The sequence below is a fragment of the Xanthobacter dioxanivorans genome (assembly GCF_016807805.1).
GTDB classification, from domain to species: Bacteria; Pseudomonadota; Alphaproteobacteria; order Rhizobiales; family Xanthobacteraceae; genus Xanthobacter; species Xanthobacter dioxanivorans.
In genome coordinates this window covers 3,803,038-4,029,505 of the sequence record NZ_CP063362.1, presented here as the reverse complement: position 1 = coordinate 4,029,505, position 226,468 = coordinate 3,803,038, and the positions used below count along the sequence as shown (strand labels likewise).

General features: G+C 69.0%; 210 protein-coding genes, 6 pseudogenes and 1 riboswitch (2 of these 217 running past the window's edge). Of the genes and pseudogenes, 73 read left to right on the top strand and 143 right to left on the bottom strand.

Features of this window, described 5'->3' with window-relative positions:
• The 14 genes from secD to EZH22_RS18720 form a co-directional block, all read right to left on the bottom strand.
• Positions 1-116 carry the 5' end (the start) of a protein translocase subunit SecD gene (gene secD / locus EZH22_RS18785; RefSeq protein WP_203192019.1) on the bottom strand. Its footprint begins 1,492 nt before the window's first position, so the window shows 116 of its 1,608 coding nt (coding positions 1-116); it begins with the start codon at positions 114-116; its stop codon lies off the left edge, out of view.
• Between the two features lie 38 nt (positions 117-154).
• Positions 155-502, bottom strand: a complete 348-nt coding sequence (gene yajC / locus EZH22_RS18780; RefSeq protein WP_203192018.1) for a preprotein translocase subunit YajC — start codon at positions 500-502, stop codon at positions 155-157.
• A 231-nt stretch (positions 503-733) separates the two neighbouring features.
• A complete protein-coding gene (gene surE, locus EZH22_RS18775) occupies positions 734-1,501 on the bottom strand; it encodes a 5'/3'-nucleotidase SurE (RefSeq protein ID WP_203192017.1) in 768 nt (255 codons plus the stop codon).
• Positions 1,502-1,671: 170 nt separating this feature from the next.
• Complete coding sequence (serS, locus tag EZH22_RS18770) at positions 1,672-3,102, bottom strand: serine--tRNA ligase (protein ID WP_203192016.1); 1,431 nt, start codon at positions 3,100-3,102, stop codon at positions 1,672-1,674.
• A gap of 201 nt (positions 3,103-3,303) precedes the next feature.
• Positions 3,304-4,113, bottom strand: coding sequence for a twin-arginine translocase subunit TatC (tatC, locus tag EZH22_RS18765; protein WP_203192015.1), 810 nt, complete (start codon positions 4,111-4,113; stop codon positions 3,304-3,306).
• On the bottom strand, positions 4,113-4,613 hold the full coding sequence (tatB, locus tag EZH22_RS18760) for a Sec-independent protein translocase protein TatB (protein ID WP_203192014.1): 501 nt from the start codon (positions 4,611-4,613) through the stop codon (positions 4,113-4,115). Before tatB ends, tatC begins: the two co-directional genes overlap by 1 nt.
• Positions 4,614-4,690: 77 nt before the next feature.
• Positions 4,691-4,927 carry a twin-arginine translocase TatA/TatE family subunit gene (locus EZH22_RS18755; protein ID WP_203192013.1) on the bottom strand — a complete coding sequence of 79 codons (237 nt, stop codon included), beginning with the start codon at positions 4,925-4,927 and terminating at the stop codon, positions 4,691-4,693.
• A gap of 72 nt (positions 4,928-4,999) precedes the next feature.
• On the bottom strand, positions 5,000-6,103 hold the full coding sequence (locus EZH22_RS18750) for an ABC transporter ATP-binding protein (protein ID WP_231711038.1): 1,104 nt from the start codon (positions 6,101-6,103) through the stop codon (positions 5,000-5,002).
• Positions 6,104-6,117: 14 nt separating this feature from the next.
• Positions 6,118-6,870, bottom strand: coding sequence for an SMC-Scp complex subunit ScpB (scpB, locus tag EZH22_RS18745; protein ID WP_203192012.1), 753 nt, complete (start codon positions 6,868-6,870; stop codon positions 6,118-6,120).
• On the bottom strand, positions 6,867-7,712 hold the full coding sequence (locus EZH22_RS18740; protein ID WP_203192011.1) for a segregation and condensation protein A: 846 nt from the start codon (positions 7,710-7,712) through the stop codon (positions 6,867-6,869). The genes scpB and EZH22_RS18740 overlap by 4 nt, the downstream gene beginning before the upstream one ends.
• A 2-nt stretch (positions 7,713-7,714) precedes the next feature.
• A complete protein-coding gene (gene nagZ, locus EZH22_RS18735) occupies positions 7,715-8,728 on the bottom strand; it encodes a beta-N-acetylhexosaminidase (protein ID WP_203192010.1) in 1,014 nt (337 codons plus the stop codon).
• A gap of 237 nt (positions 8,729-8,965) precedes the next feature.
• Positions 8,966-10,228, bottom strand: coding sequence for a M23 family metallopeptidase (locus EZH22_RS18730; RefSeq protein ID WP_203192009.1), 1,263 nt, complete (start codon positions 10,226-10,228; stop codon positions 8,966-8,968).
• A 205-nt stretch (positions 10,229-10,433) separates the two neighbouring features.
• A complete protein-coding gene (locus tag EZH22_RS18725) occupies positions 10,434-11,678 on the bottom strand; it encodes an alpha/beta hydrolase (RefSeq protein ID WP_231711037.1) in 1,245 nt (414 codons plus the stop codon).
• 128 nt (positions 11,679-11,806) lie between these two features.
• Entirely contained in the window at positions 11,807-12,466 is a 660-nt protein-coding gene (locus tag EZH22_RS18720; RefSeq protein WP_203192007.1) for a protein-L-isoaspartate(D-aspartate) O-methyltransferase, read from the bottom strand.
• Between the two features lie 122 nt (positions 12,467-12,588).
• Here EZH22_RS18720 and recG point away from each other — a divergent pair, with 122 nt between their 5' ends.
• Entirely contained in the window at positions 12,589-14,682 is a 2,094-nt protein-coding gene (gene recG / locus EZH22_RS18715; protein WP_203192006.1) for an ATP-dependent DNA helicase RecG, read from the top strand.
• 17 nt (positions 14,683-14,699) lie between these two features.
• Positions 14,700-15,167, top strand: a complete 468-nt coding sequence (locus EZH22_RS18710; protein WP_231711036.1) for a YbaN family protein — start codon at positions 14,700-14,702, stop codon at positions 15,165-15,167.
• A 31-nt stretch (positions 15,168-15,198) separates the two neighbouring features.
• Here EZH22_RS18710 and EZH22_RS18705 read toward each other — a convergent pair whose 3' ends face one another.
• The 3 genes from EZH22_RS18705 to glmU all read right to left on the bottom strand — a co-directional run bounded on the left by EZH22_RS18705 (position 15,199) and on the right by glmU (position 19,878).
• On the bottom strand, positions 15,199-16,359 hold the full coding sequence (locus tag EZH22_RS18705; protein WP_210352026.1) for a GGDEF domain-containing protein: 1,161 nt from the start codon (positions 16,357-16,359) through the stop codon (positions 15,199-15,201).
• A gap of 115 nt (positions 16,360-16,474) precedes the next feature.
• Entirely contained in the window at positions 16,475-18,298 is a 1,824-nt protein-coding gene (glmS, locus tag EZH22_RS18700) for a glutamine--fructose-6-phosphate transaminase (isomerizing) (protein WP_203192003.1), read from the bottom strand.
• 233 nt (positions 18,299-18,531) lie between these two features.
• Positions 18,532-19,878, bottom strand: coding sequence for a bifunctional UDP-N-acetylglucosamine diphosphorylase/glucosamine-1-phosphate N-acetyltransferase GlmU (glmU, locus tag EZH22_RS18695; protein ID WP_203192002.1), 1,347 nt, complete (start codon positions 19,876-19,878; stop codon positions 18,532-18,534).
• A 241-nt stretch (positions 19,879-20,119) separates the two neighbouring features.
• On the opposite strand from glmU, the gene EZH22_RS18690 reads away from it, so the two are divergent.
• Positions 20,120-20,518, top strand: a complete 399-nt coding sequence (locus EZH22_RS18690; protein WP_203192001.1) for a hypothetical protein — start codon at positions 20,120-20,122, stop codon at positions 20,516-20,518.
• Here EZH22_RS18690 and EZH22_RS18685 read toward each other — a convergent pair.
• The gene (locus EZH22_RS18685; RefSeq protein ID WP_203192000.1) at positions 20,478-22,103 is read right to left on the bottom strand and encodes a glycoside hydrolase family 17 protein; all 1,626 of its coding nucleotides are present in this window, start codon (positions 22,101-22,103) and stop codon (positions 20,478-20,480) included. The two genes, EZH22_RS18690 and EZH22_RS18685, sit on opposite strands and share 41 nt — an antisense overlap.
• 193 nt (positions 22,104-22,296) lie before the next feature.
• Between EZH22_RS18685 and EZH22_RS18680 the strand changes: the two genes are divergently transcribed.
• From EZH22_RS18680 to gltA, 4 genes are all read left to right on the top strand, one after another.
• Positions 22,297-22,773: a hypothetical protein gene (locus EZH22_RS18680; protein WP_408647613.1), complete on the top strand. Its 477-nt coding sequence runs from the start codon at positions 22,297-22,299 to the stop codon at positions 22,771-22,773.
• A gap of 235 nt (positions 22,774-23,008) precedes the next feature.
• The gene (locus EZH22_RS18675; protein ID WP_203191998.1) at positions 23,009-25,714 is read left to right on the top strand and encodes a glycosyltransferase; all 2,706 of its coding nucleotides are present in this window, start codon (positions 23,009-23,011) and stop codon (positions 25,712-25,714) included.
• Between the two features lie 233 nt (positions 25,715-25,947).
• Positions 25,948-26,586: a molybdenum cofactor guanylyltransferase MobA gene (gene mobA / locus EZH22_RS18670; protein WP_203191997.1), complete on the top strand. Its 639-nt coding sequence runs from the start codon at positions 25,948-25,950 to the stop codon at positions 26,584-26,586.
• A gap of 170 nt (positions 26,587-26,756) precedes the next feature.
• The gene (gene gltA / locus EZH22_RS18665; protein WP_203191996.1) at positions 26,757-28,067 is read left to right on the top strand and encodes a citrate synthase; all 1,311 of its coding nucleotides are present in this window, start codon (positions 26,757-26,759) and stop codon (positions 28,065-28,067) included.
• A 91-nt stretch (positions 28,068-28,158) separates the two neighbouring features.
• Here the strand turns inward: gltA and lpxB are convergent.
• The 16 genes and pseudogenes from lpxB to EZH22_RS18585 form a co-directional block, all read right to left on the bottom strand.
• Positions 28,159-29,366, bottom strand: a pseudogene (gene lpxB / locus EZH22_RS32930) (lipid-A-disaccharide synthase).
• Positions 29,363-30,349 carry a UDP-2,3-diacylglucosamine diphosphatase LpxI domain-containing protein gene (gene lpxI, locus EZH22_RS18655; protein WP_231711034.1) on the bottom strand — a complete coding sequence of 329 codons (987 nt, stop codon included), beginning with the start codon at positions 30,347-30,349 and terminating at the stop codon, positions 29,363-29,365. The pseudogene lpxB and the gene lpxI overlap by 4 nt, the downstream one beginning before the upstream one ends.
• Before the next feature lie 3 nt (positions 30,350-30,352).
• Positions 30,353-31,159, bottom strand: a complete 807-nt coding sequence (lpxA, locus tag EZH22_RS18650) for an acyl-ACP--UDP-N-acetylglucosamine O-acyltransferase (protein ID WP_203191995.1) — start codon at positions 31,157-31,159, stop codon at positions 30,353-30,355.
• On the bottom strand, positions 31,159-31,644 hold the full coding sequence (fabZ, locus tag EZH22_RS18645; RefSeq protein ID WP_203191994.1) for a 3-hydroxyacyl-ACP dehydratase FabZ: 486 nt from the start codon (positions 31,642-31,644) through the stop codon (positions 31,159-31,161). The genes lpxA and fabZ overlap by 1 nt, the downstream gene beginning before the upstream one ends.
• Positions 31,641-32,737: pseudogene (gene lpxD, locus EZH22_RS18640) on the bottom strand (UDP-3-O-(3-hydroxymyristoyl)glucosamine N-acyltransferase). The gene fabZ and the pseudogene lpxD overlap by 4 nt, the downstream one beginning before the upstream one ends.
• A 76-nt stretch (positions 32,738-32,813) precedes the next feature.
• Entirely contained in the window at positions 32,814-35,306 is a 2,493-nt protein-coding gene (bamA, locus tag EZH22_RS18635; protein ID WP_203191993.1) for an outer membrane protein assembly factor BamA, read from the bottom strand.
• Between the two features lie 185 nt (positions 35,307-35,491).
• Entirely contained in the window at positions 35,492-36,649 is a 1,158-nt protein-coding gene (rseP, locus tag EZH22_RS18630) for an RIP metalloprotease RseP (protein ID WP_203196619.1), read from the bottom strand.
• A gap of 130 nt (positions 36,650-36,779) precedes the next feature.
• Positions 36,780-37,949 (bottom strand): 1-deoxy-D-xylulose-5-phosphate reductoisomerase, encoded by a 1,170-nt coding sequence (gene dxr / locus EZH22_RS18625; protein WP_203191992.1) that lies wholly within the window; start codon positions 37,947-37,949, stop codon positions 36,780-36,782.
• Between the two features lie 10 nt (positions 37,950-37,959).
• Positions 37,960-38,772, bottom strand: coding sequence for a phosphatidate cytidylyltransferase (locus EZH22_RS18620; RefSeq protein WP_231711033.1), 813 nt, complete (start codon positions 38,770-38,772; stop codon positions 37,960-37,962).
• A 5-nt stretch (positions 38,773-38,777) separates the two neighbouring features.
• Positions 38,778-39,545 (bottom strand): isoprenyl transferase, encoded by a 768-nt coding sequence (locus EZH22_RS18615; protein ID WP_203196618.1) that lies wholly within the window; start codon positions 39,543-39,545, stop codon positions 38,778-38,780.
• 41 nt (positions 39,546-39,586) lie between these two features.
• A complete protein-coding gene (gene frr / locus EZH22_RS18610; RefSeq protein WP_203191990.1) occupies positions 39,587-40,150 on the bottom strand; it encodes a ribosome recycling factor in 564 nt (187 codons plus the stop codon).
• A gap of 321 nt (positions 40,151-40,471) precedes the next feature.
• Positions 40,472-41,134 (bottom strand): UMP kinase, encoded by a 663-nt coding sequence (gene pyrH, locus EZH22_RS18605; RefSeq protein ID WP_231711553.1) that lies wholly within the window; start codon positions 41,132-41,134, stop codon positions 40,472-40,474.
• A gap of 133 nt (positions 41,135-41,267) precedes the next feature.
• On the bottom strand, positions 41,268-42,191 hold the full coding sequence (tsf, locus tag EZH22_RS18600) for a translation elongation factor Ts (protein WP_203191989.1): 924 nt from the start codon (positions 42,189-42,191) through the stop codon (positions 41,268-41,270).
• Between the two features lie 126 nt (positions 42,192-42,317).
• The gene (locus EZH22_RS18595) at positions 42,318-43,325 is read right to left on the bottom strand and encodes a 30S ribosomal protein S2 (protein WP_203191988.1); all 1,008 of its coding nucleotides are present in this window, start codon (positions 43,323-43,325) and stop codon (positions 42,318-42,320) included.
• Between the two features lie 190 nt (positions 43,326-43,515).
• A complete protein-coding gene (locus tag EZH22_RS18590) occupies positions 43,516-45,165 on the bottom strand; it encodes a long-chain-fatty-acid--CoA ligase (RefSeq protein ID WP_203191987.1) in 1,650 nt (549 codons plus the stop codon).
• A gap of 237 nt (positions 45,166-45,402) precedes the next feature.
• Positions 45,403-46,722, bottom strand: a complete 1,320-nt coding sequence (locus tag EZH22_RS18585) for an OmpP1/FadL family transporter (protein WP_203191986.1) — start codon at positions 46,720-46,722, stop codon at positions 45,403-45,405.
• 330 nt (positions 46,723-47,052) lie between these two features.
• Between EZH22_RS18585 and EZH22_RS18580 the strand changes: the two genes are divergently transcribed.
• From EZH22_RS18580 to EZH22_RS18560, 5 genes are all read left to right on the top strand, one after another.
• Positions 47,053-47,490, top strand: coding sequence for a MerR family transcriptional regulator (locus EZH22_RS18580; RefSeq protein WP_203191985.1), 438 nt, complete (start codon positions 47,053-47,055; stop codon positions 47,488-47,490).
• Positions 47,491-47,558: 68 nt separating this feature from the next.
• Complete coding sequence (locus EZH22_RS18575; RefSeq protein WP_203191984.1) at positions 47,559-48,707, top strand: thiolase family protein; 1,149 nt, start codon at positions 47,559-47,561, stop codon at positions 48,705-48,707.
• A 12-nt stretch (positions 48,708-48,719) separates the two neighbouring features.
• A complete protein-coding gene (locus EZH22_RS18570) occupies positions 48,720-51,086 on the top strand; it encodes a 3-hydroxyacyl-CoA dehydrogenase/enoyl-CoA hydratase family protein (protein WP_203191983.1) in 2,367 nt (788 codons plus the stop codon).
• A 379-nt stretch (positions 51,087-51,465) separates the two neighbouring features.
• Complete coding sequence (locus EZH22_RS18565) at positions 51,466-53,256, top strand: acyl-CoA dehydrogenase C-terminal domain-containing protein (protein ID WP_203191982.1); 1,791 nt, start codon at positions 51,466-51,468, stop codon at positions 53,254-53,256.
• A 142-nt stretch (positions 53,257-53,398) separates the two neighbouring features.
• Positions 53,399-53,710 (top strand): SCP2 sterol-binding domain-containing protein, encoded by a 312-nt coding sequence (locus EZH22_RS18560; protein ID WP_203191981.1) that lies wholly within the window; start codon positions 53,399-53,401, stop codon positions 53,708-53,710.
• A gap of 50 nt (positions 53,711-53,760) precedes the next feature.
• Here EZH22_RS18560 and EZH22_RS18555 read toward each other — a convergent pair whose 3' ends face one another.
• Positions 53,761-55,812, bottom strand: coding sequence for an acyltransferase family protein (locus tag EZH22_RS18555; protein WP_203191980.1), 2,052 nt, complete (start codon positions 55,810-55,812; stop codon positions 53,761-53,763).
• Between the two features lie 294 nt (positions 55,813-56,106).
• Between EZH22_RS18555 and ugpB the strand changes: the two genes are divergently transcribed.
• The 3 genes from ugpB to ugpE all read left to right on the top strand — a co-directional run bounded on the left by ugpB (position 56,107) and on the right by ugpE (position 60,193).
• Positions 56,107-57,450, top strand: coding sequence for a sn-glycerol-3-phosphate ABC transporter substrate-binding protein UgpB (gene ugpB, locus EZH22_RS18550; protein ID WP_203191979.1), 1,344 nt, complete (start codon positions 56,107-56,109; stop codon positions 57,448-57,450).
• Between the two features lie 1,007 nt (positions 57,451-58,457).
• Positions 58,458-59,342: a sn-glycerol-3-phosphate ABC transporter permease UgpA gene (gene ugpA, locus EZH22_RS18545; RefSeq protein ID WP_203191978.1), complete on the top strand. Its 885-nt coding sequence runs from the start codon at positions 58,458-58,460 to the stop codon at positions 59,340-59,342.
• Positions 59,342-60,193, top strand: a complete 852-nt coding sequence (ugpE, locus tag EZH22_RS18540) for a sn-glycerol-3-phosphate ABC transporter permease UgpE (protein WP_203191977.1) — start codon at positions 59,342-59,344, stop codon at positions 60,191-60,193. Before ugpA ends, ugpE begins: the two co-directional genes overlap by 1 nt.
• A gap of 59 nt (positions 60,194-60,252) precedes the next feature.
• Here ugpE and EZH22_RS18535 read toward each other — a convergent pair whose 3' ends face one another.
• Positions 60,253-60,489 (bottom strand): Lrp/AsnC ligand binding domain-containing protein, encoded by a 237-nt coding sequence (locus tag EZH22_RS18535; protein ID WP_203191976.1) that lies wholly within the window; start codon positions 60,487-60,489, stop codon positions 60,253-60,255.
• Between the two features lie 150 nt (positions 60,490-60,639).
• Here EZH22_RS18535 and thiD point away from each other — a divergent pair, with 150 nt between their 5' ends.
• Positions 60,640-61,464: a bifunctional hydroxymethylpyrimidine kinase/phosphomethylpyrimidine kinase gene (thiD, locus tag EZH22_RS18530; RefSeq protein WP_203191975.1), complete on the top strand. Its 825-nt coding sequence runs from the start codon at positions 60,640-60,642 to the stop codon at positions 61,462-61,464.
• A gap of 101 nt (positions 61,465-61,565) precedes the next feature.
• A complete protein-coding gene (locus EZH22_RS18525) occupies positions 61,566-62,180 on the top strand; it encodes a helix-turn-helix domain-containing protein (protein WP_203191974.1) in 615 nt (204 codons plus the stop codon).
• Positions 62,181-62,216: 36 nt separating this feature from the next.
• Here EZH22_RS18525 and EZH22_RS18520 read toward each other — a convergent pair whose 3' ends face one another.
• The 4 genes from EZH22_RS18520 to EZH22_RS18505 all read right to left on the bottom strand — a co-directional run bounded on the left by EZH22_RS18520 (position 62,217) and on the right by EZH22_RS18505 (position 65,451).
• Positions 62,217-63,359 (bottom strand): hypothetical protein, encoded by a 1,143-nt coding sequence (locus EZH22_RS18520; RefSeq protein WP_203191973.1) that lies wholly within the window; start codon positions 63,357-63,359, stop codon positions 62,217-62,219.
• A 169-nt stretch (positions 63,360-63,528) separates the two neighbouring features.
• Positions 63,529-63,963 (bottom strand): DUF1489 family protein, encoded by a 435-nt coding sequence (locus tag EZH22_RS18515; protein WP_203191972.1) that lies wholly within the window; start codon positions 63,961-63,963, stop codon positions 63,529-63,531.
• Positions 63,964-63,982: 19 nt separating this feature from the next.
• Positions 63,983-64,987, bottom strand: a complete 1,005-nt coding sequence (locus tag EZH22_RS18510) for a hypothetical protein (protein WP_203191971.1) — start codon at positions 64,985-64,987, stop codon at positions 63,983-63,985.
• 326 nt (positions 64,988-65,313) lie between these two features.
• On the bottom strand, positions 65,314-65,451 hold the full coding sequence (locus EZH22_RS18505) for a hypothetical protein (protein ID WP_203191970.1): 138 nt from the start codon (positions 65,449-65,451) through the stop codon (positions 65,314-65,316).
• Between the two features lie 312 nt (positions 65,452-65,763).
• Between EZH22_RS18505 and EZH22_RS18500 the strand changes: the two genes are divergently transcribed.
• On the top strand, positions 65,764-66,063 hold the full coding sequence (locus EZH22_RS18500; RefSeq protein ID WP_203191969.1) for a DUF3253 domain-containing protein: 300 nt from the start codon (positions 65,764-65,766) through the stop codon (positions 66,061-66,063).
• Between the two features lie 3 nt (positions 66,064-66,066).
• On the opposite strand, the gene EZH22_RS18495 is transcribed toward EZH22_RS18500, so the two are convergent.
• From EZH22_RS18495 to EZH22_RS18475, 5 genes are all read right to left on the bottom strand, one after another.
• Positions 66,067-66,870 carry a YdcF family protein gene (locus EZH22_RS18495; protein WP_203191968.1) on the bottom strand — a complete coding sequence of 268 codons (804 nt, stop codon included), beginning with the start codon at positions 66,868-66,870 and terminating at the stop codon, positions 66,067-66,069.
• A gap of 53 nt (positions 66,871-66,923) precedes the next feature.
• On the bottom strand, positions 66,924-67,652 hold the full coding sequence (locus EZH22_RS18490) for an ABC transporter ATP-binding protein (RefSeq protein WP_203191967.1): 729 nt from the start codon (positions 67,650-67,652) through the stop codon (positions 66,924-66,926).
• Positions 67,652-68,950, bottom strand: coding sequence for a lipoprotein-releasing ABC transporter permease subunit (locus tag EZH22_RS18485; protein ID WP_203191966.1), 1,299 nt, complete (start codon positions 68,948-68,950; stop codon positions 67,652-67,654). The genes EZH22_RS18490 and EZH22_RS18485 overlap by 1 nt, the downstream gene beginning before the upstream one ends.
• Complete coding sequence (gene proS, locus EZH22_RS18480) at positions 68,947-70,269, bottom strand: proline--tRNA ligase (protein ID WP_203191965.1); 1,323 nt, start codon at positions 70,267-70,269, stop codon at positions 68,947-68,949. Before proS ends, EZH22_RS18485 begins: the two co-directional genes overlap by 4 nt.
• Before the next feature lie 451 nt (positions 70,270-70,720).
• Entirely contained in the window at positions 70,721-71,356 is a 636-nt protein-coding gene (locus EZH22_RS18475) for a TetR/AcrR family transcriptional regulator (protein ID WP_203191964.1), read from the bottom strand.
• A gap of 243 nt (positions 71,357-71,599) precedes the next feature.
• Between EZH22_RS18475 and EZH22_RS18470 the strand changes: the two genes are divergently transcribed.
• Positions 71,600-72,556, top strand: a complete 957-nt coding sequence (locus EZH22_RS18470; protein WP_203191963.1) for a homocysteine S-methyltransferase family protein — start codon at positions 71,600-71,602, stop codon at positions 72,554-72,556.
• A 54-nt stretch (positions 72,557-72,610) separates the two neighbouring features.
• Here the strand turns inward: EZH22_RS18470 and EZH22_RS18465 are convergent, their stop codons facing one another.
• The 7 genes from EZH22_RS18465 to EZH22_RS18435 all read right to left on the bottom strand — a co-directional run bounded on the left by EZH22_RS18465 (position 72,611) and on the right by EZH22_RS18435 (position 79,947).
• A complete protein-coding gene (locus EZH22_RS18465) occupies positions 72,611-73,042 on the bottom strand; it encodes a VOC family protein (RefSeq protein ID WP_203191962.1) in 432 nt (143 codons plus the stop codon).
• 6 nt (positions 73,043-73,048) lie between these two features.
• Complete coding sequence (locus tag EZH22_RS18460) at positions 73,049-73,438, bottom strand: SUF system Fe-S cluster assembly protein (protein WP_203191961.1); 390 nt, start codon at positions 73,436-73,438, stop codon at positions 73,049-73,051.
• Entirely contained in the window at positions 73,435-74,694 is a 1,260-nt protein-coding gene (locus tag EZH22_RS18455; RefSeq protein ID WP_203191960.1) for a cysteine desulfurase, read from the bottom strand. Before EZH22_RS18455 ends, EZH22_RS18460 begins: the two co-directional genes overlap by 4 nt.
• A gap of 96 nt (positions 74,695-74,790) precedes the next feature.
• Positions 74,791-75,951 carry a Fe-S cluster assembly protein SufD gene (gene sufD / locus EZH22_RS18450; protein WP_231711032.1) on the bottom strand — a complete coding sequence of 387 codons (1,161 nt, stop codon included), beginning with the start codon at positions 75,949-75,951 and terminating at the stop codon, positions 74,791-74,793.
• A 175-nt stretch (positions 75,952-76,126) separates the two neighbouring features.
• Positions 76,127-76,876, bottom strand: coding sequence for a Fe-S cluster assembly ATPase SufC (gene sufC, locus EZH22_RS18445; RefSeq protein WP_203191959.1), 750 nt, complete (start codon positions 76,874-76,876; stop codon positions 76,127-76,129).
• A 205-nt stretch (positions 76,877-77,081) separates the two neighbouring features.
• Positions 77,082-78,554 carry a Fe-S cluster assembly protein SufB gene (sufB, locus tag EZH22_RS18440; protein ID WP_203191958.1) on the bottom strand — a complete coding sequence of 491 codons (1,473 nt, stop codon included), beginning with the start codon at positions 78,552-78,554 and terminating at the stop codon, positions 77,082-77,084.
• A 142-nt stretch (positions 78,555-78,696) separates the two neighbouring features.
• The gene (locus EZH22_RS18435; protein WP_203191957.1) at positions 78,697-79,947 is read right to left on the bottom strand and encodes a cysteine desulfurase family protein; all 1,251 of its coding nucleotides are present in this window, start codon (positions 79,945-79,947) and stop codon (positions 78,697-78,699) included.
• A gap of 321 nt (positions 79,948-80,268) precedes the next feature.
• Here EZH22_RS18435 and EZH22_RS18430 point away from each other — a divergent pair, with 321 nt between their 5' ends.
• Positions 80,269-80,931: an alpha/beta hydrolase gene (locus EZH22_RS18430; protein ID WP_203191956.1), complete on the top strand. Its 663-nt coding sequence runs from the start codon at positions 80,269-80,271 to the stop codon at positions 80,929-80,931.
• Between the two features lie 49 nt (positions 80,932-80,980).
• On the opposite strand, the gene EZH22_RS18425 is transcribed toward EZH22_RS18430, so the two are convergent.
• Positions 80,981-82,093, bottom strand: a complete 1,113-nt coding sequence (locus EZH22_RS18425; RefSeq protein ID WP_203191955.1) for an anhydro-N-acetylmuramic acid kinase — start codon at positions 82,091-82,093, stop codon at positions 80,981-80,983.
• A 101-nt stretch (positions 82,094-82,194) separates the two neighbouring features.
• Here EZH22_RS18425 and tyrS point away from each other — a divergent pair, with 101 nt between their 5' ends.
• The 9 genes from tyrS to EZH22_RS18380 all read left to right on the top strand — a co-directional run bounded on the left by tyrS (position 82,195) and on the right by EZH22_RS18380 (position 95,351).
• A complete protein-coding gene (tyrS, locus tag EZH22_RS18420) occupies positions 82,195-83,514 on the top strand; it encodes a tyrosine--tRNA ligase (protein ID WP_203191954.1) in 1,320 nt (439 codons plus the stop codon).
• A 268-nt stretch (positions 83,515-83,782) separates the two neighbouring features.
• Entirely contained in the window at positions 83,783-86,203 is a 2,421-nt protein-coding gene (locus EZH22_RS18415; protein ID WP_203191953.1) for a penicillin-binding protein 1A, read from the top strand.
• Positions 86,204-86,621: 418 nt separating this feature from the next.
• On the top strand, positions 86,622-89,159 hold the full coding sequence (locus EZH22_RS18410) for an EAL domain-containing protein (protein WP_203191952.1): 2,538 nt from the start codon (positions 86,622-86,624) through the stop codon (positions 89,157-89,159).
• A gap of 237 nt (positions 89,160-89,396) precedes the next feature.
• Complete coding sequence (locus EZH22_RS18405) at positions 89,397-90,713, top strand: UDP-glucose dehydrogenase family protein (RefSeq protein WP_203191951.1); 1,317 nt, start codon at positions 89,397-89,399, stop codon at positions 90,711-90,713.
• 196 nt (positions 90,714-90,909) lie between these two features.
• Positions 90,910-91,479: a dTDP-4-dehydrorhamnose 3,5-epimerase gene (rfbC, locus tag EZH22_RS18400; RefSeq protein ID WP_203191950.1), complete on the top strand. Its 570-nt coding sequence runs from the start codon at positions 90,910-90,912 to the stop codon at positions 91,477-91,479.
• A 51-nt stretch (positions 91,480-91,530) separates the two neighbouring features.
• Entirely contained in the window at positions 91,531-92,619 is a 1,089-nt protein-coding gene (rfbB, locus tag EZH22_RS18395; RefSeq protein ID WP_203191949.1) for a dTDP-glucose 4,6-dehydratase, read from the top strand.
• Entirely contained in the window at positions 92,616-93,527 is a 912-nt protein-coding gene (gene rfbD / locus EZH22_RS18390; RefSeq protein WP_203191948.1) for a dTDP-4-dehydrorhamnose reductase, read from the top strand. Before rfbB ends, rfbD begins: the two co-directional genes overlap by 4 nt.
• Positions 93,524-94,396, top strand: a complete 873-nt coding sequence (gene rfbA, locus EZH22_RS18385) for a glucose-1-phosphate thymidylyltransferase RfbA (RefSeq protein WP_203191947.1) — start codon at positions 93,524-93,526, stop codon at positions 94,394-94,396. Before rfbD ends, rfbA begins: the two co-directional genes overlap by 4 nt.
• Before the next feature lie 181 nt (positions 94,397-94,577).
• Positions 94,578-95,351, top strand: a complete 774-nt coding sequence (locus tag EZH22_RS18380) for a ferredoxin--NADP reductase (protein ID WP_203191946.1) — start codon at positions 94,578-94,580, stop codon at positions 95,349-95,351.
• A gap of 411 nt (positions 95,352-95,762) precedes the next feature.
• Here EZH22_RS18380 and EZH22_RS18375 read toward each other — a convergent pair whose 3' ends face one another.
• Positions 95,763-96,020: a hypothetical protein gene (locus EZH22_RS18375; protein ID WP_203191945.1), complete on the bottom strand. Its 258-nt coding sequence runs from the start codon at positions 96,018-96,020 to the stop codon at positions 95,763-95,765.
• A gap of 122 nt (positions 96,021-96,142) precedes the next feature.
• Positions 96,143-97,210, bottom strand: a complete 1,068-nt coding sequence (locus EZH22_RS18370) for a DMT family transporter (protein ID WP_203191944.1) — start codon at positions 97,208-97,210, stop codon at positions 96,143-96,145.
• 114 nt (positions 97,211-97,324) lie between these two features.
• Here EZH22_RS18370 and EZH22_RS18365 point away from each other — a divergent pair, with 114 nt between their 5' ends.
• On the top strand, positions 97,325-99,340 hold the full coding sequence (locus EZH22_RS18365; RefSeq protein WP_203191943.1) for a hypothetical protein: 2,016 nt from the start codon (positions 97,325-97,327) through the stop codon (positions 99,338-99,340).
• An 11-nt stretch (positions 99,341-99,351) separates the two neighbouring features.
• Here the strand turns inward: EZH22_RS18365 and EZH22_RS18360 are convergent, their stop codons facing one another.
• Entirely contained in the window at positions 99,352-100,092 is a 741-nt protein-coding gene (locus tag EZH22_RS18360; protein ID WP_203191942.1) for a hypothetical protein, read from the bottom strand.
• Between the two features lie 1,004 nt (positions 100,093-101,096).
• On the opposite strand from EZH22_RS18360, the gene EZH22_RS18355 reads away from it, so the two are divergent.
• Positions 101,097-102,560: an undecaprenyl-phosphate glucose phosphotransferase gene (locus EZH22_RS18355; RefSeq protein WP_203191941.1), complete on the top strand. Its 1,464-nt coding sequence runs from the start codon at positions 101,097-101,099 to the stop codon at positions 102,558-102,560.
• Positions 102,561-102,917: 357 nt separating this feature from the next.
• Positions 102,918-103,898, top strand: a complete 981-nt coding sequence (locus EZH22_RS18350) for an NAD-dependent epimerase/dehydratase family protein (RefSeq protein ID WP_269902886.1) — start codon at positions 102,918-102,920, stop codon at positions 103,896-103,898.
• A gap of 46 nt (positions 103,899-103,944) precedes the next feature.
• On the opposite strand, the gene EZH22_RS18345 is transcribed toward EZH22_RS18350, so the two are convergent.
• A complete protein-coding gene (locus EZH22_RS18345; RefSeq protein WP_203191939.1) occupies positions 103,945-104,700 on the bottom strand; it encodes a competence/damage-inducible protein A in 756 nt (251 codons plus the stop codon).
• Positions 104,701-104,871: 171 nt separating this feature from the next.
• On the opposite strand from EZH22_RS18345, the gene EZH22_RS18340 reads away from it, so the two are divergent.
• From EZH22_RS18340 to EZH22_RS18300, 9 genes are all read left to right on the top strand, one after another.
• On the top strand, positions 104,872-106,287 hold the full coding sequence (locus EZH22_RS18340) for a circularly permuted type 2 ATP-grasp protein (RefSeq protein WP_203191938.1): 1,416 nt from the start codon (positions 104,872-104,874) through the stop codon (positions 106,285-106,287).
• 201 nt (positions 106,288-106,488) lie between these two features.
• Positions 106,489-107,439, top strand: coding sequence for an alpha-E domain-containing protein (locus tag EZH22_RS18335; protein WP_203191937.1), 951 nt, complete (start codon positions 106,489-106,491; stop codon positions 107,437-107,439).
• 123 nt (positions 107,440-107,562) lie between these two features.
• A complete protein-coding gene (locus EZH22_RS18330; protein WP_203191936.1) occupies positions 107,563-108,396 on the top strand; it encodes a transglutaminase family protein in 834 nt (277 codons plus the stop codon).
• Positions 108,397-108,521: 125 nt separating this feature from the next.
• Complete coding sequence (pstB, locus tag EZH22_RS18325; RefSeq protein ID WP_203191935.1) at positions 108,522-109,361, top strand: phosphate ABC transporter ATP-binding protein PstB; 840 nt, start codon at positions 108,522-108,524, stop codon at positions 109,359-109,361.
• Between the two features lie 75 nt (positions 109,362-109,436).
• Positions 109,437-109,904, top strand: coding sequence for an HIT family protein (locus tag EZH22_RS18320; protein WP_203191934.1), 468 nt, complete (start codon positions 109,437-109,439; stop codon positions 109,902-109,904).
• Between the two features lie 10 nt (positions 109,905-109,914).
• Entirely contained in the window at positions 109,915-110,610 is a 696-nt protein-coding gene (locus EZH22_RS18315) for a GHMP family kinase ATP-binding protein (protein WP_203191933.1), read from the top strand.
• A gap of 7 nt (positions 110,611-110,617) precedes the next feature.
• On the top strand, positions 110,618-110,893 hold the full coding sequence (locus EZH22_RS31490; protein WP_210352025.1) for a hypothetical protein: 276 nt from the start codon (positions 110,618-110,620) through the stop codon (positions 110,891-110,893).
• 368 nt (positions 110,894-111,261) lie between these two features.
• Positions 111,262-112,398: an ATP-grasp domain-containing protein gene (locus EZH22_RS18305; protein ID WP_203191931.1), complete on the top strand. Its 1,137-nt coding sequence runs from the start codon at positions 111,262-111,264 to the stop codon at positions 112,396-112,398.
• Positions 112,399-112,429: 31 nt separating this feature from the next.
• Positions 112,430-113,257, top strand: a complete 828-nt coding sequence (locus EZH22_RS18300) for a triphosphoribosyl-dephospho-CoA synthase (protein WP_203191930.1) — start codon at positions 112,430-112,432, stop codon at positions 113,255-113,257.
• A gap of 31 nt (positions 113,258-113,288) precedes the next feature.
• Here EZH22_RS18300 and EZH22_RS18295 read toward each other — a convergent pair whose 3' ends face one another.
• The 11 genes and pseudogenes from EZH22_RS18295 to EZH22_RS18245 form a co-directional block, all read right to left on the bottom strand.
• The gene (locus EZH22_RS18295) at positions 113,289-114,011 is read right to left on the bottom strand and encodes a GntR family transcriptional regulator (protein WP_408647611.1); all 723 of its coding nucleotides are present in this window, start codon (positions 114,009-114,011) and stop codon (positions 113,289-113,291) included.
• Positions 114,012-114,092: 81 nt separating this feature from the next.
• Positions 114,093-114,488, bottom strand: a complete 396-nt coding sequence (hpxZ, locus tag EZH22_RS18290) for an oxalurate catabolism protein HpxZ (protein WP_203191929.1) — start codon at positions 114,486-114,488, stop codon at positions 114,093-114,095.
• Between the two features lie 13 nt (positions 114,489-114,501).
• Positions 114,502-115,935, bottom strand: coding sequence for an AtzE family amidohydrolase (locus EZH22_RS18285; RefSeq protein ID WP_203191928.1), 1,434 nt, complete (start codon positions 115,933-115,935; stop codon positions 114,502-114,504).
• A 7-nt stretch (positions 115,936-115,942) separates the two neighbouring features.
• Positions 115,943-116,152 (bottom strand): AtzG-like protein, encoded by a 210-nt coding sequence (locus EZH22_RS18280; RefSeq protein ID WP_203191927.1) that lies wholly within the window; start codon positions 116,150-116,152, stop codon positions 115,943-115,945.
• Between the two features lie 7 nt (positions 116,153-116,159).
• Positions 116,160-117,977, bottom strand: coding sequence for a dipeptide ABC transporter ATP-binding protein (locus EZH22_RS18275; RefSeq protein WP_203191926.1), 1,818 nt, complete (start codon positions 117,975-117,977; stop codon positions 116,160-116,162).
• A gap of 11 nt (positions 117,978-117,988) precedes the next feature.
• Positions 117,989-118,876 (bottom strand): ABC transporter permease, encoded by an 888-nt coding sequence (locus tag EZH22_RS18270; RefSeq protein ID WP_203191925.1) that lies wholly within the window; start codon positions 118,874-118,876, stop codon positions 117,989-117,991.
• Positions 118,873-119,886, bottom strand: a complete 1,014-nt coding sequence (locus tag EZH22_RS18265) for an ABC transporter permease (protein WP_203191924.1) — start codon at positions 119,884-119,886, stop codon at positions 118,873-118,875. Before EZH22_RS18265 ends, EZH22_RS18270 begins: the two co-directional genes overlap by 4 nt.
• Before the next feature lie 212 nt (positions 119,887-120,098).
• Positions 120,099-121,721 (bottom strand): ABC transporter substrate-binding protein, encoded by a 1,623-nt coding sequence (locus tag EZH22_RS18260; protein WP_203191923.1) that lies wholly within the window; start codon positions 121,719-121,721, stop codon positions 120,099-120,101.
• Between the two features lie 221 nt (positions 121,722-121,942).
• Positions 121,943-122,772: pseudogene (locus EZH22_RS18255) on the bottom strand (CDP-alcohol phosphatidyltransferase family protein).
• Entirely contained in the window at positions 122,772-123,473 is a 702-nt protein-coding gene (locus EZH22_RS18250; RefSeq protein ID WP_203191922.1) for a phosphatidylserine decarboxylase, read from the bottom strand. Before EZH22_RS18250 ends, EZH22_RS18255 begins: the two are co-directional and overlap by 1 nt.
• A 152-nt stretch (positions 123,474-123,625) precedes the next feature.
• Positions 123,626-124,618, bottom strand: coding sequence for an AraC family transcriptional regulator (locus EZH22_RS18245; RefSeq protein ID WP_203191921.1), 993 nt, complete (start codon positions 124,616-124,618; stop codon positions 123,626-123,628).
• A gap of 158 nt (positions 124,619-124,776) precedes the next feature.
• Here EZH22_RS18245 and EZH22_RS18240 point away from each other — a divergent pair, with 158 nt between their 5' ends.
• From EZH22_RS18240 to EZH22_RS18225, 4 genes are all read left to right on the top strand, one after another.
• Positions 124,777-125,544, top strand: coding sequence for a 3-hydroxyacyl-CoA dehydrogenase (locus EZH22_RS18240; protein WP_203191920.1), 768 nt, complete (start codon positions 124,777-124,779; stop codon positions 125,542-125,544).
• Positions 125,545-125,567: 23 nt separating this feature from the next.
• Positions 125,568-126,764 carry an acetyl-CoA C-acyltransferase gene (locus tag EZH22_RS18235; protein ID WP_203191919.1) on the top strand — a complete coding sequence of 399 codons (1,197 nt, stop codon included), beginning with the start codon at positions 125,568-125,570 and terminating at the stop codon, positions 126,762-126,764.
• 183 nt (positions 126,765-126,947) lie between these two features.
• The gene (locus EZH22_RS18230; protein ID WP_203191918.1) at positions 126,948-128,075 is read left to right on the top strand and encodes an acyl-CoA dehydrogenase family protein; all 1,128 of its coding nucleotides are present in this window, start codon (positions 126,948-126,950) and stop codon (positions 128,073-128,075) included.
• Between the two features lie 224 nt (positions 128,076-128,299).
• Positions 128,300-129,457 (top strand): CaiB/BaiF CoA transferase family protein, encoded by a 1,158-nt coding sequence (locus EZH22_RS18225; protein ID WP_203191917.1) that lies wholly within the window; start codon positions 128,300-128,302, stop codon positions 129,455-129,457.
• A 6-nt stretch (positions 129,458-129,463) separates the two neighbouring features.
• On the opposite strand, the gene EZH22_RS18220 is transcribed toward EZH22_RS18225, so the two are convergent.
• From EZH22_RS18220 to EZH22_RS18205, 4 genes are read right to left on the bottom strand one after another with little or no spacing between them, the layout of a single operon-like run.
• On the bottom strand, positions 129,464-129,835 hold the full coding sequence (locus tag EZH22_RS18220; RefSeq protein ID WP_203191916.1) for an antibiotic biosynthesis monooxygenase family protein: 372 nt from the start codon (positions 129,833-129,835) through the stop codon (positions 129,464-129,466).
• Between the two features lie 29 nt (positions 129,836-129,864).
• A complete protein-coding gene (locus tag EZH22_RS18215; protein WP_203191915.1) occupies positions 129,865-130,050 on the bottom strand; it encodes a hypothetical protein in 186 nt (61 codons plus the stop codon).
• Between the two features lie 30 nt (positions 130,051-130,080).
• The gene (locus EZH22_RS18210) at positions 130,081-130,488 is read right to left on the bottom strand and encodes a hypothetical protein (protein ID WP_203191914.1); all 408 of its coding nucleotides are present in this window, start codon (positions 130,486-130,488) and stop codon (positions 130,081-130,083) included.
• An 11-nt stretch (positions 130,489-130,499) separates the two neighbouring features.
• Entirely contained in the window at positions 130,500-131,297 is a 798-nt protein-coding gene (locus tag EZH22_RS18205; protein ID WP_203191913.1) for a sterol desaturase family protein, read from the bottom strand.
• 500 nt (positions 131,298-131,797) lie between these two features.
• On the opposite strand from EZH22_RS18205, the gene EZH22_RS18200 reads away from it, so the two are divergent.
• Genes EZH22_RS18200 through EZH22_RS18175 form a run of 6 tightly spaced genes read left to right on the top strand, consistent with a single transcriptional unit; the run spans position 131,798 to position 137,623 of the window.
• On the top strand, positions 131,798-133,072 hold the full coding sequence (locus tag EZH22_RS18200; protein WP_203191912.1) for an ABC transporter substrate-binding protein: 1,275 nt from the start codon (positions 131,798-131,800) through the stop codon (positions 133,070-133,072).
• A gap of 13 nt (positions 133,073-133,085) precedes the next feature.
• Positions 133,086-133,967 (top strand): branched-chain amino acid ABC transporter permease, encoded by an 882-nt coding sequence (locus EZH22_RS18195; protein ID WP_203191911.1) that lies wholly within the window; start codon positions 133,086-133,088, stop codon positions 133,965-133,967.
• The gene (locus EZH22_RS18190) at positions 133,964-134,980 is read left to right on the top strand and encodes a branched-chain amino acid ABC transporter permease (RefSeq protein WP_203191910.1); all 1,017 of its coding nucleotides are present in this window, start codon (positions 133,964-133,966) and stop codon (positions 134,978-134,980) included. The genes EZH22_RS18195 and EZH22_RS18190 overlap by 4 nt, the downstream gene beginning before the upstream one ends.
• A 3-nt stretch (positions 134,981-134,983) precedes the next feature.
• On the top strand, positions 134,984-135,793 hold the full coding sequence (locus tag EZH22_RS18185; RefSeq protein ID WP_203191909.1) for an ABC transporter ATP-binding protein: 810 nt from the start codon (positions 134,984-134,986) through the stop codon (positions 135,791-135,793).
• Positions 135,787-136,509, top strand: coding sequence for an ABC transporter ATP-binding protein (locus EZH22_RS18180; RefSeq protein ID WP_203191908.1), 723 nt, complete (start codon positions 135,787-135,789; stop codon positions 136,507-136,509). The genes EZH22_RS18185 and EZH22_RS18180 overlap by 7 nt, the downstream gene beginning before the upstream one ends.
• Positions 136,510-136,513: 4 nt before the next feature.
• Positions 136,514-137,623, top strand: coding sequence for a Zn-dependent alcohol dehydrogenase (locus EZH22_RS18175; RefSeq protein WP_203191907.1), 1,110 nt, complete (start codon positions 136,514-136,516; stop codon positions 137,621-137,623).
• Between the two features lie 186 nt (positions 137,624-137,809).
• Here EZH22_RS18175 and EZH22_RS18170 read toward each other — a convergent pair whose 3' ends face one another.
• Entirely contained in the window at positions 137,810-138,601 is a 792-nt protein-coding gene (locus EZH22_RS18170) for a GntR family transcriptional regulator (protein WP_203191906.1), read from the bottom strand.
• Positions 138,602-138,686: 85 nt separating this feature from the next.
• Positions 138,687-138,983, bottom strand: coding sequence for a DUF6166 domain-containing protein (locus tag EZH22_RS18165; RefSeq protein ID WP_203191905.1), 297 nt, complete (start codon positions 138,981-138,983; stop codon positions 138,687-138,689).
• A 150-nt stretch (positions 138,984-139,133) separates the two neighbouring features.
• Between EZH22_RS18165 and EZH22_RS18160 the strand changes: the two genes are divergently transcribed.
• A complete protein-coding gene (locus tag EZH22_RS18160; protein ID WP_203191904.1) occupies positions 139,134-139,481 on the top strand; it encodes an ArsC family reductase in 348 nt (115 codons plus the stop codon).
• 138 nt (positions 139,482-139,619) lie between these two features.
• Here EZH22_RS18160 and EZH22_RS18155 read toward each other — a convergent pair whose 3' ends face one another.
• From EZH22_RS18155 to phaC, 4 genes are all read right to left on the bottom strand, one after another.
• Entirely contained in the window at positions 139,620-140,264 is a 645-nt protein-coding gene (locus EZH22_RS18155) for a GNAT family N-acetyltransferase (RefSeq protein ID WP_203191903.1), read from the bottom strand.
• Between the two features lie 213 nt (positions 140,265-140,477).
• Positions 140,478-141,743 carry a M16 family metallopeptidase gene (locus EZH22_RS18150; protein WP_203191902.1) on the bottom strand — a complete coding sequence of 422 codons (1,266 nt, stop codon included), beginning with the start codon at positions 141,741-141,743 and terminating at the stop codon, positions 140,478-140,480.
• Positions 141,740-143,152, bottom strand: coding sequence for a threonine synthase (gene thrC, locus EZH22_RS18145; RefSeq protein ID WP_203191901.1), 1,413 nt, complete (start codon positions 143,150-143,152; stop codon positions 141,740-141,742). Before thrC ends, EZH22_RS18150 begins: the two co-directional genes overlap by 4 nt.
• 202 nt (positions 143,153-143,354) lie before the next feature.
• Positions 143,355-145,115, bottom strand: coding sequence for a class I poly(R)-hydroxyalkanoic acid synthase (phaC, locus tag EZH22_RS18140; RefSeq protein WP_203191900.1), 1,761 nt, complete (start codon positions 145,113-145,115; stop codon positions 143,355-143,357).
• Positions 145,116-145,541: 426 nt separating this feature from the next.
• Here phaC and EZH22_RS18135 point away from each other — a divergent pair, with 426 nt between their 5' ends.
• The 7 genes and pseudogenes from EZH22_RS18135 to EZH22_RS18105 all read left to right on the top strand — a co-directional run bounded on the left by EZH22_RS18135 (position 145,542) and on the right by EZH22_RS18105 (position 153,692).
• Positions 145,542-145,862, top strand: coding sequence for a hypothetical protein (locus EZH22_RS18135; protein WP_203191899.1), 321 nt, complete (start codon positions 145,542-145,544; stop codon positions 145,860-145,862).
• Between the two features lie 172 nt (positions 145,863-146,034).
• Complete coding sequence (locus EZH22_RS18130; RefSeq protein WP_203191898.1) at positions 146,035-147,255, top strand: LL-diaminopimelate aminotransferase; 1,221 nt, start codon at positions 146,035-146,037, stop codon at positions 147,253-147,255.
• Positions 147,256-147,413: 158 nt separating this feature from the next.
• Positions 147,414-148,712, top strand: coding sequence for a homoserine dehydrogenase (locus EZH22_RS18125; RefSeq protein ID WP_203191897.1), 1,299 nt, complete (start codon positions 147,414-147,416; stop codon positions 148,710-148,712).
• Positions 148,713-148,715: 3 nt separating this feature from the next.
• Positions 148,716-149,705, top strand: coding sequence for a class II fructose-bisphosphatase (gene glpX / locus EZH22_RS18120; protein WP_203191896.1), 990 nt, complete (start codon positions 148,716-148,718; stop codon positions 149,703-149,705).
• Between the two features lie 127 nt (positions 149,706-149,832).
• Positions 149,833-151,083: an MgtC/SapB family protein gene (locus EZH22_RS18115; protein ID WP_203191895.1), complete on the top strand. Its 1,251-nt coding sequence runs from the start codon at positions 149,833-149,835 to the stop codon at positions 151,081-151,083.
• Positions 151,084-151,129: 46 nt separating this feature from the next.
• Positions 151,130-152,928, top strand: a pseudogene (gene recJ, locus EZH22_RS18110) (single-stranded-DNA-specific exonuclease RecJ).
• Between the two features lie 77 nt (positions 152,929-153,005).
• Positions 153,006-153,692 carry a YoaK family protein gene (locus EZH22_RS18105; protein ID WP_203191894.1) on the top strand — a complete coding sequence of 229 codons (687 nt, stop codon included), beginning with the start codon at positions 153,006-153,008 and terminating at the stop codon, positions 153,690-153,692.
• Positions 153,693-153,801: 109 nt separating this feature from the next.
• Here the strand turns inward: EZH22_RS18105 and EZH22_RS18100 are convergent, their stop codons facing one another.
• The 4 genes from EZH22_RS18100 to argC all read right to left on the bottom strand — a co-directional run bounded on the left by EZH22_RS18100 (position 153,802) and on the right by argC (position 157,927).
• A complete protein-coding gene (locus EZH22_RS18100) occupies positions 153,802-154,269 on the bottom strand; it encodes a hypothetical protein (RefSeq protein WP_203191893.1) in 468 nt (155 codons plus the stop codon).
• Positions 154,262-155,164, bottom strand: coding sequence for a ParA family protein (locus EZH22_RS18095; protein ID WP_203191892.1), 903 nt, complete (start codon positions 155,162-155,164; stop codon positions 154,262-154,264). The genes EZH22_RS18100 and EZH22_RS18095 overlap by 8 nt, the downstream gene beginning before the upstream one ends.
• Positions 155,165-155,230: 66 nt before the next feature.
• Positions 155,231-156,622, bottom strand: coding sequence for a GntP family permease (locus tag EZH22_RS18090; RefSeq protein ID WP_203191891.1), 1,392 nt, complete (start codon positions 156,620-156,622; stop codon positions 155,231-155,233).
• A 252-nt stretch (positions 156,623-156,874) separates the two neighbouring features.
• On the bottom strand, positions 156,875-157,927 hold the full coding sequence (gene argC / locus EZH22_RS18085) for an N-acetyl-gamma-glutamyl-phosphate reductase (RefSeq protein ID WP_203191890.1): 1,053 nt from the start codon (positions 157,925-157,927) through the stop codon (positions 156,875-156,877).
• Between the two features lie 245 nt (positions 157,928-158,172).
• On the opposite strand from argC, the pseudogene parE reads away from it, so the two are divergent.
• Positions 158,173-160,223, top strand: a pseudogene (gene parE, locus EZH22_RS18080) (DNA topoisomerase IV subunit B).
• A 112-nt stretch (positions 160,224-160,335) separates the two neighbouring features.
• Here the strand turns inward: parE and EZH22_RS18075 are convergent.
• A complete protein-coding gene (locus tag EZH22_RS18075) occupies positions 160,336-161,505 on the bottom strand; it encodes an MFS transporter (RefSeq protein ID WP_231711031.1) in 1,170 nt (389 codons plus the stop codon).
• Between the two features lie 352 nt (positions 161,506-161,857).
• Between EZH22_RS18075 and EZH22_RS18070 the strand changes: the two genes are divergently transcribed.
• Positions 161,858-163,480: a DEAD/DEAH box helicase gene (locus tag EZH22_RS18070; RefSeq protein ID WP_203191888.1), complete on the top strand. Its 1,623-nt coding sequence runs from the start codon at positions 161,858-161,860 to the stop codon at positions 163,478-163,480.
• A 186-nt stretch (positions 163,481-163,666) separates the two neighbouring features.
• Here the strand turns inward: EZH22_RS18070 and EZH22_RS18065 are convergent, their stop codons facing one another.
• The 9 genes from EZH22_RS18065 to crcB form a co-directional block, all read right to left on the bottom strand.
• Entirely contained in the window at positions 163,667-164,146 is a 480-nt protein-coding gene (locus tag EZH22_RS18065; protein WP_203191887.1) for a TfoX/Sxy family protein, read from the bottom strand.
• A 14-nt stretch (positions 164,147-164,160) separates the two neighbouring features.
• A complete protein-coding gene (locus tag EZH22_RS18060; protein ID WP_203191886.1) occupies positions 164,161-164,937 on the bottom strand; it encodes an ATP12 family chaperone protein in 777 nt (258 codons plus the stop codon).
• 14 nt (positions 164,938-164,951) lie between these two features.
• Positions 164,952-165,668 carry an HAD-IA family hydrolase gene (locus EZH22_RS18055; protein WP_231711030.1) on the bottom strand — a complete coding sequence of 239 codons (717 nt, stop codon included), beginning with the start codon at positions 165,666-165,668 and terminating at the stop codon, positions 164,952-164,954.
• Positions 165,665-166,372, bottom strand: coding sequence for a zinc ribbon domain-containing protein (locus tag EZH22_RS18050; protein WP_203191885.1), 708 nt, complete (start codon positions 166,370-166,372; stop codon positions 165,665-165,667). The genes EZH22_RS18055 and EZH22_RS18050 overlap by 4 nt, the downstream gene beginning before the upstream one ends.
• Positions 166,373-166,513: 141 nt before the next feature.
• Positions 166,514-168,328: a TRAP transporter large permease gene (locus EZH22_RS18045; RefSeq protein WP_203196614.1), complete on the bottom strand. Its 1,815-nt coding sequence runs from the start codon at positions 168,326-168,328 to the stop codon at positions 166,514-166,516.
• Positions 168,329-168,473: 145 nt separating this feature from the next.
• Positions 168,474-169,097, bottom strand: a complete 624-nt coding sequence (locus EZH22_RS18040) for a TRAP transporter small permease subunit (protein WP_203191884.1) — start codon at positions 169,095-169,097, stop codon at positions 168,474-168,476.
• Between the two features lie 392 nt (positions 169,098-169,489).
• Positions 169,490-170,164 (bottom strand): hypothetical protein, encoded by a 675-nt coding sequence (locus EZH22_RS18035; protein WP_203191883.1) that lies wholly within the window; start codon positions 170,162-170,164, stop codon positions 169,490-169,492.
• A complete protein-coding gene (locus EZH22_RS18030) occupies positions 170,161-171,255 on the bottom strand; it encodes an RluA family pseudouridine synthase (RefSeq protein WP_203191882.1) in 1,095 nt (364 codons plus the stop codon). Before EZH22_RS18030 ends, EZH22_RS18035 begins: the two co-directional genes overlap by 4 nt.
• A gap of 69 nt (positions 171,256-171,324) precedes the next feature.
• Positions 171,325-171,708: a fluoride efflux transporter CrcB gene (gene crcB, locus EZH22_RS18025; RefSeq protein ID WP_203191881.1), complete on the bottom strand. Its 384-nt coding sequence runs from the start codon at positions 171,706-171,708 to the stop codon at positions 171,325-171,327.
• A gap of 179 nt (positions 171,709-171,887) precedes the next feature.
• On the opposite strand from crcB, the gene EZH22_RS18020 reads away from it, so the two are divergent.
• Positions 171,888-172,679, top strand: a complete 792-nt coding sequence (locus EZH22_RS18020; protein ID WP_203191880.1) for an alpha/beta fold hydrolase — start codon at positions 171,888-171,890, stop codon at positions 172,677-172,679.
• Positions 172,680-172,734: 55 nt separating this feature from the next.
• On the opposite strand, the gene EZH22_RS18015 is transcribed toward EZH22_RS18020, so the two are convergent.
• The 41 genes from EZH22_RS18015 to fumC all read right to left on the bottom strand — a co-directional run bounded on the left by EZH22_RS18015 (position 172,735) and on the right by fumC (position 201,966).
• Positions 172,735-174,045, bottom strand: coding sequence for a replication-associated recombination protein A (locus EZH22_RS18015; protein ID WP_203191879.1), 1,311 nt, complete (start codon positions 174,043-174,045; stop codon positions 172,735-172,737).
• 8 nt (positions 174,046-174,053) lie between these two features.
• On the bottom strand, positions 174,054-175,499 hold the full coding sequence (locus EZH22_RS18010; protein WP_231711029.1) for a Do family serine endopeptidase: 1,446 nt from the start codon (positions 175,497-175,499) through the stop codon (positions 174,054-174,056).
• 276 nt (positions 175,500-175,775) lie between these two features.
• Positions 175,776-176,195 (bottom strand): 50S ribosomal protein L17, encoded by a 420-nt coding sequence (rplQ, locus tag EZH22_RS18005; RefSeq protein ID WP_203191878.1) that lies wholly within the window; start codon positions 176,193-176,195, stop codon positions 175,776-175,778.
• A 103-nt stretch (positions 176,196-176,298) separates the two neighbouring features.
• Positions 176,299-177,321, bottom strand: coding sequence for a DNA-directed RNA polymerase subunit alpha (locus EZH22_RS18000; RefSeq protein ID WP_203196612.1), 1,023 nt, complete (start codon positions 177,319-177,321; stop codon positions 176,299-176,301).
• A 139-nt stretch (positions 177,322-177,460) separates the two neighbouring features.
• On the bottom strand, positions 177,461-177,850 hold the full coding sequence (gene rpsK, locus EZH22_RS17995; RefSeq protein WP_012116745.1) for a 30S ribosomal protein S11: 390 nt from the start codon (positions 177,848-177,850) through the stop codon (positions 177,461-177,463).
• Positions 177,851-177,972: 122 nt separating this feature from the next.
• Positions 177,973-178,341, bottom strand: coding sequence for a 30S ribosomal protein S13 (gene rpsM, locus EZH22_RS17990; protein ID WP_203191877.1), 369 nt, complete (start codon positions 178,339-178,341; stop codon positions 177,973-177,975).
• A gap of 384 nt (positions 178,342-178,725) precedes the next feature.
• A complete protein-coding gene (locus EZH22_RS17985) occupies positions 178,726-179,313 on the bottom strand; it encodes an adenylate kinase (RefSeq protein WP_203191876.1) in 588 nt (195 codons plus the stop codon).
• A gap of 1 nt (position 179,314) precedes the next feature.
• The gene (gene secY, locus EZH22_RS17980) at positions 179,315-180,649 is read right to left on the bottom strand and encodes a preprotein translocase subunit SecY (RefSeq protein ID WP_203191875.1); all 1,335 of its coding nucleotides are present in this window, start codon (positions 180,647-180,649) and stop codon (positions 179,315-179,317) included.
• A gap of 326 nt (positions 180,650-180,975) precedes the next feature.
• On the bottom strand, positions 180,976-181,458 hold the full coding sequence (gene rplO / locus EZH22_RS17975) for a 50S ribosomal protein L15 (protein WP_203191874.1): 483 nt from the start codon (positions 181,456-181,458) through the stop codon (positions 180,976-180,978).
• 10 nt (positions 181,459-181,468) lie between these two features.
• Positions 181,469-181,651 carry a 50S ribosomal protein L30 gene (gene rpmD / locus EZH22_RS17970; protein ID WP_203191873.1) on the bottom strand — a complete coding sequence of 61 codons (183 nt, stop codon included), beginning with the start codon at positions 181,649-181,651 and terminating at the stop codon, positions 181,469-181,471.
• A 31-nt stretch (positions 181,652-181,682) separates the two neighbouring features.
• Positions 181,683-182,240: a 30S ribosomal protein S5 gene (gene rpsE, locus EZH22_RS17965; protein ID WP_012116752.1), complete on the bottom strand. Its 558-nt coding sequence runs from the start codon at positions 182,238-182,240 to the stop codon at positions 181,683-181,685.
• Between the two features lie 20 nt (positions 182,241-182,260).
• On the bottom strand, positions 182,261-182,623 hold the full coding sequence (rplR, locus tag EZH22_RS17960; protein ID WP_203191872.1) for a 50S ribosomal protein L18: 363 nt from the start codon (positions 182,621-182,623) through the stop codon (positions 182,261-182,263).
• Positions 182,624-182,635: 12 nt separating this feature from the next.
• Complete coding sequence (rplF, locus tag EZH22_RS17955) at positions 182,636-183,169, bottom strand: 50S ribosomal protein L6 (protein WP_203191871.1); 534 nt, start codon at positions 183,167-183,169, stop codon at positions 182,636-182,638.
• Positions 183,170-183,185: 16 nt separating this feature from the next.
• The gene (gene rpsH, locus EZH22_RS17950; RefSeq protein ID WP_203191870.1) at positions 183,186-183,584 is read right to left on the bottom strand and encodes a 30S ribosomal protein S8; all 399 of its coding nucleotides are present in this window, start codon (positions 183,582-183,584) and stop codon (positions 183,186-183,188) included.
• 10 nt (positions 183,585-183,594) lie between these two features.
• Positions 183,595-183,900: a 30S ribosomal protein S14 gene (rpsN, locus tag EZH22_RS17945; protein ID WP_203191869.1), complete on the bottom strand. Its 306-nt coding sequence runs from the start codon at positions 183,898-183,900 to the stop codon at positions 183,595-183,597.
• Between the two features lie 141 nt (positions 183,901-184,041).
• A complete protein-coding gene (gene rplE, locus EZH22_RS17940) occupies positions 184,042-184,599 on the bottom strand; it encodes a 50S ribosomal protein L5 (protein WP_203191868.1) in 558 nt (185 codons plus the stop codon).
• The gene (gene rplX, locus EZH22_RS17935; protein ID WP_203191867.1) at positions 184,592-184,909 is read right to left on the bottom strand and encodes a 50S ribosomal protein L24; all 318 of its coding nucleotides are present in this window, start codon (positions 184,907-184,909) and stop codon (positions 184,592-184,594) included. Before rplX ends, rplE begins: the two co-directional genes overlap by 8 nt.
• Positions 184,909-185,277 carry a 50S ribosomal protein L14 gene (gene rplN, locus EZH22_RS17930; protein ID WP_121625641.1) on the bottom strand — a complete coding sequence of 123 codons (369 nt, stop codon included), beginning with the start codon at positions 185,275-185,277 and terminating at the stop codon, positions 184,909-184,911. The genes rplX and rplN overlap by 1 nt, the downstream gene beginning before the upstream one ends.
• 192 nt (positions 185,278-185,469) lie before the next feature.
• Entirely contained in the window at positions 185,470-185,718 is a 249-nt protein-coding gene (gene rpsQ, locus EZH22_RS17925) for a 30S ribosomal protein S17 (protein ID WP_138398139.1), read from the bottom strand.
• Positions 185,719-185,725: 7 nt separating this feature from the next.
• Positions 185,726-185,938, bottom strand: coding sequence for a 50S ribosomal protein L29 (rpmC, locus tag EZH22_RS17920; RefSeq protein ID WP_203191866.1), 213 nt, complete (start codon positions 185,936-185,938; stop codon positions 185,726-185,728).
• 10 nt (positions 185,939-185,948) lie between these two features.
• Positions 185,949-186,362, bottom strand: a complete 414-nt coding sequence (gene rplP, locus EZH22_RS17915; protein WP_169124360.1) for a 50S ribosomal protein L16 — start codon at positions 186,360-186,362, stop codon at positions 185,949-185,951.
• A gap of 29 nt (positions 186,363-186,391) precedes the next feature.
• Entirely contained in the window at positions 186,392-187,150 is a 759-nt protein-coding gene (gene rpsC, locus EZH22_RS17910) for a 30S ribosomal protein S3 (RefSeq protein ID WP_203191865.1), read from the bottom strand.
• Positions 187,150-187,530, bottom strand: coding sequence for a 50S ribosomal protein L22 (gene rplV, locus EZH22_RS17905; RefSeq protein WP_012113707.1), 381 nt, complete (start codon positions 187,528-187,530; stop codon positions 187,150-187,152). The genes rpsC and rplV overlap by 1 nt, the downstream gene beginning before the upstream one ends.
• Before the next feature lie 6 nt (positions 187,531-187,536).
• Positions 187,537-187,815 (bottom strand): 30S ribosomal protein S19, encoded by a 279-nt coding sequence (rpsS, locus tag EZH22_RS17900; protein ID WP_203191864.1) that lies wholly within the window; start codon positions 187,813-187,815, stop codon positions 187,537-187,539.
• A gap of 11 nt (positions 187,816-187,826) precedes the next feature.
• Complete coding sequence (gene rplB, locus EZH22_RS17895) at positions 187,827-188,660, bottom strand: 50S ribosomal protein L2 (RefSeq protein WP_203191863.1); 834 nt, start codon at positions 188,658-188,660, stop codon at positions 187,827-187,829.
• A gap of 25 nt (positions 188,661-188,685) precedes the next feature.
• Positions 188,686-188,994 (bottom strand): 50S ribosomal protein L23, encoded by a 309-nt coding sequence (locus EZH22_RS17890; protein ID WP_203191862.1) that lies wholly within the window; start codon positions 188,992-188,994, stop codon positions 188,686-188,688.
• Entirely contained in the window at positions 188,991-189,611 is a 621-nt protein-coding gene (gene rplD / locus EZH22_RS17885; protein ID WP_203191861.1) for a 50S ribosomal protein L4, read from the bottom strand. Before rplD ends, EZH22_RS17890 begins: the two co-directional genes overlap by 4 nt.
• Positions 189,611-190,336 (bottom strand): 50S ribosomal protein L3, encoded by a 726-nt coding sequence (rplC, locus tag EZH22_RS17880; protein WP_203191860.1) that lies wholly within the window; start codon positions 190,334-190,336, stop codon positions 189,611-189,613. Before rplC ends, rplD begins: the two co-directional genes overlap by 1 nt.
• A 22-nt stretch (positions 190,337-190,358) precedes the next feature.
• Positions 190,359-190,667: a 30S ribosomal protein S10 gene (gene rpsJ, locus EZH22_RS17875; protein ID WP_012113701.1), complete on the bottom strand. Its 309-nt coding sequence runs from the start codon at positions 190,665-190,667 to the stop codon at positions 190,359-190,361.
• Between the two features lie 69 nt (positions 190,668-190,736).
• Positions 190,737-191,927: an elongation factor Tu gene (gene tuf / locus EZH22_RS17870; protein WP_203191581.1), complete on the bottom strand. Its 1,191-nt coding sequence runs from the start codon at positions 191,925-191,927 to the stop codon at positions 190,737-190,739.
• Between the two features lie 85 nt (positions 191,928-192,012).
• Positions 192,013-194,088 carry an elongation factor G gene (fusA, locus tag EZH22_RS17865; protein ID WP_203191859.1) on the bottom strand — a complete coding sequence of 692 codons (2,076 nt, stop codon included), beginning with the start codon at positions 194,086-194,088 and terminating at the stop codon, positions 192,013-192,015.
• An 18-nt stretch (positions 194,089-194,106) separates the two neighbouring features.
• Positions 194,107-194,577, bottom strand: a complete 471-nt coding sequence (gene rpsG / locus EZH22_RS17860; RefSeq protein WP_203191858.1) for a 30S ribosomal protein S7 — start codon at positions 194,575-194,577, stop codon at positions 194,107-194,109.
• Between the two features lie 11 nt (positions 194,578-194,588).
• Positions 194,589-194,960, bottom strand: coding sequence for a 30S ribosomal protein S12 (gene rpsL, locus EZH22_RS17855; RefSeq protein ID WP_012171083.1), 372 nt, complete (start codon positions 194,958-194,960; stop codon positions 194,589-194,591).
• A 462-nt stretch (positions 194,961-195,422) separates the two neighbouring features.
• On the bottom strand, positions 195,423-195,905 hold the full coding sequence (locus EZH22_RS17850) for a lysozyme inhibitor LprI family protein (protein WP_203191857.1): 483 nt from the start codon (positions 195,903-195,905) through the stop codon (positions 195,423-195,425).
• A gap of 67 nt (positions 195,906-195,972) precedes the next feature.
• Positions 195,973-196,956: a malate dehydrogenase gene (locus EZH22_RS17845; RefSeq protein WP_203191856.1), complete on the bottom strand. Its 984-nt coding sequence runs from the start codon at positions 196,954-196,956 to the stop codon at positions 195,973-195,975.
• A gap of 202 nt (positions 196,957-197,158) precedes the next feature.
• A complete protein-coding gene (locus EZH22_RS17840) occupies positions 197,159-197,818 on the bottom strand; it encodes a TPM domain-containing protein (RefSeq protein ID WP_231711028.1) in 660 nt (219 codons plus the stop codon).
• Positions 197,818-198,249: a hypothetical protein gene (locus tag EZH22_RS17835; RefSeq protein ID WP_203191855.1), complete on the bottom strand. Its 432-nt coding sequence runs from the start codon at positions 198,247-198,249 to the stop codon at positions 197,818-197,820. The genes EZH22_RS17840 and EZH22_RS17835 overlap by 1 nt, the downstream gene beginning before the upstream one ends.
• 11 nt (positions 198,250-198,260) lie before the next feature.
• Positions 198,261-199,076, bottom strand: a complete 816-nt coding sequence (locus tag EZH22_RS17830; protein ID WP_203191854.1) for a TPM domain-containing protein — start codon at positions 199,074-199,076, stop codon at positions 198,261-198,263.
• Positions 199,077-199,093: 17 nt separating this feature from the next.
• On the bottom strand, positions 199,094-199,720 hold the full coding sequence (locus tag EZH22_RS17825) for a LemA family protein (RefSeq protein ID WP_203191853.1): 627 nt from the start codon (positions 199,718-199,720) through the stop codon (positions 199,094-199,096).
• Between the two features lie 112 nt (positions 199,721-199,832).
• A complete protein-coding gene (locus EZH22_RS17820) occupies positions 199,833-200,432 on the bottom strand; it encodes a ParB-like protein (RefSeq protein WP_203191852.1) in 600 nt (199 codons plus the stop codon).
• Positions 200,433-200,577: 145 nt separating this feature from the next.
• A complete protein-coding gene (fumC, locus tag EZH22_RS17815) occupies positions 200,578-201,966 on the bottom strand; it encodes a class II fumarate hydratase (RefSeq protein WP_203191851.1) in 1,389 nt (462 codons plus the stop codon).
• 276 nt (positions 201,967-202,242) lie between these two features.
• Between fumC and EZH22_RS17810 the strand changes: the two genes are divergently transcribed.
• The 6 genes and pseudogenes from EZH22_RS17810 to EZH22_RS17785 all read left to right on the top strand — a co-directional run bounded on the left by EZH22_RS17810 (position 202,243) and on the right by EZH22_RS17785 (position 207,257).
• Positions 202,243-202,437: a DUF4169 family protein gene (locus EZH22_RS17810; RefSeq protein WP_333473739.1), complete on the top strand. Its 195-nt coding sequence runs from the start codon at positions 202,243-202,245 to the stop codon at positions 202,435-202,437.
• On the top strand, positions 202,418-202,696 hold the full coding sequence (locus EZH22_RS17805) for a ribbon-helix-helix domain-containing protein (protein WP_203191849.1): 279 nt from the start codon (positions 202,418-202,420) through the stop codon (positions 202,694-202,696). The genes EZH22_RS17810 and EZH22_RS17805 overlap by 20 nt, the downstream gene beginning before the upstream one ends.
• 449 nt (positions 202,697-203,145) lie before the next feature.
• The gene (gene hflK, locus EZH22_RS17800) at positions 203,146-204,303 is read left to right on the top strand and encodes an FtsH protease activity modulator HflK (RefSeq protein ID WP_203191848.1); all 1,158 of its coding nucleotides are present in this window, start codon (positions 203,146-203,148) and stop codon (positions 204,301-204,303) included.
• Positions 204,300-205,223, top strand: a complete 924-nt coding sequence (gene hflC / locus EZH22_RS17795) for a protease modulator HflC (protein ID WP_203191847.1) — start codon at positions 204,300-204,302, stop codon at positions 205,221-205,223. Before hflK ends, hflC begins: the two co-directional genes overlap by 4 nt.
• A gap of 19 nt (positions 205,224-205,242) precedes the next feature.
• Positions 205,243-205,431 (top strand): DUF2065 domain-containing protein, encoded by a 189-nt coding sequence (locus EZH22_RS17790; RefSeq protein WP_203191846.1) that lies wholly within the window; start codon positions 205,243-205,245, stop codon positions 205,429-205,431.
• A 279-nt stretch (positions 205,432-205,710) separates the two neighbouring features.
• A pseudogene (locus EZH22_RS17785) lies at positions 205,711-207,257 on the top strand (DegQ family serine endoprotease).
• A 76-nt stretch (positions 207,258-207,333) separates the two neighbouring features.
• Here EZH22_RS17785 and EZH22_RS17780 read toward each other — a convergent pair.
• Both EZH22_RS17780 and serB read right to left on the bottom strand, forming a co-directional pair.
• Positions 207,334-208,326, bottom strand: coding sequence for a DUF3829 domain-containing protein (locus tag EZH22_RS17780; RefSeq protein WP_203191845.1), 993 nt, complete (start codon positions 208,324-208,326; stop codon positions 207,334-207,336).
• Between the two features lie 201 nt (positions 208,327-208,527).
• Positions 208,528-209,427 (bottom strand): phosphoserine phosphatase SerB, encoded by a 900-nt coding sequence (serB, locus tag EZH22_RS17775; RefSeq protein ID WP_203191844.1) that lies wholly within the window; start codon positions 209,425-209,427, stop codon positions 208,528-208,530.
• On the opposite strand from serB, the gene miaA reads away from it, so the two are divergent.
• Positions 209,426-210,364, top strand: a complete 939-nt coding sequence (gene miaA, locus EZH22_RS17770; protein WP_203191843.1) for a tRNA (adenosine(37)-N6)-dimethylallyltransferase MiaA — start codon at positions 209,426-209,428, stop codon at positions 210,362-210,364. The genes serB and miaA overlap by 2 nt on opposite strands.
• Before the next feature lie 3 nt (positions 210,365-210,367).
• On the opposite strand, the gene EZH22_RS17765 is transcribed toward miaA, so the two are convergent.
• The 4 genes from EZH22_RS17765 to EZH22_RS17750 all read right to left on the bottom strand — a co-directional run bounded on the left by EZH22_RS17765 (position 210,368) and on the right by EZH22_RS17750 (position 214,138).
• Entirely contained in the window at positions 210,368-211,111 is a 744-nt protein-coding gene (locus EZH22_RS17765; RefSeq protein WP_203191842.1) for a hypothetical protein, read from the bottom strand.
• Positions 211,112-211,174: 63 nt separating this feature from the next.
• Positions 211,175-212,065, bottom strand: a complete 891-nt coding sequence (locus tag EZH22_RS17760) for a protein-methionine-sulfoxide reductase heme-binding subunit MsrQ (protein WP_231711027.1) — start codon at positions 212,063-212,065, stop codon at positions 211,175-211,177.
• Positions 212,066-212,182: 117 nt separating this feature from the next.
• Positions 212,183-213,250 carry a DUF533 domain-containing protein gene (locus EZH22_RS17755; protein ID WP_203191841.1) on the bottom strand — a complete coding sequence of 356 codons (1,068 nt, stop codon included), beginning with the start codon at positions 213,248-213,250 and terminating at the stop codon, positions 212,183-212,185.
• A gap of 93 nt (positions 213,251-213,343) precedes the next feature.
• Positions 213,344-214,138, bottom strand: coding sequence for a thymidylate synthase (locus tag EZH22_RS17750; RefSeq protein ID WP_203191840.1), 795 nt, complete (start codon positions 214,136-214,138; stop codon positions 213,344-213,346).
• 384 nt (positions 214,139-214,522) lie between these two features.
• On the opposite strand from EZH22_RS17750, the gene EZH22_RS17745 reads away from it, so the two are divergent.
• Together EZH22_RS17745 and thiC are read left to right on the top strand one after the other, a co-directional pair.
• The gene (locus EZH22_RS17745; RefSeq protein ID WP_203191839.1) at positions 214,523-214,771 is read left to right on the top strand and encodes a hypothetical protein; all 249 of its coding nucleotides are present in this window, start codon (positions 214,523-214,525) and stop codon (positions 214,769-214,771) included.
• A 95-nt stretch (positions 214,772-214,866) separates the two neighbouring features.
• Positions 214,867-215,015: riboswitch (TPP riboswitch) on the top strand.
• A gap of 82 nt (positions 215,016-215,097) precedes the next feature.
• Positions 215,098-216,972, top strand: coding sequence for a phosphomethylpyrimidine synthase ThiC (gene thiC / locus EZH22_RS17740; RefSeq protein ID WP_203191838.1), 1,875 nt, complete (start codon positions 215,098-215,100; stop codon positions 216,970-216,972).
• Between the two features lie 282 nt (positions 216,973-217,254).
• On the opposite strand, the gene EZH22_RS17735 is transcribed toward thiC, so the two are convergent.
• The 3 genes from EZH22_RS17735 to EZH22_RS17725 all read right to left on the bottom strand — a co-directional run bounded on the left by EZH22_RS17735 (position 217,255) and on the right by EZH22_RS17725 (position 222,715).
• A complete protein-coding gene (locus tag EZH22_RS17735) occupies positions 217,255-217,761 on the bottom strand; it encodes an acetone carboxylase subunit gamma (protein ID WP_203191837.1) in 507 nt (168 codons plus the stop codon).
• Between the two features lie 245 nt (positions 217,762-218,006).
• Complete coding sequence (locus EZH22_RS17730) at positions 218,007-220,337, bottom strand: hydantoinase B/oxoprolinase family protein (RefSeq protein WP_203191836.1); 2,331 nt, start codon at positions 220,335-220,337, stop codon at positions 218,007-218,009.
• A gap of 224 nt (positions 220,338-220,561) precedes the next feature.
• Entirely contained in the window at positions 220,562-222,715 is a 2,154-nt protein-coding gene (locus EZH22_RS17725; RefSeq protein WP_203191835.1) for a hydantoinase/oxoprolinase family protein, read from the bottom strand.
• A gap of 429 nt (positions 222,716-223,144) precedes the next feature.
• On the opposite strand from EZH22_RS17725, the gene EZH22_RS17720 reads away from it, so the two are divergent.
• Complete coding sequence (locus EZH22_RS17720; protein ID WP_203191834.1) at positions 223,145-225,058, top strand: sigma-54-dependent Fis family transcriptional regulator; 1,914 nt, start codon at positions 223,145-223,147, stop codon at positions 225,056-225,058.
• Positions 225,059-225,064: 6 nt separating this feature from the next.
• On the opposite strand, the gene lhpI is transcribed toward EZH22_RS17720, so the two are convergent.
• Positions 225,065-226,000, bottom strand: a complete 936-nt coding sequence (lhpI, locus tag EZH22_RS17715; protein WP_203191833.1) for a bifunctional Delta(1)-pyrroline-2-carboxylate/Delta(1)-piperideine-2-carboxylate reductase — start codon at positions 225,998-226,000, stop codon at positions 225,065-225,067.
• Positions 226,001-226,215: 215 nt separating this feature from the next.
• Here lhpI and EZH22_RS17710 point away from each other — a divergent pair, with 215 nt between their 5' ends.
• Positions 226,216-226,468 carry the 5' portion of a hypothetical protein gene (locus EZH22_RS17710; RefSeq protein WP_203191832.1) on the top strand. Its footprint extends 32 nt past the window's final position, so 253 of the gene's 285 nt are visible here — the first part of the coding sequence; it begins with the start codon at positions 226,216-226,218; the stop codon falls past the right edge of the window.

Below are 226,468 nucleotides of genomic sequence, written 5' to 3'. Positions count from 1 at the left end.
CACGAGGGCAGGTGCGCCAGCACGCTCTGGGGCAGGACGTTGGGAAGCGCGAACAGGAGCCCTATGGCGATGGTGACGAGAATCGCCGTGGTCTTGAGGCGGGAGAAGTGCAGCATGTCGCGCGCGTGTCTCTTGTCGGAATCAGGCCGCTGGCTCAGGCCGCGGGGGCTTCGTCCTTGGCCGGCTCACCCTTGGCGCGGACGGTGGCGATCTGCGAGCGCAGTTGGCGCACGCGGACGTTGTCGGCGATCTGCAGCTCGATCTCGGCCTCGTCCACCACGCGGGTCACCTTGCCCACGAGGCCGCCGGCCGTGACGATCACGTCGCCGCGGCGCAGGGCGGTCACCATTTCCTGGTGGGCCTTGGCGCGCTTCTGCTGCGGCCGCAGGATGAGGAAGTACATGACCACGAAGATGAGCAGGAACGGGGCAAGCTGAATGAGCATGTCGGTCCCGCCGCCGGCTCCCGTGGCGCCTTGAGCGAAAGCGGGCGTAATGAACATTTGCGTCCTCGTTCGTCTGTGTTGGGAATCCCTGCCGAACCGCAGTCCGGCGAAGCGGCGGGACTATAGCGGCCGTCCCGTCGAATGCAAACGCCGGGCCGGGTCGATCACGGACCTGTTGAAGGCGAACGGCGCCCGCCGTCGCCAAAGCCCTCTTCCGCAAGGGCATCCGGGTGATGCCGCGCCCGGCGGCGCCGGCTTGCGTTCACCTCCTGCGTTCACCTCTTGCGTTCACTTGCCGTCGAACAGCAGGGCCAGCTTCGTCATCTGCGGCTCGTCGGTCATGTCGAGGCGCAGCGGGGTGACGGAGATGCGCCCCTCGTCCAGCGCCCGCAGGTCCGAGCCCGGCGCGGTGTCGAAGATGCGGCGCTCGAAGGCGATCCAGTAATAGGGCTGGTTGCGCCCGTCGCGACGCTCGTCGATGCGCATGAGGCGCTGGTCGCGCTTGCCCTGGAAGGTGGAGGCGATGCCGGTGATCTCGTCCGGCCCCCGGTCCGGGAAGTTCACGTTCATGACGATGCCGGGCGGAATGCCGTCGTCCAGCAGCATGCGGATGATCCTGGGCGCATGGGCCTCGGCGGTGTGGAAGTTTGGGTTCTCCCGCGTCTTGATCCCGAACGCCTGCGACAGGGCAATGGAGGGGATGCCGAGGATGGTGCCCTCGATGGCGCCGGCCACGGTGCCCGAATAGCTCACGTCCTCGGCGATGTTCTGCCCGCGATTGACGCCGGAGAGCACCAGGTCCGGCGGGCTGTCGGCGAGGATGTGCCGCACCGCCATGATGACGCAGTCGGTGGGCGTGCCCTTCACCGCATAGCGCCGCTCCTCGATCTGCCGCAGCCGCAGCGGATCGGACAGGGACAGCGAATGGGCGACGCCGGACTGGTCGAATTCAGGGGCCACGATCCACACGTCGTCGGTGAAGCTGCGCGCAATGGTGATGCAGGCTTCGAGGCCGGGGGCGTGGATGCCGTCGTCGTTGGTGACCAGGATGCGCATGGGACCTTATCCGTAAACGTTTTGGTGCCCCTCTCCCCTTGCGGGAGAGGGTGGATCGCGGCGCAGCCGCGAGACGGGTGAGGGGTTCCAGGGCCGTGCCGGCGCCCGTTTCCCCGACCGGTGCCACCCCTCACCCCGACCCTCTCCCGCAAGGGGAGAGGGAGCCCCCCCTACTTCAGCTTCTCGATGGTCTTCAGCCCGCCCATATAGGGCAGCAATGCCTCCGGCACCGTGACGGAGCCGTTCTCCTGCTGGTAGGTCTCCAGCACCGCCACCAGCGCCCGGCCCACCGCCACGCCCGAGCCGTTGAGCGTGTGCACGAAGCGCGGGCCTTTTCCTTCCGCCGGGCGGTAGCGGGCATTCATGCGCCGCGCCTGGAAGTCGCCGCACACCGAGCAGGAGGAGATTTCCCGGAACGCCCCCTGCCCCGGCAGCCAGACCTCGATGTCGTAGGTCTTCTGCGAGGCAAACCCCATGTCGCCGGTGCACAGGGTGACCACGCGATAGGCGAGGTCCAGCTTCTTGAGCACCGACTCGGCGCAGGCGAGCATGCGCTCGTGCTCCTCGGCGGACTTCTCCGGCGTGGTGATGGAGACCAGCTCCACCTTGGTGAACTGGTGCTGGCGGATCATGCCGCGCGTATCCCGCCCCGCCGCGCCGGCTTCGGCGCGGAAGCAGGGGGTGCAGGCGGTGAGGCGCAGGGGCAGTTCTTCCTCGGAGAGGATGCTCTCGCGGACGAGGTTGGTGAGGGGGACTTCGGCGGTGGGGATGAGCCACCAACCATTCCGGAAGCGTTCGGCGATTTCAGCATTTTCACCGGCTGCGGAGGTTACATCGATTTTTCCACCTGCCGAATCCATAAGAGCGACAGTTTCCGTCCCCAAAGAAGCTTCCAGCGTGCCCGGTACAACGCGAAACTGATCATCCCTAAACTTCGGCAACTGCGCCGTCCCGAACATGGCCTCATCCCGCACCAACAACGGCGGGTTGACCTCCATGTACCCATGCTCGCCCGTATGCACATCGAGGAAGAACTGACCCAGCGCCCGCTCCAGCCGCGCCAAAGGCCCCTTGTTCACCACGAAGCGGGCGCCGGAGAGCTTGGCGGCGGTCTCGAAATCCATCTGGCCGAGGGCTTCGCCCACCTCGAAATGCTGCTTCGGGGCGAAGGCATAGGTGCGCGGGGTGCCGAAGCGGCTCTTCTCCACATTGTCGTGCTCGTCCGCGCCCTGCGGCACCTCCGGCAGCGGCGCGTTTGGGATGGCGGCGAGGGCATCGTTCAGCTCGGTCTCGATGCGCTTCACCTCCGCTTCGAGGGCCGGCACCTTCTCCTTCAGCTCGGCCACCTCGGCCATGAGGGCGGCGGCGGTGGCCTCGTCCTTCTTCGCCTTGGCCTGGCCGATTTCCTTGGACGCGGCGTTGCGCCGGGCGAGCCGGGCTTCGAGGTCGGTGAGGGTGGCCCGGCGCGCCTCGTCGAGCCTCTTCAGGCCCTCGACCAGCTCGACCGCCGCCGACCGCGCCTCATCGGACCCGCCGCCGCGCCGCACCAGCGCGTCGATGAGCCCCTGAGGCTCGTCCCGGATCCATTTGATGTCGTGCATGGCAAGCTCCGCCGCATGAATGGGACGGACGGCCCCTGCCTCTCGCCATCGTCATGCCCCGGCGTGTCCGGGGCATCCACCCAGCCGTTTGCGCCGGTGCACGGGGCGGCGTGGATCCCCCGGACACGCCGGGGGATGACGGGCGGGAGAAGAAACCGCGCGCCCGAATAATTCCAGAAATCCGGAGGGTCCCGCCCTGAGTCAGTTGGCCGTGGAGGCGTCGGCCGCGTTGCGCGCCGCCTCTTCCGCCATCCGCCGCTTCTCGACGATGCCCACCAGATAGACGGACACCTCGTAGAGAAGCAGCGTCGGCAGGGCAAGGGAGAGCTGGCTGATCACGTCCGGCGGGGTCAGCACCGCCGCCAGCACGAACACCCCGACGATGGCGTAGCGGCGCGCCTTCTTCAGCATGTCCTGCGTCACGATGCCGATGCGCCCGAGCAGGGTCAGGATCACCGGCAGCTGGAAGCAGATGCCGAAGGCGAGGATCAGCGTGGTGATGAGGGACAGGTATTCAGAAACCCGCGGCAGCAGCGAGATCTCCGCCTTCCCGTCGCCGCCCACCTGCTGCATGCCGAGGAAGTAGGTCATGGCCAGCGGCATGGCGACGAAATAGACGAAGGCTGCGCCGATGAGGAAGCAGATGGGCGTGGCCACCAGATAGGGCCGGAACGCGTTCTTCTCGTGCTTGTACAGCCCCGGCGCCACGAACATGTAGATCTGCGTCGCCACCACCGGGAAGGAGATGAACGCCGCCCCGAACATGCCGAGCTTGATCTGGGTGAACAGGAATTCCTGCGGCGCCGTGTAGATGAGCTTGATCCCCGGCGCGAAGCCGGAGGCGAACTCGTAGGGCCAGAGCAGGATGTTGTAGATCTGCTTGGCGAACATGAAGCAGATGAAGAAGGCCGCGAGGAACGCGATCATCGACTTGATGAGCCGCGAGCGCAGCTCGATCAGGTGCTCGATCAGCGGGGCCTTGGAGGCGTCGATGTCGTCCTCGTCGCTCATCACGCGCTCTTGGTCTCGGTGGCGGCGGGGGCGGGAATGGCTTCGTCAGCGGCCGGGACGGCCGGAATCGGCGCGGCGGGCGCCGCCGTCTCCACCCCGCGGCGAATCTCCTCGCGCATGGCGCGGAAGGGGTCGTCCGCCTCCGGCGCGGCGGGAACATCGGGCGCCACGGGGGTCTCAGGCTTGGGATTGCCGCCCTCCACCGTGCTGCGGATCTCCTCGCGGATGGAGCGCAGCGGATCGAACATCTCGGAGGTGGCGAGGGTGGACATGGACGAGCGGGCGGTGTCGGTCACGTCCGAGATTTCCTTGCGCATGTCGGCAAGGTCCGCCTCGCGCAGCGCCTCCTGGAACTGGCCCTGGAACTCGCCGGCCATGCGGCGCAGCTTCGTGACGGTGCGGCCCACGGTGCGCAGCACCGAAGGCAGCTCCTTTGGGCCAATGACGATCAGCGCCACGATGCCGATCAGCATCAGCTCGGACCAGCCGATATCGAACATGCGCGCCTGAACCCGGCGGCCGTGCCGCCGCCCTCCTCAAGGGTTTAAGGGGTGACCGGTTTAAGGGGAGCCCGTCGTCAGACGGGCTTCTTCTCGGCCTCGGCGGCGCTGGTCGTCTGGCTCGAAAGGGGGCGCGGCGCCTCCGGCGGAGCGGCAGGCGTCTTGGCCGGCTCGTCGTCCTCCGCCAAGCCCTTCTTGAAGGACTTGATGCCCTTCGCCACGTCGCCCATGAGATCGGAGATCTTGCCGCGACCGAACAGGAGGAGCACCACGGCCAGCACTACGATCCAGTGCCAGATGCTCAACGAACCCATTTAATCGTCCTCCAAGGAAAGCTTCTTCCGGAAGCTTCTTCGCCCGATGTCCGGGCATGTCGGACGGCGACACTAGGCCCCGCTCGCGGCGAAAACAAGAACCTCGCCGGGATCGGTCCCCACCCGCACCTCATCGCCCTTCCTCAGCGTTCCAGCATCCCGCGTGCGGACGACGAGGGGCCGCTCCAGCCCGTCCACGATCACTTCCACGAGATCGAGCTCGCCCAGAAAGCGCCGCTCCAGCACGCGGCCGGCCACGCCGGGGCCGGTCGACGGGCCGAGCCGGATGCCCTGCGGGCGGATCGCCACGCTCACCGCCCCGTCCGCCACCCCCGCCGGCGCCGGGAGCAGGCCGAGGGGAGTCTCCACCGTCCCGGCCAGCGCGAATCCCTCCATCTCGTTGAGCTCGCAGAAGAACCGGGCGGCGCCGAGGTCCACCGGGCGGCGATAGAGCTCCGCCGGCGGCCCGAGCTGCACCAGCTCGCCCCGGCGCAGCAGGGCGATGCGGTCGGCGAGCCGCATGGCCTCTTCCGGATCGTGGGTGACGACGACCGCCGTGGCCTGCGCCTCGCGCAGCACGGCCAGGGTGTCGGCGCGCACCTGGTCGCGCAGGCGGGCGTCGAGGCCGGAAAAGGGCTCGTCCAGCAGCAGGATGCCCGGCCGCGGCGCCATGGCGCGGGCGAGCGCGATGCGCTGCTGCTGCCCGCCGGACAATTCGTGCGGATAGGCGTCGGCCACCTCCGCCAGGTCCACGCGGGAGAGCGCGAGCCGCGCCTCGCGCTCGGCATCGGCGCGCTTCAGGCCGCCGAGGCCGAACATGACGTTCTCCAGGTTGGTGAGGTGGGGAAACAGGGCATAGTCCTGGAACACGAGGCCCACGCCCCGCCGCTCCGGCGGCAGGAACACCCCCTCCCCCGCCACCACCTGCCCGTCGATGAGGATGCGCCCGCGATCCGGCCGCTCGATGCCGGCGGCGAGGCGCAGCAGTGAGGTCTTGCCGCAGCCCGACTGGCCGAGCAGGCACAGGACCTCGCCCGGCTTGACCGGCAGGTTGACGCCACGCACCGCCGGCACGCCGCCATAGGCGAGCTCCACCGCCTCGAAGGTGAGGCCCTTGGCGATGGCGGCGGGAGTGCGGCTGCGCACGGGTGCCTCCTGGATATCCTCGACCAGCACGCAGACTCTCTCCCCTATGCGTCCCCGCGCGCGGAGGGCGCCGGCTCCTCCGCGTCGTCCCCGCCCTCCTCGTCGTCCGACGGCGGGGGCGACAGGGTAAGGTCGAGCGGCTCCAGCGCCTCCTCGTCCTCCCGCAGGCTGGGGTCGTCGGAAGGCAGCGGTATGGCGAAGCCGGCGGGCAGGCGGCCGTCGATGAGGCCGGCGCCCTTCATCTCATCGAGGCCGGGCAGATCCTGCACCGCATCGAGCCCGAACTGAACCAGGAAGGCGGGCGTGGTGCCGTAGGTCACCGGCCGGCCCGGCGCCTTGCGCCGCCCGCGCAGGCGCACCCATCCGGTCTCCAGGAGCACGTCCAGCGTCCCCTTGGAGGTGGAGACGCCACGGATCTCCTCGATCTCCGCCCGTGTCACCGGCTGGTGGTAGGCGACGATGGCCAGCACCTCCACGGCCGCGCGCGACAGCTTGCGCGCCTCCGGCGCCGGCCCCGCCACCACGCGGGCCAGGTCCGGCGCCGTGCGCAGCATCCAGCCGCCGGCCGCCTTCACGATGTTGACGCCGCGCCGCGCATAGTCGGCGGTCAGCGCCTCCATGAGCGCGTCCAGGTCGGCGCCGGCGGAAAGGTGGGGCTTGAGGGCGCGCGCATCCACCGGCGCGGCGGAGGTGAAGAGCAGCGCCTCGATGGCGCGCAGGTCGCGCGCGAAGGCATAGGCCCGCTCGTCCTCCGGACGCACGTCGAACAGGTCGATGCGCGGTGCGGGACGGGTCATGTCTCCTCTCCCGGCTCCCCCGGCCCGATGCCCGGCAACGGGGGCTCGGCGGGCCGCGGCCGGAGCCACAGAGGGGCGAAGGGCGCATCCTGCCGGATGTCCAGCGTGCCCTCACGCACCATTTCGAGGCTGGCCGAGAAGCTCGATGCGAGCACGGTGGCCCGCTGTCCCGGCTCCGTCATGTAATCCAGCAGGAACTGGTCGAGGCGCATCCATGCGCCCACCGCCTCGGCACCCAGCAGCCGCTCCAGCCGCGCCCGCGCCTCGGCGAGGGACCACACCGCGCGGGTCTTGAGGGTGACATGGGACAAGACCTGCGTCTGCCGCTGCCGTGCATAAGCAGTGAGCAGGTCGTAGAGGGTGGCCGTGTAGACGGTGTAGCGCGGGACCGCCTCGGGATCGGGCACCACGCGGGCGAAGGTTTCGCGGCCGAGCTGCGGACGGCCCATCAGCTCCTCCGCCGCCTTGCGGATGCGCTCCAGGTGGCGCAGGCGGCGGGTGAAGGCGGCGGCGAGCTCCTCGGCGCTCGGCCCCTCCTCCTGCGGCGGGGCCGGCAGCAGCAGGCGCGACTTGAGGTAGGCGAGCCAGGCCGCCATCACCAGATAGTCCGCCGCCAGCTCCAGCCGGCCGCGCCGCGCCTCCTCGATGAAGGCGAGATACTGGTCCGCCAGCGCCAGGATGGAGATGCGGGTCAGGTCCACCTTTTGAGTGCGCGCCAGCGCCAGCAGCAGGTCGAGCGGCCCCTCGAAGCCGTCCACGTCCACCACGAAGGCCTCGCCGGAGCCCGCCGGCGCGCTGTCCGCGCCGATCTCGAAGGCATCCGGTGCGGCCTCGCCCGCCATGGTCAGGCCACCGTCTTGAGATGGGCCGCCACGGCGGCCCGCAGGTCTGCCGCATCCACCTCGTCACAGGCCTCCCGCAAGGCGAGGGCGCGCCCGGCCCGCTCGTAGGCCACGCCGCCGAGGAGGGGTGACACCGCGGCTACATCCTCCATCTCCCCCAAGCGGCCGTTGCAGTGGAGCAGCATGTCGCAGCCGGCGCCGATGGCGTCGCGCCCGCGCGTGCGCATGTCGCCGGCGAGGGCCCCCATGGACAAGTCGTCGCTCATCAGCAGGCCGGAGAAGCCGATGGAGCCGCGAATGACCTCCGCCACCACCTTCGGCGAGGTGGTGGCGGGGTGCGCGGCGTCGATGTCGGCGTAGACCACATGGGCGGTCATGCCGAGGGGCAGGTCGGCCAGCGCCCGGAAGGCGGCGAAGTCCTGCTCCTCCAGCACGGCGCGGGGGGCGGCGACCACGGGAAGCTTCTCGTGACTGTCCACCGGGGCGCGGCCGTGCCCCGGAATGTGCTTCAGCACCGGCAGCACACCGCCTTCCAGGAGCCCCACCGCCGCCGCGCGGGCGAGCGCCGCGACCGGCTCCGGCTCCGTCCCATAGGCGCGGTTGCCGATGATGCCGTGGCCGTCCGGATGGCGCAGATCCGCCACCGGCAGGCAGTCCACGTCGATGCCCAGGGCGGAAAGGTCGGCAGCGATGGCGCGGGAGTTGAGCCGCACCGCCTCCAGCGCTGCCATCTGGTCGGCGAGATAGAGGGCGCCGAAGGCCTCCGCCGGCGGATCGTCGGTCCAGTGCGGCGGACGCAGGCGCTGCACCCGCCCGCCCTCCTGATCGATGAGCACCGGCGCCGCCCAGCCCACCGCATCGCGCAGGCCTTCCACGAGGGCGCGCACCTGGTCCGGGTCTTCCACGTTGCGGGCGAAGAGGATGAAGCCCCACGGCTCCGCCGCGCGGAAGAAGGCGCGCTCGTCCTCGGTCAGGCGCACGCCGGAGCAGCCGGCGATGAAGGCTCTGGATGTCATGGTCTGGCCCTATAAGCGGGGTGGGACGCCGTCAAGGGCGGGGGCGATGCCTTATACCATCGGCCCGACCTTCGGCGGGGCGCAGCGCGGGGGCTGGTGCGCCTTGCCCCAGCTCCAAGCGCCAGGTCCAAGCGTCAGGTCCAAGCGTCAGGTCCAAGCGAAAGCCGCCATACGAAAGCAGTCATGCGAAAACGGCCGGGCAAGCCCGGCCGTCGTTCGAAAGGAAAGCAGGCCGGCTCAGAGCCCGGCCACGTAGCGGCCCGGATCCACCGGCTGCGACCCCTTGCGGATCTCGAAGTGGAGCTGGGGCGCGGTGACGCCGCCGCTCTGGCCCGCCTTGGCGATGACCTGGCCGCGCCGCACGGTATCGCCACGCTTCACCGAGAGCTCGCTGTTGTGGGCATAGGCGGTGACATAACCGTCGGAGTGCTTGATCAGCACCAGGTTGCCGTAATCCTTCAGCTCGTTGCCGGAATAGGCCACCACGCCATCCTCCGCGGCGCGAACGGCGGTCCCTTCGGGAACGGCGAAGTTCACGCCGTCGTTGCGGGCGCCGCCGGGCTTCGGCCCGAACGAGGCAATGACGCGGCCGCGCACCGGGGCGCGGAACTGGGGGCCGGAGCCGGGCGTGCGCGGGCTGTCGTCCGCGTCTGCCACCGGCGACACCTTGGCGGCCGTCTCAACCTTGGTCTCCGGCGCCTTGGCCGAAGCGGAAGCGCCCTTGGCGGGGGTCGCGGCCACCGGCGGGGCGGCCTGCGCCACCACCGGAGCCGTCGTCTGCGGCTTGGCCGCGGCGGCAGCCGGAACCGGGCCGGTCGCAGGCTTCGCCGGAGTGGAAGTGGCGGAGGCCGGAAGCGTGCCGAGGGTGCCCGAGGCGGCGGCCACCTGGGGCGGCTTGGCGCCTGCGGCGGGAGCGGCGGCCGTGGCGCTGCCGCGCGGCTGGGCGGCGCCGTTGCCGCCGGGCGGGATGATCAGGGTCTGGCCGGTGCGGACCGTCCGGCCCGCCTCGATGCCGTTCACCGAGCCGAGGGACGCGGGCGACACATTATACATGCGGGCGATGGAGCCGAGCGTCTCGCCCGCCACCACCACATGGGTGCCCGCCGCCGCCGGACGCGCCGAGGCCGTCACCGGCGGGGGAGCGGAAGCCGCGGGCGCGCCGTAGTTGCCGGCGCCATAGCCCGGCGCGCCATAGAGCGGCTGGGAGGAGCCCGCCGCCGCATAGGAGGCGGGCGGAGCCCCGGCGGCCGCCTGACCGGGCGGCGGCAGCGGCACGGAATCCACGCGGCCCGTCGGCGCGGCGCCGAGGGAGCCGGTGACTTCCGGCGCCGCCGGCGCCTGGCCGTGGGGCTGGCCCTGATAGCCATAGCCGGGCTGGGGGGAATCGGCGGCGAACCGACTGGTGTCCGAGCTGCACCCGGCGACCGTTCCGGACACAAGCCCGATCAGCGCCAGTCGCGCGAAGACAATACGCCCGTGAGTCTCGCTGGGGATACGCATGTGACCGAACTCGCACGCAACAAAAGTCGCTGGCAGTTAAGGGGCCCATGCGTAAACGGCGGCTTAAGTGACATCGATCCGGCCCGCCATCGCCGAAGTTTGGCCGGACCCGTTGCCCGAAGGCAACACCCCATCGGCCCCGCCGAAGCTGGCGCAGGGCCGGGCTCGCCTTCCCGCTTGCGACGCGAGCTGATCGGCGGGCGCTCTAACGCGCGGCCGGCGCGGTCACCACGTTGCGGCCGCTCGTGGCCGTGTCGGCCATGGTTTCGCCCAGGCCGCTGACGTGCTCGCGGTAATGGGTGCGGGTGTTCTCGTCCACCACGGCCACCGGGGCGGCGATGACGAGGCCGGCGGCGGTGCCCACGGTGGCGGCGGCATCCGAGGTCATCTTGATGATGTGCTCGCCCACGCCGACGCGGGAATCGGTCATGGTCTGGCCCTCGGCGAGGCGGGAGCCGATGGCTTGCACCACCTGCGGGCTGGCGGCGAACTTGCCGTGGGCGAGGGCGTCGTCGGTCTTCAGCTTGGTCAGGTCGATGACGTTGATCTTGTTGCGCTCGAACTCGGAGCGGTAGGGCTCCTTCTCCGGATCCACCTGCCCCACGCGCGGAATGTCACCCCACACGCGCTTGGAGACGGCCAGCGCCTTGTCGTCCTGGGAGACGAACAGGGTGAAGGCGGGACGCTCCGATCCGATCTCGTTGAAGAAGGAGGCGAAGACGTCCACGTCGACGTCCGGCGCGGCGAGCATCACATACTTGATCTTCGGCAGGATGCGACCGTTGCGGATCGCCATCTGCCGCAGTGCCTCCAGCGTCACCACGTTCCCCATGGAATGGGCGAGGATGGAGATCTCACCCACGTTGGGGTCCTTGGCCATGAAGGTGAGGAGCCGCTCCAGCGCATCGCGCGAGACGGAGGTGCTCTCCCGGTCGTAGCCATAGGCGAGCAGGCTGCCGCGGGACGGCCAGGTGAACAGGACCGGCGTCACCGGGGCGTTGGAATCGTGGACGATCTGGGCGAAGCGGAACACCGCGTCGTCGAAGCGCTGATTGAAGCCGTGGACGAACACCAGCGCCTGCCGGTTCGGCGTGCGGCGGATGCGCTCGTGGAACCACTTGATGGCCTGATCCTGGGTCAGGGCATCGAGCCGCGTGGTGACGAAATCGGTGGCCGGATTGCCGGGAACGGACCTCGGCCATTGCACGTCGCCGACCTTGCGGGCGCTGTCCGGCGGGATGGAGACCTCGATCTCCGCGAAGCTCGAAATGCTCGACCGCTCACCGGAGAAGACATCCGGCCCATCGGTACGCTCGCGCACCGTGGCCACCACCATGTCCACGCGGGAGGTGCCGGGCGTGTCGTCCACTATCGGGATGAGGACGCCGGCGGGACGCCCGGAGCAGCCGGAGAGGAGACCGAGCAGGAGCGCACCTGCAACAACCCGCACCCCCCGGCGCGACACGTCCGACCGCAATGGACTTCCCCCGACTGAAAAACCAGAGCTTGCGATAGCCCACACCCCACCCCCCGGCAACCCGGACCCTGCGGAAGCACAGGGCCCGGACGGAGATTCTTCTAGAGTGTGGCCGCCGCGCCCGGCACCAGCGGCACGAAACGCACCTTCATGAGGTCCGTGCGGGTACGCCCGGACTGCGCCTTCTCGTAGCGCACCAGGGTCTGCACCTCCTCGGGTGGCCCGAGCGGCATCACGATGATGCCGCCGAACTTGAGCTGGTCCACCAGCGCCATGGGAATGTCCGCCGCCGCCGCCGTTACCAGGATGCGGTCGAACGGGGCCCGGCCGGGCATGCCCTGGATCCCGTCCCCCACGAAGGCGGTAACGTTGCGCAGCCCCAGCACCTCGAACCGTGTTTGCGCCTCGGTAACCAGGGACCGGTACCGGTCCACGGTCACCACCCGCGCGGCCAGGTGGGAGAGGACCGCCGCATGGTATCCAGATCCCGTTCCCACTTCGAGCACCGAATGCTCGGCGGTGACCGAGAGAGCCTCGGTCATGGTCGCCACGAGGCTCGGCTGGGACATGGTCTGCCCGCAGGCGATGGGCAGCGCCACATCGTCATAGGCGTGCCGGCGAAGGATCGGATCCACAAAGAGCGGACGTGGAACCAGCTCCATGGCGCGCAAGACCGCCACGTCGCGAATCCCCCTCTGGCGCAGGCCCAGAATGAAGGCCATGCGTTCCGCCTGCTCGCCATCGCCCTCGCCGGTGCTCATGCAGAACACTCACATTTTCGGATTACATGTTGAAACTTATAGCAGATCATCCCTAACCTCCAGTTGAAGTAGAAGATGCGGCGCTTGCGCCCTCCCCTCTGATCGGACACCCTCCCGGCGTCATGCGTCCCGACGCCCTTCTCCCCCTGTTCGCCCCGCTCACCAGCCTTCCGGGCATCGGCCCGAAGCTGATCAAGCCCTATGCGCGCCTGTTCGGGCGGGAGATGCCCCGCGTCGTCGACCTCCTCTTCCACATGCCGTCCGGATTCGTGGACCGGCGCGCCCGCCCGGCCATCGCCGAGGCGGTGCCGGAGACCGACGTGACGCTGGAGGTGAAAGTGGACGGCCACCAGCCCCCTCCCCCCGGCAGCCGCGCCCCCCACCGCACCTATGTGTCGGACGGCAGTGCCGACATGGTGGTGGTCCACTTCAAGATCGAACCGGCCCGCATCGAGCAGATGCTGCCGGTGGGGGCGACGCGCTGGCTGTGCGGGCGCATCTCGCTCTATGACGGCATGCGGCAGATGACCCATCCCGACCGCATCCTCGACGCCGCGGGCCTCGCCCGCCTGCCGGCGGTGGAGCAGGTCTACCCGCTGGTGGAGGGCCTCGCCGCCGGCCATCTGCGCCGGTCGCTGGAAGCCGCCCTGCAGCGGGTGCCGGACCTGCCGGAATGGATCCCCGACGCCGTCCTCGCCGGCCGGGGCTGGCCCTCCTTCCGCGCGGCCCTCGCCCGCGTCCACCGCCCGGCCAGCCCGCACGAGGCGACCCCGGCCGGGGCCCCGTGGCGGCGGCTCGCCTTCGACGAGCTGTTCGCCCACCAGATCACCCTCGCCCTCGTGCGGGCGCAGGAGGAGAAGGCGGGCGGGCGGCCCACCACCGGCGACGGGGGGATCACCGCGCGCCTGCGCGATGCCCTTCCCTTCCGCCTCACCGGGGCGCAGGAACAGGCGGTCGCGGCCATCCTCGCGGACCTTTCCGCCGACACCCGCATGCTGCGCCTGCTCCAGGGCGACGTGGGCTCGGGCAAGACGGTGGTGGCGCTCATGGCCGCCGCCGCGGTCGCCGAGGCCGGACGCCAGACCGCCCTCATGGCCCCCACCGAGATCCTGGCCCGCCAGCACCACGAGACCCTCGCGCCGCTGGCGCAGGCGGCCGGCCTCGGCGTCTCGATCCTCACCGGCCGCGAGAAGGGGCGCGCCCGCGAGGCCATCCTCGCCGGGCTGCGGGAGGGCCGCACCGACCTCGTGGTCGGCACCCACGCCCTGATCCAGGACGACGTGGCCTTCCGCGACCTCGCCCTCGCGGTGGTGGACGAGCAGCACCGGTTCGGCGTGGAGCAGCGCCTCGCCCTCGCCCGCAAGGGGGAGGCGGTGGACATGCTGGTGATGACCGCGACCCCCATCCCGCGCACCCTCGTCCTCACTTTGTTCGGCGACATGGATGCGAGCGAGCTGCGCGAGAAGCCTCCGGGCCGGCAGGCCATCGACACCCGCGCCGTTCCCCTCGACCGGCTCGACGAGGTGGTGGCGGCGGTGGGACGGGCCCTGTCATCCGGCGCCCGCGCCTACTGGATCTGCCCGCTGGTGGAGGAGACCGACACCTCGGACCTCGCCGCCGCCACCGAGCGCTTCGAGACACTGAAATCCGTCTTCGGCGACAAGGTCGGCCTTATCCACGGGCGCATGTCCGGCGCCGCCAAGGACGAGGCCATGGCGCGATTCTCGGCCGGCGACACGCGCCTGCTGGTGGCCACCACCGTGGTCGAGGTGGGGGTGAACGTGCCCGAGGCCACCTTGATGGTGATCGAGCACGCCGAGCGCTTCGGCCTCGCCCAGCTCCATCAGCTGCGCGGACGGGTAGGTCGCGGCGACAAGCCCTCCGTCTGCCTTCTGCTCTACCGTGCGCCTCTTGGCGAGACCGCCAAGGCCCGCCTCGCCATTCTGCGCGAGAGCCAGGACGGCTTCCGCCTCGCCGAGGAGGACCTGCGCCTGCGCGGGGAAGGCGACGTTCTGGGCACGCGGCAGAGCGGCATGCCGGGCTTTCGCATCGCCCGCACCGAATGGCACGGCGGCGAGGTGGAGGCCGCGCGCGACGCCGCCGCCGTCCTGGTGCGCGCCGATCCCGACCTCGTGGGTCCGGCCGCGAGCCCCGCGCGGACCCTGCTCCACCTGCACGAGCGCGATGCCGCGGTGCGCTTGCTCTCCGCCGGGTGAGGCGCCATGGTCCGCCGATGATTCCAGATCCGGACACCTCGGATTCACCGGGCGCCGCCAATGGCGGCCTCGCGCCGCGCGGATCGGAACGCGACCGGCTGGTTTCGGCCCGGTGGGTGCGGGCGGCCATCTATCGCCGGCTCCTGTTCGCCGCCGGCATCGTCTTCCTCGTCGTCGGCGCCATCGGCATGGTGGTACCCATGCTGCCGGGCACGGTGTTCCTCATCCTCGCCGCCTGGTGCTTCGCCCGCTCCTCTCCGCGCTTCGAGGCCTGGCTGCTGAACCACCGCTATCTCGGCCCGAGCGTCGTCCGCTGGCAGCAGACCGGCGCCATCCCGCCGGTGGTGAAGCTGTTCGCCCTGTCGAGCTTCGTCGGCACCTTCACCGGCTCGTGGTATTTCGGCGCGCCGGACTGGCTGCTGGCGATACTGGGGCTGGCGTTCATCCTGCTCGCCATCTTCATCGCCACGCGGCCGAACCGATAAGGCCAGCGCTCCAGGTGCGCGCGGGGGTGGTTCAATAGTCGCCGGCGCGGCGCAGCGGCACCACGTTGCCCGCCTCTTCCGGCGCCAGGCACACCTGGTTGCGACCCGCCCGCTTGGCCGCATAGAGGGCGGCGTCGGCGCGCTCCTGCGCCGCGTGCAGCACCTCGCCGGCCCGCACGTCCGCCACCCCGATGCTGACGGTCATCGACGCCACCTCTCCCTCGCCATGGGAGACGGTCGCCTGTCGGATCGCCTCGGCCTGCAGCCACGCGGTCTCGCGCGTGGTGCGGTCGAGCAGGACGGCGAACTCCTCCCCGCCGAGACGGCCGATCACCGCCGACTGGGGCATGGTGTGCTCCAGAAGCTGCGCGAACCAGCGGATCGCGCGGTCGCCGGCGGCATGGCCGTAGGTGTCATTGACGCGCTTGAAATGATCGATGTCGATGAGCAGCAGCGCCGCCATCCAGCCCGCGCGCCGGTCCTGCGACAGGACGCGCGCGGCACGCGCCTCGAAGCCCCGCCGGTTGAGCACGCCCGACAGCAGGTCCGTCTCCGCCTCCGCCCGGGTCTCGCCGATGACCGCCAGAATCGCGTTGATGAGCAGGAGCAGCCCGGTCGCGACCATCAGCGTTCCGGTACCGATCTGCGAGACCACCGCGAAGGCGCTGTCCATGTAGTTGGGTTGATGCGGCCCCGTATGCTCTCTGAGCGCCAGCACCGCCTTCAGCGGCAGGTGCAGGAACAGGAGCCCGAACATGCCGGCGATCAGCAGGTCGCGGGGCTGCCGGGGACTGTCGCGCAGCACCACCAGCACGCAGATCGCCGTGGAGAGCATGAAGGGCAGCAGGTAGAGGACCACGTAGACCGGCGTGCCGCGCTCGACCAGCTGCACGAGCAGGCCGGAAAAGAGGGTCGCGCCGGCGAGCACCGCCACGGTCCGCCACGGGATCGGCCGGCGATAGAATGAGGCGAGCGCCGGCACCATCAAAAGCAGGCAGGTGGCGAAGGCGAGGTAGATGACCGGGCCGAAGAGGAGGGTCCAGCCGGTATAGGCCTGCGCCAGCTGGGCGATGGGCGTCAGCATGGCGGCGCCGAAGCTCGCCGCAAACCACAGGAACGCCTTGTGTTGCGGATAGACGATGGAAATCGACAGATAGCTCACCGCGAACAGCGCCGCGACGGCGACGTTCATGAGAATCGGCAAGGTCGCTGCGTGCATCGGCCAGCGTCCGCTCTTCCGTGAGCCGGGTCCACAAGGGATCAACTTCTTCGCCGACGCAAGCCTCTTGTCGCCGGCCGCGCCGGCCTTATTCCACCGTGACGGATTTGGCGAGGTTGCGCGGCTGGTCCACGTCCGTGCCCATGATCACCGCCGTATGGTAGGCGATGAGCTGCACCGGGATGGAATAGACCATCGGGCACACGGTCGCCGGCATTTCCGGCAGGATGAGTTTCTGCACCGCGTTCACCGTCGCCGCCTCGGCCCCCTTGGGATCGGTGATGAGGATGATCCGGCCGCCGCGCGCCGCCACCTCCTCCATGTTGGAGACGGTCTTGTCGAAGATGCGGTCGTGCGGGGCGATGACCACCACCGGCATCTTCTCGTCGATGAGGGCGATGGGCCCGTGCTTCAGCTCGCCGCCGGCGTAGCCCTCGGCGTGGATGTAGGAAATCTCCTTCAGCTTCAGCGCCCCCTCGAGCGCCAGCGGGTAATTGGTGCCGCGGCCGAGATAGAGCACGTCGCGGGCCTTCGCGAGGGTGCGGGCGAGCACCTCGATCTCCGGCGAGAGCTTCAGCGCCTCGGTCATCAGCCGCGGCACCTCCATGAAGGCGCGCACGAGGCGATGCTCGTCCTCCTCCGACAGCACGCCCTTGGCCCGGCCGAAGGCGACCGACAGGCAGGCGAGGGTCGCCAGCTGGCAGGTGAAGGCCTTGGTCGAGGCGACCCCGATCTCCGGCCCGGCGAGGATGGGCAGCACCACGTCCGCCTCGCGGGCGATGGTGGAGGTGGGCACGTTCACCACCGCCACCACCTTCTGACCGCACTCCTTGGCGTAGCGCAGGGAGGCGAGGGTGTCCGCCGTCTCGCCCGACTGGGAGATGACAATGGTCACCCCGCCGGGGGCCAGCGGCGTCTCGCGGTAGCGGAACTCGGAGGCGATGTCGGTGGAGACCGGCACCCGGCCGAACCGCTCGAACCAGTATTCGGCCACCGCGCCCGCATAGAGCGCCGTGCCGCAGGCGGTGATGGAGATATGCGCGATCTCCTTCGGGTCGAACGGCAGCTCCGGCAGCGACACGGTCTCGGCGGACAGGTCCAGATAGTGGCCGAAGGTGTGGGAGATGACCTCGGGCTGCTCGTAGATCTCCTTCGCCATGAAGTGGCGGTGGTTGCCCTTGTCCACGAGCAGGGCGCCGGCCGGCACCTTCTGGATGGGCCGTTCCACGATGCGCCCGGTCTCGTCGCGGATCTCCGCGCCCTCGCGGGTGAGGATGGCCCAGTCCCCCTCCTCCAGGTAGGAGATGCGGTCGGTGAACGGGCCGAGGGCGATGGCGTCCGAGCCGAGGAACATCTCGCCGTTGCCGTAGCCGATGGCGAGCGGCGAGCCGCGGCGGGCGGCGATCAGGAGGTCGGTCTGGCCGTCGAACAGGAAGCCGAGGGCGAAGGCGCCCTTCAGGCGTGGCAACACGGCGCCCACCGCCGCGATGGGCTCGCGGCCAGCGAGCAGCTCGCGATCCACCAGCTGGGCGACGATCTCGGTGTCGGTGTCGCTCTTGAAGGCGACGCCCTGCTCCTGCAGCCCCTGCTTCAGCTCGCGGAAATTCTCGATGATGCCGTTATGCACCACGGCCACGCGCTTGGTGGCGTGCGGATGGGCGTTGCGCTCGGAGGGCTTGCCATGGGTGGCCCAGCGGGTATGGCCGATGCCGGAATGGCCGTTCAGCGGATGCTTGTCGAGCTTCGCCTCCAGGTGGCGCAGCTTGCCTTCCGCCCGGCAGATTTCAAGATGCCCCTTCTCCAGCGTGGCGATGCCGGCGGAATCATAGCCGCGATATTCCAGGCGGCGGAGCGATTCCACCACCTTGTCCGCGACGGCGCTCTTCCCGAGAATGCCGACGATACCGCACATGGGCTCAAGCTCCCGCTGGTTCTTCTGCTGCCTGAGGCGGCCCCCGCCCGTTCCGCTCAAGGTGCACTGCAAAACTGAATGGACCGTTCCTCGAGGCGGCGGCGGCCGGGTTGCGTGAACCTGACCGGCGAATCCGTCTCCAAGTTCGGGAAAGAGAATGGGTTATCTAGCGTGGCGGGGCACGGAAAGCGCAATCACATCGCCTTTCGCTTCCTGTCAGCGCCAGGCCCGGCTCACGCTTTCGGCTTCGCCCGCTTCTCGCGGAACGCCTTCGCCCAGCCCTCCTTCACCACCTGGCGGCTGCGGGCGACCGCGAGGGCGTCCGCCGGCACGTCGGCGGTGATGACGGCGCCGGTGCCCACATAGGCCCCTTCCCCGATGGTGACCGGCGCGACCAAGGCGGAGTTGACGCCGATGAAAGCCCCGGCGCCGATCTCGGTGCGGTATTTGGCGAAGCCGTCATAATTGCAGGTGATGGTGCCGGCGCCGAGATTGGCGTTCGCCCCCACATGGGCGTCGCCCACGTAGGAAAGGTGGTTCACCTTGGCCCCGCTTTCAATGTGCGCGGCCTTGGTCTCCACGAAATTGCCGATGCGCACCCCCGCATCGAGCTGCGTGCCGGGCCGCAGCCGGGCATAGGGGCCGATGGACACCCCCGCCGCCAGCCGCGCCCCCTCCAGATGGCAGAAGGAGTGGATCACCACGTCGTCGCCGACGCTGACGCCGGGGCCGAACACCACGTGCGGCTCCACGATCACGTCGCGGCCGAGCACCGTGTCGGCGCTGAAGAATACGGTCTCGGGCGCGACCAGCGTCGCCCCCCCCGCCATGGCGGCGAGCCGCAGGCGCCGTTGCAGGATGGCTTCCGCCTCGGCGAGCTGGACGCGGCTGTTGACGCCGGCCACCTCGTCCGCCTCCGCCTCGGCGGCGACAGCGGTCAAGCCCGCGGCGCGGGCGATCTCCACCGCGTCGGTCAGGTAATATTCCCCCTTGGCGTTGGCGTTGCCGATGCGCTCCAGCAGCGGCAGGGCCTGCGCACCGGAAAGCGCCATGAGGCCGGCATTGCACAGGCGGATTTCTTTTTCCGCGGCGCTTGCATCCTTTTCCTCGCGGATGGCGACGAGCGCGTCCCCATGGGTCACGAGCCGGCCGTAGCCGGTCGGGTCATCGGGCACGAAGCCGAGGGCGGCCACGGCGGCGCCGGCCGCGAGCGGGGCGCGCAACAGGCCAAGGGTCTCCGGGCGAATCAGCGGCGTGTCGGCATAGACCACCAGCACGTCATCAGCACCCGCCGCCAGCGCCGGCCGCGCCGCCAGCACCGCATGGGCGGTGCCGAGCCGCTCGGTCTGCACGAAGACCTCGGCGTCGGGCACGATCCGCATCGCCTCGGCCGCCACGTCCTCGCGGCCGGGACCGACCACCACGGCGGTGCGCGTCGCCCCCGCCGCGCGGGCAGCGTCCAGCACGTGGTGCAGCATGGTGCGGCCGGCCACCTTATGGAGCACCTTGGGCAGGCGCGAGGCCATGCGCGTGCCCTCTCCTGCGGCGAGAACCACCACGAGCAGGCTTCGATCACTCATCTCGACACTCCTCGGCGAAGCGCTGTCCCCTTAGCCTGCCGGCGCCTCCAGCGGAAGCCGGGGGCAGGCGCGGCCGTTGAAGTTCCCGGCCCGTTCCCGCACGCGTCCCATCGCCGGGGCGCCGTGTTTCGCCCGCGCCCCGCGCCCGCCCACCTTGCGCCTTGCTACTGGACCGCCCCACCTTCATTCCATAAGAGCAGGCTGAGATCCGGCCTCGACACGCCTGCCGAAGAGACATCGCATGCCGAACGTCCCCTATTCCGAGCGCCCCCTCTTCCACCCGGGCCCGCGCACCCTCAACTGGCTGATCCCCCTCGGCATGGGCGCCGTGGGGTGGGCGATCTACATGCGCTACATGGTGGTGGAGCCGACCCTCGTCGCCCTCGCCTGCGAGGCGGGGCTGGAGAGCGTGGCGTGCTACGGCCGGGCGGCCGTGCTGGCGCTGTCCCTGTGGAACGTGTTCGGGGCGGTGGCGCTGGCGGTGGCCCTCATCCAGCTGCTCGCGCCCGGCCTTGCCACCTTCGCGGTGGGCCTGGTGTTCTCGGCGTTCGCGCTGGTGTTCCACAACGAGATCGCCGGCGCCCTCGCCGCGATGATGCTCATCCTTTCCTTTGCACGGCCTGGACCCGCCACAGCGTGAAGGACAGGACCAGGCACAGCACGCCGAACCAGGCCGCCTGCCAGTTGTCCAACGTCTCGTTGAGTGGCACGTAGAGGCCGGCGACCAAAAGACCCCACATGGCGACGGGCTCGGCGAGCCCCGCCCCGTCCCGGTCAGCGCGCCGCACCAGCATGGGCGCCGCCACGGCGGCGACGATGGCGGTGAGCGGAAAGACCGGGAAATCCTTGTAGCGCGGGTCGAACACCAGCTCGAACGCCACCGAGCCCACGGCCACGCAGGCCAGCACCAGCATCAGCGCGGCACCGATGGCGGGAGCCGGGGAAACCGGCCAGCGCCGGGCATCGAGCGCGACGGAGAACGGGGCGAGCCCCTGCCCCCGCCCGATCACCGCCGGCATCACCGCGAGCCCCGCCACCGCGACGGCGAAGATCCCGCCGTTGCGCAGCCATCCCACGAAGCCGAGGCTTTCCAGCGGCAGGGCCGAGACCGCCGCGCCCAGCGTCGCCCCGCCGCACAGGGCGATGGCGGCCACCGCGAACCAGTCGCCGGCCGGCATCGGATCTTCCCGCCGCCGGCCGGCGGCGAACGCGCTGCCGAAGACGAGGACGACGCTGGCGAGGCCGACCGCGATGTGCATGCGCCAGCCGGGAAAGTCGCTCACCGGCTCGCCCCACGCGAACTTCGGCGCGCGGGTGCCGGAATCGATGAGGCCCCAATGTCCGCCCACCGTGCCTTCGCTGCGCCGCTTCCAGGGCTGGTCGAAGGCTTCGATGACATTGACCCGGTAGCCCTGCCGCTTGGCCAGCTCCACCACATCGTGCATCACCCGCGCCTGGTTGGAGGGCGAGGGCAGCGCCTCCTCCCGCATGCGCCCGGCGCTCGGCCAGCCGGTCTCGCCGATGAGGATCTCCTTGCCCGGAAAGGCCTCGGCCATGCGCTGGCGGATCTCGTCCACGTGCGGGCCGGCTTCCTCGGCGGCGACCGGTAGGTCTTCCCAATAGGGCAGGATGTGGATGGTGACGAAGTCGACGTTCTCGGTGAGGCCCTTGTTGCGCTCCCAGAACTCCCACACGTCGGCATAGGTGACGGGAACCGGCGCAACCTGCCGCTTCACGCTGGCGATGACGTTGGCGAGCTCCGCCGCCGACATCTCGCCGCGCAGCAGCACCTCGTTGCCCACCACGACGGCCTTAACCACGTCGGGATTTTCCTGTGCAAGGCGGATGCCGGTGTCGAGCTCGAGGCGGTTGCGGTCCACGTCCGGCCCGAGCCAGATGCCGAGCAGCATGGTCAGGCCGTGCTTGCGGGCGAGCATCGGCGCCTTGTCGAGCCCCTTCTCGGTGGCATAGGTGCGCACGCAGGAGGTGATCTGCGCGAGCTTCGCGAAGTCCTCGTCGATCTGCGCCTCGGGAATGACCAGTTCCTTCTGGAACGGCGACTGGCCGTCGCGGAACGGGGCATAGGAGACGCAAGGCAGCTTCTCGCCCGCCGCCAGCGGCGACGGCGGCATGGCGACCGGCCGGCCGACCCAGGTCCACAGGCCGGCGATCAGGCCGGCGACCACGAGCGCGAGCACCAGCGGCAGCCGCACGGAGGAAGGCATCGAAACTCCGAATAGCGTTGAAGAGGGCCCCGCCGCCAAATAGAGCCTCCGGGGGGCCGTGTGAAGCCTGCACGCGGGGCCGCGGCGGGCGGCCATCCTCTTCCCCGCACGCCGTCATGCTGACAAATTCGCCGCCATCTCCTAACCTGTCGGCGCGGACGAACCGCCCTCCCTTTTCGAGACAATGACCCACATGCCACGCTTCCGACTTCCGCTGCTCGCGGCTGCCATCGTCCTCGCCTGCCTTTCCCCGGCGGCCGCCCAGAGCCAGCCCAGCGACCAGAAGCCCGGGACCGAGACCCTGACCCCCGAGCAGAAGGCCGCCGCGGAAGCGCAGCGCCGTTCGGTGGAGGAGTTCAACGAGGCGGCGAAACTGCCCGGCACGGCGGGTCTGCCCGAATGCGTCTGGACGGGGCGGCGGATCGCCGCACTTTTGTGGCGGGACGACATCGACACCGCCCGACGCCACCTCGACATGTACGAACGGTTCGGCTGCCCCACCGAGCACCTGAAGCTGGCCTTCCGCTGCCTCGTGCGGCAGGGCAACATCGATCCGAAGGCGCAGGAGCGCCTGGGCGGCCGGGTGCACCAGTGCTGGGTCAATCCGGACTATATCGCCGCCGCGCAGCCGGCCGCGCAGCCCGCCGCGCCAGCGCCGGCGCAGCAATAAGATCATCGGCGGGTCATGGCGGTGACGCAACGTTGTCGAAGACCCGCCATGATCGGGATTTATATCCACGTCTGAGCATGTTAGTGTCTCGACGCATTGCAGCGTAAATATCTGGTTAACGCGGCGGTGCCGACCTTGGGGCAGGTCGAAAGAGTGCCCTGAACCCGTCTTCCGGAACCCTTCGCCTTAAGCCAGCGTTCAGGGTTCGAACTTCCCGATTTGGGTGGGCATCGCCATGCGTCCCGGTCTTGCTGCTGCGGCAGCGGTCATTGCGGTTGTGACCTCTTTCCACGCCGCGATGTGGCTTTCCCTGCGTCCCGAGGCGACCGCTCCGAACGTGACGGACCGCTTCCAGAGCCTGTCCTTCGCGCCCTTCAGCCGAAGCATGAGCCCCGAGGGCGAAGCGCCCACCAATGCGGCGCAGATCCGGTCCGACATCAACGCGGTGGCCCCCTACACGCGGGCCGTGCGGACCTATTCCTCCACCAACGGCAAGGAACTGATCGCCCCCATCGCCGGCGAGCAGGGCATCAAGGTGACGGCCGGCGCGTGGCTGAACCGCGAGACCGACAAGAAGACCGGCGAGGTCATCGCGAAGGCGCGGGAGGCCAATCAGCGTGAACTTGCCGGGGTGGTCGATGTGGCCCGGCAGAACCAGAACGTGCAGGCCGTCGTGGTCGGCAACGAGACGTTGCTGCGCGACGACATGAACGACGAGGAGCTCGCCACCCTCATCCGGTCCGTCAAGCGCCAGGTGAATGCGCCGGTGACCACGGGCGAGATCTGGAACACCTGGCTCGATCACCCCAAGGTGGCGTCCTCGGTCGACTTCATTCTCGCGCATATCCTGCCCTATTGGGAGGACGTGCCGGCGAACCAGGTGGTTGACTACACCATCAACGCCTACAACCGCCTGCGCGCCGCCTATCCCGGCAAGCGCATCGTCATCGGCGAGTTCGGCTGGCCCTCGCATGGCTTCAACCGGGGCGCATCGGTGCCCGATCCCATCGAGCAGGCCAAGATCATCCGCGATTTCGTGGCGCGGGCGGACGCGCTCGGCATCGAGTACAACATCATCGAGGCCTTCGACCTGCCCAAGAAGCAGAACGAAGGCTCGGTGGGCCAGTACTGGGGCGTGTTCAATGCGGACCGCCAGCTGAAATTCCCGCTCACCGGCCCGATCTTCGACCATACCTACAACCAGACCGGCACCCTTGCCGTGCTGCTCGGCGTGCTCTTCGCCCTGCCCCTGCTGCGCATGCGCGACCTTACGGTGTCGCAGGGCTTCGTGCTGGCCGCGGCCGCGAGCGGCGTCGCGGCGTGGCTCGCGCTGGTGGTGGACTACTGGCTCAACCACTACGTCACCGGCGGCGACTACATCACCCTCGCCCTCAGCGTGGTGATGCTGGTGCCCCTCGTGTTCGTGCTGCTCTACCGCGTCGAGGAACTCGCCGCCGTCGCCTTCGGCCGCGGGCCGGCGCGGCTGGTGGAGGCGCAGAAGCTGGGTGCGCCGTCGCGCTTCCCCAAGGTGTCCATCCACGTGCCCGCCTATCGCGAGCCGCCGGAGATGCTGAAGCAGACCATCGACGCCCTGGCGCGCCTTGAATACCCGAACTTCGAGGCCATCATCATCGTCAACAACACGCCCGACCCGGCGATGGTGGAGCCCGTGCGCGACCACTGCGCGCTGCTGGGCGACCGGTTCAAGTTCATCAATGCCGAGAAGGTCTCCGGCTTCAAGGCGGGAGCGCTGCGCATCGCCCTGGAGGCGACCGCTCCCGACGCCGAGATCATCGGCGTGATCGACGCGGACTATGTGGTGACCCCCGACTGGCTGAAGGACCTGGTCCCGGTGTTCGACGACCCGACCGTCGGCCTCGTCCAGGCGCCGCAGGAGCATCGTGACGGCGCGCGCAGCCCGCTGCACGAGGCCATGAACCACGAATATGCCGGCTTCTTCGACATCGGCATGGTGCAGCGCAACGAGGACGACGCCATCGTCGTGCACGGCACCATGTGCCTCATCCGCCGCGCGGCCATGATGGAGGCCGGCAACTGGTCGTCGGACACCATCTGCGAAGACACCGACCTCGGCCTCTCCATCGCCGAGAACGGCTGGAAGACGCACTATACCCGCAAGCGCTACGGCTACGGCCTGCTACCCGACACCTTCGAGGCCTTCAAGAAGCAGCGCCACCGCTGGGCCTATGGCGGCTTCCAGATCATCAAGAAGCATTGGCGCCGGTTCCTGCCGAACAACTCGCGGCTCACCACCGCGCAGAAGCGCCACTTCATCCTCGGCTGGGTGTCCTGGCTCGGCTCGGAATCAGTGGGCGCCTTCATGGCAATCGCGTCGCTGGCCTTCGTGCCCTTCGTGCTCCTCTTCGGCGTCTCGGTGCCGGCCCATGTGCTGACCCTGCCGATCCTCGTGACCTTCCTCGTGTACCTGATGCACTTCGTCAGCCTCTACCGGCTGCGGGTGGCGACCTCGCCGCTGCGCATGTTCGGGGCCGCGCTGGCGGCGAGCGCGGTGCAGTTCACGGTGGCCAAGGCGGTGCTCGACGGCTTCCGCTACAAGGACCTCGCCTTCGCCCGCACGGCCAAAGGCAACAACTGGCTGGCCGGGGCCGCCCGTTCCTTCCCGGCGCTGCCGGAGGCGATCCTCGGCGGGCTGCTGCTGGTCTCCGGCATGGTCCTGCTGGTGCTGAACAACTGGCCGGGCCTCGCCTTGACCAAGAACGACTGGAAGCACATCCGCGAGATCGACCTCTACGGCGTCGCCCTCATGGTGCAGAGCCTGCCGTTCGTCGCCGCCGCCGTCATCGGCCTGTTCGAGCCCTCGCGCCTCAACGACTTCGCCACCTGGCGGGCGATCGGTGCGCGGCTCTCGGCCGTGCCGCGCCGCCTCGGGATCACCCCGCCGCCGGCGGTGGCGGACTGACCTGCTGCGGCTCCAACCCCTGAAGACGCCCGGCCCCGTGCCGGGCGTTTTTCCTTCGCAGAGGCTCTCCACCGGCCCTCGACCGGCAGATGCTCCGACTGGGCGTGGCCAGGCGCTTTCACACCTCGACGCTTTCTCGTTTCGTTGAATCGCCCGGACGCCCTAGAATCCCCGCATGCCGCTCCGTCTTCGCGCCGGCCGGCACCCGCGTCGATCGAGAATACTCCGGGCCCATGACCCAAGCGCCTGAGGACCCCCGCCCCTACGCCCTCATCCTCGCCGGCGGCCTTGGCCGGCGGATGGAGGCCGAAGCCCTCGGCGCGCCCGCCAAGCCCCTCGTTCCCCTCGCCGGCCGGCCGCTCATCACCCATGTCATCGAGCGGATGCGGCCCCAGGTGCGCGAGCTGTGGATCAACGCCAACACGGCGGGCGACGCCTTCGCGGCGTTCGGCTGCCCGGTGCTTCCCGACAGCATCGCCGGCTTTCCGGGGCCCCTCGCGGGGGTGCTGGCCGGCCTCGACCACCTTGCCGATGTCGCCCCTGATGCCGACCTGCTGACCGTGCCGGCGGACACGCCCTTCCTTCCGCCGGACCTGGCGCAGCGGCTGGTCGGGCGCCGCCGGCAATGCGGAAGCGTGGTCTGCGCCGGCTCGGGCGGGCAGCGTCATCCGGTGATCGCAGTGTGGCCCGCCACCGCGCGCACCGCGCTGCGGCAAAGCCTGACGATGGGACGTCTGAAAGTCGGGCTTCTGCTGGAGCACCTTAACGCCGTAACAGAGAACTGGGACACCACGCCCGACGACCCATTCTTCAATGTGAACACGCCGGAAGAGCTTGCCATTGCTCAGATTCGCGCCTCTGCCCGGCAATGAAGCATGGTCACGCTTGCGGCAGGATTGGGGAGGGTTTAGGACTGCGAGATGGCAGCTTCGCATTCGCGAAGATGCCGGAGCGGAGACGGACTTGCCGCTCGGAGAACCGGACGGCCACCTCCGGCCTCCGCGGAGTTCCGGTTTCTGTCCGCCCAAAGGATGAGGGATCCATGGACGCCACCACCAACACCGGCGCAAAAGCGGCCAAGCTGAGCCTGGGGGAGAAAAGCTGGGAACTTCCGATCCACGAAGGCACCATCGGGCCGGACGTGGTGGATATATCCAAGCTCTATGGCCACACCGGGATGTTCACCTACGACCCCGGCTTCACCTCCACGGCCTCCTGCGAGAGCAAGATTACCTACATCGACGGCGACGAGGGCGTGCTGCTCTATCGCGGCTACCCCATCGAACAGGTCGCCGAGAACGGTGACTTCCTCGAGACTTGCTATCTCCTGCTCTACGGCGAGCTTCCCACCGCCGCCCAGAAGGCCGAATTCGACAGCTCAGTGACCCTCCACACGATGGTTCACGAGCAGATGACACGCTTTTTCCAGGGCTTTCGCCGCGACGCGCACCCCATGGCCATCATGGTGGCATCCGTCGGCGCGCTGTCCGCCTTTTATCACGATTCCACCGATATTTCCGATCCCACCCAGCGCCTGATCGCATCCATCCGCATGATCGCGAAGATGCCGACGCTGGCAGCCATGGCCTACAAGTATTCCATCGGCCAGCCGTTCGTTTATCCCAAGAACGAACTCGACTACACGGCGAACTTCCTGCACATGTGCTTTGCGGTGCCGTGCGAGGAATACAAGGTCAACCCCATTCTCGCGAAGGCCATGGATAAGATCTTTATCCTCCATGCCGATCACGAGCAGAACGCGTCCACCTCCACCGTGCGCCTTGCCGGCTCCTCCGGCGCCAATCCCTTCGCCTGCATCGCCGCCGGCATTGCCTGCCTGTGGGGCCCCGCCCACGGCGGCGCCAACGAGGCGGCGCTGAAGATGCTCGCCGAGATCGGCTCGGTCGATCGCATCCCGGAATACATCCGGCGCTCCAAGGACAAGAACGATCCGTTCCGCCTCATGGGCTTTGGACACCGGGTCTACAAGAACTACGACCCGCGCGCCAAGATCATGCAGCAGACCTGCCACGAGGTGCTGACCGAGCTCGGCATCAAGGACGACCCGCTGCTGGACGTGGCCGTGGAGCTGGAGCGCATCGCGCTCTCCGACGACTATTTCATCGAGAAGAAGCTCTACCCGAACATCGACTTCTACTCGGGCATCACGCTCAAGGCGATGGGCTTCCCCACCACCATGTTCACCGTGCTGTTCGCCCTCGCCCGCACCGTGGGCTGGATCGGCCAGTGGAAGGAAATGATCGAGGATCCGAGCCAGCGCATCGGACGTCCCCGTCAGCTCTATACCGGTGCCGCCCAGCGCGACTACATCGCCATGTCCAAGCGGAAGTGATCGCTTCGGACCGGAGCGTTCACATCGGAGAAAAAAGCGCGGCCTCCGGGCCGCGCTTTGCGTTTTGACGTGGCCTGATCGAGGCCGGCCCTCAGGCCGCCGGCAGAATGCCCGGGCGCCCGGTGCGGGCGAGGTGCAGCACCACCTCGGCGGCGCGCGCGCTGGGGCTCGGCCCCCGGATGCCGAAGATGGCGTCGAAGCGGGCGAACGCCGCCTCCTGCCGCGCCCGCTCCGGCGTGTCGGCGAGCAGCCCCGTGAGCGCGCCGACCAGCGCCGGGACGGTGCAGTATTCCTGCAGGAATTCCGGCACCACATTCTCCCCCGCCACCAGATTCGCCAGGATCACCGTCGTGCCCTGCAGCACGCGGCGGCCGATCTGCGCCTCCAGCCAGCCGATGCGGTAGGCGGCCACGTGCGGGATGCCCGCCAGCGCCAGCTCCAGCGTGACGGTGCCCGAGGCCGCCAGCGCCGCCCGCGCGCCGCGGAAGGCCGCGAGCTTCTCGGCTTCCGAGGTGACGATGCGGGGCTTCAGCGGCCAGTCGGCGACCGTCTCCCGCACCAGCGCCTCGAGGCGCGGCAGGGTCGGCAGGACGAGTTCCATGGGCTGCGAGCGCCCCACCTCGGCGAGCGCGGCGCCGAAATCCCGGCCCAGCCGCACGATCTCGCGCCGGCGGCTGCCCGGCAGCACCAGCACGAGCGGCGGCTCCGCCCGCCGGCGCGCTGCTTCCGCCTGCGACGGGCGCAACGCGTCCAGCCGCTCCAAGAGGGGATGACCCACATAGAAGGTGGGCGGCCCCCCAGCCGGCGGTGCACCTCGGGCTCGAACGGCAGCAAGGCGAGGAGCGCATCCACATAGGGCCGCATGGCGGGCGCCCGCCCCGGCCGCCAGATCCAGACGGTGGGCGAGACGTACTTCACGATCGGAATGTCCGGGTTCGCCGCCCGCACCCGCGCCGCGACGCGGTGGGTGAAATCCGGCGCATCCACCAGGACCAGCACATCGGGAGGATCCGCGAGGACCGCCGCCACCGTCTGCTTCAGCCGGCGCAGGAGAATGGGCAGCCGGCCGAGCACGGCGGCGATGCCGATGGCGGTCAGGTCGTCCATGGGAAAGAGGCTTTCGAGCCCCGCCGCCGTCATGCGCCGGCCCCCGACGCCACGGAACGCCATATCGGGCACCTGCGCCGCCAGCGTTTCCATCAGGGCGCCGCCGAGTTGGTCGCCGGACTCCTCCCCCGCCACCATGAACACGCGCAGCGGCTTGCCCGGCGCCCCGCGCACCTGCGCCCCCGAACTCATGCCGCGTCGCCCCGGCCCATGCCGAACACGAACAGGCCAGCCGAGTCGGCGGCAGAACCCAGCGCCTGGGCATCCGGCACGATGGCGCCGCCGGCCTCGAAGGCGATGCCCGCGAGCCCTGCTTCCGCCGCCCGCTCCACCGTGGCCGGACCGAGGGAGGGCAGGTCGACGCGCCGGTCCTGGCCCGGCTTCGGCGCCTTCACCAGCACGCCGCGCCGCGCGGGGATGCGCAGGCGGCCGGTGCGGCGCATCTCGCCGTAGCGCGCGAGCATCTGGTCGGTGCCTTCCGCCGCTTCCACCGCCACGACGAAGCCGTCGACCACGATCACCCCCTGCCCCACGTCGAACGGCCCGAGGGTGCGGATCAGGTCGAGCCCGCGCGCCATGTCCGCCCGGTCCTGCGCCGTGGGCGCGAGGGCGCCCAGCACGCCCTCCGGCAGGAGCAGGCGCGGCACCGCCTCATGCGCGCCGATGAGGTGGAAGCCCTGCTCGGCCACCAGGCCCAGCACGCCGGACAGGAGATGATTGTCGCCCCCCCGGAACAGCCGGATGATGCGCGGCAGCACGCGGAGCATGGTCCAGTCGAGGCCGAGGTCTGACACCCGTGGGCGCGTGAGCGCGCCCACCATGACCAGGTCCTTCACCCCACGCGCCTTCGCCAGCGCGGTGACCGAGCCCAGCGAGCCGAGGCGGAACCAGTGGTGGGGATAGCGCTCCAGCGCCGGGTCGGCGAAGCCGCGAATGAGGAAGAGCAGCACCTCCCGCCCTTCGGCCACGACCGCGTCGGCAACGGCAGCGGGAAATGCGCCACCCCCGGCGACGATGCCGAGGGGACCCGTCCCGGACGGGCGCTTGCCGATCGGTCCTTCACCGGGCGCGGACGGCCCCTTCGGCTCACCTCCGGCCGGTCCCGGGCATGATGGCTCATCGGACGGGCCGGGCGCCGGATCCGTCTCCCGCCCGTTCTGCCCCGGCAGGCTCACGCCTCACTCCTCCTTGATGACGCCCCGCGAGGGCTGGCAGAGGGGGCGCTTGCGATCGGCGTCGATGAAGCCCAGCACGGTGGCGGCGAAGGGCGACTGCGCCTCCTTCTCCCGAACCCGCGCGAGGCGCTCGTCGAACGTTCCCTCGCCGAAGAACAGGTCGCGATAGACCGCCCGGGCCTCGTGCATCTCGGCCTTGCTGTAGCCGCGGCGCTTCATGCCCACCACGTTGAGGCCCACGAGCTTGCCGGCCTGGCCGAGCACGTTGCCGAACGGGATCACGTCCTCGCGCACGCCGGTGAGGCCGGAAATCATGCACTGGGCGCCGATGCGCGTGAACTGGTGGACGGCGCACTGGCCGCCGAGGAAGGTGAAGTCCCCCACGCTCACATGGCCGCCGAGCACCGCGTTATTGGCGAAAATCACCTGGTTGCCGACCGCACAGTCGTGGCCCACATGGGAGCCGGTCATCATCATGACCTGGTCGCCGATGCGGGTCACGCCAACCCCGCCGGCGGTACCGGTGCTCGCGGTGACGTGCTCGCGCAGCACGCATTCCGCGCCGATGTGCAACTCTGTGCGCTCGCCCTTGTAATGCACCGACTGCGGTGCCGTGCCGAGCGAGGCGAAGGGATAGACCACGGTGCGCGCGCCGATGGTGGTGACGCCCTGGACATTCACGTGTGAGAGGAGCTTCACGCCCGCCTTCAGCACCACGTCCGGACCGAGAATGCAGTAGGGGCCGATCTCCACGTCATCCGCGAGGCCCGCCGGGTTTTCCACCCGGGCGGTGGGATCGATCTTCGGCACTAGCTGTTCTCCACGATCATGGCGCCCACCTTGGCTTCGGCCACCAGCTCGCCACGCACTTTCGCTTCGCCCCGATACCACCACATGTTGCGGCGGCGGGAAATGCGGGTCATGTGGTATTCGAGCACGTCTCCGGGCACCACCGGACGGCGGAACTTGGCCTCGTCGATGGTCATGAAATAGACGAGGGAGGGCTTCTCGTTGTCCTTGCCCAGGACGCAGACGACGCCGGCGGTCTGCGCCATGCCCTCGATGATGAGCACGCCGGGCATCACCGGATTACCGGGAAAGTGGCCCTGGAAATGCGGCTCGTTGGCCGTGACGTTCTTGATGCCGATGCAGGAGAGGTCGGCGTCGATCTGCTCCACCCGGTCCACCATGAGGAAGGGATAGCGGTGGGGAAGGCACGCCAGCACCCGCTGGATGTCCGCGCTCTGGAGCACCTTGGTTGCGGCGTCCGCCCCCATAGACGTCGTCTCGGTCATTCGTCCGCTCCCTCCCCCTCCATGTCCTTCTCCCCCCGGCGCGCGCTCGCGGCGGCAAGGCGCTTGAGGGTCGTCACCTCGCGGAACCATTCGCGCACGGGCTTGGCCGGCGAGCCGCCCCAGCGCACGCCGGGGGGACGTCACCCTTCACGTTGCTGGACGCCGCGATCTGCGCGCCGGTGCCGATGGTGACATGGCCGACCACGCCCACCTGCCCGCCGAGCATCACGAAGTCGCCAAGCGTGGTGGAACCGGAAATTCCGGTCTGGGACACCACGATGCAGTGGCGCCCGATGACCACGTTGTGGGCGATCTGCACCAGGTTGTCGATCTTGCTGCCCTCGCCGATCACCGTGTCGGTGAGGGCGCCGCGATCGATGGTGGTGTTGGCGCCGATCTCCACCTGGTCCTGGATCACCACGCGGCCGACCTGCGGCACCTTCACGTGGCCCCGGGGCGAGGGCTGATAGCCGAAGCCGTCGGAGCCGATGCGCGCGCCGCCGTGGATGATGACGTCGTTGCCGAGGAAGGCATGGATGACGCTGGCGCCCGGCCCGATGGCGCAGCCCCGGCCGATGCGCACATGCGGCCCGATGATCGCCCCCGCGCAGATGACCGTTCCCGCGCCGATCTCCGCGCCGGGACCGATGACGGCGCCGGGGTCCACCGTCACCCCGTCCTCGAGCCGCGCCTTGGGATGCACCTGCGCCCCCGGGGCGACGCCGTCCTGGCCGAACACGGACAGCGGCCGCAGGGCCGAGGGAAACAGCCGACGCGTCACGGCCAGGAACGCCGCCGCCGGGCGATCGGCGATGAGCACGGCGAGGCCGTCCGGCGCCTTGCGGGCGAAGCGTTCCGAGGTGATCACCGCGCCGGCGCGGCTGGCGCCCAGCTTCTCGGCGTAGAGGAAGGTGTCGCAGAACGCGAGCTCCTCCGGGCCGGCGGTCTCGAGGGTGCCGACACCGACGATGCGCCGCGCGCCGAGCGCCTCGACCTCCGCATCCGTGGACGCGGCGATGCGGGTGCCGCTGAGGGCCGCCACCTCGGCGAGGGTGAGCGGCTCGGGTAGCGGGAAGAAAGCCTGTTGGCTCATCTGAAAACACGCTCGGGCGCCGGGAGGGTCGGAGAGGAACCTCCGCCCGCCGGCGCCCGCCTTGCGAAGGACAGGATCAGAAGCGCGTGCCGCCGGAGAAGCGGAACGCCTGGGTCTGGTCGTAGGCCGCCTGCGACAGCACCCAGGCATAGTCGAAGCGCAGCGGACCGAACGGCGACTGCCAGATCAGGCTCGCGCCGACCGAAGAGCGCACGGTGTTCTCGTCGTACACGCAGACGTTGCCAACCTTGTTGCTCGAACTCGCCGGGCAGGTCACGAAACTCGGGTTGCCGTAATAGTTGTTCTTGTCCCAACCAGGCACCGAGCGGAACGTGGTCGGACCGCCATAGTCGAACAGCGAGCCGGCATCGGCGAAGACCGCCCCCTTCATCCCGAAGTCCTTCGGCAGGAACGAGAAGGGGAACTGGATTTCCGCCGAGACACCCCAGTAGGTGGTGCCACCCAGTGCGTTGGTCTCGTCGTTCAGGCAGTTGTAGTAGATGGGCGAGTTCTTGTTCGTCGCCGCGCAGGGCGCGATGTCCCGTGGGCCGATGCCGGATGGCGCGAAGCCGCGCACCAGGTTCGGGCCCATGTAGAAGTTGTCGAGCACGTCCAGCTGCTCACCGCCCCACGAGCTCACATAGCCGGCCTGCCCTCGCACGATGAGCACCGAGTCGTAGATCAGCGGCGTGTAGTGCCGGACGTCGGCCGTGGTGCGGATGAAGTTCACGTCACCGCCAAGGCCGGCGAGGTCCTGCTTGAACTCCGCATACAGGCCTTGAGTGGGGTTAATGTTGTTGTCGAGACCGTTGTAGGACAGCGTGTAGCCCACTGCCGAGGTAATCGTCGCGCCCTGCGCCGCCGCATCGCGAATGGCCCAGGAGATGGAGTCCGCACAGTAGGCGTAATAGGCCGCCGTCGCCGTGTAGTCAGAGCAGAGATTGATGGACCGCTGGTAGAGGTTGTAGCGCAGCGCCAGCGTGATCTCGTCGGTGATGGGCAGGCCGAAGCGCAGGCCGCCACCCACCGTACTGGTACCATAGGGCGTGTAGCTCGTGGTGTTCGTCTCTTTCCAGTAGAGATCGAAACCCGCCGACAGCCGGTAACCGAGGAAGTAAGGCTCGGTGAAGGAGAATTCCGCACCCGAGGCATTCTGGCCAAGGGAGCCGGACACCTTCACGTACTGGCCGCGGCCGAGGAAGTTCTTCTCGCCCACCGAGATCTCGGCGATCACGCCATCCGAAGTGGAATAACCGCCGGAGATGGAGAACTCGCCCGTGGGCTGGTCTTCCACGTCCACCACCAGGATCACGCGGTCGGGGGCGGAGCCGGGCTCGGTGGCGATCTTCACCGTCTTGAAGTAGCCGAGGTTGCGCAGACGCCGCTCGGCGCGATCGACGAGCACCCGGTTATAGGCATCACCCTCGCCGATATCGAACTCACGCCGGATGACCCAGTCCCGGGTGCGGGTGTTGCCGCGGATATCGATGCGCTCGATATAGACGCGCGGGCCTTCCTCCACCACGAAGAGCACATTGATCTTCTTGGTCTCGAAGTCGCGGTCGCCGCGCGGACGCACCTGGGCGAAGGCATAGCCGCTCTTGGACACCTCGATGGTGAGGTTCTCGACCGACTTCTCGACCATCTCCGCGTTGTAGATCTGCCCGTCGGCGACGCGCAGCACGCGCCGGAGGGAGTCGGCGGAGACGTCGCGGATGTTGGAAACGATATCCACCTTGCCGAAGCGGTACTGCTCGCCCTCTTCCAGCGCGAAGGTGATGACATAGCCGTCGCCGCCCGGATCGAGCTCGGCCGTGGCCGCAACGATGCGGAAGTCGGCGTAGCCGTTCTTCAGGTAGAAGCGGCGCAGCAGCTCCTGGTCCGAATTGACCCGGTCCGGATCGTAGATGTCGGTGGACTTGATGAAGGACAGCCAGTTGGTGGTCGTCGTCGAGATGACGTCCTTCAGCTTCCAGTCCGAAAAGGCCTTGTTGCCGACGAACTTGATGTCCTTGACGCCGGTCTTCTTGCCCTCGGTGATCTCGAACACCAGGTCCACGCGGCCGTTGCCGCGGTCGATGGTCACCGGGTTGACGCGCACGTCGTCGCGGCCGGAACGGCGATAGACCTCGATGATGCGCTGCGTGTCGGCCTGCACGGTGGCCTTGGACAGGGTGCCGCGCGGCTTGGACTGGATCTCGCCCTCGAGCACCTCGTCCTTGAGCTTCTTGTTGCCCTCGAACGCGATCTTGTTGATCACCTCGTTCTCGGACACGCGCACGATGATGCGCCCGCCGGACTGGGACACCTGCACGTCGGCGAACAGGCCGGTCGCGTACAGCGCCTTCCAGGCCTCGTCCACCTTTGCGGGGCTGTAGGGACCCGGGCCGAAATAGGACCGGATGGTCTCGGAATCAACGCGGCGATTGCCTTCCACCACGATCGAGCTGGACTGAGCCGCGGCAGGAGTGGCCACGACAAGGGAACCGGCTACCGTCGAGCCCGCAACGCAAATGGCGAGACCCAGGGCGGCCGCCAGATTTCTCAGTACCCGGTGCGGAGCAGTCATATGGTGCGCAACCTTGAAAATTCGTGGTTCTAGAACCCGGTCGGCGAACCTTCCGGATTCTCGCCCTTCGTTGCTGCTTGTACAGGCTTTTACCTGCGGTGCAAACCGAAGCCCCCCTGGAGCCGGTCCTTTTCCGGCGACCGTTGCGCTCCCGCCACGACCCCGGTCCGAAAAATCAAAAACCGTTACATTGCAGGAATATGCAGCACGTCATTCCAGGTGGCGAAGAGCATCAGCATCAGCACCAGCGCAAGGCCGATCCGGAAGCCGATGTCCTGCGTCCGCGCGCTCAGGGGACGACCGCGCACAGCCTCGAAAGCGTAGAACAGAAGGTGGCCGCCATCCAACAGCGGGATGGGAAAGAGGTTAAGGATTCCGATAGAGACCGACAGCACGGCGGCCAGAGACAGGAGTGCGCCGATACCGAAGGTCGCGACCTTGGCCGAAACCTGGGCGATGCGGATCGGTCCGCCGAGCTGGTCGGCCGATTCCCGCCCGGTCATCAGGCCGCCGATATAATCGAAGGTGCGGGCCACCACGAACCACGTCTCCTGCACCCCCATGCCCACGGCTTCGACGGGACCGTAGCGGTGCGTCGTTACATCCGCCGTCGAGAGCGAGCGGGAAATGCCGAGCAGGCCGGTGCGGTGCACATTGCCGAAGGGGTCCTTCACCTCCTTCAGCTCGGGCGTGGCGGTGAGCGAGAGCTGCCGGTCGCCGCGCTCCACGGTGAAGGTCAGGGGCTCGCCCGCATGGCCGCCGACGATGCGCTGCATGTCGGAGAAGCTCTCCACCGGCGACCCATCGATCTCCAGCACCAGGTCGCCCGGCTTAAAGCCGGCCATCTCGGCGACGCTGCCGGGGTTCACCTGGTCCACCCGCGGCGCCGTCACCTGCTTGCCGAACACCATGAAGACAAAGGCGAAAATGGCGATGGCGAGGAGAAAGTTGGCGATCGGGCCGGCGGCCACGATGGCGGCGCGCCAGGCCACCGGCTGGAAGAAGAAGCTTTCCTTGCGCTCGGCCGGGCTCATCTGCGCCAGGCGCGTGGCATCCGGCGTGGAGGCGGCGTCCTCGTCGCCGAAGAAGCGCACATAGCCGCCGAGCGGCACCGCGGCGAGCCGCCAGCGGGTGCCCTTCCGGTCGGTGAAGCCGGCGATCTCCGGCCCGAAGCCGAGCGAGAAGGTGAGGACGCGCACGCCCGCGCGCCGCGCCACCCAGAAGTGGCCGAGCTCGTGGAAGAACACCACGAGAGTCAGCACGAAGAGGAAGGGAATCACATAGCCGAGGAAGTTGGACACCAGTCCGCCCAGGTTCACGCCGAGACCGGAAAGCACATCCATCATCCCGTATTCCTCATTTCCCGCCGACACCACGGCACCCGTTCAGGTCCGCATCGCCGGCTCGCGGAGGGCGCCGCACGCCCGGAATCCGCCTTTGCCACGCTTGCCCGATAATGGGCTGGAGGTGCTCTTAGGATGCCTTTGCGGCAAACTTAGGCAAGAGCGCTTCGGTCGCCCGCCTCGCGGCGGCATCCATGTCCAGGGCCTCGGCGACGCTGGCCGGTGCCGGCCCGCCATTGATGCGATCAAGGGTTGCAGCCACCGCATCGGTAATACCGTAGAGACCGATGCGTCCCTGGAGAAAGGCGGCCACCGCGACCTCGTTGGCCGCGTTGAGGGTGGTGGATACCGCCCCGCCCGCCTCCATGGCCGCGCGCGCCAGTCGCAGCGCCGGGAATCGGTCCGCGTCGGGCGCCTCGAAGGTGAGTCGGCCGAGGGCGACGAGATCGAGACGGCGGCATGTGGTGGCGATGCGGTCGGGAAGGCCGAGGCAATGGGCGATGGGCACGCACATGTCCGGAAAGGCGAGCCCCGCCACCACCGAGCCGTCGATAAAGGAGACGAGGCCGTGCACCACCGACTCGGGGTGCACGATCGCCTCGAAGCGCTCCGCCGGCAGGCCGAACAGGTGCTGGGCCTCGATCAGTTCGAGGCCCTTGTTCATCAAGGTGGCGGAATCGATGGTGATCTTGGCGCCCATGGACCAGTTGGGGTGCTTCAGCGCATCCTGCGGCGTCGCCCGGGCGATCTCCTCGCGGCCCTTCAGCCGGAACGGACCGCCCGAGGCAGTCAGCGTCACCTTTTCCACGTCCCGGCGCGGGCCGGCCGCGAGGGCCTGGAAGATGGCGTTGTGCTCGCTGTCCACCGGCAGGATCTCGGTGCCGAGGCGCGCCGCCTCGGCCATGAAGAAGGTGCCGGCCGCCACCAGGCATTCCTTGTTGGCCAGCGCGATGCGCCGGCCCGGCGCGAAGGCCGCCACCGTGGGCGCGAGCCCCGCCACCCCGACGATGGCGCTCACCACCACGTCCGCCTCGCGCGCGGCCGCCTCCAGCACCGCGGCGGGACCCGCCCCGCTCTCGATGCCGGTGCCGGCGAGGGCATCGGCCAGAGCGCGGCCGCCGGCGGGATCGGCCAGCGCGGCGAAGCGCGCGCCGAGCGCCTGCGCTGCCTCGGCCAGGGCCTTGGCGTCCTTGCCCCCGGCCACCGCCTCCACCCGGAACAGGCCCGGCGCATCGGCGAGCAGCTTGGCCACGCTGTGGCCGATGGAGCCGGTGGCCCCGAGGAGGGAAAGGCGTTTCATGTAAACGGTCCTACCACAACAGGAGCCCGGCCGCCGGATCGGCCGCGGCCCGCACGAAGGCGATGCCGGCGGCGACTAGGGAGGCCGCCGCGAATCCGTCCAACCGATCGAGAAGGCCACCATGGCCGGGAATGAGACGGCTCGCATCCTTGACGCCGAACAGGCGCTTGGCCGCGGATTCGGCAAGGTCCCCCAGCTGGCTCACGATGGAGAGCAGCAAGGCGAGGCCGGCGATCACCCAAAGCGCCGGCAGCCCGGCGAGCGCGGCCACGATCACCCCCGCGAGGGCACCGCCCAGCGTGCCGCCGATGGCGCCCGACCAGGTCTTGTTGGGCGACACGCGCGGCCACAGCTTCGCCCCGCCCAGGGCCCGACCGCTGAAATAGGCGAGGATGTCCGTCGCCCACACCACCGCGCACAGGAACAGCACCGCCACGAGCCCGAGCTGCGAGGTGCCGCGCAGCGCCACCACCGGCAGGGCGGCACTGGCCGCCACCAGCACCCCGCCCATGGCCCAGCCGGACTGCCGCGGCACGGCGAAGGTGCAGGCGGCCGCGCCGATCGCCACCAGGCTGAACGCGTAGGCGGCCTCGCCGGCCACGATCAGCGCGCCGCCGCCGGCGATGGCGAGGCCGCCGATGCCGAGGTAGGCGCGGCGATGGTCGAGCCGGGCGAGGCCCGTCCATTCATGGAGAATCGCAAGGCCCGCGAGCACCCACAGGATGGCGAAGGCGATGCCGCCGAGGAAGGCGGCGGCGAGCACCAGCGGCACCAGAACGAGCGCAGAAAGGGTCCGATGCTTGAGATCCGCGCCAAAGTTCACGGGCGTCAGGGTCCGGGGCAATTGGTGACGCCGCCGAACCTGCGATCGCGCCGGGCATATTCGTCGATGGCCGAGAGCAGCGCGGCCTTGTCGAAATCGGGCCAGTAGATGGGCAGGAAGACGAACTCGGAATAGGCCGCCTGCCACAGCAGGAAGTTTGACAGCCGCTGCTCGCCCGAGGTGCGCACGATGAGGTCGGGATCGGGGATGCCCGCGGTGTCGAGCCGCTGGGAGATCATCTCCACGTCCACGTCCTGCGGCTTCAGGCGTCCGGCGGCCACATCCGCCGCGATGCGCGAGACCGCGCCGGCGATCTCCTGCCGCGAGCCGTAGTTGAACGCCACCACCAGGGTGAGGCCGGTGTTGCCGCGGGTCATCTCCTCGGCTTCCGCCAGGAGGTCGCGGATCTCGGGCGAGAGATTCGCCCGCTCGCCGATCACCTTCACCCTGACGTTCGCCCGGTGCAGCTCGGCAAGGTCGTGGCGCAGGAACAGCTTCAGGAGCCGCATCAGCTCCGTCACCTCCCCCACGGGGCGGGACCAGTTCTCCGAGGAGAAGCTGTAGATGGTGAGGAAGCGGATGCCCACCTCACGCGCGGCGCGCACGCACCGGCGCAGCGCCTCCACCCCGCGCCGGTGGCCTTCGATGCGCGGCAGCTTGCGCGCGGCGGCCCAGCGCCCGTTGCCGTCCATGATCACGCCCACGTGCACCGGCACGACCGCCGGCGCCCGCTCGGGGGCGCTGGCGTCGCCCGTCGCGGCGCGCAGGGTCATGGCTTGCTCAGGGCTCACGCGTGGCTCCTCAACCTGGCTCCTCAGACCGAAAGGATTTCCTTTTCCTTCTGGGCAAGCGTCTGGTCGATCTCGGCAATGGCGTCGTCGGTGGCCTTCTGCACGTCCTTGGACAGGCGGTCGATGTCATCGGAGCTCATCTCGCCGTCCTTTTCCACCTTCTTCAGGTGGTCCATTCCGTCGCGCCGCACGTGCCGTACCGCGACGCGGGTCGCCTCGGCATATTTATGCGCCACCTTCACCAGTTCCTGGCGCCGCTCCTGGTTGAGCTCGGGAATGCGCAGGCGCAGCACCTGTCCCTCGGTGGCGGGGTTGAGGCCGAGGTTGCTGTCGCGAATGGCTTTCTCCACCGCGTTCACCATGCCGCGGTCCCACACCTGCACGGAGAGCAGGCGGGCCTCGGGCACCGAGACGGTGGCCACCTGGTTCAGCGGCATGCGCGCGCCGTAGGCCTCGACGGTGATCGGATCAAGCAGGCTCGCGGAAGCGCGGCCGGTGCGCAGGCCGCCAAGCTCGTCCCTGAGCACGCCGATCGCGCCCTGCATGCGGCGCTTGATATCGGCCATGTCGAAGGTCCCGGTGGTCATGGCTATCCTCTGTCTGTTCTCAGGGCGCATTCCTTTCGCACGGAAACGCTTCTGTTTCCATGCGGACGCAAGGTCGCCCTCTCGTCATGGATCATTTTCCGGATCATCCCGGATTGCCGCTGGGGCGCTCCATGGCAGCCCGAAGGCACGCCCCCCGCCGGAAAGACGTAACCAGATACCGTAAACGGCAGGAAATGATCGCACCTGCGCGACCACCCCAGGTTCGTCCGGCCATGCTGCGCCCCATCGCCCGAAACTTTTAGATAAAACGCGTCGTCCCGCGTCCAAGGATGGCCGTCGAAGACGCTCCGCCCCCGTCGATCAGGGGGCGACCACGGTCACGCGGCCCTCGCCTCTGGCCGCCGACGCGATCGCTCCCGGTTCGCGAATGGAGAACACGATTATCGGCAATGCCGCCTCGCGGGCAAGGGCGAAGGCGGCGGCATCCATCACCTTGAGGTCGCGGGCGAGCGCCTCGTCATGGGTGATGCGCTCGTAGCGGGTCGCCGCGGGATCAAGCTTTGGGTCGGCGGTGTAGACGCCGTCCACGTTGGTGGCCTTCAGCACCGCGTCGCAGTCGAGCTCGGCGGCACGCAGCACCGCGCCGGTGTCGGTGGTGAAATAGGGATTTCCGGTGCCGCCGGTGAGCACCACGATGCGGCCGCGGCGCAGATGGCGCATGGCCGGCTGGCGGGCATAGGGTTCGCATACCGTGGGCATGGGGATGGCGGACAGCGTGCGGGCCGGCGCGCCGGCGGCCTCCAGCGCCCGCTCCAGGGCGAGGCCGTTCATGACAGTGGCGAGCATGCCCATGTGGTCGGCGGTGGCGCGGTCGAGGTTTTCGTCCGCCACCCGCGCGCCGCGCAGGATGTTGCCGCCGCCCACCACCACCGCCACCTCGCAGCCGGCGGAGCGCGCCGCGACGAGGTCGCGGGCGATACGCGCCACGGTGGCGGGATGCAGGCCGAAGGGCTCCGGGCCCATCAGGGCTTCGCCGGAGACCTTCACCAGGATGCGGGGATAGGGCAGTCCCGGTGCCGCGTACGGCACCGTGGGTTCGGGATAGTCCGAATCGTCCGAGACGGAAGCGGTCATGGGAGCCCCCTCCCCGTTGCGATCAGGACTGGCCGGCGGCGGCGGCCACCTCGGCCGCGAAGTCGGTCTCTTCCTTCTCGATACCCTCGCCGAGGGCATAGCGCACGAAGCCGGTGAGCTTGACCGGGGCGCCGACCTGGCCCTCGGCCTCCTTCAGCACCTGGGCCACGGACTTGGAGCCGTCATGCACGAAGGCCTGGTCGAGGAGGGTGACCTCCTTGAAAAAGCTCTTGATGCCGCTCTCGGCGATCTTGTCCTGCACGTTGGCCGGCTTGCCCTGGTGCTTCTCGAGCAGGATCGCCTTCTCGCGGGCGATGGTCTCCTCGGAAATGCCGGAGGCGTCCAGCGCCAGCGGGTTCAGCGCGGCGATGTGCATGGCGATCTGCCGGCCGAGGGTGGAGAGCTTCTCCACGTCGCCGGTGGATTCCAGCGCCACCAGCACGCCGATGCGACCCTGGCCTTCCACCACCGCGCCGTGCACGTAGCTGGCGATCACGCCGGCCGACACGGTGAGCTTGGTGGAGCGGCGCAGGGTCATGTTCTCGCCGATGGTGGCGATGAGCGCGGTGAGGCGCTCGCCCACGGTCACGCTCTCGCCCGGGAAATGGGCGGAGGCCACCGCCTCCAGCGAGCCATCGGTGTTGAGGGCAACCTTGGCCACCTCGCGCACGAACGCCTGGAAGTCCGGGTTGCGGGCGACGAAATCGGTCTCCGCATTCACTTCCACGGCGGCGGCGTAGTGGCCGGAGGATTCCACCGCCACGAGGCCCTCGGCGGCCACGCGGCCGGCCTTCTTGGCCGCCTTGGCAAGGCCCTTCTTGCGCAGCCAGTCGATGGCAGCCTCGATGTCGCCGTTCGTCTCGGTGAGCGCGGACTTGCAGTCCATCATGCCTGCGCCGGTCTTTTCGCGCAGTTCCTTCACGAGCCCGGCGGTGATCGCAGCCATGTTCAATCCCTTCTTCTCGCACCACGGCCGGCCAGGGGTGAGCCCGAGCCGGCCGCGGGGGCGCCCCAAGCGCCCCATTACTCTCGATTCGCTTTCAGATCTGCGACAAGGTCACCCGATTTCGGGTCACTCCACCTCGGCAGACATCTCCTTGGCCTGGGCCACCCAGCCGTCGACGCGGCCGGGCAGTCCCACTTCCTCGCCGATGCGGTGGGCGTCGATCGCGTCGAGGCCCGCCACCTGGCCGAAGTGGAACACGCCGAGATCGTTCAGCTTCTGCTCGATCTCGGGGCTGACGCCGGTGAGCTTCTTCAAGTCGTCGGCGACGCCGCGCGGACCCGACAGGGGCTCGAAGGTCGACCACGCGCCGGCCTCGACCGGCAGGTCCTCCACCAGCGGGGCCTCCTCGGCGCCCATGTCGTAGCCGCCGAGGTCGGTGTGGCCGCGGCCGATGCCGTCGATGGCGGCGCGGGCGATGAGGTCGCAATAGAGCTGGATGGCGCGGCCGGCGTCGTCATTGCCCGGCACCGGGAAGGCGATGCCGTCCGGATCGCAATTGGTGTCGAGGATGGCCGCCACCGGGATGCCGAGGCGCTGGGCCTCCTTCACCGCGATGTCTTCCTTGTTCGTGTCGATGACGAACAGCAGGTCCGGCAGGCCGCCCATGTCGCGGATGCCGCCGAGCGCCTTGTCCAGCTTCTCCTTTTCACGGGAGAGCGTCAGGCGCTCCTTCTTGGTGTAGCCGGAGCCCGCCTCGGGGGCGGCCAGCATCTCCTCCAGCTTCTTCAGCCGGGCGATGGAGTTGGAGATGGTCTTCCAGTTGGTGAGCATGCCGCCGAGCCAGCGGGAGTTCACATAATACTGGGCGGAGCGGCGGGCGGCGTCCGCCACCTGCTCCTGGGCCTGGCGCTTGGTGCCGACGAACAGCACGCGCCCGCCCTGGGCCACCGTATCGGAGACCGCCTGCAGCGCGCGATGCAGCGCGGGCACGGTCTGCGACAGGTCGAGGATGTGGATGTTGTTGCGGACACCGAAGATGTACGGAGCCATCTTCGGATTCCAGCGATGGGACTGATGTCCGAAGTGCACGCCAGCTTCGAGAAGCTGACGCATCGAATAATCGGGAAGCGCCACTTTGGTATTCTCCGGTTGAGCCTCCGCGGACGTACCCCCACCAATGGAGAGGGGCACCGGATGGCCTTGAGGGCCTGATGTCCGCGTGCGGAATGGCCGGCCATATACGCGAGCCGGCTTCATGAAGCAAGATGGCGGGCATTCGGCCGGACCGGCAATGGCCCCGAATGCCCTGCGGCGCAGGTGTGCCTCAGCCTTCCGCGCGCTGGCGCTCCTCCTCCACCAGCTCCTTCTTGGAGAGCTTTCCGACCACGCTCTTGGGCAGGCTGTCGCGGATCTCCACCGCCTTCGGCATCTCGATCTTGGAGATCTGAGCGGCGAGGAAGGTCATCAGTTCCTCCGGCGTCGCCTCGGTCCCGGCCCTCAGGGTGACGAAGGCCTTGGGCGCCTGGCCGCGATAGCTGTCGGCGACGCCGATGGCCACCGCCTCGGCCACGGCGGGATGCAGATAGAGCGCCTCCTCGATCACCCGCGGATAGACGTTGTAGCCGCCGCACAGGATCACGTCCTTGATGCGGTCCACGAGGAAGAGATAGCCGTCGGTATCCAGATAGCCCACATCGCCGGTCCTGAGCGCCCCGTCGATGAAGGCGTTGGCGGTCTCCTCCGGGCGGTTGAAATAGCCCTTCATCACCTGCGGCCCGCGCACGCACACCTCGCCCTTCTCGCCGGGCCCGAGGATGCGGGAGGGATCGGTGAGACTGCGGATCTCGATCACCGTCTGCGGCAGGGCGGTGCCCACCGATCCGTCCTTCACCAGGCCGAGCGGCGGATTGGCGCTCACCACCGGCGCCGTCTCGCTCAGGCCGTAGCCCTCCACCAGCCGGCAGCCGGTGATCTGCTGGAACCGCTCGCGCACGTCCTGCGGCAGGGGGGCACCGCCGGAGATGCAGAGGGTGAGGGAGGACAGGTCCCGCTTTTCAATGCCGGGGACGTTGTTGATGGCCCCGTAGATGGTGGGCACGCCGGGAAACATGGTGGGCTTCTCCCGCTCGATGGTGTCGAGCAGGTCGGAGAGCTGGAATCGCGGCACCAGCACGATCTCCGCCCCGAGGCAGATGGGGATGAGCATCACCGTCTGCATCGCGAAGACGTGGAACAGCGGCAGCACCCCCACCACGCGGGTCACGCCGATGCTTCGGCAGTCGGCATGGGCGACGAGCTGGCGGGCGTTCGCCGAGACGTTGCCATGGGTGAGCATCGCGCCCTTCGGAACGCCCGTGGTGCCGCCGGTATATTGCAGGACCGCCACGTCCTGCTCGGGATCGACCGCGACCGGGGCGGGGCGGTCTGCGTGCCGCAGCAGGTCGGCATAAGGCAGGTGCAGCCCGTCGCCGCGGCTGTAGACGGCCTTGTCCTTGCGCTTGAACAGGTTGAACAGCAACCCCTTGGGAAAGGGCAGGATCCCCGCCATGGGGCACACGATGACGCGCTGAAGCCCCGCCTCCCGCGCCACCGCGGCGACGCGCGAATGGATGAGCCTGAGGTCCGGCACCACCATCATCAGCGTGCCGGAATCGCGGATCTGGTGCCTCAGCTCCCGCTCCACATAAAGCGGGCTGAAGTTCACCACCGTGCCGCCGGCCTTCATGATGGCGAAGAAGAAGATGACGGAATAGGGCGTGTTGGGCAGGCACAGGCCGACCTTCGTGCCCTTCTGCACCCCGTTTGCCTGTAGCCCGGCCGCCACCCTGTCCACGAGCGCGCCCAGTTCGGAATAGGTCCATTTTCGGCCGAAGAAGCTGAGTGCGTTGCGCGCGCCGAACTCGGCGACGCTGGCATCAAGCAGCTCGGGCACGGGGGCGGCTGAAGCGAAGCCGCCATCGGTGCGCTGGAGCATGGATTTCCTCCCTCCGCCGGCGCCGTCTTCTGATTTGCGTACGCGCAGCGGCAAATGCCGGCAACCTTGCGTCACGCACTATCCGGCACGATTGCGCCGGCATCGCGATGACCCTGCGGAACGCGGCGGCCTGCGCCGCGCCTTGGGGGAGCGGCGCCACGGCGCCCCTCCCCGCCCCTTGCGGGTGTACCTGGAGGTAGACCGGCGGGCATCCTGGCGGACGCCCCGCCCGGGCCCTCACTTCATGGCCAGCGCCGTCCCGGCCGGGCTGTCGAACTTGTAGCGCAGGCCCACCGACACGATGTCCACGTAGCCGTCGTTCACCTCGGCGATGAGCGTGCCGCGCAGCGCATTGGAGGGATCGGCGGGAGAGAGCGTGATCGGGCTGTTCTCGCCGAAGATGTGGCTATAGGCGAAGTCCACGGAGAACTGCGGCGTGAAGTTGTAGGTGAGGCCGGCCGAGAGCCACAGCCGGTTGGTGTCGGGCAGGCGCGGCGAGCGCGTCGAATCAGGCACGGGCGTCAGCTCGTAGGCGAGGCCGGCGCGCAGCGCGAGCTTCGGATCCCACTGATATTCGACGCCGCCGGAGAAGAACCAGCCATCGTTCCACTGGAGGTCGAGCGTGCTGACCGGCACGCCTCGGGACTTCACCACGAGCTGCTGGACCGTGGACCAGTTGGTCCACTCCACGGTGCCGAGGATGGTCCAGCTCGGGTCCAGCTGGGAGCGGAAGGAGGCGGTGACCTGGTCCGGCAGGGTCAGCGCAGCCGTGGCGTGGAGCTTGTTCAGGGGCACGATGTTGGCGAGGGAGATGCCGAGCGTGCCGCCCAGGTCCTGGCTGATGGAAGAACGGTAGCCGATACCGACCGTCGTTCCCGGCGCGAGGGTCACCAGCGCGCCGAGGTTGAAGCCGTAGCCGATGTCGTCGCCATCCACCTGCGCGTAGAGATTGTTCGCGGGCGGCGCGAAGCCGGTGAACTGCGCGTTGCTGAGCCGCGCGTCGATATAGTTGACGTTCACGCCCGCGCCGAGGGTGAGCCAGTCCGTGACCTTGTAGGCGAAGGAGCCCTGCACGTTCATGTCGAAGATGCGGCTGTAGCAGCCGTAATAGCGGCCCGACCAGTTGCAGGGCGCATCCGTCACCAGCCCGTAGGGCGAGGTGACGGCGAGGCCCACCGACCACCGTTCGCCGGCATAGGTCATGTAGGAGGTCGGCAGGGTCCCGTTGTCAACGATGTCGCCGACCCCGAGATTGCCGAGGCTGGCGCCGGTGAGGGGCGCCGTGGCGCTGAACACGTCCACGGACGCGTGCGGCGCGATATAGGTGACGTTGCCTTCCACGCTCAGGCCCGGCGCGAAGCTCAGCGCCGCCGGGTTCCAGAACATGGAGGCGAGGCCGGCCCCACCCGCGGCATCGCCGGCGAAGGATGTGCCCTGGTAATAGGCGCTCTGCTCACGCAGACCGAATCCGCCAGCGCTCGCCTCTCCGGCCGCGATCATGATCGCGGGAAGAGCAAGTGCCGGTGCCGCCCGCACGGCCCACTTGCGCATCGTCATGGGTCACCCCTCCTCCGACTGTTTCCCCAGGGCCCGGCACGTTGCGGTGCACTATAGGTTTTTACGGTGCCCTATACGTCACCCAGCATGCCTAAAGGAACAGCCACGTCAACCAGCTCTTTCTAACTTACGTGCGCCGAACTGGCGAATTTCGATTGCGTTGCATGTCCGCCACATCTGCGGGCTGTCGGGCGGCGACGCGGGCGTCGGCGCTCGACAGCCCGCGTCGCCGCATTGACGCAATCGCGATGGAAACGGCGCGATTGCAGTCTTGCGCCCAAGGTCAAAGCATGTATCTTCGGGGCCGACAGATGACGTATAGGTGAACCAGTGACATCCACAGGCAAGCGCGGAGCCGGCTCGGCCCTGACGGACACGTTCTTCACGGTCACCGAGCTGGCGCGCGACCTCTCGATCACGCCCCGCACCATCCGGTTCTACGAGGACAAGGGCCTCATCACCCCCCGCCGGGCGGGGACCATGCGGGTCTACACCAAGCGCGACCGGGCGCGGATGGTGCTCATCCTGCGCGGCAAGCGGCTCGGCTTCTCCCTGCGCGAGATCAAGGAATACCTCGATCTCTACGACATGGATTCGAGCCAGGCCGAGCAGATCAGGCTGCTGGTCAAGAAGGTGCAGGCGCGCCTCGAAATGCTTGAGGACCAGCGCCTCGCCCTGGAAGAATCCATCATGGAACTGAAGGAAATCGAGGAGCAGGCGATGTCTGCCCTCGCGCAGGAGGCAGCCCAGAAGAAGGCCGCCGGCTGACCGAATCGCAATTCGGCCGCACCGCGCAAACGGCGCGGAACAAACACACAAGACAGGCAGGAGAGCCCATGCAGAACGTCGTGATCGCGGGCTATGCCCGCTCGCCCTTCGCGCTGGCCAGGAAGGGCGATCTGGCGCGGGTGCGCCCGGACGACCTCGCCGCGCAGGTGGTGGCGGAGCTGATCGCCCGCACCGGGGTGAAGGTGGAGGACATCGAGGACCTCATCGTCGGCTGCGCCTTTCCCGAGGCGGAGCAGGGCTTCAACATCGCCCGCCTCATCGGCATGATCGCGGGCCTGCCCGATACGGTCGCCGGCGCCACGGTGAATCGCTTCTGCGGCTCGTCCATGCAGTCGGTGCACATGGCGGCCGGGCAGATCCAGCTGGGCGCCGGCGAGGTGTTCATCTGCGCCGGCATCGAGAGCATGAGCCGGGTGCCCATGACCGGCTTCAACCCCATGCCCAATCCCGCCCTCTACGCGAAATTCCCGGCCGCCTACATGGGCATGGGCGAGACCGCGGAGAATGTCGCGGCCAGGTGGCAGATCACCCGGGCCGACCAGGATGCCTTCGCCCTGAAGAGTCACCAGAAGGCAACGAAGGCCGAGGCCGAGGGCAGGTTCAAGGGCGAGATCGTGCCCATCCGCATCGACGGCAAGAACCCGGGCAAGACCGCCGAGACCGACGGCTGCATCCGCCGCGATGCCACCGCCGAGGCGCTGGCCAGCCTCAAGCCATCCTTCGACGAGCACGGCACGGTGACCGCCGGCACCGCCTCCCCGCTCACCGACGGCGCCTCCGCGGTGCTCGTGTGTTCGGAAGCCTATGCGGAGCGCAATGGCCTTGAGCCCCTCGCCCGCCTCAAGGGCGTGGCCGTGGCGGGCTGCGCGCCGGAAATCATGGGCATCGGTCCCGTGGCCGCGACGAAGAAGGCACTGGCCCGCTCGGGCATCGCCATCTCGGACGTGGACGTGGTGGAGCTGAACGAGGCCTTCGCCTCCCAGGCCCTCGCCTGCCAGCGCGAGCTCGGCATTTCGGAGGCGACGCTGAACCTTGACGGCGGCGCCATCGCCCTCGGCCATCCGCTCGGCGCCACCGGCGCGCGCATCGTCGGCAAGGCGGCTTCGCTGCTGAAGCGCGAAGGCGGGCGCTATGCGCTGGCGACCCAGTGCATCGGCGGCGGCCAGGGCATCGCCACCGTGCTCGAGCGCGTCTGAGGGAGGCGCGTCATGAGCCAGGTGAACTCCCAAGTGAATTCCCAGATAAATTCCGGCACGATCAGGAAGGTCGCCGTCATCGGCGCCGGCGTCATGGGCGCCGGCATCGCCGCCCATGTGGCCAATGCGGGCGTCGAGGTGCTGCTCCTCGACATCGTCCCCGAGGGCGCCGCCAACCGCAACGTCATCGCCGAGACGGCGGTGGAAAAGCTGCTGAAGGCCGATCCCGCCGCGTTCATGTCCAAGCGCGCGGCGAAGCTGGTCCGGCCCGGCAACATCGAGGACAATCTTTCCGACCTCGCCGCCTGCGACTGGATCGTCGAGGCGGTGATCGAGCGGCTCGACATCAAGCAGGCGCTCTATGCGAAGATCGAGGCCGCGCGCCGGCCGGGCAGCGCGGTGTCCTCCAACACCTCGACCATCCCGCTGGGCGACCTCACCGCCGGGCTGCCCGAGAGCTTCCGGCGCGACTTCCTGATCACCCACTTCTTCAACCCGCCGCGCTACATGCGGCTCCTGGAGATCGTGGCGGGGCCGCAGACCAATCCGGACACGGTGGCCGCCGTCGCCAGCTTCGCCGACGTGAAGCTGGGCAAGACGGTGGTGACCTGCAAGGACACCCCCGGCTTCATCGCCAACCGGCTCGGCACCTACTGGCTCCAGCTGGCGGTGGGAGAGGCCTTTGCCGGCGGCCTGAAGGTGGAGGAGGCGGACGCGGTCATGGGCCGGCCGTTCGGCTTCCCCAAGACCGGGGTGTTCGGCCTCATCGACCTCGTGGGTCTCGATTTGATGCCCCACGTGCAGGGCTCGCTGAAGCGGGCGCTGCCCGCCTCCGACCCGTTCCACGCCACCCTGCGCGACGAGCCGCTGATCGCGAGGATGATCGAGACCGGCTACACCGGCCGCAAGGGCAAGGGCGGCTTCTACCGCCTCAACCGCGAGAATGGCGGCAAGCTGAAGGAGGCCATCGACCTTTCCACCGGCGCCTACCGCCCGCAGGAAAAGCCGCAGGTTCCCGAGCTGGAGGACGGCGGCGGCAAGGATCTCAACGCCCTCCTCACCGCGCCCGGCCCGGCCGGCCGCTACGCCCGCGCGGTGATGGCGCGCACGCTCGCCTATGCCGCGCGCCTGGTGCCGGAGGCGGCGGACGACATCGTCGCCATCGATGACGCCATGCGCCTCGGCTACAACTGGAAACTGGGACCGTTCGAGCTGATCGACAAGATCGGCGCCGCCCGCCTCATCTCCCTGCTGAAGGCGGACGGCGAGGAGATCCCGCCGCTGCTCGCCCTCGCGGCGGACAGGCCCTTCTACCGGGTGGAGAACGGCACGCGGCAATACCTCGCCCTCGACGGCGGCTATCGCGATGTGGTGCGCCCGGACGGCGTGCTGCTGCTGTCCGACATCAAGCTGAAGTCTCAGGCCATCCTCAAGAACGGCTCCGCCGCGCTGTGGGACATCGGCGACGGGGTGGTGTGCCTCGAATTCACCTCCAAGAGCAACTCGCTGGATGAAGGCATCATCACCCTGCTCGGCAAGGCGCTGAAGCTCACGAAGGAGAAGCACAAGGCGCTCGTGATCTATAACGAGGGCTCGAACTTCTCGGTCGGGGCCAATCTCGGCCTTGCCCTGTTCGCCTGCAACATCGGCGCGTTCGGCGAGGTGGAGAAGCTGGTGGCCACCGGCCAGAAGACCTATCAGGACATGAAGTACGCCCCCTTCCCCGTGGTCGCCGCCCCCTCCGGCATGGCGCTGGGCGGCGGATGCGAGATCCTGCTGCACGCGGATGCCGTGCAGGCCCACGCGGAGAGCTATATCGGCCTCGTGGAATGCGGCGTCGGCGTGCTGCCCGCGTGGGGCGGCTGCACCGCCATGCTGGAGCGCTGGCAGTCCGATCCGAAATTCCCCAAGGGCCCCATGCCGGCGCCCTCCAAGGTGTTCGAGACGGTCTCCACCGCCACCGTCGCCAAGTCCGCCGCCGAGGCGCAGGAGCTGAAATTCCTGCGCGAGAGCGATGGCGTCACCATGAACCGCGACCGGTTGCTGGCGGACGCCAAGGCCAAGGCCCTGTCCATGGTGGATGGCTATACGCCACCCAAGCCCCGCGACCTCACCCTGCCCGGCCCGTCCGGGAAGGTGGCCATGCAGATGGCGGTTGAGGGCTTCGCCAAGCGCGGCCTCGCCACGAAGCACGACAAGGTGGTGTCCGGCGCGCTGGCCGAGGTGCTCACCGGCGGCGATGCCGACCACATCGCCCCGGTCCCGGCGGCCCGGGTGCTGGAGCTGGAGCGGGAAGGCTTCATGAAGCTCATCCGCACCAATGCCACGCTGGACCGCATCGAGCACATCCTGGAAACCGGGCGGCCGCTGCGGAACTGAGGGGGCGCCGCCCGCTCCCGCTTGCAGGGGGCTGAAGGCGATTACACGCCGTCGCCGTCCGGCTTGACCGGACGGCCCATGCCCCCATGGCCCCGCCGGAAAAACGCGGCGGAGACCGGGCAGGCGGCGAGATGGGCCCTCCGGTCAAGCCGGAGGGCGACGGGGTGGAGAATTGCCGGCCCCGCCCCCTCCCCCGCAAGCGGGTGAGGGTTCAGCGCCGGAACGTCCCCTCTCCCCTTGCGGGAGAGGGTTAGGGTGAGGGGTATCGCGTCGCTTGGCGCATGGTTCGGATATCCGAGCGCCGGTGCCACCCCTCACCCCCAACCCCTCTCCCGCAAGGGGAGAGGGGAGGCACGGAAAAACAAGGGAGCCCAACGCCATGCAGGTCTACACCCCCCCGCTGCGCGACATGCGCTTCGTCCTCCACGAGCTGCACGGCTCGGAGGAGCTTTCCACGCTGAAGGGCCTTGAGGAGGTCACCCCCGACCTCATCGACGCGGTGCTGGAAGAGGCCGGGAAATTCGTCACCGAGGTGCTCGCCCCCCTCAACCAGTCGGCGGACCTTGAGGGCTGCACCTATGAGAACGGCGTGGTGCGCACGCCCAAGGGCTTCAAGGAAGCCTACAAGGCGTTCTGCGAGGGCGGCTGGAACGGTATCGCCTGCGATCCGAAATATGGCGGCCAGGGCCTGCCGGCCAGCGTAAACAAGCTGGTGGAGGAGATGCTCTGCTCCGGCAACTTGGCCTTTGGCATCTGCCCCGGCCTCACCCACGGCGCCTACCGGGCGCTCCTGAGCCACGCGTCGGATGAGCTGAAGGACCGCTTCCTGCCGAAAATGGTGGAAGGCGTCTGGTCCGGCTCCATGTGCCTCACGGAGCCCCAGTGCGGCACCGATCTCGGCCTCGTGCGCACCAAGGCGGAGCCTCAGGGAGACGGCAGCTACAAGATCACCGGCAACAAGATCTTCATCTCCGCCGGCGAGCACGACATGAGCGAGAACATCGTCCATCTCGTGCTGGCCCGCCTGCCGGACGCCCCCAAGGGCATCAAGGGCATCTCCTTGTTCCTGGTGCCGAAGTTCCTGCCCCGCGCCGACGGCTCGGCGGGGCCGCGCAACGGTGTGCTGTGCACCGGCATCGAGCACAAGATGGGCATCCACGGCTCGTCCACCTGCCAGATGTCGTTCGAGGAGGCCACCGGATGGCTGGTGGGCGAGCCCCACAAGGGCATGCGCGCCATGTTCTCCATGATGAATTCCGAGCGCCTGTCGGTGGGCACCCAGGGCCTCGGCCTCGGCGAAGCCGCCTACCAGTCGGCGGTGGCCTATGCCAGGGAGCGGCTGCAGGGCCGCTCGCTGACCGGCGCCAAGCACCCGGACAAGCCGGCCGACCCCATCATCGTCCACCCCGACGTGCGCCGCACCCTCATGACCATGCGCGCCTACAACGAGGGCTGCCGGGCGCTCGCCGGCTGGGTGGCCCGCGCCCTCGACCTCATGGAGCACGCCGAGGATCCGCAAGAGCGCCAGCGGGCGGAGGACTTCACCGCGCTGATGACGCCCATCGTGAAGGCCCTGTTCACCGACCTCGGTTTCGAGGCCACCTCCATGGGCATGCAGGTCTATGGCGGGCACGGCTACATCCGCGACCACGGCATGGAGCAATATGTGCGCGACGCGCGCATCGCCATGATCTACGAGGGTACCAACGGGGTGCAGGCGCTGGACCTCGTGGGCCGCAAGCTGCCGGCGCACATGGGCCGCTACCTGCGCGCCTTCTTCCATCCGGTGCTCGCCTACATGGATGCGAAGCTGGACGACGAGAATCTCGGGCCCCTCATCACGCCGCTGTCGAAGGCTTTCGGCGCGCTCCAGCTCGCCACCGCCCACATCGCCGAGAAGGGGCTGAAGGACCCGGAGGAGGCCGGCGCCGCCGCCACCGAATATCTGCGCCTGTTCGGCCTCGTGGCGCTCGGCTATATGTGGGTGCGCATGGCGGAAGTGGCCTACGAGAAGCGCGTCTCCAACCCGGATGACGCCGCCTTCTACGACGCCAAGATCGCCACCGCCCGCTTCTACATGGAGAAGCTCCTGCCGGAAGTGGCGGCCCTGTGGGGCTCCATCAAGGCCGGCAAGGCCTCCATGATGGCGCTGGACGAAGCGGCGTTCTGAAAGCCCGCCCCCATCCAGGAGGGGGCGTCGCAGCCGCCGCCGCCCGCGCCGATCGGTTCGCTCCGGTCGGATCGGGCTCTACCAAGGTTTCCTCGCACCGCCCCGCTTGCGGGGCGGTTTTTTTCCTTCAGGGGTGCTCCGGATGGCCGATCTTTCCTCCCTCGTCGACGCCATGCGCGAGCGCTCGGGCGCGCTGTCCGAGCTCGGCTACAAGGTTCGCTTCGATCTCACCGACACCGGCGAGGCCATCCTCCTCGATGCCACGAACGGTGGCGTCGAGGTCAGCGAGGGCGCGGGCGAGGCGGATGCCGTGCTCAAGCTCTCCACCGACACGCTGGACAAGCTGATCACCGGCCGCATCGGCCCCATGCTCGCCTTCTCCACCGGCCGGCTGAAGGTGGAGGGCTCGCAGGGCGTCGCCCTCAAGCTCGCCGGCCTGCTCGATCCGGGCTGAGCCACCGCCGCCTGAGGCCCCACCACCGGAGGCCGGGCCGCGGCACGGGCCTACGGCTTCAGCGCCGCGCTGCCGCCGCCGCCGGCCATGAGCGCCGAGGCAAGCACGTTGCGCAGGCCGGAATTGGCCATGGCGTAGCGCGAGCCGGTGCGCGAGAGGTGGTCGGTATCCACATAGAAGAAGCGCTTTCCGTCGCCTGCGGTGCAGGTCTCGTCGCGGCAGAACACGTCGGCCATCAGGAAGGCCGCCACACCGGCATGCCGCGCCGCGGCGGCGGCCAGGATCTCGTTGCCCGGGCCGACGCCGCGCAGCGCCTCCTTGCGGGTCTGGCCGAAGCAGGATTCGGGGTCGCCGCTGCGGTAGAACTCCCGCGTCGCGACGCATCGGGCCGGCGCCAGGGCATATTCCGGTGACTGACCGAGCAGGATCACCTGGATGCCGAGCCCGCGCAGCTCCGTCACCGTGCGCTCCACCATGTGGGCGAAGACCCGGGCGCTGTTCTCCTTGCTGCGCGCCTCGCCGCCGGGGAGTTCGTCGGTGACGAGGGTGAAGGCGGCGCCGGCGCGGGAGGTCCACAGCGCCCAGCGGCCCACCAGCACCACCACCTTCGGCTTGACCCGCCGGATCTCGTCCAGCACCGCCGTGTTGAAGGCCACGCACGCGCTGCCCGGCATCTGGTCGCGCCGGGCGATCCCGCCGATGAGGGGCGGGCATCCGGCCATGGTCTGCAGCCGCGCCGTGTAGCCCATCGCCACCGCCTCCTCGGCGATGCCGATGAAGGTCGCCCCCGCATGGGAATCACCCCAGACGAGGACCTGGTACTGGCCGGCCGCCGCCCCCGGCCCGAGGGCGCACCGGGCGACGGGCTTCATGTCCGCCGGACGCCAGAATTTCGCGGTGTTGTTGCAGTCGCGCTGGAAGCGGCTCTTGTCGTCGGCCGCCGCCTCGGCGATGGCGCCCAGGGGCGAGATGGAGAAGAAGCCCTGCCCCACGCGCTCGAGCGTGAAGGCGACGACGAGGGTCGCGAGGATCGCCCCCGCCCCCGCGCCGATGCGCATGAGGCGCCGCCCGCCCAGCGCGCCGGAGCGGCGCAGCGGGGTCTCCACATATTTCAGCGACAGGGCCGAGAACGCCACCGCGACGAGAATCACCCCCGCCGACTGGAAATAGGTGAGGTGCCGGCCCTTCCACATGGCGGCGAGCACCAGCAGCGGCCAATGCCACAGGTAGAGCGAATAGGAGATGCGCCCCACATAGACCATGGCCGGCAGGCTCAGGATGCGGGAGACGATGCCGGACGGGGCGAAGGCGCCGGCATAGATGATCGCCGCCGCGCCCAGCACCGGCGGAAGCGCGAAGATGCCGGGAAAGGTCGAATCCTGGCTGTAGATGAACACCGGCGCGAGAATGCCGGCCGCGCCCGCCACCGCGATCCAGGCCGCCGTCTTCTGCGGGAGGCGCGGCCAGGCCACGAGGGCGAGCAGCGCCCCCGTCAGCAGCTCCCACGCCCGGCTGGTCAGCAGGAAGAAGGCCGCCGTCTGGTCCGTCTCGACGATGCTCTGGGAATAGGCCAGCGAGGCGACGCCGACGGCCAGAAGACACCCGGCCGACACCCGGCGTCCACCCAGCTTCATCAGGACGAAAAGCAGCAGCGGGAAGAAGATGTAGAACTGCTCCTCGACCGCCAGCGACCACAGATGCAGCAGCGGAGTCTCGTCCGCCTTGGGGCCGAAATAGTTGAGCAGCTGCTCGAAATGGATATTGGCGTAGAACAGCGCCGAGGGGATGAGCGTATCCACGTACCCCATCATCTGGCGCGGCATCAGCACCAGCGCGCAGAGCAGCGTGGTGACGGCCAGCACCACGAACAGCGCCGGAAAGATGCGCCGGATGCGCCGGTCGTAGAAGTCCACCAGCGAATAGGTACCGGCCGACATCTCCCGGTAAAGGATTGAAGTGATGAGAAAACCCGAGATGACGAAGAAGACGTCCACGCCGATGAAACCGCCGTCGAACGGCGGAATGCGGGCATGGAACAGGACGACGCTTCCGACGGCGACGGCCCGCAGTCCGTCTATGTCGGACCGGTAGGTCAGACTCATTCCGCTTCCCTTGATCCGGGCGCGATCCCCAACTCGCGCGCCCACTCGCCGAGGGGCGATTTAGCCACATAATCGCGGCACGGCAATTCGCGGCGGCACAATGGGGTCGTCAAAAACCATCCATCGACCTCCTGCGGCGACCCGACGCCGACCCGACAAGCCGGGTGTCGGGCGCATGTCGGCCAATGTCGGTGTCGTCGTCGGGCCGCAACGCGATTGTCATGGCTTCGTTGCACAACGCTTCCATGCACCATGCATCCCAAGCGGGCCCGGACCCGCGCACAGGAGGACGATATGGCCCGCATCTCCTCGGCGTTTCTCTCCCGGAGCGGGGCGCTCGCCACGCTCTCGCTCGCCGTCCTCGCCGCGACGCTCGCCGAGCCGGCGGCGGCGCAGACCCAGGTCCAGTGGTGGCACGCCATGTCGGGGCCGCTGGGCGAGAAGCTGGAAAAGCTCGCCACCGACTTCAACGCCTCGCAATCCGAGTACAAGATCGTGCCGGTCTACAAGGGCACCTATCCCGAGGCCATGACCGGCGCCATCGCCGCCTTCCGGGCCAGGCAGCACCCCGCCATCGTGCAGGTTTTCGAGGTGGGCACGGCGACCATGATGGCGGCCAAGGGCGCCATCTATCCCACCTACAAGCTGATGGCGGACGCGGGCGAGCCGTTCGATCCCAAGGCCTACCTGCCGGCGGTCACGGGCTACTACACGGACACGGCCGGCAACATGCTGTCCTTCCCGTTCAATTCCTCCACCCCCATCCTCTACGTGAACAAGGACCTGTTCCGCAAAGCCGGCCTCGATCCGGAGGCGGCGCCGAAGACCTGGCCACAGATGGAGGCGGCGGCCAAGACGCTGCAGGCGGCCGGCGTCGCCTGCGGCTTCACCACGCAATGGCCGTCCTGGGTGAACCTCGAAAATCTCTCCGCCTGGCACAACGTGCCCATCGGCACGCTGGAGAACGGCCTCGGCGGCTTCGGCACCACCCTCACCATCAACAACCCGCTCACGGTGAAGCACTGGGGGGCGCTGGCCGACTGGCAGAAGACCAAGGTCTTCGACTATGGCGGACGCCAGTCCAAGGCGGACCCGAAGTTCTTCTCCGGCGAATGCGCCATGAGCATCGGCTCCTCGGCGGCACGGGCGGGCGTCCTCGCCAATTCCAGGTTCGAGGTCGGCTACGGCATGATGCCCTACTGGCCGGATGTCCCCGGCGCGCCACAGAACGCCATCATCGGCGGCGCCACCCTGTGGGTGCTCACCGGCCGGCCAGCGGCGGAATACAAGGGAGTGGCCAAGTTCTTCGGCTTCCTCTCGCAGCCGGAGGTGCAGGCCTGGTGGCACCAGAATACGGGCTACCTGCCCATCACGCAGGCGGCCTACGATCTCTCCAAGGCCCAGGGCTTCTATGAGAAGAACCCCGGCACGGACGTCTCCATCCGGCAGATGACGCTCAACCCGCCGACCGCCAATTCCAAGGGCCTGCGCTTCGGCAATTTCGTGCAGGTGCGCGACGTGATCGAGGAGGAGCTGGAGGCGACGCTGGCCGGCCAGAAGACCCCCGAGGCCGCGCTCGCCGCCGCCGAGAAGCGCGGCAACGAGCTGCTGCGGGCGTTCGAGAAGGCCAATCCTTGACCCTGGCAGCGATGCCGCAAGATGGCCCCCGCGGGCGCGGTGCCCTCCCTCTCCCCTTGCGGGAGAGGGTTGGGGTGAGGGGTGGCAGGCGCTCTCCACCTCAGCACCCGGCCCGCAGCGGCGCCAGCCCCCTCACCCGTCTCGCGGCTGCGCCCCGATCCACCCTCTCCCGCGAGGAGAGAGGGGCTGTCCGGGGGCCTGTTCTCAAACCCTCCGGCCTCGCCGGCCGCCTCCCCTCTCCCCTTGCGGGAGTGGGGTTGGGGGTGAGGGGTGGCAGGTTCTCCCCACCTCAGAATCCGGCGTCCGAAGGCGCCAGCCCCCTCACCCGTCTCGCGGCTGCGCCGCGATCCACCCTCTCCCGCGAGGGAGAGGGAAAAGACGGCCTGCGCTCCTCTGCAAAACGGCCTCCAGGCACCGCCCCGCCCGTCCCCCTCTCCCCGCTTCGGCGCGGTGCACTCCCTCTCCCCTTGCGGGAGAGGGTTGGGGGCGAGGGGTGGCAGGTTCTCCCCACCTCAGAATCCGGCGCCCGGCGGGCGCCAGCCCCCTCACCCGTCTCGCGGCTGCGCCGCGATCCACCCTCTCCGGCAAGGGGAGAGGGGCTGTCCGGGGGCCTGTTCTCAAACCCTCCGGCCTCGCCGGCCGCCTCCCCTCTCCCCTTGCGGGAGAGGGGTTGGGGGGTGAGGGGTGGCGGGCGCTCCCCACCTCAGAATCCGGCCCCCAGCGGCTCCAGCCCCCTCACCCGTCTCGCGGCTGCGCCGCGATCCACCCTCTCCCGCGAGGGGAGAGGGGCTGTCCGGGGGCCTGTTCTCAAACCCTCCGGCCTCGCCGGCCGCCTCCCCTCTCCCCTTGCGGGAGAGGGGTTGGGGGTGAGGGGTGGCGGGCGCTCTCCACCTCAGAACCCGGCGCCCGGCGGCGCCAGCCCCCTTCGTCCCTCCGGCGTTGCCGTTGCCGGGCCGGCGCGCAATATGCGCGGCAGCCCGCTCCCCGACCCGCACGGTCCTGACCCCATGCAAGCCAAGCGCGTCACCTTCCCATCGAAGATCACGCCCTATTTGCTGCTGCTGCCGCAGGTGGCGGTGACGCTCGTCTTCTTCGTCTGGCCGGCGGGGGAGGCCATTGTCTCCTCCTTCTATGCGCAGGATGCCTTCGGACTCAGCGAGACCTTTGTGGGCCTCGCCAATTTCGCCGCCCTGCTGCGCGATCCCGCCTATCTGCAAGCGATCGGCGTCTCCTTCGTCTTCGCCTTCTGCGTCACCACGCTGGCCATGGGGCTCGGCCTGCTGTTCGCCACGGCGGCGGACGCGGTGGGCAAGGCGTCGGGCGTCTACCAGGTGCTGCTGGTGTGGCCCTATGCGGTGGCGCCGGCGGTGGCCGGCATCCTGTGGATGTTCATGTTCGACCCATCGGTCGGCCTCGTCGCCCGCGCTTTGCGCGGCGTCGGCCTCTCCTGGAACCACTTCCTCGACGGCGGGCAGGCGCTGACCCTGGTCATCCTCGCCGCCGCCTGGAAGCAGGTGAGCTACAATTTCCTGTTCTTCTATGCGGGCCTGCGCGCCATTCCGCTCGGGGCCCTGGAGGCCGCCGCCCTCGACGGGGCCGGGCCGTGGCAGCGCTTCCGCCACATCGTCTTCCCGCTGCTCGCCCCCACCAGCTTCTTCCTGCTGGTGGTGAACCTCACCTATGCCTTCTTCGACGCCTTCGGCATCATCCATGCCACCACCGGCGGCGGGCCGGGGCGGGCCACCACCATCCTCGTCTACAAGGTGTTCCGCGACGGCTTCGAGGGGCTCGACCTCGGCGGCTCCTCGGCCCAGTCGGTGATGCTGCTTTTGATCGTCATCGCGCTCACCGCCATGCAGTTCCGCCATATCGAGCGGAAGGTGAGCTACTGATGGTCGGCACCTCGCGGCTCCAGCTCATCCTCGCCCATCTCGCCCTCATCGCCGGGGTGGCGATCATGGTGCTGCCGGTCTACGTGGCCTTCGTCGCCTCCACCCATCCGGGCGCGGACTTTCTCGCCGGCCGGGTCGGCCTGGTGCCGGGGCCGGACCTCGTGGCCAACTACCGCCTTGCGCTCGGGACCGGCTCGTCCACCGCCGGCATCCCGCCGGTGGCGCCCATGCTGTGGAATTCCTTCGTGGTGGCGCTGCTGATCGCGGCGGGGAAGATCGCCATCTCCATCCTCTCGGCGTTCGCCGTCTGCTACTTCCGCTTCCCGCTCAGGGTGGCCGCCTTCTGGCTCATCTTCATCACCCTCATGCTGCCGGTGGAGGTGCGCATCCTGCCCACCTTCCAGGTGGTGGCGCGCCTCGATCTGCTGAATTCCTATGCCGGCCTCACCGTGCCGCTGATCGCCAGCGCCACGGCGACCTTCCTGTTCCGGCAGGTGTTCATGACCATTCCGGACGAGCTCACGGAAGCGGCCCTGGTGGACGGGGCGGGACCGCTGCACTTCTTCTGGTTCATCCTCTTGCCGCTCTCGCGCACCAACATCGCGGCCCTGTTCGTGATCCTGTTCCTCTACGGCTGGAACCAGTATCTGTGGCCGCTGCTGGTGACCACGGACGCCAGCTACTACACGGTGGTGATGGGCATCCGGCGCCTCGTCGGCGCGGCGGCGGAGGCGGACCCGGTGTGGCACCTGGTGATGGCCACCGCCATCCTCGCCATGCTGCCGCCGGTCCTCGTCATCGCCCTGATGCAGCGCCTGTTCGTGCGCGGGCTGACCGAGACGGAGAAGTGAGGGGCGCGTCCCGCGCCGTCCGCCCCGGGCGAGCCCGGCGGCGACGGCTGCGACGCCCCTCAGAACGCCTTGAAGGTAATGATGGTGCGGGTGTCCTGGATGCCGGGGAGGACCTGCACCTTCTGGTTCACGAAATGGCCGATGTCGGTGCCGTCCTCCACGTAGAACTTCACCAGGAGGTCGAACTCGCCCGCCGTGGAATAGATCTCCGAGGCGATTTCCGCGTCGGCGAGGGCGTCCGCCACCTCGTAGGACTTTCCGAGCTGGCACTTGATCTGGACGAAGAAGGGAACCACGGCTGAGCTCCGCTAAGGCGGTCGGGGAGGCCGGCGCGCGGCCGGCGGCGCCAAGGTGGACAAAAGCCGGTGGACTGGCAAGGGTGGCGCGGGCACGGGTCACGCGGCAACGCGACCGAATGTGCCCGCCGCACGGAGTCCTCCCCGCCCATGGCTCGCAAGATCCCCATCGCCCTCACCATCGCCGGCTCCGATTCGAGCGGCGGCGCCGGCATCCAGGCGGATCTGAAGACCTTCTCCGCCCTCGGCGTCTACGGGGCGAGCGTGATCACCGCGCTCACCGCCCAGAACACCCTGGGAGTGAACGCCATCCACGACGTGCCGGACGATTTCATCGCCGCGCAGATGGACGCCGTCTTCTCCGACCTGAAGGTGGATGCGGTGAAGATCGGCATGCTCTCGCGCCCCGGCGCCATCCGCACGGTGGCGGAGGGGCTGGCGCGGCACGGGGCAGGGAACGCAGGACGCCCGGTGGTGCTCGATCCGGTGATGGTGGCGGCCTCCGGGGCGCGGCTCCTCTCCGATGATTCCCTCGCCGGCCTGAAGGCGCTGCTGCTGCCGGTGGCCGACCTCCTCACCCCCAATTTGCCGGAGGCGGCGGCCCTGCTCGGCACGGACGTGGCCCGCGACGAGGACGCCATGCACCGCCAGGGTGAGGCCCTCATGGCGCTGGGGGCAAGGGCGGTGCTGATGAAGGGCGGGCACGGGGAGGGACCGGAAAGCGTCGACCTGCTGGTGACCCCCGCCGGCCTCACCCGCCTCGCCAGCCCGCGCCACCCCACGCACAACACCCACGGCACCGGCTGCACCCTGTCCTCCGCCATCGCCGCCGGCCTCGCGGCGGGGCTGGCGCTGGAGGCGGCGGTGGCGCGGGCCAAGGCCTACATCACCGAAGCCATCGCCGCGGCGGACGCGCTGGAGGTGGGAGCCGGACACGGGCCGGTGCACCATTTCCACGCCCTCTGGCGCGCATGAGCGCAGGACCGTGTTCCTTTACCGAAACGGTCTTCCATCCGCGTCCTCTGGCCAGTATCGTCCGGCACGGCGAACGTTCGTTCGATGAAAGGATCGCTGGCATGGCTGTGAAGGACCGCGGCGGGACCCATCTGGAGACCGGTGCGCAAGTCATTACCGGGCAGCTCGGCAAGACCATCCAGCGCCTGCGCAAGGCCTACAACCTCTCGCTCTCGGATCTCGCCGAGCAGTCCGGCGTGGCGAAATCCATCATCAGCCAGATCGAACGCAACGAGACGAACCCGACGCTGGCCACCGTCTGGCGGCTGTCGCAGGCGCTCGACATGTCAGTGGAGCGGGTGCTCGCCTCCTCCGACGACGCCCCCTTCGTGGAGAAGCTGACGCGGGCCGACACGCCGATCCTGCTCTCCGAGGACGGGCTGGTTCGCCTGTCCATCATCGGCTGGATCAAGACGGTGGAGTGGCTGCAATATTACGACCTGTACGCCGAGCCCAAAGGCGAGCTCGATTCGGACGGCCACCAGCGCGGCTCCATCGAGTGCCTCACCGTGCTCTCCGGCGCGCTCGAGGTGGAGGTGGGCGGCGTCATCGAGACCGTGCGCGAGGGCGAGACGGTGCGCTATCGCTGCGACCGCCGCCACGTCATCCGCAACCGCTCCGACACCCAGGCCCACGCCTTCATGGTGTGCCTGCTGAAGGCGGCCGTGCTGGAGTGAGGGGCGCGCGGTTCCGCGCCCCTCCCCCGAAGGCGCTCACTCGTCGGTGAGCGGGCCGAGGATCAGCATCTCCAGCTTCACCCAGTTGGAGAGCTGCACGTTGGTGAGCTTCTCCGCCTTGAGGTCCCAGGTGACTTCCGAACGGGTGGGGCCGACGCACTTGTCCTTGCCGTCGTCGCCCTTCACGCGCTTGCAGGCGTCCTCGCTGTCATTGTAGTAGACGCGCCCGTAAAGGCCCGGCTTCGACTGGTCGGCGCTGGAGAAGAACGCATCCGACTGCGCCTGCGCCGCGGACGAATCAAAGAAGGACTGGTCCGAATTCACCGCCTGCTCGTTCCAGCGCAGGTTGTATTCGTAGTAGCCCGTGTAAGGCTTCTTCTTGCCGCCCTTGTCGGTGAAGTTGCCTTCCTCCTCCACGAAGCGGATCGAGCCGGACACGCGGTCGGTGAAGGACCGGTCGGCCACCGTGTAGGTGAAGCTCACGCCATTGGCGTCGGTCAGCCAGTTGCCGAGCTCGTAGTCGTAGTCGAGATTGCCGGAGACCCGCGTCTCCGGCAGGAAGGCGAACGGGCCGGAGGCGAGCTGGGTGCGCTCGAACCGCAGCGGGTCCGGGTTCTTCACCTGGATCGACACGGTCTTGCCGTCCACCACGCGCGAATAGACCTTGGTGGCCTCCTTCTGCGCCTTGCGGAACTGCTCGCCCACCTCCCACCAGCGGGTCACGTTGCGCCCCTGGATGGAGCCGCCGAAGGCGGAGGAGGTCTGGTTGCCCTTCACCACGTCGATGCGCAGCCGGCCGGCATCGGGGATGTAGCGGCCGTTATTGTCGATCTGCAGCTCGCCGCGCAGGATCGCCACCTCGCGGGCGATCTGGGACGGGTTCGACGGGTTCACCACGTCGAACTTCACCGAATAGACGAGGCTCTTGCCCGGCGTCCGCTGCACCGAGCCCTTGAGAATCATCAGGTCCGCCACCGCCAGCTCGGAGATCTCGTAGAGATCGGTGCCGCTGGTGGAACGGGCGGAGCGGGAATTGTAGTCCACTGTCATGCTGCCCGTGAGCCTCGCCTTGTCGGCGGGAATCTCCTTCAACGCCGGGCTCTGCTGCGCCAACGCGGCACCCGCCGCAAGAAGGCTCGCGGCACAGGCGAGCGTGGCCGGCACGATGCGTCTGGTCATGTCTTTCATCCCTAAGGTCGCGGCGAGAACGCATGGTGGCAACGCCCCTTGCCGCCACCCCTTCCGTAACGGGAAGGAGCCGTTCAGTCGCGCACAATGACGGCGCCTTCCTGAACGCAACATGACGAACCGTGAGGGACGGTGCAATCGGGCCGACGCCGGGCGATGCTCACAGAAGGCCGAGATCGCGCAGCTCGCGGCGCATCTCCTCGGGCAGGTCGCCGGCGGCCTCCTCGCGGGCGAGATCCTTCGGCGCCTCGCCGGGCGCCAGGTAGCGCCAGCCCTGGAACGGCCGCGCCGGACGCGGCACCACCGGCACCACCTGCGGATCGAGCACCAGGGCGCACCGCCGGATGCCCTCGCCGTCGACGAAGGTGCGCAGGTCGAGAAGCGTCTGGCGCGCCGCCACCTCCCCCTTGATCACCCAGTAGAGCGAGCCGCCGGAAAGCAGCTCGTCCCGCCGCGCCGGCACCATGCGGGTCACGTGCACCTGCTCGAAGGCGACGCCGGCCTTGCGGGCGGCGGCGGCACGTCCGGCGATCCAGTCCTCCAGATCGGCGATGGAGGTCGCGCCGACGCAGAGCTTGATGAGGTGAAGCGGCATGGCGGTGCGAGGCGGCCGGCTACTGGCCTGCCGGCGCGTCCGGCTCGGCCTGCTGGTCAGGCTCCGCCTGGGGCTGCGCCGCCGGGGCCGGCTGGGGCCGCGGACGCGGCGCGGCCGGGCGAGGCGCGGCCGTCGCGGCGGCGGCGGCGGGCGGGGCCGGCGGACGGGCCGGGCGCGGCGGCGGCAGAGGCGCCGGCGGCGGCGGGGCGGCGGCCGGCGCCTCCTGCGGTTCCTCCACCGGAAGATTGGCGACCGGCGGGTGTTCTGCGGCCGCCGTGGCGTTGTCGCGCGGCGTGACAGCGAAGCCGAAGGGGCCGGACCTAGTCGGCGTCGCCTGGGTGACCGTTCCGCGATTGCGCGCGTTGCGCTCCCAGATGGGGCCGTACTTGCTGACGAGGGCGGCGTAGCGGCCTTCGGCCATGTTGGCGAGAATCCGCGCCGGATCGCCCACCACCGCCGCCTGGGGGCAATAGCTGGGGGTGCAGCCGGAATAATCCACCAGGGCGGCGGCCACGAGGCCGTACGGGTCCTGTTCCAGCGGCTTGCGCCAGGCGGCGATGCGCTCGGTGAGATAGGAGGCGTCGCGGCGGCGCACGAACTCGAAGGCGTCCTCCACCAGCGCCATGCGCGCACGCACCAGGGCACGGGCCGCCGCCACCGAATCCGGCCGCTCGAACAGCACCATCTCGCACACGTTCACCAGTTGCTGGTCGGCGGACAGGCAGCCCAGCGCCTGCGACTGCGCCGCCGCGGCGTCGAGCGAGGCGGCGCGCGCCTCGAGCGCCTTCGCCTCGGCGATGCCGGAGGACGTGTTGATCTGGCGCACCAGCGCCGTGCCGACCGCGAGACCACCCACCAGAATGCCGATCAGGACGAGGATGGTGAGCGGGTTCTCGTTCGGCTCCGAGCGCACGAACAGCAGGAACACGAACACCGCGCCGATCACGAGCGAGGCCAGCACAACCCAGCCCGGCACGACCAGCGACGTGTTCACGATGCCCAGGGCTTGGGCGATCCACTCCATATCGTCATCCTCCGCGGAAGCACTTCACAAGACCTGCTCCGCCGGCCGGCGGGTCTGCCCTGCCCGTTCGGAACGCTTCCGCCTTGCGGCCGGCGACAGAGGCCGCTTTGCCCCCGTCCCCGGCGGGCGGATGATCCTACCGGGCAGCGGGCAAGGCAACGCGACGGGGCCACCGTCGGCGCACATGGTAAAGCATTTGCCCCGGCGCCGAAATGCGCATGGGCCGGCGGCAACCCGAAGGCTGCGCCGACCGTCGCCAATGGGACAATACCTTCATTTTTATGAGTTTTCCGGCGGGCGCGCCGCCCGGCCGGGGACCCCGGGGCTCAGACGGGCCGAACCATCGCCGGATCGAAGCCGCCGAAAAGGTAGACGACGGTGACGGCGACGAGAAACACGGCAAGGGCGGTGCGCGCCACGCCCCAGCAGGAGCGGCGATGGAGATAACCTTGAGTCAGATTCATGATGGAAGCTGGATCTTTCGACATGTCCCCGCGGCACGCGAAGCGTTCCGCAACGCACCATGATTTAAGATTTTATGAACCAAACGGCAAGTCGTTCGCAAAAGCAGGCGATGGCGTTGTCGCGCCCCGGCCGTTGCCGCCGCGTCGCCTTTTGCCCTAAGAGCCGGGACCGCTCCCCTGCGGCTCGCCCGACGCGATTCGCCTGGCAGCGGTAAATCCGTTTCTGTTCCATCGTTCAGAGCCACAACGCCGCGTCGCGGCATGCCCGGAAGCGTTTCCCCGGGCCCGCGCGCCCACCAGAAGCAGACGGCAATGACCAACGCTCCGCAGCCAAGCCCTGACGCCGAGGACCACCTGCCCGACGAGGCGGAAGCCGAGGCGGTGCTGCTGCGCCTGTCGGCGGCGTGCGCGCCGGGCAAGAGCCTCAGTCCCATGGACGCGGCGCAGGCGCTGATGCCGAAGGACCAGTGGCAGCGCGCCCTGCCCCTGGTGCGGCGCGTGGCGGTCCGGCTGGCGCTGGACGGGCGCCTGATGATCTATCGCAAGGGCAAGGTGGTGGACCCCGCCGACTTCCGCGGCGTCTACCGCCTCGGCCCGCCGCGCGACGAGTGAGCCTCACGGGGCGGGAAACAGCGCCGTGGTCTTGCCGGAAAAATAGTAGGCGATCAGGCCCACCCACTCCTTCACCCCCACGTCGGTGAGGTTGAGGCCGGAGGCGGCGCGCGAGAAGGGGGCGTCGAGGCCGCCGGGGCCGATGGTGCGATAGTCCACCGGATAGGCGACCACGTCGAAGCCGGCCTTGCGGAAGCAGCCCATGGCGCGCGGCATGTGGAAGGCGCTGGTCACCAGCAGCCAGCGCTCCCCCGGCCTGGGCTTCAGCACCGCCCTGGCGAATTCGGCATTCTCCGCGGTGTTGCGGGATTTCTCCTCGAACTCCACCCGCGCGACCGGAATGCCGAGATCCGGCAGGGCGAGGCGCATCATCTCCGCCTCCAGCGCCGGGCCGCCCGGCAGCAGCGCGCCCGAACCGCCGACGAAGGCGAGGCGCGCGTCGGGATATTTGCGGGCCAGCGCGCCGAAGGCGATGGCCCGCTCGCCGGCCTCGGCGAAGGCCGGCACGCCGCGGGCGAGGCCGACTTCCGGCACCTCGGCGCCGCCGAGCACGATGATGCCGGTGACCGGCCGGCCATCCTGCGCGAACTGGGGAAAGCGGTCCTCGAGTGGGGCGAACAGGTAGTTCGCCGCCGGCGAAAAGCCGAGCACCACCCAGCCCGCCACCGCCACCACGATCAGCGCTCCGCCCAGCCGACGCAGGCGGACGGCCCGCAGCAGCAGGCCGAGCACGGCCAGCAGCACCAGCGCATTGGACGGCGCCACCAGGAACCACAGCACCTTCGAGGCGGTGAAGAAGGAATCCATGTCGCGGGCGGCCTTTGCGAAGTGGGGCGGATGCACCGCCCGGGCGGGGTCCGTCAGGCGAGCTCGACCACCTTGCCCTCGCGCAGCGTGACGCGGCGGTCCATGCGCGAAGCCAACTCCAGGTTGTGGGTGGCGATGAGGGCGGCGACGCCGGTGGCGCGCACCAGTTCCGTCAGGGCTCCGAAGACGTGGTCGGAGGTCTTGGGGTCGAGGTTGCCGGTGGGCTCGTCCGCCAGCAAGAGGCGCGGCGCGTTGGCGAGCGCGCGGGCGATGGCCACCCGCTGCTGCTCGCCGCCGGACAGCTCCGAGGGCCGGTGCGTCAGGCGGGCGCCGAGGCCGAGATAGGTCAGCAGGTCCTTGGCCCGCGCGTCCGCCTCCTTGCGCGAGAGGCCGCGGATCATCTGCGGCATGGACACGTTCTCAACCGCCGAGAGTTCCGGCAGCAGATGGTGGAACTGGTAGATGAAGCCGATGGACAGGCGGCGGATGCGCGTGCGCTCCCCGTCGCCGAGGCGCGCGGTGGGGATGCCGTCGATGAACACCTCCCCGGCATCCGACTGTTCCAGCAGCCCGGCGATGTGCAGCAGCGTGGACTTGCCGGAGCCGGAGGGCGCGACCAGCGCCACCGACTGGCCGTGGGAGATGGCAAGGTCCGCCCCGCGCAGGACCTCGATGGCCCCCTGCCCCTGCGAATAGCGGCGCACCACGCCGGTCAGCGCCAGCGCGAGCGGGGGTCGGGCACCCTGGGCGGTGCGGCCTCGGGGATTAACGGGGGTGTCCATCACTCGTATCTCAGGGCTTCCACCGGATCGAGCCGGGCCGCCCGCCAGGAGGGATAGAGGGTGGCGAACAGCGACAGCGCCAGCGCCATGAGCACGACGGAGGCGGTCTCGCCGAAATTCATCTGGGCGGGCAGCCGGCTCAGATAATACAGCTCCGGCGAGAACAGCTCGGTTGCGGTGAGCCAGGAGATGAACTGGCGGATGCTCTCGATGTTGAGGCACACCACCACCCCCAGCAGCAGCCCCGAAAGGGTGCCCACCACGCCGATGGAGGCGCCGGTGATCAGGAAGATGCGCATGATCGCCCCGCGCGTCGCCCCCATGGTGCGCAGGATGGCGATGTCGTGCCCCTTGTCCTTCACCAGCATGATGAGGCCGGACACGATGTTGAGCGCCGCCACCAGCACGATCAGGGTGAGGATCAGGAACATGACGTTGCGCTCCACCTGGAGCGCGTTGAAGAAGGTGGCGTTGCGCAGCCGCCAGTCCACCAGGTAGACCGGCCGCTCGGCCGAGCTCTGGATGGCGGCGCGCAGCTCGCCCACGTCGTCGGGATTGTGGAGGTAGACCTCGATGGCGTTCACGTCGCCATTGCGGTTGAAATAGGCCTGCGCCTCGGGCAGCGGCATGAAGACGAAGGCGCTGTCGTATTCCGACATGCCGATCTCGAACACCGCGGCGATCTTGTAGACCTTGATGCGCGGCGAGGTGCCCATGGGGGTCACGGCGCCGCGTGGCGCCACCAGGGTGATGTTGTCGCCGGCCCGGAGCGAGAGCTGGTCGGCGAGGCGCTTGCCGATGGCGATGCCCTGCCCCTGGTCGAAATTCTCCAGCGTGCCCTGGCGGATGTTGTGGGAGATGGAGGGCAGCTCGCGCAGGTCCTTCTCGGCGAGGCCGCGCACCAGCACGCCCGAGGCGCCGAAGGGCGAGGAGGCCAGCGCCTGCCCCTCCACCAGCGGCACCGCGAGGCGGATGCCGTTGAGCTTGGCGATGCGCTCGGCCACCGCCGCATAGTCGGTCAGCGGCGATTCAAGCGGCTGGACGAGGACGTGGCCGTTGAGGCCGAGGATCTTGCCCAGCAATTCCTGCCGGAAGCCGTTCATCACCGCCATGACGATGATGAGGGTCGCCACCCCCAGCATGATGCCGAGGAAGGAGAAGCCGGCGATGACGGAGATGAAGCCTTCCTTGCGCCGGGCCCGCAGGTAGCGCAGCGACAGCATCCACTCGAACGGCGCGAACGGGCGCGTCGCCACCGGGTCCTCGCCGCTCCGCGTCACCGCCCCGGTTGCCGTCATGCCTTCAGCCTCTCCAGGATGTCGCCCGGCGCGATCAGTTCGCGCGAGCCGTCCACGCGGCGCTTCAGTTCCACCTTGCCCTCGGCGAGGCCCTTCGGCCCCACCAGGATCTGCCACGGCAGGCCGATGAGGTCGGCGGTGGCGAACTTCGCGCCCGCCCGCTCGTCGGTGTCGTCGTACAGCACGTCATAGCCTGCCGCCGTCAACGCCGCGTAAAGCCCGCCGCAGGCGGCCTCGGTGGCGCTGTCGCCGGCCTTGAGGTTGAGGATGCCCACCTGGAACGGGGCCACCGCATCCGGCCAGATGATTCCGGCCTCGTCATGGCTGGCCTCGATCATGGCGGCCACGAGGCGGGACGGCCCGATGCCGTAGGAGCCCATGTGGAGCGTGCGCTCGGTGCCGTCCGGCCCCTGCACCCGGGCGCCGAAGGGCTCGGAATACTTGGTGCCGAAATAGAAGATGTGCCCCACCTCGATGCCGCGCGCCGCCATGCGGCGCGGCTCGGGAATGGCGTTGAAGGCGGCCTCGTCGTGCTTCTCCGAGGTGGCGGCGTAAAGCTGCGTCCAGCGGTCGAACACGGACTGCAGCCCGGCCGCGTCGTCGAAGTTCACGTCGGCGGAGGGCGGCGCCATGTCGAGATAGTCGCCGTGGCAGAACACCTCGCTCTCGCCGGTGGAGGCGAGGATGATGAACTCGTGGGAAAGATTGCCGCCGATCGGTCCCGTGTCCGCCACCATCGGAATCGCCTTGAGCCCCATCCGCGCGAAAGTGCGCAGATAAGCGACGAACATCTTGTTGTAGGAATGGCGGGCGCCGGCGGCATCGAGGTCGAAGGAATAGGCGTCCTTCATCAGGAACTCGCGCGAGCGGTAGACGCCGAAGCGCGGGCGCACCTCGTCCCGGAACTTCCACTGGATATGGTAGAGGTTCAGCGGCAGGGCCTTGTAGGACTTCACGTAGGCGCGGACGATCTCGGTGATCATCTCCTCGTTGGTCGGGCCGAAGAGCATGTCGCGCTCGTGCCGGTCCTTGATACGCAGCATCTCCTTGCCATAATCGTCGTAGCGCCCGCTCTCCCGCCACAGGTCGGCGGACTGGATGGTGGGCATCAGCATCTCGATGGCGCCGGAGCGGTTCTGCTCCTCGCGGATGATGTTGCACACCTTGTTGAGCACGCGGTGGCCCAGCGGCAGCCAGGCATAGATGCCCGCCGCCTCCTGCCGGATCATGCCCGCCCGCAGCATCAGGCGGTGCGAGACGATCTCCGCCTCCTTCGGGACTTCACGCAGGATGGGAAGGAAATAGCGGGAGAGACGCATCGGCAGGCCCGGGTGGCTGGAGCGAAGGGGAAAATCGGTCGGCGGGAGTGAAAGCGGATGGAGGACGAAAAGACAAGTGCGGCGGCGGCCGGGACGGCGGGAGGACCGCGGGAGGACCACGGTGTCCTGCAACCATGATGCGGTGCAGCGAAAGGTTTATTGCGGCGCAAGGATGACAAACGACACATTCTTGTTCTATTTTCACGGCGCACAAGAAAGGGGACCGTCGCCTCCCAGCCAGAGGGTGGTGAATGCGGTCCAGGTCTCGGGAGGAATCACAAAAAAGCCGACCGACGGCCGCCTCGCGGGCTCATGCCTCTTGGGCGCATACGGAATCGGCATCACGGATTGGCCGCGCCGCGGAAAAACGGACTTCAGATCCGCACCCGGCGCAGGACCCGTGGAATCAAAAAGGCGAGGCCATTCGGGCCTCGCCTTTTCTTTTTCCGCCCTACCCGGCCGTCCGCTCCGAGAACAGCAGGCGCACATGAGTCCTGAACTGCAGCACCTGCCGCGGCAGGATGGTGGGGTCCTTCAGCGCCCGGCCGAGGATCAGCGCGCCCTCCACCAGGGTCGCCAGCATGTCGGACAGGGCCTCCACGTCCAGCGGCTCCCGGGGCGGATGAGCCATGGCGATGGCCTCGAACCGCGCCCGGAAGCGGTCGCGCCAGGCCAGCATGGACCGGGCGTTCAGCTCGCGAATCTCCCGGTTGAACAGCTGGTCCTGGTAGCAGAAGGAAGCGGCGAGGCAGCCCGGATGGGCCTCGGGGAGCTGTGCCATCATCTCCGCGAACAGCTTCAGCGCGATGAGCAGCCCATGCAGCGGGTCTTCGTGCAGTTCGTCGGCGCGGCGGAACAGATCGTCGAGCAGGGCCCGGTCGCGCTCCAGATAGCGCAGCATCATGGCCTTGGCGAGCTCGGTCTTGTCCTTGAAATGATAGAAAAATCCGCTCTTGGTGATGCCGACCGCGGAAATCAGCTCCTCGATGGAGGTGGCCGCGAAGCCCTTGGCCAGGACGGCCTCCTCCGCCAGCGCGAGGATCCTCTCGCGCGTCTCGCTGCCTCTGCGCGGCGCCTGGTCAAGCATGCGCCTGCTGTACCACAGGTACAGTTGACAGGAAACGCTGGCTTCCGCTGCGGCACCTCAAACACCCCGCCCGGAGTGGAAAATAAAAAGCGGCGCAAGAGCTTGTCTGATTTTCCCGGACGCTTGACCACGAGTCGGCTGGAACGGCGCAGGCGCGCGCCGCATGTTTCGCGCCGTCGCGGCGCCGGCTCTTCAATGCATTGAAGGCCCTCCGGGTGCCGTTCCGCTCCGCTGGAGACCCGAATGAGCAAGTATCGCGCGGCACTGCCGCAATTGTCCGAGCGCGTGTTTCTGATGGATGGCGGGCTGGAGACCACCCTCGTTTTCCATCAAGGTATTGATCTGCCCTTCTTCGCCGCCGCGGATCTGCTGAAGGACAAGGCGGGCACGCAGCGCCTGCGCACCTATTACGACCATTATGCCGGCCTTGCCGCCGAAGCCGGGCTCGGCTTCGTGCTGGATTCCCCCAACTGGCGCTCGAGCCCGGACTGGGGCGCCAGAATGGGCCTGTCCCTGTCGGCGCTGGAGGACATCAACCGAAGCGGCGTCGCCCTGATGGAGGAGATCCGCCAGCGGCACGAGACGGCGCGCGCCCCCATGGTGGTCTCCGGCGTGGTGGGTCCGCGCGGCGACGGCTACAAGGCGGAGGCGACGATGAGCGCGGCCGAGGCCCGCGATTACCACGCCTGGCAGATCGGCATCTTCGCGCGCACCTCGGCCGACATGGTCGCGGCCTACACGCTGAACTATGTGGAGGAAGCCATCGGCATCGCGCTGGCGGCGCGGGAGGCCGGGCTTCCGGCCGCCGTCTCCTTCACCCTGGAAACGGACGGGCGCCTGCCGTCCGGCCAGTCGCTGAAGGATGCGATCCGGGAGACCGACGCGGCCACCGCAGGCGCACCGGCCTATTACCTCATCAATTGTGCCCACCCCACCCATTTTGCCGGCATCCTCGAGCCGGGGGCGGACTGGACGGCGCGCCTGCGCGGGCTGCGCGCCAACGCCTCGCGCCGCAGCCACGCGGAACTCGACGCCTCGCCGGACCTCGACGCCGGCGATCCGGTGGAGCTTGGCCGCCTCTATCGCGACATCCGCACGCGCATGCCCCAGTTCACGGTGCTCGGCGGCTGCTGCGGCACCGACCACCGCCACGTGGAGCAGATCCGCTTCGCCTGCACGGCGCAGGATCGGGTGGCGTGAGGCAGGGGCATCCACCCCGCCGCCGGAGCGCTGCCACGGTGCCGCCAGACCGCCCTAATAATTCGCCCACAGCCCGGGGCTGGCGATCTCCGCCAGGTTCCCGTCGGGGTCGCGGAAATAGAGGCTGACGGAGCCCTTCGGCCAATGCACCTCGCCCTCGATGGCGACGTCGTGGGCGGTGAGGTGCGCCCGCCAGGGCTCCATGTCCTCCGCCGCCACGGCAAAGGCGAAATGCAGGCGGCCGGTGCCGTCATGGGGCGGGATGGTGCCGCCGAACGGCAGCGCGATCGCCGCGCCGGCGGTGCCGCGCACGAACAGCAGCAGCACCGTGCCGCCCACCGGATAGGCGGCGAAGCGGTCGTCGGCGAGCATGGGGGCAAGGCCCAGCACGCCTTCGTAGAAGGCGCGGGCGCGGGCGAGATCATCCACGTAGAGGCCGGTTTCGACCACCCGGCCGAGCGGCGGAGCGGGGCGCGCGCCGCTCACCTGAGCTCACCAGAGGTTGAGCGTCGCGCGGGCTTCCTCGGACATGCGGCCCTGGTCCCACGGCGGGTCGAAGGTGATGTCCACCTTCACGTCCGCGACCCCCGGAACGGTCGCGACCGCGCTTTCCACCATGCCCGGCAGCTCGGCGGCGGCGGGGCAGTTGGGGGTGGTCAGCGTCATCTCCACCGCCACGGTGTGATCGTCGGAGATGTCCACCTTGTAGATGAGGCCCAGCTCATAGATGTCCACCGGGATCTCCGGATCGTAGACGGTCTTGAGCGCGCCCACGATCTCGTCCGTGAGGCGGGTCAGCTCCGCCTCGGGGATGGCGGACTTGATCTGCGGCTGGTGCGCCGCCTCGGCGGCCTTCGTATCGGGGGCGTTCGTATCGGTCATGCGAACAAATCCTGCGCCTTGACGAGGGCGTCCACCAGACGGTCCACGTCGGCGCGCGTGTTGTAAAGGGCAAAGGATGCGCGGCACGTCGCTGAAGCACCATATCGGGCCAAAAGCGGCTGCGCGCAATGGGTGCCGGCCCGCACCGCGACGCCGTAGCGGTCGATGACGGTGGCCACGTCGTGCGGATGGGCCCCCTTCATCTCGAATGAGATGATGGCGCCCTTGCCCGGCGCGGTGCCGATGATGCGCAGGGAATTGAGCATTCCCAAGCGCTCGTGGGCGTAGGTCGAAAGCGCATGCTCGTGCGCTTCGATGCGTTCGCGGCCGATGGACTTCACATATTCGATGGCGGCGCCCAGTCCGATCGCCTGAACAATTGGAGGTGTTCCAGCTTCAAATCTGTGGGGGGGCACGCCATAGGTGACGTAATCTTCCGTCACCTCGCGGATCATCTCGCCCCCACCTTCGTAGGGTGGCATCTGCGCGAGCAGGCCCAGCTTGCCGTAGAGCACGCCGATTCCCGTGGGCGCGTAGAGCTTGTGGCCGGTGACGGCGTAGAAATCCACGTCGAGGTCGCGCACGTCCACCGGCATGTGGACGATGGCCTGGCAGCCGTCCACCACCACCTTCGCCCCCACGGCGTGGGCGGCGGCGGCGATCTCCTTGATGGGCGTGACCGTGCCCAGCACGTTCGACATCTGGGTGATGGCGACGATCTTCGTGCGCGCGCTGAGCAGGCCCTGGAACGCCTCGAAATCGAACGACCCGTCCTCGCGCACCGGCGCCCACCTGATCACCGCGCCCTTGCGCTCGCGCAGGAAATTCCACGGCACGATGTTGGAATGGTGCTCCATGATGGACAGCACGATCTCGTCGCCCGCCTCGATGGACTGGCCCAGCGAGGACGCCACCGTGTTGATGGCCCCGGTGCCCGAGCGGGTGAAGATGACCTCCTCCACCGATGCGGCATTGATGAAGCCGCGCACGCTCTCGCGCGCCTCCTCGAAGGCCTCGGTGGCGGCATTGGCGAGAAAATGCAGGCCGCGGTGGACGTTGGAATATTCCCGCTCGTAGGCGGTCACCATGCGCTGGATCACCTGCCGCGGCTTCTGCGCCGAGGCGGCGTTGTCGAGATAGACCAGCGGATGGCCGTTCACCTCGAGCGACAGCGCCGGAAAATCGGCGCGCACCGCCTCCACGTCGAAGGTGTCGCCGGAAACGGCGGGGTGGAGGGGGGAAGAGGCAGTCGTCATGGCAATCGGGTCCTCATGCAATCGGTTCGGCCTAATGCCCCCGGCGCCCATCGCCGTGTCATCCCCCGGCTCGTCAAGCCGGCGCTAGGCCGCCCCTCACCCCGCGCGTTGCTCCAGCCACACCATCATGCGGTCCATGAGGACGTCGCGCAGCGCCTCGTCCTCCACATATTCCACCGCCTCGCCCACGAAGGCCTGGATCAGCAGCTTCTCGGCCTCCTTCTCGGGCAGGCCGCGCGAGCGCAGGTAGAACAGCATCTTGTCGTCCAGGGCGCCGGCGGTGGCGCCATGGCCGCACTGCACGTCGTCGGCGAAGATCTCCAGCTCGGGCTTGTTGTCCATCTCCGCATCGTCGCTCAGCAGCAGAGACTGGCTCATCATGCGCCCATCCGTCTTCTGGGCATCGCGACGCACCACGATCTTGCCCTGGAAGACGCCGCGCGCCCTGTCGGCGAGCACGGTCTTGAACAGCTCGCGGCTTTCGCAGCCCGCCACCGCATGGTCGATGAGCAAGGTGGTGTCGCCGTGCTGGCGATCCTTGAGCAGGCTGGCGCCGCGAATGCCGGCCGTGGCCCCCGCGCCGGCGAAGCGGCCGAAGACGGAATAGCGCGACAGGCCCGCCCCGCGCGCCAGGGAGAACAGGTCGAGCCGCGACCCCCGCCCCAGCTCCACCATGAGCGTGGACAGATGCAGGGCGGCCTCGCCTTCTTCCTGGAGGCGGACCAGATGGACCACCGCCGTGTCCTCCACCACCAGCTCAACCGCGTGGTTCGCGTGGTAGGCGACGCCGGCGCGGCCGGAGAAGCTCTCCACCAGCGTCAGCTCGGCGCCCTCCTCCACCACCACGATGGTGCGGGTGAAGCCGGCGAAAGCCTCGTCCGAGGGAAAGACGTGGGCGAGGTGCACCGGCTTTTCCACCCGGGTGCCGGCGGCGACGCGCAGCACCAGACCTTCGCCGAGGAAGCCGGCATTGAGCGCGAACGCCCCGTCATAGCGCTCCGGCGCCAGCGCGCCGATGCGATCCGCCAGCGCATCGCCCGCCGCGATGGCGCTCGCCAGCGGCAGCGCGGTGACGCCCTCGGGCAGCGCCCCGAGATCGGATTCGCCGGGCGCCAGAACCCCGCTGACGAACAGCATGCGCGCGGCATGGGGCACGCGCAGGGCCCGGGCATCGGCCTCGGCGCGGGCCGCCGCGTCGGGGGGCCGGCCAGCGCCGGAAAGTCCCGCACCGCCGCGCGCAGGTCCGTATATTTCCATTCCTCCACCCGCCGGTGCGGCAGGCCGTGGGCGCGGAACGCCTCCAGCGCGTCGCGGCGCAGGTCGCCGATGCGCCCCTGCCCGGCTTCCTTTTCAAGCTGCGCCGCGAGCGTGGCGGCGATGGCTTCCTCGGCCGCGGTGCGGGCCGGTCGAAGGGTGATGTTCATGGCCGCGCTCACGCCGCGTCCTGGGCATAGGCCGCATAGCCGGATTCCTCCAGCTCCAGCGCCAGCTCGGGGCCGCCGGTGCGCACGATGCGGCCCTTGTGCATGACGTGCACCACGTCCGGCACGATATGGTCGAGCAGGCGCTGGTAGTGGGTGATGACCAGCATGGAGCGGTTCGGCGCGCGCAGCGCGTTCACCCCCTGCGCCACCACCTTGAGCGCGTCGATGTCGAGGCCGGAATCGGTCTCGTCGAGAATGCAGAGCTTCGGCTCCAGAAGCGCCATCTGCAGGATCTCGTTGCGCTTCTTCTCGCCGCCGGAGAAGCCCACGTTCACCCCGCGCCGGAGCATCTCGGTGGAGATGCCGAGGTCGGGGGCCTTCGCGCGCACCAGCTTGAGGAAGTCGGGGGTGGAGATCTCCTCCTCGCCGCGCGCCTTCTTCTGTGCGTTCATGGCGGCACGCAGGAACTGCATGTTGGCGACGCCGGGGATCTCGATGGGATACTGGAAGGCGAGGAACACCCCCGCCGCGGCGCGGGCATCCGGCGGAAGGTCGAGCAGGTCCCGGCCGTTGAAGGTGACGGTTCCGTCCGTCACCTCATAGTCCGGCTTGCCGGCGAGGACGTAGGAGAGCGTCGACTTGCCGGAGCCGTTCGGCCCCATGATGGCGTGCAGCTCGCCATCGGGAATGGTGAGGTCGAGGCCCTTCAGGATCTCTTTGTCGCCGATGCGGGCGTGCAGGTTCTTGATTTCGAGCATGTGTCCGATTCCTTGAACTGTTCAGGGCGTCCCGGGCGATCTCGAACCGCCCGTCATGCCCGGGCTCCTCCCGGGCATCCACGCCGTGCCGACCACGTAGGATCGGCGAAACTTGTGCGAACCCCGCCGCGTGGAAGGCCGGCTCAAGGCCGGCCATAACGGGCGGGAAAACGCGACCGGGAAGGCCGGAAAGCGGCGCCGCCGCTCACCCCACGCTCCCTTCCAGGCTCACCGCGATCAGCTTCTGCGCCTCCACCGCGAACTCCATGGGCAGCTGCTGGAGCACGTCGCGCACGAAGCCGTTGACGATGAGGGCCACCGCCTCCTCCGGGCCGAGGCCGCGCTGGAGGCAGTAGAACATCTGGTCCTCGGAGATCTTGGAGGTGGTCGCCTCGTGCTCGAACTGGGCCGAGGCGTTCTTCGCCTCCATGTACGGCACGGTATGGGCGCCGCAATTGTTGCCGATGAGCAGAGAGTCGCAGTTGGTGAAGTTGCGCGCGCCCGTCGCCTTGCGGTGGGCCGAGACCAGCCCGCGATAGGTGTTGTCCGAATGGCCCGCGGCGATGCCCTTGGAGATGATGCGGCTCGACGTGTTCTTGCCGAGATGGATCATCTTGGTGCCCGAATCCACCTGCTGGTGGCCGTTCGAGATGGCGATGGAATAGAACTCGCCCTGGGAATTGTCGCCGCGCAGGATGCAGCTCGGATACTTCCAGGTGATGGCCGATCCGGTCTCGACCTGCGTCCACGAGATCTTGGAATTGTCGCCCCGGCAATCGCCGCGCTTGGTGACGAAATTGTAGATGCCGCCCTTGCCGTCCTTGTCGCCGGGATACCAGTTCTGGACGGTGGAATACTTGATCTCCGCATCCTTCAGCGCCACCAGCTCGACCACGGCGGCGTGCAGCTGGTTCTCGTCGCGCTGGGGGGCGGTGCAGCCTTCCAGGTAGCTCACGTAGGATCCCTCGTCGGCGATGATGAGGGTGCGCTCGAACTGGCCGGTGTTGCGCTCGTTGATGCGGAAGTAGGTGGAGAGCTCCATGGGGCAGCGCACCCCCTTCGGCACGTAGACGAACGAGCCGTCGGAGAACACCGCCGTGTTGAGCGTGGCGTAGAAATTGTCCGACACCGGCACCACGGAGCCCAGATACTGCTTCACCAGCTCGGGATGCTCGCGGATGGCTTCCGAGATGGGCATGAAGATCACGCCCGCCTTGGCCAGCTCCGCCTTGAAGGTGGTAGCCACCGACACGCTGTCGAACACCGCGTCCACCGCCACCCGCGAGCCGGAGGCCCCCTCGATGCCGAGCAGCGCGTCGCGCTCGCGCAGCGGGATGCCGAGCTTCTCGTAGGTCTTCAGGATCTCGGGATCGATCTCGTCGATGGACTTCGGCGCCGCCTTGGGCGCGGAGTAGTAATAATAGTCCTGGAAATCGATGGTCGGATAGCTCACCCGCGCCCAGGTGGGCTCTTCCATGGTCAGCCAGCGCCGATAGGCGTCGAGCCGCCATGCGAGCATCCATTCGGGCTCGTTCTTGCGGGCGGAGATATAGCGGACGGTATCTTCGGATAGGCCCTTGGGGGCCTTCTCGCTCTCGATGTCGGTGACGAACCCGTACTTGTACTGGTCCACGTCGATCGCGCGGACGCGTTCGACCGTTTCCTGAACCGCAGGCATCTTCTCATCTCCTCTCCCGCGCGGGGTCAAGGCCCGCGGGTCAAGTCCACGTCTTCGATCCTCACGCCGCGCGTGACGCACGGCTTCGAAAATCCTTGCTCCAAACGCCGCGGGTGACGCGCGGCTTCAGAAGTTCCTGTTTCTACGCCGCGCGTGACGCGCGGCTTCTCAGGTGCGACACGACCTTTTGCAAGGCCGCCACCGCCTCGTCCACATCCTGCGCGGTGCTGGACCAGCCGAGTGACAGCCTGATGGCACCGGCCGCCGTGTCCGCCGGCAGGCCCATGGCGGCGAGCACATGGGAAACGCCGACCTTCCCGGAAGAGCAGGCGGAACCCGCACTGACACTAACGTGGGAAAGGTCGAGCGCGATCACCAGTGTCTCGGCCCGAATTCCGGGAAAGGCCAGCGTGCTGGTATTGGGCAGCCGCTCCGCGCCGGACCCGATCACCTCCGCGTCGGGCAGGACGGCGCGCACCCCGCGCTCCAGCGCGTCGCGCAGCCCGGTCAGCCGCGGCGCTTCCGCCGCCAGCCCCGTCCGCGCGGCGATCGCGGCGGCGCCGAAGCCGGCGATGGCGGGGCCGTTCTCGGTGCCGGCCCGGCGGCCGCGCTCCTGCCCGCCGCCAGCGAGCAGCGCCGGCACGCGATGGTCCGGCCCGCCCGCCACCAGCGCTCCGGCGCCCTGCGGACCGCCGAGCTTGTGGGCGGACAGGACGAGGAAATCCGCGCCGAGCGCGGCCATGTCGAGCGGCAGGCGCCCCGCCGCCTGCACCGCATCGCAGAAGACCACGCCGTCGTGATCGTGGACCAGGCGCGCCGCCTCGGCCACCGGCTGGACGACACCGGTCTCGTTGTTGGCCGCCATCAGGGCCAGCATCGCCCGGCGCCCCGCGCCCGCATGGCGGGCCAGCGCCTCGGCCAGCGCGTCGAGGGACAGCCGCCCCTGCGGATCCACCGGGAGAACCTCCGCCGCGCCGGCGGGGAAGCGGTGGCCGCGCAGCACCGCGGGATGCTCCACCGCGCTCACGAGCAGCACATCGCAAGGCTTCGGCCGACCATCGATCTCCACTGCGGGGCTGAGCGCCAGGGCGGCCGCCTCGGTGGCGCCGGAGGTGAACACGATGCCGCGGGGCGAGGCACCGACGAGACGAGCCACCTCGGCCCGCGCCGTCTCCATGCGCGCCCGCGCGGCGCGGCCGTCGGCATGGACCGACGACGCGTTGCCGCCGGCATCGAGGGCCGCGACCACGGCGGCGCGCGCCTGCGGCCGCAGCGGGCTCGTGGCATTGTGATCGAGATAGACGCGCCGCGCCGACGCGGCGGCCGAGGGCGCCTGCGCCGCTTCAGCCGAACCGCCCGGATGGTGCGACCCAAAGGTGCCGCCCGCGCTCATCTTCGCCTCCCGGCCCTTCGCGCGCAACGCGCCCGGACCCCGCGCCAGACTTGCAATTGCCGGCAATCTCGGTCATAGGTCAAACTTCACCCGAACCCGCATTGCAGCGCCCTACGGTTTGCGCAGCCGGCGGGAACGGTTTAGAATTATTCTAAACTGATAGGTCGTTCCTGTCTGTAAGTCAAGCATTACCCGATCGTCGTCAAGTCGCTACGGTGATGCTCGCGGATGCACTTTCTGAAATGCGCGGTCCTCGACCGGGTTGTTTCGGGTCGATATCCGTCCCGCGCGTCATTGCTACCCAGAGGTTGCAAAACTTCCATGCCAGAAGTGATCTTCCCCGGCGAAAAGGGACGGCTCGAAGGCCGTTACCAGCCCGCCAAGACCCGCAATGCGCCCATTGCCATCATTCTTCATCCGCACCCGCAGTTCGGCGGCACGATGAACAATCCGGTGGTGTATAATCTCTACTACCAGTTCGCGAACCGCGGCTTCTCCGTCCTGCGCTTCAACTTCCGCGGCGTCGGGCGCTCCCAGGGGTCCTTCGACCACGGCCAGGGCGAGCTTTCGGACGCCGCCGCCGCGCTCGACTGGGCGCAGTCGGTGAACCCGGACGCGCGGGCGTGCTGGATCGCCGGCTTCTCCTTCGGCGCCTGGATCGGCATGCAGCTGCTGATGCGCCGCCCGGAGGTGGAGGGCTTCATCTCCATCGCCGCGCCGGCGAACCTCTACGACTTCTCCTTCCTCGCCCCCTGCCCCTCGTCCGGCCTGTTCGTCCATGGCGACAAGGACGCGGTGGTTCCCACCTCGGCGGTGCAGACCCTGGTGGAAAAGCTGAAGACGCAGAAGGGCATCGTCATCGAGCAGCAGGTGGTGGCCGGTGCCAACCACTTCTTCGACGGCAAGACCGAGGATCTCATGGGCGTGGTGGGCACCTACCTCGACAAGCGCCTGCCCGGCACCCGCAAGCCCAGCGCCGCCTGAGGCGATCGGCATCGCAACCAAGACGGCGCGCCCCTGCGGCGCGCCGTTTTCATTTTGGCCGGAACAGCACGCCCCCGGTCATCGGCGCCGCCACGCCGGTGGTGGTGGGAAAGGTCAGCGGCAGCCCCTTCAGCGCCCGCGCCGCCAGATAGCCGAAGGCGTGCGCCTCCAGCGCGTCGGCGGACCAGCCGACGGCATCGGCCGTGCGCACGTCGGCGCCGAGCCGGGCGGTGAGCATGGCCAGCAGCGTCGGGTTGCGCGCCCCGCCGCCGGCCACGATCCAGCTTGCCGGCGGGCGCGCGAGATGCGCGGCGAAGGTGGCCACCGAAGCCGCCGTCAGCGCCGTCAGCGTCGCCGCGCCATCCTCCAGCGACAGGCCGTCGAGCCCGCCACGCCCCGTCACGAAGGCACGGAAGTCGTTGCGGTCGAGAGACTTGGGGGCCGGCCGGGAGAAGAAGGGATGGGCCAGCACCTCGCCGACCCAGGCCTCGTCCACCGTCCCCCGCGCCGCGGCGCGGCCGTCCGCGTCATAGGGCACCTTGGTGCGGGCGAAGAGGAAGTCGTCGATCAGCGCATTGCCCGGCCCGGTGTCGCAGGCGATGGGCGGGACGGCACCGTCCAGCACGGTGACGTTGGCGACGCCGCCCACGTTCAGCACCGCCACCGGCCGGGGCAGCGCGAGGCGCCGCGCCAGGGCCTGGTGGAACACCGGCACCAGCGGCGCCCCCTCGCCTCCGGCGGCCACGTCCGCCGCGCGGAAATCCGCCATCACCGGCACGCCGAGGCTCTTCGCCAGCCGCTCCCCCGCGCCGATCTGGACGGTGAGGCGCGCATCGGGGCGGTGGATCACCGTCTGGCCGTGAAAGCCCACGAGGTCGATGTCCGAAAGCGTGAGGCGCAGCGGCTCCAGCAGTGCCCGCACCGCCTCGGCGTGGAGGTCGGTGATGCGGATCTCGGCCGCGCCCAGCACGCCGGGCCGGTCGGTGCGGGCATTGACGCCGCGCGCATCGGCCATGGCCGCCACCAGCAGCGCGCGGGTCGCCGCGTCATACGGCCGGGTGACGGCGGGGCCGAGCCAGAACACCTCGTCCCCGTCCGTCTCGATCAAGGCGGCGTCGATGCCGTCCATGGACGTGCCGCTCATCAACCCCACGACGCGCATCCCGCCTCCCCGCTTCCATCTCGCCCCATGCAATCTCGCGCCGGACCTGATACACCACCGCTCCTTTCCGGCGTGCCAACACACTTGCGAACAGAATTGCGATGACCACTCCCGCCTTCCGCTCCGAATTCATGCGCACGCTCGAAGAGCGCGGCTACATCCACCAGTGCTCGGACCTCGAGCGCCTCGACGCCAAGGCAGCGGAAGGACCGATCACCGCCTATATCGGCTTCGACGCCACCGCATCGAGCCTGCATGCCGGGCATTTGCTGTCCATCATGATGCTGCGCACCCTCCAGCGCACCGGGCACCGGCCCATCGCGCTCATGGGCGGCGGCACCACCAAGATCGGCGATCCGTCCGGCAAGGACGAGGCGCGCAAGATGCTGACCGACCAGCAGATTGCGGACAACATCGCCTCCATCCGCAAGGTGTTCGCCCGCTTCCTCGACTTCGAGAAGTCCAAGCAGGGTTTTGACGCCTTTCAGGAACGCACGACCCTGCTTGACGAGGGGCAAGCGGCGGACAATTGCGCCATCATGGAGAACAATGCGGCCTGGCTCGACGAGCTGAAATACATTCCGCTCCTGCGCGAGGTGGGGCCGCATTTCACCATCAACCGCATGCTCACCTTCGATTCGGTGAAGCTGCGCCTGGAGCGCGAGCAGCCGCTCACCTTCCTCGAATTCAACTACATGATCCTGCAGGCCTACGACTTCGTGGAGCTGAACCGGCGCCACGGCTGCATCCTGCAGATGGGCGGCTCGGACCAGTGGGGCAACATCGTCAACGGCATGGAGCTCGGCCGCCGCATGCACGGGGCGGACCTGTTCGCCCTGACCACGCCGCTGCTCACCACCTCCTCCGGCGCCAAGATGGGCAAGACGGCGGGCGGCGCGGTGTGGCTCGATGCGGAGCTGCTCTCCCCCTACGAGTACTGGCAGTACTGGCGCAATGCCGGCGACGCGGACGTGGAGCGCTTCCTGAAGCTGTTCACCGAGCTGCCGCTCGACGAGATCGCCCACCTCGCCGCTTTGGCCGGCCAGGAGATCAACCACGCCAAGGAGGTGCTCGCCACCGAGGCGACGGCGCTGCTGCACGGCCGCGGGGCGGCGGAGAAGGCGCGGGAGACCGCCCGCACCACCTTCGCCGAAGGCGCGCTGGCCGTCGACCTGCCCACCATCGAGCTGCCGCGGGACCGATTCGAGGCCGGCCTTCCCATCGCCAACGCCTTCGTCGAAGCCGGCCTCGTCGCCTCCACCAGCGAGGCGCGGCGCCAGATCAAGGGCGGCGGCCTCAAGGTGAACGACGCGACCGTGACGGACGAGAAAGCCCTCCTGACCCTGCGCGACCTGACCCCCGAGGGCGTCATCAAGCTCTCGCTGGGGCGGAAGAAGCACGTGCTGCTGAAGCCGGTGTAAGCGCTGCCGCGCCGGTGGGTCGCGCGCCGCCGGCGGCGTTTCGGCCATCTGCGGCCCCGTCGCGAAGCGGCCACGTTTGCCCCTCATAGGCTGGGACGTTCCGCCGGCCATCGACTGGCGGACTCGCGCACACGTGAACGCCGGTTGCCATCGGCTCCGGCCTTCCGCAATGTGAGCCCTTCGCAGGCCGGCGAAGACACGCTATGGCGTGCCTTCAGGGCGCGGCAGGCGGGCGCGGGGATGGGCGCATGAGGAGGGAACCGGCGAGATGCGGCTGATTCTGAGGTTTCTGGGCTTTCTCTTCGCGCTCGGAACGGTGGTGCTGCTCGCCGGCGCCGCGGGTGCGACCTACTTCGTCTGGAAATATTCCCAGGACCTGCCGGACTACTCCCAGCTGCAGAACTACGAGCCGCCGGTGATGACCCGCGTGCACGCGGCCGACGGGGCGCTGGTGGCCGAGTACGCCAAGGAGCGCCGCCTCTACATCCCCATCCAGTCGGTGCCCAAGCTGGTCATCGAGGCCTTCCTCTCGGCCGAGGACAAGAATTTCTACGAGCACGGCGGCGTCGACCCCACGGGCATCATCCGCGCCGCGTCCGTGTTCATCCAGAACTACGGCAAGAACGTCCGCACCCAGGGGGCGTCCACCATCACCCAGCAGGTGGCGAAGAACTTCCTGCTCACCAACGAGCGCAGCCTCGACCGCAAGATCAAGGAAGCGCTGCTGGCCCTGCGCATCGAGCGCGCCTATTCCAAGGACCGCATCCTCGAGCTCTATCTCAACGAGATCTATCTCGGCATGGGCGCCTACGGCATCGCCGCCGCCGCCCTCGTCTATTTCGACAAGTCGGTGGACGAGCTGAACGTGCAGGAGGCGGCCTACCTCGCGGCCCTGCCCAAGGCGCCGTCCAACTACAACCCGTTCCGCGAGCGCGCCCGCGCCACCGATCGCCGCAACTGGGTCATCGACCGCATGGTGGAGAACGGCTTCGTCACCCCGCAGGGGGGCGAGGTCGCCAAGAAGACCGCCATCGAGGTGACCCCCCGCCCCTCCGGCGCGCAGATCTTCGCGGCCGAATATTACGCCGAGGAGGTCCGCCGGCAGATCTACGAGCGCTACGGCGAAGGCAAGCTCTATGCGGGCGGCCTCTCGGTGCGCACGCCGCTCGACCCCAAGCTCCAGGCCCTGGCCAAGAAGACCCTGACCGACGGCCTCGTGCGCTATGACGAGGAGCGCGGCTGGCGCAAGCCCGTGACCCACATCGAGATCGCCGGCGAGGACTGGGGCGTCAAGCTCGGCGAGGTGAAGGAGCTCGGCGACATTCCCTGGCGCCTCGCCGTGGTGCTGGACGTGAACAAGGACAATGCCCGCATCGGCCTCCAGCCGCTCCGCGGCAAGTCCGGCGCCCGCTCCACCGATCGCGAGGTGGGCCTGATCCCCGCCGACGGCGCCAAGTGGACGCGCCGCCCGCTGCCGCAGTTCCTGCGTGCCGGCGACGTGGTCTATGTGGAGCCCCTCGCCGACCGCGCCGGCCAGTTCCGCCTGCGCCAGCCGCCCGGCGTGGAAGGCGCGATGGTGGTGATGGAGCCCACCACCGGCCGCGTCCTCGCCTTGTCCGGCGGCTTCTCCTTCGACGAGAGCCAGTTCAACCGGGCGACCCAGGCCATGCGCCAGCCCGGCTCCTCGTTCAAGCCGTTCGTCTATTCCACCGCCTTGGACAACGGCTACACCCCCTCCACCATCGTCATGGATGCCCCGTTCGAGCTGGAGCAGCAGGGCCAGGCGACGTGGCGGCCGGAGAACTATTCCGGCAAGTTCTACGGCCCGCAGACCCTGCGCTTCGGCCTGGAGCAGTCGCGCAACGTGATGACCGTGCGCCTCGCCAACGACGTGGGCATGCCCATCGTCGCCGAGTACGCCAAGCGCTTCGGCATCTATGACGACATGCCGCCGCTGCTCTCCTTCGCCCTCGGCGCCGGCGAGACCACGCTGATGCGCATGACCGGCGCCTACGCCATGATCGCCAATGGCGGACGCAAGGTCATCCCCTCCCTCATCGACCGCATCCAGGACCGCTACGGCCACACCATCTACCGCCACGACGAGCGCGAATGCCGCGGCTGCGAGGCGACCAAGTGGGAAAGCCAGGCCGAGCCCACCCTCATCGACCGCCGCCCGGTGGTGCTCGACCCCATGACCGCCTACCAGATCACCTCCATGATGGAGGGCGTGGTGCAGCGCGGCACGGGCACCGCGCTCAAGGAGCTGGGCAAGCCCATCGCCGGCAAGACCGGCACCACCAACGACGAGAAGGACGCCTGGTTCATCGGCTTCACGCCGGAGATCGTGGTGGGTGTCTATCTCGGCTACGACAAGCCCAAGCCCATGGGCAAGGGCTCCACCGGCGGCCTGCTTTCCGCCCCCGTGGTGCGCGACTTCATGAAGGTGGCCATCGCCGACCGCCCCGCCATCCCGTTCCGCGTCCCCGCCGGTATCAAGCTGGTGCGCATCGACCGCAGGAGCGGGCAGCGCTCCGGCCCCGGCGACGGCACCATCCTCGAGGCGTTCAAGCCCGGCACGGCGCCGCCGGACGGCTATTCGGTGGTGGGCTATTCGAACGGCGACCCCGCGGCGCCCGCCGGCGAGCCCGATCGCGCCGTCCGCGCCGGCACCGGCGGACTGTACTGACCCACCAGCCGCCGGGCGGCGCGGCGCGCCTCCCTTGCGGCGCTCGCTTGCGACTTCCGAGGCCAGAACCGCGGCGCAGCCCGCCGTCCGGGCGGATCCGCCGGGCGCGGCGACGAGGTCGGCGGAACGTTAGCCAGGACATGGCCAAGGGGGCGCCCGAGGGTGCGCTGGGCATTTCGGCACCGGGCGCCCCGCACCCGCAATCACAACCCTTTGGCGAAGACGTCGCGCCGCGCGACTTTTAAGTTCGGGTGCGGCCACGAGGGTTAACTGATTTGCCCGATCCTTCTATACATGTTCCACTTAGCCGGTAATCTGGGCTGCAAGTTGGAAATCTGAACGGGGTGGCGCGAGGGGCGTGCCTTCGCAACCCGTGTCGTGGGTCATCTTTTGTGCCACCGTGGCGTGGAGCCTCAGCATGGGAAGGATCATCGCCAATCTTCCCTCGGCCGTGACGAGCCATGCCACGAACGCGATGGTCCTGGTGGACGAGGATCACCGGATTGCCTTCTGCAATGCGGCCGCGGAGGAGATCTGGGGCCGCTCGCGCGAGGAAGTGGTCGGCAGAGACGCCCGCCAACTGCCGGCCTTCCTATATCCCGGGCCGGCGCCGGGCGCCGGAAGCGGGCTGTTGGCGGGGGAGGATTATGACGTGCGCATCGAGCCGCGAGGCGGAGCGATGACATGGCGGGTGATGTCCGTCGTCCGCACGAAGCTGAACGGGAAGGACTGTGATCTGGCCTTCGTACGCGCCCAGCCCGCAACGGTGAGTCAGCAGCTCGATCGGCTGAAGACGCTGCATCTCCTGGCGGAGAAGACCGATCGGGGCGTCGTGGTCACCGATGCCGACCTGCGCATCCGCTGCGTCAACCGCGCGTTCGGCGAGCTGCTCGGCTACAGCTCGGAGGAGCTGGAAGGCCGGGACCTGCGGACAATTCTGGCGGCGAGCCCCGATCAGCACGAACTGCGCCGGCGGATCGACGACGGGATCGCCAGCGGGCGTGATTTCACCGACGATGTGCTTTTGTACGACAAGGCAGGGAAGGAGATCGTGGTGACAGCGACCATCACGCCCGTTGTCGATCAGAAGAGCGGAACCCTCGAAAACGTCGTCGCCATCCTCGCCGACATCACCCACACGCGCCTGCTGGAAGATCTTCAGCGGCAGGTGCTCGCCGCCCTCGCCGCCGACGCCCCGCTCGCCGACATCATGGACCTCCTGTGCCTGAAGGTGGAGCACCTCGCCCCCGGCATCCGGTGCTCGGTGCTGTCGGTGACCGACGACGACCGGTTGAAGGTGGTCGCGAGCCCGAGCATGCCCGAGGCCTTCAGCGCCGCCATCGACGGCCTGGCCATCAGCTCCAGGTGCGGCTCCTGCGGCACCGCCATTTTCCGCGGCGAACCGGTGTTCGTGGAGGATATCGCCACCAGCCCGCTCTGGGAGGATTACCGCGACCTTCCCCTTCCGCCGGATGTGAAGGGATGCTGGTCGATCCCCATCAAGCTGCGCAGCGGCAAGGTGGCGGGGACGTTCGCCTTCTACATTTGCGAGCATCTGCACACCCGCTGGCTCGAAGGCATCGTCTCGGCCTGCTCGGACCTCTGCGCCCTCGCGCTGGAGCGTTACGAGGCCAAGAACCGCATCGAGCAGCTCGCCAGCATCGACACGCTCACCGGCCTGCCCAACCGCTCGCAGCTCATCGAGGCCCTGTCGGTCGCCATCGCCACCGCGCGCCGCCTGGAGCAGCCGCTGGCGGTGCTGTTCATCGACGTCGACCACTTCAAGGACGTGAACGACACGCTGGGCCATTCGGCCGGCGACCAGATCCTGGTGGAGATGGCGCGCCGCCTCAAGGTGCAGCTGCGCGCCGGCGACACCGTGGGACGCATCGGCGGCGACGAGTTCGTGGTGCTGGTGCAGGGATGCGGCAGCGAGGAGGCCGATCCCATCTGTCGCCGCCTGCTGGAATACCTGGCGGCTCCCATCGCCGCCCACGACCTCCACCTCACCATGTCGGTCAGCATCGGCATCGCCCTGTTCGCCGAGCACGGGCTGGATGCGGAATCGCTGCTGAAGCACGCCGACACCGCCATGCACGAGGCGAAGCGGAAGGGGCCGGGCAAGTTCCAGTTCTTCACCGAGGACCTGAACCAGCGGGCGCAGGACCGGCTGGTTCTCTCGGTCGCGCTGCGCGAGGCCATCCAGAACCGCAAGCTGCGCCTCGCCTACCAGCCGCAGGTCTCGCTCACCACCGGCGAGCTGCACGGCGTGGAGGCGCTGGCGCGCTGGCGCGATCCGGTGCACGGCGAGATTCCCGCGCCCCGCTTCATCGAGCTGGCGGAAGAATACGGCCTCATCGAGAGCATCGACCGCTGGGGCGTCGGGGAGGCCTGTCGTCAGATCACGCTCTGGCGCGCGGCGGGCGTTTCGGTTCCACACGTATCGGTCAATCTCTCGCCGCTCAGCTTCCGCAGCGGCGACATCGTCGGCATCATCTCCCAGGCGCTGGAGGAGCACGGCCTGCACCCCTCGGATCTGCGGGTGGAGATCACCGAACGGGTGATGATGGACCAGCATCCGAACTCGTTCGCCGCCGCCCGCGCCATCGAGGCGCTTGGCGTGCGCATCGCCATGGATGATTTCGGCACCGGCTATTCCAGCCTCAGCGCCCTGTCCCGCCTGCCCATCGCCGAGCTGAAGCTCGACCGCAGCTTCATGCTCTCCATCGAGCAGGACGAGAACGCGCGGGCCCTTTCCACCGCGGTCATCCGCATCGGCCACAGCCTGGGCATGACGGTGGTGGCGGAGGGCGTGGAGACCGAAGCGCAGGTGAGCCTCCTGCACGCGCTCGGCTGTCACGCGGCGCAGGGCTATTACTTCGCCCGCCCGCTGGCGCCCGAAGCCATTCCCGAATGGCTGGCCGCGCGCCCCGCCGTTCCCGGCACCGCCACCTGAAGCCCGGTTTGCGCCCGCGCCGCGCCCGCGGCGTGTTCTGGCGCGCCCGCGTCGGCACCTGACTTTCGCCGGCACAAGCACGTCTCGCGCCCCGGCCGAGGTCGCCGGCGCGCCCCGCCGGCCGCGACAACTTCATCCCCCGGCCGAGATTGCGGTTCACCGGGCATCGGGCTAAGCATCGGCGCCATACGGCCAGTCCAGATCTTCCCCCACGGGCCGTGAATTTGGCGGACTGCCATGCGCGTTGCGATGATCGGTGCGGGTTATGTTGGTCTTGTGTCGGGGGCTTGCTTTGCGGACTTCGGGCACATTGTCACGTGCGTGGATACCGTTGCGGCCAAGATCGAGGCGCTGAAGGCCGGGCAGATCCCCATCTTCGAGCCCGGTCTCGCCGAGATCGTCGCCAACAACGTCAAGGCCGAGCGCCTCTTCTTCACCACCTCCCTCGCCGAGGCGGTCGCCGAGGCCGATGCCGTCTTCATCGCCGTCGGCACCCCCTCCCGGCGCGGCGACGGGCATGCCGACCTCTCCTACGTCTACCAGGCCGCCCGCGACATCGCCGGCGCCATCGGCCGCTATACCGTCGTCGTCACCAAGTCCACCGTCCCGGTGGGAACCGGCGACGAGGTCGAGCGCATCATCCGCGAGACCCGGCCCGACGCCGAATTCGCCGTCGTCTCGAACCCGGAATTCCTGCGCGAGGGCGCCGCGATCGCCGACTTCAAGCGGCCCGACCGCATCCTGGTCGGCTCCGAGGACGAGCGCGCCCGCCAGGTCATGACCGAGCTCTACCGGCCGCTCTACCTCAACCAGGCCCCGCTGCTGTTCACCACCCGGCGCACCGCCGAGCTCACCAAGTATGCGGCCAACGCCTTCCTCGCCACCAAGATCACCTTCATCAACGAGATCGCCGACCTCTGCGAGCAGGTGGGCGGCAACGTGCAGGACGTCGCCCGCGGCATCGGCCTCGACAACCGCATCGGCTCCAAGTTCCTGCATGCCGGGCCCGGCTACGGCGGATCCTGCTTCCCCAAGGACACCCTCGCCCTCATCAAGACCGCCCAGGACCACGGCGCCCCCATCCGCATCGTCGAGACGGTGGTGGCGGTGAACGACCAGCGCAAGCGCGCCATGGCCCGCAAGGTCATCGCCGCGCTCGGCGGATCGGTGCGCGGACGCACGGTGGGCGTGCTCGGCCTCACCTTCAAGCCCAACACCGATGACATGCGCGATGCCCCCTCCATCGCCATCATCACCGCCCTGCAGGATGCCGGCGCCCGCATCCGGGCCCACGATCCGGAGGGGGTGGAGCAGGCCCGGCTGGTGCTCGACAACGTCGACTACGTGGACAGCCCCTACCAGGCCGCTGACGGCGCTGACGCCCTGGTCATCGTCACCGAGTGGGACGCCTTCCGCGCCCTCGACCTCCGGCGCATCCACGCCCTCATGGCAAGGCCCGTCGTGGTCGACCTCCGCAACATCTACCGGCCCGACGAAATGGCCGCCATCGGCTTCTCATATTCAAGCGTCGGGCGTGAAAACAGCGCCGGCTGAGGGTGCGCCCGCCGCATTGTGTTTGCCGACCGGGGCGACCTGGAGCGGATCGACATTCAGCTCGACCGGCGCCCTCCCTGCACCGGCCATGACGGCGGCCGAAGAAAAACGCGGACACGGAAGGTCGATCGGTCCTGGAGCGCGATCCGAACAGATTGCATTGCAATCTGTTCGGCGCGTGCTCTAGAAGCGCGCCATGACCGTCTTCACGCCCCTCGCCCTGCCCGATGTGATCCTCGCCACCCCCCGCCGGCACGGCGATGCCCGCGGCTATTTCTGCGAGACCTACGTGCAGCCGCTCTACGCGGCGAACGGGATCGCCTGCGCCTTCGTGCAGGACAACGAGTCGCTCTCGGCCCTGCCCGGCACCGTGCGCGGCCTGCACCTGCAGGCGCCGCCCTTCGCCCAGGCGAAGCTCGTGCGCGTGCTCTCCGGCGCCATCTTCGACGTGGCCGTGGACGTGCGGGCGGGCTCGCCCACCCATGGCCAGTGGGTGGGCGCGCGGCTGACCGCGGACGGCGGTGAGCAGCTCTTCATTCCCCACGGTTTCGCGCATGGGTTTTGCACCCTCGCGCCGGACACGCGGGTCGCCTATAAGGTGGACGCGGTCTATGACAAGGCGAGCGAGCGCGGAATCGTCTGGAACGATCCCGACATCGCCATCGACTGGACCTTCGGCCACGGCGACGCGATCCTGTCCGACAAGGACCGGATTTTGCCCCGGCTCAAGGATTTCGACAGCCCCTTCGTCTATGGGGCGGCGTGACGCCGGACGCGGCGGGGCCAAGACGCGGCGGACTCAAGGGGACGTGACGGCATGCGGGTTCTGGTGACGGGGGGTGCGGGCTTCATCGGCTCGGCGGTGGTGCGCTTCCTGATCGGCGAGGGACACAGCGTCCTCACCTTCGACAAGCTGACCTATGCCGGCTGCCTCGCGTCCCTCGCGCCCGTCGCCGGCAACCCGCACCACGGCTTCGTGCAGGCGGACATCTGCGATGCCGGCGCGGTGCGGCAGGCGCTCGATGGGTTCAGGCCCGACCTCGTGATGCACCTCGCCGCCGAATCCCACGTGGACCGCTCCATCGACGGGCCGGGCAACTTCATCACCACCAACGTGGTCGGCACCTACACGATGCTGCAGGAGGCGCTGCGCTACTGGCGCGCCTTGCCGGCGGCGCAGCAGGCGGCCTTCCGCTTCCACCACATCTCCACCGACGAGGTGTTCGGCAGCCTGGGCGCCGAAGGGCTGTTCCGCGAGGACACGCCCTACCAGCCGAACTCCCCCTACTCCGCCTCCAAGGCCTCGTCCGACCACCTGGTGCGCGCCTGGTTCCACACCTATGGCCTGCCCGCGGTGATGTCGAACTGCTCCAACAATTACGGGCCGTACCACTTCCCAGAGAAGCTCATCCCCCTCGTCACCCTCAACGCCCTGGAAGGCGCCGAGCTGCCGGTCTACGGCACCGGCGAGAACGTGCGCGACTGGCTGTTCGTGGAGGACCATGCCGAGGCCCTCGTGCTCATCGCCACGCGGGGCCGGCCGGGCGAGAGCTACAATGTGGGCGGCGCCTGCGAGCGGCGGAACATCGACGTGGTGCGCACCATCTGCGCCCTGCTCGACGAGATGGTGCCCGACGCCACCATCGGCCCGCGCGAAAAGCTCATCCGCTTCGTCACCGACCGGCCGGGGCACGATGCGCGCTACGCCATCGACTTCGCCAAGCTGAACGGCGAGCTCGGCTGGTCGCCGCGCGAAACCTTCGAGACCGGGCTTTCCAAGACCGTGCGCTGGTATCTCGACAACCGCCCCTGGTGGGAGCCCCTGCGCCAGCGCTACCAGGGCCAGCGGCTGGGCCTCGACAAAGCTGCCGGCGCGGCAACCGGAAGGCTGGGGCTGGCATCGTGACGCGCATCCTGCTCTTCGGTGCGGCCGGCCAGCTCGGCCGCGAGGTGACGGCGCTCGCCGCCGCGCGCGGCCTCGACCTCGTCGGCCTCGACCATGCGGCCCTCGACATCTCCGATCCCGTCGCCGTGGCCCGCGCGCTCGAGGCGGCGCGCCCGGACGCCCTCATCAACGCGGCGGCCTACACCGCCGTGGACAAGGCCGAGAGCGAGCCGGAGCGGGCGGCCCGCATCAACGCCTTCGCCCCCGGCCTCATCGCCGAGCGCTGCGCGCGCTACGGCACGCCGCTCATCCATGTCTCCACCGACTATGTCTTCGACGGCACCAAGGCGGGCGCCTATGTGGAGGCCGACCCGGTGCACCCGGTCGGCGTCTACGGGCGCACCAAGGCGGCCGGCGAGGCGGCGATCCGCGCCGCGCACGAGCGCCATGTCATCGTCCGCACCTCGTGGGTCTACGGCGCCTACGGCAACAACTTCCTGAAGACCATGCTGCGCCTTGCCGGCGAGCGCGACGAGCTGAAGGTGGTCGCCGACCAGCGCGGCTGCCCCACCGCGACGCGGGACCTCGCCGAGGCGCTTCTCGCCGTGGCCGAGGCGGCGGCGAAGGGCGACGCCCGCTTCGGCACCTACCATTTCGCCGGCACCGGCGCGACCACCTGGCACGGCTTTGCCGCGGCCATCGTCGCGGCGGCGGAGAAGCACACCGGGCGTCGCCCGCGGGTGACGCCCATCACCACCGCCGACTATCCCACCCCCGCGCGGCGGCCGAAGAACTCGGCGCTCGCCAGCGACCTGTTCGAGCGCAGCTTCGGCGTCAGGGCGGCGCCGTGGGAACGGCGGGTGATCGAGGTGGTGGACGCGCTCCTTGCCGAGACGGCGGCGGCGCAATCCCCTGTGGAGGCATCGTGAAGGGCATCATTCTCGCCGGAGGCTCCGGCACGCGGCTTCATCCCATCACCCTCGTCGTCTCCAAGCAGCTGCTGCCGGTCTACGACAAGCCGATGATCTATTACCCCCTGTGCACGCTGATGATGGCGGGCATCCGGGACATCCTGATCATCACCACGCCGCACGACGCCGCCTTGTTCGAGGCGCTGCTGAAGGACGGCAGCCAGTTCGGCATCCGCCTGACCTATGCGGTGCAGGAGCATCCGCGGGGCCTCGCCGACGCCTTCATCGTCGGGCGCGACTTCGTCGGCGACGACCGGGTGGCGCTGGTGCTGGGCGACAACCTCTTCTTCGGCCACGGCCTGCCCGAGCTTCTCGCCGCGGCCGCGGCGCGGCCAAGCGGAGCGACCGTGTTCGGCTACCCGGTGCAGGACCCCGAGCGCTACGGCGTCGTCGAGATGGATGCCGCCGGCCGCGTGCTCTCGCTGGAAGAAAAGCCGAAGGTGCCGAGGTCAAACCTCGCGGTGACCGGGCTTTATTTCTACGACAATCGCGTGGTCGACATCGCCGCCGGCCTGAAACCCTCGCCGCGCGGCGAGATCGAGATCACCGACGTGAACAAGGCCTACCTGGAGCTGGGCGACCTCCACGTCTCCCTGATGGGGCGCGGCTTTGCGTGGCTCGACACCGGCACCCCCGATTCCCTGGTGGAGGCGGCGCAGTTCGTGCAGATCATCGAGAAGCGGCAGGGCCTGCGCATCGCCTCGCCGGAGGAGGTGGCCTTCCGCGCCGGCTTCATCGACCGCGCGCAGCTGCTGGAGCGGGCGGCCGCCCTCTCCAAGTCCACCTACGGCGCCTATCTGGCCCGTCTCGCCGAGGACATCGCCTGAGGCGCGAAGCCGCCTTCCGCCCGGTTTCGCATCGGGCGAAAGCCGGCGCCCGAGGACACGCCGTCGCACTTTTGCATTGCGGCATCATCCTGTAGGGTGCCGCCCGAATTTCCCTAAGCCTTGTGTGGCCGTTCGCCTGCTTCAGCGCTCCCGGCCGCTTGCCGAGACCGGATGTCGCGCCATGAGCAATTTCAACGAAGAGACCGTCACCAGCGTTCACCACTGGACCGACAATCTCTTCTCCTTCCGATGCACCCGGGACCCCGGTCTTCGCTTCCTCAATGGCCAGTTCACGATGATCGGCCTCAAGGTGGACGGGAAGCCGCTGCTGCGGGCCTATTCCATGGCCAGCGCCAATTACGAGGAGGACCTGCAGTTCTTCTCCATCAAGGTGCAGAACGGCCCGCTCACCTCCCGCCTCCAGCACCTGAAGGTGGGCGACAAGATCCTCGTCGGCCGCAAGCCCACCGGCACGCTGGTCCAGGACAGCCTGCTGCCGGGCAAGCGCCTCTATCTGCTGTCCACCGGCACCGGCCTCGCGCCCTTCCTCTCGGTGGTGAAGGACCCGGAGGCCTATGAGCGATTCGAGAAGGTGATTCTCATCCACGGCACCCGCACGGTGGCCGAGCTCGCCTATGACGAGTTCCTCACCAGGGACCTGCCGAACCACGAATTCCTGGGCGAGGAGGTCCGCAACAAGCTGATCTACTATCCCACGGTGACGCGCGAGCCCTTCCGCAACCAGGGCCGCATCACCGACCTCATCACCTCCGGCAAGCTCTTCTCGGACATCGGCGTCCCCCCGCTCTCGCGCGACGAGGACCGCCTGATGCTCTGCGGCAGCCCGCAGATGCTCAAGGACTTGGTGGCGCTGCTGGAGGACCGCGGCTTCACCGAAGGCAGCCAGTCCGCGCCCGGCCACTACGTGATCGAGAAGGCGTTCGTGGAGCGCTGAGGGCGCCCCGCGCGGGACCGGCCCGGGCGCCGCGCCGAATGGGCTTGGGATTGAAGCGAGCTTGGGATTGAAGCGAGAAGGCCTCTCAGGTCCATCGGCGGCGCGCGACAGGCGAAAGCGCTGAGGTAAAAGCGCTGGGCCGGTGAAAGCGCTGGGCCTGAGGAACAACAGCGCATGCACAATTTTTAGTTGCGCACACCACCCCTCATCGCCGCGCCGACAGCCGCGGCGAATCTCCGCCACATGGCCGCCAGGGGCCTCTCTCCGACGCCATGGCGCTGCAACGCAACATAAACGCCAGCCAACGCCGCCCGGCCAGGCAATTCTCGAAGGACAAAAACGCGAAACAACCCGTTCTGGACATGCCAGAACGGGTCACTTCATAATCGAAATGCGACGGGAAAACCCGGATCAGGCGCCGCAGAAGAACCGGCAGAAGGGGCTCACGGGCCGGCCGAAGAACCGGCTGAGACGCTGGTCATACCGGTAGGCACGGTACTGCACCAGCCACGGCCACTGGAAGCCGCCCGAAGAGGAAAGCGTGGACGGACCACGCAGAGACGAGAAACGCTGCAGCCACCCCGCCTGAGAGGGCGCCACAGTGGCGAAAAGAAGACCCGCAACCGCCGCACCACGCAGCGCCATCCCGAAAGAAGAAATCTTAGCCATCGCCTGCACTCCGATTAGGTAAGGATGATGTACCACAACCGGTGTCGCGTCGCAACACGAAACTGCCCTTGGGGCCGCCGCCCAACCGTTGCAATGCCTTACGCCGTTTGAAATCTACCACCCTACCGCCCTGCGCCGGGGTGCATCCGACTCGCGCGCCGGTTGCATCGCCGCATCGCGCCGGCATCCCCCGTCGGGAGGGCTGTCCCCCGTATCTGCGCCGGGGGGATGCGCCTCCTCCGGCCGCCCGGCGGATCCGCCGCCGCCTTCTCCCGGGGCCGGGGGCCACCCGCCCCCTTCGCCCTTCGCCGGCGCCGGGCCGGGCGTTCGCGCCACACCAGCAGGAGGCCGGACACCACCACCACGCTCGCCCCCGCCGCCACGAGCGCGGGGGGCCATTCCCCGAACATCAGGATGCCGAGGCCGGTGGCCCAGATCAGGGTGGCGTAGTTCAGCGGCGCCACCACCGATGCCGGCGCGTAGCGATTGGCGGCCGTCATGCAGATCTGCCCCACCCCGCCGGCGAGGCCCATCGCCACCAGCACGAAGGCCGTCGACGCATCCGGCAGGACCCAGCCGAACGGAGCGGTGGCGAGCCCGGCGCACGCCGCGACCAGCGAGAAATAGAAGACGATGGCCTCGGAGGTCTCCGTCCGGGTCAGGTGGCGCACCTGCGTCACCGCGAATGCGGCCCCCAGCGCGCCCGTCAACGCCAGGGCCGAGCCGATCAGCGGCGCCCGCCCGGTGCCCACCGCGGCATGGGAGAACGACGGCCAGAGCATCAGCATGATGCCGGCCAGCCCCACCGCCAGCACCACCCAGCGGAACAGGGGCACCCGCTCGCCCAGCAGGACGGCGGCCAGCACCACGGTCACCAGCGGCGTGGCGTAGGAAAACGCGATGGCCTCCGCGAGCGGAATGAAGGCCAGCGCCCCGAAGGACATCCACATGGAGCTCACGCCCACCAGTCCGCGCACCACGTGCCCCGCCGGCGCGCGGGTGGCCAGCGCCGGCCACATGCGCCCGCTGGCCACCAGCCAGGCGATCACCGGCACCAGGCCGAAGAAGCTGCGGGCGAACACGATTTCACCACTCGGCACGTCCTGCGCCACGAGCCGCACCAGCGCGGACATGACGGCGAAGAAGAAGGTGGCGCAGATTTGCAGGCCGATGCCGGCCGGGGCATTCATCAAGAGGGGATCCGGTGGGACAGTGGTTCGCTATAGCGCGTCCCGCAGGTCCGTGGCATGCGCAGGTTTCATGGCAGCCAGATGAGGCATGAAGCGGTAAAAGAGGTGAAACCGATGCTGCATCGCAGCGGTACGCGTGCAATGGCCATGGGTCTCGTCACGCTCGCGCTCACCCTCGCACCGCCCGCCGGGGCTGCCGGCTCCGGTCCCGGCGGCGACGAAGGCGAAGGCGCGGGCAAGGAGCCCACCCGCCTCGTTCTCGATCGCGCCGTCACCACCGAGCTGGAGCATCGGGGCTTCGGGTTCGCCGCGCTCGCCGGCGCGCCGGAGGCGGCGAGCCTCGACGTTCTTACCCGCCAGAGCCCGCTTTATGCCGACCTCGCCGGCCGCATCGTGGCGGACGTCAGCGCGCTGCGCCAGCGCATGGCCGCGGACAAGCGCCCGCTGTTCGAGGTGACGGACGAGAATGAGGGCCGCGTCATGGACGTGCGCTGGCTCGCCTCCCCCCTCGCCGCCTTCCGCCTGGTCGGGGTGGTGAACCGGGCGGACCGGCGCGACTTCACCGCCCTCACCGACCGCCCGTCCTGCGGCGAGGTTCGGCTCATCTACCGCCTCGCCTACCGCTTCACCCACGGCGCCACGGTCTATGCCTCGCGCCTGCCGGTGAACGTGAATGCGGTGTTCGACGTGCCGAAGGCCGCCGAGGGCGGATGCCCCAATCTCGCCGCGCGCTGGACCCCGCCGGCGCCCGCCCTGCCCGCCACCGAGACCGCGCGGTGGCTGGCCGAAGGGCCGCTCGCCGGGCTGCGATTGCGGCAGATCGAGATCAACGCCCAGGTCGTCCGCCTGCCCTCCGGCATGGAGACGGAGCTCGGCGGGCAGGCCGTCTACCTCATGCGGGTCTTCACGCCGGAAGCCGGGCGGCTGGTGCCCAGGGCGCTGGAGAACACCCCCGACGTGGAACGGCTGAAGGCCGATGCGGCGCTGCGCGCGCGGCTGGTGGAATATGTGCGCACCCACGTGCGGGACATCGACCATGGGGTGTTCCAGCTGCCGGACGACTTCCTCGCCGAAAAAGCCCTCTCCTTCTCCACTTTCGGCAGCGCCCGCGCCGCCAACCACCCCTATGCCGCCGTCCTCACCGAGGCGGACCTCGCCGGCCTCGACTTCGACGGGCTCGGGCTCGTGGCCTCGCCGGCGGGGCTCCTCGCCCGCCTCGACGACGCCTCCTGCACCGGCTGCCACCAGGGCGCGGCCACCGCCGGCTTCCACCTCATCGGCCAGGACGAGCCGGACGTGTCGCCCTTCAACGTGGTGAAGGTGGCGCTCTCGCCCCACCTCTATGCGGAGGACGCGCGGCGGCGGGCCTACCTGTCCGCCCTCGCCGAGGATCGTCCGCCCGATACCTTCCGTCCGCTGTCCTTCGCGCCCCCCGCCCGCTGGAGCGGGGACACGCCCCACGCCGGCGCGCCCGCCGCGCCCACCATGGCCTGCCTGCTGCCGCCGGGGCGCGGGCCCGCGCCCTTCCACGGGCCGTGGAGCTGCGGCGCCGGCACCTCCTGCCAAGCCGTCGCCCGCAATCCGCGCCTGCCGGTGGCGACGGGGCAATGCCTGCCGACGCGGGAGGCCGACCTGGTCTCGGGCATGCCGTGCCTGGAGGGGGAGATCGTGCCCGGGCGTGCGCCCTATCTCGACCGCTTCCGCATCCTGCGGCAGATCAACAGCCGCGCCGCCGCCGCCTCGCCCACCGCCTATACCTGCCGGCCGGCCAAGCTCGGCGTGCCGGGCGGCTCGGCCTATCGCCAGTGCACGCAGGCCGAACGCGACTTCGCCGGCTTCGGCCGGGGCAGGATCCCGCCGGAAGTCTGCGCCGTGGTGGGCGGCAAGGCCTTCGACCTGTGCGTGGCCACCGACAATTTCGCCAAGTGCATGAACGCCAGCGTTTCCCGCGGCAACCGGCCCACCTGCGGCGAGGGGCGCTTCTGCCGCGAGGACTTCATGTGCCAGGCGCTGCCGCCGACCCTGCCGGGCGTCGCGGCGGCGGCGGCCAGCGGCTTCTGCTCGCCCACCTATTTCGTCTTCCAGATGCGCATCGACGGCCATCCGGACCCGGTGCGCGGCGTGCCCTGACCGCCGCGACCTCAGGCCGTCTCGGGCCGGGGCGCCTTGGGGGTGCGCATCAGCTGCCCGTAGGCCACGGAGAGGAACGCGCAGGTCAAGATCACCTGCGCCGGCACCGCCAGGATGGAGACGAGGCCGGACAGGAGCGGCGGAAAGAGGCCATCGGCCATTCCCTCGATGAGGGCGAAGCCGATGGCGATGACGATGGGAGCGGCGCAGAGCGGCAGCATGTTGCCCTGGCCGAGCCGCCAGGCCTCGCCCCAGGAGATGGGCGCGCCGAGGGCGCGGGCCGGCAGGCGCAGGGCGAAGCGGGAGGTGGCGACGACGACCGCGACGATCAGCACCAGCACCAGGATCGCCTCCAGGACACCGCTCGTCGCCTCGCCGTTGGCAATCAGCAGGCTGATGACGACCACCGGCACCAGGGCGCTGAAGATGGCGATCAAAGCCAGGACGAGGGTATCGAGAAAATAGCCGAGCACCCGGCCATACCCCTCGCCGAGGGTGCCGGCATCAAGCTTGGAGGGGCCACGCAGCACCTCGTTGTGGGTGAGCAGGGCCAGCGGAATGAAGGCGAGGGAATAGACCAGCCCCGCCACGCCGCCGAGGAGCGGCGCCGCGAAGCCGATCGCCACCCACAGGATGCCGCCGGCCACATAGGCCGCCACCACCACCGGGTGGCGGAGCACGATGGCAGCGGACCACTGGAAGGACCACTTCAGGGACCGCACAAGCGGGATCGTCGTGTCGGGATCGTTCATGGTCAGGCCCCTGATCCGGAAAAGACGCGGCGGCGCGATGCCTCCGCCTCGGCGCACCAGACCGAAGGACCGGCGACCGGCGGGCCGCGATCTCCCTCGGTCCGGCCCGCTGGCTGGCGTGGCCGGGCGGAAGCGGCCGAGTTCAAGCAACCCGAGCAGCGGATTCGCGTCCAAGCTCAAGCAAGACAACGCCTTAACGTGCAAGTCGCGACGCCGCGCCCCACGGATGTGCTCTAGCGAAGCCGGCCCGCACTGTCGAGGGGCGCCCCGCCCATCGGATTTCCGGCGCCGAGAAAGCCCGCTCCCGCCCGCCGACCGCACATCCGCCCGGCGCTCCCCACCGCATTGTCGGGGGTGCGAAGAGCCGGTCGCGGATTTATCGGCGAAGAACGATGCGACAAAACGCCCCGTCCATCCATCATGGCGGTACCAGCAAGCCTCCGCCAACGGCGGCTCCGCCTATTTCATGGAGCATTCCGCACGGCAAGCGCCCGCGATGGGGGCAGATCCGCCACGATGGGCGAAGGCCGCTGCCGCATTTGGCGACAGCGCTTGAACTCCGGCGAACACGTCCTCGTGTAAGCGTTGAAATAATACCTCCAAATGCGCGCGAATTCGAACGGAGCCCCCGGAGCTGCCTGAATCGGCCGCGCCACCCGTCGCGCCGCAGCGCACAAATGCCCAAAGCGTAGGCAATACCCTCAAAAAATCATAAATCCGCGCGCAGCGTTAAGCATACGACAACAAACGAAAGGCCGCGTTTTCTTAAATACTCCTCGCAAATTCTAAAATTTGTCTTACATATTTATTTATTCATGAGATTCATTACATGATAAATACGTTATATTTCCATTATTCTAACCCAACCATTAGAGTTATTACATTATTTTGACAGCCCGCATGCTGCGCAATACTGACTTGCCGCGCCCCCTGCGCAGATGCTATTTTCCCCTCATCATTCATGGAGCGCGGGGGACTCCGGATTGCCGGAATCCGAGGGGCATATGTCGCTTTCCACCGACAATATCCAGGTCAAGCGTGCGGGCGAGGCGGTCGCGCGCAAAGGCTCGGGCAGCCTGGATTATTCCTCCATCGCGCCACTCTTCGTCCTGTACGACGTGGCGATCATTCTCGGGCTGTGCGTGCTCGTGAGCTTCTTCACGTCCGAGCGCGGCGACATCGCGTTCGAGTACACGCACCCGATCGGCATCGGCATTCTCGCCGCCGTTGCCTTCGTGCTGACGACCAGTTCGCGCGGCCTCTACAAGCCGTGGCGCATGGTCCGCATCGTCGAGCAGACGACCGCGGCGGTGGTGAACTGGATCTTCGCCATGCTGGTGGTGGCGGCGGTCATCTTCTGCCTGAAGGTGGGCGTCAGCACGTCTCGCCTCTCCACCGGCATCCTCGCCGTGAGCGGGCTCGTGGCCCTTCCGGCCTCGCGCTGGGCCATGGCCGCATGGCTGCGCCGCGCCGCCGCCACCGGCGCCGTGCGCGGACGGCCAACCATCCTCATCGGCGACCCTTCCGAGCTGGAGCAGGTGGTGCCGGCGCACCTGCTGGTGCGTCTCGGCCTGAAGGAGACGCGCCGCTTCAGCCTCTCCGCTCCGAACGAGACCGAAACCGGCGCCCTCGACGCGAGCGACGCCGACACGCTGAAGAGCGCCCTCCAGTTCGCCCGCCAGAACCGGATCGAGGAAATCCTCCTCGCCATGCCCTGGAGCAACATCGAGCGGCTCGAAGCCGTGCGCTCCCGGCTGCGCGCGCTGCCGATCCCGGTGAAGCTCCTGCCCGACGAGGCGGTCAGCGAGCTGCTCGACGCGCCACGGGTCGATTTCGGCGCCTCCATCGCCATCGAGGTGCAGCGCGCCCCGCTGTCGCGGCTGGAGCTGGCGCAGAAACGCGCGCTCGACATTTCGGTGGCGAGCGTCGCCCTCACCCTGCTGCTGCCGCTGTTCCTGGTGCTCGCCGTCGCCATCAAGCTCGACAGCCGCGGGCCGGTGATCTTCCGCCAGCGCCGCAACGGCTTCGGCGGGCGGGAATTCACCATCTATAAATTCCGCTCCATGACCGTCATGGAGGATGGCAGCAAGGTGGTGCAGGCCCAGCGCAACGACAAGCGCGTCACCCGTATCGGCCGCTTCCTGCGGGCCAGCAGCCTCGACGAGCTGCCGCAGGTGCTGAACGTGCTGTTCGGCCACATGTCCATCGTCGGCCCCCGGCCCCACGCCATCGCCCATGACGATGCCTATTCCAAGCTCATCGCCGGCTACGCCTTCCGCCACCACGTGAAGCCGGGCATCACCGGCTGGGCGCAGGTGCAAGGGCTGCGCGGCGAGACGGCCGAGCTGGAGCAGATGGCCCGGCGCATCGAGATGGACCTCTGGTACATCAACAACTGGTCGATCCTGATCGACATCAAGATCATCCTGAAAACCTTCATCGAGGTGCTGCGCAAGGACGCGTACTGACGCCGGCACCCCATGCCCGCCCCCGGTAAGGGCGCGGGGCACTGGCGGCGCACGGACGGCATCCTGTACCCGGGACGGGACCCCAGGACTTCCCTCCACCCCGTTCCACCGGCCACCGACACGGCTTCGGTGACGGGATGTTCGGCAGGGCACGCCGCGCGTGCTACCCCTCATATTACCACTCCCGTACGGCCACCGCCCAAAGGCGGGGGCCGGGCTGCTTCCCAGGCCCAAGATGGCGGTCTAAGAAGGCCCGCTCTCGGGAATGCCCCGGCTGGACGGATCACACTTGAACACTTCCCCCTCACCGATGCCCGCATTCTTGTCACCGGCGTCGCCGGCTTCATCGGCGCCGCCGTGGCCCGGCGCCTGCTCGACACCGGGCTCGGCGTCGTCGGCATCGACAATCTGAACGCCTATTACGACGTGCGGCTCAAGCAGGCGCGGCTGGCGGAACTCGCCCCCCTGCCCGGCTTCACCTTCGAGAAGCTGGACCTGGCCGACCGCGCCGCGACGGCGTCCGCCTTCTCGCGCCACCGCCCGACCCACGTGGTCCACCTCGCCGCCCAGGCGGGGGTGCGCTACTCCATCGAGCATCCCGAGACCTACGTGGATTCCAACCTCGTGGGCTTCGGCAACATCCTGGAAGGGTGCCGGCACCAGAAGACGGAGCATCTCGTCTACGCCTCGTCGAGCTCGGTCTACGGCGCCAACACCACGCTGCCGTTCAGCGTCGGGCAGAATGTGGACCACCCCATCAGCCTCTATGCCGCCACCAAGAAGGCGAATGAGCTGATGGCCCACACCTATGCCCACCTCTACCGGCTGCCTGTCACCGGGCTGCGGCTGTTCACGGTCTACGGGCCGTGGGGCCGGCCGGACATGGCGGCGTTCCTGTTCACCGACGCCATCTGGCACGGTCGGCCGATCAAGGTGTTCAACAACGGCGACATGCTGCGCGACTTCACCTATGTGGACGACGTGGTGGACGCCGTCCTCGCTTTGCTGCCGCGGCCGGCGGCCCCGGACGCCGCCTGGTCCGGCGCGCGGCCCGACCCGGCCACCTCCGCCGCGCCCTATCGCATCTACAATGTCGGCAACCACGCGCCGGAGCCGCTGATGGCGCTCGTCAGCCAGATCGAGGACGCCCTCGGCCGCAAGGCGAAGCTGGAGATGGAGCCCATGCAGGCGGGGGACGTGAAGGCCACCTTCGCCGATGTCTCCGCCCTCGCGGAGGCGGTGGACTTCGCCCCCCGCACGCCCTTGAAGGAGGGAATCGGCCGCTTCGTCGCCTGGTATCGCGACATCTATCTGCCGCGCATCGCCGGCCAGCCCTGAGCAGCCCACGACCGGCCTGCGCCCCGTCGGCGGACGCGCCGGCCGGTCAGCCCGGGCCGGCCGCGGCCTCGACCATGCGCGCCACCGCATCGCCGGCGGCGTCCAGCACCGCCGGCTCGCGCGAGCGCACCACGAGATTCGTCTTGAAGCGGCCGTCCGTCTCGTCGCGGAACGGGTAGGAGCCGATGACCGCCTCGGGGAAGGCCCGGGCGATCTCGCCGAGCGGGGCGGCGATGTCGCCCTCCCGCGCATCGGCGAGGATGGTGCGCGAGAGCATGGGGCGGCCCTTGTCCAGCTCCGGCAGCACCGCCTCCAGCATGGACTGCATGATCCGCGGCACGCCGGCCATGACGATCACGTTGCCGATGCGGAATCCCGGCGCCTTGGACACCTCGTTGACCACGAGGCTGGCGCCGGCGGGGATGCGCGCCATGCGCAGGCGCGCCTCGTTCAGGTCCTTCTCGGCGATGTATTCGAGCAGCATGGCCCGCGCCCGCGGGTCCACGTCGATGGAGACGCCGAAGGCCGCGGCGATCGAATCGGCGGTGATGTCGTCGTGGGTCGGCCCGATGCCGCCGGTGGTGAACACGTAGGTGAAGCGCTGGCGGAGCGCGTTCACCGCCGCCACGATGTCCTCTTCCACGTCCGGAACGATGCGCACCTCGCGCAGGTCGATGCCCACGTCGGTCAAGCGTTCGGCGATGTGGCCGATGTTCTTGTCCTTGGTGCGGCCCGAGAGGACCTCATCCCCGATGACCACCAGCGCAGCAGTGATCGATCCCGCGCCGTCTGCCTCGCCCATGTCCTGCTCCCTGACCGCGCCCGCGTCTTCATCTGGAGCGCATGCCTAAATTCTAATCACTATATCAGCGTCAGCTTAGCCTTCTGGACGCCTTCCCCGTTTAGCACTTCTTTGGCACGATGCTTGTACAGGTTTGGTACGGCTTCTCGTGGGTGCGGAGTGACGGTCCCAATGCGGCACGCGTTCGATGAAATGTCCAGTACCGACGGCGCGGTCAGGCCCGCTTACGAAACCCTGCACCGCTGGCTCGCCGACGTGCCCCAGGACGTGCTGAACCATCGCCGCAAGGAGGCGGAGTTCATCTTCCGGCGCATCGGCATCACGTTCGCCGTCTATGGCGAGCAGAACGCCCAGGAACGGCTGATCCCGTTCGACATCGTGCCGCGCATCCTCACCAAGGAGGAGTGGGGCCGCCTGTCGCGCGGGCTGGAGCAGCGCGTCAAGGCGCTGAACATGTACATCAAGGATGTCTACGGCAAGCGCGAGGTCCTGAAGGCCGGCGTGGTGCCGGAGGATCTCGTCTACCAGAACCCCGCCTTCCGCCCGGAAATGAACGGCCAGCGCGTGCCGCACGACCTCTACGTGCACATCGCCGGCATCGACATCGTGCGCACGGATCCCGATACCTTCTACGTGCTGGAGGACAATGCCCGCACCCCCTCCGGCGTCTCCTACATGCTGGAAAACCGCGAGATCATGCTCCGCCTGTTCCCGGAGCTGTTCTCCATGCACAAGGTGGCGCCGGTCGAAAATTATGCAGACGACCTGCTCGCCACCCTGCGCTCGCTGGCGCCCCACGGCGGGCACGAGCCGAACGTGGCCATCCTCACCCCCGGCATCCACAACTCCGCCTATTACGAGCACTCCTTCCTCGCCGACAAGCTGGGCGTGGACCTGGTGGAGGGCCGCGACCTGTTCGTGAAGGACGGCGTCGTCTTCATGCGCACCACCGAGGGGCCCAGGCGGGTGGACGTGATCTACCGCCGCCTCGACGACGATTTCCTCGACCCCCTCGCCTTCCGCCGCGACAGCGTGCTCGGCGTGCCCGGCCTCATGAGCGCCTACCAGGCCGGCAACGTCACCCTCACCAATGCGGTGGGCACCGGCGTCGCCGACGACAAGGCGGTCTACTCCTACATGCCGGACATCATCCGCTTCTATCTCGGCGAGGAGCCCCTCCTGCCCAACGTGCCGACCTGGCGCTGCCGCGAGGAGGACCACCTCAAATACGTCCTGGAGCACCTGCCCGAGCTGGTGGTGAAGGAAGTCCACGGCTCCGGCGGCTACGGCATGCTGGTGGGACCGGCCGCCGACAAGGCGCAGATCGAGAGCTTCCGGCAGAAGCTGATCAGCGATCCGGCCAACTTCATCGCCCAGCCCACGCTCGCGCTCTCCACCTGCCCCACCTTGGTGGAGAAGGGCATCGCCCCGCGCCACGTGGACCTGCGCCCGTTCATTCTGTCCGGCTCGGACAAGGTGCGCATCGTCCCCGGCGGCCTCACCCGCGTGGCCATGAAGGAGGGTTCCCTCGTGGTCAATTCCAGCCAGGGAGGCGGCACCAAGGACACGTGGGTGCTGGACGCATGAGCGCCCGCGCACATGCTTCGGGTGCTGGACGCATGAGCGCCTGCGCGCATGTGGCCACGCCTCGACGCCTGAGCCCGCATGCTCATGCTATGGATTCTCGACGCAAGATCCCTCCCCGGATGAGCCACGTCATCCGGACTCCGGACGCCTAATCGCGCGTTCCGCGCGCCTCGCATCTTCTCCTTCCGCAACGGGCTCACCATGCTTTCCCGCACCGCCGACAACCTCTACTGGCTGACCCGCTACGTGGAACGCGCCGACTGCCTCGCGCGCATCCTCGATGTTTCCCAGCGCCTCGCCTACACGCCGGTCACCTATGGCGGCTCCACCAACGAGTGGGGCTCGGCCGTGCTGACCGCCGGCTGCGCCGACGAATTCGTCGCCCGCTACGGTCCCCTCGAGGACGCCAAGGAGGAGAACGTCGTCTCCTTCCTCGCCTTCGAGACGGAGAACTCCTCCTCCATCCGCAACTGCTTCGAGGTGGCGCGCACCAATGCGCGCTCCGTGCGCACCGCGCTCACCTCGGAAATGTGGGACGTGATCAATTCCGCCTGGATCGAGCTGCGGAACTTCCCCAACCGGGCGCTGACCCGCGAGGAGCTCGCCCGCTTCCTCGCCTTCGTGAAGGAAACCTCGCTCCGCTTCGACGGCGCGACCTTCCGCACCATGCTGCGCAATGACGCCTACTGGTTCGCCCGCTCCGGCGCCCAGCTCGAGCGCTCGGACAACACCGCGCGCATCCTCGACGTGAAGTATCATGTGCTGCTGCCGGAGAAGGAGCACGTGGGCGGACCGCTCGACTATTTCCAGTGGGCCTCCATCCTGCGCTCGGTATCGGCGCTCACCGCCTTCCACTGGGTCTACCGCGACAGCGTGAAGCCCTGGCTGGTGGCGGACCTCCTGATCCTCAACCGGCAGATGCCGCGCTCGCTGGCCGCTTGCTACGATTCGCTCGCCCGCAACCTCGACGACATCGCCAGCGTCTACGGACGGCAGGGGCCCTCGCAGCGGCTCGCCCGCTCCATGCTGGCGCGGCTCACCAACAAATCCATCGACGACATCTTCCAGACCGGCCTGCATGAGTTCATCACGGAATTCATCTCCGACAACAACAAGCTGGGCGCCGAGATCACCGAGCAGTATCTGACCTGAGGCGGAAGGGCGCGCCGTTCCGGTTCTCCGCGAACCGGCCGGCACGCCGCCACGTGTTCGCAGCTACCGCGGAGGGCCGGATCGAAAGTGCCGGACCGAGGGACCTCCCGAGAGGGGAACGCCATGCGCATCCGTATCCTTCACGAAATCACCCAGCGGCTCGAGCCCGGCACCCGCAACATGGCGGTGACCGTGCGCCTGACGCCGCGCGCCCACGAGGGCCAGTACATCCTGCGCTGGACCCTCGACCTGAACTCCGACTGCCGGCTCACGCCGCAGGAGGATGCCTTCGGCAACCTCTGCCACACCTTCTCCGTGGACGGGCCGACCGACCGGCTCACCGTGACCGCCGAGGGCGAGGTGGAGACGCAGGACACCACCGGCATCGTGCGCGGCACCGGGGAGCGGTTCCCGCCCTCCCTGTTCCTGCGCCAGACCGACCTCACCGAGCCGACACCGGCCGTCGTCACCTTCGCCGAGAGCGTGAAGGTGCCCCCCGGCGACGCCCTCGCCCATCTGCACGCCATCATGGTGGCCCTGCACGAGCGGGTGGAAGAGCAGGACGGGCCGGCCATGGGCGATCCCCTGAGCGCGGATGCGGCCCTGAAGGCCGGCAAGGCCTGCTCGGCCGGCATCGCCCATGTGTTCTCGGCGGCGGCGCGGCACCTGCGGCTCCCGGCGCGGCACATCTCCGGCTATCTGGCTCCCGAGGACGCGGAGGACGGCCAGGGCAAGCTGCGCCATTGGGCCGAGGCCCACGTGCCCTCCATGGGCTGGATCTCCTTCGATCCCGGGCGCAACCTGTGCGGGACGGAGCACTATGTCCGCCTCGCCGTGGGCCTCGACGCGGTGGGCGTCGCCGCCATGCGCAGCACCGGCCTCGACCTCGAGGAACGGGTCAGCGCCTGCGACGGCCGCGCCCCGCAGAAGCAGGCGCAGGCCCAGAGCCAGAACTGAGCGGCGGGAGCGCCGTGCGGGACGGGTGCACCGGCTTGTGACCTCGCGCAAGGACGCCATGCGCCGGCGCATCTAGTATCCTCAGGGCTCGTTCTTCCGGAACCGGCCGCTGGGGGCACAGCACCATGTCGATCCACGCCTCGCCGACCCATGCCCTTCCCGCCGGCGCCCAGCCGATCGGAAGCCCGGCCGCCGGCCGCTCCGCAACGCCACGGGTCAAGCTGGAAGCGCGTCACGTGACGTTCCGCTACGGCGCGACGGTCGCGCTCAGCGATGTGAGCCTCAAGCTGGAGGAACACCGCGTCACCGCCCTCATCGGCCCGTCGGGATGCGGCAAGTCCACGCTGCTGCGCGTGTTCAACCGCATGTATGAGCTCTATCCGGACCAGACGGTGGAGGGCGAGGTGATCATGGACGGGGTGAACATCCTCGATCCGTCGGTCGATCCGGTGGCGCTGCGCGGGCGCATCGGCATGGTGTTCCAGAAGCCGACGCCCTTCCCCATGTCCATCTACGACAACGTCGCCCTCGGGCTGCGCCTCAACGAGGAGCTTTCGCCCGCCGGGATCGACGCGCGGGTGGAGGAGGCCCTGCGCCAGGCGGCGCTGTGGGACGAGGTAAAGGACATCCTGCCGAAGAGCGGTCTCAGCCTGTCCGGCGGCCAGCAGCAGCGCCTGTGCATGGCCCGCACCATCGCCACGCGGCCGGATGTGATCCTGCTCGACGAGCCGTGCTCCGCGCTCGATCCCATCACCACCGCGAAGATCGAGGAGACGATCGAGGCGCTGAAGGCCCACACCACCATCGCCATCGTCACCCACAACCTGCAGCAGGCGGCGCGGGTCTCCGACTTCACCGGCTTCATGTATCTCGGCGAGCTGATCGAGTTCGGGCCCACCGCGCAGATGTTCACCCAGCCGAAGGACCGGCGCACCCAGGACTACGTCACCGGCCGCTTCGGCTGACGGGGGCGGCACGCCGCCCCCTTGACCCCCCGCGCCCGCCCTGCAATCTCCTGCGGCGAACACGGAGGATGCCCAATGACCGCAACGACGGCCTACGACCCGAGCAACATCTTCGCCAGGATCCTTCGGGGCGAGCTGCCGGCGCAGAAGGTCTATGAGGACGACCGGGCCCTCGCCTTCCTCGACATCATGCCCCGCTGCCCCGGCCACGCTTTGGTCATCCCCAAGACCCCCGCCCGCAACATCCTCGACATCGATCCCGACGACCTCGCGCATGTGGCCAAGGTGGCCAAGACCATCGCCATCGCCGCCAAGGCGGCGTTCCAGGCGGACGGCATCACCGTGCAGCAGTTCAACGAGGAAGCCGGCGGGCAGGTGGTGTTCCACCTGCATGTGCACATCATTCCCCGGCACCTGGGCGTGCCCATGAAGCCGCCGGCCAGCGAGATGGAGAAGCCGGAGGTCCTGGCCGAGCACGCGGCGCGCCTGCGCGCCGCCCTGGCCGAGGACGCCGCGCGCCAGCGCGCGGCTCTGGCCGGCTGAGCCGCGCCCGGTGCGGCTTTCCGAGGCGGCGGGGGTGACCATCCGCGCCCCCGCGCGGCTCCATCTCGGCTTCCTGGATCTGGGCGGCACGCTCGGCCGCCGTTTCGGCAGCCTCGGCATCGCCCTTGAGCGGCCGGTGACCGAGGTCACCGTGCGCCGCGCGGCGGCGGATGCGGCATCAGGCCCCGACGCCGATCGCGCCGCCCGCGCCCGCGATGCGGTGCGCGGCGCCCTCGGCATCCCCGACGCCTTCACCGTTGACGTGGATGCGGCCCTGCCGGCCCATAACGGGCTCGGCTCCGGCACCCAGCTCGCCGTCTCGGTGGGGGTGGCCGTGGCCCGGCTCTCCGGCCACGCACTGTCCGCCCGCACCGTGGCGACCCTGCTCGGGCGGGGCCGGCGCTCGGCCATCGGCATGGAGGCCTTCGAGGCCGGCGGCGTCATCCTCGACGGCGGCAAGGCCCTGTCCGGCCCCGAGGCGGCGGCCCCCCGCCCCTGCTCTCCCGCTTGCCCGTGCCGGAACCCTGGCGCATCCTGCTCGTCCACGACCGGGCCCGGGAAGGGCTTTCCGGCGTGGCCGAGACACGGGCGATGGCGGAGCTGCCGCCGTTCGCGCAGGCGCGGGCCGCGCATTTCTGCCACCGCATGCTGCTCGGCGCCCTGCCCGCACTGGCCAGTGGCGACGCCGACGGCTTCGGCGCCGTGATCGGCGAGTGGCAGCGGGCGCTCGGGGACCATTACGCCGCAGCCCAGGGGGCGGGCGCTTCCTCAGCCCGGACGTGGCCCGGGCCATCGCCTTTATCGAGGCGGAAGGCGTTCCCGGGGTGGGACAGAGCTCCTGGGGACCCACGGGCTTTGCCATCGTGGGCACCGACGCGCAGGCCGTGCGGCTGCTCGGGGCCTTGCACCACCGCTTCGCATCGTACACAAACCTGTCATTCGACAGCGTGCGGGGCAACAACCGGGGCGCCGAGATCACCGCCCTCTAGAGCCGGATCCGCTCAGGTTGGAACAACCTGAGCGGTGAATCCGCCTCTAACACTTGAATTGAGAACGTTTTACCGTTCATACGGCGATGCCATACGAACGAAACGTGCTCCAGGGAGGCCTTCCAGGGGGCCTTCGCGGCCAGCGGGGCGGGACACGAAAAAACAGGGCCGCGCCGCGGCTGGGGACGCGCCGGTCAGGGGGCACGCGGCCTGATCGGACACCACGGTCTCCGCCTTGCAGGCGAGGGCGGGTTCGCCGGTCCGGTTGCGTCAACCCGACCGGCTCCAGCCCTGGACCGCGAACGCGGCGAGGGCGGAACACCATTCGGCGGCCGAAGCGGGCGTCGAGGAGGACAGGCTGGGAAAACATGGATCTTGCCCTTATCGCGCTTTCCGCACGGCCCCTGGCGGCCAGCGCCGCCCGAGCCGGCTTCGCCGCCCTCTCGCTCGATTTGTTCGCCGATCTCGACACCTGCGCCCATGCGGCGCGCTGTGTGCGCGTGCACAAGAAGAACGGCTGCTCCTTCGACGGCGACGATCTGGTCCAGGCCCTCGCCACGCTGGCGCCGGAGGGCCTGCCGGTGGTGCTCGGAGGCGGGCTTGAGGGCGATCCCGACCTGATGGCACGCATCGCCGAGCGCAATCCCATCCTCGGCAATGCCCCGGCCACGGTGCGCGTGCTGAAGGACCCGGTGGCGCTGGCCGCCCTGTGCGGCCACCTGCACATCCCGTTCCCGGCGGTTTCGCTGGACGGAAACACGGCCGCGACGTTCGGCGGCGCGCCGGTGCTGGAGAAGAAGATCGGCGGCGCCGGCGGCGGCCACATCCGCCGCCGTGGGGCCGGCGACGTTTCCCCGCCGGCGCCGGGGCATTATCTGCAGGCCGAGGTGGACGGCACCTCCATGTCGCTGCTGCTGCTCGCCAACGGCACCGCCGCGCTCGTGGTGGGCACCTCCCGCCAATGGCACGCGCAGGATGCCGAGCACCCCTTCCGCTATGGCGGCGCCGCCGGTCCCGTCGCCCTGCCTCCGGCATTCGCGGCGGACATGCACGAGGCCGCCCTCAAGATCGCGCGGGCCTGCGGGCTCGTGGGTCTCATCTCCCTGGATTTCGTGGTGGCGGCCGACCGCTGGTTCCTGGTGGAGGTCAATCCCCGCCTCGGCGCCACCCTCGACATCTTCGACGTGGACCCCCTGCCGCCCCTGCTCGGCCTGCACCTCGCCGCCTGCGGCGGGCGCCTGCCGTCCGGCCTGCCCTCCCCCTCCGAGGCCCACGCGGCGGAAGTGATCTACGCCGACCGCGACATCGTGGTGCCGGTGAGCCCGTGGCCGGATCACGTGGCCGACCGGCCACCGGCCGGCGCCCTGGTGGCAAAGGGCGCGCCCCTGTGCACCGTGCGCGCCAGCGGGCCCACGGTGGAGATCGCCGAGCAGCGCCTGCGGGTGCTCGTCGGCGACATCAGGCAGCAATTCGACCTCGCCAGGGTCGAAGCCCCCGCCTCGTGATCGCGGCCGGCGGGCTCCCTGCGGACCGGCGATGACGACCCCGGCGGAAGCGGCGCGGGCGTTCGAGGCGGCCTGCCGTGCCGAGCTTGTCGCCCTGAAGCCGGGGAACGTGCACGTCTTCGCCGCCGGCCACGGCATGGAGGTGGCCCATTTCGAGCGCGCCGCCGCCGCCGCCGCGCCGGCCATCGCCGCCGAGGGGCTGCGCGTCGGGGCGCGGATCGAGGCGGCGGTGAAGGCCTCCCTCGCGGTGGCGGGGTGCAACACCAATCTCGGCATCATCCTGCTCGGCGCCCCCCTCGTCGCCGCCGCGCTCCTGCCGCGGCCGCAGGGGCTGCGCCGGCGGCTCTCACAGGTTCTGGAAGCCCTCGACGTGGCGGATGCCGCCGGGGCCTTCCGCGCCATCGCCGCGGCGTCCCCCGGCGGGCTGGGCAGCGCGGCGGATGCGGACGTGCGCCATCCTGCCACCCTCTCCCTGTCCGCCGCCATGGCCCTGGCGGCCGACCGCGACCTGATCGCGCGCCAGTATGGCGATGGCTATGCGGAGGTCTTCACCCTCGGCGTGCCGGCGCTCGGGGCCGATCCCACCGCGCCCGAAGGGGTCGAAGATGCCTTCCTCGCCTTCCTTTCAACCCTTCCCGACAGCCATATCGCCCGCAAGTTCGGGCGGGAGGCGGCGGAAGGCGTGCGGGCCGAGGCGCAAGCGGTGCGGGCCTTCCTCGCCGGGGGCTCGGGCGCGGCGCGGCGTGCGGCCCTCGCCGCGTTCGATGCCAGCCTGAAGGCGCGCGGCCTCAATCCGGGAACGAGCGCGGACCTGACGGTGGCGAGCATCCTCGCGGCGCTGCTGGAGCAAGGTGGCTGACGCCTCTGGCCGACGGCCCCGGGGGCCGCCCTCAGACGCTCTCGGCGTAGCGCTCGTAGGCATCCTCGACGGTGAGGATGTGGTCGCGCATGGCGGTGGCCGCCTCCGCCTTGTCGCCGCGCAGGATGGCGTTCACCACCCGGTCGTGCTCCTGGTAGGACAAAGCGAGGCGCCCCAGCGTGCGGAACTGGGCGCGGCGGAAGGGCTGGAGGCGGTTGCGGGTCGCCAGCGTCAGCTCGGTGAGATAGTCGTTGTGGCTGCCGGCGTAGAGGGTGGTGTGGAAGCGCTCGTTGAGCACCGTGTAGCCCCCCTCGTCGCCCCGCCGCGTGAGATCGGCGAGTTCGGCATGGATGGATTCGAGCCCGAGGCGCTCCGCCGCCGTCATGTTCGCGGCCGACAGCCCGGCGCACAGAGCTTCCAGCTCCGCCATCACGTCGAACATGCCGCGCAGCCGCTCCAGCGAGGGCTGGGCGACGAGGGCGCTGCGATGGGGGCGCGCCTCCACCAGGCCTGAAGCGGCAAGATCCCGCAGCGCCTCGCGCACGGGGGTCCGCGAAACGCCGTAGCGCTTGGCGATCTCCACCTCTTCCAGCGGCGTTCCCGGGGCGAGGCGGCCGCGCACGATGTCGTCGGCGATCTGGAGGCGCAGTTCCTCGGTCCGCGTCACCGGTCGGCCGGCGGTCCGGCGCTTGCGGGGCCGCGCCGCTGGGGCGGGGCTCTTGAGGGGCTGCGGCGTGAGCAGGGTCATGGTCATCAAACTAGCTGGATTCGAGATCGGCGCGAAATCCGGGACGGAATCCGAACCGCCCGCGGATCGGGAAACCCGGGCCACGGCTCATTCCGCCATGTCGGGCTCCGCGATCACCGACACATGCGCCGCCACCACCCGCCAGCCCTCGGGAAAGCGCACCCAGGTCTGCTGCTGGCGCCCGACGCGGCCCGGCGCATTGTCCCGGTAGAACAGGGTCGAGGCGACGGCGAAGTCACGGCCATAGGTGGTGACCAACGTGCGCGCCGGCGAGCGGGCGAGGCCGACCGGCGCGCGGGCCCGGCGGAAGGCCCGGATGGCGTCCATGCCGTAGAGGTTCTCCCCGCCGCCATAGCGGATGGTGCGCCCGTCGTCGTGGAACAGGGCTTCCAGCGTCTCCACGTCGTTGGTCACCAGCGCCGTCTCGTAGCGGGCGAAGGCGTCCTCCACCTCGGCCTTCACCTCGGGAATGTCGATCTGCAAGGGTCCTTCTCCTTCAAACGCCCGCCACCGGGGCGCGGGCCGCCCCGGTGCGTTCCAGCACCGCCGCGACGCGCAGCGCAAGGTCCTCCCGCCAGGGCGGGGCGATGACCTGCACCGCGATGGGCAGCTCGCGCGCCTCGCCCACATCCACCCACAGGGGCACCGCCGCCACCGGCAGGCCGATGAAGGAGATGGGCTGGGTGAAGAGGCCGAGATTGGGCCGCACCAGCATCTCCTCCCCGTCCAGCACGAAGGTCTTCTGGCCGAGCTTCGGCGCGCGGCAGGGCGTGGCCGGGGCGATGAGCACGTCGCAGCGCTGGAACAGCTTCAGCATCTCGTCGCGGAAATGGCGCCGGAAGCGCTGCGCCGCGTCCACCCAGGAGGCGGGGATGGCAAGGCCCGCGAGGAGCCGGTCGCGCACCGCCGGGTCGAAATCCTCCGGCCGCGCGGCGAGGCGGCCGGCATGCAGGCTCGCCCCCTCGGCCGCGGTGATGATGTAGGCCGCGGCGCGGGCGCGGGCAGCGTCCGGAACATCCACCGTCTCGGTCACGCCGAGGGTCGAGGCGGCCAGGTCCACCGCCGCGAACGCCTCCGGCAGGCCGCGGGTGCGGAAATAGCCCCCGGCCACGGCGATGCGCAGGCCGTCGGTGCCCGCCCCGAGGAAGCCGGACACCGGCTCGAACGGCCGCGGCGTCTGGCCCGGATCGCGCCCGTCCTCGCCCTGCATGGCGTCATAGGACAGGCCGAGGTCGGCCACCGAGCGCGCCAGCGGGCCGAGATGGTCGAGGGCGGTGACGAACGGAAAGCTGCCGCCGCGCGAGAGGCGGCCATAGGTGGGCTTCAGCCCGAACGTGCCGCACAGGGAGGACGGCACGCGGATGGAGCCGTTGGTGTCGGAGCCCAGCGCGAGCGGCACCAGCCCCGCCGCCACCGCCGCCCCCGACCCGCCCGAGGAGCCTCCCGACATGCGGGAAAGATCGCGCGGATTGCGCGAGGGACCGTCATGCACGTTCTCGCCGGTGAAGTCGTAGGCGTATTCACCCATGTTGAGGGCGCCCACGAGCACCGCGTCGGCGGCCTCCAGCTTCGCCACCAGGGTGGCGTCGCGATCGGCCGGCGGCAGGTCGCGGTTGATCTTCGAGCCGGCTCGGGTGGGCAGGCCGGTCACGTCAAACAGGTTCTTCACCGCGAACGGCACCCCGGCGAGCGGCCCCAGCGCCTCGCCGGCGGCGCGGCACGCGTCGATGCGGTCGGCGCGGGCGCGGGCGCGCTCCGCCGTCACGTCGGTGAAGGCGTTCACCGCCGGATCGACGGCGGCGATGCGCGCCAGCACCGCCTCGATCACCGCCCGCGCGGTGACGGTGCCGGAGGAGACGGCGGCGGCGATCTCCGCCGCGGTGGCGGTGGCGAGGCGGGCCGCGTCGGCAACGGGAAGGGGCGCGTTCATCGGGGCCTCACGGACGGTAGACGGGGGCCGGCTCCTCGGCATCGCCGAGGTCGAGGCTGCGCACCAGGGTCGCCGCATCGGCAACCGTGCGCAGGTTGTTCAGCGCCTCGGCCCGCCATTCCGGCTGCGGGGCGATGGCGTGGGCTTCGAGCGCACCGTCGAGGAGCTTCTCCAGGGCGGCGTCCCCCACCTTCGGCAACTGGATTTCGGTCGGCATGCGGGCCTCACACGGGGGGATGGGGAATGGCGGCGATGAGCTCGCGTGTATAGGCGTCCTTGGGCGCCTCCAACACCTGCTGCGAGCGGCCCTCCTCCACGATCCGGCCCTGCCGCATGACGATCACCCGGTCGCACAGCAGCCCGACCACGTGCAGATCGTGGGACACGAACAGGTAGCTCATGCCGAGGCGATGCTTCAGCTCCTCCAGGAGGTTCAGCACCACCGCCTGCACCGACACGTCGAGGGCGGCGGTGGGCTCGTCGAGAATCACGAGGTCCGGGTCGAGGGCGATGGCGCGGGCGATTCCCACGCGCGCCTTCTGCCCGCCGGAGAGCTGGTGCGGGAAGCGCTCCAGGAGGTTCTGGGGCAGGCCGACCATCTCGGCCAGCTCTTCGACGCGGGCGCGCAGCTTCGCGCCGCCGGACATGCCCCCCATCCGCAGCAGCGGATCGGCGATGGCACGCTCGGCGGTGTAGCGCGGGTTGAGGCTTTCGGTCGGGTCCTGGAACACCATCTGGATGCGCCGGCGCATGGGATGGTGGGCGAAGTCCTTCGCCGGCACCGCGCCGATGTCTTCGCCGGCGAAGGTGATCTTCCCCGCGGTGGGATCGATGAGGCGCATGACGATGGTGGAGGTGGTGGACTTGCCGCAGCCGCTCTCGCCCACGAGGCCGACGCTCTCGCCCTTCTTCACCTCGAACGAGATGCCGTCCACGGCGCGGAAGATGGCTTCCTCCGGCGACGGCTTCTTGCCGAACAGGCCGGCGAGGAAAGCGGAGGGGGCACCCTGGCGGGGATATTCCTTCAGCAGGCCCTCGACCTTGAGCAGAGGCACACCGGCCGGCAGCGGCGCTGCCCCCTCTCCCGCCTGCGGGGGTGGGCTGGAGAGGGGGAGCGCCTCTCCGCCGGCCGCGCCGGCGGGAGCCGCCGCAGCCGGGAGGGGGGTCTCCGCCGGGTCTTCCGGCAGCAGGTCCTTCAGGGTGATGCCGGGGCGCGGCGTCGCCCGCATCAGCTTACGGGTGTAGGGGTGCTGGGGATCGCGGAAGATGCGCTCCGCGGGGGCCGTCTCCACCACCTTGCCCTTCTCCATCACCATCACCGTGTCGCAATAGGCGGCGGCAAGGCCCAGGTCGTGGGTGATGAGGATGGTGGACATGCCGCGCTCGCGGGTGAGCTCGGTCACGAGGTCCATCACCGCCTTCTGGGTGGTCACGTCGAGGCCGGTGGTGGGCTCGTCGGCGATCATCAGCTGCGGCCGGCAGGCCAGCGCCAGCGCGATGACGATGCGCTGGCACATGCCGCCCGACAGCTCGAACGGATAGGCGTGATACCGCTCCTCGGGGCGGGCGATGCGCACCTGCTTGAGGATGTCGATGACCTTCTCCTTCACGTTGGAAGGCTGGGCCTGCACGTGCTGGAGGAGGACGTCGCCGATCTGGTGCCCCACCGTGCGGATGGGGTTCAGCGCGGCGCGCGGGTTCTGGAAGATCATGGACATCTCGCGCCCGCGCAGGTCGCGCATCTGGCGCTCGCTGGCATGGGCCACATCCAGCCCCGAGAAGGTGATGGACCCCTCCGCGATGCGCCCCGCCCGGTCGAGGATGCGCATCACCGTGTAGGAGGTCACCGACTTGCCGGAGCCGCTCTCGCCGACAATGCCCAGGGTCTCGCCCTTGGTGAGGGTGAGGTTCACCTGGCTCACCGCCGTCACCACGCCGCGGCGGGTGGCGAACTCGACGGTGAGGTCCCGAACCTCGAGCAGCGGGCCGCCCGGGGCCTCGGATTTGGCCGCTCCGGCCTTCACGTCCACAACGCCGTGCATGCTAAGCTCCATCAGGTGCGACGCTGGGGATCGACGATGTCGCGCAGACCGTCACCCAGGAGGTTGAAGCAGAACACCGCGAACATGAGCGCGAGGCCAGGGAACAGCGCGATCCACCATTCGCCGGAGACGATGTAGGCCGCCCCTTCCGCCACCATGATCCCCCATTCCGGGGTGGGCGGGCGCACGCCGAGGCCGATGAAGCTGAGGCCGGCCGCGTTCAGGATGGCGTAGCCCATGGTCAGCGACATCTGCACCATCATGATGGGCATGATGTTGGGCAGGATGGTCGTGAGCAGGATGCGCCATTCCGAATTTCCGGTGAGCCGCGCCGCCTGCACAAACCCCGCCTGCCGGCGGATCGCCGCCTCCGAGCGCGCCACCCGCACATAGAGCGGGAAGTTGATGATGGCGGTGGCGATCACGATGTTGGTCACCGTGTTGCCCAGCGCCGCCACGATGCCCATGGCCAAGACGAACAGCGGGAAGGCCATGATGGTGTCGGAGATGCGGCCGATGATGCGGTCGGTCCACCCGCCGAAGAAGCCGGAGGCGATGCCGGCGATGCCGCCGGCCGCGAACACCAGCGCCACCGAAAACACGGCGATGGCCATGTCGAGCCGGGTCGCCACGACCACGCGGGAGAAGATGTCCCGCCCCAGATTGTCGGTGCCGAACCAGTGGGCGAGCGAGGGAGGCTGCAGCGCGGCCAGCGTATCGCTGGCGAGCGGGTCGTAGGGCACGATGTACGGCCCCAGCAGCGCGCACACCACCAGCACCAGGAACATGCCGAAGGCGATGCCGGTGACCGGGTTGTCGGAAATAACGTAGCGCGCGTGGGCGAGGGTGGCGGCGAGGCCGCGGGGCGTGTCCGGGGTGTGGGCCGTGGCGAGGGTCATGCTTCGCTCCGCGCGCGGGGGTCGATGATGCCGTAGGCGATGTCGATGAGGAGGTTGAGGGCCACGTAGAGGATGGCCATGGCGAGCACGAAGCCCTGCACCGGCGCGTAGTCGGAGGTGATGAGCGCCTCGACCGCGTAGGAGCCGATGCCCGGCCAGGCGAACACCTTCTCCACCAGAACGTTGGCGCCGAGCAGGAAGGAGAACACCATGCCGAGGGTCGTCACCACCGGCAGCATGGCGTTGCGGAAGGCGTAGGTGATGATGACCGTGGCGTCCGTGAGCCCGGCGGCGCGGGCGGTGCGGACGAATTCGGACGAGAGCACCGCCAGCATGGAGGCGCGCGTCATGCGGGCGATGGGGGCCAGCGCGAAGATGGCCAGGGTGACCGCCGGCACCGCGAGCTGGGCGGCGGCGGCCCGGAAGGTCTCCAGGTCGCCGGCGATCAGGCTGTCGATGAGGTAGAAGCCGGTGACCGTGGGTGGCGCCGTGAAGAACACGTCGAGCCGCCCCAGCGGCGCCGGCGCCCAGCCCAGCTTGAAGTAGAAGACATAGACCAGCAGCAGCCCGGTGAAGAACACCGGCAGCGAGACGCCGGCGGTGGTGATGATGCGGCAGGAATGGTCCACCCACGATCCCTGCTTCACCGCCGCCAGGATGCCGAACGGCACGGCGATGGCGAGCGCGAGGATGAGACCGGACAGCGTGAGCTCGGCGGATGCCGGAAGGCGCGCTGCGATCTCGGTTCCCACCGGCTGGCCGGTGGAGAGCGAGGTGCCGAAATCGCCCTTCGCCAGCGACGACACATAGTCCACGAACTGCGCCGGCAGAGACTTGTCGAGTCCGAGCTTGGTGCGGATCTCGGCGATGGCCTGCGGCGTCGCGGCGGGCCCGGCGAAATAGGTGGCCGTGTCTCCGGGCAGGACGCGAGTCAGCAGGAAGGTGACGATCACCACGCCGATCAGGCTGGGCACGGCGGTGGCAAGGCGACTGCCTATGAGCTTCAGCATGGTGTGTCCCTCTTCTCCAGGGCCGCAGGCCCGGCATCCGATCCCGCGGCAGACGCCGCACCCCTCACCCCAACCCCCTCCCGCAAGGGGAGAGGGGCCCCGACGGCTCTCGTGCCCAACCACCGCGCCCACCCCGGAGCGGCGGCACGCCCTCTTCCCTTGCGGGAGAGGGCGGGGGTGAGGGGTGGCACGGTCCCTCTCCCCTCGACCCCTCACCCCTTCTGGAAGGCGCGATAGTCCAGCCGGCGGTGGAACCAGTATTCGTAGCCGGTGATGTTCTTCTGCATCGCGACGTTGACGTAGGGCTGGTAGAGCGGGATGCGCGGCACGTCGGCGAAGGCGAGGTCCACCATGCCCTTCACGTTGGAATCGTAGGCCGCCTTGTCGCCGGTCGCCGCCGCGGTGCGGGCCGCGTCGATGAAGGCGTCCATGGCCTGCGACTGGTAGCTCATGGTGTTGAAGATCGAATTGTTGCCGTGATAGCACCAGAAGAAGAAGTATTCGGGATAGTCGAGCCAGCCCGAGAACACGTTGGTGTAGAGCGGCAGCACCTTCTTGGTCAGCTCCGTGCGCCAGTTGGCGCCGGGGATCTTGTTGATGGTGGTCTTGATGCCGATCTGCGCGAGGTTCTCCTGCAGCAGCACGCACAGGGGCTCGTTCACGCCGGCAAAGCCGAGGTCGAAGGACAAGGTGGTCTCCAGCCCGTCCGGATAGCCCGCCTCGGCGAGCAGCTGCTTGGCCTTGGCGAGGTCGGTGACGAACTTGGTGGGCTGCGGCCACGCCACCTGGGTCTGGGTATCCGCCGGGGCGCCGAACATGGGCTTGGCGAGGCCGAACAGGGCGGCGTCCATGATCTTCTGGTAGGGAATGGCGTAGGCGATGGCCTGGCGCACCTTCAGGTTATCGAAGGGCGGATTCTTCACGTTCATGCCGATATACTGCACGCCGTTGGAATACGGCACCGACACGATGTTGAGCTTGCCCGACTGCTTCAGCTCGACGAAGTCCTTGTTGGGCAGGTCGTAGGAGATATCGGCGTCGCCGCGCTCCAGCAGCGCCCGGCGATTGCCGGCGGAGGGCACCATGCGCCAGATGACGCGCTTGATCTTGGGCAGCGGCCCGCCCTTCCAGTCGTCGAAGCGCTCGAAGATGACTTCCGTGCCCGGGGTCCACTTGGTGACGCGGTAGGCGCCGGAGCCGGCGGTGTTCTGCTTGGTGTATTCGAGGCCCCAGGGGTCCTTCTCGGTGGCGTTCTTCTGCACCAGCCCGGAATTGATCACGCAGGGCACGATCACCGCGAGGTCGGGGATGGTGAGGCGGTCCTTGCGCAGGAAATCCACGCGCACGGTGTGGTCGTCCACCACCACGAACTGTTCCGGCTTCTCCAGCGAGCCGGCCTTCATCTGGAAGGTCGGGAAGCCGCCCACCGACACCGCCCGGTCGAGCGACCACTTCACGTCCTTCGCCGTGACCGGCGAGCCGTCCTGGAAGGTGGCGTTCTTCTTCAGCTTGAAGGTGACGGACATGTCACCGATGTTCATGTCCTCCGCCAGCTCGCCCTTCAGCTTGTCGCGGTCGTAGTAGCGCACCCCGTCCTTCTCGGTCATCTCGTGGGTGATGAGCCGGTCATAGGTGTTCCAGTTGGCCTCGTAGCCGGGAACGTTGGTGCCCACGCCGTGGATGTCGAGGTTGTTGGGGCCGCTTTCGGAAACGATCAGAAGGGTTTCGTTGCGCGCCTGCGCCTGCGCCGAGGAAAACACCGCCGGGGCGGCAACGCCCGTCCCCGATGCGACGGCGGTGACGGATGCGGATTTCATGAATTCGCGGCGGTTCATCGGGCGACATCCCCAGTGGTGGTTGCTGCCCTCCCCCATTCAAGGCGCGTGCCAATTGCATACAAAAAATAAGATATCCATATATTTCATATGGATAATCGGCATCACGGTGGCGCCCACCCTCTGCCTCAACGGCATAAATGATCAATAAATAATCATTATCGTGCACATTGCATGCAATTTGTCGCCGCATGGAGATGCACACGCCACCCGTCACCTGCTCAGGAAATGGGCGTGCTCGCGGCCTTCTGCTCGGCGCGCCAGGCCGCCATGAGCCGGCGGTGGCGCAGCGTCGAGACCGGCAGCAGCGTGAGATAGAGGATCGAGCAGGCGGAGAGCACGATCCACGGATAGCTCGCCAGCAGGGCGAAGAAGAGCGCCACCGCCACGAACAGAGGCAGCACCATGTCCCGCCGCACCCGCCGCCCCAGCGTCTTTCCGGACCAGGCGGGCACCGTGGAGATCATGAGGAAGGCGATGGCGAGGCAGTAGATGAGGGCGAGCGGCGCGCTCACCCCGCCGTGCGGCACGCCGATCAGTTCCAGATAGATCGGCAGCAGCACCGTGATGGCGCCGGCCGGTGCCGGGATGCCGGTGAAGAAGTCGCCGGCGAAGGGCGGCTTGTGCGGATCATCCAGCATCACGTTGAAGCGGGCGAGGCGCAGGGCGGCGCAGATGGCGTAGGCGAGCGCCGCGATCCAGCCGAACGAGCCGGCCTCCTTGAGCCCCAGAAATAGAGCATCAGCGCGGGCACGCAGCCGAAATTGACGAAATCGGCGAGGCTGTCCAGCTCCGCGCCAAAGCGCGAGGTTCCCTTCAGCGCCCGCGCGAGGCGCCCGTCGATGCCGTCGAGCAGGGCGGCGAAGACGATGGCGGCAAGCGCCAGCTCGATGCGCTCCTCGATGGCGAGGCGTACCGCCGTCAGGCCCGAGCACAAGGCGAGCAGCGTCACCAGGTTGGGCAGCAGCACCCGGATCGGGACACGGCCGAAGCGGCCGAAGCGCGGCCGCGGCCGGCCTTCCGGGTCGAACGGGGGAAAGGGCGTTTCCATCAGCTCACCCGATAGGCGGTCTCACGCGGCTGGGGCTGGGAGAGATCGCACAGAACCGTCTCCCCCGCCACCGTGAGCTGGCCTTCGGACACCTGGACCCGCGTGCCCACCGGCAGATAGACGTCCACCCGCGACCCGAAGCGGATGAGGCCGAACCGCTCGCCGGCGCCGATGGATTCCCCCTCCCGCACGAAGGAGACGATGCGCCGCGCGATGAGCCCGGCGATCTGCACGCAGCCGACGCGGCAGAACGGCGTGGAGAGCACGAGCCCGTTGCGCTCGTTGTCCTCGCTCGCCTTGTCGAGGTCGGCGTTGAGGAAGATGCCGGGCTTGTAGGCGACGCGCTCGATGCGGCCGGTCACCGGGGCGCGGTTCACATGCACGTTGAACACGTTCATGAAGATGGAGATGCGCAGCAGCGGCGCGTCGGAGAGGTCGAGCTCGCGCGGCGGCTTCGCCAGCCCCACCTGCGAGATGCGGCCGTCCGCCGGCGCCACCACCAGGCCCTCGCGCACCGGCGTCACCCGCGGCGGATCGCGGAAGAACAGGGCGGTCCAGATGGTCAGCCCCACCCCGATCATGCCGAGGAAGGTGGAGAACATCAGCAGCCCCAGCGTGATCACCGCCGCGATGGCGATGAAGGGGTAGCCCTCCCGGTGGATGGGAACAAGCGTCTTGCGGATGCTGGCGACAATGGACAAGAAAGGTCTCCGAGGGCCGTCGCGCCGCCCGGGGCGCGCAGGCACAGGTAGTGAGAGCCGGCCCGCGCGTCAAATGCGGCCGGCGCGCGAGGCGGGCAAGATCGCGGCACCGGCCGTGGGGACGATGAAGCCCTGCGGCTTTCCCCCCGCGCTCAGTCCCCGCCCCCGGCGCGGCGATAGGCGCCGGGGCTCTGCGCGGTCCATTTGCGGAAGGCGCGGTGGAAGGCGCTGGGCTCGGAGAAGCCGAGTTCCGCCGCGATCTCCCCCACCGGGCGCCGGCTGTGCTGCAACAGTTCCTGCGCCTTCATGCGGCGCAGTTCGTCCTTGATGTCGCGATAGGTCTGGCCTTCGTCGGCGAGCCGCCGGCGCAGGGTCGAGGCCGGCAGGCGTAATTGCCGGGCGAGGTCCTCGAAGGTGGGCCAGGACGGGGCCGACATGTGGCGCAGCCGCGTCTTCACCCGCGCCGCGAGGCCGGCGTCGTGGCGGTAGCGCACCAGGATGTTCGCTGGGGCGCCCCTGAGAAAATCCCGCAAGGCCCGCTCGCTGCGGGCGGCAGGCAGGGTGAGGAAGGTGGCGTCGAAGGCCAGACGGCTCTCCGGGGCATGGAAGCGCACCGGCGCGCCGAAGAACAGGCGGTAGTCGGCGCCGTGCTCGGGGGGACCGCAGCGGAAATCCACATGCCGGAGCGGGATGCGCCGCCCCACCAGCCAGCAGGTGATGCCGTGCACGATGATCCAGTAGGTGCGATAGGCGAAGGCGGAGCGCGCCGCCCCCTTGTCGTTGAGGACGATCGAGGCAAGGCCGTCGGCCACGTCGAGCCGGCCGATGGGGTCGTCGAGCACCACGCGCAGGAAGCGCAGCGCCCGGCCCAGCGCCCGCTCCAGCGTCGGCGCCCCCATGAGGGCGTGGCACAACAAGGTGAAGCTGCCGCAACGCATGGGCCGCGCGCCGAGGCCGAAGAACTCGTCGTCGAGCGCCTGCGCCGCCGCCGTCCACAGGGCGCCGTACTGCTCCGCCGAGACCGAGCCGGTGACCGGAGCGGACAGTCCGGCGCGGGCAAGCACCGCCGCCGGGTCGATGCCGCGCGCGGCCAGGCATTCCAGGGCGTCGCCCACGAAACAGGCCGAGATCATGCGCCGTTCCATGCGGGCATCCGATTATGGCAAAATCGCTCAGTCAATTAGATCATTTCCGTCATCGAATGCCACTTCGCTTTTCGCTAGAGGGGAAGCAGGCGGATCATGCCCCACACGGCGAGAACGCCCCAAAAAACGCCCCAAGGAACGCCCCAAGGGAGGACAGGATGAAGATGGACGGCCGAGTATTCCTGGTTACCGGCGCCGGCTCCGGGCTCGGCGCCGCCGTCACCCGCATGCTGGTGGCGGAAGGCGCCAAGGTGGTGGGCGTGGACATCAACGCGGCGGCCGGCGCCGCCATCGTCGCGGAACTGGGCGATGCGGTGCGCTTCCAGAAGGCCGACGTCACCAGCGAGGCCGACGGCATCGCCGCGGTGGCGCTGGCGAAGGCGGCCTTCGGCCACCTCCATGGCCTGGTGAACTGCGCCGGCGTCGCCCCCGGCGAGAAGGTGGTGGGACGGGACGGGCCGCACCAGCTGGAGAGCTTCGCCCGGGCGGTCGGCGTCAACCTCGTTGGCACCTTCAACATGCTGCGCCTCGCGGCCGACGCCATCGCGAAGGAAGAGCCGGACGCGGACGGCGAGCGCGGCGTCATCATCAACACCGCCTCCGTCGCCGCCTTTGACGGGCAGATCGGCCAGGCCGCCTACGCCGCATCCAAGGGTGGCGTCGCCGCCCTCACCTTGCCGGTGGCGCGGGAGCTGGCGCGATTCGGCATCCGGGTCGTCACCATCGCGCCCGGCATCTTCGAGACGCCGATGATGGCGGGGCTGCCGCAGGAGGTTCAGGACTCCCTCGGCAAGACCGTGCCGTTCCCGCCCCGGCTCGGCCGGCCGGCGGAATATGCCGCCCTCGTCAAGCACATCTGCGAGAACACCATGCTCAACGGCGAGGTGATCCGCCTCGACGGCGCCCTGCGCATGGCCCCCCGCTGAGCCCGTCGGAAGGAAGACACGCCATGCCGCAGCTCTCTGAAGATCCCGTCGTCATCGTCGGCGCCGCCCGCACGCCCATGGGCGGCTTCCAGGGCGACTTCAAGGATGTGACCGCCCCGACCCTCGGCGCCGCCGCCATCGGCGCCGCCCTCGCCCGCGCCGGCCTCGCGCCGGACCAGGTGGACGAGGTGGTGTTCGGCTGCGTTCTGCCCGCCGGGCTCGGCCAGGCTCCGGCGCGCCAGGCGGCGCTGGGCGCGTGGCTGCCCCTGTCCACGGGGGCGACCACCGTCAACAAGATGTGTGGCTCCGGCATGAAGGCGGCCATGTTCGCCCATGACCTGCTGCTGGCCGGGTCCGCCGACGTGGCGGTGGCGGGCGGCATGGAGAGCATGAGCAATGCCCCCTACCTCCTCGACCGCGCCCGCGGCGGCTACCGCATGGGCCACGGCAAGGTCATCGACCACATGTTCTATGACGGGCTGGAGGACGCCTACGAGAAGGGCCGCCTCATGGGCACCTTCGCCGAGGACTGCGCGCAGGCCTACCAGTTCACCCGCGAGGCGCAGGACGCCTTCGCCATCGCCTCGCTGGAGAAGGCGCAGAAGGCCATGGCCGGGGGCGGCTTCGACGCGGAGATCGTCCCGGTCACGGTGAAGGCTGGAAAGGCCGAGCGGGTGGTTTCCGCCGACGAGCAGCCGCCCAAGGCGAAGCTCGACAAGATCCCCACCCTGAAGCCGGCCTTCCGCGAGGGTGGCACGGTGACCGCCGCCAATTCCTCCTCCATCTCGGACGGGGCGGCGGCGCTGGTGCTGATGCGCCGGTCGCAGGCGGAGAAGCGCGGCCTCGTCCCGCTCGCCGTCGTCGTCGGCCATGCGACCCACGCCCAGGCCCCCAACCTCTTCACCACCGCCCCCATCGGCGCCATCCGGAAGCTCTCCGAGCGGACCGGATGGGCGATGGCGGACGTGGACCTGTTCGAGATCAACGAGGCGTTCGCCGTGGTGCCCATGGCGGCCATCCGCGACCTGGCGCTGCCCGAGGACAAGGTGAACGTGCACGGCGGCGCCTGCGCGCTCGGCCATCCCATCGGCGCCTCCGGCGCGCGGGTGATGGTGACGCTGCTGGCGGCGCTTCAGACATACGGCCTCAGGCGCGGCATCGCCTCGCTCTGCATCGGCGGCGGCGAGGCCACCGCCGTGGCCATCGAGCGGCTGGGGTGAAGGTGTCGCCCCGACATTTGGCTCCTCCCCTCTCCCCTCGCGGGGAGAGGGGTCGGGGGGAGGGGAAGGCCGGGAACAGTCCTGCGATTTCGTCCCCTCACCCCAGCCCTCTCCCGCGAGGGGAGAGGGAGTCGCGGCGGGACGAACGAAGAGAGCATAACCAAGACGACGCGGAGGAAGCCCATGATCCTCACCGAGACCCAGGTCGAGATCCGCGAGGCGGTGCGGGCCTTCGCGCAGGAGCGGCTCGCCCCCGGCGCCGCGGCGCGTGACCGGGAGCACCGCTTCCCGAAGGACGAGCTGAAGGAGATGGGCGCCCTCGGCTTCCTCGGCATGCTGGTGCCGGAAGGCCTCGGCGGGTCGCAGACCGACCTCGTCTCCTATGCCCTGGCCCTGGAGGAGATCGCGGCGGCGGACGGGGCCTGCTCCACCATCGTCGCCGTCCATTCCTCCGTGGGCTGCATGCCGATCGTGAAGTTCGGGACGAAGGACCAGAAAGAACGCTTCCTGCCGAAGCTCGCCTCCGGCGATTGGATCGGCGGCTTCGCCCTCACCGAACCGCAGGCCGGCTCGGACGCCGCCAACCTGAAGACCCGCGCCCGGCGCGACGGCGACGGCTACATCCTCTCCGGCGCCAAGCAGTTCATCACCTCGGGCAAGAACGGCGATGTCATCATCGTCTTCGCCGTGACCGATCCGGACGCGGGCAAGAAGGGAATTTCCGCCTTCATCGTGCCCACCGACACGCCCGGCTACGAGGTGGTGCGCGTGGAGGACAAGCTCGGCCAGCATGCCTCCGACACCTGCCAGCTCGCCTTCAACGACATGCGCCTGCCCGCCGACCTGCGCCTCGGCGCCGAGGGCGAGGGGCTGAAGATCGCGCTCTCCAACCTGGAGGGCGGGCGCATCGGCATCGCCTCCCAGTGCGTCGGCATGGCGCGTGCGGCATTCGAAGCGGCGCGGACCTATGCCCGCGAGCGCGTCACCTTCGGCAAGCCCATCGTCGAGCACCAGGCCGTCGCCTTCCGCCTCGCCGACATGGCCACGAAGATCGAGGTGGCCCGGCAGATGGTGCTGCACGCGGCATCCCTGCGGGAAGCGGGCCTGCCCTGCCTCACCGAGGCCTCCATGGCCAAGCTCTTCGCCTCCGAGATCGCCGAGCAGGTGTGCTCCGCCGCCATCCAGACCCATGGCGGCTACGGCTACCTCGCCGACTTCCCGGTGGAGCGCATCTACCGCGACGTGCGCGTGTGCCAGATCTACGAGGGCACCAGCGACGTGCAGCGCATCGTCATCGCCCGGGGGCTGTGAACGCCACCATTCCCCCGTTTGCCGGACCAGCGACGGCACAGCCGGAGCGCCGAGCCGGCATCCAGCGCAAGAGTGCTGCGAAGCAGGCAATGTTTAAGCCGCGTCGAGGGTTTGGAAGCGCCTCCGGCGGAGTTGCTGCGCTGGGCCCCGGCTCTCCTTCCGCTTACGCTTCAGTCGGCCGGGGCACGAGGCCGGCGCGACGCCACAAGGGATGAGAAAACGCCATGCCCGACACGCCGCCCACCCCCAAAGGCCCCCTCGCCGGCATCCGCGTCGTCGACCTCTCCCGCCTCGCCCCCGGCCCCTATTGCACCATGCTGCTCGCCGACCTCGGCGCGGAGGTGATCGTGGTGGGCGGCGGGCGCGCCGGCGTGGCGATCCCGGAATTCTCACGGGGCAAGCGCCACATCGCTCTCAATTTGAAGGCCGCCGGGGGCCGGGCCGCCCTGCATGCGCTGGTGAAGACCGCCGACGTGCTGGTGGAAGGCTTCCGCCCCGGCGTCGCCGACCGCATCGGCGCGGGCTATGGCGAGCTCTCCGCCCTCAATCCGCGCCTCGTCTATTGCGCCCTCACCGGCTTCGGGCAGGACGGGCCGCGCGCGAAGGAAGCCGGGCACGACATCACCTATCTGGCACTCTCCGGCGTGCTCGGGAGCATGGGGCCGAAGGACGGGCCGCCCGAGGCGCCGCTGAACCTCGTGGCCGATTTCGCCGGCGGCAGCCTGGTCGCCGCCATCGGCATCCTCGCGGCGGTGGTGGAGGCGAAGGCATCCGGCCGGGGCCAGTTCATCGATGCGGCGATGATGGACGGCGCCCTCTCCCTCATGGCCATGCACCTGCCGCTCTGGCGCACTCCGCACTGGCCGGCGCGCGGCGACGGCCTGCTCGGCGGCGGGGCGCCCTTCTATCGCACCTATGCCTGCGCCGACGGCGGCTACATGGCGGTGGGAGCGCTGGAGCGCGGTTTCTTCGAGACCCTGTGGCGCACCCTCGGCCTCGGTGACGCGCCGGACCACATGCGGCGCGACCTGTGGCCCCACATCGAGCAGACACTCGCGCGGACGTTCGCCGCCCGCACCCGCGCCCACTGGACGGACGTGTTCGCCGGCACCGACGCCTGCGTCGCGCCCGTCCTTGCGCCGGACGAGGTCTGGGACGAGCCCCACGTGGCCGCCCGCCATCCCGGCTGCGGACCCGAGCGGGTCCCGGCGGTGCCGCGCCTGTCACGGACGCCGGCGCTCGCGGGGCCCCTCGACCTCACCGACCGCACCATCGAAGTGCTGCGCGAGATCGGGCTTTCGGACGAGGCCGCCCGCGCCGCCGCCGCGCCGGACGACGGCGAGGGCCGCTCGGGCCTCGCCTGGCCGCCGGAGCTGCGCTGAGGGGGCTCAGAAGGCCGGATCGGCCGCGAGCTTCGGCCGATGGACGGCGCGGCTGTCGTCGGGCGCCTCGGCGCGCTCGGTCATCCCGTAGTCGCGCACCACGGCGGCCACGCGCAGGCGATAGTCGCGGAACACGCCCGCGCGTCCTGCCGCCTGTGTCCGGCGGTGGGAGGCGAGGTTGCGCCAGGCCTTCACCGCCTCCTCGTCGCGCCAGATGGAAAGGGACAGCATCTTTCCCGGCTCGGTGAGGCTCTCGAACCGCTCCACGGAAATGAAGCCGTCCATCTGCTCCAGCTCGCTGCGCAGGCGGGCGGCGAGGTCCAGATAGACCTCGCGCTGGCCCTCGGCGGGCCACACCTCGAAAATGACGGCGATCATCGCGTTTTCTCCCTCGCGGCGATGGCGACCTACACCTTGTCGCCGGGCCGGCGCTGCACTTCCGGAAACACCCACATGGCGACCACCATGAAGATGCCGAGGAAAGCGACGGCATATTTCGGCCCCTGCAGTCCCAGGCTCGCCTGGAAGGCGTAGCCGGCGGCGGCGACGGCGAGCACCACGAGGGACAGCATGAACTTGATGCGGGTGGGCATGACGTTTTTCCTCCGGATCTCGAACGCCGGTCAGGCGAAATGCTGGAACAGCGCGGCGCCTCCGCCCGGCACCGCGAGCCAGGCCGCCAGCGCCGCGGCCTGGAGCGCCACCAAGGCGGCGAGCCCCCGCCGGCCGTCGCGGAACGCGTTCGGCAGGAGCTCGAACGGCGCCGGCGCGAACAGCACGACAAGCCCCCCCACGATCACCAGGGATGTCAGCCGCAGGTGCGCGTAGCCATAGGCCAGCGCCCCGGCCGCCAGCGCCAGCCACAGCAGGCTGTTGAGGGCGACGAGGGCAAGGCCGCCGGCTTTTCGCGCCGCCGCCGGCCGCGTGCGCGCGGGATACATGCCCGCGAGCACGAGGAAGCCGAGGCATGCCGCCGTCCACAACGCGGCGAAGACCGCGAGGGCGGAAAGGTTGGGCTCGATGGCGTCCATGGCGGTTGCCGCTACTCGGCCGCCGCCACGCGGGCGGACGCTTCGGCCGTGCCGCGCGGGGTCCGGGCGGTGCGGCGCATGTCGGTCTTCACGAAGCGCGTGTCGTAGCCGTTGAACAGGTGGCCGACGAGGCCGCGGTTGAGGTCGGAGGTGCCGAACACCCAGTCCATGATGGGGAAGGTGAGGTTCATGTTCCGCTCCATCATCAGCGACTGATTGTGGTGCGCCGCGTGGTGGCGCCGGATGGTGTTGATGAAGGGCGTGTTCCGCACCAGCCAGTTCTCGTCGATGTGCGTGCAGAAGTGCATGAACTCGTAGATGAGGTAGATGGACGTGGTGGTGGTGATGAACAACCAGCCCACGTTCGGCGAGATCAGCCAGCCGAGGATGATGGCGCCGGGAATGGACATGAGCGTGAAGGTCACCAGCGCATAAGGCGGGAAGAAGGTGACGCGCCAGTCGTGATGGTCGGCAAAGCGCATCTCCTCTTCGGTGAAGAACTGGTGATGCATGAGGGTGTGCCGGTTATACACGGCCCGAAACAGCGGGAAGCTCGACGGGCGGTGCATCACATAGCGGTGCAGCCACCATTCGAAGAAGTTGCAGAACAGGAAGACCACGGGAATGGTCAGCAGCTCCCACCACCGCACCTGGTGCATGTTGGCGACGTACACGTAGAGGGCGGTGAAGCCGATCGTGTAGATGATGAGGATGTGAAGCCAGCCGTTGTACCAGCCGGTAACACGCTCGCGGTAGGTCGCGCGATACTTGCGCTGCCGCTCGGTCATGGGGCTCGAGGTCAGTTCCATCGCTCTCTCCCTTGCGTCTTGCCTTGAATGCCTGCGCCCCGGGGCGCCCGCCCGACGAGGCGGCCCGCCGGGCGGCTGCACCCTGATTCGTCTTCCGGCCGACGCCGCCTGCACGCCCCATGGGGCGCGGCGAAGCTCGTGTGGACAACTAATATGTCAGCATCACATCATGCGCAAGAGCACCTTTTCGCCCGCCAGAGCGGGCGCAATGCCCCGTGCCGCTGCTTTCCACGCCGAACAGATGCATTAAAAATCAATGGCTTATTGAAACTGGCCACCTTCAAAATGATCCAGATCAAAAAAGGCGCTTGCAGACATTCTTTTGGCATATCTATGATATGTCAGTTTCCAAAGACGGGCATAAGACCCGCGGGCAGCGGATCCCGGCCGGTTGCGACAACCGGATGGGTGAATCCGCTCCGGACTTGAGAAACGAGGACGAGTCGTCCGACGGGCCTGCGCCGCAGGCTCATCGGCGCGCGCTCAGAGGGAGGACGCCAATGGACATATCTCGCCGCACTCTGATGCGGGGGGTCGGCGCTGCCGGCCTCGCCGCCGCCGCGCCCGGCATCTTTTCGCCAGCCATCGCCCAGGCAAAGCCCGTGCGCGTCGGCATCCTCGCGCCCCGCTCCGGCGCCATGGGCACGGTCGGCGAATGCGGCATCCGCGCGGTGCAGTGGGCCGCCGAGCGCATCAACAAGGCCGGTGGCATCGCCGGCCGCCCGCTGGAGCTGGTGATCGAGGAGGAGACCTCGCCCAAGGACACCATCGAGCGCTTCCGCCGCCTCGCCTTGCAGGAGAAGGTGGACTGCGTGCAGGGCCTCATCTCCACCGGCGTCAGCCTGGGCGTCGCGCCGGTGGCCGAGGAGGAGCAGGCGCTCCTCATCATGTGGGACGGCACCACGCAGGACGGCGTGAAAGAGGCCATGCCCAAGTCGCGCTACGTCTTCCGCTCCACCGACAACGAGTGCGAGGCGGTGATGGCCTCGCTCCTCGCCATCAAATACTTCAAGGGCAAGATCAAGCGCATCGCCGGCATCAACCCGGACTATTCCTACGGCCGCAACAACTGGGAAGCCTTCCGGCAGATCCTCAACCGCGCCGGCGTCGAGGTGGAGGTGGTGGCCGAGCAGTGGCCCAAGGTCGGCACCATGGACCTCACCTCGCACGTGGCGGCGCTGAAGGCGGCCAAGCCCGACTTCATCTTCTCCTCCATGCTGTTCGCCGACCTGCCGGTGTTCATGAAGCAGGGCTCGGCCGCCGGCCTGTTCGAGGGCGTGAACCTCGCTTTGCCCGCCGCCGGCTGGCAGATCAACCAGCTGAAGAAAGAGTTCATGCCCGAGAACATCGTGTTCGGGCACAACACCCTCTACTTCGCCCTGCCCAACGCCTCGGCGCTGCAGAAGGCGTTCGTGGACGACTATATGGGCCGCTACAAGGAAGCGCCGCACTGGGAGGCGGACCGCGCCTATTTCGCCCTCGCCGCCTACAAGGCGGGGGTCGAGGCGGCCTCGAAGGCCACCGGCCGCTGGCCCAAGCTCGACGAGATCATCGATTCGATCCCGAAGCAGAAGGTGGAGAGCCTCGGCGGGCCGGGCCAGTTCCGCACCGACAAGATCGCCGAGCAGACCTTCTATCAGGGGCTGTCCACCAACCAGAATTCCTATGACTTCCCCACCCTGAAGACGGTGGACAGCTACACCGCCGACCAGCTCCAGAAGCCGCCCGGCGTGGATTTCTGGGAATGGCTGAAGACCTCGAAGCTGCCGGTCTGAGGAGGCCTTCCGCGTGACCGTCCTTCTCGACATGATCCTTGGCGGCGTCTTTCACGCCGCCATCCTCTTCCTCGTCGCCGCCGGGCTTCAGCTGGTGTTCGGCGTGCAGAAGATCGTGAACCTCGCCTGCGGCTCCTTCTACGCGCTCGGGGCCTATTTCGGCATCACCGCCGTGGGGCTCGCGAGCGCCGCGGGCATGCCGCCCATCCTGGTGCTGCCGGTGCTGATCCTCTCGGGCCTCCTCATCGGCCTCGTGGGCCTGCCGGTGGAGCGCATCCTGCGCACCGTCTACCGGCGGGACGAGAGCTACCAGCTGCTGCTCACCTTCGGCCTGCTCCTGATGTTCCAGGATGTGTTCCGCTTCTTCTGGGGCGCCACCCCGCGCACCCTCGACAATGCCTATCTCGCCTACGGCACGGCGGAGTTCCTCGGGGTGCGCGTGCCCACCTACAACCTGCTCGTGGTGGCCGCGGCCATCGCCATCGCGGCGACGCTGGGCGCCTTCCTGCAGAAGACGCGCACCGGCCGCATCATCCGCGCCACCGCGGAAAACCGCGACATGACCGAGGGCCTCGGCGTCAATTCCAACCGCGTCTTCGCCGCCGTCTTCACGGTGGGCTGCATGCTCGGCACGGTGGGCGGCGCGCTGGTGGTGCCGGCCTCCGCCTCCTCCCTCGACATGGCGGTGGAGCTGGTGGTGGAAGCCTTCGCCGTGGTGGTCATCGGCGGCCTCGGCTCCATGCGCGGGGCGCTGGCCGGCGCCCTCATCGTCGGCCTCATCCGCGCCGCGGCCATCATGGTCCTGCCGGAGGCTGAAATTCTCTCCATCTACCTGGTCGTCATCGCGGTGCTCATCCTGCGTCCGGCCGGCCTGTTCGGAAAGGCGATGGCATGAGCATCCCCACCTCGACGCGCATCACGGTGGCGCCGGCCGCGCCCGCCGCCCTGTGGCGGCCCTCCGGCCTCGCGGCCTTCCTGGTGGTCGTCGCCGCCATGGCGGGGCTGCCGCTCGTCGCCTCCACCTACACGCTCACCCTGATGGTGCCGTTCTTCGGCTTCGCCATCGCGTTGCTCGGGTTCAACCTCTTGTTCGGCTACACCGGCCTGCTCTCCTTCGGGCATGCCATGTTCCTCGGCATCGGCGCCTATGCGGCGGCGGTGATGACATCGAAGCTCGGGGTGCGCTCCATCGAGCTGATCCTGCTGTCCGCCATCGCCGCGGCGACCCTCATCGCCATCCCGGTCGGCTATCTGTGCGTGCGCTACACGCGCATCTTCTTCGGCATGCTGACTTTGGCCTTCGGCATGCTGTTTCACTCCATATTGTTCAAGTTCTACGGCCTCACCGGCGGCGACCAGGGCATGCGGGTGCTGCGCCCGCTCTTGTTCGGCATGGAATTCGAGGGCGGCAAGACCGCCTTTCTCACCGGGCCATTCTATTACTACGCGCTGGCGCTGCTCACGCTGCTCGGCTTTATCATGTGGCGCATCGTGCGCTCGCCTTTCGGCCTGCATCTTCAGGCCATCCGCGAGAATGCGCAGAAGGCGGCCTATCTCGGCGTCACCGTCCCGCGCATGCGGCTCGCGGCGTTCGTCATCTCCGGCGTCTACGGGGCGATCGGCGGGGTCATCCTCGCCGTCACCATCGGCCTCGCGGACCCGGAGATCGTCTACTGGACCCAGTCCGGCAACCTCGTCTTCATGGCGGTGCTGGGCGGCTCGGGAGCCTTCGCCGGGCCGGTGGTGGGGGGCCTTGCCTTCGTGCTGCTGCAGGACACGGTGATGTCAGCGACGCAATACTGGCGCTTCGTCATGGGCGGCGTGCTGGTGCTCCTCGTCATCTTCTTCCCGCGAGGCATCGCCGGCCTGTTCGGCGACGTCCTCGCCCGTCTCAAGCGCGGGAGCTGACCCATGGCGAGCGCCGCCCTCCTCTCCGCCCACGCCGTCTCCAAGAGCTACGGCGATTTTCACGCCTTGCGGAACGTCTCGGTGCACGTCAACGACGGGGAGTTCATCTCCATCGTCGGCCCCAACGGGGCGGGCAAGAGCACTCTCGTCAACGTGCTGACGGGGCTGCTCAGGCCGACCACCGGCCACGTCCACTTCCGCGGCCAGGACATCGCCGGCATCGGCCCGGTGGAGCTGTCGCGCCGGGGCATGGCGCGGGGTTTCCAGCTGGTGAACATCTTCCCCGCCCTCACCGTGCGCGAGACGCTGGGGGTCGCCGCCGCCTCGCGCCTGAGGCGCAGCGCCAACCCCTTCCGCAGCCTCGGCGGCGACCGGGAGATCCGCGACGCGGTGGAGGAGGTGGCGGACATCTTCAACCTGCGCCATCGGCTGGAGCAGCAGGCCTGCGCCCTCTCCCAGGGCGAGAAGAAGCTGCTGGATGTCGCCAGCGCCTTCGCCCTCAAGCCGGAACTCATCCTCATCGACGAGCCCACCTCCGGCGTCTCCACCGGCGACAAGCACGCCATCATGGAGCTGCTGGTGCTGGCGGCGAAGAAAGCGGGGGTGCGCGGCATCATCCAGGTGGAGCACGACATGGACCTCGTCGCCCGCTACTCGGACCGCATCGTCGCCCTCCAGGGCGGCAGCGTGCTGGCGGACGAGAAGCCGGAAACCTTCTTCAAGGACCCCGCCCTCATCGCCGCCGTGGTCGGCACCCGCCCGCCGAAGATGCAGCCGAAGGCAGCGCCGGCCCAGGAGATCCACCCATGCTGAGCATTTCCGGCCTCAAGGTGGACATCGCCGGCAGCCGCATCCTGAGCGGCATCGACATGGCCGTGGAGCCGGGCGAGCTCGTCGCCCTGCTCGGCCGCAACGGCGCGGGCAAGACCACCACCTTCCGTTCCATCATGGGGTATCGCAAGCCGGCCGCAGGCTCCATCCGCTTCAAGGGGCAGGAGCTGGTGGGCCGCCCCACCCACGAGATCGCCCAGATGGGCATCGGCTTCTCGCCGGAGGAATCGGAGGTCTATGCCGACCTGACGGTGGCCGAGAACATCGCGCTGCCCACCTGGACGCGCCGCTCGCCCCTTTCGGAGGCGGAGCGGGTGGAGCGCTCCCTCGCCGTCTTCCCGAAGCTGCGGCAGTATCTCACCCGCGGCGGCGCGCAGCTCTCCGGCGGCGAGCGCAAGATGGTGTCGGTGGCGCGCGCGCTCGCCCTCGACCCGAGCCTGCTGCTGCTCGACGAGCCGTTCGAGGGGCTGTCGCCGGCGATCATCCCGGTCATCTCGGAAGGCATCGCCTCCATCCGCGCCATGGGCGAGGCGGTGCTGATGGCGGAATCCAACGTCCACCACCTGCCGGACTATGTGGACCGCCTCTACGTGCTGGAGCGCGGCGAGATGATCTTCTCCGGCACCCTGGCCGAGGCCAAGCGCGACAAGGCGGTGATGCGCGTCATCGCCGGCGAGGTCGAGCTGGAGCACGGCTGACACCATGCCCCTCTCCTTTCGTGCCGCGGTGCTCCACGCGCCGCAGACCCCGCTTGTCGTCGAAACGGTGGAGGCCGCGCCCCTCGCCCCCACCGATGTATTGGTCCGCATCAAGGCCGCGGGCCTGTGCCACACCGACCTCGAGGTGATCGAGGGCGGCCTCGTCTATCCCATGCCCATCGTGCTCGGCCACGAGGCGTCAGGCATCGTCGAGGATGTGGGGCGCGAGGCGAAGGGGGTGAAGGTGGGCGACCACGTGGTCCTCTCCTGGAACCCCCATTGCGGCCACTGCTTCTATTGCGACCGCGCCCAGCCGATCCTGTGCGAGGGCTACCTCGCCGAGGGTCCCAAGGCCCGCGCCTTCGACGGCGGCGCCAGGGCGCGCCTCGCAGACGGGCGGGAGCTGGGCAGCCTCATGTTCCTCGGCGCCTTCGGCGAATACTGCATCGTGGCCGACCAGCAGGCGGTGCCGGTGCCGCCCGAGCTGCCGTTCGACCAGGCCTGCCTCATCGGCTGCGGGATCATGACCGGGGTGGGCGCGGCGCTGAACGTGGCGCGCATCGCCACCGGTGACACGGCCCTGGTGATCGGTTGCGGCGCCGTGGGCCTCGCCGCCGTGCAGGGGGCGCGGCTGGCGGGAGCCGAGCAGATCCTCGCCGCCGACCTCGACGACGCCAAGCTCGCTTTGGCCCGGAGCATGGGCGCGACCCACACAGTGAACGCGCGCACCGGCGACGTGGCGGAAGCCGCCCGCACCCTCACCGGCGGCCGTGGCGCCGACGCGGTGCTCGAATCCGCCGGCAGCGCCATCGCCTTCCGCGCCACCATGGAGGCGGTGCGGCCGGGCGGGCAGGTGATCTGGCTGGGCAAGATCGACGTGACCAGGGACGTGGCCTTCCGCTGGGGCTCGCTCATGGGCGAGAAGCGCATCCGCCGCTCCTCCTATGGCGGTGCCCGGCCGGCCCGCGACTTCCCCTTTCTCGCCCGCGCGGCGCTGGCCGGGCGGCTGGACCTCGAAGGCCTGATCTCCCGGCGCATCGGGCTTCAGGACATCAACGAGGGATTCGCGGCGCTGAAGCGGGGGGAGACGATCCGCAGCGTGGTGGTGTTCTGAACCCGCCTGCCCCGGACCTGCGACGGCGAAGCCGGAGTGCCGAGCCGGGGCCCAGCGGAAAGTTCGGCGAAGCCGGCAATACCCGCCGCCCTCCCCGTTGAAGCCGCCTTCGGCGGACTCGTGCGCGAGGCCCCGGCTCTCCTTCCGCTTGCTCTCCAGTCGGCCGGGGCACGAGGGCGCTTCGCCTCACGCGTCCAGCGTCTTCCGGGCGAAGTCCTCGATATAGTCCACGAGGCGGATCGCCGCTTCCTCCGCCTGCCTCGGATCACGCCGGGCGACGGCTTCGGCCACCTCGGCATGAAGGCGAGCGGCCAGCGGCAGGTCGGCGACTTCGCGATAATGCTGGTACCAGAAACGGCGCGAGAGGGCGTTCATCAGGCCCATGGAGCGCACCGCGAACTCGTTGCGCGAGGCTTGCGCCATCAGCAGGTTGAAGCGCCGGTCGAGGCGCATGAAGGCGAGGTCGTCCTCCACCTCCGCCGCCTGCCGCATGGACGAGGCGATGTCGGCGAACGCTTCACGCTCTTCCGCCGTGGCGCGCTCGGCGGCGAGGCCGGCCATCAGCTTCTCGATGACGCGGCGCAGCTCCAGAAGCCTCAGCTGGGTGCGCAGGTTGATCTCGGACACCAGCACCCCGCGCCGCGGCAGCACCACCACCAGCCCGTCGCGGGCCAGCCGCTGCAGCGCCTCGCGGATGGGCGTGCGGCCGATCTTCAGCCGCTCGGACAAGGCGAGCTCCGAGAGCACCGCGCCGGGCGGCAGCTGAAGGGTGGCGATCAGCTCCTCGAGGATGCGGTAGGCCCGGTCGGTGAGGCTCGCATCCTCGGCGACGTCGGGCAGCACGTCCTTGCGGGACGGGCGGGCGGGCGGCTTGCGCGCCGGGGCACGCAGGCGGGTCTCGGCGGGGAGGAAATCCGCCGCCTCCGCATCAACGAGCACCACCTCCCGCTTCTGCCGCCGCACCGGGGTCTTCGCCATGGCCTTCTCCCTGCCCATTCTTCCGTTTGACCACGGACCCTCCCCCCGCCGTCAAGCGCCCCGCGCGGCGCGGCCGGCGGGAGGGTCAGGCGGCGGCCTTGTGCAAGGCGGCGTCGATGTCGCTGGAGGTCATTTCCCATTCATTGGCGAAATTGGCGACCACGTCGCGCATGAAGCCCGCGTGTAGCGCGAGGGCCTGGCGCCCGTCCCCGAGATGGTCGGCGAGGAGCGCGAGGGCGAGCTGGGCCGGGGCCGCACCCTCATAGCTCCATTCGAAGCCGTCGCGGCTCAGCGGGGCAATGTCCGTCCGCTGCGGAAGCGGCCGTCCGTCCACGGTGACAGCGATGCCGTCGATGGTGCGATCTCCGCGATATGTCTTCATTCTTCTGCCCGTCCAGCTGGATTGCACTGATATGTTACATGATCATTAGGGCCCGTTCAACGGCGCAGGCGCACCCCTGCGACGCGAAGGCGAAGGCGGCCCGGCGCGCCCTGGTGTAGCCTGCTGGCCTTTGTTTCGAGGAAATTGCAGATGACGACGACCATCTACGGCATCAAGGCGTGCGACACCATGAAGAAGGCGCGCTCCTGGCTTGAGGCGCACCAGGTGGCCTATGCCTTTCATGACTACAAGGCCGCGGGAATCGACCGCGGGACGCTGGAGGGCTGGGTGAAGGCGGTGGGCTGGGAAAAGCTGCTGAACCGCTCGGGGACCACCTTCCGCAAGCTGCCCGACGCCGACAAGCAGGGCCTCGACGCGGACAAGGCGATCGCGCTGATGCTGGCCCAGCCGTCCATGATCAAGCGCCCGGTGCTGGAGGCGGGCGGCGGCCTCCTCGTGGGCTTCAAGCCGGAGGACTATGCGGCGAAGCTGGCCTGATGCCTGCGGACTGATGCCGGCGCGGCGAGGCGCGTTGTGCTCCCGCCGTCGGGACGAGCCCGCGCCGCGCCGGAGCAAAGCTTGGTCGCGCGCGCACGAAGGCCGGGGCCGTTGGCATGTGCTTGGGCCGCCGGGCTCCTACGGCACCGCCGGGCGCGCCGCCTCGCGGCGGACGCCTCCCCGCCGGGTGCGCTCCGTCACCGCCCCGTCATTGCGCAGGCGGGCGAAGAGGATGTGGTCCTCCCACACGCCGTTGATGCACAGATATTCCCGCGAATAGCCCTCGCGCACGAAGCCGCAGGCCTCCAGCAGGTGGATCGAAGGCTCGTTGGACGGCATGCACGCCGCCTCGATGCGGCGCAGGTGCAGCGTGTCGTAGGCCACCGGCAGGAGCGCGTTCACCGCCGCCTTCATGTAGCCCTTGCCGGCATGGGGCGCCCCCATCCAGTAGCCAAGGCTCGCCGCCTGGCACACGCCACGGCGCACGTTTGACAGGGTCAGGCCGCCGAGGAGGACATGGTCCACGCTGCGGAAGACGAAGAGCGGATAGGCCTCGTCGGTCACCATGTCCCGCGTGTAGCGGCGCAGGCGGCGGCGGAAGGCCCCACGGCTCAGGTCATCCTCCGGCCAAAGGGGCTCCCAGGGGGTGAGGAAGGCGCGGCTCTGTTCCCTCAGATCCCGCCACGGCCCGAAGTCCTTCATCTGCGGCACGCGCAGATAGACGCCGTTCCCCTCGATGACGGGGAGCGGCTCGACCATCAGGACGGAACTCAGCGGCCACATGGTGCGCACCGAACGAAACCCTGTATCGACCCCGGGGAGGCCTTTTGCCGGGCCGGAGCAGGCCGGCCGTCGCCCCCGGAAATGAAACCGTCCGTTCCCGCCCGCCTGTGGTCCATGAGAGAGGGAACGGCCCAACTCGAAACTTTAACAAAGACAAAGAGAAAACGTTATCCGGCCGGCCTGCGGCACAAGCGAACCGATGCGCGGGTCCATCTAATGCACCCCCAGACGCTCCACCACCCGTGCGGCGGGCTCAAGTCCACCCTTCGGGCCGATGGCGGTCAGGGTCGGCCGGCCGCGGCCGATGAGGCCCCGCGCCGCCGCGCGCACCGCGGCCACGTCCACCGCATCCACCCGCGCCACGATCTCCTCCACCGGGATCACCCGGCCGAAACCGAGGATCTGCCGGGCCAGCTGGTCGGCGCGGGCGCCGGAACTCTCCAGCGCGGCGAGCAGCCCGACCTTCATCTGCGCCTTGGCCCGCGCCACCTCCGTCTCGTTCACCGTCTCGGCGGTGTCGAGGATCTGGTCAATGACGGCGTTGGAGAGCTCTTCCACGTCCCCGGTGTCGGTGCCGGCATAGACGCCGAACAGGCCGGTGTCCTGATAGCTCCAGTGGAAGGCATAGATGGAGTAGCAGAGCCCGCGCTCCTCCCGCACCTCCTGGAACAGGCGCGAGGACATGCCGCCGCCCAGCACGTTGGCCAGCACCTGCACCGCGTGATAGCCCGCATCCTTGTAGGAGCAGCCCTCGAGCCCGAGCAGCACGTGCACCTGCTCAAGGTCGCGGGCGACGAGGCGCGTGCCGCCGGCGTAGGCGGCGGCGGGAAGATCCGGCTTGGTGGCCGAGGCGATGCCCGCCAGCCGCGCCGCCGCCTCCTCCACCACACGCTCGTGATCCACCGCTCCGGCCGCCGCCACCACCATGCGCGGGCCGCGATAGGTGCGCCCGAGATAGGCGCCGAGCTGGTCGCGGCTGAAGGCGCGCACCGTCTCCGGCGTGCCGAGGATGGAGCGGCCCACGCTCTGGCCGGGGAACGCCTGCTCCTGGAACAGGTCGAAGACGAGATCGTCGGGCGTGTCCATGACCGCGCCGATTTCCTGGACGATCACGTTCTTTTCCCGCTCCAGCTCATCGGGGGCGAAGGCGGGCTCGGTGAGGATGTCGGACAGGATGTCGAGGCCGAGGCCGACATCCTCGCCCAGCACCCGCACGTTGTAGGTGGTCTGCTCCACCGAGGTGGCGGCGTTGATGTCGCCGCCCACCTGCTCGATCTCCTCGGCGATGCGCCGCGCCGAGCGGCGGCGCGTGCCCTTGAAGGCCATATGCTCCAGAAGGTGGGAGATGCCGTGCTCGTTCTCCCCCTCGTCCCGCGCCCCCGCGCCCACCCAGATGCCGAGGGAGGCGGTGCCGAGATGGCCCATCTCGTCGGTGATGACGGTAATGCCGTTGTCCAGGGTCGACAGCTTCACGCTCATGCGGCGGCACCCGAGGCGATGCGCGCGCGGGCGCGGATGAAATTCTCAACTGCCGCAAGGTCGTTTGGCAGCACGGTCAGGCTTTCACGCTTGGTCATCAGGTCGGCCATGTGCGGCGGCAGGCCCGGCCGATGCCCGGTGGCCGCCTCCACCGCGTCGGGGAACTTGGCCGGATGGGCGGTGGAGAGCACCACCTGCGGCACCTTGGCGGCGTGCTCCACCTTCTCGGCCACGGCGAGCCCCACCGCCGTGTGCGGATCGGCGAGGTAGCCGATGGACCGGTAGAGCTTCTCGATGGTCGCCGCCGTCTCCGGCTCGTCGGCGCGGGCGGCAGAGAAGTCCGCCGCGATGGCGGCCTGAGCCGCGCGCGGAACGGTGAAGGCGCCGGACTGCCCGAGCGAGGCCATGAGCTGGCGCAGCGCGCCGCTGTCGCGGTCGAGGGCGTCGAACAGCAGGCGCTCGAAATTGGACGAGACCTGGATGTCCATGGAGGGGGAGGACGAGGGGAGCACCCCCTTCACCTCGTAGCGCCCGGTATCCAGCGTGCGCACCAGGATGTCGTTGACGTTGGTGGCGATGGAGAGGTCGCGGATGGGAAGGCCCATCTTCTTCGCCACCCAGCCGGCGAGGATGTCGCCGAAATTGCCGGTGGGCACCACGAAGGACACCTCGCGGTGCGGCGCGCCCAGCGCCACCGCCGCGTAGAAATAATAGACCACCTGGGCGACGATGCGCGCCCAGTTGATGGAATTGACCCCCGCCAGCGCCAGCTGGTCGCGGAAGGCGTGGTGGTTGAACATGGCCTTCACCAGGCCCTGGCAGTCGTCGAACGTGCCTTCCACGGCGATGGCGTGGACGGACGGCGAGTTCACCGTCGTCATCTGCCGGCGCTGCACCTCGGACACGCGCTTGTGCGGGTAGAGGATGAAGACGTCCACCGCATCGGAATGGCGAAACGCCTCGATCGCCGCGCTGCCGGTATCGCCCGATGTGGCGCCGACGATGGTGGCGCGGGAGCCGCGGGTGGCGAGCACATGGTCCATCAGCCGGGCGAGCAGCTGCATCGCCACGTCCTTGAACGCCAGGGTCGGGCCGTGGAACAGCTCGAGGATGAAGCGGTTCGGCGCGATCTGCACCAAAGGGGTGACGGCGGGATGCCGGAAGCCGGCATAGGCGTCGGCGATCATCAGATCGAGGGCGCGCTCGGGCAGCGCGTCGGCCACGAAGGGGGAGATGACGGCCTTCGCCACCGCCGCATAGGGCTTGCCGGCAAACGCCGCGATCTCGCCCGGCGACAGGGTCGGCCAAGCCTCCGGCACATAGAGGCCGCCGTCGCGCGCGAGCCCGGCGAGCAGCGCATCGGAAAAGGACAGAACGGGAGCTTCGCCCCGAGTGGAAACGTAACGCACGGGCCCTCGACCTGAATCTTCGGCCGCACGACGGGCCTGCCCCCAAACTAGACGCAAGCGGCGTCGGGCGAAAGGCGGTAGGTGGAGCGCTGCCGGCCGGGAGCGATCCCGGCAGACCGGCACCGCGCGTCCCAGTGGACCCGTGCAAAGCGCGACCCCGTCCAAAGCCCCCGGTCGCGCCTGCGCCGCGTGGCGTCGTCCCTCAGCTCTTTTCCTTCACATAGCGGCCCGGCGCGTCCTCGATGGGGGTGAGCCGGCCGCCGCCGACGACGCGGGCGGGGACTTCGTCCGGATGCCAGGACGAGAACCAGGTCAGCCAGTCCGGCCACCAGGAGCCCTTGTGCTCCTGCGCGCCCTGCGCCCACAGGTCGTAGCTCGGCCCCGTCGGCCCGTCGGCCCAGTACTGGTACTTCCCCTTCGCCGGCGGATTGACCACCCCGGCGATATGCCCGGAGCCCGCGAGCACGTAGCGCACCGGGCCGGACAGGAGGTTCGCCCCGATATAGACCGAGTTGGCGGGCGCGATGTGGTCTTCCTTCGTCGCCAGCGAATAGACCGGGATGTTGATCTTGCTGACATCGATACGCACGCCGGACAATTCGGCGAGGCCGCGGGCGATGGAATTGGTGAGGTAGCAGTTGCGCAGGTAATAGGAATGGTTCGCTGCCGGCATGCGGGTCGAATCGGCATTCCAGAACAGAAGATCGAAGGGGAAAGGCGCCTTCCCCTTCATGTAATTGTTCACCACGTAGGGCCAGATCAGGTCGTTCGACCGGAGCAGGTTGAAGGCGGAGGCCATCTTGCTCCCCTCCAGATAACCCATCGTCTTCATCTTGCGCTCGATGCTGGCGAGCTGTTCCTCGTCCACGAACACCTTCAGGTCACCGGCGTGGGTGAAGTCGATCTGCGTGGTGAGGAAGGTGGCGGAGGCGATGCGGTCGTCCCCGGTCTGCGCCATGTAGGCGAGGGTCGTGGCCAGCAGCGTCCCGCCCACGCAATAGCCCACCGCATGCACCCGCCGCTGGCCGGAGGCCACCGCCACGGTGTCGAGGGCGGTCATGATGCCTTCGCGCATGTAGTCGTCGAAGCCCTTGGCGGCGAGCCGCGCGTCGGGATTGACCCAGGAGATGGTGAAGACCGTGATCCCCTGGTCTACCAGCCACTTGATGAGCGACTTCTCCGGCGTCAGGTCGAGGATGTAGAACTTGTTGATCCATGGCGGCACGAGCAGCACCGGCGTCTTCTTCACGCTGGGTGTCGTCGGCTCGTACTGGATGAGCTGCATCAGCTCGTTCTCGAAAATCACCTTGCCCGGGGTGGTGGCGAGGTTCCGCCCCACCTCGAAGGCCTTCATGTCGGTCTGGCGGATCCTGAGGGTGCCGCCGCCCTCGATCAGGTCGTCGGTGAGGTTCTTCATGCCCTTCACCAGATTCTCGCCGGACGAGCTCAGCGTCTCGCGGATGAGCTCGGGATTGGTGAGCACGAAGTTCGAGGGCGAGATGGCGTTGGACACCTGCCGCACCAGGAACTCGGCCTTGTGCTTCACGTGCGGATCGAGGCCCTCGGCCTCCTGCACCATGTCCTCGGCCCAGCGGGTGGTGACAAGGTAGGTCTGCTTCAGCGCATCGAAGATGGGGCTCTGCTGCCAGCCCGCGTCCTTGAAGCGGGCGTCCTTCGGGTCGGGCCGGGTCACCGGGTCCACCTCCTCCCCGGCGAGGCGCTTCATGGTGTTGGCCCAGACGGACAGATAGCCGGCCATGAGCCGGGACTGGGCCTCCAGCGTGCGCTGGGGATCGGCCATCCAGTATTCCGCCACGTGGGTCACGGTCTTCAGGGCGTCGGCGATGTCCTCCGCCATGTCGTCGGTCTTGGCCGGCTCGCGCGGGGTGAGGTAGGCGGCCATCGCCTTGCCGCCCTGCTCCACCATCATGGCGAAGTTTCGCGCCAGGGCCTCCACGTCCATGCCGACGTGCGGCGCCTCCCCGCGGACGAGGCGCCACCGGCGGCGGCCGCGCCAGCCCCGGCCGAACCACCGGATGCGGGAGCGGCCGGCCCGGCTGCGGCGGGGGCCCGATCCTGTGTCGGGGCTGGCGGAACCACCGTCAGGCGCGGCTCGGCCGGCGCGCCCGCCACAAGGCCGGGGACTGACTCGTTCGCCGTCTTGTTTGACGTTTCCTCGGCAACGGACATCCGCCATTCCCTCTCGTGAGACATCTTGGGGCCTTGGGCCCATCTTGTATCGTCTGGCGCGCTTCGGCCATATTAATCCGCGACCATGACAGGATCGAGCCTTACCCGCCCGAGGAACACGCGCAAGATGCATTCCCGGGTGTCACGCCCCGGTCAGCGCGGGCTGCGGCGACACGTCATCGGGAACAACTGGAGGCCCATGAGCACCGTTCCCCCTCATCCGGGCGGTCGCGTGCGCGGCACGCCCTTTCCTGCTGCGGCGCGGTCGCGGCGGTGGCGCGCCGTGTTGGCGCTGGCCGTGCTGGCCGGCCTGTCGGCGTGCGCCGGCTCCGACCCGCTGGCGGCGCTCGCGCCACCCAATCCCCAGGTGCCAGAAGTTGCGCCGGATCAGTTTCCGCCCGTGGGCGCCCCGCCGTCGGACCGCGCCGCGCCCCTCACCCCGGAAGGCCAGCAGAAGCTGCAGAAGGACCTCGAGCGCGCCGCGCGCCAACAGGCCAGGCCCCTGCCGCCGGTCCAGTGACCGGGCGGCGCGGCGGGCATGCCGCACCGCGAAATTCGCGGCGCCGGGGGCGCGGCGCCGCACTCCCATCGCAATCATGGCTTTTTCATTCACCGATCAGTGCTAAAAAGCCCGCCTGCCGCGCCGGGAGACACGAGATGCGCGGTCTATGAGTGCCCCCTGGAGCCCGAAGATGACCACCGATTTCCACCGCATTCGCCGGCTGCCGCCCTACGTGTTCGAACAGGTGAACCGCGTGAAGGCCGCCGCCCGCAATGCCGGGGTGGACATCGTCGACCTCGGCATGGGCAATCCGGACCTCGACGCGCCGGCGCATGTCACCGAGAAGCTGAAGGAAACCATCGGCAAGCCGCGGACCGACCGCTATTCCGCCTCCAAGGGCATCCCCGGCCTGCGCAAGGCGCAGGCGGCCTATTACGAGCGGCGATTCGGCGTGAAGCTCGACCCCGACCGGCAGGTGGTTGCCACGCTGGGCTCCAAGGAAGGCTTCGCCAACATGGCGCAGGCCATCACCGCCCCCGGCGACGTGATCCTCACCCCCAACCCCTCCTATCCCATCCACGCCTTCGGCTTCCTCATGGCCGGCGGCGTCATCCGCTCGGTGCCCGCCGAGCCGGGGCCGGAATTCTTCCACGCCATGGAACGGGCGGTGCAGCACTCCATCCCCAAGCCCATCGCGGTGGTGCTGTGCTATCCCTCGAACCCCACGGCCTGCGTGGCGGATCTCGAATTCTACAAGGATGTGGTGGCCTTCGCGAAGAAGAACGACCTCATCGTTCTCAGCGACCTCGCCTATGCCGAGCTCTATTTCGACGGCAACCCGCCCCCCTCCGTGCTGGAGGTGCCGGGCGCCATGGACGTGACGGTGGAGTTCACCTCCATGTCCAAGACCTATTCCATGGCCGGCTGGCGCATGGGCTTCGCGGTGGGCAACGAGCGCCTCATCGCCGCTTTGTCGCGGGTGAAGTCCTATCTGGACTATGGCGCCTACACCCCCATCCAGGTGGCGGCCACCGCGGCGTTGAACGGCCCGCAGGAGTGCATCGCCGAGATGCGCGAGACCTACAAGAAGCGCCGCGATGCGCTGGTGGAGAGCTTCGGCCGCGCCGGCTGGAACATCCCCGTGCCCCGCGCCACCATGTTCGCCTGGTCCCCCATTCCTGAGCCCTTCCGGGCCATGGGCTCGGTGGAATTCGCCAAGCTGCTCATCGAGAAGGCGGAGGTGGCGGTGTCGCCGGGCGTCGGCTTCGGCGAGCATGGCGACGACTATGTGCGCATCGCGGTGGTGGAGAACGAGCAGCGCATCCGCCAGGCGGCGCGCAACGTCCGCCGCTTCTTCGAGCAGGCGGGCACGACGCTGCACAATGTGGTGCCGCTGAGCGCCGCGCGGTAGAAGGTGGGGCGTTGTCCCGATGCGCGCCGCTGCCCGGCGCGCATCGGGATGGTCCAGTCACTTGCTTTGGCGCGTTATCTCCACGCGAACCACTGTCCTTCGCGCGAGAACGCGCCAGACGCACGGCACCCGCCACAGGGAAAGAACCGGTCCGATCCATGAGCGAACTGAAAGTGGGCCTCGCCGGCCTCGGCACCGTCGGGGCCGCCGTCTTCCGCATGCTCGAACGCCGCGCCGCCGAGCTTGAGGCGCGTACCGGCCGCACCGTGAAGGCGACGGCCGTGGCGGCGCGGGATCGCACCCGGGATCGCGGGCTGAACCTCGATGGCGTCACCTGGTACGAGGATCCGGTCGCGCTGGCCGGAACCGGCGACATCGACGTGTTCGTGGAGCTGATGGGCGGCGACGGCGACCCGGCGAAGGCGGCGGTCGCCGCCGCGCTCGACCGCGGCATCCCGGTGGTGACCGCCAACAAGGCGCTGCTCGCCAAATGCGGCCTCGATCTCGCCCGGCGTGCGGAAGCCGCCGGTGCGGGGCTCCATTTCGAGGCGGCGGTGGCGGGCGGCATCCCCATCGTGAAGACCCTGCGCGAGGCCCTCGCCGGCAACGCCATCGAGCGCGTGTCCGGCATCCTCAACGGCACCTGCAACTACATCCTCACCCGCATGGCGGAGGAGAAGCTCTCCTTCCACGTCTGCCTCACCGAGGCCCAGCGCCTCGGCTATGCGGAGGCGGACCCGACCTTCGACATCGACGGCTTCGACACCGCCCACAAGCTCGCCATCCTCACCTCGCTCGCCTTCGGCACCCAGGTGGACGCGGACTCCATCTATGTGGAAGGCATCCGCCAACTCACCCTGGCCGATCTCGATGCGGCGGACGATCTCGGCTACCGGGTGAAGCTGCTCGGCGTGGCGGTGAAGACCGACACCGGCATCGAGCAGCGGGTGCACCCCACCATGGTGCCGAAGCACTGGCCCATCGCCCAGGTGTCCGGCGTCACCAACGCGGTGGCGGTGGACGGCGACGCGGTGGCGCTGACCCTGGTGGGGCCCGGCGCCGGCGGCGACGCCACCGCCTCGGCGGTGGTGGCCGACCTGTTCGACGTGGCACGCGGCGCGCAGGGCTTCGCCTTCGGCCTGCCGGTGGACCGCCTGCAGAAGGCCGAGCGCGCGCCCATGCAGCGCCACGAGGGCGGCTACTACATCCGCCTCGCCGTGGTGAACAAGCCGGGCACCGCGGCCACCATCGCCCGCCGCATGGCCGACGAGCAGATCTCCCTGGAATCCATCGTCCAGCGCCGCCCCGGCGGCACGACGAGCGCGGCCGACACCGCACACGTGATCCTCATCACCTATGCTACGACCGAGGAGGCCGTCAGACGGGCCATCGCCGCCATCGAGGCGGATGGGGTCGTCGCCTCCCTGCCGCAGGTGATTCGCATCGAGAAGGATTGACGCATGAGCGTTGCCCGGATGCCCCAGGTGCTCGACCGCCGCCTCGCCCTCGACCTGGCGCAGGTGTCGGAGCGGTGCGCGGTGGCGGCGGCGCGCCTGCGCGGGCGCGGCGATGAGGAAGCCGCGGACCTTGCCGCCATGCGCACCTGCCATCGCGAGGTGAACGACATCCCGCTCTCGGGCACCATCGTCATCGGCGAGGGGGTGGAGGGCGAGTGCGACCTGCTGTTCGCCGGCGAGACCCTCGGCCGGGGCGGCATGGAGGTGGACCTCGCCGTGGATGCGCTCGAAGGCTCCACCCTCTGCGCCAAGAACATGGAAGGCTCCATTACCGTCATCGCCCTGGCCGAGCGCGGCTCGCTGCTGAAGGTGCCGGTGGCCTACATGGAAAAGCTCGCCATCGGCCCCGGCTACCCGGACGGCATCGTCTCCCTCTCCCAGAGCCCGCAGGACAATGTCCGCGCCCTGGCCGAGGCGAAGGGCGTGCCGCCGTCCGACATCACCGCCCTCATCCTCGACCGGCCGCGCCATGCCCCGCTCATCGAGGCGGTGCGCAAGACCGGGGCGGCGGTGAAGCTCATCACAGACGGCGACGTGGCCGGCATCATCCACACCACCAATCCGCAAGAGAGCGGGGTCGACATCTATCTCGGCCTCGGCGGGGCGGCGGAAGGGGTGCTCGCCGCAGCGGCGCTGCGCTGCATCGGCGGCCAGATGCAGGGCCGCCTCGTGCTCGACACCGAGAAGAAGCGCGAGCAGGCCAAAACCCTCGGCATCCGCGATTTCTCCAAGATCTACGCGCTGGAGGAAATGGTGCGCGGCGACTGCCTGGTGGCGGCCACCGGCGTCACCGACGGCGCGCTGCTGAAGGGCGTGCGCTTCGGCCGCGAGGTGATCGAGACCGACACCATCGTGCTGCGCGCCGCCACCGGCACCGTGCGCCGCATCGCCACCGAGCACCGCGACTTCCGCAAGTTCCGCCTGGAGGATTGAGTCGCGGCCGGAGCTCCGCATCGCCGGGGTCCCCCCGGCGGCGACGCGCCTGCGCACCTTCGGTTGGGGGACGGCACGCGCCTGCGCGGCTGCTTTCTGCTAAAACACGGGCCATCGGGAGGCCGTGATGGACCACCTCATCTACCGGCTGGCCGTCGCCCTCGCCATCGGCCTCGTGGTGGGGGTCGAGCGCGGCTGGCGTGAGCGGACCGAACCGCCGGGCAGCCGCACCGCCGGCGTGCGCACCTTCACCCTCTGCGGCCTGCTCGGCGGCGTCTCCGCGGCGCTGGCCTCGGCGATGCAGAGCCCGGCCCTGCTCGCGGCCGCCGGGCTCGCCTTCGCCGCCGTGTTCTCCGCCTTCAAGTACCGGGAGATGGTGGCGGACAAGGACTACGGCATCACCTCCATCATCGCGGCGCTGCTGGTCTTCGCCCTCGGCGCGCTTGCCGTGGTGGGCGATCCCTCGGCGGCGGGCGCGGCAGCCATCGCCGCCGCCGGCCTGCTCGCTGCGCGCGAGGTGCTGCATGGCCTCGTCTCCCGCCTCACCTGGGTGGAGTTGCGCTCGGCCCTGGTGCTGCTGGCGATGACGATGATCGTGCTGCCGCTGCTGCCCGATCGCACCCTTGATCCGTTCGACAGCCTCAACCCCCGCCAGATCTGGCTGTTCATGGTGCTCACCGCCACCATCTCGTTTGCCGGCTATGTGGCGGTGAAGGTGGCGGGGCCGGAGAAGGGCATCCTGTTCAGCGCCCTCGGCGGCGCCCTCGTCTCGTCCACCGCCGTCACCATCGCCTTCGCCCGGCGCGCCGCCGCCGGCGAGCCGGCGGTGCTGCTCGCCGGCGGGGCGGCGCTGGCGGCCATGGTCTCGCTGCTGCGGGTGCTGGCCATCTGCACGGTGGTGGCGCCCGCGCTGCTGGCGACCCTCGCCCCGCCCGCCCTCGCGGCGGCGGCGACCTTCGCCCTCGCCGGGGTGCTCATGGTGCGCGACCCCAGGAGCACCGGCGGGGAGCAGGTCCTGGGCAATCCGTTCGACCTCGCCCCGCTGACCGCCTTCGCCGGGATGTTCGCCCTGGTCTCCCTGGCGAGCGGCTTCCTGCTGAAGTCGGTGGGGCCGGGCAGCCTCTATCTCGTGAGCGCGGTGGCCGGCATCGTCGACGTGGACGTGCCCTCGCTGAATGCCGCCCGCCTTGCCGGCAACGCCCTCACGCTGGAGGCGGCGGCGGTCTCCATCCTCATCGCCCTCGGCATGAACGCCCTCGGCCGGGTCGGCTTCGCGGCTGCGGCCGGGCCGGCCGGATTTACCGTGCGCCTCGGCGCCGCGACGGTGGCGGCGGCGGGAGCGGCGATCGGGGTGCTCGTCCTCGCACAGGGGGTATGACGGCCTGCCGCTCGACGCGGGCGCCGGGGTCTGGCTTCATGCCCGCGTGAACATCGCCTTGCCGAATCGCCTCTTCCTCGACGTCGCCCGCTCGGCCACCGGCCGCATCTGGCGCGAGCGGCTCGACGTGCGCGGCGCCCAGACCGCGATGGCCATGGCCCAGCGCGCCGGCATCAGTGAGCTGCTGGCCCGCGTGCTGGCCGGCCGCGACGTGCCCCTCGACGAGGTGGAACGCTACCTCGACCCCTCCATCCGCACCCTCCTGCCCGACCCCGACACCCTGACCGACATGGGCGCCGCGGTGGAGCGGCTGGCCCATGCCGTGGTCACCGGCGAGCAGGTGGCGGTGTTCGGCGATTATGACGTGGACGGCGCCTGTGCCACCGCCCTCATGGTGGGCGTGCTGCGGGCCGGCGGCCTCGACCCGCTGTTCCACATTCCCGACCGCATCTTCGAGGGCTACGGCCCCAACGTGCCGGCCATCGAGCAATTGGCGGCGCGGGGCGTGACCCTGCTGGTGACGGTGGATTGCGGCACCACCTCCATGGAGCCCATCGCCGCCGCCCGCCGGCTCGGCATGGACGTTGTGGTGATCGACCACCACCAGGCGGGCGAGCGCCTGCCCGAGGGCGCGGTCATCGTGAACCCGAACCGGGAGGACGACCTCTCCGGCCTCGGCCACCTGTGCGCGGCGGGCCTCGCCTTCGTCACCGCCGTGGGCCTCGTGCGGGCCCTGCGCCAGCGCGGCCACTTCAACGCGGGGCGCCCGGCCCCGGACCTGCTCGACGCCCTCGACATCGTGGCCCTCGCCACGGTCGCCGACGTGGTGCCCCTGCGCGGCCTCAACCGGGCCTTCGTGGCCAAGGGGCTCCTGGCCATGCGCCGGCGCACCCGCATCGGCCTCACCGCCCTGATGGATGCGGCCCGCCTCGACGGCCCCCGCGCCCCTTCCATCTCGGCTTCCTCATCGGCCCGCGCATCAATGCGGGCGGGCGCATCGGCGAGGCGACGCTGGGGGCGAAGCTGCTGCTCACCGACGATCCCGCCGAGGCACGCCGCATGGCCGCCGAGCTCGACCGGCTGAACACCGAGCGGCAGGAGGTGGAGCGCGCCATCCTCGCCGCCGCCGAGGCGGAGGCCCAGGCCGCCCTCGGCGTCTTGGACGAGGGCGCCGTGGTGGTGGTGAGCGGCGAGGGCTGGCACCCCGGCGTGGTCGGGCTGGTGGCCGCCCGGCTCAAGGAGCGCTTCCAGCGCCCGGCCTTCGCCATCGCCTTCAACGGCGAGACCGGGACCGGCTCCGGCCGCTCCATCCCCGGCGTCGATATCGGCCGGGCGGTGCGGGCCGCCGTCGAGGACGGACTGCTGGTGAAGGGCGGCGGCCACGCCATGGCGGCGGGGCTCACGGTGGAGCGGGCGCGGCTGGGGGACCTCAGGGCGATGCTCGAGGCGCGGCTCGCCGCCGACGTGACGCGCGCCCGGGCCGAGGGCGCGCTCTCCATCGACGGGGCCTTGACCGCGCGCGGCGCGACGCCGGCGCTGGTGGAGACCATCGCCCGCGCCGGGCCGTTCGGGGCGGGCAATCCCGAGCCGGTCTTCGCCTTCCCCAATCACCGCATCAGCTATGCCGAGACGTTCGGCGCCGGCCATGTGCGCGCCCGCATCACCTCCGGCGACGGCACCACCCTGAAGGCCGTGGCCTTCCGTTGCGCCGAGGAGCCCCTCGGCCGCGCCCTCCTGGCGGGACGCGGCCGCGTGATGCACGTGGCCGGCAGCCTCGACCTCGACACCTGGCAGGGCGAGACGCGGGTGTCCCTGCGGCTGCGCGACGTGGCCGAGGTGGGCTGAAGCCCAGCGCAGACCAAACCGCATTCAAATCTCGCGCGCCGGGCGGCCGGCGTCGTTGTGCAGGGAGAGTTTGAGCTGTGAAGGGGCTGCTGGGGATTCTGCTCTGCTTTAATGCCGGCTTTGTGGACACGGCCGGCTTCGTCGCCCTCGGTGGGCTGTTCGCGGCGCATGTGACGGGCAACATCGTGACCTTCGCCGCGTCCCTGGCGCATGGACAGATGCCGGCCCTGGCCAAGATCATCGCCATGCCGGTGTTCGCGCTGGTCGTCATCGCGGCGCGCCAGCTGAGCCGGGCGATGATCGCGCGCGGGATGGATGACTTCCGCGTCCTGATGGCGGTGAAGCTGGTGCTTCTGGCCCACGCGGCCCTGGTGGCGATTCAGTCGGGACCGTTTCCCAACCCGGACGCCCCCTCCGCCATCATGATGGGCATGACGCTGGTGGCCGCCATGGCGCTTCAGAACGCGCTCCACCGCACCCACCTCACCGATACGCCGCCGTCCACCATGATGACCGGGACCTTCACGCAGGTGCTGGTGGACATGTCCAACCTGTGGCGGCCGGCGGCGGATGCGAACGTGGCCGCCATCCGCGCCCGCCTCGCCCGCCTGAGCGCCAACCTCGGGGCTTTCTTCGCCGGCTGCACCGCCGCCGCGCTGCTGTACTTCGCGGTGGGCATGTGGTGCCTGCTGCTGCCCGCCTTTGTCGCCCTGGCCGAGGTCCTCGCGCTAGGGCCGGATGCGCCGGCCAAGCCCGCCGGCTGATCCGACCGGGCCGCCGCAGGCCCAAACATGCAGGCCCAAGCATGCAGGCCCAAGCATGCAGGTCCAAGCATGCAGGCCCACGCATCCGGCGGGGAAGGCCGGGGCCCCTTCAGCGCTCTTCCGACACCCGCAGCGCCGACCGGCCGGTGATCCTGCGCTTGGGCCGGGCCGGCGCCTCGGCCGCCGGCTCCTTCGCGGCGGCGGGGGCCTTCTTCGATGCGGCTTTCCGGGCTGGCTTCTCCGGCGGCGCGGACGGCCCGCGGCTGCCATCGGCCAGCCCGAGCAGGGCCCTGATGCGATCCGCCGGCTGGGCGAAAGCGGGCCCGTGCGGATCGACACGACCGAGCAGGACTTTCGCCTTCGGCGCCGGCACCCCGTCGAGCGCCTCGGCGAAGGCCGCGGCGCCGAGCAGCGCGCGGATGTTTCGCACCGCCTCCAGCCCGGTGTCCTCGGCGACGAGCTGCGTCCGCACGATCTCGTTCACCGCCTTGCGCGCCGCGTTGCCGGCGGCGGGAAACAGGGCCGCCTGGCCGCCGATGGCGCCGAGCAGGCGAAAGAAGTCGGTCCCGTCACTCATCGAGCCGTCTCCGCGTTTCATCCACGAGGTCGCGCACCTGATTCACCGCCCGGTTCCATTTCTGCTCGAAAGAGGGCGCGTAGGGAAAGTTCTCCGGGTCCATGGCCCGCTCGATGGCCGCCTGGTTGTCCACCTCCAGGTCGAACATCTCGAACAGCGCATCCGGCTCGTCCGCCTCCGCCCGCAGGCTGAAGAGGGTGTCGCGATGCTGGATCTTGTGGGCGTTCACCCGGCTCGCCAGCACCACGGGCCGCCGCTTCGGCTGCGGCAGCGCGGACCGCGTGACGTGCGCATTCTCCCACACCGAGGCCCGGAAGGCATCAAAGCCGAGGGTGGAGAGATAATCGGGGATGGTGGGCACGATCACCATGTCGGACAGGCGGATGGCCACCTCGGTAAAGGCGGAGATGCCGGGCGCGCAATCGAACAGGATGAAGTCGTAGCGCGCCCTGAGGAGCCCGAGCGCCTCCTCGAGCACCCGCAGCGACTGCCCCTCCAGCGAGCGCAGGCCGTAATTGCGCTCGGCGAGGCGCAGCACGATCTCCCGTTCCAGCAGCCGCAGGCGCGGGCTGGCCACCACCATGTCGATGGCCAGTTCCTCGCCGGCCTTCATCACGTGGGAGATGCCGTGGGTGAGATAGTCGGTGACCGGCTTCCGGTCGCCGTAGAGCAGGCGGTCGGCGAGGAAGGAGGTGACCGACCGGCGCTGCTCAAGGATGAGCTTCAGCTCCTCGTCGGGGGCGAAGCAATAGGAGGCGTTGGCCTGGGCGTCGAGGTCCAGCACGGCCACCTTGCAGCCGGCCGCGGCGAACCCTTCCGCCAGCATGACCACGGTCGTGGTCTTGCCCACGCCGCCCTTCATGTTGGCGACGGCGATCACCCGCCCTTCAGCCATCGCCCTCCAGCCCCCCGCCCGCCCGGCTTGTGTTGCAGCGCAACATAGCGGGTGGGCGTGGCGTGCTCAATACAACCCGGTGAGCCAGTAGAAGCCGATCACCACGAACACCGCCGCCGTCTTGATGAGGGTAATGGCGAAAATGTCCCCGTAGGACTGGCGATGGGAGAGGCCGGTGACCGCCAGGAGGGTGATGACGGCGCCGTTGTGCGGCAACGTGTCCATGCCGCCGGAGGCCATGGCGGCCACGCGATGCATCACCTCCAGCGGAATGTTGTAGGCGTGCGCCTGGGCGATGAACTGCTCCGACATGGCCGCCAGCGCGATGGACAGGCCCCCCGACGCCGAGCCGGTGATGCCGGCCAGCGTCGTCACCGTGATCGCCTCGTTGATGAGCGGGTTGGGGATCGCGGCCAGCGCCGACTTGATGAGCAGGAAACCGGGCAGCGCCGCGATGACCGCGCCGAAGCCGTATTCCGTCGCGGTGTTGAGGCCGGCGAGCAAGGCGCCCGCCACCGCGTCCTTGGACCCGAGGGCGAACTTGCCGGCGATGGCCCGGAAGCCGAACACCGCCACCGTCAGGATGCCGAGCAGCAGCGCCGCCTGCACCGCCCAGATGGCGGCCCAGGTGCTGGTGGGCACGCTCACCGCTGCCGCGCCTTCCACCAGGGTGGCGCTGGCGGTGGCTCCGAACCAGTCCGGAATGAGCCGGGCGAAGACGAGGTTGGCGATGCCCACCACCACCAGGGGCAACAAGGCGAGCAGCGGCGAGACGAGCGGCACGTCCTGGTCCACCACCACCTCGTTGAGATGGCCCTCGCCGTAGCCTTCCCCGTGCTTCTGCGCCTGCCGTCGCCGGAACTCCAGGTAGGACAGGCCCGCCGCCAGGATGAAGGCGGTGCCCACGAGGCCGAGGATCGGCGCCGCATAGGCGTTGGTGTGGAAGAAGGTGGTGGGGATGATGTTCTGGATCTGCGGCGTGCCCGGCAGCGTGTCCATGGTGAAGGAGAAGGCGCCGAGCGCCACCACCGCCGGCAAAAGCCGCTTGGGGATGCCCACCTGGCGGAACATCTCCGCGCCGAACGGATAGACCGCGAACACCACCACGAACAGCGACACGCCGCCATAGGTGAGCAGCGCCCCCACCAGCACGATGGACAGGATGGCCCGTCCCGGCCCGAGCAGCTTCACGATGGAGGAGACGATGGAGCGCGAGAAGCCGGAGAGCTCGATGAGCTTGCCGAACACCGCCCCCAGCAGGAACACCGGGAAGTAGAGCTTGATGAAGCCCACCATCTTTTCCATGAACAGGCCGGAAAAGACGACGGGCACCGCCGCCGGATCGGTCAGCAGCACCGCGCCGATGGCGGCCACGGGCGCGAACAGGATGACGCTGAAGCCGCGATACGCCACGAGCATCAGGAAGACGAGCGCGGCAAGGCAGATGATGAAGCTCATCGGCAGGGCATCCGGATCTTGGAATTGGGATTGGGAAATGGAATCGGGCCTGCGCCCGGACAGGAGATGGGGAAGCTACCCTGTCCTATGAAGACTGGCGACTAGACTTGAGTTTCGGTGTCCCAACGGAAAGGGTTACCATTCGCCGGCCATGGGCAGCCGGGCGGGAGGCCGAGGTGGTCTCCCGCCGATGGCGGCGACGAAGCTGGCCCCCTCCCCGCGGCCCTTGTGCAGGCGCCGCCGACGGGCCGGTCACGGCATCAGCGCGATCTGCTCCAGCCCCAGCGTCTCGGGGAAGCCCAGCACCAGGTTCATGTTCTGCACCGCCTGGCCGGAGGCGCCCTTCACCAGGTTGTCCAGCGTCGAGATGACGATGGCCCGCCCGGGAACGCGGTCCGCCACCACGCCGAGCATCACCATGTTCGAGCCGCGCACATGCCGCGACTGGGGCACCTGCCCGAAGGGCATCACATGCACGAAGGGCTCGCCCTTGTAATAATCGGCGAGGAGCGCGTGCAGGTCCTCGGCCCGCGCGCCGGTGGTGCGCAGGTAGATGATGGCGTAGATGCCGCGGTTCATGGGTGCGAGCACCGGCACGAACATGGGCGTCACCGGCCGGCCGGCGGCCTTGGAAAATTCCTGGTCCAGCTCGCCCATGTGGCGGTGGCCGGAGACGGCGTAGGCATGGATGCCCTCCGACACCTCGGAGAACAGCATGGCCTCCTTGGCGGCCCGGCCGGCGCCGGACATGCCGGTCTTGGAATCCACCACGATGCTCTCCGGCTCGACCGCGCCGGCTTCGAGCAGCGGCACCAGGGGCAGGATGGCGGTGGTGGAATGGCAGCCCGGATTGGCCACCAGCCGCGCCTTGCGAATCTCGTCCCGGTAGATCTCCACCAGGCCGAACACCGCCTCCTGCTGGAGCTCCAGCGCGGCGTGGGGATGGCCGTACCACTGCTCGTAGGCGCCGGGATCCTTCAGCCGGAAGTCGGCGGAGAGGTCCACCACCTTCACGCCCGGCGCCGCCTCGAACACCTTCTTGATCACCACCTGCGTCGTGGCATGGGGCAGCGCGCAGAAGACCAGGTCGACAGCGGAAAAATCCACCTCGTCGATGGTCACCAGCTTGGGCAGGGGGAAGGGCGCGAACTGGGGGAACACCTCGGCCATGGTCTGGCCGGCCTTCCGGTCCGCGGTGAGCGCGACGATCTCGACGCGCGGATGGCGCAGCAGCAGGCGCACCAGCTCGGAGCCGGTGTAGCCCGAGGCGCCCAATACCGCGATCCTTGCCTTTGCGTCAGACATCTTGCTCTCCCGAGGTCGCCCTGCCTCCCGCGCGACGGCGGAAGAGGGGGCGAGGGTGCTTACACCCAATCCCGCGTCAGGGAAAAGACAGAGTTGTGAATGGCTGGGATGCGTGTTGCCATTCTGTTCCCCTGAGCCACCGGCTCTGTCACACTGGGGGGCAACTGGGCCGAGGCGCCGTCCCGATTCGCGCCCGCCCTGCCCTTCTGCTAATCGAGCGACCGAACCTCCGACCTCCGAGCCCCATGTCCGACAGCGATAATTCCGACGATCTGTTCGCCGCCCGCCCGCGCGGTGCCGCCAAGGCTGCCGCGAAGGAGAGCCCGCGCGGCAAGGCCCCCGTCGTGCCCGCCATGGCGAACGACTACACCGCCGCGCACATCGAGGTGCTCGAAGGGCTGGAGCCGGTGCGGCGCCGGCCGGGCATGTATATCGGCGGCACCGACGCCAAGGCCCTGCATCACCTCTTCGCCGAGGTGATCGACAATTCCATGGACGAGGCCGTGGCCGGCCACGCCACCTTCATCGAGGTGCAGGTGGGCGCGGACGGCTACCTCACCGTCTCGGACAACGGGCGCGGCATCCCGGTGGAGGAGCACCCGAAGTTTCCCGGCAAGTCGGCGCTGGAGGTCATCATGACCACGCTGCACGCCGGCGGAAAGTTCGACAGCAAGGTCTACGAGACCTCCGGCGGCCTGCACGGCGTCGGCGTCTCGGTAGTGAACGCGCTCTCCGACGATCTCGAGGTGGAGGTGGCGCGCAACCAGATCCTCTACCGCCAGTCCTTCTCCAAGGGCGTGCCCCAGGGCCCGCTGAAGGAAGTCGGCCGCATCACCAACCGGCGCGGCACCCGCGTGCGCTTCCATCCCGACCCGGAGATCTTCGGCCCCGCGGCGCGGTTCGAGCCGGCGCGGGTGTTCCGCATGGCCCGCTCCAAGGCCTACCTGTTCGGCGGGGTGGAGATCCGCTGGTCGTGCGATCCCGAGCTGCTCAAGGGCACCGACCTGCCGGAGAAGACGGTCTTCCGCTTCCCCGGCGGCCTCAAGGACTACCTGGCCGCCGACCTCGAAGGCCAGACGCTGGTGCATCCGGACATCTTCGCCGGCCGTATCCAGAAGCCGGGGGCCACGGCTCGGTGGAATGGGCGGTGGCGTGGGTGGCGGATGCCGACGGCTTCGTCTCCTCCTACTGCAACACCATCCCCACTCCGGACGGCGGCACCCATGAGAACGGCCTGCGCGCCGTTCTGCTCAAGGGCCTGAAGGACCATGCGGACCGCTCCGGCCAGGGCAAGCGCGGCTCGGTCATCACCGGCGACGACGTGAGCACCGGCTGCGCCGCCATGCTTTCTGTGTTCGTGCGCGAGCCCGAGTTTCAGGGCCAGACCAAGGACCGCCTCGCCACCGCGGAGGCCGCCCGCATCGTCGAGCAGGGCCTGCGCGACCCGTTCGACCACTGGCTCGCCGCCAACCCGGTGCAGGCGAGCCGGCTGCTGGAGCACGTGATCGACCGGGCGGAAGAACGCCTGCGCCGCAAGCAGGAGAAGGAGATCTCCCGCAAGACCGCGGTGCGCAAGCTGCGCCTGCCCGGCAAGCTCGCCGACTGCTCCAACACCGAGGCGGCGGGGTCCGAGATCTTCATCGTCGAGGGCGACTCGGCCGGCGGCTCGGCCAAGCAGGCCCGCGACCGCAAGACCCAGGCGGTGCTGCCCCTGCGCGGCAAGATCCTCAACGTGGCCAGCGCCACCCGCGACAAGCTGGCGGCAAACCAGCAGCTCGCCGACCTCGGCCAGGCGCTGGGTTGTGGCACCCTCTCCCATTACCGCGATGCGGACCTGAGGTACGAGAAGGTCATCATCATGACCGACGCCGACGTGGACGGGGCGCACATCGCCTCGCTCCTCGTCACCTTCTTCTTCCGCCAGATGCCGAAGCTGATCGAGGACGGCCACCTCTTCCTCGCCGTGCCGCCGCTCTACCGCATCACGCAAGGGCCGAAGACGCTCTATGCGCGGGACGACGCCCACAAGGCGCAGTTGCTCAAGAAGGAGTTCAACGGCAAGGGCAAGGTGGAGGTGGGCCGGTTCAAGGGCCTCGGCGAGATGATGCCGGCGCAGCTCAAGGAAACCACCATGGACCGCAAGACGCGCACGCTCCAGCGCGTCGCCATCGAGGACGCCGAGCGGGCCGGGACCGCCGACCTCGTGGAGCGGCTGATGGGCAACAAGCCGGAAGCGCGCTTCGCCTTCATCTCCGAGCGCGCGGCCTTCGCCGACGAGGACCTGCTGGACATCTGATGCCATCGGCCTTGGTCTTCGACCGATGCCGCGCGGGGGCTTGGCCAGGGGCCGATGCGTCACCGTCATCGGCCCTCGGCGTGAGCCTCCGGCATGAACCTCTGGATGAGCCTCACAGCGGGGGTGGCGGCTGCACCTTCCCCGTGCGCGGCGGCAGCATGCCGGCGGGAATGGAGACCAGCACCATGCCGATGCCCGCCATCAGGAAGGTCGTGGCCGGCCCGATGAGACCCGCCACCTGCGCCTGGACGATCGCCCCCAGGCCCTGGCCCAGGAAGAAGGACGAGGCGAACAGCGCCATGCCCGATCCCCGCGCCTCCGGCGCGAGTTCGGTGGCGAGGATCTGCATGACGTTGTGGATCATGTAGAAGGCGAAGCCGGCGAGACCGAAGAGCGGGACCAGCAGGAACAGGCTCGGGCCGGTGGCGATGGCCATCAGCAGGAACCCGCCCGCCGCCGCGCCGGCCCGCACCATGCCGTGGAGCCCCAGCCGGCGCACCAGCGCCGAGACCGCGAAGGTGTAGAAGGCCCCGCCGACGGCGAAGGTCCCCAGCGCAAGACCGGCCTCCTTCGCGTCGCCCAGGCCGTGCGACACCAGGAGCGGGGCGGTCAGCGGGAAGGCGCCGAAGATCAGGGCCCCCTCCAGCGCGACGATGGCATAGATCTTCTTCGAGAGCGGATTGCCGAGCACGAGGGCGTAGCGGCCGAGAGACGCGCGGAAGGACAAGGGCTGCGCCGTGCGCTCCTCGGTGAGGCCGAAGATGGCGGCCAGCGCCGCGGCCAAGGCCACGGCGAAGGCGCACCAGAACACCGGGCGCCAGCCGGCATATTCGGCGATCACCCCTGCAAGCGCCGAGCCCCCGAGCTGCCCAAGCACCAGGGCAAGCAGCACCCGGCTCAGCGCCTCCGCCCGCTTCTCGAAGGGCACGCGGTCGCCGACCGCGGCGAGGACCACCGGGATGATGCCGCCGGCGAAGGCGCCGGAAAAGGCACGCACCACGAGCAGCATCCCATCGCCCGTCGCGACCGCCGACAAGGCCAGCCCCACCGCCAGCATGGACAGGTTGAAGCGGATGAGCCGAACCTTCCCCACCGCGTCCCCGATGGGGCCGAAGAACAGCTGCATGGCCGCATACGGCAGGGTGAAGGCGCTGGCGAGCAGCGCCACCTGCTGGAGCGACACCTGAAGGTCCGCGGCGAGGATGTTGAGCATCGGGTCCACGACGCGCAGGGAAAACGCGCTCGCGAAGGCGGCGAGGCCCAGTATGGGGAGGAAGGGCATGGAATCCGGGGGCGGAGGGAGCCAGCTCCACCACTGGTGGTTCGCGACGAGAGGGTCAAGACGGCGGCTATGATCTCGCAGCATGCCTGAGGGACGACATCTGCCAAAAGCGCATGAATTGTGCGCCTCATGCCGGCGCATCTGCACAGATCGGGCATCGCGGTAGGGGTATTTTCGTCTTGCCGCGCCGTAGCGGCGCGAAAACATTGACACGGCGCACAATTTTCCTATGTTGCTTTGCGTCGTCCGAGATATGTCGAATCCAAGCGCGCCGACCGACGACCACTCGTCTGACCCCGTACACGGCACGGGACGTTCGATCAGCGGCGCGCCGCCGCATCTAAAAGATGCAATGTCATTTTCCGAACTCGGCCTGAGCGAGAAGGTTCTCGCGGCGGTCGCCGACACTGGCTATACACAGCCCACACCGATCCAGGCCCAGGCCATCCCCCACGTTCTGGCGCGCCGCGATGTGCTCGGCCTCGCCCAGACCGGTACCGGCAAGACGGCCGCCTTCACCCTGCCCATGCTCACACTGCTGGAGCAGGGACGGGCCCGGGCCCGCATGCCGCGGACGCTCATTCTGGAGCCGACCCGCGAACTCGCCGCGCAGGTGGAAGAAAATTTCGTCCGCTACGGCAAGAACAACAAGCTGAACGTCGCCCTCCTCATCGGCGGCGTTTCCTTCGGCGACCAGGACACCAAGCTGGTGCGTGGCGTGGATGTGCTCATAGCCACCCCCGGCCGCCTGCTTGACCACGTGGAGCGTGGTCGCCTGCTCCTCTCCGGCATCGAGATCCTCGTCATCGACGAGGCGGACCGCATGCTGGACATGGGCTTCATCCCGGATATCGAGCGCATCTGCAAGCTGGTGCCGTTCACCCGGCAGACGCTGTTCTTCTCGGCCACCATGCCGCCGGAGATCCAGCGCCTCGTCTCGCAGTTCCTCTCGAATCCGGTGCGGGTCGAGGTCTCGAAGCCCGCATCGACCGCCGCAACGGTGAGCCAGATGCTGGTCGCCACCGGCCGCGAGGACTTCGAGAAGCGCGACACGCTGCGCAACCTCATCCGCGACTGCGAGGGGCTGCAGAACGGCATCATCTTCTGCAACCGCAAGCGCGACGTGGCGGTGCTCCACCGCTCGCTGCAGAAGCACGGCTTCAACGCCGTCGCCCTGCACGGCGACATGGACCAGCATGCCCGCATCAAGGCCCTCGACCAGTTCCGGGTCGGCGAGGCCACCCTGCTCGTCGCCTCGGACGTGGCGGCGCGCGGGCTCGACATTCCGGCGGTGAGCCACGTCTTCAACTATGACGTGCCACATCATGCGGAAGACTATGTGCACCGTGTCGGCCGCACCGGCCGCGCCGGGCGGGCGGGAACGGCCTATACCCTGGTCACTCACCTCGACGCCAAGTCGCTTTCGGCCATCGAGAAGCTCATCGGCAACGCCATTCCCTGGCACGGCCCCACCATCGCCGAGGCCCCGGCCTCCACCGAACGCCGGGAACGGCGGGATGACGGGCGCCTGCGCGGCAAGCGCCGCGTCGAGAAGGACGGTCGTGCCGAAGGGCGGCCCGAGCGCGAGGCAAGGCCCCCGCGCGAACCAAGGCCGGAGCGGGAGCCCAGGGCAGAACGGGAGCCCAGGGCGGAGCGCGCGGCCCGGCCGGAGCGCGAGCCCAGGGCAGAGCGTGAGGCACGTCCGGAGCGGGAGCCGAGGGCGGAACGCGAGGCCCGGCCCGAGCGGGAGCCGCGGCGCGAACGTGAACCCCGGCGCGAGCGGGAGCCCCGCGAGGGTGACCGTCCCGAGGCCGAGGCGCGCGCGCCGCGTCCCGAGCGGGTCCGCAGGCCGGCACGCGAGGACATCGGCGATGCCCGCCCCGCACGGCGCGAGCGCGCCCCGGCGAACGAGCCGGCCGACATGTCCCACTTGCCCGCCTTCCTGCTGCGCCCGGTGCGCGTCAAGGCGAGCTGAGCCAGGCGAGCTGAGCCGCCGCCTATCCAGCGAACCGGCCTCCGGTTCGCGCGGATCGGGCGCTTCAGTTCAAGGATCTGGTGCGTTTTCCCGTTTCGATGGAGCGTGAGGACGCCCGGGCTCCCGCCCGAGCATGCCCGTCGGGCGGTCCTCATAGCCCCCGACCTCATGCCGGGACGGCCGGCGTCAGGCCCGCGGGGGTTTCGCCGCCCGCGGGCGGGCGGATGCTTTCGCAGGACGCCGTCCCGCAGCAGGGCCCCGCCCCGCAGGGCGGGCTGAAGCCACCCCCTCCCCGCCGGCTTCGGGCGCTGCTGACGTCCTCCCGCGCGCCGCTTTCACGCTCTTCGCCGCCGCCGCCGTCCGCGCCACGTCGAGCGCCCGTCGGGCGAGGGCTGCGAGATCGTCGGCATCGTCGAGGGCCGCCTCCGGCACCGACCAGAAGCCGGCCATGGTCCGCACCTGCCCCTTCGCCACATAGCTGAAGGGGGCCGAGCCCCGCGCGCCCAGCTCTTCCGCGAGGCGGCCGTCCGCCTTCAGATGGATGGTCCCGCCCACCTCGATGGCGAACATCAGCCCGTCGGCATAGATCCCGCAGCCGCCGAACATGCGCCGCGCCTGGACCGGGCCGAAGGCGGAAAACAGGTCTGCAAGGGTATCGGCATCCATTCCCCGCCCCGCGTTCAGGCGAGCAGCCGGATCAGCCGCGCCGCCGCGTCCATCTCGGTGCGGCGGGCGGCGCGGCGGGCGCTGGCGGCCTCATCCTCGCCCCACTGCTCGCGGTTCCAGTCCTCGTCCACATGGGCGGCGACCCAGGCCTCGTCCACGGTCAGCCTGTCCTCGGCAACGGCGAGGGCGAGCAGCGCCGAGCCGGTCAGGGTGGTCATGGAATGCACCGCCCCCAGGGCCAGCGGCGCAAGCGGCACGAGGGCCCGTACCTGCGCCAGCGCCGCCTCGGGCTGGGCCACGTGCCGCACGCCTTCGGCGAGGAAAAAGCGGGCGTCGTGAGCTTCGTTCATCCAGTCGAGGACGCGATCCCAATGCGCAGCCTGCCGCTCCACCAGCTTCTGCGGACCTTCGGCGCGGTAGAACAGCATGTCCGAGCCGGCATAGAGCACCACCTCGTCGCGCACCGCATCGGCCTCGGGCGCCACCCGGTCGAGAGCGACGTTCACGAGGCGGGTCAAAGGCATGAAGAAGGGGTTGATCTCGCTCGCCTGGGCCGCCCATTCCGCCGCCATCGCCTCGGCCAGCGCGCGGGTCGGGGCCGCCAGCAGCCGGCGCGCCGGCGTGCGCACCGGGCGCCCGTCGAGGAGGATGGTGAAGCCCCCCTCCCCCTCGCCGACGCTCACATCCGTGTAGAAACGCTTCGGCAGGGGCGTGCGCTGGGCCGCGCGGGCGCGCGCCACGGGATCGTCGCCGGGGACGCTGTCCTCGATGCCCTCCAACAGGTCGCGCATGCGCCCTCCTCCGATCAGCTGGTGACGCGGCGCCGGCGCGCCATCAGGTCGGCGACCGCGCCGGGCACCTCCTCGAACCGGTGGACGACGAGGTCGGCACCGGCACGCTCCAGCGCCGGAATCTCATGATAGCCCCAGGCCACCGCCAATGCCGAGGCCCCCGCCTGCAGCGCCATGGAGATGTCGTAGGTGGTGTCGCCCACCACCACCGTTTCCTCCGGGCGGGCGCCGATCTCGGCCATGGCCTGGAGCACCATGGCGGGATGGGGCTTGGAGGGGGCGTCGTCCGCCGTCTGGATGGTGGAGAACCAGCCTTCCATGGCGTGCACCTTGAGGATGCGGTCGACCCCGCGCCGCGCCTTCCCGGTCACCATGCCGAGCACGAGATCCTCGCGTCGGCGCAGGGCGTCCAGCACCTCGCGCGCGCCGGCGAACATGGGCTCGGGCGGCTCGGCCTCGCGCAGGCGGTTGAAGGCCAGGCGATAGGCGTCCACCATCGCCGCCACCGGATAGGACAGGTCCCCCTGCGACAGGACGGCGAAGGCCTCGGGCAGGGACAGGCCGACCACGGACAGCAGGCGATCGCGCTCGGGCAGCGGCACGCCGTGCGCCGCGTGGGCGTCGCGCATGGCGGCGACGATCATGTGCTGGCTGTCCACCAGCGTGCCGTCGCAATCGAACAGCACCAGCTTCAGGGTGGGGGCGCCGGCATCGCCGGGGGTGTCGGTCATCGCTGCGTCAGCTGCCGGGTTGCCACGTCATACACCCACGACGTGCCCGAGGGATCGGCGAACACGAGCTGGCGGAAGCCGCGCTGCTCGCACTGCCTGGGCAGCGGGCCGGCCAGGATGAGTTCGGTGGCCGCCTTCGCGTCGAAGGTGAATTTGATGGTGAGGACGGTGGCCTCCTCGCCCGTGGCGGTGACGGAGAGGTCGAGGCCGTTCTGGACGAAATTGTCCTGCTTGAGCTTGGCGAACGCCTTGCGCGCGCTGGCATCGGCGGGCGGCGCCCCGACCGGGGTGCGCACCGTGGGAAGCGGCAGCGCGGCCTCTTTCGCGTCGCCGGGGACGGAGGCGCCCGCAGGCGCGGGCTGGGCAGGCGCGGGCTGGGTCGGGGCCGGTTGCACGTCGGCGGGCTGCGGGGTCGCCGGCATCGAAGCCGTCGTCGGGGCCGCGGGGGCTGCCGGCGCCTGCGGCGTGGGCGCCGAGGCCACCGCCTCGGACGAGGGGGCGACCGCCGTCGAGGGGGAGGGCGCAGCCGACATCACCCACCACACCAGCCCGCCCGCCGCGAGCGCCACCGTGGTGCCGCCGAGGCCGATCATGAAGGGCAGGAGAAAATTCGTATGGAGCTTGCGCCCGCAGAAGGGGCAATGCTCCTCCTCCGGATAGACCTGCGCCCCGCAGCCGGGGCAGAAGTCGGCCCTGGGGTTCATTCCATTCACCTCCACACGGTCGGGGCGGGCCCGACGCCCCCGACGCCAAATCACAAGCACATGGCCACGCACCGATGCCGGGCGCGCGGCCCCTGGGATGTCGTTCCAGAATGCGCCCTTAGCAGGGCAACGTGGCGGTTGCTATTTCGCCGGCCCGAAATCCAGCGGCGGCGGCGGCGCGAGGTCGCCCCCCGGCGAGAGGGAATCGAACTGCTGCTGGATCTGCGTCTGGTCCAGCTGCACCCCGGCGGACTTGTAGTGGGTCACCATCCCCGGGAACAGGATGACGAGGGCCACCATGACCAGCTGGATGCAGACGAACGGCACCGCGCCCCAATAGATCTGGGCGGTGGTCACCGGCTGCATGAGCTTGCCGGTGACCCGGTCGATATAGGGCACCTTCGCCGCCACCGAGCGCAGGAAGAACAGGGCGAAGCCGAAGGGCGGGTGCATGAACGAGGTCTGCATGTTCACCGCCAGCATCACGCCGAACCAGATGAGGTCGATGCCCAGCTTGTCGGCCGCCGGCCCCAGCAGCGGGATGATGATGAAGGCGAGCTCGAAATAATCGAGGAAGAAGGCGAGGAGGAAGACCAGCGCGTTCACCGCGATGAGGAAGCCCGCCTGGCCGCCGGGCAGCGACACCAGGAGCTCTTCCACCCATTTGTGTCCGTCCACCCCGTAGAAGGTGAGCGAGAACACCCGCGCGCCGAGCAGGATGAACAGCACGAACGCCGACAGCTTGGCGGTGGAATAGGTCGCCTGCCGCATGAGGTCGAACTTCAGCCGGCCGCGGGCGAAGGCGAGGATGAGCGCGCCCACCGAGCCCATGGCGCCGCCCTCGGTCGGCGTCGCCACGCCGATGAAGATGGTGCCGAGCACGAGGAAGATGAGCGCCAGCGGCGGCACCATCACGAACACCACCTGCTCGGCGAGGCGCGACATCAGGCCGAGGCGGAACACCCGGTTGATGACGGCGACGACGAAGGCGATGCCGACCGTCGCCGACATGGTGAGCACCACGTAGTCGGCGCCGAACTTCACCCCCGATTCCGTCATCAGCACGATGGAGAGCGCGATGGCGAGCGTCAGGGCGATGAACAGCGACGGCGTCAGCAGTCGCGCCGTGCCCGACATGACGAAGTACAGGAGCGCGAAGGCGACGATACCCCACGCCGCCTGGTTCGCGGCGCCGGGCAGGAGCCCCTGCGTCAGGTGCGGCAGGGAGCCGGCGGCCACCAGCCAGGCGAACCCGGCGGCGGCGATGGCGCCGAGGATCCGGGCCGGCATCATCTTCTGCTTGGGATCACGCAGGGTCTGCGCCGCCAGCGGCAGTCCGGGCGCGGCGCTGGGAAAGATGGACGAGACGACGAAGATATAAAGCGCATAGAGCCCGGCGAGCAGCAGCCCCGGCACGAAGGCGCCCTCATACATGTCGCCGACCGAGCGGTTCAGCTGGTCGGCCATCACGATGAGCACGAGGGAGGGCGGGATGATCTGCGCCAGCGTGCCCGACGCGGCGATGACGCCCGACGCCACGCGCCGGTCGTAGCCGTAGCGCAGCATGATGGGCAGGGAGATGAGGCCCATGGAGATGACCGACGCGGCCACCACGCCCGTTGTCGCCGCCAGCAGCGCGCCGACGAAGATCACCGCATAGGCGAGCCCGCCGCGGATGGAGCCGAACACCTGCCCGATGGTGTCGAGCAGGTCTTCCGCCATGCCGGAGCGCTCGAGGATGAGCCCCATGAAGGTGAAGAACGGCACCGCGAGGAGGACCTCGTTGTTCATGGTGCCGTAGACGCGCTCGGGCAGCGCCTGGAGGAATTTCGGCTCGAACAGGCCGAGCCAGATGCCGACCAGGCCGAAGATGAGGCCGTTGGCCGCCAGCGAGAACGCCACCGGGTAGCCGATGAGCAGGAACACCACCAGCGCCGCGAACATGATCGGCGCCATGTTGTGGATGAACCAGCCGCGGAAGCCCGGCTCGGCCGCGAAGGCCACATCCGGGAGAAAGGCGGCGAGCGCGAAGGCAAGGAGCGCGGCGGCCGCGACGAGGCGGATTTTGGGGAAGCGGGGCAAGGTCATCACGCGCGTTCCCTCAGTCCTTCGCCGGGGGCACGGGAGCCCCCGCGCCGGGCACGTCCACATCGGCGAGCAGGCGATCGACCTCCGCGGCAAGGATCGCATGGCTTCCGCCCGAGCCTTCGTTGGGGTCCTCCATCCGGCCGGTGAAAATGGCGATGCGCTTGATGAGCTCGGAGATGCCCTGCAGCGTCAGGAAGAAGAAGCCCAGCGGCACCAGGAACTTGGCCGGCCATTGCGGCAGCCCGCCGGCGTTCAGCGATTGTTCGTTGATCTCGAAGGACGAGAGGAAGAAGGGCCAGGAGGTCCACAAGAGCAGGATCGAGAACGGCAGCAGGAAGAAGAGGTGCCCAAAGATGTCGATGCCGTCGCGCACGCGCTTGGAAAGGCGGGCATTCACGATGTCGATGCGGATGTGTTCGTTGTCGAGCAGCGTCCAGGACGCGCACAAGAGGAAGACGGCGGAGAACAGCACCCATTGCAGCTCGAGCCAGGAATTCGAGCTGAGATCGAACACCTTGCGGATCACGGCATTGGTGGCCGAGACCAGGATGGCCGCGAGGATGAGCCACGCGGCGGCCTTGCCGATGCGCCTGTTCACGGCGTCGATGGCCCGGGCGAGGACCAGCAGAGGTGTCATGGATTTATCTCCCTCGGGCGAGCGGCTTCGCCGCTTTCGGGTTGCTTCTTGTTTGGCCGGTGGGAGGCCTTGCGCGGCACCATAGGCGAAGATGCCGGTACTTCAAGCGGCCAGAGCGCAAGCGGAGGCGCCCTTTTGCGCCGATTTCGACCAAAGTCGAACATGGCGGGCGCGGGATGGTGCCCGAGGGTTGGATCCCCCTTTCCCCCGGGGACGGGCAGCGGACTTGCCGGTCGGGCGGGTTCAGCCCGATCGGGGCGCGCTCCTTCCCGGCTCCCGGACCGATCGACCTTCTGTGTCCGCGTTTTTCTTCGGCCGCCGTCAGGCCCGGGACAAGCCCGGTCATGACCGGGTGTAGGGCGGGCGCCGGTCGAGCCGAATGTCGATCGGTCCTAGCGCGCCCGGTCCGGCCAGGGCGGCGGCCCGGCGAGGGCCTTGCCCTCGCGGAACATGCCGGCGGCCCGGTCCCACACCAGCGCAAGGCCGGTCCCCGCCGCCGGGCTCGGGGCGACGCACCAGACTTCGAGGTCGGTGCCCCGGCGCGGCAGCAGGGTGATGGCGCGGCCGAGGCCTTCCCAGGCCGAGGTGGTCTCCTCCACCTCCTGGCGCGCCGTGCGGCACAGACCCTCGTCCAGCGCCGGCAGCACCTTGCCGGTGACGAGGTTCCACCGGCCCGAGGCGCGCGAATAGAACCGCACCCGCCCGGCGAACGGCACTTCCCCCTTGAGGCCGCGCTCGCTGAGCCCGAGCAGGGGAAAGCCGTCGGCGTCGAACCACACGGCCACCTCGGTGACGAAGGGCTTGGCCCCGTCGGCATCGCCGCGGTCGTCGATGCGCAGGTAGAAATTGGCCTCGTCCAGGGTCAGGGCGAGCCGGGCGGCCGACCCGTAGAGGGTGCTGCCGGCGACCCGCGCCCCCGTGCCCGCGCCGCTGATCTCATAGGGCGAGAAGCCGTCCCCCTGGGCAACCTGCATCTCGCGGTAGAGGGCGAGAAGGCCCACCGGCTGCGCCGCCGCGCTTGCGCAGGCGAAAAGCAGCACCGCGAGAAGGCCGGCGAGCCGCCTCATCCCTCCGGCGCCTCCAGGATGGGATCGTACTGGGCCGCGTCGAAGCCGAGCACGGCGAAGGACTGCGCCATGTGCGGCGGCAGCGGCGCCGAGACGTCGATCACCCCCTGCCCGCGCGGATGCGGGATGACCAGCCGCCGCGCCAGCAGGTGCAGCCGGTTCTGCAGGCCGCGCGGCAATTCCCAGTTCTCGATGTTGAAATATTTCGGATCACCGAGGATCGGGTGGCCGATATGGGCGAGGTGGGCGCGCAGCTGGTGGGTGCGGCCGGTCACCGGCTTCAGCGAGAGCCAGCTCATCTTCTGCGCCGCCTGGTCCACCACCGCGTAATAGGTGATGGCGTGGCTCGCCTCATCCTCGCCGTGGCGGGCGACGCGCATTTTCTCCTCGTCCTCGTCGCGGGCGAGGTAGGTGGAGATGCGGCCCTGCCGCGGCTTCGGCACGCCGGGCACGACCGCCCAGTAAATCTTGCGCGCTTCGCGCGAGCGGAAGCTCTTGGCCAGCACGGAGGCGGCGAGGCGCGTCTTGGCGATGAGCAGGCAGCCGGACGTATCCTTGTCGATGCGGTGGACGAGGCGCGGCTTCTGGCCGTCCTTGTCGCGCAGTACCTCCAGCAGGCCGTCGATGTGGCGGTAGGTGCCGGAGCCGCCCTGCACCGCGAGGCCGAACGGCTTGTTGAGCACCATCACGTCCTTGTCCTCAAACAGGGTGATGGATTTCAGGAAAGCGCGATCGTCCTTCTCCTGGCGCGCGGCGGCGCTGGCGGAGGACCGGGGCTTGGCCGGAGCCTCCGCCTCGGTCGAGGCGCCGGCCACGCTGCCGCCGGCCACGCTCTCCCCGCCCTTGGCCCGGGGGGAGCCGGCGGCGGGCGCCTCGTCGAGCGGCTCATCGCCCAGCGGCGGGATGCGCACGCTCTGGCCGGGCTCGAGGCGCGAGGAGGTCTTCACCCGCCCGCCATCGACCCGCACCTGCCCGGTGCGCACCAGCTTCTGCAGGTGGCCGAACGACAGATCGGGAAAGTGCGCCTTGAACCACCGGTCGAGGCGCATGCCCGCCTCGTCCTCGGCCACGGTCTTCATCGCGACGGCCATGCTCGGATTGTCCCAGAAACCGGGCGTCCTGCCCGTTTCCCGCAGCAATAGAGCAAGCCGGGCGGCCCGTCACGCGAGGGCGCGCATCAGCGACATGCCGGCGAACACCGCAGCCAGGCCGAGGAGCACCGACCCGCCCGCATAGGCAAGGGCCATCCCGGTGGAGCCGCGCTCCATGAGGAAGAAGAATTCGAGGGAGAACGTGGAGAAGGTGGTGTAGCCGCCGAGGATGCCGGTGGTGAGGAACAGCCGCAGGGACTGGCTCCAGAGCTCGCCGTCCTTGAACGCCAGATACCCCACCACCAGCCCCATGAGGAAGCTGCCCGAGACATTGATGAAGAAGGTGGCGAACGGCAGGCCGGTGCCGAGCAGCTTCGGCACGGTCATGTTCACCAGATGCCGGATGACCCCGCCGAGGCCGGCGCCGAGGAAAACGATGAGAGCGGGATGCATCAGGACCCTCGGGCGGAGCGGAAAGCGGTGGACGGCATGACATCCCAGCCGCGTGCACTGCACCAGCCGAAAGTGCACGCGGATCGCGAAATTGCACGGGAATATGGACGCTGCCGGCCGTAGCCGGGTGAACGCGTCTCGTCCATTGTACGCCGGACTGGTTCACCGGAAGATCCCGCATGCCCGCACTGATCCGCGATGGCGTTCGACTGCACTTCGATTTCGCCGCGGGCTCCAGGCCGCCGGTGGTCCTGATTCACGGCTTCTGCTGCGATCACACCTTCATGGCCGCCCAGTTCGCGCATCTGTCGGCGCGCGGGCACGCCGTGCTCGCCCCCGACCTGCGTGGCCACGGCGCCAGCGACAAGCCGGAGCAGCGCTACAGCTTCGCCGAGTTCGGTGACGACATCGCGTGGCTGTGCGCCGAGCTGGGACTGGAGCGGCCCGCTTTCGTCGGCCATTCCATGGGCGGGACCATCGCCTTCGACCTGGCCGTGCGCTTTCCGCGACTGCCGCGCGCCGTGGCCCTGCTCGATTCGGCCACGACCCTGTCGGAGGCCGCCCACGCCGGCCTCGCGGCGCTGGTTCCGGTGCTGGCGGGACCGGAAGGCGCGGCCGCCCTGCGCCGCATGGTGGAGGCGGCCTTCTTCCTGCCGACCGACGACCGCGCGCTCTGCGCCCGCATCCTCGACGTGATGGGATCGGCCCCCGAGAGCCTCCGCGTCTCCGGCGCCGAGGCCCTGCGCGACTATGATCCGACCCCCGCTCACGGCCGTCTGTCGGCGCCGCTCCTGTACATCGCCGCCAACGAGCCGACGCCCCGCTCCGACCTCGCGCGCCTCGCCGATCTCGTCCCCCATCTCCAGGTCGCGCGCACGGTCGGCTCCGGTCATTTCTGCCAGATGGAGGTGCCCGCGCAGGTCAACGCCATGCTGGAGCGCTTCCTCGATCTCGCCCTCGCCGGGGAGTGAGGGCTGAGGGGCGGAAGAATCGACGGAACAAGGGGGGAGCCTCACCCCTGCGGGCTCACGGCTCCCCGCGCTCGGCCCGCAGGCGGGCCCAGTAGTCCATGCGCTTCTTGATCTCGCGCTCGAAGCCGCGCTCGACGGGACGGTAGAAGCTCTGGCGGCCGAGGGCCTCGGGGAAGTAGTTCTGGCCGGAAAATGCGTCCGGCTCGTCGTGATCGTAGCGATAGCCGGCGCCGTAGCCCTCGCCCTTCATCAGCTTGGTGGGGGCGTTGAGGATATGCTTGGGCGGCACCAGGGAGCCGCCCTCCTTGGCCGCGCGCCTGGCCGCCGAGAAGGCCTTGTAGACCGCATTCGATTTCGGCGCGGTGGCGACATAGACGATCGCCTGCGCGAGGGCGAGTTCACCCTCCGGCGAGCCGAGGAAGTCGTAGGCCTCCCTCGCCGCATTGGCGACGACGAGGGCCTGCGGATCGGCATTGCCGATGTCCTCGATGGCCATGCGCACGATGCGCCGGGCGAGGAACAGCGGGCTCTCCCCCGCGTCCAGCATGCGCGCGAGATAATAGAGCGCCGCGTCCGGGTCCGAGCCGCGCACCGATTTGTGCAAGGCGGAGATCAGGTTGTAGTGCCCGTCCTCGCTCTTGTCGTAGATGGGCGCGCGGCGCTGCACCACCTCGGCGAGCCCCGCCACGTCGAACACCTCGCCCGGCCGCGCCGCGCGCCACACCTCTTCCGTCAGGGTGAGCGCCGCCCGCCCGTCGCCGTCCGCCATGTTCACCAGGGCAAAGCGCGCCTCGTCGGTGAGCGGCAGGGCCTTGCCCTCCACCTCCTCCGCCCGCGCCAGAAGCAGCGCGATGGCGTCGGCGTCCAGCGACTTGAACACCAGCACGCGGGCGCGGGACAAGAGCGCGGCGTTGAGCTCGAAGGACGGGTTTTCCGTGGTGGCGCCGACGAGGGTGACTGTGCCGTCCTCCATCACCGGCAGGAAGCTGTCCTGCTGGGCGCGGTTGAAGCGGTGGATCTCGTCCACGAACAACAGCGTCGCCGTGCCGATCTGCCGCCGGCCGCGGGCCTGCTCGAACACCTTCTTGAGGTCGGCGACGCCGGAGAAGATGGCGGAGATCTGCTCGAAGTGCAGGTCAGTCTCGGCGGCGAGCAGGCGTGCGACCGTGGTCTTGCCGGTGCCCGGCGGCCCCCACAGGATGAGAGAGCCGAGCGAGCGCGTCTTCAGCATGCGGGTAAGCACCCCGTCCGGGCCCACCAGATGGTCCTGGCCCACCACCTCGGAGAGCTTGCCCGGCCGCAGCCGGTCGGCGAGCGGCCGCGGCACCGCACCGCCCAAGCCCGCCGCCTCGAACAGATCGGCCATGGCGCGCCTCAGCCGGGCAGCAGCGCGGTGATGACGCGTCCCGCGCGCTCCACCTTGACCTGCCACGCGCGCATGGGCGTGCGCACGATCTGCTCCAGATCCCGCGTCCGCCCCACCTTCGCGCCGTTCACCTCGATGATCACGTCGCCGGAACGGAAGCCCGCGGCCGCCGCCGGGGTGTTGTCGTCCACCTCGTAGATGACGACGCCGGTGACGTTGCTGTCCACCTTCAGCTCCTCGGCCACCGCCGGGGAGAGGTTCACAACGGTGGCGCCGGCGAAGGGCGAGCGGGCGCGCACCTGGACCTCCTCCCGCGGCACCGTCTCCGGCGCGCCCTCCAGCACCACCACCAGGCTCAGCTCCTTGCCGGAGCGGGTGACGGCCAGCGCCGCCTTGCCGCCGATGGGCCGTGTGGCGAAGCGGTAGTAGAGGGATTCCGGATCGTCGATCCCCTGCCCTTCCACTGCGACAATGAGGTCGCCCACCTTCAGCCCCGCCTTCGCGGCCGGGCCGGCCGGCACCACCGACTGCACCAGCACGCCGGTGGGACGCGGCAGGCCGAGGCTCTCGGCGATCTCGGGGGAGACGCGCTGCAGGCCGGCGCCGAGCCAGGGCCGGCGCACCGACTTGCTGCCGCTCTTCGCCTGCTCCACCACCACCCGCACCATGTTCACCGGAATGGCGAAGCCGATGCCGATGGAGCCGCCCGAGCGGGAATAGATGGCGCTGTTGATGCCCACCAGCCGCCCCGCCATGTCCACCAGGGCGCCGCCCGAATTGCCGGGATTGATGGCGGCGTCCGTCTGGATGAAGAACTGGTAGTCGGACACGCCCACCTGGGTGCGGGCCAAGGCCGAGACGATGCCCTGCGTCACCGTCTGGCCGACGCCGAAGGGGTCGCCGATGGCCAGCACCAGGTCGCCCACGGCGAGCCCGTCCGAATCGCCGAACTCGATGGAGGCGAAACTCTCCTTGCCCTCGCGCTTGATGCGCAGGATGGCAAGGTCCGTGCGCTGGTCGCGCAGCAGCACCTCGGCCTCGTACTCGCGCTTGTCGTTCAGGGCGATGCGGATCTCGTCGGCGCCCTCGATGACGTGGAAATTGGTGACCACGAGCCCGGCGGGGTCCACCACCACGCCCGAGCCCAGCGAGCGCTGCATGCGCTCCGGCGGGGCGCCGAGGCCCGGCCCGCCGGGACCGCCCCGCCCGCCGAAGAAACGGCGGAAGAACGGATCGTCGAAGATGGGATTGGAGCGCTGGGGCGCGGTCTTCAGCGCATAGACGTTCACCACCGCCGGCGCCGAGCGCGCCACCACCGGGGCGAAGCTGAGCTTCACCTCGCCCGCCGACTCCGGCACGCGCGGCTGGGGCGCCGGCTGGGCCTGAGCGGCGGGGGATGCCACCAGGAGGACAAAAGCGGCCAGGGCCGCCATATGCGAAAGACGTCCGAACATTCCGCCACCCATGAAGCCGCGCCACCTGAGCGCGAAACAAGCTGTCGCCCCCCGGATGCGTTCCCGTCCAGGCGCGGCGCACCGTCCCTTTTAACGGCGATGGCGCCGCTTGTCCGGCGCGTCCGCAACGCCGGAGGAGACAGGCGGGGGATCACCGGGGACGCCCGACCCGGCGGGACCACGACCGGCACCCTGAATGTGAAAAGGGGCGGCCCGAGGACCGCCCCTTTTCACATATCCAACGAGCCAGAGGGCCGCTGGCGCTTCAGAAGCAGCTCACGCCGCCTCGGCAGCCGCCGCCGCGGTGCGGGCGTGATCGGCGGCGCCCTTGGCGTCCACGTCGCGGTCGACGAACTCGATCACCGCCACCGCGGTGTTGTCGCCATAGCGGAAGCCGGCCTTGACGATGCGGGTGTAACCACCCGGACGGCCCTTGTAGCGGGGCGCGAGCACGTCGAAGAGCTTCTTGACGATCGTGACGTCCTTCAGCTCGGCGATGGCCTGGCGGCGGGCGTGGAGGTCACCACGGCGGGCGAGCGTGACGAGCTTCTCCACCACCGGGCGAAGATCCTTCGCCTTGGGCAGGGTGGTCACGATCTGCTCGTGGGTGATGAGGGCGCCCGCGAGATTGGAGAACATCGCCTTGCGATGCTCCCAGGTGCGGTTGAACTTGCGGTGTACCTTGCCGTGACGCATGACGGCGAACTCCTGAAAGATAGCGGCGGACGAGCCGGATTGCGGTTGCGCGGCTCGTGCCGCTGGAACGGGTTCGAGGCGGCACACCGCCTCGGGGCTTAGATCAGTAGTGCTCCTCGAAGCGCTTTGCCAGCTCTTCGATGTTCTCGGGCGGCCAGCCGGGCACTTCCATGCCCAGGTGCAGGCCGAGGGAGGCGAGCACTTCCTTGATCTCGTTGAGCGACTTGCGGCCGAAGTTCGGCGTGCGGAGCATCTCCGTCTCGCTCTTCTGGATCAGGTCGCCGATATAGACGATGTTGTCGTTCTTCAGGCAGTTGGCCGAACGCACCGACAGCTCGAGCTCGTCCACCTTCTTCAGCAGCGCCGGGGAGAACGGCAGCGTCTGGATGGCGGTGGTCTCGCTCTCGCGCTTGGGCTCCTCGAAGTTGACGAAGATCTCCAGCTGGTCCTGCAGGATGCGCGCCGCATAAGCGAGCGCATCCTCGGCCGTGATCGAGCCGTTGGTCTCGATCTGCAGGGTCAGCTTGTCATAGTCGAGGATCTGGCCCTCACGGGTGTTCTCGACCTTGTAGGAGACCTTGCGCACCGGCGAGTAGAGGCTGTCGATCGGGATGAGGCCGATCGGCGCGTCTTCCGGCCGGTTGCGGTCGGCGGCGACATAGCCCTTGCCGGTGTCGACGGTGAACTCGATGCGCAGCTCCGCCCCGTCGTCCAGGGTGCAGATGGGCAGGTTCGGGTTCAGGATGGCCACGTCACCCACGGTCTGGATGTCGCCCGCCACCAGCACGCCCGGGCCGGTCTTCTTGGCCACCATGCGCTTGGGGCCGTCGCCCTGCATGCGGATGGCCACATCCTTCACGTTGAGGATGATGTCGGTCACGTCCTCGCGCACGCCGGGGATGGACGAGAACTCGTGCAGCACCCCGTCGATGTGGATCGACGTCACCGCCGCACCCTGCAGCGAAGACAGGAGGATGCGACGCAGCGCGTTGCCCAGCGTCATGCCGAAGCCACGCTCCAGCGGCTCGGCGATCACCGTCGCGAAGCGCTTGGGGTCGTGGCCAGGATTGACCTGCAGCTTCTCGGGCTTGATCAGCTCTTGCCAGTTCTTCTGAATCACTTGCATCACCTTGCTTTCTCGCCGGGCCTCGGCAGCTGCCGGAATGTTCGACCTCATCCGGAGGCCGGGCCCGTCCCGATCGGGGGAGGAGAAACCGGGCATAGGATCCGCAGGGCCGAGACGACCCCGCGGGATCAAGAGCAGATCAGACGCGGCGGCGCTTGCGCGGACGGCAGCCGTTGTGCGGGATCGGCGTCACGTCGCGGATGGACGTCACGAGGAAGCCCGCGGCCTGGAGGGCGCGCAGCGCCGATTCACGGCCCGAACCGGGGCCGGACACTTCCACCTCGAGGGTGCGCATGCCGTGCTCGGCCGCCTTGCGGGCGGCGTCTTCCGCCGCCACCTGGGCCGCGTACGGGGTGGACTTGCGCGAGCCCTTGAAGCCCATGGCACCGGCCGAGGACCAGGAGATGGTATTGCCCTGGGCGTCGGTGATGGTGATCATGGTGTTGTTGAACGAGGCGTTCACATGCGCCACGCCGGAGGCAATGTTCTTGCGCTCGCGGCGCTTCACGCGTGTTGCTTCTTTAGCCATCTCAGTCTTCGATCCTTCAGGCGCGCCCGTAGCTCCAGGCGCTCGGGATGGCCCTTGGCGGGCCGGTCAATGCGGAAAGGCCGGCTTGGCCGGCCTCCCCTGTCCTCAAGCCTCGCGGCCGATCACTTCTTCTTGCCCGCGATGGGCTTCGCCGGTCCCTTGCGGGTGCGGGCGTTGGTATGGGTGCGCTGGCCGCGCACCGGCAGGCCGCGGCGATGGCGCAGGCCCCGGTAGCAGCCGAGGTCCATCAGCCGCTTGATGTTCATGGCCACTTCGCGGCGCAGATCGCCTTCCACGATGTAGTCGCGGTCGATGGTCTCGCGGATCTGCAGCACTTCCTGGTCGGTGAGCTGGTTCACGCGGCGCTCGGCCGGAATGCCCACCTTCTCCACGATCTCCTCGGCCTTCTTGGCGCCGATGCCGTGGATGTACTGGAGCGCGATGACGACGCGCTTGTTGGTCGGAATGTTGACGCCTGCAATACGAGCCACTGCTCTCTCCATGTGACGCCGGCGGGCCTTGCGGCACGCGACCGGCGGAATGATCCCCGCGTCCGGTGGAGGCCGGCCCCTGCGGAGAAACGACGTTGCCCGGATACGACAAAAATGCCGCCCTGTCCGACCCTTCCGGGTGGACCGAACGGCACCTGTTCCGAAGCGAGGAAGTGGCCATAGCCGGGATTTAAGAAAACGTCAAGGGGTTCCCCGACTTCAGCGCCGCGCGAGCGCATAAAGGTGTTCCGCCGCCTGGAGCGCCTGGAGCCCCCCCAGCGCGATCATATGGCGCAAATGAAAAGACCCTCCCGCTCGATCACGGGAGGGCCTGGTTCAGGCATCACGAGTGGGCGACCGTTGAAGGCCGACGTCTTCGCGCCCTCACGCCGCCTCGGCAAGCACCCCGTCGATGGCGGCGGTCACCTGGTCGATGGGGGCCATGCCGTCGATCTGCTTCAGCTGGCCGCGCGCCTTGTAGTACGGCGCCACCACCGCGGTGTCGCGGTTGTAGGCCTCCAGGCGGGTCTTGAAGACATCCGGGTCATCGTCCTTGCGGACCGGCTCGCCCTTGGCCTTGGCCTCGGCGGCGCGGTTGAGGATGCGGTTGACCAGCTTTTCCTGATCCACCACCAGCTCGATCACCGCGTCGAGCTTCATGCCCGTCTCGGCGAGCAGGCGGTCCAGCGCCTCCGCCTGGGCCACCGTGCGCGGGAAGCCGTCGAGGATGAAGCCGTTCTTGGCGTCCGGCGCCGCGAGGCGCTCGGCGATGATGCCGATGACGATCTCATCGGAGACGAGGCCGCCCGCATCCATGACGGCCTTGGCCTTGAGCCCCACCGGCGTGCCCGCCGCCACAGCGGCACGCAGCATGTCCCCGGTGGAGAGCTGGACGATCCCGTGACGGGCGACCAGCCGTTGCGCCTGCGTTCCCTTGCCTGCCCCGGGCGGGCCCAGCAGCACCAGCCTCATTTTACTTTCTCCTCCCCCCGCGCAGCTTGGCCTTCTTGACCAGTCCTTCGTACTGATGGGCCAACAGATGTCCCTGGATCTGGGACACGGTGTCCATGGTCACGCTGACCACGATCAGCAGCGACGTCCCTCCGAAATAGAACGGAAGCGACGCATAGGAAATCAGCAGTTCGGGGAAGAGGCAAACCGCCGCAATGTAGGCCGCGCCGACGACCGTGATGCGGGTGAGGACATAATCGATATATTCCGCCGTCCGCTCGCCCGGGCGGATGCCGGGAATGAAGCCGCCATGCTTCTTCAGGTTGTCCGCCGTCTCCACCGGATTGAACACGATCGCGGTGTAGAAGAAGCAGAAGAACACGATCAGCGCCACATAGAGCACCATGTAGAGCGGGCGCCCGTGGCCGATATGGGTGGTCACGGTCTGCAGCCATTCCGGCCCCGAGCCCTGCATGAAGCTGGCGATGGTGGTCGGGATCAGCAGCAGCGACGAGGCGAAGATCGGCGGGATGACGCCCGACGTGTTCAGCTTCAGCGGCAGGTGGGACGACTGCCCCTCATAGATGCGGTTGCCCACCTGGCGCTTGGGATACTGGATCAGCAGCCGGCGCTGGGCGCGCTCCATGAACACGATGAAGGCGATGATCACCACCGCCATCAGCAGCACGCCGAGAATCACCACAGTGGAGATGGCGCCCTCGCGGCCGAGTTCCAGCGTGCGCACGAAGGCGCCCGGCAGCTCGGCGACAATGCCGCCGAAGATGATCAGCGAGGTGCCGTTGCCGATGCCGCGCGAGGTGATCTGCTCACCCAGCCACATCAGGAACATGGTGCCGCCGGTGAGCGTGATCACGGTGGTGATTCGGAAGAACCAGCCGGGCTCCGCCACCACGCTGCCGGAGCCTTCCAGGCCAACCGCGATGCCGTAGGCCTGGAACAGGGCAAGCACCACGGTGAGGTAGCGGGTGTACTGGTTGAGCTGCTTGCGGCCCGCCTCGCCTTCCTTCTTCAGCGCCTCCAGCGTCGGCGAGACGCTGGTGAGCAGCTGGATGATGATGGAGGCGGAGATGTACGGCATGATGTTCAGGGCGAAGATGGCCATGCGCTCCACGGCGCCGCCCGAGAACATGTTGAAGAGGCCGATGATCCCCTGGTTCGCGTTCTTGAACACGTCGGCCAGAGCGTCGGGATTGATTCCCGGCATGGGGATGTAGGTGCCGAGCCGGTAGACGATGAGCGCGCCGAGGGTGAACCAGATGCGCTTCTTCAGCTCCTCGGCCTTGCCGAGGGCGCCGAAATTGAGGTTCGCCGCGAGTTGTTCCGCCGCCGAGACCATGCCTTGCTCCGCTGGACGCCGCCCTCGAGGGGCAGCCCTTATATGAGGGCGCGATTTGCGGTGCCAAGACGCCTCAAGCCCGATCGGACCGGATCGACGTGCGCTTTGTTGCGGATGCCTGTGGATCTCGGCCGCGGCCTGAGCGGGAGCCGTCTGCGCCCACTCGTCCGGGCTCGAGGTCCATCACGCATCCGCGGCACCGGAGCATCGCCCGGAAAAGCAGATACCCGGCATTACGCCGGGTTGCCAGAAAGAGATGCCGGGCGGACGACCCGCCGCGCATCCCGAGGCAGAAGCGCGGCCGGGCGAACCCGGCCGCGCCCGGATCACTCCGCTTCGGCCGCAGCCGGCGCGGCCAGCATGGTCACCGCGCCGCCGGCCTTCTCGACCGCGGCGACGGCGGACTTGGTGGCGTAGGCCACTTCCAGCGTCACCTTGGCGGTCAGCTCGCCGGAGCCGAGCACGCGCACGCCGTCCTTGATCCGGCGCAGCACGCCGGCGGCGACGAGCGTGGCCTCGGTCACCGTCTGGCCGGCGTCGAGCTTGCCCGCGTCCACGGCCGTCTGGATGCGGCCGAGGGTCACCTCGTTGTAGTCGAGGCGGAAGATGTTGTGGAAGCCGCGCTTCGGCAGACGCCGGTGCAGCGGCATCTGCCCGCCTTCAAACCCCTTGATGGCCACGCCGGTCCGGGCCTTCTGGCCCTTCACGCCGCGCCCGGCGGTCTTGCCCTTGCCGGAGCCGATGCCGCGGCCGACGCGCATCCGCTTCTTGCGGGCGCCGGGATTGTCCCTGATTTCGTCGAGCTTCATGTCCCGCTCCTCACTCGACCACACGGACGAGATGGGCGACCTTGGCGATCATGCCGCGCACGGCCGGGGTGTCCTTGAGGGTGGAACGGCGGCGCTGCTTGTTCAGCCCGAGGCCGACGAGGGTGGCCTCCTGGTCGAACGGGCGGCGGATCGGCGAGCCGATCTGCTCCACGGTGATGGTCTTGTCGCTCATGGAGCGCTCCTATCGATGTGGTTCGCGCCGCTCAGTCGGTCGCTTCCGCGTCTTCGACGCGGCGGCGGGACTGGAGCTGCGACACCTTGATGCCGCGACGCGCCGCGACCGAGCGCGGTGAGTCCTGGTTCTTGAGGGCGTCGAACGTGGCGCGCACCATGTTGTAGGGGTTGGAAGACCCGAAGGACTTCGCCACCACGTCGTGCATGCCGAGGGTCTCGAACACCGCGCGCATCGGGCCGCCGGCGATGATGCCGGTACCGGCCGGAGCCGCGCGCAGGATCACCTTGCCGGCGCCGTGGTGACCATGCACGTCGTGATGCAGGGTGCGGCCTTCGCGCAGCGGCACGCGGATGAGCGCGCGCTTGGCGCTCTCCGTGGCCTTGCGGATGGCCTCCGGCACCTCGCGGGCCTTGCCGTGGCCGAAGCCGACGCGGCCCTTCTGGTCACCCACCACCACCAGGGCGGCGAAACCGAAGCGCCGGCCGCCCTTCACCACCTTCGCGACGCGGTTGATGTGGACCAGCTTGTCCACGAACGTGTTGTCGCGGTCCTCGCGCTCGTGGCGCTGTTCCCGTTCACGGGCCATTTTTCGCTCGTCCTTCGGCGTCAGAACTGAAGGCCGCCTTCGCGGGCGCCCTCAGCGAGCGCCTTGACGCGCCCATGAAAGATGTATGCGCCGCGGTCGAACACGACCGCGGTCACGCCCTTCGCCAGAGCCCGCTCGGCCACCAGCTTGCCAATGGTCTTGGCCGCATCGGTGTCCGCGCCGGTCTTGAGCGCAGAACGCAGGTCCTTCTCAAGGCTCGACGCGGCGGCGAGAGTCTCGCCCTTCGCGTCGTCGATGACCTGCGCATAGATGTGCTGCGAGGTCCGGTGCACCGACAGGCGCGGACGTCCGTTCGCAGCAACGCGAATCGCACGGCGCACCTTGGCCTTGCGGCGCGCCAGCGCCTCCAAATCCTTAGCCATGGTTCGCCTCCGTCACTTCTTCTTGCCTTCCTTGCGGAAGATGAATTCACCGGCGTACTTGACGCCCTTGCCCTTGTAGGGCTCGGGGCCACGGAACTCGCGGATCTCCGCCGCCACCTGACCGACCTTCTGGCGGTCGATGCCGGTGATGACCACCTCGGTGGGCTTCGGCGTGACGATCGAGATCCCTTCCGGGATCGGATAGATCACGTCGTGGCTGTAGCCGAGGGCGAGGTTCAGGTTCTTGCCCTGCACCGCCGCCTTGTAGCCGACGCCCGTGATCTCCAGCTTCTTCTCGAAGCCCTTGGTCACGCCTTCCACGAGGTTCGCCACCAGCGTGCGGGACATGCCCCACATGGCCTTGTGGCGGGTGGTCTCGCCCTTCATGGATACCAGGATCTCGGATCCTTCGACCTTGGCCCCGATCTCTTCCACCAGGGTCACTTCGAGGGCGCCCTTGGGGCCCTTCACCTTGACCGTCTGACCGTCCAGGCTGGCAGTGACGCCGGCCGGAATGGCGACGGGGAGCTTGCCGATCTTCGACATGTTATCCTCGCTCGCCTTAGAACACGGTGCAGAGCACTTCGCCGCCGACATTCTTGTCGCGGGCGACGTGATCCGCCATCACGCCCTGGGGTGTGGAGACGACCGCGATGCCGAGACCGTTGGCGACGCGGGGCAGGTTCTTCACCGACGCATAGACGCGGCGGCCGGGCTTCGAGACACGGGCGATCTCGCGGATCACCGGGGTGCCGTCGAAATACTTGAGCTCGATCTCGAACTCGGTCCGGCCATTGCCGTGGTCGGTCGCGGTGTAGCCGCGGATGAAGCCCTCGTCGCGCAGCACGTCGAGAACGCTCGCCCGCAGGCGGGAGCCCGGGGTCGAGGTCTTCTGCTTGCGGCGCATCTGGGCGTTGCGGATGCGGGTGATCAGATCGCCGATGGGATCAGTGACAGCCATCGTTATCTCCTCACCAGCTCGACTTCACGAGGCCGGGCACCAGCCCCTGGTTGCCCAGCTCGCGCAGCGCGATACGGCTCATCTTGAGCTTGCGGTAGAACGCGCGCGGCCGGCCGGTGACCTCGCAGCGATTGCGGATGCGGATCTTCGCGCCATTGCGCGGCATCTGCGCCAGCTTGAGGGTCGCCTGGAAGCGCTCCTCGATGGGCAGGGTCTTGTCATTCACGATCGCCTTCAGACGCGTGCGCTTCGCCGCCTGGCCCGCGGCCAGCTTGCGGCGGCGCTCGTTCGTCTCGATCGCGCTCTTCTTCGCCATCTCTTGCTCCTGTTCTCCGCGTCTGAGGCAGCTGACGCCCCTCACGGCCGGAAAATCACTCGGTCACTGGTCCATTCAAGCCGCCCGGGCGGGGCCCGGGCAGGACGGGCGCCGCTTTCGCGAAGCGCCCCTCATAGCCGCTCACTGGCGGAAGGGGAAGTTGAAGGCCTTCAGAAGCGCGCGGGCTTCCTCGTCCGTCTTCGCCGTGGTGCACACGATGATGTCCATGCCCCAGATCTGCTCGACGCGGTCGTAGTTGATCTCGGGGAACACGATGTGCTCCTTGATGCCCATGGCATAGTTGCCGCGGCCATCGAAGCTCTTCGGGTTCAGGCCGCGGAAGTCCCGCACGCGGGGCAGCGCCATGGTGACGAGCCGGTCAAGGAACTCGTACATGCGCACCTTGCGAAGGGTGACCTTCGCGCCGACCGGCTGGTTCTCGCGCAGCTTGAAGTTCGAGATCGCCTTGCGGGCCCGGGTGAGCACCGGCTTCTGGCCGGCGATCTGCGCCAGGTCGGCGGCGGCGGTCGTCGCCTTCTTGGTATCGGCAGTGGCCTCGCCGACGCCCATGTTGATGACGATCTTGTCGATCGTCGGCACTTCCATGGGGTTCTTGTAGCCGAACTGCTCGATCATCTTCGCCCGCACCACCTCGTCGTAGAAGGTGCGCAGCTTCGGGGTGTACGTCGCCTCAGCCATCGATCCTCTCCCCGGAACGCTTGGCCACGCGGACCTTGGTCCCGTCTTCCAGCACCTGGAAGCCGACGCGGGTCGGCTTGCCGTCCTTCGGATCGGCAACGGCGACGTTCGACAGCTGGATGGGAGCCTCCTTGGAGATGATCCCGCCCTCCTGGTTCGCCGACTGGCGCTGGTGACGCTTCACGATATTGACGCCGCGGACGAGCGCACGCTCCTCCTTCGGCAGCACCTGGATAACCTCGCCGGTGCGACCCTTGTCGCGGCCGGTGAGGACGACGACCTTGTCGCCCTTCTTGATCTTGGCGGCCATCACAGCACCTCCGGCGCCAGCGAGATGATCTTCATGTGGTTCTTGGCGCGCAGCTCGCGCGGAACCGGTCCGAAGATGCGGGTGCCCACCGGCTCCTTGTTGTTGTTGATCAGCACGGCGGCGTTCTTGTCGAACCGGATCACCGAGCCGTCCACGCGACGGATGTCCTTGGCGGTGCGAACCACCACGGCCTTCATCACGTCGCCCTTCTTCACGCGGCCGCGCGGAATAGCCTCCTTGACCGACACCACGATGATGTCGCCCACGTGGGCGTACTTCCGCTTGGAGCCGCCAAGCACCTTGATGCACATGACACGACGCGCACCGGAATTGTCCGCCACGTCGAGATTGGTCTGCATCTGGATCATGACGCACCTGTTCTCGTCATCCGGCGCCGCCGGCGCGCCGGCATTGCCTTGAACCCTTGTTTACCGTGCCCGCTCATCGGAACACGGCGTTGCCGCGATGCGGTCTCCACTCGGCATCCCTAGAGAGCCGACGGACCCGGCACCGGAGCCTTCCCCCGCCCAGACGATCCATCCGGGCGGGAAAACCTCATATCAGACTTCCGCGCGCTTCTCGCCCTGGATCACGATCCAGTTCTTGAGCTTGGAAATCGGCCGGTGCTCCTCGATCCACACCGTATCCCCCACCGACCAGGCATTGGCCTCGTCGTGGGCGTGATACTTCTTGGACCGGCGCACGGTCTTCTTCAGCAGCGGATGGGTGAAGCGACGCTCCACCCGGACCACCACGGTCTTGTCGGTCTTGTCGCTCACCACGACGCCCTGGAGCACGCGCTTCGGCATCGCTTCCTCACTTCGCCTTCTGCGCCGGCGAGCCGACGCGCTTTAGGGTCTGCACGGTCTTGATCCGCGCGATGTCGCGGCGGATCTGCTTGGACCGCGCAGTGTTCTCCAGCTGACCCGTCGCCTTCTGGAAGCGCAGGTTGAACTGTTCCTTCTTCAGCTTCAGCAGCTCATCGGCGAGCTGATCGGGGCTGAGGGCCCGAACGTCCTCGGCTTTCATGAGCCTCTCCTCACTCGGCGATGCGCTGGATGAAGCGCGTCTTGATGGGCAGCTTCGCCGCCGCGAGGGTCAGGGCCTCGCGGGCGGTCTCGACGCTGACCCCGTCGATCTCGAACATGATGCGGCCGGGCTTGACCCGGGCGGCCCAGTATTCCGGAGCGCCCTTGCCCTTGCCCATACGCACTTCGGTCGGCTTGGCCGACACCGGCACGTCCGGGAACACGCGGATCCACACGCGACCCGCGCGCTTCATGTGACGGGTGAGCGCGCGACGGGCCGCCTCGATCTGGCGGGCGGTGACACGCTCCGGCTCGACGGCCTTCAGGCCGAACTCGCCGAAATTCAGCTCCGTACCGCCCTTGGCGACGCCGTGGATGCGTCCCTTGAACTGCTTGCGGAACTTGGTGCGCTTGGGTTGCAGCATGGCTTAATCGCCTTCTCTCTCGCCAGCCGTCACGCGCGGGAGCCGCGATCGCGGTCACCGCGGTCGCCACGCTCGCGGTCGCCACGCTCACGCCGCTGGGGACGCGAGGAAGGACCGGCTTCCTGCTCGGCCTGGCGCTTGTCCTGCGCCATGGGATCGTGCTCGAGGATCTCGCCCTTGAACACCCACACCTTCACACCACACGTGCCGTAGGTGGTGAAGGCGGTGGCGGTGCCGTAGTCCACGTCCGCACGCAGGGTGTGCAGCGGCACGCGGCCTTCGCGGTACCATTCCAGGCGCGCGATCTCAGCGCCGCCGAGGCGGCCCGAGCAGTTGATGCGGATGCCTTCGGCACCGAGACGCATGGCCGACTGCACCGCGCGCTTCATGGCCCGGCGGAACGCCACGCGGCGCTCGAGCTGCTGGGCGATGGATTCGGCGACGAGACGGGCGTCGATCTCGGGCTTACGGATCTCGACGATATTGATGAAGACTTCCGAGCTGGTCATCTCGGAGACCTTCTTGCGCAGCTTGTCGATGTCCGCGCCCTTCTTGCCGATGACCACACCGGGACGACCGGAGTAGATGGTCACGCGGCACTTCTTGTGCGGACGCTCGATCACCACCTTGGACACCGCGGCCTGCTTGAGCTGCTTGAACAGCATCTCGCGGATCTTGATGTCCTCATGCAGGAGCCGGCCGTACTCGCCCTTGTTGGCGAACCAGCGCGAATCCCACGTGCGGTTGATGCCGAGCCGGAGCCCGATTGGATTGACCTTTTGACCCATCAGGCCCGCTCCTCGACTTCCCGCACCACGATGGTGATGTGGGAGAAGGGCTTCTCGATGCGCGAGGCGCGACCGCGCGCCCGCGGCGAGAACCGCTTCATCACCAGACCCTTGCCCACATGAGCCTCGGCGACGACGAGGTCGTCCACATCGAGCTCATGATTGTTCTCGGCGTTGGCGATCGCGCTCTCGAGGCACTTCCGCACGTCGCGGGCGATCCGCTTGTGGGAGAACTCGAGATCGGCGAGCGCCGTCGCCACCTTCTTGCCGCGGATGAGGCCCGCGACCAGGTTGAGCTTCTGCGGCGAGATGCGGAGATTGCGCAACACCGCCTTGGCTTCGTTGTCCGCGAGCGCGCGGGGCTTTGCCTGCTTACCCATGACCGATCACCGCCGCTTCGACTTCTTGTCGGCCGCGTGCCCGTAATAGGTACGGGTCGGCGCGAACTCGCCGAACTTGTGGCCGATCATTTCCTCGGAGACGTTCACGGGCACATGCTTGTGACCGTTGTAGACGCCGAAGGTTAAGCCCACGAATTGGGGCAGGATCGTGGAGCGCCGGCTCCAGATCTTGATGACGTCCCTGCGACCCGTGCCCGAAGCGGCTTCCGCCTTCTTCAGCAGGTAGCCGTCGACGAACGGGCCCTTCCAAACCGACCGTGTCATGTTTCAGGCCCTCACTTCTTCCGCTTGTGACGGCTGGACACGATGAACTTGTCCGTCGCCTTGTTGTTGCGGGTCTTCTTGCCCTTGGTGGGGAAGCCCCAGGGGGTGACCGGGTTGCGGCCACCGGACGTGCGGCCTTCGCCGCCACCATGCGGATGGTCCACCGGGTTCATGGTCACGCCGCGATTGTGCGGCTTGCGGCCGAGCCACCGGTTGCGCCCGGCCTTGCCGAGCGAGATGTTCATGTGGTCGGGGTTCGACACCGCGCCCACCGTGGCGTAGCAGGCGCCGAGAACGAGGCGCTGCTCACCGGAGTTGAGACGCACGATCACGTAGCCCTGGTCGCGGCCGACGATCTGCGCGTAGGTGCCGGCGGAGCGGGCGATCTGGCCGCCCTTGCCCACCTTCAGCTCCACGTTGTGGACGATGGTGCCCACCGGAAGCGAGGAGAGCGGGCCGGCATTGCCCGGCTTCACGTCCACCTGATCGCCCGCGATCACCTGGTCGCCGACGGCGAGGCGCTGCGGGGCGAGGATGTAGGCGAGATCGCCGTCCTCATACTTGATGAGGGCGATGAAGGCGGAGCGGTTCGGATCATACTCGATCCGCTCCACCGCGCCCGGCACGCCGCGCTTGGTGCGCTTGAAGTCCACCAGACGGTAGGTCTGCTTGTGACCGCCGCCACGGAAGCGGACCGTGATGCGACCGTTGTTGTTGCGCCCGCCCGAGGAGGTCTTGCCCTCGGTGAGCGTCTTGACCGGCTTGCCCTTGTAGAGGCCGGAGCGGTCCACGATCACGAGCTGGCGAAGGCTCGGCGTGACCGGCTTGAAATGCTTCAGCGCCATGGTCTTGTCCCGTTCCCCTCGGCTCTCAGAGGCCCGTGGTGATGTCGATCTTCTGGCCCTCTTCGAGGGTCACAACGGCCTTCTTGACGTCGCTCTGGACGCCCTTCCGGCCCTTGAAGATCTTCACCTTGCCCTTGCGGACCAGCGTATTCACGCTCTTCACCTTCACGTCGAACAGCTTCTCCACGGCCTCCTTGATGGCGGGCTTGGTGGCAGTCTTGGCGACGTTGAAGACAACCTTGTTCTGCTCGCTCGCCGTCGTCGCCTTCTCGGTGATGACGGGGGAGCGGATCACGTCGTAATGACGCGGCTCGATGTTACGCGCAGGGCTCATTTGAAGCGCGCCTCCAGCGCATCCACGGCGGCCTTGGTGAGGACCAGCGTATCGCGGCGCAGGATGTCGTAGACGTTGATGCCCTGGATCGGGAGCACGTCCACGTAGGGCAGGTTGCGCGCCGCGAGGGCCACGTTCTGCTCCACTTCGGACCCGTCCACGATGAGCACCGACGCCCATCCGAGCTGCGCGAAGCGCTCCTTCAGGCCCTTGGTCTTGGGATCGGCGAGCGACACCTTGTCGAGCACCACGATCTGCTCGGCCTTCACCTTGGAAGACAGGGCATGCTTCAGGGCCAGCGCGCGCACCTTCTTCGGCAGCTCGATGGCGTGGGAACGCACCACCGGGCCGAAGGCTCTGCCGCCGCCGCGGAACTGCGGCGCGGACGCCGCGCCGTGGCGGGCGTTGCCGGTGCCCTTCTGCTTGTACATCTTCTTGGACGTGCGGTTGATCTCCGAACGGCCCTTGGTGCGGTGCGTGCCGGCCTGGCGGCGCGACAGCTGCCAGGTCACGCACCGGTGCAGGATGTCCGCGCGCGGCTCGAGACCGAAGATCTCGTCCGACAGCGTCACGGAACCGGCGTCGGAGCCGTCGAGCGTCTTGACGGTGATTTCCATCACACGCCCTCCTCGTTGGCGGCTTCGGCGGCGGGAGCTTCCGAACCGTTGGTGAGCTTGAACGCGCCGGGCTTGGGGGCCTCGGCGGGCAGCTTCTTCTTCACCGCGTCACGCACGGTGATCCAGCCGCCCGCATGGCCGGGAACCGCGCCTTCGACGGCGATGAGGCCGCGCTCGACGTCGGTCATCACGACCTTGAGGTTCTGGGTGGTGACGGTGACGTCGCCCATGTGGCCCGGCATCTTCTTGTTCTTGAAGGTCTTGCCGGGGTCCTGACGGCCGCCGGTCGAACCAATCGAACGATGCGAGATGGACACGCCGTGCGTTGCGCGAAGACCACCGAAATTGTGGCGCTTCATGCCGCCGGCGAAACCCTTGCCGATGGTGGTGCCGGTGACGTCCACGTACTGGCCCACGACGAAGTGGTCAGCCGTGATCTCGGCGCCGACCGGGATCAGCGCCTCTTCCGGCACGCGGAACTCGGCCAGCTTGCGCTTGGGCTCGACCTGAGCCACCGCGAAATGGCCGCGCTCGGCGCGGGTCACGTTCTTGGGCTTGCGGCGGCCAGCACCAAGCTGGACCGCGACATAACCGTTATTGTCGAGCGTGCGGTGGGCAACCACCTGGCAGCTCTCAACCTTCAGCACAGTGACCGGCACGTGTTCGCCAGCATCAGTGAAGATGCGGGTCATGCCGACCTTCTGGGCGATGACGCCTGACCGCATGGTCGTGTCTCCTCGCACCACGTCAGAGCTTGATTTCGACGTCGACGCCAGCGGCGAGGTCGAGCTTCATCAGCGCGTCCACGGTCTGGGGAGTCGGGTCGACGATATCGAGCAACCGCTTGTGCGTGCGCATCTCGAACTGCTCGCGCGACTTCTTGTCGATGTGCGGAGAGCGATTGACGGTGAACTTCTCGATCCGCGTCGGCAGCGGAATCGGGCCGCGCACCTGCGCACCCGTGCGCTTGGCCGTGGCGACGATCTCGCGGGTCGACGCATCGAGGATGCGGTGATCGAACGCCTTAAGGCGAATTCGAATGTTCTGGCCGTTCATGGCTCAAAGGCTCCGGGAATGAGGGACGCGCGCCGGACGCAGCGCGTCCCCGTTTCTTCTTTTGTCAGATCACTCGATGATGGCGGCGACGACGCCGGCGCCAACCGTGCGGCCACCCTCGCGGATGGCGAAGCGCAGCTTCTCTTCCATGGCGATCGGCACGATCAGCGCCACGTCCATGGACACGTTGTCCCCCGGCATCACCATCTCGGTGCCTTCGGGCAGCGTGCACACGCCGGTCACGTCCGTCGTGCGGAAGTAGAACTGCGGCCGGTAGTTGGTGAAGAACGGGGTGTGGCGCCCGCCCTCTTCCTTGGTCAGGATGTAGGCCTCGGCCTTGAACTTGGTGTGCGGCTTCACCGTACCCGGCTTGCACACCACCTGGCCGCGCTCCACGTCCTCGCGCTTGGTGCCGCGAACCAGGATGCCCACGTTGTCGCCGGCCTGGCCCTGGTCCAGAAGCTTGCGGAACATCTCGACGCCGGTGACCGTGGTCTTCTGCGTCGGGCGGATGCCCACGATCTCGACTTCCTCGCCCACCTTGATGATCCCGCGCTCCACGCGGCCCGTCACCACCGTGCCGCGCCCCGAGATCGAGAACACGTCCTCGATCGGCATCAGGAACGGCAGGTCCACCGGACGCTCGGGCTGCGGGATGTAGGCGTCGACCGCCTCCATCAGCTTCAGAACCGCTTCCTTGCCCAGCTTCGGATCGCCGTTCTCAAGCGCCACCAGCGCCGAGCCGCGGATGATCGGGATGTCGTCCCCGGGGAAGTCGTACTTGGACAGAAGCTCGCGCACTTCCAGCTCGACCAGCTCGAGAAGCTCCTCGTCGTCGACCATGTCGCACTTGTTGAGGAACACCACCAGCGCCGGCACGCCCACCTGGCGGGCCAGAAGGATGTGCTCCCGGGTCTGCGGCATGGGGCCGTCGGCCGCCGAAACCACCAGGATCGCGCCGTCCATCTGCGCCGCGCCGGTGATCATGTTCTTCACATAATCCGCGTGCCCGGGGCAGTCCACGTGCGCGTAGTGACGGTTCGCCGTCTCGTATTCCACGTGCGCGGTCGAGATCGTGATGCCCCGCGCCTTCTCTTCCGGCGCCTTGTCGATCTGGTCGTACGCCGTGAACGTCGCCCCGCCCGTCTCCGCGAGGATCTTCGTGATCGCCGCCGTCAGCGACGTCTTGCCGTGATCAACGTGACCGATCGTGCCGATGTTGCAGTGCGGCTTCGAGCGGTTGAACTTCTCTTTGGCCATGGGACTCTCCGTTGGGTCTCTCTGGCAGAACCTGAAGGGTGAAAATCGGGTGAAGGCTCAGGCCGACGCGGGTGACGCTGAAGCGTTACGCGTACTTGGCCTGGACCTCCTGGGCGACGTTCGACGGCACCTGTTCGTAGTGGTCGAACTGCATGGTGAAGGTGGCGCGTCCCTGGCTGAAGGAACGCAGGGTGTTCACGTAGCCGAACATGTTGGCCAGCGGCACCATCGCGTTGATGACGTTCGCATTGCCACGCATGTCCTGGCCCTGGATCTGGCCACGACGGGAGTTCAGGTCGCCGATGACGGAGCCGGTATAGTCCTCCGGCGTCACCACCTCGACCTTCATGATCGGCTCGAGCAGCACCGAGGTGCCCTTCTGCAGGGCCTCGCGGAAGGCCGCGCGGGACGCGATCTCGAACGCCAGCGCCGAGGAGTCCACTTCGTGGAAGGCGCCGTCGGTGAGCGTCACCTTCACGTCCACCACCGGGAAGCCCGCCAGCACACCGGCGCCAAGCACGCTCTCGAGGCCCTTCTGGACGCCCGGGATGTACTCCTTCGGCACCGCGCCGCCGACGATGGCGCTCTCGAAGACGAAGCCCTTGCCGGCCTCGTTCGGCTCCACCGTGAACTTCACCCGCGCGAACTGGCCGGTACCACCGGTCTGCTTCTTGTGGGTGTAGTCCACCTCGGTCTTCTTCGTGAGGGTCTCACGATAGGCCACCTGGGGAGCGCCGATGTTGGCGTCCACCTTGTAGGTCCGCTTCAGGATGTCGACCTTGATGTCGAGATGAAGCTCGCCCATCCCCTTGAGGATGGTCTGGCCGCTCTCGAAGTCGGTGGACACGCGGAAGGACGGATCCTCGGCGGCGAGCTTGGAGAGGGCGATGCCCAGCTTCTCCTGGTCGGCCTTGGACTTCGGCTCGATGGCGATCTCGATGACCGGCTCCGGGAATTCCATCTTCTCCAGGATCACGGCCTTGGCCGGATCGCAGAGGGTATCGCCGGTGCGCACATCCTTGAGGCCGGCGAGGGCGACGATGTCGCCCGCATAGGCTTCCTTGATGTCTTCCCGGTTGTTGGCGTGCATCAGCAGCATCCGCCCGACGCGCTCGCGCTTGTCACGGGTGGAGTTGAGCAGCGCCATGCCGGTTTCCATCTTGCCGGCATAGACCCGGCAGAAGGTGATGGTCCCGACGAAGGGGTCGTCCATGATCTTGAACGCGAGCACCGAGGTGGGCTCCTCGTCCGAAGGCATGCGGACGGTGTCTTCCTCGGTCTTGAAGTCGATGCCCTTGATGGCGCCGCGATCGATGGGCGACGGCAGATAGTCCACCACCGCGTCGAGCAGGGGCTGCACGCCCTTGTTCTTGAAGGCCGAGCCGCAGAACACGGGGTTGAACTTGCGCCCGATCACCGCCTTGCGGATCAGCGACTTGAGGGTCGCCTCGTCCGGCTCGGTGCCGTCGAGATACGCGGCCATGGCGTCGTCGTCGAGCTCGACGGCGGCTTCCACCAGCTTGTTGCGATACTCGGCGGCCTTGTCGGCGAGGTCGGCCGGAATCTCTTCGTCGTGATACTTCGCGCCGAGGGCTTCATCTTCCCACACCACCGCCTTCATGCGGACGAGGTCGATGATGCCCTTGAAGTTGTTCTCCGAGCCGATCGGCAGCTGGCAGCACACGGGGTTGCCGGCCACGCGGTCGATGATCATCTCGACGCAGCGGTAGAAGTCGGCGCCGATCTTGTCCATCTTGTTGACGAACACGATGCGCGGCACGTTGTACTTGTCCGCCTGGCGCCACACCGTCTCGGTCTGCGGCTCGACGCCCTGGTTGCCGTCCAGCACGCACACGGCGCCGTCGAGCACGCGGAGCGAGCGCTCCACCTCGATGGTGAAGTCCACATGCCCGGGGGTGTCGATGATGTTCAGGCGCTTGCCCAGCCAGATGGCAGTCGTCGCGGCCGACGTGATGGTGATGCCGCGTTCCTGCTCCTGGGTCATCCAATCCATGGTGGCGGCGCCATCATGGACTTCACCGATCTTGTGGCTCTTGCCGGTGTAATAGAGGATCCGCTCCGTGGTCGTGGTCTTGCCGGCATCGATGTGCGCCATGATGCCGAAGTTGCGGTAGTCCTCGATCGCGTGAGTACGGGGCATGGAAGTCGTCCTCTCCGATCACCAGCGGTAATGCGAGAAGGCACGGTTGGCTTCCGCCATACGGTGCGTATCTTCGCGTTTCTTGACGGCGGCGCCACGGTTGTTCGCGGCGTCCAGCAGCTCGGCGGAGAGACGCTCCACCATGGTCTTCTCGTTGCGGGCGCGGGCCGAGGCGATGAGCCAGCGGATGGCCAGCGTCTGACGGCGCTCGTTACGCACCTCGACGGGCACCTGGTAGGTGGCGCCGCCGACGCGGCGGGAGCGGACTTCCACCGCCGGGGCCACGTTCTCCAGCGCCTGGATGAACACCTCCACCGGATCGTGCTTGGCCTTGCCCTCGACCACGTCGAGAGCGCCGTACACGATGTTCTCGGCAACCGACTTCTTGCCGTCGCGCATGACGGAATTCATGAAGCGCGACAGGGTGGTCGAACCGTACTTGGCGTCCGGGATGACTTCGCGGCGCTCGGCCTTGTGACGACGGGACATCGTTCAGATCCTCACTTCGGCCGCTTCGCGCCGTACTTCGAACGGCGCTGCTTGCGGTTCTTGACGCCCTGGGTGTCGAGCACGCCGCGCAGGATGTGGTAGCGCACGCCGGGAAGATCCTTCACGCGGCCGCCGCGGATCATCACCACGGAGTGCTCCTGAAGGTTGTGGCCTTCACCGGGGATGTAGCCGATCACTTCGTAGCTGTTGGTGAGCCGCACCTTGGCGACCTTGCGCAGAGCCGAGTTCGGCTTCTTCGGGGTCGTCGTGTAAACGCGCGTGCAGACGCCGCGCTTCTGGGGGCTCGACTGGAGCGCCGGCGCCTTGTCCCGCGCCTTCTGCGCTTCCCGCGGCTTACGGATCAGCTGGTTGATCGTCGGCATGTACGCCTTCGCCTCGTCCTGATCTGCGGATTACCCGCATTCTTCATTCGACGATCCTTTTCGGGACCGCCACGACTGACCCCGAAGGGTCGGAAATTCCACGGGGCGACGAATCGCCCCCTGCACCAACGAGCGCAAAAGGCGCCGTTCGCCACCCGCAAGGGGGCGAACACGCCTTTCTCGCGACAGAGGATCACGACGCTCCGGTCCCGGTTCGGGAGGGCGCCGCGATCATGCACCTGAAGTTATCGCAGTGCTGTTCCTGGCAGCGTTTCGGCTCTCGGATCGGGCTCGTTCCGCTGCTGATTCAGCACCTGGAAACTATGAGCCGATCGCTCAGACGCCGACCGCCTGCCGCGAAAGTGGGCCGCTTCTAGCCGCAGAGTCGCTCTGCGTCAAGCCTGCGATGCTGTCCGGGGGCTGAAAATTAAGGATTGCCGCCCGCCCCGGCGCATCGCCGGCCTATTGGCCCGCATCCGCCGCGTTGTCCATGAACCCCTTGAGGAACAAGGCTCTTTCCGCGGTGTGGCGGTTGTAGCAGGCGGCGGACATGATCTGCGCCATGCTCCCGCCGTCATGAAAGGCGGAATAGAAGCCGCAGGTCGTCTTGCGCGCCTCGATCCAGGCGCGCTCCGATTCCCTCAGCTTCGCCGCCTTCTCCTTCGGCAGGCGGGCCATGAGGGCCTTGTAGTCGGCGTTGAGCCGGGCGTCCCACGCCTCGGCCTCCCGGCGGTAGCAGCCGGCCTCGCCGGACGTGCTGGGGTCCCGCCCCTCATCCAGGCAGGCATTTGCGTAGGTGTCGATGCAGGTCCGCGCCCCGAGCGGCTCGTTTTCAGCCTTTTCGAGGCATCTTGATACCACCGCAGCAGCATCGGATGCCTCGGCCTGCACCCCGGCGGGGACCGCCAGCAGCAGCAGGAGGCCGAGGCCAAGGGTACGGATCATCGGCTCCTCCAAAGGGCCGTCAGGCCGCCGGCCCCCTTCCGCCGGCGGCGGAGGGGGGCCGGAGCGTTCAGCCCAGAAGGGCGGCGACGCCGTCGCGCTCCTCAAGCAGTTCCTTCAGGGTCTTGTCCAGCATGGACTGGGAGAAGTCGTCCATGGGCAGGCCCTTCACGACCTCGTATTCGCCGGCGGTGCAGATCGCCGGCACGCCGAAGACGATGCCTTCCGGCACGCCGTAGGAGCCGTCCGAGGCGACGCCCATGGACACCCACTTGCCGGCGGTGCCGTGGATCCAGTCGTGCATGTGGTCGATGGCGGCATTGGCCGCCGAGGCCGCCGACGACAGGCCGCGCGCCTCGATGATGGCGGCGCCGCGCTTGCCGACGGTCGGCAGCAGCGTCTCGCGATACCAGGTCTCGTCATTGATGAGCCCGGGCAGCGCCTTGCCGTTGGCCGTGGCGAAGCGGTAGTCGGCGTACATGGTGGGCGAGTGGTTGCCCCACACCGCCACCTTCTCGATGTCCTTGCTGGCGATGCCGGCCTTGGCGGCGAACTGGGACAGCGCGCGATTGTGATCGAGCCGCAGCATGGCGGTGATGTTGCGGGCCGGCAGATCGGGGGCGCTCTTGGCGGTGATGTAGGCGTTGGTGTTGGCCGGATTGCCGACCACCAGCACCTTCACGTCGCGCTTGGCCACCTCGTTGAGGGCCTTGCCCTGGACCTTGAAGATCTCGGCGTTGGCGGAGAGCAGGTCGGCGCGCTCCATGCCCTTCGAGCGCGGGCGGGCGCCCACGAGGATGGCGGCGTCGATGTCCTTGAACGCAACCTTCGGATCGTCGGTGATGACCACGCCGGCAAAGTTCGGGAACGCGCAGTCCTCGATCTCCATCACCACGCCTTTGACCGCGCCCTGCGCCTGGGGCAGGTCGAGCAGCTGCAGGATGACCGGCTGGTCCTTGCCGAAAAGATCGCCGTTGGCGATGCGGAAAAGCAGTGAATAGCAAATCTGACCGGCGGCGCCCGTGACAGCGACGCGAACGGCGGGTTTGGTCATAGGAGGAAGCCCTTTGCCTTGGACGAGCCCCGAAGGCTCGGGCGCGCAATCTATGCTGCGGCGCGGCCGATGGAAAGGCGCCGCGCCCCTCCGATTCGCGCTTTCCGATTGGCCCTTGGTCTAGATCCGCGCGCGGCGCGGCGGGAGCGGCGTACTCCCGTTCATCCGCCATCCCGCAGCCGCCCGCCTCCGGGGCAGCCGGTCAGAGCACGATCACGTGGTTCGACAGCTCGTCGCGGTCCCCCGGCTTGCGGGGCAGCGGTCCGGACAGGAGCTTGCCCGCCTTCTCCACCCCCGCCACCAGCCCTTCGGCCAGGCTGCCCTGCCCCGCCCGCTGGGCCACCGCATCGCAGATGTCCTGCCATGCGCCATGGCCGAGCGGCGTGTGCACCCCCTCGTCGGCGACCACCTCCACCAGGCGCTCGCGCGCCGCCACGAAGATGAGGATGCCGGTGCGACCCGGGGTCTGCGGAATGCCGTGGGCCAGGAAGATCTCCAGCGCCGCGCTGCGCGCCGCCGACTTCTGCGCCAGCCGCGGGATCACCCGCGAGGCGATGCCCGGCAGCAGCAGCACGGCGGCGATCACCACGAACAGGCCCGCCTGCAGCGACAGCACTGTGGACGCCGGCATGGGATTGAGGATGAGCACGGCCCAGGGCAGCACCAGCGCCGCAAGCGCCGCCCACAGCACGGAGAAGAAGGGATGCTGCACCAGCGGCGCCCGCGCCACCACCACGCGAATCTCGGCGGAGGTCTTCGCCTCGGCGGCGGCCACCGCATCGGCGATGCGCAGGAGCTCCGTCGGAGGAAGGCCGAAGCGGCTCGCATCCTCGGTCAGCGAACCCGGTGCCACGTTCGTCATCAATAGTCTCCCGATGCTCCCGCGCCCCCCGACGAGCCTCCACCGCGTTCAACCGGAGTGGGCCTGCCGGTTTCCGTACGTCCGCCCGCCGTGGTTCGCACCGTCCCGGTCGCGCGGGCCAGAAAGACAATCACCTTCCGCAGTCGGCTGGTGCGGGATTTCGGCACCAGCCCGAAAGCCAGCAGCAGCTTCGCCACGAATGAGATCACCACAAGTGCGGCAATGGCGAGGAAGAGCAGCATGACCAGCGCCGCGCCAAGGCCCACCGTTTCGACCTCCGAACCCACGACTTCGGCCGCCGCCGCACCGGCGCGGAAAACCAGGGCGAAGCCGGCGAGGAGAATAGCGGCCGGCGCGCCGGCGAAACGGCCGAGCCATCCGCACCTCTGCCTGATCTCCCCTCCGGCTCCCCAGCCTTCGCTCCAGAGCATGCCGCCGATCCTCACCAGTCTCCCGAAGCACCGCCGCCGCCGGAAGATCCCCCGCCACCGGACCAGCCGCCGCCGCCTCCGCCGCCGCTGGACCCGCCACCGAAGCCGCCGCCCCAGTCCCAGCTGGAGGCCGCGCCGCCCGCCGCCGCCGCGCGACCGCGCCGCCGCGTCACCGCTCCGCCCCCCGGACCTCCGCCGCCCCGCGTCACCCGCCAGATGATGAAGCCCCAGAACAGGAGCATCACGGCGAGGAAGATGAGGTTGTCGATCTCGTCCTCGGTCATGCCCGGCTTTTCGAGGGCCTTGGCGCGGGCCCGCGCCTCGTCCGGGTCGAGGTTGAGGATTTCGAGGATGGCATCCGTGCCCTTCACGATGCCGCCGGCCATGTCGCCGGCCTTGAAGGCGGGCACCACGGCGTTGCGGATGATGGTGGAGGACACCGCATCGGTGAGGATGCCCTCGAGGCCGTAGCCCACCTCGATGCGCACCTTGCGCTCGCCCGGCGCCACCAGGAGCAGCACGCCGTTGTTCTTCTTCGCCTGCCCGATCTGCCAAAAGCGGAACAGGCGGTTGGCGTAGTCCTCCACCGACGTGCCCTGGAGCGAGGGAACGGTGGCCACCACCACCTGGTCGGTGGCCTTCGCCTCCTGCGCCGCGAGCTTGGCGTCGAGGGCGGCCACGGTGGCGGGCGGCAGCACGTGGGCCGCGTCCACCACCCGGCCGGTGAGGGCGGGAAAGGTCAGCTCCGCCCGTGCCGCGCCGCAGGCAAAGAGGACCCCCGCCAGCAAGGCCAGCGCGCGGAGGCCGGAAACGGCGGGACGGCGCACGGCCGGACCCGCCCGGCTCAGTTGAACTTCACCTTCGGCACCTGCATCTGCTGCTCGGAGATGGTGAAGGTCTCCATGGGCTTGTAGGCGCGATAGAGGGTCGCCGCCCACAGCGCGCCGGGGAAGGTCTTCAGCTCGGTGTTGTAGACCCGTACCGCCTCGATGTAGTCGCGCCGCGCCACCGCGATGCGGTTCTCGGTGCCCTCGATCTGCGACTGGAGGGCGAGGAAGTTGGCGTTGGACTTGAGGTCCGGATAGGCTTCCGACACCGCGATCAGCCGCCCGAGAGCGCTGGAGAGGCCCGCCTGGGCGTCCTGGAACTGCTTGAACTGCTCGGGATTGGTGATGGTGGAGGCGTCCACCCTGATGGAGGTGGCCTTGGCCCGCGCCTCGATGACCGAGGTCAGCACGTCCTTCTCCTGGGCCGCGTAGCCCTTCACCGTCTCCACCAGGTTGGGAATGAGGTCGGAGCGGCGCTGATACTGGTTCAGCACATCGCTCCAGGCGGCCTTGGCGCGCTCTTCCTCGGTGGGAATCACGTTGATGCCGCAGCCGGCCAGCATCAGCCCGGCGAGCACGACGAAGAGCGGAGCCCGGATGCGGGCGAAATGCTGGAGTGCGGTGGACTTGAGTGCGGTGATCATGGCGGCCCCTCCCCTGTCGTCTGCGTCGTCGGCGCGGACCCGGCCGCGGCCGTCGACGCCCGGCGGGCTTATAACACGGCGCGGCTCCGGAAAGGTCCCCCGCCGCTCGCCCTCACTTCGGTCCGAGATAGCCCGGCAGGTCCTGCGCCTCGTCGAGGCGGGAGAGCTTCACGGCGAGCTTTTCGGCCAGCTCGATGTCGGTCTCGAGCAGCCGCGTGGTCATGAAGGAGCGGTAGTAGTTGCCCCACATGAATTCCTGGAACGGCGTGTCCTCGTTGGAATAGGCCTTGCCCCGGACGCCGCGGGCGAGGGTGCGCCACGGATTGTCGGTGAGCTCGCTGATGTGGCCGGGAATCTTGATGCAGGGGCGCCGGTTGCCTTCCACGTCGATGGGCCAGCACAGGCTCTGCGCCTCCATGCGGTGCCAGAACGCCGGCAGGTCGAGGTCGGACCAGTCGTATTGCGGAACCTTCACCAGCACCGTGTCGTGGCAGATCTCCAGCAGCACCCGGCACAGATGGTGATGGTCGGTCATGTAGAGGCGCTTCTTCGGACCGAGCACGCAGGGCACCGCCTTCCTCTCCAGCTCGGCGCGGAGCGCAGGCTTGGAGAGGCCGGCCATGACCCTGGCCCGGCGCGCCACCTCGTCGAGGCCCAGGGTGAGCTGGGTCGGGTGCAGGGTGTCGATGGCGATTTCCCGGACGTCGGCCACGGCGGGTCTCCCTGCGCGCCGTTGCGGCGCGGCTTCGGCACGGGCGGCGTCGCCGCCGCCGGCCCATCATGGCGCGAAACGCAGATGGCGGCATCCCCGCCGGGGGATGCCGCCATCTGCCACCCACAGGAGTTTGGATGCGGCCTCAGCCCGGCGAGATCATCTTCTCGGGACGGACCACGGCGTCGAACTCCTCGTTGGTCACGTAGCCGCCGCCCACCGCCTCGTCGCGCAGGGTGGTGCCGTTCTTGTGCGCGGTCTTGGCGATCTTGGCGGCGTTGTCGTAGCCGATCTTCGGAGCGAGGGCGGTGACCAGCATGAGCGAACGCTCCAGCGCCGCCTTGATGTTGTCTTCGCGCGCCTCGATGCCCACCACGCAATTGTCGGTGAAGCTCACCGCCGCATCCGCCATCAGCCGCACCGACTGGAGGAAGTTGTAGGCCATCACCGGATTGTAGACGTTGAGCTCGAAATGACCCTGGCTGCCGGCGAAGGAGAGCGCGGCGTTGTTGCCGAAGATCTGCACGCAGACCTGGGTGAGCGCCTCGCACTGGGTCGGGTTCACCTTGCCCGGCATGATGGAGGAGCCGGGCTCGTTCTCCGGCAGGGACAATTCGCCGAGGCCCGAGCGCGGGCCCGAGCCGAGCAGGCGAATGTCGTTGGCGATCTTGAACAGGGACACCGCCACCGTGTTGATGGCGCCATGCGAGAACACCATGGCGTCATGGGCGGCGAGCGCCTCGAACTTGTTCGGGGCGGAGGTGAAGGCGAGGCCGGTGATGTCGGCGATCTTGGCCGCCACCTGCTCGGCGAAGCCCACCGGCGCGTTGAGGCCGGTGCCCACGGCGGTCCCGCCCTGGGCGAGCTCCATCAGCGCCGGCAGCGTCATCTCGATGCGCTTGATGCCATTCTCCACCTGCTGGGCGTAGCCGGAGAATTCCTGGCCCAGGGTGAGCGGGGTCGCATCCTGGGTGTGGGTGCGGCCGATCTTGATGATGTTCTTCCACGCGGCGGACTTGGCGGCGAGCGCGCCGTGCAGGTGCTTCAGCGCCGGCAGCAGACGGTGGACGATCTCCTCGGCGCAGGCGATGTGCATGGCCGTAGGATAGGTGTCGTTGGACGACTGGCTCATGTTGACGTGATCGTTGGGGTGCACCGGCTTCTTGGAGCCCATCACCCCGCCGAGCATCTCGATGGCCCGGTTCGAGATCACTTCATTGGCATTCATGTTGGACTGGGTGCCCGAGCCGGTCTGCCACACGGCGAGGGGGAAGTGGGCGTCGAGCTTGCCGTCGATCACCTCCTGCGCAGCGGCGACGATGGCCTCGGCCAGCGCGGGATCGAGCCGGCCGAGGTCCCGGTTCACCTCGGCGGCGGCGCGCTTGACGATGCCGAGAGCCCGCACCACCGGCAGCGGCTGTTTCTCCCAGCCGATCTTGAAGTTCCCGAGGGAGCGCTGCGCCTGCGCGCCCCAGTAGCGGTCGGTTTCGACCTCGATCGGGCCGAACGTGTCGGTCTCGGTGCGGGTGGTCATGGCTTCACCTTTCCTTCGTATCCTCGTGCCGCGGCGGGCGGGCTCATAGCACAGCTGGCGCCCCCGCGGGGAGACGCGGACGTTTACTAAAATAATTCCAGAGTGGTAGCCGGCGGATGTTACCACTCCCTCATTTCGCAATATCTTCTGGAGGCTTTAAGAGGTAAAATCCTCATTAGGCAAAGTTGGCCTGACGCGTTGCGTCGGCCGAGAAGAAGTCACGAAGCTGTCGGGGGCGGAGGTAACTGGCGGCAAGTGAGGCAAGCGTTGGGCGACGTGGTCAATCTTCATCGGGCGCGCAAAGCGCAAGCCCGCCGGGCGGCAGAGGTGAAGGCCGAGGAAAACCGAGTCCGATTCGGACGGACCAAGGCCGAGCGCGAGCGGCAGGCGGACGAGCTCGAAAGGCAGAAACGCCACCTGGAAGGCCACGCCCTGACCGAGAGGGATGAACATGAAAAGCCCCGTGGTTAAGAGATCCATTGTCATCGCCGGCCACAAGACGAGCGTAAGCCTCGAAGACGCCTTCTGGGAGGCGTTGAAGGAGATCGCCAGCGGCCGCCGGCTCACTCTTTCCGACCTCGTGGCGACCATCGACTCCGCCCGCACGCAGGGGAACCTGTCGTCGGCAATCCGCTTGTTCGTGCTCGATCACTATCGCGGCGCCGCCTCGGCGGCCCGCGCCCAGAGCACGGGCGAGCGCATGAGTGTGGCCAGCCCTACCGTTGCGTAAATCGCAGCTCGACCCTATCTGCGGATGAGGTTTGCCGCGCGCCGCGTTGAAAGGCGGCGCGCGGTTTCCTATAACCGCCCAGCCCGGCGGGGGCGGCCTGCTGCGCTGGATCCACATCCAGCTCCCGGCAGGCATTCCCGGACGGGTCCGCAAGAGTGCGCGCCGGTCGGCTCCGTTCGCGGGCAGACCGGATCCCCGCGCCCTCCATCCTCGAATGGTGCGGCGGACGCTTTTCGCTGGGGCGCGGTGCGCTTCCATGGAAAAGTCTCATCCGCCGGCCTCGATGCGCTGGAGAGCGCGAGCCGGTCGCAGGGGGACGCCGGCGTCCCCTGGCGACGCGGATCGCGCGCCGCTCGGACCGGCACCCTCGCGGCGTTTCCGCGCGGGTTCGGCGAGGGTTCGCAGTGACGCGGGTGCCGATGTCCGGCACCGCCGACGGGAGACGACGGATGTCGTGGAAGAATCAGAGTGGCGGCCCGTGGGGTAGCGGACCGCGGAGCCCCTGGGGTTCGGGGCCGTCTTCGTCGGGGCCGACACCGCCGGATATCGAGGACCTGATCCGCCGCAGCCAGGACCAGCTGCGCAACCTCATGCCCGGCTCGTTCGGGGCCAAGGGCATCGCGGTCATCATCGCGCTGGTGGTCTTCGGCTGGCTCATGTCCGGCTGGTACCGGGTGCAGCCCAACGAGCAGGGGGTCGTGCTCCAGTTCGGCCGCTTCGTCGGCACCACCACCCCCGGCCTCAACTATCACTGGCCCTACCCGATCCAGTCGGTGCTGCTGCCCCGGGTCACCGAGATCAACACCATCAACATCGGCATGCGGGTGGGCGAGGACACGCGGCGCGGCACCTCGGTGATGCGCGACGTGCCCGAGGAGAGCCTCATGCTCACCGGCGACGAGAACATCGTCGACGTGGACTTCGCCGTCTTCTGGCGCATCTCGAACGCCGAGAACTACCTGTTCAACGTGCAGAACCCCGAGGGCACCATCAAGGCGGTGGCGGAGAGCGCCATGCGCGAGGTGATCGGGCGCACCAACATCCAGCCCATCCTCACCGGCGCCCGGCAGGGCATCGAGACCGGCGTGCAGGACCTGATGCAGTCGGTGCTGAACGGCTACAAGGCCGGCGTGGAGATCACCCAGGTGCAGATGCAGAAGGTGGATCCGCCGAGCCAGGTCATCGACGCCTTCCGCGACGTGCAGGCCGCCCGCGCCGACGCCGAGCGCTCCCAGAACGAGGCCCAGACCTACGCCAACCGGGTGCTGCCCGAGGCGCGCGGCGAGGCCTCCCGCATCGACAACGCCGCCCAGGCCTATCGCGAGCGCACCGTGGTGGAAGCCCGCGGCCAGGCGGCGCGCTTCCTGAAGATCTATGACGAATACCAGAAGGCCAAGGTGGTGACGCGCGAGCGCATGTATCTGGAAACCATGGAACGCGTGCTCGGCGGCCTCGACAAGGTGCTGGTGGACCAGTCCGCCACCCGCGCCGGCGCCGGCGCTGGCGCAAGCGCCGGCCAGGGTGTGGTGCCGGTCCTGCCCCTTTCCGACATGTTGCGACGCACGCCGGCTCCGGCGGCCCAGACCCAGCAGGGAGCTCCGCGATGAGAAACCCCATTCTCGGCGGTGTCCTCGCCGTCCTCGCCGTCGTCGCCCTTCTGCTGGTCTATTCGTCCGCCTTCGTGGTGTACCAGACCCAGCAGGCCCTGGTGCTGCGCCTCGGCGATCCGCTCGCCCCGGTCACCACGCCCGGACTGCACTGGAAGCTGCCGTTCATCGACAGCGTGGTCTATCTCGACAATCGCATCCTCGACCTGGAGAACGCCTCGCAGGAGGTGATCGCCTCCGACCAGAAGCGCCTGGTGGTGGACGCCTTCGCCCGCTACCGGATCTCCAATCCGCTGCGCTTCTACCAGTCGGTCGGCACGGTGCAGAACGCCAACAACCGCCTGTCCACGGTGCTGAACTCGTCGCTCCGCCGGGTGCTGGGCGAGAATTCCTTCACCAGCGTGGTGCGCGACGCCCGCGAGAACCTGATGCGCCAGATCGGCGAGCAGGTGAACCGCGAGGCCGCCAACTTCGGCATCACCGTGGTGGATGTGCGCATCCGCCGCGCCGACTTGCCGGAGGCCAACAGCCAGGCGGTGTTCCAGCGCATGCAGACGGAGCGCCAGCGCGAGGCGGCCGAGATTCGCGCCCAGGGCAACGAGGCCGCCCAGCGGCTCAGGGCCCGGGCCGAGCGCGAGGCCACCATCGTGGTGGCGGAAGCCAACTCCAAGGGCGAGCAGCTGCGCGGCGAGGGCGATGCGGAACGCAACCGCATCTTCGCCGATGCATTCGGGCGGGATCCGGACTTCTTCACCTTCTACCGGTCCATGCAGGCCTATGAAGCGAGCATGAAGCCCGGCGACACCCGCATGGTGGTGAGCCCGGATTCGAGCTTCTTCCGCTACTTCCGCGATCCCCTCGGCGGGACCCCTCCCGCTGCCCCGGCCGGCGCAGCTGCCGCGCCGGCGGCGGCGAACTGAGAAGCGGGCCGAGCGCGGCATGAAAGACCTTTTTGCCGCGCTCGGCCTGATGCTTGCCATCGAGGGCCTGTGCCTCGCCGCCTTTCCCGGCGCCTGGCGCCGGGCCATGCGGGCGGTGCTCCACGCCCCCGAGACCCCCATGCGGCTCGCCGGCCTCGCGGTCGGCGCGCTGGGCGTGCTGTTGGTCTTCTTCGTCCGGGCCTTCTGAGGCGGACGGCGCGGCCGGACGGGCCGCCCCCTCGAAACCGGATCGCTTCGCCGTTCCGCCCGCTGCTTCGCCGTTCCGCCCGCTCAAGGCGCGCCGCTGTCGGCCTCGCCGCGCCTTGCCTCACTGAACTTTGATGTCGGCGCGGGCGGCGTTCTGCCCCGTCCGGCGGGGCCCGGGACGGGCACCGCCCGGCGTGCGGCCGATTTGCCCTTGCGCCAGCCGGGCCGCCGTCGCAGCCTCGGCACGAGATCCGCAGTACCCGCCGTATCGAGGAGAGCCATGCCCGTCCCCCGCCTTCCGACCGGCCCCCTGCCCCGCCGGGCTCACCCGGACGAGCCGTTCTTCGGCCGGGCGCTGCGCCTGTCGGCGCTGGCCCTCGCCGCGGCCGTGACCCTCGCCGCCCTGGGCCTCGCCGCCCCGGCCCCCCTCGCCGCAGCGCCCGGCAAAGGCCCGGACACGGTGGCGGACGCGGCCGAGCGGGTGATGGACGCGGTGGTGAACATCTCCACCTCGCAGAACGTCGCCCCCTCCCGCAGCGTCCCCGCCCCCTGCCTCCGGGTTCGCCGGGCGAGGACCTGTTCGAGGACTTCTTCAAGAACAACCGGCCCGAGGGCGATCAGGACCGCGGCGAGGCGGAACGGCGGGCGCGGCGCGTCTCCTCCCTCGGCTCCGGCTTCGTGATCGACCCCTCGGGCCTCATCGTCACCAACAACCACGTGATCGCCGACGCCGACGAGATCTTCGCCAACTTCAACGACGGCTCCAAGCTGAAGGCCGAGCTGATCGGGCGCGACACCAAGACCGATCTCGCCCTGCTGCGGGTGAAGCCGGACAAGCCCCTCACCGCCGTGAAGTTCGGTGATTCCGACAAGCTTCGGGTCGGCGACTGGGTGATGGCCATCGGCAACCCGTTCGGCCTCGGCGGCACGCTCACGGTGGGGGTGGTGTCCGCCCGCAACCGCGACATCAATTCCGGCCCCTACGACAACTTCATCCAGACCGACGCCGCCATCAACCGCGGCAATTCGGGTGGCCCGCTGTTCAACATGGATGGCGACGTGATCGGCATCAATACCGCCATCATCTCCCCGTCCGGCGGCTCCATCGGCATCGGCTTCGCCGTTCCCGCCGCCACCGCCCAGCCGGTCATCGCCCAGCTGGAGAAGTTCGGCGAGGTGCGGCGCGGCTGGATCGGGGTGAGCATCCAGCCGGTCACCGAGGACATCGCCGAGGCCCTGGGCCTGGGCAAGCCGCGCGGCGCGCTGGTGGGCGTGGTCAAGGAGGAGGGCCCGGCGGCCAAGGGCGGCATCAAGGGCGGCGACGTCATCCTGCGTTTCAACGGCCGCGACATCAAGGAAGTGCGCGACCTGCTGCGCTCCGTCGCCGACAGCATGGCCGATTCCGAAGTGGACGTGGTGGTGATCCGCAAGGGCAAGGAGGAGACGCTGCGCATCAAGGTCGCCCGCATGCCGGACGACGACAAGCCGGAAGGCGCCAAGTCGGCGCCGGAAGCTCAGAAGGCGGCGCCGAAGAAGGCCCTGGGCATCGAGATGGCGGCGATCAGCGACGAGCTGCGCAAGCGCTTCCGCATCAAGAGCGAGGTGACCGGCGTGGTCATCACCGACGTGGACCGCTCATCCCCCGCCGCCGACCGGGGGCTGAAGGCCGGGCTGGTGATCCTGCTGGTCAACCAGGAGACCGTGGTGACGCCGGCCGACGTGGAGAAGCAGATCGACGCCCTGCGCAAGCTCGGCAAGCGCTCCGCCCTCTTCCTCGTCTCCGACGGCGACGGCAACCAGACCAACGTGGCCGTGCCCCTCAACTGACCGGGCGCCGGGGGAGACGGTCCGGACGGTCGCAGCGCGACCGCCCGGCTCCCTGCGAGGGCGCCGCGGGCCGGCTTCAGCGCAGCCTTACCATGCCGGCGAAGTTGATCATCATGTTGTAGCTGCTCACCGCCCCGTTCACGTCCATGTGGTAGAAGGACGGGTCAGGCCGCTTGCGGCCCTCGAACTTCTCCTGGATGTCGCGCAGCTTGCCCAGCAGGTCGCGCGGCTGGGACGAGAAGGCGCTCGCGGTCGGCGGGTTGGCCAGGATGTAGGTGTCGAACTCCTTCACCACCGCCGCATAGTTGGCCACCGCCACGTCGAACGCGTTGAGGTCCCCGGGATCGCGCGCGCTGCGTGGCATCAGGTCCACCGCCTTGCGCGCGCTCATCATGATGCGCCGCACATGCCATCCGTCGGACTTGCCCTCGATCCGCTCGATGCGGGCGAGGTCCTGGGCGTCGATCCCGTCTTTCACCTGGTCGGTCAGGCGATCCAGGTCCCGGCGGGCGATGATGAAGGCCTTCGCCGCCGGCTCCAGCCGGGCGTGCAGGGCCTTGCCGCCGGCCATCTGGTCGGACTTGTAGTCCTTGCGATCGTAATAGGCCTCGGCCTCGTTCAGGATCGGAACGAGCGCCTCGAAGCTGGCCGAGAGCGCCAGCGCTGCCGCGTCGAGGGCCGGGATCGGCGGCGGGCCGGCGGCGGCGGCGCGGGCCGCGTCGATGGCGGTCTTCGCCTGCGACGGCGACACCGAATAGAGCCCGTAGATGATGCGCTCCTTGCCGGTCGGCCCGGTCTTCAGGCTGACCCAGCTCAGGTAGCGGTTCCAGGATTCCTCCGCCCGCAGGGTGGCGTTGAGCAGCTTCACATAGGCGTTGAGCTTGGCCATCCACACCTTGAGCTCCGCGTCCGGCAGCTCGGGGATGGTGAGGGCGGGCGCGGCCGCGGGTGCCGGCTGGGCCGCCGCCGGGTTCCGCGCATCGGCCGTCCTTGCCGCGGCCGTTCCGCCGGCGAGGAGCAGCGCCAACGCCCCGACAAGCCCGGATCGCCCCCAATTCCCGAACGTCATTCCCGCCTCCCCTGGGAGCACGCGCCGACCAGCGTGCATCGCAAGCCGGCCGGATGACGCGTTCTCTTTCTTAAAGTTGGAGGCGGATGCATCGATCGGGATCCGCCTCCAAGGTGACCGCGCGGACCATGACGCGGCCCGCGTGAACCCGGCATGAATGGCGGAAAGGGAATGGAACCCGGGCGTCCGGCGGAGGGCGCGTCAGAGCGTGTGGAACTCGGCCTGCGTGTAGCCCTGCATGAAGAGCAGCGCCGTGAGGTCGCCATGGTCGATGCGGGCATGGGCCGCCGCGGCCACCGCCGGCTTGGCGCGGAAGGCGATGCCCAGCCCCGCTTCCGCCAGCATGGCGAGGTCGTTGGCCCCGTCGCCCACCGCCATGGTCTCGGACGGGGCGAGATGCATGGTGTCGCGCAGCTCCACCAGGGCCGCGAGCTTGGCGTCGCGGCCGAGGATGGGCTCCTGAACCGCGCCCACGAAGCGGTCCTCGTCGATCAGCAGCGTGTTGGCGCGGTGCTCGTCGAAGCCGAGGCGCGCCGCGATGGCGCCGGTGAACAGGGTGAAGCCGCCGGACACCAGGGCGGTATAGGCGCCGTTCGCCTTCATGGTGCCCACCAGCTCCGGCCCGCCGGGGGTGAGCGTGATGCGATCGCGCAGCACGTCGGCCACCACGCCGGCCGGCAGGCCGCGCAGCAGGGCGACCCGCTCGCGCAGCGCCGGCTCGAAGGCGATCTCGCCGCGCATGGCGCGTTCCGTGATGGCCGACACATGCGCCTTAACGCCCACCAGGTCGGCGAGCTCGTCGATGCATTCCTGGCCGATCATGGTGGAATCCATGTCGGCGAGGAACAGGCGCTTGCGCCGGGCCGCCTCGAATTGCACCACCACGTCGATGGGGGCATCGCCGAGGGCGGCGCGCACCGCATCGGCCAGCGCCCGGGCATCGGCGCCCAGATCCGGCGCGAAATGGATGTCCACGGCCACGTCCGGGGCGAGAACCACCGCATCCTGCGCCTGCGGGAGCACGGCGCGGGCATCGTGGATTGCCTCGCGGGTCAAAGCCGGGGCAGATGGGTTCGAGATCAGCGTCGCGACATAGGCCATGGAAAACTCGGAACTCGAAAAGAGAAGGGGGCCACCGGCGGTGCTCATCGCAGGTCCCACCGCCAGCGGCAAGTCGGCCCTCGCGCTCGCCCTTGCGGAGCGGGCGGGAGGCGTCGTGCTCAATGCAGATTCCATGCAAGTGTACGGCGACCTGCGGGTGCTCACGGCGCGGCCGACCGTCGCGGAGACCGCGCGGGTGCCCCACGCTTTGTACGGCCACGTGGACGCCGACACTGATTATTCGGTGGGCCGCTGGCTCGCCGACGCCACCGCCGCCCTCGCCGAGGCCCGCGCCCGCGGGCTGCTGCCCATCGTCGTGGGCGGGACCGGGCTCTATTTCCGCGCGCTCACCCAAGGGCTTGCCGACATCCCGCCGGTGCCGGACGAGGTGCGCGCGGCGGTGCGGGGCGCGGCGGAGGCGCTCGACAGCCCGGCGCTGCACGCCCGCCTCGCCGCCGCCGATGGCGAGACCGCCGCCCGCCTCAAGGTGAATGATCGCCAGCGGGTGCTGCGGGCGCTGGAGGTGATCACCGCCACCGGCCGCTCCCTGTCGGACTGGCAGCGCGGCGCCCAGCGACCGGTGCTGGATGCGGCGGATTGCGTGCGGCTGGTGCTTGCGGTGGACCGCGACCTGCTCCGCGCGCGCATCGATGCCCGTTTCGAGGGCATGATCGCCGCCGGAGCGCTGGACGAGGTGCGGGCGCTGGCCGCCCGGCAGCTCGCCCCCTCCCGTACGGTCCTGAAGGCGCACGGCGCGCCCGCCCTCGTCCGCCACCTGGCCGGGGAGATCACGCTCGACGCCGCCATCGCCGAGGGGCAGGCGGATACCCGCCGCTACGCCAAGCGGCAGGACACCTTCTTCCGCCACCAGATGGCGGGCTGGGACCGCGCCACCCCCGAAGAGGCGCTGGCGCGGCTTCTCGCACGGCTCGACTGACCCTCAGGCCGCCACGGCAGCCGGGGCGATGGCCGGCGCGCGCGACGCTCCCGCGAGGCGGATCCAGGTGGCGGCCACCGCCAGCAGCGCGAAGCCGAGGGGGCCGTGCGGGCTGGCGTGGCTCACCTGGATCTCCCAGCCGAACCCCACCAGCAGCACCAGCGCCGGCCACGGCGCCCGCCGGACCAGCAGCAGGGCGACGGCGGCGCACAGGGCCGAGGCGAACACCGCCCACGAGCCGAGCAGGCTCGCCACCGAGCCGACCCCGCCAATCCACGGATCCACCCAGTTGGTGTCGAGCAGCAGCGCGGCGCCCTCCATCTGTCGGGCATCGAGCTTCCCGGCGGCGTTGAGGGCCTCCATGTTGAGCATGGTCCGGCCGAGGCCGACGCCACCGATGGAATCGAGCGCCGTATAGCCGATGAGGAAGAAGAAGGTGGCGATCCGCGACAGCCAGGCGAACACCGCCGCCGCGCCGGTCTCGATCCCGTCCATGGCGAGCCACAGCCCCACCGACACCAGCCCGAGCAGCGGCAGCTGGATGACGTGGAGGGTGAACCACCAATGCGGGCCGAAATAGGCGAGCGCCCAGTGCTGCGGCGCGAACGGCTGGGCGGTGCACAGATAGGCATACATGCCCGGCGCGTTGGTGAAGCCGGCGGGGTGGAACAGCTCCATGCCCGCCAGAACGAGCGGCGCCGCCACGAGGCCGCCCCACCAGAGTATCGACGTCATCGCCTTGTGCACGGCCCCCTCCCCCTCACGCCCCGTGACGGAAGGATAGCGCCGATGCCCCCTCGCCGAAACGACTCAGACCGGCGAAGGGTCCGCCACCGCCCGGCCCGAGCGCGTCGGCCGGCGCGGCTTCGAGCGTGCCCGCACGGCGGCGGCCGCCGCCAGCGCCAGCCCGGCCGCCAGCACCCACCAGGCGGGACGCGGGCCGAGGTCGAACGACACATTGGCCTGCGCCACCAGCCACGGGTCCACGCGGGTGGCGAGGGCGTACCAAAGCACCTCGACCCCGGCGGTGAGCAGCGCCGTGGCCACGGCCAGCCCGGCAACACCCAGCGGCGTCACCTCGCCCGCCCAGCGGAAGGCGATGCGGTATGCGAACAACAGGAGGAAGAGGCCGGCCATCAGCACCGCCTCGCTCACGTCGAGCTTGGACTGCATGAAGAAATGCACCGTGCCCAGCACCGCGATGGCGTAGATGGCCGCGTGCAGCAGGTTCCAGCGCCGGGTGCCGAGGCGGCGGATGGCGGCGTCGAACGAGGTGGCGCCGAGCGCCACCAGCAGCACCAGCGCCACCGCGCCGATGACGAGGTAGATGCGCAGGACGATCTCGCTCAGCGCCCGCCCCGCCCCCTGGTCGATGAAGAACAGCGCGAGGTGCAGGCCCGCATAGCCGAGCGCGGCGAGGCCGAAGATGCGCCGGCCGAAATAGAGCTTGGGCATCACCAGCAGCCGGCGCAGCGGGGTCACGGCGAGGGTGAAAGCGAGGAAGCGGATGGCCCACAGCCCGGCGAAGTGGATGGCCTCCGTCCACGGCCGCGCCCCGAGCCCGCCGGCGAGGGCGAGCCAGGCCAGCCAGAGCGCCGGCGCGACGCTGGCGCACAGGAACAGCGTCTTCTCCGGGCTGAAGCGACCGGAACGCTCGAAGAACAGCAGCTTGAGCGCGGGCGGCATCGGCAGGGGCGGCATCGGGATCCTCGCGTGACCGGCGGAGGGAGCCCGACACGGCGCTCCCCCCTGCCCGTTTCGCCCGCGCCCGCGGCGACGTTACGGCGCGCGCCCTAACGTCTGCGTGAACGGCGGCCCTCAGGCCCCGAGATCGGCGTCCACCTGCGCCTTGAGGCCGGGGTCGATGCCCAGGGCCTGCGCGAGGCTCGCCAGATATTGCTGTTCCACCGCGCTGTCGGGCCGGATCGCCATGGCCGAGGCGGCATAGATCTGCAGCGCCGATTCGGGGCTGGTGGCCGCATCCACCACCTGTTGCGGGTCCACCGGCGTGGTGAGGAAGGCGATGAGCTCCTCCCGCTGGGGCGTCGCCGCGCCCATGCGGGCGAGACCGCCGCCGATGCGCTCCAGCTCCTCCCCGTCGAGGCTTCCGTCCGCCTGCGCCGCCGCCGCCATGGCCGAGAGCAGCACGCCGGAAAAGGCATCCGCCCCGCCCGGAGCCGCAGCGGGGGCAAAGCCCGCCGCGGCCGGCGTGCCGGAGGTGAAGGCCGCGCGGCCGGCCGACTGGCTCTGCCATTTGCGGAAGGCGTTCCAGGCCAGCATGCCGATGACGGCGAGGCCGCCATATTTCACCAGGTCGTTGCCGCCGCCAGACTGCGGCGCCGGAGCAGGCGCGGGCGGAGGGGCCGACGAGGGGGCGGGAAACGGCTCCGGTGCCGGAAAGGAACCGGGCGCAGGGGCGGAGCCGCCGCCGCCCAGGGCGTCGGAGGCGAAGTCGCCGAGATCGCCACTGGCCGCCCCGCCGGAGCGGGCACCGCCGCCACCGAGAATCTGGCCGAGAATGTCGCCGAGCCCGCCCGGCAGCCCGCCCCCGGGCATCCCTTGCGGCGCGCCGCCGCCCCGCGTCCCGCCGCCGCCCAGCACCTGTCCGAGGATGTCATCGAGCCCGCCGGGCAGGCCGCCGGAGCTCCCCGGCCCACGGCTGCCCGATCCGCCGCCCAGCACCTGCCCGAGAATATCGCCGAGCCCGCCGGGCAGGCCCGAGGCCCCGCTCTGGCCACCGCCGGCCGGAGCACCGCCGCCGAGAACCTGGCCCAGGATGTCGCCCAGCCCGCCGGGAGCGGACCCGCCGCCCGCGCCACCCCGCACGCTTCCGTTGCCGAGCGCAGCCCCGATGAGCTGGCCCAGAAGGCTCCCTGCGTCCGCCATGACACCCTCCCTGGAGAAAGACCGGTACTGAAAGGCCGTGACGAGGCGCAGGACGCACCTCGTGGCTCCGGCGCTCGCCGCAGCGCTATCGCTTCAAACGGCGACCGGCGCCCGGATGGCCGGGTGCGGATCATAGCCGAGGATCTCGATGTCCTCGTAGCGGAAGGCGAAGATGTCCGTCACCTGCGGATTGAGGGCGAGGCGCGGCAGCGGGCGAGGCGCGCGCGAGAGCTGCTCGCGCGCCTGGTCCAGATGGTTCAGATAGAGGTGGGCATCGCCCAGCGTGTGGACGAAGTCGCCCACCCTCAGCCCCGCCACCTGCGCCACCATGTGGGTGAGCAGCGCGTAGGAGGCGATGTTGAACGGCACCCCCAGGAACACGTCGGCGGAGCGCTGGTAGAGCTGGCACGACAGCCGGCCGTCCAGCACCGCGAACTGGAACAGGCAGTGGCAGGGCGGCAGCGCCATCTTTGGCACGTCCGCCGGATTCCACGCGGTGACGATGAGGCGCCGCGAATCGGGGTTGCGGCGGATGTCGGAAACCACCTGGGCGATCTGGTCGATGACGCCGCCCTCGGGGGTCGGCCAGGAGCGCCACTGGTGGCCGTAGACCGGGCCGAGATCGCCCCGCGCGTCGGCCCACTCGTCCCAGATGGAGACGCCGTTTTCCTTGAGGTACTGGATGTTGGTGTCGCCCGCGAGGAACCACAGCAGCTCATGCACGATGGATTTCAGGTGCAGCTTCTTGGTGGTGACGAGGGGAAAGCCCTGCTCCAGCGCGAAGCGCATCTGGTGGCCGAAGACGCAAAGCGTGCCGGTGCCGGTGCGGTCGTCCTTGCGGACGCCCTCGTCGAGGATGCGGCGAAGAAGCTGGTGGTAGGCTTCCATGGCGATGTGTCGGCCTCGAAGTGCGAGCGGCGAGTTGCGAGCGGCGAGCGGCGAGTTGCGTGTCCCGAAAAGCCTGCGGCGAAACCCGTGCGGGCAAATCCGTGCCGCGTCCCGGCAGCGTCCATCCGGGCGGGCATTCTACCCCCGCAGCGCCGGCCTTGCCACCATCGGCAAGCCTCGCGGCGATGCCGTCCACACCTGCGCCGGGGGAGCGGCCGGGGGGCCGCGCGCGGATCCGGCACCATGATGCTTCGACAGCGCCCCCGCCGTAAAAAGTGTGTGATTTCCGGAACGTATCCCGCTGCGGCAGGGAAAAGACCGCCATGAGTCCGCCGCAATGGACGCCTTTTGTTCCCTCACGCATCGCGATCAAGGGCAAGGATCATGACGTCTCTCGCCACCCTCACCGCCGCGCTCCTCCATGTCCGCGCCTATCTCGCGCGGGAAGCCCGCGACGAAGACATCCGCAACGAGGCCGCCTGGGAGGCCGGCTCCGCGCGCGAGGAGCACGCGGCCGCGGAGGCCCTCAACCGGCTCGACGAGGCGCTGCGCCAGCTCAAGCCAGACGCCAGCCTCCCAACGACCGAAGAAGAATCGGCCTACGCGGCCCACCGGCAGTTCATGGCCGCGTAACCCGCTGCGGCGCAACCACGCGGGAGCACCGTGCCGTACGCGTGATCGTGTTGCGATGCAGCGTTGACATTGGGCTTTGGTATACATCACACTCGGCCCGTTCCAAGGGGGGTCCCGGAAGGGGCTGAGATTTCGCAAGTCCGTCGACCACGAAGGTCAAAGACCTTCAGGCCCGCGGCGCCGCGTTGACCCTTCGAACCTGATCCGGGTCATACCGGCGAAGGGATCGGAACCTGTGCGCACCGGCGCGTTACGGCCGTTTTGCACCCGTCTCCTAGCTCTGTTCCCGGCTCTCGTTGAAAGCGCAAGCTGAACGGAGAACCGCCATGCTGGACGAAGCCTCGACGTCCTCTCTGAAGGTCACCACCGGGGCCCTGCCCCATTCGCGCAAGGTGTTCGTCTCCGCCACCCGGCCGGACGTGCGCGTCGCCATGCGCGAGATCGCCGTTTCCGATCCGGCCGAGCGGCCGGTGCGGGTCTACGACACCTCGGGCCCCTATACCGACACCAATGCCATCATCGACCTGACGCAAGGCCTGCCGCAGCTGCGCGCCCAGTGGATCCGCGAGCGTGGCGACGTGGAGGAGGTGGACGGGCGCGTCGTGCGTCCCGAGGACAACGGCCTCAAGGACGGCCAGTCCACCACTTTGCCCCAGTTCGACCTCACCGGCAGGAAGCCGCTGCGGGCCAAGGCGGGCAAGCGCCCGACGCAGATGGCCTATGCCCGCGCCGGCATCATCACGCCGGAGATGGAATATGTCGCCGCCCGCGAGAACCTCGCCAAGGCCAATGGCGGCGCCCATCCGCACCACCAGGCCATGGGCCTCGGCGCGGCCATCCCCGCCGACATCACCGCCGAATTCGTGCGGCAGGAAGTGGCGCGCGGTCGCGCCATCATCCCCAACAACATCAACCACCCCGAAACCGAACCGATGGCCATCGGCCGGAACTTCCTGGTGAAGATCAACGCCAATATCGGCAATTCCGCCGTCACCTCGGGCGTGGCGGAGGAAGTGGACAAGCTGGTGTGGGCCACCCGCTGGGGCGCCGACACGGTGATGGACCTGTCCACGGGCAAGAACATCCACACCATCCGCGAATGGATCATGCGCAATTCGCCGGTGCCCATCGGCACCGTGCCGATCTACCAGGCGCTGGAGAAGGTGAATGGCATCGCCGAGGAGCTCACCTGGGAGATCTTCCGCGACACGGTGATCGAGCAGGCCGAGCAGGGCGTGGACTACATCACGGTCCATGCCGGCGTGCGGCTGCCGTTCGTGCCGCTCACCGCCAACCGCGTCACCGGCATCGTCTCGCGCGGCGGCTCGATCATGGCCAAGTGGTGCCTTGCCCACCACAAGGAGAGCTTCCTCTACGAGAATTTCGAGGAGCTGTGCGAGATCCTCGCCCAGTATGACGTGGCCTTCTCGCTGGGCGACGGCCTGCGCCCCGGCTCCATCGCCGATGCCAACGACGCCGCGCAGTTTGCCGAGCTGGAGACGCTGGGCCAGCTCACCGAGATCGCCTGGAAGCACGATTGCCAGGTGATGATCGAGGGCCCCGGCCACGTGCCGCTGCATCTCATCCGCGAGAACGTGGAGAAGCAGCTGAAGGTGTGCCACGAGGCGCCCTTCTACACCCTCGGCCCGCTGGTGACCGACATCTCCCCCGGCTACGACCACATCTCCTCCGCCATCGGCGCGGCGATGATCGGCTGGTTCGGCACCGCCATGCTCTGCTACGTGACGCCGAAGGAGCATCTCGGCCTGCCCGACCGGGACGACGTGAAGACCGGCGTCATCTCCTACAAGATCGCGGCGCACGCGGCGGACCTCGCCAAGGGGCATCCGGCGGCGCGCATCCGCGACGATGCCCTGTCCCGGGCCCGCTTCTCCTTCCGCTGGCGCGACCAGTTCGCGCTCTCGCTCGACCCGGAGACCGCCGAGCGCTACCACGACGAGACGCTGCCCGCCGAGGGCGCCAAGGTGGCGCATTTCTGCTCCATGTGCGGGCCGAAGTTCTGCTCCATGAAGATCTCCCAGGAGCTGAAGCTGGAGGCCGGCGACATCGCCCGCGCCCAGGCCGACAACCTCGCCTCGGCCGGCATGGCCGAGATGGCGCAGAAGTTCCGCGCCGGCGGCGGGCTCATCTACACCCCCGCCCCCGACGTGGCCGAGCCACCGCCCGCTGCGGCCGAGTGAGGCCGGCAGGGCTGGAATGAAAAGGGCAGCCTTCGGGCCGCCCTTTTTGCTGGTGTGCCAGCCCGCTGCCCTGGAGCGGAGGCCGTGCGCCCCCTCACCCCCAACCCCTCTCCCGCAAGGGGAGAGGGGAGAGGCGCCCGCCTGGCAACGGTGACGGGGGACTATGGGAGGCGGTCCCGGAGCCATCCGATGCCCGAAGCACCGGCTGGCCCCCTCTCCCCTTGCGGGAGAGGGTCGGGGTGAGGGGTGGCAGAGCGTGAGAACCCTCCCTCCCCTGCCCCCCTACGCCGCCGCCCGCTCCGGCACCGGCAGGCCGAGCCATTCGGTGTAGAAGGCGTCGATGTCCGGCTCGAAGTCGTGGATCACCGGATACCAGGGGGTGGGCGCCTCCACGTCGTGGAGGGTGCCGCACTCGGGGCAGAAATACTCGCGGATCACCTGCCAGGCGGGCGTCGGCGCCATCAGGCGGGGATAGATCTCCTCCATCTTCTGCGGCGTGTCGCGCACGTGCACGCGGGCATGCAGCTTCCAGTTCTCCTTCCAGTCGCAGAAATCGTGGCCGCACTCGCAGCGCACGGTCCACTTCTTCGACACCTTCTGCTGGACGATGAAGAGCTTCGGGCCGAACGGCAGGATGATCTTGTCATCCCACGGCACGCGTTCCTGCAGGATCTCCACGTAGGTCACGAACCGCTCCGGGTCCTTCGGGGTGGAGAGCATCTGGTGCAGCGTATCGGGATCGATCTTGCCTTCCACGAGATCGACGATCTTGGACCGGGTATAGGCCATGGGTTTCCTCCTGATTGGGGTGTCTTCCTCCCCTCTCCCCCTGCGGGAGAGGGATTTTCCTTGTTCTCCCCTCTCCCCCTGCGGGAGAGGGATTTTCCTTGTTCTCCCCTCTCCCCTTGCGGGAGAGGGGTTGGGGGTGAGGGGTGAGGCTCCGGCGGGGAGCCGCGCGCCGGGACGAGGGGCGGTGGCCCCCTCACCCCAGCCCTCTCCCGCGAGGGGAGAGGGAGTCAGAGCGTGTAGAACCCTCACTCCTCCACGAACTGCACCGTGTGCACGTCCGGCAGCTCGGAGATGTCCATGGAGTAGCGCGAGCCGTAGGTGGGCACGCCGATCTCCTCCTCCGGCAGGCTCCAGCTCTCCGGCAGGTCCCAGAAGCTGCGGAACTGCTGCTCGAACTTCGGGCCGAGCTTGAAGGAGGCGGCGAACATCTGGCGCACCTGGGTGCCCGCATCCTTGGCGAGGATCTTCTCGCGCTCGCCCTTCATCCACTCGCGGGTGGGGACGGACTTGTTTATGCGATCCTTGCGGATCTGCGCGCGGGCCGCCTTCGTCGCCGCCTCGTCCACCACGTAGAGGCCATCGGCCCCCTTCGTCACCGCCACGCCGTAGACCTGCGCGGCGAAGCGCTCCAGCACGTAGCCGCCGTTGAGGTCGTCGGCCACGCTCTGCGGCTCGCGGTCCAGCGGATCGCCGAAGCCGGGGCCGCCGCGCATGTAGTTGAGGTAGAGGTCGTAGTCGGCGAACATCTCCTCGGTGGTGATGGCCTGCTTGTCGCGCTTGATCTGCGCCTTGGGCAGCATGGCGTCCCAGGTGGGGTTCTCCGGATCGGTGTCGCCGCCGAAGGGAATGTCCTTGCCTTCGGCGATGAGCGCCTTGAGGTCCGTCTTGTGCGCGGCGAAGCGATAGCCAGAGGCGGCCGGATAGCCGCCCATCAGCCCCCAGTCGGAGGAGATGTGGCCGTTGCCCATGAAGAACATGGTCCAGTCCTTGGCGTTCCAGACCATGCGCAGGCTCTCGAAGCCGCAGCCGCCGCGATACTTGCCGGAGCCGCCCGAGGACGCCTTGATCTGCCGGCCGAGATAGAGGAGCGGCTCGGCCAGCTCCCAGATCTCCATGTCGCCCATGTCGCCTTCCGGGTTCCAGATGGCGGCGGCGTGGGAGAGGCCGTCCTGCACCGCGGTCGCCCCGGTGCCATTGGCGGCGCACTCGAACGAATTCACGGCGTGGATCTCGTCATACTGGTTGAAGCCGCCGCCCTGCAGCCAGTTGGAGGTGTTGGCGTTGCCCGCATTCACCTCCTCCAGGTAGCCGCGGCCGAAATAGGAGCGCGACAGGCCGCGCCACAGGGCCGTCCAGGCCGAGACCAGGAAGTGCCAGGAATAGGAGAAGGCGACGCGGCGGTCGTCCGGGTTCATCCAGGTGCCCTTGGGCAGGCGGAACTCGGTGCCGTAGGCGGCGCCGTCGTTGATCATCTCCGAGGGGATGAGGGTCTGGGTCATCATCACCCAGATGCCCGAGGTGAAGCTCACCTGGTGGGCATTGTAGGTGTGCCAGCCCCAGCGGCTCGCCCCCTCGAAGTCGAGGCGCCAGGTGCCGTCCTTGCGGATGGTCATCTCGCAGGGGGCGTGCATGATGGTGTCGAGCTTGGCGAAGTCGGAGGGCACCCGCACGTCCTCATGGGCGTAGGGCACGTCCACGAAGCCCACCTGCCGGTAGGTGCCGGGGATGGTCATGGCCTTGATGCGGGCCTGGAGGCCGAGGCGGCCGTGCTCCACCGCCTCGTAGGCGAACTTCCAGTAGGCCTCGATGCCCTCCTCGGCGACCACCTCCTCCACCAATTTCCGGATCATGTGGCAGCCGGCGATGCGGGTGCGCTCGTCCAGCATCCAGTAGCGGGTGGTACGCACCATGCGCTGGCTCTCGTGCAGCCAGTCTCGGAACAGGGTGTCGTTGGCGCCCACCTTGCGGCAGGTGATGGAATAGCCGTCGCCGAAGCGCTGCACCTGCCCCGTGGCCATGGAGCCCGGCCCCACCGCGCCGGTGTCGATGACGTGGGTGACGCCGCCCACCCAGCCGATCAGCTCGCCTTCCCAGAAGATGGGGACGATGGTGTGGATGTCGCAGGGGTGGACGTTCCCGATCAGGGAATCATTGTTGCAGAAAATGTCCCTGTCGTGGACGCCGGGATTGGCCTCCCAATTGTTCTCGATCATGTATTTGATGGCCGCACCCATGGTCCCCACATGGATGATGATGCCAGTGGAGGTGAGAAGACTGTCACCCGCCGCATTGTAGAGGGTGAAGCACAATTCGCCCTCCTGCTCAACGATGGGCGAGGCGGCGATCTTCTTGGCGGTCTCGCGGGCGTCCACCACGCCGGCGCGCAGGCGGGAGAACAGCTTGTTGTAGAGGATGGGCTCCTTCTCGCGCAGCTCCAGCGTCTTCAGCCCGGCATAGTGGCCGGTGGCCTTGGTGGCCGCCATGAGCCGGTCGCGATGCTCTTTGAGCGTCTCGCCGCCACGGACGATGCCGCGGGTGGCGCCCTGAAGGGTCGATTGATTGACGTTGACGTTCATGGGGTCGTTTCCTCTTGAGATTGTTTGGGTTCCTCCCCTCTCCCCTTGCGGGAGAGGGGCCGGGGGTGAGGGGGCTGGTGCCGGATGTCCCCGGCTTCGGGGCAAAGGGAGAGACACCCCTCGCCCCAGCCCTCTCCCGCAAGGGGAGAGGGAGGCCGAAGGGGCAAAGGCCGACTTCGGGGGAGAGGGGGCTGACCGCTCGGACTTAAGCCGTCGCCCTGCCCTCACACCTCCTTCAGGTGGAACAGCCGGTGGCCGTCGAGCCAGGTCTCGAAGCCATCCGGCACCACGAAGGTGGTGGCGTCGGATTCGATGATGGCGGGGCCCATCACCCGGTTGCCGGGACGCAGCGATTCCATGTGGTAGAGCTGCGCATCCACCCACTTCTTCTTGCGATAGAACTTGCGGGTGCCGATCTTGGCCTCTTCGGGCGGGGTCTCGCCCTGTTCCGGCTCCTTCGGGATCTTCGGCTTGGGGATCGGCACCATGCCGCGCATGATGGCGCCGGTGACCGAATATCCGAGCTCCGGCGAGCGGGCGGAGGCGGCATAGACGCGGCCATAAGTGGCGTTGAAGGCGTCGGTGAGCTGGTCCCAGTCCGCCGCCGTATGCACCTCGGCCAGCGGGCTCTCGATCTCCAGGTCGTTGAGCTGGCCGCGATACTGCATGCGGTAGCCGGGCTGGAGCGTCACCTGCTCGGGGGCGTAGCCGTTGAGCTTGAACTCCTCCAGCACGTTGCGGGTCAGTTCCTCCCAGGCCGACTGGAGGGTGACGCAGGCCTTGGTCTTGTCGGCGTCGGGCATGTCGGTGGGCATGTTGATGTCGAGGGACTTGTCGTAGCGATACTCGAAGTCCGCCGCCGCGCAGCCGAAGGCGGAAAAGCCGGCGGCCCAGGCGGGCACGATCACATCCTCGAAGCCGAGGCCCTCCGTATAGCCATAGGTGTGCACGGGACCTGCGCCGCCATAGGAGAAGCACACGAAGCTTTGCGGCGAGTAGCCCTTGCCGGAGATCATGGCGCGCAGGTAGTCGCGCAGGTCGCTGTCGAGCAGCTCGATGACGCCGGCGGCGGCATCCTCCACCGACAGGCCGAGCTTGTCGGCGATCTGCACCTTGATGGCGTCCACCGAGCGCTGCCGGTCGAGCTTCACCGCGCCGCCGAGGAAGTTGTCGGGGTTGAGATAGCCCAGCACCATGTGGCAGTCGGAGACGGTCACCGTCTCGATGCCGCTCTCCTTCCAGCACACGCCCACCCGGTAGCCGGCACTGTCCGGGCCGAGCTTGATCGCCTTGGTGTAGGGATCGAGGCGGATGAAGGAGCCGGCCCCCGCCCCCACCGAATCCATGGCCACCAGCGGCAGCGACAGGACGAGGCGCGCCATGTCCGGGTCGTTCTTGATGGTCATCTCGCCCTGGGTGATGAGCGCCACGTCGAACGAGGTGCCGCCGATGTCCGAGCAGGCGATGTTCTTGTAGCCCAGCACCTCGCCGAGATACTTCGCGCCGATCACCCCGCCGATGGGGCCGGAGACGATGGTGCGGGCCAGCTCCTTCGCCTTCCAGGAGATGGTGCCGCCATGGGTCGCCATCACGCGGAAGTCGAACTTGGTGCCGCGCTCCTTGAAGGCGTCTGAGATCTTGTTCAGCGTCTGCCGCGACGGCTCGGCGGCGTAGCCTTCGAGAATGGTGGTGTTGGTGCGGTGGGTTTCCTTGCGCACGGGATAGTAATCGGCGGAGGCGAAGACCGGGATCTTCTTTCCGCTCTTCGCCACTTCCTCCAGCACGATGTCGCGCACGCGGCGCTCGTTGACCGGGTTCTTGTAGGAATGCAGCAGCGAGATGACGATGCCTTCCACGTCGGAGGCGATCAGCTCGCGGGCGGCCTGCCGGGCGCTGTCCTCGCGCAGGGGGATCACCTGCGTGCCCATCATGTCGGTGCGCTCGATGACGCCGCGGGTGAGCTGGCGCGGCACCAGCGGCGGGTCGTAGCGGTGGGTGTTGAGGTGGATGCGGTCCTCATAGGCATAGCCCAGATGGCTCTGGACGGCGCGGCCCATGCGGTGGAAATCCTCCATGCCGCGATTGACGATGAGGCCGCATTTGAGCCCCTTGCGCTGGACCACGCGATTGAGCATCGCGGTGCCCGAATAGACCCCCGTCTGCAGCTGGCCGAGGGCCTCGTGCAGCGACATGCCCCAGTTGGCGAGGCCGTCCTCGGACGAGGCGATGAGGCCGAGGGCCTCGTTCTGCGGCGTGGACTGGGCCTTGCCGACGACGAAGTCGCCGTCCTGGTCCACGAAAAAGGTGTCCGTCATGGTGCCGCCGGCATCGATGCCGAGCACCTGGACGTTGCGCAGGTTTCCCACGGGAACGTTCACGCGATGGTCCTCCCTGATTTGCCGGCCTGCTTTTTGATGCCGGCTCGCCATGACAGGGGCAGGATGCGTGCCAGAGCGGATCGACTGTACAAATTGCCCGATATCCATGATTTTTGTGCGATGCATCATGTAATCGTATTGTTTTTGACTGTCCGGTTTCCGGACACTTGTTGTCCGGACCTCGAACGAGCCTCGCGAACTACAGGGGCAGCGGCCCTCGCGGGCCTTGCCGCGGGCGCGTTCTGCGCTTAATTTGCCGTCAAGGCCGCCCGCGCCGGACACGAGCCGGCACAAGGAAGGCGGCCGTTGAGGGAGTGAACCACAGCGGGCGAGACCGGGGCCGGAAGGCCGCACGGGAGCGCGCGCTGGCCAACGGCCTGGACGGCGCCGCCGGGAACGCCGCGCCGCCCGGCCCGGAGGGCAGAGCTGGTGCCATATCGAGAGATCGCCCGGGCCTGGGAGGCGTTTCACCAGGACGGCGTCGCCTCACCCGACGTCCGCCCCGCGGTGCTGGCCTCCTGGCAGCGCTCACGCGGGCATGCCATCGCCGCCACCCTGTCCGCCGCCCCGCTGGTGAGCGAGGCGGAGCTGCATCGCCGCCGCCAGCACAACACCCGCCTCATCACCGCCGCCCGCCCGGCCATGGACGAGGCGCGCCATTTCCTCTCCGACGCGCGCTCCATGCTCATCCTCACCGACCCCGAGGGCACCATCCTGGAGACGGAAGGGGACGTGCGCGCGGTGGATACCGGGCAGGAGGTGAAGCTCCAGCGCGGCGGCCGGTGGTGCGAGGCCGAGATCGGCACCAACGCCATCGGCACGGCGCTGGCTTCCGGCCGGCCGGTGCAGATCCACGCCAGCGAGCATTTCTGCGCGCCGGTGCAGCGCTGGACCTGCGCCGCCGCCCCGGTGCGCCACCCCTCCGACGGGGCGGTCATCGGCGCGGTGGACATTTCCGGCTCCACCGACACCTTCAACCCGCAGAACCTCGCCCATGCGGTGGCGCTTGCCCACCAGATCGAGGCGGTGCTCGGCCGGCGCATGGAGATGGAGCACGAGCAGGTGCTGCGCCACTTCCTCTCCAAGCGCTCGCTCTGGCTCACCGAGGAGATCCTCGCCTTCGGCCGCTCCGGCGCGCTCATCTATTCCACCGACCGGGCGCTGAAGGAGGTGGCCCGGCGCGACGCGCGCTTCATCGCCGGCGGCCGCCTCGCCGCCCTGAAGGAGGTGGCCCCGGCGGCCTGGACCGAGCGCGTCGCCGCCCTGCTGCCCGGCGCCAGCGTGGAGATCGTGCGCGAGGACGGGGAGGAGATCGGCGGCGTGGTGGTGCTGCACGCCCCGCGCAAGCCCCGCCCGGTGCTGCGCGAGGGGCAGCGGGAGGGCGTGCGGGACGCCGAGCCGTTCCCGTTCGAGGCCATCGTCGGCGACAGCGCGGTGATGCGGGAGGTGAAGGAGAAGGCCCGGCGCATGGCCGAAAGCGGCCTGCCGATCCTGCTCGAAGGCGAGACCGGGGTGGGCAAGGAGGTGTTCGCCCGCGCCATCCACGCCGCCCGCGCGCCATGCGGGCCGTTCGTGCCGCTCAATTGCGGCGGCCTGCCGCGCGATCTCATCGCCAGCGAGCTGTTCGGTTACGAGAAGGGCGCCTTCACCGGCGCCGACGCCACCGGCAAGCAGGGCAAGGTGGAGGCGGCCGACGGCGGCCTGCTCTGCCTCGACGAGATCGGCGAGATGCCGCTGGAACTGCAATCCTATCTGCTGCGGGTGCTGGAGGACGGCGTGGTCTACCGCGTCGGCGGCCATACCGGGCGGCGGGTGGACCTGCGCCTCGTCTCCATGACCAACCGTGACCTGTCCGGCGAGGTGGCGGCCGGGCGCTTCCGCAAGGACCTGTTCTACCGCATCGCCGCCCTGCGCCTGCGTATTCCCCCGCTCAGGGAGCGCGGGGAGGACGTGCTGATGCTGATCGACCATTTCGGACGCGCCGCCGCCGCCCGCGCCGGCCTGCCCGCCCCGCGCTTCACCGAAGGCGCACGCGCCGCGCTCGCCGCCTATGCCTGGCCCGGCAACGTGCGCGAGCTGCGCAACGTGGTGGAGATGCTGCTCGCCATGGGGAGCACCTCGGGAGACGGCGGGATCGACGTGGCCGACCTGCCGCCGGAGATCTGCGCCGCGGCCGACACGCCGCAGGGCGGCACCGGCCTCAAGGCGGTGGAGGAAGCCGCCATCCGCGCCGCGGTGGACGCCTGCGGCGGCAACCTCTCCCGCGCCGCCCGGCGCCTGGGCATCGCCCGCTCGACCCTCTACATGCGGCTCGCCGCGCTGGAGGGGAAGGCGCGGGACTAACCCCCCTCACCCGCCCGCCACCAGGTCCGCTGCCACCAGATCCTCCAGCGCCGCGCCCACCGACTTGAACACCGTCACCGCCTCCGCATCGGTACGACCGGGCTTCAGCCCGGCGCACAATTCGTGCAGGTCGGCCACCACGCGATCCGGGGACCAGGCGCCCGATGCCATGGGCTGGAGCAGGTCGCCCGCCTCGGCGAGGGCGCCGGCATAGGTGTCCACATAGACGTCGCCGGTGACGATGAGCGCGTCGTCGCTCTCGCGCATGGCGGGCCGGAACGCGCCCACGAGATCCACATGGGCCCCCGGCTTCACGTCGCGGCCCAGCACCAGCGGCTCCGTCGAGGTGGTGGCACAGGTGACGATGTCCGCCGCGGCCACCGCGTCCACGAGATCCTCCTGCGCCATCGCCGGCAGGCCGAGATCGGCGAGGCGGCGCGCCAGGTCCTGCGCCCGCGCCGCCGACCGGCCCCATACCAGGATCCTGGAGATCGGCCGCACCGCGCAGTGTGCCATCGCCATATGGAAGGCGAGATGCCCGGTGCCCACCACCGCGAGCGTCTCGCTCTGCGGCCGCGACAGGAAGGCCGAGGCGAGGGCGGAGGTGGCGGCGGTGCGCCGGTTGGTGAGCGTCTCCGCCTCGACGATGGCCCGCAGCGCGCCGGTCTCGCCGTCGAACAGCACATAGATGCCGCTGACCGCCCCGAGGCCCTTCGCGCCGTTGGCCGGGAAGACGTTGACCAGCTTCACCCCCAGCGTCTGCCCGCGCCGCCAGGCGGGCATGGCAAGCAGGTGGGCGGGCTGGCCGGCGGGGCCCACCTCGTAGGCCTGCCGAGGCGGCGCTTCCACCGCCGCCTCGGCGAAGGCCGCCCGCAGGGCCGGGATCAGGCGATCGTAAGGGAGTGCCGCCGCCACTTCCTCGGCCGTGTAGATGCGAACCATGGACCCCTCGCGCTGCGATTCCCCTCCGCAGGCTAGAGCGCGATCGGATCGGATGGAAACCGCTTCTGCCGCCCTCCGAACGCCCGTCTGCCGGCGCGTGCACCGCGATCCCGCCGGGAAGGATGCGCGGCAACCTTTCTCCCGCCTCTGGTCATGCGACCGCGCGGGAACCAAAAGGCGCAGCGGTTACTTGGACCTGCAAAGGGAGATGTGCCATGCAATACGAACCGCTTTCCCGAAGACCTGTCCGGCGTTTCTTGCCGGAGTCCGACGACATCTTCCGTGCGCAGCCCGATCGCCCGCCGCCGGGCGCCTGGGAGGACGGCGACCAGGGCGACGAGCTGCTGTTCTGCGAGGGCCGACCGGTGGCGCGGGTCCTGTGCCGGGACCGGCTCTGGCTCTGGCATGTGGTCGGCTCGCCCCGCCCGCCCATGCGCGCCGGATCGCGCGCGGAAGCCCGGCAGCTCG

Coding starts and splice junctions, on each gene's coding strand:
- EZH22_RS18020 (WP_203191880.1), top strand. CDS start 171,888: ATGCCCGCACTGATCCGCGATGGCGTTCGACTGCACTTCGATTTCGCC.
- EZH22_RS18415 (WP_203191953.1), top strand. CDS start 83,783: ATGCGGCTGATTCTGAGGTTTCTGGGCTTTCTCTTCGCGCTCGGAACG.
- EZH22_RS18690 (WP_203192001.1), top strand. CDS start 20,120: ATGCCGAACGTCCCCTATTCCGAGCGCCCCCTCTTCCACCCGGGCCCG.
- rpsC (WP_203191865.1), bottom strand. CDS start 187,150: ATGGGTCAAAAGGTCAATCCAATCGGGCTCCGGCTCGGCATCAACCGC.
- tyrS (WP_203191954.1), top strand. CDS start 82,195: ATGACCACTCCCGCCTTCCGCTCCGAATTCATGCGCACGCTCGAAGAG.
- rplB (WP_203191863.1), bottom strand. CDS start 188,660: ATGGCGCTGAAGCATTTCAAGCCGGTCACGCCGAGCCTTCGCCAGCTC.
- pstB (WP_203191935.1), top strand. CDS start 108,522: ATGTCGATCCACGCCTCGCCGACCCATGCCCTTCCCGCCGGCGCCCAG.
- yajC (WP_203192018.1), bottom strand. CDS start 502: ATGTTCATTACGCCCGCTTTCGCTCAAGGCGCCACGGGAGCCGGCGGC.
- EZH22_RS18295 (WP_408647611.1), bottom strand. CDS start 114,011: ATGACCATGACCCTGCTCACGCCGCAGCCCCTCAAGAGCCCCGCCCCA.
- EZH22_RS18070 (WP_203191888.1), top strand. CDS start 161,858: ATGTCATTTTCCGAACTCGGCCTGAGCGAGAAGGTTCTCGCGGCGGTC.
- mobA (WP_203191997.1), top strand. CDS start 25,948: ATGACCCAAGCGCCTGAGGACCCCCGCCCCTACGCCCTCATCCTCGCC.
- EZH22_RS18720 (WP_203192007.1), bottom strand. CDS start 12,466: ATGAGCACCGGCGAGGGCGATGGCGAGCAGGCGGAACGCATGGCCTTC.
- EZH22_RS18475 (WP_203191964.1), bottom strand. CDS start 71,356: ATGCTTGACCAGGCGCCGCGCAGAGGCAGCGAGACGCGCGAGAGGATC.
- rpsJ (WP_012113701.1), bottom strand. CDS start 190,667: ATGAACGGCCAGAACATTCGAATTCGCCTTAAGGCGTTCGATCACCGC.
- EZH22_RS18360 (WP_203191942.1), bottom strand. CDS start 100,092: ATGAACGATCCCGACACGACGATCCCGCTTGTGCGGTCCCTGAAGTGG.
- EZH22_RS18075 (WP_231711031.1), bottom strand. CDS start 161,505: ATGCCCTTCCTCCCCATACTGGGCCTCGCCGCCTTCGCGAGCGCGTTT.
- rplX (WP_203191867.1), bottom strand. CDS start 184,909: ATGGCCGCCAAGATCAAGAAGGGCGACAAGGTCGTCGTCCTCACCGGC.
- rpsG (WP_203191858.1), bottom strand. CDS start 194,577: ATGTCCCGTCGTCACAAGGCCGAGCGCCGCGAAGTCATCCCGGACGCC.
- argC (WP_203191890.1), bottom strand. CDS start 157,927: ATGTCTGACGCAAAGGCAAGGATCGCGGTATTGGGCGCCTCGGGCTAC.
- EZH22_RS18040 (WP_203191884.1), bottom strand. CDS start 169,097: ATGACACCTCTGCTGGTCCTCGCCCGGGCCATCGACGCCGTGAACAGG.
- rpsH (WP_203191870.1), bottom strand. CDS start 183,584: ATGGCTGTCACTGATCCCATCGGCGATCTGATCACCCGCATCCGCAAC.
- EZH22_RS18575 (WP_203191984.1), top strand. CDS start 47,559: ATGCAGAACGTCGTGATCGCGGGCTATGCCCGCTCGCCCTTCGCGCTG.
- rplR (WP_203191872.1), bottom strand. CDS start 182,623: ATGGCTAAGGATTTGGAGGCGCTGGCGCGCCGCAAGGCCAAGGTGCGC.
- rplN (WP_121625641.1), bottom strand. CDS start 185,277: ATGATCCAGATGCAGACCAATCTCGACGTGGCGGACAATTCCGGTGCG.
- EZH22_RS18565 (WP_203191982.1), top strand. CDS start 51,466: ATGCAGGTCTACACCCCCCCGCTGCGCGACATGCGCTTCGTCCTCCAC.
- EZH22_RS17790 (WP_203191846.1), top strand. CDS start 205,243: ATGAAAGACCTTTTTGCCGCGCTCGGCCTGATGCTTGCCATCGAGGGC.
- EZH22_RS18680 (WP_408647613.1), top strand. CDS start 22,297: ATGCCACGCTTCCGACTTCCGCTGCTCGCGGCTGCCATCGTCCTCGCC.
- rfbC (WP_203191950.1), top strand. CDS start 90,910: ATGACCGTCTTCACGCCCCTCGCCCTGCCCGATGTGATCCTCGCCACC.
- hflC (WP_203191847.1), top strand. CDS start 204,300: ATGAGAAACCCCATTCTCGGCGGTGTCCTCGCCGTCCTCGCCGTCGTC.
- EZH22_RS18065 (WP_203191887.1), bottom strand. CDS start 164,146: ATGGATGCCGATACCCTTGCAGACCTGTTTTCCGCCTTCGGCCCGGTC.
- EZH22_RS18515 (WP_203191972.1), bottom strand. CDS start 63,963: ATGCCGCTTCACCTCATCAAGCTCTGCGTCGGCGCGACCTCCATCGCC.
- sufB (WP_203191958.1), bottom strand. CDS start 78,554: ATGCCTGCGGTTCAGGAAACGGTCGAACGCGTCCGCGCGATCGACGTG.
- EZH22_RS18235 (WP_203191919.1), top strand. CDS start 125,568: ATGCCGCAGCTCTCTGAAGATCCCGTCGTCATCGTCGGCGCCGCCCGC.
- EZH22_RS18215 (WP_203191915.1), bottom strand. CDS start 130,050: ATGCCCACCCGCATCAAGTTCATGCTGTCCCTCGTGGTGCTCGCCGTC.
- EZH22_RS18500 (WP_203191969.1), top strand. CDS start 65,764: ATGACCAACGCTCCGCAGCCAAGCCCTGACGCCGAGGACCACCTGCCC.
- scpB (WP_203192012.1), bottom strand. CDS start 6,870: ATGACCCGTCCCGCACCGCGCATCGACCTGTTCGACGTGCGTCCGGAG.
- EZH22_RS18115 (WP_203191895.1), top strand. CDS start 149,833: ATGGACCACCTCATCTACCGGCTGGCCGTCGCCCTCGCCATCGGCCTC.
- EZH22_RS18345 (WP_203191939.1), bottom strand. CDS start 104,700: ATGGGCGAGGCAGACGGCGCGGGATCGATCACTGCTGCGCTGGTGGTC.
- EZH22_RS18210 (WP_203191914.1), bottom strand. CDS start 130,488: ATGGACGCCATCGAGCCCAACCTTTCCGCCCTCGCGGTCTTCGCCGCG.
- EZH22_RS18135 (WP_203191899.1), top strand. CDS start 145,542: ATGAGCACCGTTCCCCCTCATCCGGGCGGTCGCGTGCGCGGCACGCCC.
- EZH22_RS18245 (WP_203191921.1), bottom strand. CDS start 124,618: ATGGAACGGCGCATGATCTCGGCCTGTTTCGTGGGCGACGCCCTGGAA.
- EZH22_RS18090 (WP_203191891.1), bottom strand. CDS start 156,622: ATGAGCTTCATCATCTGCCTTGCCGCGCTCGTCTTCCTGATGCTCGTG.
- glmS (WP_203192003.1), bottom strand. CDS start 18,298: ATGTGCGGTATCGTCGGCATTCTCGGGAAGAGCGCCGTCGCGGACAAG.
- EZH22_RS17735 (WP_203191837.1), bottom strand. CDS start 217,761: ATGGCCTATACCCGGTCCAAGATCGTCGATCTCGTGGAAGGCAAGATC.
- EZH22_RS18055 (WP_231711030.1), bottom strand. CDS start 165,668: ATGACCGACACCCCCGGCGATGCCGGCGCCCCCACCCTGAAGCTGGTG.
- EZH22_RS18130 (WP_203191898.1), top strand. CDS start 146,035: ATGACCACCGATTTCCACCGCATTCGCCGGCTGCCGCCCTACGTGTTC.
- EZH22_RS18755 (WP_203192013.1), bottom strand. CDS start 4,927: ATGGGTTCGTTGAGCATCTGGCACTGGATCGTAGTGCTGGCCGTGGTG.
- EZH22_RS18190 (WP_203191910.1), top strand. CDS start 133,964: ATGAGCATCCCCACCTCGACGCGCATCACGGTGGCGCCGGCCGCGCCC.
- EZH22_RS18160 (WP_203191904.1), top strand. CDS start 139,134: ATGACGACGACCATCTACGGCATCAAGGCGTGCGACACCATGAAGAAG.
- EZH22_RS18050 (WP_203191885.1), bottom strand. CDS start 166,372: ATGAACCCCAGGGCCGACTTCTGCCCCGGCTGCGGGGCGCAGGTCTAT.
- miaA (WP_203191843.1), top strand. CDS start 209,426: ATGGAAAACTCGGAACTCGAAAAGAGAAGGGGGCCACCGGCGGTGCTC.
- EZH22_RS18585 (WP_203191986.1), bottom strand. CDS start 46,722: ATGACGATGCGCAAGTGGGCCGTGCGGGCGGCACCGGCACTTGCTCTT.
- EZH22_RS18265 (WP_203191924.1), bottom strand. CDS start 119,886: ATGCTGAAGCTCATAGGCAGTCGCCTTGCCACCGCCGTGCCCAGCCTG.
- EZH22_RS18100 (WP_203191893.1), bottom strand. CDS start 154,269: ATGAGTGACGGGACCGACTTCTTTCGCCTGCTCGGCGCCATCGGCGGC.
- EZH22_RS17805 (WP_203191849.1), top strand. CDS start 202,418: ATGAAAAGCCCCGTGGTTAAGAGATCCATTGTCATCGCCGGCCACAAG.
- rplQ (WP_203191878.1), bottom strand. CDS start 176,195: ATGCGTCACGGCAAGGTACACCGCAAGTTCAACCGCACCTGGGAGCAT.
- ugpE (WP_203191977.1), top strand. CDS start 59,342: ATGGTCGGCACCTCGCGGCTCCAGCTCATCCTCGCCCATCTCGCCCTC.
- EZH22_RS18730 (WP_203192009.1), bottom strand. CDS start 10,228: ATGCGTATCCCCAGCGAGACTCACGGGCGTATTGTCTTCGCGCGACTG.
- rpmC (WP_203191866.1), bottom strand. CDS start 185,938: ATGAAAGCCGAGGACGTTCGGGCCCTCAGCCCCGATCAGCTCGCCGAT.
- EZH22_RS17850 (WP_203191857.1), bottom strand. CDS start 195,905: ATGATCCGTACCCTTGGCCTCGGCCTCCTGCTGCTGCTGGCGGTCCCC.
- EZH22_RS18180 (WP_203191908.1), top strand. CDS start 135,787: ATGCTGAGCATTTCCGGCCTCAAGGTGGACATCGCCGGCAGCCGCATC.
- EZH22_RS18200 (WP_203191912.1), top strand. CDS start 131,798: ATGGACATATCTCGCCGCACTCTGATGCGGGGGGTCGGCGCTGCCGGC.
- recG (WP_203192006.1), top strand. CDS start 12,589: ATGCGTCCCGACGCCCTTCTCCCCCTGTTCGCCCCGCTCACCAGCCTT.
- EZH22_RS18470 (WP_203191963.1), top strand. CDS start 71,600: ATGAGCAAGTATCGCGCGGCACTGCCGCAATTGTCCGAGCGCGTGTTT.
- EZH22_RS18490 (WP_203191967.1), bottom strand. CDS start 67,652: ATGGACACCCCCGTTAATCCCCGAGGCCGCACCGCCCAGGGTGCCCGA.
- EZH22_RS17760 (WP_231711027.1), bottom strand. CDS start 212,065: ATGCCGCCCCTGCCGATGCCGCCCGCGCTCAAGCTGCTGTTCTTCGAG.
- EZH22_RS17845 (WP_203191856.1), bottom strand. CDS start 196,956: ATGACCAAACCCGCCGTTCGCGTCGCTGTCACGGGCGCCGCCGGTCAG.
- serS (WP_203192016.1), bottom strand. CDS start 3,102: ATGCACGACATCAAATGGATCCGGGACGAGCCTCAGGGGCTCATCGAC.
- EZH22_RS18335 (WP_203191937.1), top strand. CDS start 106,489: ATGCTTTCCCGCACCGCCGACAACCTCTACTGGCTGACCCGCTACGTG.
- EZH22_RS18030 (WP_203191882.1), bottom strand. CDS start 171,255: ATGGCCGTCGCGATGAAGACCGTGGCCGAGGACGAGGCGGGCATGCGC.
- tuf (WP_203191581.1), bottom strand. CDS start 191,927: ATGGCCAAAGAGAAGTTCAACCGCTCGAAGCCGCACTGCAACATCGGC.
- EZH22_RS18165 (WP_203191905.1), bottom strand. CDS start 138,983: ATGAAGACATATCGCGGAGATCGCACCATCGACGGCATCGCTGTCACC.
- EZH22_RS18280 (WP_203191927.1), bottom strand. CDS start 116,152: ATGCCGACCGAAATCCAGTTGCCGAAGGTGGGGGACGCCGCCCTGGAG.
- EZH22_RS18220 (WP_203191916.1), bottom strand. CDS start 129,835: ATGATCGCCGTCATTTTCGAGGTGTGGCCCGCCGAGGGCCAGCGCGAG.
- thiC (WP_203191838.1), top strand. CDS start 215,098: ATGCTGGACGAAGCCTCGACGTCCTCTCTGAAGGTCACCACCGGGGCC.
- EZH22_RS18520 (WP_203191973.1), bottom strand. CDS start 63,359: ATGACCAGACGCATCGTGCCGGCCACGCTCGCCTGTGCCGCGAGCCTT.
- EZH22_RS18000 (WP_203196612.1), bottom strand. CDS start 177,321: ATGCAAGTGATTCAGAAGAACTGGCAAGAGCTGATCAAGCCCGAGAAG.
- rpmD (WP_203191873.1), bottom strand. CDS start 181,651: ATGAGCGACAAGACCATCACCGTGGAGCAGATCGGCTCGCCGATCCGC.
- EZH22_RS18205 (WP_203191913.1), bottom strand. CDS start 131,297: ATGGAACTGACCTCGAGCCCCATGACCGAGCGGCAGCGCAAGTATCGC.
- gltA (WP_203191996.1), top strand. CDS start 26,757: ATGGACGCCACCACCAACACCGGCGCAAAAGCGGCCAAGCTGAGCCTG.
- EZH22_RS18380 (WP_203191946.1), top strand. CDS start 94,578: ATGAGCAATTTCAACGAAGAGACCGTCACCAGCGTTCACCACTGGACC.
- phaC (WP_203191900.1), bottom strand. CDS start 145,115: ATGGACGTGGAGGCCCTGGCGCGAAACTTCGCCATGATGGTGGAGCAG.
- surE (WP_203192017.1), bottom strand. CDS start 1,501: ATGCGCATCCTGGTCACCAACGACGACGGCATCCACGCCCCCGGCCTC.
- EZH22_RS18010 (WP_231711029.1), bottom strand. CDS start 175,499: ATGTTCGGACGTCTTTCGCATATGGCGGCCCTGGCCGCTTTTGTCCTC.
- rplF (WP_203191871.1), bottom strand. CDS start 183,169: ATGTCGAAGATCGGCAAGCTCCCCGTCGCCATTCCGGCCGGCGTCACT.
- EZH22_RS18225 (WP_203191917.1), top strand. CDS start 128,300: ATGCCCGACACGCCGCCCACCCCCAAAGGCCCCCTCGCCGGCATCCGC.
- EZH22_RS18340 (WP_203191938.1), top strand. CDS start 104,872: ATGCGGCACGCGTTCGATGAAATGTCCAGTACCGACGGCGCGGTCAGG.
- EZH22_RS17985 (WP_203191876.1), bottom strand. CDS start 179,313: ATGAGGCTGGTGCTGCTGGGCCCGCCCGGGGCAGGCAAGGGAACGCAG.
- EZH22_RS18060 (WP_203191886.1), bottom strand. CDS start 164,937: ATGCGCGACCTGTTGGAGGGCATCGAGGACAGCGTCCCCGGCGACGAT.
- rplP (WP_169124360.1), bottom strand. CDS start 186,362: ATGCTGCAACCCAAGCGCACCAAGTTCCGCAAGCAGTTCAAGGGACGC.
- EZH22_RS18590 (WP_203191987.1), bottom strand. CDS start 45,165: ATGCTCCAGCGCACCGATGGCGGCTTCGCTTCAGCCGCCCCCGTGCCC.
- EZH22_RS18410 (WP_203191952.1), top strand. CDS start 86,622: ATGGGAAGGATCATCGCCAATCTTCCCTCGGCCGTGACGAGCCATGCC.
- EZH22_RS18270 (WP_203191925.1), bottom strand. CDS start 118,876: ATGACCCTCGCCACGGCCCACACCCCGGACACGCCCCGCGGCCTCGCC.
- EZH22_RS18170 (WP_203191906.1), bottom strand. CDS start 138,601: ATGGCGAAGACCCCGGTGCGGCGGCAGAAGCGGGAGGTGGTGCTCGTT.
- rpsK (WP_012116745.1), bottom strand. CDS start 177,850: ATGGCTAAAGAAGCAACACGCGTGAAGCGCCGCGAGCGCAAGAACATT.
- EZH22_RS18300 (WP_203191930.1), top strand. CDS start 112,430: ATGACGACCCCGGCGGAAGCGGCGCGGGCGTTCGAGGCGGCCTGCCGT.
- EZH22_RS18675 (WP_203191998.1), top strand. CDS start 23,009: ATGCGTCCCGGTCTTGCTGCTGCGGCAGCGGTCATTGCGGTTGTGACC.
- dxr (WP_203191992.1), bottom strand. CDS start 37,949: ATGAAACGCCTTTCCCTCCTCGGGGCCACCGGCTCCATCGGCCACAGC.
- EZH22_RS17750 (WP_203191840.1), bottom strand. CDS start 214,138: ATGGAAGCCTACCACCAGCTTCTTCGCCGCATCCTCGACGAGGGCGTC.
- EZH22_RS18230 (WP_203191918.1), top strand. CDS start 126,948: ATGATCCTCACCGAGACCCAGGTCGAGATCCGCGAGGCGGTGCGGGCC.
- EZH22_RS17780 (WP_203191845.1), bottom strand. CDS start 208,326: ATGACGTTCGGGAATTGGGGGCGATCCGGGCTTGTCGGGGCGTTGGCG.
- EZH22_RS17890 (WP_203191862.1), bottom strand. CDS start 188,994: ATGAGCCCTGCGCGTAACATCGAGCCGCGTCATTACGACGTGATCCGC.
- EZH22_RS18355 (WP_203191941.1), top strand. CDS start 101,097: ATGTCGCTTTCCACCGACAATATCCAGGTCAAGCGTGCGGGCGAGGCG.
- proS (WP_203191965.1), bottom strand. CDS start 70,269: ATGCGTCTCTCCCGCTATTTCCTTCCCATCCTGCGTGAAGTCCCGAAG.
- rplE (WP_203191868.1), bottom strand. CDS start 184,599: ATGGCTGAGGCGACGTACACCCCGAAGCTGCGCACCTTCTACGACGAG.
- EZH22_RS18740 (WP_203192011.1), bottom strand. CDS start 7,712: ATGGCGGGCGAGGCCGCACCGGATGCCTTCGAGATCGGCGCGGACAGC.
- EZH22_RS17730 (WP_203191836.1), bottom strand. CDS start 220,337: ATGAACGTCAACGTCAATCAATCGACCCTTCAGGGCGCCACCCGCGGC.
- rplO (WP_203191874.1), bottom strand. CDS start 181,458: ATGAAGCTCGACGAAATCAGGGACAATCCCGGCGCCCGCAAGAAGCGG.
- EZH22_RS18685 (WP_203192000.1), bottom strand. CDS start 22,103: ATGCCTTCCTCCGTGCGGCTGCCGCTGGTGCTCGCGCTCGTGGTCGCC.
- bamA (WP_203191993.1), bottom strand. CDS start 35,306: ATGACTGCTCCGCACCGGGTACTGAGAAATCTGGCGGCCGCCCTGGGT.
- EZH22_RS18185 (WP_203191909.1), top strand. CDS start 134,984: ATGGCGAGCGCCGCCCTCCTCTCCGCCCACGCCGTCTCCAAGAGCTAC.
- sufD (WP_231711032.1), bottom strand. CDS start 75,951: ATGGAAATATACGGACCTGCGCGCGGCGGTGCGGGACTTTCCGGCGCT.
- EZH22_RS18275 (WP_203191926.1), bottom strand. CDS start 117,977: ATGCACGGCGTTGTGGACGTGAAGGCCGGAGCGGCCAAATCCGAGGCC.
- EZH22_RS18615 (WP_203196618.1), bottom strand. CDS start 39,545: ATGACCCTGCGCGCCGCGACGGGCGACGCCAGCGCCCCCGAGCGGGCG.
- fusA (WP_203191859.1), bottom strand. CDS start 194,088: ATGCCCCGTACTCACGCGATCGAGGACTACCGCAACTTCGGCATCATG.
- ugpB (WP_203191979.1), top strand. CDS start 56,107: ATGGCCCGCATCTCCTCGGCGTTTCTCTCCCGGAGCGGGGCGCTCGCC.
- EZH22_RS18150 (WP_203191902.1), bottom strand. CDS start 141,743: ATGAGCGTGAAGCTGTCGACCCTGGACAACGGCATTACCGTCATCACC.
- tatC (WP_203192015.1), bottom strand. CDS start 4,113: ATGAGCGACGAGGACGACATCGACGCCTCCAAGGCCCCGCTGATCGAG.
- EZH22_RS18525 (WP_203191974.1), top strand. CDS start 61,566: ATGGCTGTGAAGGACCGCGGCGGGACCCATCTGGAGACCGGTGCGCAA.
- EZH22_RS18365 (WP_203191943.1), top strand. CDS start 97,325: ATGCTGCATCGCAGCGGTACGCGTGCAATGGCCATGGGTCTCGTCACG.
- EZH22_RS18485 (WP_203191966.1), bottom strand. CDS start 68,950: ATGACGGCAACCGGGGCGGTGACGCGGAGCGGCGAGGACCCGGTGGCG.
- rplV (WP_012113707.1), bottom strand. CDS start 187,530: ATGGGTAAGCAGGCAAAGCCCCGCGCGCTCGCGGACAACGAAGCCAAG.
- lhpI (WP_203191833.1), bottom strand. CDS start 226,000: ATGGTTCGCATCTACACGGCCGAGGAAGTGGCGGCGGCACTCCCTTAC.
- rpsL (WP_012171083.1), bottom strand. CDS start 194,960: ATGCCGACGATCAACCAGCTGATCCGTAAGCCGCGGGAAGCGCAGAAG.
- EZH22_RS18370 (WP_203191944.1), bottom strand. CDS start 97,210: ATGAATGCCCCGGCCGGCATCGGCCTGCAAATCTGCGCCACCTTCTTC.
- EZH22_RS18570 (WP_203191983.1), top strand. CDS start 48,720: ATGAGCCAGGTGAACTCCCAAGTGAATTCCCAGATAAATTCCGGCACG.
- EZH22_RS18155 (WP_203191903.1), bottom strand. CDS start 140,264: ATGTGGCCGCTGAGTTCCGTCCTGATGGTCGAGCCGCTCCCCGTCATC.
- secY (WP_203191875.1), bottom strand. CDS start 180,649: ATGGTCTCGGCGGCGGAACAACTCGCGGCGAACCTCAATTTCGGCGCC.
- hflK (WP_203191848.1), top strand. CDS start 203,146: ATGTCGTGGAAGAATCAGAGTGGCGGCCCGTGGGGTAGCGGACCGCGG.
- rseP (WP_203196619.1), bottom strand. CDS start 36,649: ATGGATGTGCTTTCCGGTCTCGGCGTGAACCTGGGCGGACTGGTGTCC.
- EZH22_RS18095 (WP_203191892.1), bottom strand. CDS start 155,164: ATGGCTGAAGGGCGGGTGATCGCCGTCGCCAACATGAAGGGCGGCGTG.
- EZH22_RS18330 (WP_203191936.1), top strand. CDS start 107,563: ATGCGCATCCGTATCCTTCACGAAATCACCCAGCGGCTCGAGCCCGGC.
- EZH22_RS18555 (WP_203191980.1), bottom strand. CDS start 55,812: ATGAGTCTGACCTACCGGTCCGACATAGACGGACTGCGGGCCGTCGCC.
- tsf (WP_203191989.1), bottom strand. CDS start 42,191: ATGGCTGCGATCACCGCCGGGCTCGTGAAGGAACTGCGCGAAAAGACC.
- EZH22_RS17825 (WP_203191853.1), bottom strand. CDS start 199,720: ATGATCACCGCACTCAAGTCCACCGCACTCCAGCATTTCGCCCGCATC.
- EZH22_RS18035 (WP_203191883.1), bottom strand. CDS start 170,164: ATGAGGCGGCTCGCCGGCCTTCTCGCGGTGCTGCTTTTCGCCTGCGCA.
- EZH22_RS18710 (WP_231711036.1), top strand. CDS start 14,700: ATGATTCCAGATCCGGACACCTCGGATTCACCGGGCGCCGCCAATGGC.
- EZH22_RS18260 (WP_203191923.1), bottom strand. CDS start 121,721: ATGAACCGCCGCGAATTCATGAAATCCGCATCCGTCACCGCCGTCGCA.
- EZH22_RS18305 (WP_203191931.1), top strand. CDS start 111,262: ATGGATCTTGCCCTTATCGCGCTTTCCGCACGGCCCCTGGCGGCCAGC.
- glpX (WP_203191896.1), top strand. CDS start 148,716: ATGAGCGTTGCCCGGATGCCCCAGGTGCTCGACCGCCGCCTCGCCCTC.
- EZH22_RS18045 (WP_203196614.1), bottom strand. CDS start 168,328: ATGGCGCCGATCATGTTCGCGGCGCTGGTGGTGTTCCTGCTCATCGGC.
- EZH22_RS17745 (WP_203191839.1), top strand. CDS start 214,523: ATGACGTCTCTCGCCACCCTCACCGCCGCGCTCCTCCATGTCCGCGCC.
- EZH22_RS18435 (WP_203191957.1), bottom strand. CDS start 79,947: ATGAGCGCGGGCGGCACCTTTGGGTCGCACCATCCGGGCGGTTCGGCT.
- thiD (WP_203191975.1), top strand. CDS start 60,640: ATGGCTCGCAAGATCCCCATCGCCCTCACCATCGCCGGCTCCGATTCG.
- EZH22_RS17840 (WP_231711028.1), bottom strand. CDS start 197,818: ATGACGAACGTGGCACCGGGTTCGCTGACCGAGGATGCGAGCCGCTTC.
- rpsE (WP_012116752.1), bottom strand. CDS start 182,240: ATGGCCCGTGAACGGGAACAGCGCCACGAGCGCGAGGACCGCGACAAC.
- EZH22_RS18405 (WP_203191951.1), top strand. CDS start 89,397: ATGCGCGTTGCGATGATCGGTGCGGGTTATGTTGGTCTTGTGTCGGGG.
- EZH22_RS18495 (WP_203191968.1), bottom strand. CDS start 66,870: ATGGATTCCTTCTTCACCGCCTCGAAGGTGCTGTGGTTCCTGGTGGCG.
- EZH22_RS17835 (WP_203191855.1), bottom strand. CDS start 198,249: ATGCTCTGGAGCGAAGGCTGGGGAGCCGGAGGGGAGATCAGGCAGAGG.
- rplC (WP_203191860.1), bottom strand. CDS start 190,336: ATGCGGTCAGGCGTCATCGCCCAGAAGGTCGGCATGACCCGCATCTTC.
- serB (WP_203191844.1), bottom strand. CDS start 209,427: ATGGCCTATGTCGCGACGCTGATCTCGAACCCATCTGCCCCGGCTTTG.
- rpsQ (WP_138398139.1), bottom strand. CDS start 185,718: ATGCCGAAGCGCGTGCTCCAGGGCGTCGTGGTGAGCGACAAGACCGAC.
- rpsS (WP_203191864.1), bottom strand. CDS start 187,815: ATGACACGGTCGGTTTGGAAGGGCCCGTTCGTCGACGGCTACCTGCTG.
- rplD (WP_203191861.1), bottom strand. CDS start 189,611: ATGGAAATCACCGTCAAGACGCTCGACGGCTCCGACGCCGGTTCCGTG.
- EZH22_RS17755 (WP_203191841.1), bottom strand. CDS start 213,250: ATGGCGGACGCAGGGAGCCTTCTGGGCCAGCTCATCGGGGCTGCGCTC.
- EZH22_RS18560 (WP_203191981.1), top strand. CDS start 53,399: ATGGCCGATCTTTCCTCCCTCGTCGACGCCATGCGCGAGCGCTCGGGC.
- EZH22_RS18240 (WP_203191920.1), top strand. CDS start 124,777: ATGAAGATGGACGGCCGAGTATTCCTGGTTACCGGCGCCGGCTCCGGG.
- rfbB (WP_203191949.1), top strand. CDS start 91,531: ATGCGGGTTCTGGTGACGGGGGGTGCGGGCTTCATCGGCTCGGCGGTG.
- EZH22_RS18430 (WP_203191956.1), top strand. CDS start 80,269: ATGCCAGAAGTGATCTTCCCCGGCGAAAAGGGACGGCTCGAAGGCCGT.
- frr (WP_203191990.1), bottom strand. CDS start 40,150: ATGACCACCGGGACCTTCGACATGGCCGATATCAAGCGCCGCATGCAG.
- fabZ (WP_203191994.1), bottom strand. CDS start 31,644: ATGACCGAGACGACGTCTATGGGGGCGGACGCCGCAACCAAGGTGCTC.
- ugpA (WP_203191978.1), top strand. CDS start 58,458: ATGCAAGCCAAGCGCGTCACCTTCCCATCGAAGATCACGCCCTATTTG.
- EZH22_RS18015 (WP_203191879.1), bottom strand. CDS start 174,045: ATGGCCGATCTGTTCGAGGCGGCGGGCTTGGGCGGTGCGGTGCCGCGG.
- sufC (WP_203191959.1), bottom strand. CDS start 76,876: ATGCTCGAAATCAAGAACCTGCACGCCCGCATCGGCGACAAAGAGATC.
- EZH22_RS18455 (WP_203191960.1), bottom strand. CDS start 74,694: ATGACGACTGCCTCTTCCCCCCTCCACCCCGCCGTTTCCGGCGACACC.
- EZH22_RS18510 (WP_203191971.1), bottom strand. CDS start 64,987: ATGGAGTGGATCGCCCAAGCCCTGGGCATCGTGAACACGTCGCTGGTC.
- glmU (WP_203192002.1), bottom strand. CDS start 19,878: ATGAGTGATCGAAGCCTGCTCGTGGTGGTTCTCGCCGCAGGAGAGGGC.
- EZH22_RS18705 (WP_210352026.1), bottom strand. CDS start 16,359: ATGAACGTCGCCGTCGCGGCGCTGTTCGCGGTGAGCTATCTGTCGATT.
- nagZ (WP_203192010.1), bottom strand. CDS start 8,728: ATGACATCCAGAGCCTTCATCGCCGGCTGCTCCGGCGTGCGCCTGACC.
- EZH22_RS18375 (WP_203191945.1), bottom strand. CDS start 96,020: ATGGCTAAGATTTCTTCTTTCGGGATGGCGCTGCGTGGTGCGGCGGTT.
- fumC (WP_203191851.1), bottom strand. CDS start 201,966: ATGACCACCCGCACCGAGACCGACACGTTCGGCCCGATCGAGGTCGAA.
- crcB (WP_203191881.1), bottom strand. CDS start 171,708: ATGCATCCCGCTCTCATCGTTTTCCTCGGCGCCGGCCTCGGCGGGGTC.
- EZH22_RS18425 (WP_203191955.1), bottom strand. CDS start 82,093: ATGCGCGTCGTGGGGTTGATGAGCGGCACGTCCATGGACGGCATCGAC.
- pyrH (WP_231711553.1), bottom strand. CDS start 41,134: ATGGGCCCGGAGCCCTTCGGCCTGCATCCCGCCACCGTGGCGCGTATC.
- EZH22_RS18460 (WP_203191961.1), bottom strand. CDS start 73,438: ATGACCGATACGAACGCCCCCGATACGAAGGCCGCCGAGGCGGCGCAC.
- EZH22_RS18175 (WP_203191907.1), top strand. CDS start 136,514: ATGCCCCTCTCCTTTCGTGCCGCGGTGCTCCACGCGCCGCAGACCCCG.
- EZH22_RS18125 (WP_203191897.1), top strand. CDS start 147,414: ATGAGCGAACTGAAAGTGGGCCTCGCCGGCCTCGGCACCGTCGGGGCC.
- EZH22_RS18320 (WP_203191934.1), top strand. CDS start 109,437: ATGACCGCAACGACGGCCTACGACCCGAGCAACATCTTCGCCAGGATC.
- tatB (WP_203192014.1), bottom strand. CDS start 4,613: ATGTTCGATATCGGCTGGTCCGAGCTGATGCTGATCGGCATCGTGGCG.
- EZH22_RS18505 (WP_203191970.1), bottom strand. CDS start 65,451: ATGAATCTGACTCAAGGTTATCTCCATCGCCGCTCCTGCTGGGGCGTG.
- rpsN (WP_203191869.1), bottom strand. CDS start 183,900: ATGGCGAAGAAGAGCGCGATCGAGACGAACGAGCGCCGCCGCAAGCTG.
- EZH22_RS18285 (WP_203191928.1), bottom strand. CDS start 115,935: ATGAACGCGCCCCTTCCCGTTGCCGACGCGGCCCGCCTCGCCACCGCC.